The 226,509-nt window shown below is 55.4% G+C and carries 201 protein-coding genes, 1 tRNA gene, 6 pseudogenes, 1 riboswitch and 1 other annotated feature (1 of these 210 only partly in view); of the genes and pseudogenes, 103 read left to right on the top strand and 105 right to left on the bottom strand.

The window, feature by feature from the left end:
- The coding region (locus tag GV764_RS06525) for a hypothetical protein (RefSeq protein ID WP_168435290.1) at positions 1 to 114 on the bottom strand (114 nt) is incomplete at its 3' end.
- A 288-nt stretch (positions 115 to 402) separates the two neighbouring features.
- On the opposite strand from GV764_RS06525, the gene loiP reads away from it, so the two are divergent.
- Complete coding sequence (gene loiP, locus GV764_RS06520; RefSeq protein ID WP_125293236.1) at positions 403 to 1,161, top strand: metalloprotease LoiP; 759 nt, start codon at positions 403 to 405, stop codon at positions 1,159 to 1,161.
- A 49-nt stretch (positions 1,162 to 1,210) separates the two neighbouring features.
- Here the strand turns inward: loiP and speB are convergent, their stop codons facing one another.
- The 4 genes from speB to GV764_RS22380 all read right to left on the bottom strand — a co-directional run bounded on the left by speB (position 1,211) and on the right by GV764_RS22380 (position 4,678).
- Positions 1,211 to 2,131: an agmatinase gene (gene speB, locus GV764_RS06515; RefSeq protein WP_144130730.1), complete on the bottom strand. Its 921-nt coding sequence runs from the start codon at positions 2,129 to 2,131 to the stop codon at positions 1,211 to 1,213.
- Between the two features lie 174 nt (positions 2,132 to 2,305).
- A complete protein-coding gene (speA, locus tag GV764_RS06510) occupies positions 2,306 to 4,282 on the bottom strand; it encodes a biosynthetic arginine decarboxylase (RefSeq protein ID WP_161659442.1) in 1,977 nt (658 codons plus the stop codon).
- Positions 4,275 to 4,436, bottom strand: a complete 162-nt coding sequence (yqgB, locus tag GV764_RS22385; RefSeq protein ID WP_409515027.1) for an acid stress response protein YqgB — start codon at positions 4,434 to 4,436, stop codon at positions 4,275 to 4,277. Before yqgB ends, speA begins: the two co-directional genes overlap by 8 nt.
- 107 nt (positions 4,437 to 4,543) lie before the next feature.
- The gene (locus GV764_RS22380; protein WP_419901054.1) at positions 4,544 to 4,678 is read right to left on the bottom strand and encodes a hypothetical protein; all 135 of its coding nucleotides are present in this window, start codon (positions 4,676 to 4,678) and stop codon (positions 4,544 to 4,546) included.
- A 495-nt stretch (positions 4,679 to 5,173) separates the two neighbouring features.
- Here GV764_RS22380 and metK point away from each other — a divergent pair, with 495 nt between their 5' ends.
- The 8 genes from metK (at position 5,174) to ruvX (ending at position 12,372) form a co-directional block, all read left to right on the top strand.
- Positions 5,174 to 6,328, top strand: coding sequence for a methionine adenosyltransferase (metK, locus tag GV764_RS06495; RefSeq protein ID WP_161659440.1), 1,155 nt, complete (start codon positions 5,174 to 5,176; stop codon positions 6,326 to 6,328).
- A gap of 339 nt (positions 6,329 to 6,667) precedes the next feature.
- Complete coding sequence (locus GV764_RS06490) at positions 6,668 to 8,053, top strand: sugar porter family MFS transporter (protein ID WP_476561212.1); 1,386 nt, start codon at positions 6,668 to 6,670, stop codon at positions 8,051 to 8,053.
- An 80-nt stretch (positions 8,054 to 8,133) separates the two neighbouring features.
- The gene (locus GV764_RS06485) at positions 8,134 to 8,643 is read left to right on the top strand and encodes a SprT family zinc-dependent metalloprotease (RefSeq protein WP_161659439.1); all 510 of its coding nucleotides are present in this window, start codon (positions 8,134 to 8,136) and stop codon (positions 8,641 to 8,643) included.
- Between the two features lie 96 nt (positions 8,644 to 8,739).
- Positions 8,740 to 9,447 (top strand): deoxyribonuclease I, encoded by a 708-nt coding sequence (gene endA / locus GV764_RS06480; RefSeq protein WP_161659438.1) that lies wholly within the window; start codon positions 8,740 to 8,742, stop codon positions 9,445 to 9,447.
- 74 nt (positions 9,448 to 9,521) lie between these two features.
- Entirely contained in the window at positions 9,522 to 10,253 is a 732-nt protein-coding gene (gene rsmE / locus GV764_RS06475) for a 16S rRNA (uracil(1498)-N(3))-methyltransferase (protein WP_161659437.1), read from the top strand.
- A gap of 55 nt (positions 10,254 to 10,308) precedes the next feature.
- Positions 10,309 to 11,256, top strand: a complete 948-nt coding sequence (gene gshB, locus GV764_RS06470; protein ID WP_144130734.1) for a glutathione synthase — start codon at positions 10,309 to 10,311, stop codon at positions 11,254 to 11,256.
- A gap of 136 nt (positions 11,257 to 11,392) precedes the next feature.
- Entirely contained in the window at positions 11,393 to 11,956 is a 564-nt protein-coding gene (locus GV764_RS06465) for a YqgE/AlgH family protein (protein ID WP_161659436.1), read from the top strand.
- On the top strand, positions 11,956 to 12,372 hold the full coding sequence (gene ruvX, locus GV764_RS06460; protein WP_161659435.1) for a Holliday junction resolvase RuvX: 417 nt from the start codon (positions 11,956 to 11,958) through the stop codon (positions 12,370 to 12,372). The genes GV764_RS06465 and ruvX overlap by 1 nt, the downstream gene beginning before the upstream one ends.
- A 10-nt stretch (positions 12,373 to 12,382) precedes the next feature.
- On the opposite strand, the gene GV764_RS06455 is transcribed toward ruvX, so the two are convergent.
- Entirely contained in the window at positions 12,383 to 13,369 is a 987-nt protein-coding gene (locus tag GV764_RS06455) for a type IV pilus twitching motility protein PilT (protein ID WP_161659434.1), read from the bottom strand.
- Positions 13,370 to 13,386: 17 nt separating this feature from the next.
- Between GV764_RS06455 and GV764_RS06450 the strand changes: the two genes are divergently transcribed.
- Genes GV764_RS06450 through hemW form a run of 5 tightly spaced genes read left to right on the top strand, consistent with a single transcriptional unit; the run spans position 13,387 to position 16,704 of the window.
- Positions 13,387 to 14,100, top strand: coding sequence for a YggS family pyridoxal phosphate-dependent enzyme (locus GV764_RS06450; RefSeq protein WP_161659433.1), 714 nt, complete (start codon positions 13,387 to 13,389; stop codon positions 14,098 to 14,100).
- Positions 14,101 to 14,115: 15 nt separating this feature from the next.
- A complete protein-coding gene (locus GV764_RS06445) occupies positions 14,116 to 14,682 on the top strand; it encodes a YggT family protein (protein ID WP_161659432.1) in 567 nt (188 codons plus the stop codon).
- Positions 14,679 to 14,966: a DUF167 family protein YggU gene (yggU, locus tag GV764_RS06440; RefSeq protein WP_161659431.1), complete on the top strand. Its 288-nt coding sequence runs from the start codon at positions 14,679 to 14,681 to the stop codon at positions 14,964 to 14,966. Before GV764_RS06445 ends, yggU begins: the two co-directional genes overlap by 4 nt.
- A 15-nt stretch (positions 14,967 to 14,981) precedes the next feature.
- Entirely contained in the window at positions 14,982 to 15,575 is a 594-nt protein-coding gene (locus tag GV764_RS06435) for an XTP/dITP diphosphatase (protein WP_161659430.1), read from the top strand.
- On the top strand, positions 15,568 to 16,704 hold the full coding sequence (gene hemW / locus GV764_RS06430; protein WP_161659429.1) for a radical SAM family heme chaperone HemW: 1,137 nt from the start codon (positions 15,568 to 15,570) through the stop codon (positions 16,702 to 16,704). The genes GV764_RS06435 and hemW overlap by 8 nt, the downstream gene beginning before the upstream one ends.
- A gap of 71 nt (positions 16,705 to 16,775) precedes the next feature.
- Here the strand turns inward: hemW and secA are convergent, their stop codons facing one another.
- From secA to mraZ, 18 genes are all read right to left on the bottom strand, one after another.
- Positions 16,776 to 19,481, bottom strand: a complete 2,706-nt coding sequence (secA, locus tag GV764_RS06425; protein WP_161659428.1) for a preprotein translocase subunit SecA — start codon at positions 19,479 to 19,481, stop codon at positions 16,776 to 16,778.
- A 55-nt stretch (positions 19,482 to 19,536) separates the two neighbouring features.
- A complete protein-coding gene (gene secM / locus GV764_RS06420; protein WP_328515154.1) occupies positions 19,537 to 20,040 on the bottom strand; it encodes a secA translation cis-regulator SecM in 504 nt (167 codons plus the stop codon).
- 246 nt (positions 20,041 to 20,286) lie between these two features.
- Complete coding sequence (lpxC, locus tag GV764_RS06415; protein ID WP_125293215.1) at positions 20,287 to 21,204, bottom strand: UDP-3-O-acyl-N-acetylglucosamine deacetylase; 918 nt, start codon at positions 21,202 to 21,204, stop codon at positions 20,287 to 20,289.
- 101 nt (positions 21,205 to 21,305) lie between these two features.
- A complete protein-coding gene (gene ftsZ / locus GV764_RS06410) occupies positions 21,306 to 22,457 on the bottom strand; it encodes a cell division protein FtsZ (RefSeq protein ID WP_161659426.1) in 1,152 nt (383 codons plus the stop codon).
- Between the two features lie 60 nt (positions 22,458 to 22,517).
- On the bottom strand, positions 22,518 to 23,774 hold the full coding sequence (ftsA, locus tag GV764_RS06405) for a cell division protein FtsA (RefSeq protein ID WP_002434382.1): 1,257 nt from the start codon (positions 23,772 to 23,774) through the stop codon (positions 22,518 to 22,520).
- Positions 23,771 to 24,601 (bottom strand): cell division protein FtsQ, encoded by an 831-nt coding sequence (gene ftsQ, locus GV764_RS06400; protein WP_161659425.1) that lies wholly within the window; start codon positions 24,599 to 24,601, stop codon positions 23,771 to 23,773. The genes ftsA and ftsQ overlap by 4 nt, the downstream gene beginning before the upstream one ends.
- A 1-nt stretch (position 24,602) precedes the next feature.
- Positions 24,603 to 25,523, bottom strand: a complete 921-nt coding sequence (locus GV764_RS06395; RefSeq protein ID WP_161659424.1) for a D-alanine--D-alanine ligase — start codon at positions 25,521 to 25,523, stop codon at positions 24,603 to 24,605.
- Positions 25,516 to 26,991, bottom strand: a complete 1,476-nt coding sequence (gene murC / locus GV764_RS06390; RefSeq protein WP_161659423.1) for a UDP-N-acetylmuramate--L-alanine ligase — start codon at positions 26,989 to 26,991, stop codon at positions 25,516 to 25,518. Before murC ends, GV764_RS06395 begins: the two co-directional genes overlap by 8 nt.
- A gap of 70 nt (positions 26,992 to 27,061) precedes the next feature.
- Entirely contained in the window at positions 27,062 to 28,129 is a 1,068-nt protein-coding gene (murG, locus tag GV764_RS06385; RefSeq protein WP_161659422.1) for an undecaprenyldiphospho-muramoylpentapeptide beta-N-acetylglucosaminyltransferase, read from the bottom strand.
- Positions 28,126 to 29,370, bottom strand: coding sequence for a cell division protein FtsW (gene ftsW / locus GV764_RS06380; protein WP_161659421.1), 1,245 nt, complete (start codon positions 29,368 to 29,370; stop codon positions 28,126 to 28,128). The genes murG and ftsW overlap by 4 nt, the downstream gene beginning before the upstream one ends.
- The gene (murD, locus tag GV764_RS06375) at positions 29,370 to 30,686 is read right to left on the bottom strand and encodes a UDP-N-acetylmuramoyl-L-alanine--D-glutamate ligase (RefSeq protein WP_161659420.1); all 1,317 of its coding nucleotides are present in this window, start codon (positions 30,684 to 30,686) and stop codon (positions 29,370 to 29,372) included. The genes ftsW and murD overlap by 1 nt, the downstream gene beginning before the upstream one ends.
- Positions 30,687 to 30,688: 2 nt before the next feature.
- On the bottom strand, positions 30,689 to 31,771 hold the full coding sequence (gene mraY / locus GV764_RS06370) for a phospho-N-acetylmuramoyl-pentapeptide-transferase (RefSeq protein WP_161659419.1): 1,083 nt from the start codon (positions 31,769 to 31,771) through the stop codon (positions 30,689 to 30,691).
- Positions 31,765 to 33,123 carry a UDP-N-acetylmuramoyl-tripeptide--D-alanyl-D-alanine ligase gene (gene murF / locus GV764_RS06365; RefSeq protein WP_161659418.1) on the bottom strand — a complete coding sequence of 453 codons (1,359 nt, stop codon included), beginning with the start codon at positions 33,121 to 33,123 and terminating at the stop codon, positions 31,765 to 31,767. Before murF ends, mraY begins: the two co-directional genes overlap by 7 nt.
- Positions 33,120 to 34,607 (bottom strand): UDP-N-acetylmuramoyl-L-alanyl-D-glutamate--2,6-diaminopimelate ligase, encoded by a 1,488-nt coding sequence (gene murE, locus GV764_RS06360; protein ID WP_161659417.1) that lies wholly within the window; start codon positions 34,605 to 34,607, stop codon positions 33,120 to 33,122. The genes murF and murE overlap by 4 nt, the downstream gene beginning before the upstream one ends.
- Positions 34,594 to 36,360, bottom strand: a complete 1,767-nt coding sequence (locus tag GV764_RS06355) for a peptidoglycan glycosyltransferase FtsI (protein WP_125293205.1) — start codon at positions 36,358 to 36,360, stop codon at positions 34,594 to 34,596. Before GV764_RS06355 ends, murE begins: the two co-directional genes overlap by 14 nt.
- Before the next feature lie 15 nt (positions 36,361 to 36,375).
- Positions 36,376 to 36,741 (bottom strand): cell division protein FtsL, encoded by a 366-nt coding sequence (gene ftsL / locus GV764_RS06350; RefSeq protein ID WP_125293204.1) that lies wholly within the window; start codon positions 36,739 to 36,741, stop codon positions 36,376 to 36,378.
- Positions 36,738 to 37,679 carry a 16S rRNA (cytosine(1402)-N(4))-methyltransferase RsmH gene (gene rsmH / locus GV764_RS06345; protein ID WP_161659416.1) on the bottom strand — a complete coding sequence of 314 codons (942 nt, stop codon included), beginning with the start codon at positions 37,677 to 37,679 and terminating at the stop codon, positions 36,738 to 36,740. The genes ftsL and rsmH overlap by 4 nt, the downstream gene beginning before the upstream one ends.
- Before the next feature lie 3 nt (positions 37,680 to 37,682).
- On the bottom strand, positions 37,683 to 38,141 hold the full coding sequence (gene mraZ, locus GV764_RS06340; protein WP_161659415.1) for a division/cell wall cluster transcriptional repressor MraZ: 459 nt from the start codon (positions 38,139 to 38,141) through the stop codon (positions 37,683 to 37,685).
- A 350-nt stretch (positions 38,142 to 38,491) separates the two neighbouring features.
- Here mraZ and GV764_RS22225 point away from each other — a divergent pair, with 350 nt between their 5' ends.
- Positions 38,492 to 38,623 carry a hypothetical protein gene (locus tag GV764_RS22225; RefSeq protein ID WP_269090132.1) on the top strand — a complete coding sequence of 44 codons (132 nt, stop codon included), beginning with the start codon at positions 38,492 to 38,494 and terminating at the stop codon, positions 38,621 to 38,623.
- Between the two features lie 77 nt (positions 38,624 to 38,700).
- On the opposite strand, the gene cra is transcribed toward GV764_RS22225, so the two are convergent.
- From cra to leuO, 4 genes and pseudogenes are all read right to left on the bottom strand, one after another.
- The gene (gene cra / locus GV764_RS06335; RefSeq protein ID WP_161659414.1) at positions 38,701 to 39,705 is read right to left on the bottom strand and encodes a catabolite repressor/activator; all 1,005 of its coding nucleotides are present in this window, start codon (positions 39,703 to 39,705) and stop codon (positions 38,701 to 38,703) included.
- A gap of 176 nt (positions 39,706 to 39,881) precedes the next feature.
- Complete coding sequence (gene ilvN, locus GV764_RS06330; protein ID WP_125293200.1) at positions 39,882 to 40,373, bottom strand: acetolactate synthase small subunit; 492 nt, start codon at positions 40,371 to 40,373, stop codon at positions 39,882 to 39,884.
- Positions 40,374 to 40,375: 2 nt separating this feature from the next.
- Positions 40,376 to 42,099: pseudogene (gene ilvI, locus GV764_RS06325) on the bottom strand (acetolactate synthase 3 large subunit).
- A 396-nt stretch (positions 42,100 to 42,495) separates the two neighbouring features.
- The gene (gene leuO, locus GV764_RS06320) at positions 42,496 to 43,440 is read right to left on the bottom strand and encodes a transcriptional regulator LeuO (RefSeq protein WP_161659413.1); all 945 of its coding nucleotides are present in this window, start codon (positions 43,438 to 43,440) and stop codon (positions 42,496 to 42,498) included.
- A gap of 612 nt (positions 43,441 to 44,052) precedes the next feature.
- On the opposite strand from leuO, the gene leuL reads away from it, so the two are divergent.
- The 5 genes from leuL to leuD all read left to right on the top strand — a co-directional run bounded on the left by leuL (position 44,053) and on the right by leuD (position 48,914).
- Positions 44,053 to 44,136: a leu operon leader peptide gene (gene leuL, locus GV764_RS22375; protein ID WP_121497546.1), complete on the top strand. Its 84-nt coding sequence runs from the start codon at positions 44,053 to 44,055 to the stop codon at positions 44,134 to 44,136.
- 95 nt (positions 44,137 to 44,231) lie between these two features.
- The gene (gene leuA / locus GV764_RS06310; RefSeq protein WP_161659412.1) at positions 44,232 to 45,803 is read left to right on the top strand and encodes a 2-isopropylmalate synthase; all 1,572 of its coding nucleotides are present in this window, start codon (positions 44,232 to 44,234) and stop codon (positions 45,801 to 45,803) included.
- On the top strand, positions 45,803 to 46,894 hold the full coding sequence (gene leuB / locus GV764_RS06305) for a 3-isopropylmalate dehydrogenase (RefSeq protein ID WP_161659411.1): 1,092 nt from the start codon (positions 45,803 to 45,805) through the stop codon (positions 46,892 to 46,894). The genes leuA and leuB overlap by 1 nt, the downstream gene beginning before the upstream one ends.
- A gap of 2 nt (positions 46,895 to 46,896) precedes the next feature.
- Positions 46,897 to 48,297 (top strand): 3-isopropylmalate dehydratase large subunit, encoded by a 1,401-nt coding sequence (gene leuC / locus GV764_RS06300; protein ID WP_161659410.1) that lies wholly within the window; start codon positions 46,897 to 46,899, stop codon positions 48,295 to 48,297.
- 11 nt (positions 48,298 to 48,308) lie between these two features.
- Positions 48,309 to 48,914 carry a 3-isopropylmalate dehydratase small subunit gene (gene leuD / locus GV764_RS06295; protein WP_161659409.1) on the top strand — a complete coding sequence of 202 codons (606 nt, stop codon included), beginning with the start codon at positions 48,309 to 48,311 and terminating at the stop codon, positions 48,912 to 48,914.
- A 33-nt stretch (positions 48,915 to 48,947) separates the two neighbouring features.
- Here the strand turns inward: leuD and GV764_RS06290 are convergent, their stop codons facing one another.
- Positions 48,948 to 50,126: a sugar efflux transporter gene (locus tag GV764_RS06290; RefSeq protein WP_161659408.1), complete on the bottom strand. Its 1,179-nt coding sequence runs from the start codon at positions 50,124 to 50,126 to the stop codon at positions 48,948 to 48,950.
- Positions 50,127 to 50,517: 391 nt separating this feature from the next.
- Between GV764_RS06290 and sgrR the strand changes: the two genes are divergently transcribed.
- From sgrR to thiQ, 4 genes are all read left to right on the top strand, one after another.
- Positions 50,518 to 52,179 carry an HTH-type transcriptional regulator SgrR gene (sgrR, locus tag GV764_RS06285; protein ID WP_161659407.1) on the top strand — a complete coding sequence of 554 codons (1,662 nt, stop codon included), beginning with the start codon at positions 50,518 to 50,520 and terminating at the stop codon, positions 52,177 to 52,179.
- 35 nt (positions 52,180 to 52,214) lie between these two features.
- A riboswitch (TPP riboswitch) is annotated at positions 52,215 to 52,314 on the top strand.
- Positions 52,315 to 52,346: 32 nt separating this feature from the next.
- A complete protein-coding gene (thiB, locus tag GV764_RS06280) occupies positions 52,347 to 53,330 on the top strand; it encodes a thiamine ABC transporter substrate binding subunit (protein WP_161659406.1) in 984 nt (327 codons plus the stop codon).
- Positions 53,306 to 54,916: a thiamine/thiamine pyrophosphate ABC transporter permease ThiP gene (thiP, locus tag GV764_RS06275; RefSeq protein ID WP_161659405.1), complete on the top strand. Its 1,611-nt coding sequence runs from the start codon at positions 53,306 to 53,308 to the stop codon at positions 54,914 to 54,916. Before thiB ends, thiP begins: the two co-directional genes overlap by 25 nt.
- The gene (thiQ, locus tag GV764_RS06270; RefSeq protein ID WP_161659404.1) at positions 54,900 to 55,598 is read left to right on the top strand and encodes a thiamine ABC transporter ATP-binding protein ThiQ; all 699 of its coding nucleotides are present in this window, start codon (positions 54,900 to 54,902) and stop codon (positions 55,596 to 55,598) included. Before thiP ends, thiQ begins: the two co-directional genes overlap by 17 nt.
- Here the strand turns inward: thiQ and GV764_RS06265 are convergent.
- A complete protein-coding gene (locus tag GV764_RS06265; protein ID WP_161659403.1) occupies positions 55,595 to 56,368 on the bottom strand; it encodes a DedA family protein in 774 nt (257 codons plus the stop codon). The two genes, thiQ and GV764_RS06265, sit on opposite strands and share 4 nt — an antisense overlap.
- Before the next feature lie 123 nt (positions 56,369 to 56,491).
- A complete protein-coding gene (araC, locus tag GV764_RS06260) occupies positions 56,492 to 57,343 on the bottom strand; it encodes an arabinose operon transcriptional regulator AraC (RefSeq protein WP_161659402.1) in 852 nt (283 codons plus the stop codon).
- Between the two features lie 339 nt (positions 57,344 to 57,682).
- On the opposite strand from araC, the gene araB reads away from it, so the two are divergent.
- From araB to rluA, 7 genes are all read left to right on the top strand, one after another.
- Complete coding sequence (araB, locus tag GV764_RS06255) at positions 57,683 to 59,389, top strand: ribulokinase (protein ID WP_161659401.1); 1,707 nt, start codon at positions 57,683 to 57,685, stop codon at positions 59,387 to 59,389.
- A gap of 10 nt (positions 59,390 to 59,399) precedes the next feature.
- Positions 59,400 to 60,902 carry an L-arabinose isomerase gene (araA, locus tag GV764_RS06250; protein ID WP_161659400.1) on the top strand — a complete coding sequence of 501 codons (1,503 nt, stop codon included), beginning with the start codon at positions 59,400 to 59,402 and terminating at the stop codon, positions 60,900 to 60,902.
- 60 nt (positions 60,903 to 60,962) lie between these two features.
- Positions 60,963 to 61,658 (top strand): L-ribulose-5-phosphate 4-epimerase, encoded by a 696-nt coding sequence (araD, locus tag GV764_RS06245; protein WP_161659399.1) that lies wholly within the window; start codon positions 60,963 to 60,965, stop codon positions 61,656 to 61,658.
- A 195-nt stretch (positions 61,659 to 61,853) separates the two neighbouring features.
- Positions 61,854 to 62,450 carry a YdcF family protein gene (locus GV764_RS06240; RefSeq protein WP_161659398.1) on the top strand — a complete coding sequence of 199 codons (597 nt, stop codon included), beginning with the start codon at positions 61,854 to 61,856 and terminating at the stop codon, positions 62,448 to 62,450.
- Positions 62,451 to 62,532: 82 nt separating this feature from the next.
- Entirely contained in the window at positions 62,533 to 64,890 is a 2,358-nt protein-coding gene (gene polB / locus GV764_RS06235; RefSeq protein ID WP_161659397.1) for a DNA polymerase II, read from the top strand.
- 129 nt (positions 64,891 to 65,019) lie between these two features.
- Positions 65,020 to 67,926: an RNA polymerase-associated protein RapA gene (gene rapA, locus GV764_RS06230; RefSeq protein WP_161659396.1), complete on the top strand. Its 2,907-nt coding sequence runs from the start codon at positions 65,020 to 65,022 to the stop codon at positions 67,924 to 67,926.
- A 12-nt stretch (positions 67,927 to 67,938) separates the two neighbouring features.
- The gene (gene rluA / locus GV764_RS06225; protein WP_161659395.1) at positions 67,939 to 68,592 is read left to right on the top strand and encodes a bifunctional tRNA pseudouridine(32) synthase/23S rRNA pseudouridine(746) synthase RluA; all 654 of its coding nucleotides are present in this window, start codon (positions 67,939 to 67,941) and stop codon (positions 68,590 to 68,592) included.
- A 40-nt stretch (positions 68,593 to 68,632) separates the two neighbouring features.
- Here rluA and djlA read toward each other — a convergent pair whose 3' ends face one another.
- A complete protein-coding gene (djlA, locus tag GV764_RS06220; RefSeq protein ID WP_161659394.1) occupies positions 68,633 to 69,448 on the bottom strand; it encodes a co-chaperone DjlA in 816 nt (271 codons plus the stop codon).
- A 363-nt stretch (positions 69,449 to 69,811) separates the two neighbouring features.
- On the opposite strand from djlA, the gene lptD reads away from it, so the two are divergent.
- Genes lptD through apaH form a run of 6 tightly spaced genes read left to right on the top strand, consistent with a single transcriptional unit; the run spans position 69,812 to position 76,593 of the window.
- Positions 69,812 to 72,205, top strand: a complete 2,394-nt coding sequence (lptD, locus tag GV764_RS06215) for an LPS assembly protein LptD (RefSeq protein WP_161659393.1) — start codon at positions 69,812 to 69,814, stop codon at positions 72,203 to 72,205.
- Positions 72,206 to 72,253: 48 nt separating this feature from the next.
- The gene (surA, locus tag GV764_RS06210) at positions 72,254 to 73,540 is read left to right on the top strand and encodes a peptidylprolyl isomerase SurA (protein ID WP_161659392.1); all 1,287 of its coding nucleotides are present in this window, start codon (positions 72,254 to 72,256) and stop codon (positions 73,538 to 73,540) included.
- On the top strand, positions 73,540 to 74,535 hold the full coding sequence (gene pdxA / locus GV764_RS06205) for a 4-hydroxythreonine-4-phosphate dehydrogenase PdxA (RefSeq protein ID WP_161659391.1): 996 nt from the start codon (positions 73,540 to 73,542) through the stop codon (positions 74,533 to 74,535). Before surA ends, pdxA begins: the two co-directional genes overlap by 1 nt.
- A complete protein-coding gene (gene rsmA / locus GV764_RS06200) occupies positions 74,532 to 75,353 on the top strand; it encodes a 16S rRNA (adenine(1518)-N(6)/adenine(1519)-N(6))-dimethyltransferase RsmA (protein ID WP_161659390.1) in 822 nt (273 codons plus the stop codon). The genes pdxA and rsmA overlap by 4 nt, the downstream gene beginning before the upstream one ends.
- A gap of 3 nt (positions 75,354 to 75,356) precedes the next feature.
- Positions 75,357 to 75,734: a Co2+/Mg2+ efflux protein ApaG gene (apaG, locus tag GV764_RS06195; protein ID WP_161659389.1), complete on the top strand. Its 378-nt coding sequence runs from the start codon at positions 75,357 to 75,359 to the stop codon at positions 75,732 to 75,734.
- 4 nt (positions 75,735 to 75,738) lie between these two features.
- On the top strand, positions 75,739 to 76,593 hold the full coding sequence (gene apaH, locus GV764_RS06190) for a bis(5'-nucleosyl)-tetraphosphatase (symmetrical) ApaH (protein WP_161659388.1): 855 nt from the start codon (positions 75,739 to 75,741) through the stop codon (positions 76,591 to 76,593).
- A gap of 43 nt (positions 76,594 to 76,636) precedes the next feature.
- Here apaH and folA read toward each other — a convergent pair whose 3' ends face one another.
- On the bottom strand, positions 76,637 to 77,116 hold the full coding sequence (gene folA / locus GV764_RS06185; RefSeq protein WP_144130760.1) for a type 3 dihydrofolate reductase: 480 nt from the start codon (positions 77,114 to 77,116) through the stop codon (positions 76,637 to 76,639).
- Positions 77,117 to 77,384: 268 nt separating this feature from the next.
- Here folA and GV764_RS06180 point away from each other — a divergent pair, with 268 nt between their 5' ends.
- The gene (locus tag GV764_RS06180; protein ID WP_161659387.1) at positions 77,385 to 77,999 is read left to right on the top strand and encodes a LysE family translocator; all 615 of its coding nucleotides are present in this window, start codon (positions 77,385 to 77,387) and stop codon (positions 77,997 to 77,999) included.
- A gap of 46 nt (positions 78,000 to 78,045) precedes the next feature.
- Here GV764_RS06180 and kefC read toward each other — a convergent pair whose 3' ends face one another.
- The 7 genes from kefC to ycgZ form a co-directional block, all read right to left on the bottom strand.
- Complete coding sequence (kefC, locus tag GV764_RS06175) at positions 78,046 to 79,908, bottom strand: glutathione-regulated potassium-efflux system protein KefC (RefSeq protein WP_161659386.1); 1,863 nt, start codon at positions 79,906 to 79,908, stop codon at positions 78,046 to 78,048.
- Positions 79,901 to 80,431, bottom strand: coding sequence for a glutathione-regulated potassium-efflux system oxidoreductase KefF (kefF, locus tag GV764_RS06170; RefSeq protein WP_161659385.1), 531 nt, complete (start codon positions 80,429 to 80,431; stop codon positions 79,901 to 79,903). Before kefF ends, kefC begins: the two co-directional genes overlap by 8 nt.
- Before the next feature lie 114 nt (positions 80,432 to 80,545).
- Complete coding sequence (locus GV764_RS06165; protein WP_125293159.1) at positions 80,546 to 80,779, bottom strand: YgdI/YgdR family lipoprotein; 234 nt, start codon at positions 80,777 to 80,779, stop codon at positions 80,546 to 80,548.
- A 112-nt stretch (positions 80,780 to 80,891) separates the two neighbouring features.
- Positions 80,892 to 81,383, bottom strand: coding sequence for a toxin-antitoxin system YwqK family antitoxin (locus tag GV764_RS06160; RefSeq protein ID WP_161659384.1), 492 nt, complete (start codon positions 81,381 to 81,383; stop codon positions 80,892 to 80,894).
- A 219-nt stretch (positions 81,384 to 81,602) separates the two neighbouring features.
- A complete protein-coding gene (locus GV764_RS06155; RefSeq protein WP_161659450.1) occupies positions 81,603 to 81,869 on the bottom strand; it encodes a biofilm development regulator YmgB/AriR family protein in 267 nt (88 codons plus the stop codon).
- A gap of 48 nt (positions 81,870 to 81,917) precedes the next feature.
- Positions 81,918 to 82,235 (bottom strand): hypothetical protein, encoded by a 318-nt coding sequence (locus GV764_RS06150; protein WP_161659383.1) that lies wholly within the window; start codon positions 82,233 to 82,235, stop codon positions 81,918 to 81,920.
- A gap of 165 nt (positions 82,236 to 82,400) precedes the next feature.
- Positions 82,401 to 82,646 carry a regulatory protein YcgZ gene (ycgZ, locus tag GV764_RS06145; RefSeq protein WP_161659382.1) on the bottom strand — a complete coding sequence of 82 codons (246 nt, stop codon included), beginning with the start codon at positions 82,644 to 82,646 and terminating at the stop codon, positions 82,401 to 82,403.
- A 445-nt stretch (positions 82,647 to 83,091) separates the two neighbouring features.
- Between ycgZ and GV764_RS06140 the strand changes: the two genes are divergently transcribed.
- Positions 83,092 to 84,303, top strand: coding sequence for a diguanylate phosphodiesterase (locus GV764_RS06140; protein WP_161659381.1), 1,212 nt, complete (start codon positions 83,092 to 83,094; stop codon positions 84,301 to 84,303).
- 225 nt (positions 84,304 to 84,528) lie between these two features.
- Entirely contained in the window at positions 84,529 to 85,260 is a 732-nt protein-coding gene (locus GV764_RS06135; RefSeq protein WP_161659449.1) for a MerR family transcriptional regulator, read from the top strand.
- 51 nt (positions 85,261 to 85,311) lie between these two features.
- On the opposite strand, the gene carB is transcribed toward GV764_RS06135, so the two are convergent.
- From carB to dapB, 3 genes are all read right to left on the bottom strand, one after another.
- Complete coding sequence (gene carB, locus GV764_RS06130) at positions 85,312 to 88,536, bottom strand: carbamoyl-phosphate synthase large subunit (RefSeq protein ID WP_161659380.1); 3,225 nt, start codon at positions 88,534 to 88,536, stop codon at positions 85,312 to 85,314.
- A gap of 16 nt (positions 88,537 to 88,552) precedes the next feature.
- Positions 88,553 to 89,701 (bottom strand): glutamine-hydrolyzing carbamoyl-phosphate synthase small subunit, encoded by a 1,149-nt coding sequence (gene carA, locus GV764_RS06125; RefSeq protein WP_161659379.1) that lies wholly within the window; start codon positions 89,699 to 89,701, stop codon positions 88,553 to 88,555.
- Between the two features lie 468 nt (positions 89,702 to 90,169).
- Positions 90,170 to 90,991 carry a 4-hydroxy-tetrahydrodipicolinate reductase gene (gene dapB, locus GV764_RS06120; protein WP_161659378.1) on the bottom strand — a complete coding sequence of 274 codons (822 nt, stop codon included), beginning with the start codon at positions 90,989 to 90,991 and terminating at the stop codon, positions 90,170 to 90,172.
- Positions 90,992 to 91,570: 579 nt separating this feature from the next.
- Here dapB and bcsO point away from each other — a divergent pair.
- From bcsO to GV764_RS06085, 7 genes are read left to right on the top strand one after another with little or no spacing between them, the layout of a single operon-like run.
- A complete protein-coding gene (gene bcsO / locus GV764_RS06115; RefSeq protein ID WP_161659377.1) occupies positions 91,571 to 92,116 on the top strand; it encodes a cellulose biosynthesis protein BcsO in 546 nt (181 codons plus the stop codon).
- Positions 92,107 to 92,910: a cellulose biosynthesis protein BcsQ gene (bcsQ, locus tag GV764_RS06110; protein WP_161659376.1), complete on the top strand. Its 804-nt coding sequence runs from the start codon at positions 92,107 to 92,109 to the stop codon at positions 92,908 to 92,910. Before bcsO ends, bcsQ begins: the two co-directional genes overlap by 10 nt.
- 18 nt (positions 92,911 to 92,928) lie before the next feature.
- Positions 92,929 to 95,043: a UDP-forming cellulose synthase catalytic subunit gene (bcsA, locus tag GV764_RS06105; RefSeq protein WP_161659375.1), complete on the top strand. Its 2,115-nt coding sequence runs from the start codon at positions 92,929 to 92,931 to the stop codon at positions 95,041 to 95,043.
- Entirely contained in the window at positions 95,040 to 97,514 is a 2,475-nt protein-coding gene (gene bcsB / locus GV764_RS06100; protein WP_236651840.1) for a cellulose biosynthesis cyclic di-GMP-binding regulatory protein BcsB, read from the top strand. The genes bcsA and bcsB overlap by 4 nt, the downstream gene beginning before the upstream one ends.
- Before the next feature lie 13 nt (positions 97,515 to 97,527).
- Positions 97,528 to 101,379, top strand: a complete 3,852-nt coding sequence (locus GV764_RS06095; RefSeq protein WP_161659374.1) for a cellulose biosynthesis protein BcsC — start codon at positions 97,528 to 97,530, stop codon at positions 101,377 to 101,379.
- Position 101,380: 1 nt separating this feature from the next.
- Positions 101,381 to 101,848: a cellulose biosynthesis protein BcsD gene (gene bcsD / locus GV764_RS06090; RefSeq protein WP_161659373.1), complete on the top strand. Its 468-nt coding sequence runs from the start codon at positions 101,381 to 101,383 to the stop codon at positions 101,846 to 101,848.
- 9 nt (positions 101,849 to 101,857) lie between these two features.
- Positions 101,858 to 102,853: a glycosyl hydrolase family 8 gene (locus tag GV764_RS06085; RefSeq protein WP_161659372.1), complete on the top strand. Its 996-nt coding sequence runs from the start codon at positions 101,858 to 101,860 to the stop codon at positions 102,851 to 102,853.
- Between the two features lie 512 nt (positions 102,854 to 103,365).
- On the opposite strand, the gene GV764_RS06080 is transcribed toward GV764_RS06085, so the two are convergent.
- Complete coding sequence (locus GV764_RS06080) at positions 103,366 to 104,136, bottom strand: DeoR/GlpR family DNA-binding transcription regulator (RefSeq protein ID WP_161659371.1); 771 nt, start codon at positions 104,134 to 104,136, stop codon at positions 103,366 to 103,368.
- Between the two features lie 111 nt (positions 104,137 to 104,247).
- Here GV764_RS06080 and GV764_RS06075 point away from each other — a divergent pair, with 111 nt between their 5' ends.
- Positions 104,248 to 105,411: an MFS transporter gene (locus tag GV764_RS06075; protein ID WP_161659370.1), complete on the top strand. Its 1,164-nt coding sequence runs from the start codon at positions 104,248 to 104,250 to the stop codon at positions 105,409 to 105,411.
- Entirely contained in the window at positions 105,408 to 105,791 is a 384-nt protein-coding gene (locus GV764_RS06070) for a VOC family protein (protein ID WP_161659369.1), read from the top strand. The genes GV764_RS06075 and GV764_RS06070 overlap by 4 nt, the downstream gene beginning before the upstream one ends.
- Positions 105,792 to 105,797: 6 nt before the next feature.
- Here GV764_RS06070 and GV764_RS06065 read toward each other — a convergent pair whose 3' ends face one another.
- The gene (locus GV764_RS06065; protein ID WP_161659368.1) at positions 105,798 to 106,823 is read right to left on the bottom strand and encodes a LacI family DNA-binding transcriptional regulator; all 1,026 of its coding nucleotides are present in this window, start codon (positions 106,821 to 106,823) and stop codon (positions 105,798 to 105,800) included.
- A gap of 187 nt (positions 106,824 to 107,010) precedes the next feature.
- Between GV764_RS06065 and GV764_RS06060 the strand changes: the two genes are divergently transcribed.
- The 5 genes from GV764_RS06060 to GV764_RS06040 are packed head-to-tail and all read left to right on the top strand — an operon-like array spanning position 107,011 to position 111,321.
- Positions 107,011 to 108,759 (top strand): class I mannose-6-phosphate isomerase, encoded by a 1,749-nt coding sequence (locus GV764_RS06060; protein ID WP_161659367.1) that lies wholly within the window; start codon positions 107,011 to 107,013, stop codon positions 108,757 to 108,759.
- Positions 108,760 to 108,761: 2 nt separating this feature from the next.
- The gene (locus tag GV764_RS06055) at positions 108,762 to 109,190 is read left to right on the top strand and encodes a PTS sugar transporter subunit IIA (protein ID WP_161659366.1); all 429 of its coding nucleotides are present in this window, start codon (positions 108,762 to 108,764) and stop codon (positions 109,188 to 109,190) included.
- A gap of 10 nt (positions 109,191 to 109,200) precedes the next feature.
- Positions 109,201 to 109,695: a PTS sugar transporter subunit IIB gene (locus tag GV764_RS06050; protein ID WP_161659365.1), complete on the top strand. Its 495-nt coding sequence runs from the start codon at positions 109,201 to 109,203 to the stop codon at positions 109,693 to 109,695.
- Between the two features lie 10 nt (positions 109,696 to 109,705).
- On the top strand, positions 109,706 to 110,503 hold the full coding sequence (locus GV764_RS06045) for a PTS mannose/fructose/sorbose/N-acetylgalactosamine transporter subunit IIC (protein WP_125293137.1): 798 nt from the start codon (positions 109,706 to 109,708) through the stop codon (positions 110,501 to 110,503).
- Complete coding sequence (locus GV764_RS06040; protein WP_161659364.1) at positions 110,503 to 111,321, top strand: PTS system mannose/fructose/sorbose family transporter subunit IID; 819 nt, start codon at positions 110,503 to 110,505, stop codon at positions 111,319 to 111,321. Before GV764_RS06045 ends, GV764_RS06040 begins: the two co-directional genes overlap by 1 nt.
- Before the next feature lie 41 nt (positions 111,322 to 111,362).
- Here GV764_RS06040 and GV764_RS06035 read toward each other — a convergent pair whose 3' ends face one another.
- The 9 genes and pseudogenes from GV764_RS06035 to GV764_RS22370 form a co-directional block, all read right to left on the bottom strand.
- On the bottom strand, positions 111,363 to 112,145 hold the full coding sequence (locus GV764_RS06035) for a glucose-6-phosphate isomerase family protein (protein ID WP_161659363.1): 783 nt from the start codon (positions 112,143 to 112,145) through the stop codon (positions 111,363 to 111,365).
- Positions 112,138 to 112,698, bottom strand: coding sequence for a glucose-6-phosphate isomerase family protein (locus GV764_RS06030; protein ID WP_161659362.1), 561 nt, complete (start codon positions 112,696 to 112,698; stop codon positions 112,138 to 112,140). Before GV764_RS06030 ends, GV764_RS06035 begins: the two co-directional genes overlap by 8 nt.
- Positions 112,699 to 112,796: 98 nt before the next feature.
- Complete coding sequence (gene rihC, locus GV764_RS06025; RefSeq protein ID WP_161659361.1) at positions 112,797 to 113,714, bottom strand: ribonucleoside hydrolase RihC; 918 nt, start codon at positions 113,712 to 113,714, stop codon at positions 112,797 to 112,799.
- A gap of 65 nt (positions 113,715 to 113,779) precedes the next feature.
- Positions 113,780 to 114,730: a 4-hydroxy-3-methylbut-2-enyl diphosphate reductase gene (gene ispH, locus GV764_RS06020; RefSeq protein WP_161659360.1), complete on the bottom strand. Its 951-nt coding sequence runs from the start codon at positions 114,728 to 114,730 to the stop codon at positions 113,780 to 113,782.
- Positions 114,711 to 115,181, bottom strand: coding sequence for an FKBP-type peptidyl-prolyl cis-trans isomerase (gene fkpB / locus GV764_RS06015; RefSeq protein WP_161659359.1), 471 nt, complete (start codon positions 115,179 to 115,181; stop codon positions 114,711 to 114,713). Before fkpB ends, ispH begins: the two co-directional genes overlap by 20 nt.
- Positions 115,178 to 115,687 (bottom strand): signal peptidase II, encoded by a 510-nt coding sequence (gene lspA, locus GV764_RS06010; RefSeq protein ID WP_125293127.1) that lies wholly within the window; start codon positions 115,685 to 115,687, stop codon positions 115,178 to 115,180. The genes fkpB and lspA overlap by 4 nt, the downstream gene beginning before the upstream one ends.
- Positions 115,687 to 118,503, bottom strand: a complete 2,817-nt coding sequence (ileS, locus tag GV764_RS06005; RefSeq protein ID WP_161659358.1) for an isoleucine--tRNA ligase — start codon at positions 118,501 to 118,503, stop codon at positions 115,687 to 115,689. The genes lspA and ileS overlap by 1 nt, the downstream gene beginning before the upstream one ends.
- A gap of 54 nt (positions 118,504 to 118,557) precedes the next feature.
- Positions 118,558 to 119,517 carry a bifunctional riboflavin kinase/FAD synthetase gene (ribF, locus tag GV764_RS06000; RefSeq protein WP_161659357.1) on the bottom strand — a complete coding sequence of 320 codons (960 nt, stop codon included), beginning with the start codon at positions 119,515 to 119,517 and terminating at the stop codon, positions 118,558 to 118,560.
- A gap of 7 nt (positions 119,518 to 119,524) precedes the next feature.
- A pseudogene (locus GV764_RS22370) lies at positions 119,525 to 119,741 on the bottom strand (DUF2575 domain-containing protein).
- Positions 119,742 to 119,843: 102 nt separating this feature from the next.
- Between GV764_RS22370 and rpsT the strand changes: the two are divergent.
- Positions 119,844 to 120,107, top strand: a complete 264-nt coding sequence (gene rpsT / locus GV764_RS05990) for a 30S ribosomal protein S20 (RefSeq protein ID WP_125293123.1) — start codon at positions 119,844 to 119,846, stop codon at positions 120,105 to 120,107.
- A 176-nt stretch (positions 120,108 to 120,283) separates the two neighbouring features.
- Positions 120,284 to 120,580: pseudogene (locus tag GV764_RS05985) on the top strand (hypothetical protein); the annotation flags it as partial.
- Here the strand turns inward: GV764_RS05985 and nhaR are convergent.
- The 4 genes from nhaR to dnaK all read right to left on the bottom strand — a co-directional run bounded on the left by nhaR (position 120,560) and on the right by dnaK (position 126,135).
- Positions 120,560 to 121,453 (bottom strand): transcriptional activator NhaR, encoded by an 894-nt coding sequence (gene nhaR / locus GV764_RS05980; RefSeq protein WP_161659354.1) that lies wholly within the window; start codon positions 121,451 to 121,453, stop codon positions 120,560 to 120,562. The pseudogene GV764_RS05985 and the gene nhaR sit on opposite strands and share 21 nt — an antisense overlap.
- Positions 121,454 to 121,514: 61 nt before the next feature.
- On the bottom strand, positions 121,515 to 122,693 hold the full coding sequence (nhaA, locus tag GV764_RS05975; RefSeq protein ID WP_161659353.1) for a Na+/H+ antiporter NhaA: 1,179 nt from the start codon (positions 122,691 to 122,693) through the stop codon (positions 121,515 to 121,517).
- 242 nt (positions 122,694 to 122,935) lie between these two features.
- Positions 122,936 to 124,069, bottom strand: coding sequence for a molecular chaperone DnaJ (gene dnaJ / locus GV764_RS05970; RefSeq protein ID WP_161659352.1), 1,134 nt, complete (start codon positions 124,067 to 124,069; stop codon positions 122,936 to 122,938).
- Positions 124,070 to 124,218: 149 nt separating this feature from the next.
- Positions 124,219 to 126,135 carry a molecular chaperone DnaK gene (gene dnaK / locus GV764_RS05965; RefSeq protein ID WP_161659351.1) on the bottom strand — a complete coding sequence of 639 codons (1,917 nt, stop codon included), beginning with the start codon at positions 126,133 to 126,135 and terminating at the stop codon, positions 124,219 to 124,221.
- 290 nt (positions 126,136 to 126,425) lie between these two features.
- Between dnaK and satP the strand changes: the two genes are divergently transcribed.
- A complete protein-coding gene (gene satP, locus GV764_RS05960; protein ID WP_161659350.1) occupies positions 126,426 to 126,992 on the top strand; it encodes an acetate uptake transporter in 567 nt (188 codons plus the stop codon).
- A 111-nt stretch (positions 126,993 to 127,103) separates the two neighbouring features.
- On the opposite strand, the gene GV764_RS05955 is transcribed toward satP, so the two are convergent.
- The 3 genes from GV764_RS05955 to tal form a co-directional block, all read right to left on the bottom strand.
- Positions 127,104 to 128,411 carry an MFS transporter gene (locus tag GV764_RS05955; RefSeq protein ID WP_161659349.1) on the bottom strand — a complete coding sequence of 436 codons (1,308 nt, stop codon included), beginning with the start codon at positions 128,409 to 128,411 and terminating at the stop codon, positions 127,104 to 127,106.
- Between the two features lie 125 nt (positions 128,412 to 128,536).
- Positions 128,537 to 129,124: a molybdopterin adenylyltransferase gene (gene mog, locus GV764_RS05950; RefSeq protein ID WP_161659348.1), complete on the bottom strand. Its 588-nt coding sequence runs from the start codon at positions 129,122 to 129,124 to the stop codon at positions 128,537 to 128,539.
- Between the two features lie 121 nt (positions 129,125 to 129,245).
- Entirely contained in the window at positions 129,246 to 130,199 is a 954-nt protein-coding gene (tal, locus tag GV764_RS05945; protein ID WP_161659347.1) for a transaldolase, read from the bottom strand.
- Positions 130,200 to 130,402: 203 nt separating this feature from the next.
- Here tal and GV764_RS05940 point away from each other — a divergent pair, with 203 nt between their 5' ends.
- Complete coding sequence (locus GV764_RS05940) at positions 130,403 to 131,836, top strand: alanine/glycine:cation symporter family protein (RefSeq protein WP_161659346.1); 1,434 nt, start codon at positions 130,403 to 130,405, stop codon at positions 131,834 to 131,836.
- A 78-nt stretch (positions 131,837 to 131,914) separates the two neighbouring features.
- Positions 131,915 to 132,688, top strand: coding sequence for a peroxide stress protein YaaA (yaaA, locus tag GV764_RS05935; RefSeq protein WP_161659345.1), 774 nt, complete (start codon positions 131,915 to 131,917; stop codon positions 132,686 to 132,688).
- A gap of 52 nt (positions 132,689 to 132,740) precedes the next feature.
- On the opposite strand, the gene thrC is transcribed toward yaaA, so the two are convergent.
- The 6 genes from thrC to yjjY form a co-directional block, all read right to left on the bottom strand.
- A complete protein-coding gene (gene thrC / locus GV764_RS05930) occupies positions 132,741 to 134,027 on the bottom strand; it encodes a threonine synthase (protein WP_161659344.1) in 1,287 nt (428 codons plus the stop codon).
- Positions 134,028 to 134,030: 3 nt separating this feature from the next.
- Positions 134,031 to 134,960 carry a homoserine kinase gene (gene thrB, locus GV764_RS05925; protein WP_161659343.1) on the bottom strand — a complete coding sequence of 310 codons (930 nt, stop codon included), beginning with the start codon at positions 134,958 to 134,960 and terminating at the stop codon, positions 134,031 to 134,033.
- Position 134,961: 1 nt separating this feature from the next.
- On the bottom strand, positions 134,962 to 137,424 hold the full coding sequence (gene thrA, locus GV764_RS05920; RefSeq protein WP_161659342.1) for a bifunctional aspartate kinase/homoserine dehydrogenase I: 2,463 nt from the start codon (positions 137,422 to 137,424) through the stop codon (positions 134,962 to 134,964).
- A gap of 24 nt (positions 137,425 to 137,448) precedes the next feature.
- Positions 137,449 to 137,566: a sequence feature (Thr leader region), on the bottom strand.
- Entirely contained in the window at positions 137,505 to 137,573 is a 69-nt protein-coding gene (thrL, locus tag GV764_RS05915) for a thr operon leader peptide (RefSeq protein ID WP_125293266.1), read from the bottom strand. (Overlaps the previous feature by 62 nt.)
- Before the next feature lie 206 nt (positions 137,574 to 137,779).
- Entirely contained in the window at positions 137,780 to 138,466 is a 687-nt protein-coding gene (locus GV764_RS05910) for a tRNA/rRNA methyltransferase (protein WP_161659341.1), read from the bottom strand.
- 397 nt (positions 138,467 to 138,863) lie between these two features.
- Complete coding sequence (yjjY, locus tag GV764_RS05905; protein WP_085949465.1) at positions 138,864 to 139,004, bottom strand: YjjY family protein; 141 nt, start codon at positions 139,002 to 139,004, stop codon at positions 138,864 to 138,866.
- A gap of 96 nt (positions 139,005 to 139,100) precedes the next feature.
- On the opposite strand from yjjY, the gene arcA reads away from it, so the two are divergent.
- Positions 139,101 to 139,817 carry a two-component system response regulator ArcA gene (gene arcA / locus GV764_RS05900; protein WP_002434287.1) on the top strand — a complete coding sequence of 239 codons (717 nt, stop codon included), beginning with the start codon at positions 139,101 to 139,103 and terminating at the stop codon, positions 139,815 to 139,817.
- Positions 139,818 to 139,881: 64 nt separating this feature from the next.
- Here the strand turns inward: arcA and creD are convergent, their stop codons facing one another.
- The 4 genes from creD to creA form a co-directional block, all read right to left on the bottom strand.
- Positions 139,882 to 141,246 (bottom strand): cell envelope integrity protein CreD, encoded by a 1,365-nt coding sequence (gene creD / locus GV764_RS05895; protein ID WP_161659340.1) that lies wholly within the window; start codon positions 141,244 to 141,246, stop codon positions 139,882 to 139,884.
- 77 nt (positions 141,247 to 141,323) lie between these two features.
- Positions 141,324 to 142,751: a two-component system sensor histidine kinase CreC gene (creC, locus tag GV764_RS05890; protein ID WP_161659339.1), complete on the bottom strand. Its 1,428-nt coding sequence runs from the start codon at positions 142,749 to 142,751 to the stop codon at positions 141,324 to 141,326.
- Positions 142,751 to 143,440: a two-component system response regulator CreB gene (gene creB / locus GV764_RS05885; RefSeq protein WP_161659338.1), complete on the bottom strand. Its 690-nt coding sequence runs from the start codon at positions 143,438 to 143,440 to the stop codon at positions 142,751 to 142,753. The genes creC and creB overlap by 1 nt, the downstream gene beginning before the upstream one ends.
- 12 nt (positions 143,441 to 143,452) lie before the next feature.
- Positions 143,453 to 143,935 carry a protein CreA gene (creA, locus tag GV764_RS05880; protein WP_161659337.1) on the bottom strand — a complete coding sequence of 161 codons (483 nt, stop codon included), beginning with the start codon at positions 143,933 to 143,935 and terminating at the stop codon, positions 143,453 to 143,455.
- Positions 143,936 to 144,120: 185 nt separating this feature from the next.
- Between creA and robA the strand changes: the two genes are divergently transcribed.
- The gene (gene robA, locus GV764_RS05875; RefSeq protein WP_161659336.1) at positions 144,121 to 144,993 is read left to right on the top strand and encodes an MDR efflux pump AcrAB transcriptional activator RobA; all 873 of its coding nucleotides are present in this window, start codon (positions 144,121 to 144,123) and stop codon (positions 144,991 to 144,993) included.
- Here robA and gpmB read toward each other — a convergent pair.
- Positions 144,990 to 145,637, bottom strand: coding sequence for a 2,3-diphosphoglycerate-dependent phosphoglycerate mutase GpmB (gene gpmB, locus GV764_RS05870; RefSeq protein WP_161659335.1), 648 nt, complete (start codon positions 145,635 to 145,637; stop codon positions 144,990 to 144,992). The two genes, robA and gpmB, sit on opposite strands and share 4 nt — an antisense overlap.
- A 54-nt stretch (positions 145,638 to 145,691) precedes the next feature.
- On the opposite strand from gpmB, the gene yjjX reads away from it, so the two are divergent.
- The gene (yjjX, locus tag GV764_RS05865; protein WP_161659334.1) at positions 145,692 to 146,207 is read left to right on the top strand and encodes an inosine/xanthosine triphosphatase; all 516 of its coding nucleotides are present in this window, start codon (positions 145,692 to 145,694) and stop codon (positions 146,205 to 146,207) included.
- Here yjjX and trpR read toward each other — a convergent pair.
- Positions 146,198 to 146,527 carry a trp operon repressor gene (gene trpR / locus GV764_RS05860; RefSeq protein WP_125293093.1) on the bottom strand — a complete coding sequence of 110 codons (330 nt, stop codon included), beginning with the start codon at positions 146,525 to 146,527 and terminating at the stop codon, positions 146,198 to 146,200. The two genes, yjjX and trpR, sit on opposite strands and share 10 nt — an antisense overlap.
- 61 nt (positions 146,528 to 146,588) lie before the next feature.
- The gene (gene sltY, locus GV764_RS05855; RefSeq protein ID WP_161659333.1) at positions 146,589 to 148,523 is read right to left on the bottom strand and encodes a murein transglycosylase; all 1,935 of its coding nucleotides are present in this window, start codon (positions 148,521 to 148,523) and stop codon (positions 146,589 to 146,591) included.
- A gap of 231 nt (positions 148,524 to 148,754) precedes the next feature.
- Between sltY and ettA the strand changes: the two genes are divergently transcribed.
- Positions 148,755 to 150,422, top strand: a complete 1,668-nt coding sequence (ettA, locus tag GV764_RS05850) for an energy-dependent translational throttle protein EttA (RefSeq protein WP_161659332.1) — start codon at positions 148,755 to 148,757, stop codon at positions 150,420 to 150,422.
- 28 nt (positions 150,423 to 150,450) lie between these two features.
- On the opposite strand, the gene GV764_RS05845 is transcribed toward ettA, so the two are convergent.
- Positions 150,451 to 151,365, bottom strand: coding sequence for a LysR family transcriptional regulator (locus GV764_RS05845; protein WP_161659331.1), 915 nt, complete (start codon positions 151,363 to 151,365; stop codon positions 150,451 to 150,453).
- A 115-nt stretch (positions 151,366 to 151,480) separates the two neighbouring features.
- Here GV764_RS05845 and GV764_RS05840 point away from each other — a divergent pair, with 115 nt between their 5' ends.
- A complete protein-coding gene (locus tag GV764_RS05840; RefSeq protein ID WP_161659330.1) occupies positions 151,481 to 152,482 on the top strand; it encodes a zinc-binding alcohol dehydrogenase family protein in 1,002 nt (333 codons plus the stop codon).
- 44 nt (positions 152,483 to 152,526) lie between these two features.
- Here GV764_RS05840 and lsrK read toward each other — a convergent pair whose 3' ends face one another.
- On the bottom strand, positions 152,527 to 154,113 hold the full coding sequence (gene lsrK / locus GV764_RS05835) for an autoinducer-2 kinase (protein WP_161659329.1): 1,587 nt from the start codon (positions 154,111 to 154,113) through the stop codon (positions 152,527 to 152,529).
- Between the two features lie 43 nt (positions 154,114 to 154,156).
- On the bottom strand, positions 154,157 to 155,125 hold the full coding sequence (gene lsrR / locus GV764_RS05830; protein WP_161659328.1) for a transcriptional regulator LsrR: 969 nt from the start codon (positions 155,123 to 155,125) through the stop codon (positions 154,157 to 154,159).
- Between the two features lie 218 nt (positions 155,126 to 155,343).
- On the opposite strand from lsrR, the gene lsrA reads away from it, so the two are divergent.
- The 7 genes from lsrA (at position 155,344) to fic (ending at position 162,394) form a co-directional block, all read left to right on the top strand.
- Entirely contained in the window at positions 155,344 to 156,843 is a 1,500-nt protein-coding gene (lsrA, locus tag GV764_RS05825) for an autoinducer 2 ABC transporter ATP-binding protein LsrA (protein WP_161659327.1), read from the top strand.
- Positions 156,840 to 157,877, top strand: coding sequence for an autoinducer 2 ABC transporter permease LsrC (gene lsrC, locus GV764_RS05820; RefSeq protein ID WP_161659326.1), 1,038 nt, complete (start codon positions 156,840 to 156,842; stop codon positions 157,875 to 157,877). Before lsrA ends, lsrC begins: the two co-directional genes overlap by 4 nt.
- Entirely contained in the window at positions 157,878 to 158,882 is a 1,005-nt protein-coding gene (gene lsrD, locus GV764_RS05815) for an autoinducer 2 ABC transporter permease LsrD (protein ID WP_161659325.1), read from the top strand.
- 1 nt (position 158,883) lies between these two features.
- A complete protein-coding gene (lsrB, locus tag GV764_RS05810; RefSeq protein WP_161659324.1) occupies positions 158,884 to 159,900 on the top strand; it encodes an autoinducer 2 ABC transporter substrate-binding protein LsrB in 1,017 nt (338 codons plus the stop codon).
- Positions 159,901 to 159,911: 11 nt separating this feature from the next.
- Positions 159,912 to 160,802, top strand: coding sequence for a 3-hydroxy-5-phosphonooxypentane-2,4-dione thiolase (lsrF, locus tag GV764_RS05805; protein ID WP_161659323.1), 891 nt, complete (start codon positions 159,912 to 159,914; stop codon positions 160,800 to 160,802).
- Positions 160,799 to 161,098, top strand: a complete 300-nt coding sequence (lsrG, locus tag GV764_RS05800; RefSeq protein WP_125293081.1) for a (4S)-4-hydroxy-5-phosphonooxypentane-2,3-dione isomerase — start codon at positions 160,799 to 160,801, stop codon at positions 161,096 to 161,098. The genes lsrF and lsrG overlap by 4 nt, the downstream gene beginning before the upstream one ends.
- A gap of 219 nt (positions 161,099 to 161,317) precedes the next feature.
- On the top strand, positions 161,318 to 162,394 hold the full coding sequence (gene fic, locus GV764_RS05795; protein WP_161659322.1) for a protein adenylyltransferase Fic: 1,077 nt from the start codon (positions 161,318 to 161,320) through the stop codon (positions 162,392 to 162,394).
- A 44-nt stretch (positions 162,395 to 162,438) separates the two neighbouring features.
- Here the strand turns inward: fic and tsr are convergent, their stop codons facing one another.
- Positions 162,439 to 164,106, bottom strand: coding sequence for a methyl-accepting chemotaxis protein (gene tsr, locus GV764_RS05790; RefSeq protein ID WP_161659321.1), 1,668 nt, complete (start codon positions 164,104 to 164,106; stop codon positions 162,439 to 162,441).
- A 197-nt stretch (positions 164,107 to 164,303) separates the two neighbouring features.
- Between tsr and GV764_RS05785 the strand changes: the two genes are divergently transcribed.
- Together GV764_RS05785 and GV764_RS05780 are read left to right on the top strand one after the other, a co-directional pair.
- Positions 164,304 to 164,756: a DUF1198 family protein gene (locus tag GV764_RS05785; RefSeq protein WP_161659320.1), complete on the top strand. Its 453-nt coding sequence runs from the start codon at positions 164,304 to 164,306 to the stop codon at positions 164,754 to 164,756.
- Between the two features lie 85 nt (positions 164,757 to 164,841).
- Positions 164,842 to 165,429 (top strand): LysE family translocator, encoded by a 588-nt coding sequence (locus tag GV764_RS05780; RefSeq protein WP_161659319.1) that lies wholly within the window; start codon positions 164,842 to 164,844, stop codon positions 165,427 to 165,429.
- On the opposite strand, the gene GV764_RS05775 is transcribed toward GV764_RS05780, so the two are convergent.
- The 5 genes from GV764_RS05775 to GV764_RS05755 all read right to left on the bottom strand — a co-directional run bounded on the left by GV764_RS05775 (position 165,426) and on the right by GV764_RS05755 (position 170,515).
- Entirely contained in the window at positions 165,426 to 166,238 is an 813-nt protein-coding gene (locus GV764_RS05775) for a helix-turn-helix domain-containing protein (RefSeq protein WP_161659318.1), read from the bottom strand. The genes GV764_RS05780 and GV764_RS05775 overlap by 4 nt on opposite strands.
- A gap of 97 nt (positions 166,239 to 166,335) precedes the next feature.
- A complete protein-coding gene (locus GV764_RS05770) occupies positions 166,336 to 167,655 on the bottom strand; it encodes an anaerobic C4-dicarboxylate transporter family protein (RefSeq protein WP_161659316.1) in 1,320 nt (439 codons plus the stop codon).
- Positions 167,656 to 167,716: 61 nt separating this feature from the next.
- Entirely contained in the window at positions 167,717 to 168,562 is an 846-nt protein-coding gene (locus GV764_RS05765; RefSeq protein WP_161659447.1) for a fructoselysine 6-kinase, read from the bottom strand.
- Between the two features lie 63 nt (positions 168,563 to 168,625).
- Positions 168,626 to 169,603 carry a 6-phosphofructose-aspartate deglycase gene (fraB, locus tag GV764_RS05760; RefSeq protein ID WP_161659314.1) on the bottom strand — a complete coding sequence of 326 codons (978 nt, stop codon included), beginning with the start codon at positions 169,601 to 169,603 and terminating at the stop codon, positions 168,626 to 168,628.
- A gap of 195 nt (positions 169,604 to 169,798) precedes the next feature.
- On the bottom strand, positions 169,799 to 170,515 hold the full coding sequence (locus GV764_RS05755) for a GntR family transcriptional regulator (protein WP_161659313.1): 717 nt from the start codon (positions 170,513 to 170,515) through the stop codon (positions 169,799 to 169,801).
- Positions 170,516 to 170,628: 113 nt separating this feature from the next.
- On the opposite strand from GV764_RS05755, the gene mdtM reads away from it, so the two are divergent.
- The 3 genes from mdtM to GV764_RS05740 all read left to right on the top strand — a co-directional run bounded on the left by mdtM (position 170,629) and on the right by GV764_RS05740 (position 172,882).
- A complete protein-coding gene (gene mdtM, locus GV764_RS05750) occupies positions 170,629 to 171,861 on the top strand; it encodes a multidrug efflux MFS transporter MdtM (protein ID WP_161659312.1) in 1,233 nt (410 codons plus the stop codon).
- A 69-nt stretch (positions 171,862 to 171,930) separates the two neighbouring features.
- Positions 171,931 to 172,125, top strand: a complete 195-nt coding sequence (locus tag GV764_RS05745; protein ID WP_161659311.1) for a hypothetical protein — start codon at positions 171,931 to 171,933, stop codon at positions 172,123 to 172,125.
- 1 nt (position 172,126) lies between these two features.
- Positions 172,127 to 172,882 carry a hypothetical protein gene (locus GV764_RS05740; RefSeq protein WP_161659309.1) on the top strand — a complete coding sequence of 252 codons (756 nt, stop codon included), beginning with the start codon at positions 172,127 to 172,129 and terminating at the stop codon, positions 172,880 to 172,882.
- Between the two features lie 27 nt (positions 172,883 to 172,909).
- On the opposite strand, the gene uspF is transcribed toward GV764_RS05740, so the two are convergent.
- Entirely contained in the window at positions 172,910 to 173,344 is a 435-nt protein-coding gene (gene uspF / locus GV764_RS05735) for a universal stress protein UspF (RefSeq protein WP_161659308.1), read from the bottom strand.
- A gap of 540 nt (positions 173,345 to 173,884) precedes the next feature.
- Here uspF and GV764_RS05730 point away from each other — a divergent pair.
- Both GV764_RS05730 and GV764_RS05725 read left to right on the top strand, forming a co-directional pair.
- On the top strand, positions 173,885 to 175,009 hold the full coding sequence (locus GV764_RS05730; protein ID WP_161659306.1) for a hypothetical protein: 1,125 nt from the start codon (positions 173,885 to 173,887) through the stop codon (positions 175,007 to 175,009).
- Positions 175,010 to 175,141: 132 nt separating this feature from the next.
- Complete coding sequence (locus GV764_RS05725; RefSeq protein ID WP_161659305.1) at positions 175,142 to 176,425, top strand: DUF445 domain-containing protein; 1,284 nt, start codon at positions 175,142 to 175,144, stop codon at positions 176,423 to 176,425.
- Here GV764_RS05725 and GV764_RS22365 read toward each other — a convergent pair.
- The 6 genes and pseudogenes from GV764_RS22365 to GV764_RS05695 form a co-directional block, all read right to left on the bottom strand.
- Positions 176,424 to 176,608: pseudogene (locus tag GV764_RS22365) on the bottom strand (SymE family type I addiction module toxin); the annotation flags it as partial. The gene GV764_RS05725 and the pseudogene GV764_RS22365 sit on opposite strands and share 2 nt — an antisense overlap.
- 258 nt (positions 176,609 to 176,866) lie before the next feature.
- The gene (locus tag GV764_RS05715) at positions 176,867 to 177,742 is read right to left on the bottom strand and encodes a phosphorothioated DNA-binding restriction endonuclease (protein WP_161659303.1); all 876 of its coding nucleotides are present in this window, start codon (positions 177,740 to 177,742) and stop codon (positions 176,867 to 176,869) included.
- A 436-nt stretch (positions 177,743 to 178,178) separates the two neighbouring features.
- Positions 178,179 to 178,976 carry a helix-turn-helix transcriptional regulator gene (locus tag GV764_RS05710; protein ID WP_161659302.1) on the bottom strand — a complete coding sequence of 266 codons (798 nt, stop codon included), beginning with the start codon at positions 178,974 to 178,976 and terminating at the stop codon, positions 178,179 to 178,181.
- Positions 178,977 to 179,092: 116 nt separating this feature from the next.
- Positions 179,093 to 179,368 (bottom strand): type II toxin-antitoxin system RelE/ParE family toxin, encoded by a 276-nt coding sequence (locus tag GV764_RS05705; protein ID WP_161659300.1) that lies wholly within the window; start codon positions 179,366 to 179,368, stop codon positions 179,093 to 179,095.
- A 3-nt stretch (positions 179,369 to 179,371) separates the two neighbouring features.
- Positions 179,372 to 179,620 carry a CopG family ribbon-helix-helix protein gene (locus GV764_RS05700; protein ID WP_000535213.1) on the bottom strand — a complete coding sequence of 83 codons (249 nt, stop codon included), beginning with the start codon at positions 179,618 to 179,620 and terminating at the stop codon, positions 179,372 to 179,374.
- 76 nt (positions 179,621 to 179,696) lie between these two features.
- Positions 179,697 to 180,284, bottom strand: a pseudogene (locus GV764_RS05695) (DUF4942 domain-containing protein); the annotation flags it as partial.
- Between the two features lie 977 nt (positions 180,285 to 181,261).
- Between GV764_RS05695 and GV764_RS05690 the strand changes: the two are divergent.
- The 10 genes and pseudogenes from GV764_RS05690 (at position 181,262) to GV764_RS05645 (ending at position 191,286) form a co-directional block, all read left to right on the top strand.
- Entirely contained in the window at positions 181,262 to 181,837 is a 576-nt protein-coding gene (locus tag GV764_RS05690; RefSeq protein ID WP_161659299.1) for an inovirus-type Gp2 protein, read from the top strand.
- Positions 181,838 to 181,940: 103 nt separating this feature from the next.
- Complete coding sequence (locus GV764_RS05685; protein WP_161659298.1) at positions 181,941 to 182,147, top strand: helix-turn-helix transcriptional regulator; 207 nt, start codon at positions 181,941 to 181,943, stop codon at positions 182,145 to 182,147.
- Between the two features lie 122 nt (positions 182,148 to 182,269).
- The gene (locus tag GV764_RS05680) at positions 182,270 to 182,656 is read left to right on the top strand and encodes a putative zinc ribbon protein (protein WP_328515155.1); all 387 of its coding nucleotides are present in this window, start codon (positions 182,270 to 182,272) and stop codon (positions 182,654 to 182,656) included.
- A 45-nt stretch (positions 182,657 to 182,701) separates the two neighbouring features.
- Positions 182,702 to 182,979, top strand: a pseudogene (locus tag GV764_RS22360) (DUF7828 domain-containing protein).
- Positions 182,980 to 183,317: 338 nt separating this feature from the next.
- Positions 183,318 to 183,905 carry a restriction endonuclease subunit S domain-containing protein gene (locus tag GV764_RS05670; RefSeq protein WP_161659295.1) on the top strand — a complete coding sequence of 196 codons (588 nt, stop codon included), beginning with the start codon at positions 183,318 to 183,320 and terminating at the stop codon, positions 183,903 to 183,905.
- Between the two features lie 41 nt (positions 183,906 to 183,946).
- Positions 183,947 to 185,554, top strand: a complete 1,608-nt coding sequence (locus GV764_RS05665) for a type I restriction-modification system subunit M (protein WP_161659293.1) — start codon at positions 183,947 to 183,949, stop codon at positions 185,552 to 185,554.
- On the top strand, positions 185,551 to 186,783 hold the full coding sequence (locus GV764_RS05660; RefSeq protein WP_161659292.1) for a restriction endonuclease subunit S: 1,233 nt from the start codon (positions 185,551 to 185,553) through the stop codon (positions 186,781 to 186,783). Before GV764_RS05665 ends, GV764_RS05660 begins: the two co-directional genes overlap by 4 nt.
- A gap of 58 nt (positions 186,784 to 186,841) precedes the next feature.
- Complete coding sequence (locus tag GV764_RS05655) at positions 186,842 to 189,757, top strand: type I restriction endonuclease subunit R (protein ID WP_161659290.1); 2,916 nt, start codon at positions 186,842 to 186,844, stop codon at positions 189,755 to 189,757.
- Between the two features lie 135 nt (positions 189,758 to 189,892).
- Positions 189,893 to 190,456: a hypothetical protein gene (locus GV764_RS05650; protein WP_161659289.1), complete on the top strand. Its 564-nt coding sequence runs from the start codon at positions 189,893 to 189,895 to the stop codon at positions 190,454 to 190,456.
- Positions 190,453 to 191,286 carry an ATP F0F1 synthase synthase gene (locus tag GV764_RS05645; RefSeq protein WP_236651838.1) on the top strand — a complete coding sequence of 278 codons (834 nt, stop codon included), beginning with the start codon at positions 190,453 to 190,455 and terminating at the stop codon, positions 191,284 to 191,286. The genes GV764_RS05650 and GV764_RS05645 overlap by 4 nt, the downstream gene beginning before the upstream one ends.
- A 325-nt stretch (positions 191,287 to 191,611) precedes the next feature.
- On the opposite strand, the gene GV764_RS05640 is transcribed toward GV764_RS05645, so the two are convergent.
- From GV764_RS05640 to GV764_RS05630, 3 genes are all read right to left on the bottom strand, one after another.
- Positions 191,612 to 192,883, bottom strand: coding sequence for an integrase arm-type DNA-binding domain-containing protein (locus GV764_RS05640; protein WP_161659288.1), 1,272 nt, complete (start codon positions 192,881 to 192,883; stop codon positions 191,612 to 191,614).
- Positions 192,884 to 193,083: 200 nt separating this feature from the next.
- A tRNA-Leu gene (locus tag GV764_RS05635) sits at positions 193,084 to 193,168 on the bottom strand.
- Positions 193,169 to 193,283: 115 nt separating this feature from the next.
- Entirely contained in the window at positions 193,284 to 194,924 is a 1,641-nt protein-coding gene (locus GV764_RS05630) for a dihydroxyacetone kinase subunit DhaK (RefSeq protein ID WP_161659286.1), read from the bottom strand.
- Between the two features lie 137 nt (positions 194,925 to 195,061).
- Between GV764_RS05630 and GV764_RS05625 the strand changes: the two genes are divergently transcribed.
- Positions 195,062 to 196,564, top strand: a complete 1,503-nt coding sequence (locus GV764_RS05625; RefSeq protein WP_161659285.1) for a helicase HerA-like C-terminal domain-containing protein — start codon at positions 195,062 to 195,064, stop codon at positions 196,562 to 196,564.
- Between the two features lie 52 nt (positions 196,565 to 196,616).
- On the opposite strand, the gene lptG is transcribed toward GV764_RS05625, so the two are convergent.
- Both lptG and lptF read right to left on the bottom strand, forming a co-directional pair.
- Positions 196,617 to 197,699 carry an LPS export ABC transporter permease LptG gene (gene lptG, locus GV764_RS05620; RefSeq protein WP_161659283.1) on the bottom strand — a complete coding sequence of 361 codons (1,083 nt, stop codon included), beginning with the start codon at positions 197,697 to 197,699 and terminating at the stop codon, positions 196,617 to 196,619.
- Positions 197,686 to 198,798, bottom strand: a complete 1,113-nt coding sequence (lptF, locus tag GV764_RS05615; protein ID WP_161659281.1) for an LPS export ABC transporter permease LptF — start codon at positions 198,796 to 198,798, stop codon at positions 197,686 to 197,688. Before lptF ends, lptG begins: the two co-directional genes overlap by 14 nt.
- A 268-nt stretch (positions 198,799 to 199,066) precedes the next feature.
- Between lptF and pepA the strand changes: the two genes are divergently transcribed.
- From pepA to GV764_RS05595, 4 genes are all read left to right on the top strand, one after another.
- Positions 199,067 to 200,578, top strand: coding sequence for a leucyl aminopeptidase (gene pepA, locus GV764_RS05610; protein WP_161659280.1), 1,512 nt, complete (start codon positions 199,067 to 199,069; stop codon positions 200,576 to 200,578).
- 79 nt (positions 200,579 to 200,657) lie between these two features.
- Positions 200,658 to 201,113 (top strand): DNA polymerase III subunit chi, encoded by a 456-nt coding sequence (locus GV764_RS05605; RefSeq protein WP_161659279.1) that lies wholly within the window; start codon positions 200,658 to 200,660, stop codon positions 201,111 to 201,113.
- Positions 201,114 to 201,118: 5 nt separating this feature from the next.
- Positions 201,119 to 203,974 (top strand): valine--tRNA ligase, encoded by a 2,856-nt coding sequence (locus GV764_RS05600; protein ID WP_161659277.1) that lies wholly within the window; start codon positions 201,119 to 201,121, stop codon positions 203,972 to 203,974.
- A gap of 141 nt (positions 203,975 to 204,115) precedes the next feature.
- Complete coding sequence (locus GV764_RS05595; RefSeq protein ID WP_161659271.1) at positions 204,116 to 204,619, top strand: GNAT family N-acetyltransferase; 504 nt, start codon at positions 204,116 to 204,118, stop codon at positions 204,617 to 204,619.
- Between the two features lie 108 nt (positions 204,620 to 204,727).
- Here GV764_RS05595 and GV764_RS05590 read toward each other — a convergent pair whose 3' ends face one another.
- From GV764_RS05590 to rraB, 3 genes are all read right to left on the bottom strand, one after another.
- Complete coding sequence (locus GV764_RS05590; protein WP_161659270.1) at positions 204,728 to 205,552, bottom strand: topoisomerase II; 825 nt, start codon at positions 205,550 to 205,552, stop codon at positions 204,728 to 204,730.
- 90 nt (positions 205,553 to 205,642) lie between these two features.
- Positions 205,643 to 206,401 carry a tRNA isopentenyl-2-thiomethyl-A-37 hydroxylase MiaE gene (gene miaE, locus GV764_RS05585; RefSeq protein ID WP_161659268.1) on the bottom strand — a complete coding sequence of 253 codons (759 nt, stop codon included), beginning with the start codon at positions 206,399 to 206,401 and terminating at the stop codon, positions 205,643 to 205,645.
- Positions 206,402 to 206,446: 45 nt separating this feature from the next.
- Positions 206,447 to 206,872 (bottom strand): ribonuclease E inhibitor RraB, encoded by a 426-nt coding sequence (gene rraB, locus GV764_RS05580; RefSeq protein WP_161659266.1) that lies wholly within the window; start codon positions 206,870 to 206,872, stop codon positions 206,447 to 206,449.
- 99 nt (positions 206,873 to 206,971) lie between these two features.
- Between rraB and argL the strand changes: the two genes are divergently transcribed.
- On the top strand, positions 206,972 to 207,067 hold the full coding sequence (argL, locus tag GV764_RS22355) for a putative translational regulatory protein ArgL (protein ID WP_476561211.1): 96 nt from the start codon (positions 206,972 to 206,974) through the stop codon (positions 207,065 to 207,067).
- Entirely contained in the window at positions 207,037 to 208,041 is a 1,005-nt protein-coding gene (argF, locus tag GV764_RS05575; protein WP_161659265.1) for an ornithine carbamoyltransferase, read from the top strand. The genes argL and argF overlap by 31 nt, the downstream gene beginning before the upstream one ends.
- A 42-nt stretch (positions 208,042 to 208,083) precedes the next feature.
- On the opposite strand, the gene GV764_RS05570 is transcribed toward argF, so the two are convergent.
- The gene (locus GV764_RS05570; RefSeq protein ID WP_161659264.1) at positions 208,084 to 208,536 is read right to left on the bottom strand and encodes a NanQ anomerase/TabA/YiaL family protein; all 453 of its coding nucleotides are present in this window, start codon (positions 208,534 to 208,536) and stop codon (positions 208,084 to 208,086) included.
- Positions 208,537 to 209,005: 469 nt separating this feature from the next.
- On the opposite strand from GV764_RS05570, the gene pyrB reads away from it, so the two are divergent.
- The 3 genes from pyrB (at position 209,006) to ridA (ending at position 210,893) form a co-directional block, all read left to right on the top strand.
- On the top strand, positions 209,006 to 209,941 hold the full coding sequence (pyrB, locus tag GV764_RS05565) for an aspartate carbamoyltransferase (RefSeq protein ID WP_125293034.1): 936 nt from the start codon (positions 209,006 to 209,008) through the stop codon (positions 209,939 to 209,941).
- Between the two features lie 13 nt (positions 209,942 to 209,954).
- Positions 209,955 to 210,419 (top strand): aspartate carbamoyltransferase regulatory subunit, encoded by a 465-nt coding sequence (gene pyrI / locus GV764_RS05560; RefSeq protein ID WP_161659263.1) that lies wholly within the window; start codon positions 209,955 to 209,957, stop codon positions 210,417 to 210,419.
- Positions 210,420 to 210,506: 87 nt separating this feature from the next.
- Complete coding sequence (gene ridA / locus GV764_RS05555; protein ID WP_125293032.1) at positions 210,507 to 210,893, top strand: 2-iminobutanoate/2-iminopropanoate deaminase; 387 nt, start codon at positions 210,507 to 210,509, stop codon at positions 210,891 to 210,893.
- A 117-nt stretch (positions 210,894 to 211,010) separates the two neighbouring features.
- On the opposite strand, the gene GV764_RS05550 is transcribed toward ridA, so the two are convergent.
- From GV764_RS05550 to GV764_RS05530, 5 genes are read right to left on the bottom strand one after another with little or no spacing between them, the layout of a single operon-like run.
- Positions 211,011 to 212,135: an anaerobic sulfatase maturase gene (locus GV764_RS05550; RefSeq protein ID WP_161659262.1), complete on the bottom strand. Its 1,125-nt coding sequence runs from the start codon at positions 212,133 to 212,135 to the stop codon at positions 211,011 to 211,013.
- Complete coding sequence (locus GV764_RS05545; RefSeq protein ID WP_161659261.1) at positions 212,132 to 212,494, bottom strand: DUF202 domain-containing protein; 363 nt, start codon at positions 212,492 to 212,494, stop codon at positions 212,132 to 212,134. The genes GV764_RS05550 and GV764_RS05545 overlap by 4 nt, the downstream gene beginning before the upstream one ends.
- Positions 212,484 to 212,831, bottom strand: a complete 348-nt coding sequence (locus GV764_RS05540; RefSeq protein ID WP_161659260.1) for a YidH family protein — start codon at positions 212,829 to 212,831, stop codon at positions 212,484 to 212,486. The genes GV764_RS05545 and GV764_RS05540 overlap by 11 nt, the downstream gene beginning before the upstream one ends.
- Positions 212,832 to 212,888: 57 nt before the next feature.
- On the bottom strand, positions 212,889 to 214,382 hold the full coding sequence (locus GV764_RS05535; protein ID WP_161659259.1) for a sulfatase-like hydrolase/transferase: 1,494 nt from the start codon (positions 214,380 to 214,382) through the stop codon (positions 212,889 to 212,891).
- A complete protein-coding gene (locus GV764_RS05530; protein ID WP_161659258.1) occupies positions 214,379 to 216,094 on the bottom strand; it encodes a solute:sodium symporter family transporter in 1,716 nt (571 codons plus the stop codon). Before GV764_RS05530 ends, GV764_RS05535 begins: the two co-directional genes overlap by 4 nt.
- Positions 216,095 to 216,177: 83 nt before the next feature.
- On the opposite strand from GV764_RS05530, the gene GV764_RS05525 reads away from it, so the two are divergent.
- The gene (locus GV764_RS05525; RefSeq protein WP_161659257.1) at positions 216,178 to 217,032 is read left to right on the top strand and encodes a helix-turn-helix transcriptional regulator; all 855 of its coding nucleotides are present in this window, start codon (positions 216,178 to 216,180) and stop codon (positions 217,030 to 217,032) included.
- Between the two features lie 20 nt (positions 217,033 to 217,052).
- On the opposite strand, the gene mgtA is transcribed toward GV764_RS05525, so the two are convergent.
- Positions 217,053 to 219,764, bottom strand: a complete 2,712-nt coding sequence (gene mgtA / locus GV764_RS05520) for a magnesium-translocating P-type ATPase (RefSeq protein WP_161659444.1) — start codon at positions 219,762 to 219,764, stop codon at positions 217,053 to 217,055.
- A gap of 376 nt (positions 219,765 to 220,140) precedes the next feature.
- Between mgtA and treR the strand changes: the two genes are divergently transcribed.
- The 4 genes from treR to nrdD form a co-directional block, all read left to right on the top strand.
- Positions 220,141 to 221,088, top strand: coding sequence for a trehalose operon repressor TreR (gene treR, locus GV764_RS05515; RefSeq protein ID WP_161659256.1), 948 nt, complete (start codon positions 220,141 to 220,143; stop codon positions 221,086 to 221,088).
- Between the two features lie 133 nt (positions 221,089 to 221,221).
- A complete protein-coding gene (gene treB, locus GV764_RS05510; RefSeq protein WP_161659443.1) occupies positions 221,222 to 222,640 on the top strand; it encodes a PTS trehalose transporter subunit IIBC in 1,419 nt (472 codons plus the stop codon).
- Between the two features lie 39 nt (positions 222,641 to 222,679).
- The gene (treC, locus tag GV764_RS05505) at positions 222,680 to 224,338 is read left to right on the top strand and encodes an alpha,alpha-phosphotrehalase (RefSeq protein WP_161659255.1); all 1,659 of its coding nucleotides are present in this window, start codon (positions 222,680 to 222,682) and stop codon (positions 224,336 to 224,338) included.
- Positions 224,339 to 224,716: 378 nt separating this feature from the next.
- Positions 224,717 to 226,509: the 5' portion of an anaerobic ribonucleoside-triphosphate reductase gene (gene nrdD / locus GV764_RS05500; protein WP_161659254.1), read on the top strand. The gene runs 346 nt beyond the window's last position; only the first 1,793 of its 2,139 coding nucleotides appear in the window; it begins with the start codon at positions 224,717 to 224,719; its stop codon lies off the right edge, out of view.

Raw genomic sequence — 226,509 nt, 5'->3', positions numbered from 1 at the left:
TTCGGCAATGTCAGCCATGCCCATCGGGGCACCCGGATGACCGGATTTGGCTTTCTGTACTGCGTCCATGCTCAGCGCACGAATAGCATTGGCAAGCTCTTTACGAGAGGACATTTTGACTCCAGATCGGATAGTTAAAGGACAAAGCGTGTTAACGACTTGACGATGGCTCGTTATGGGCTACGCCCGGAAAAATTGAACCACAATGTAACCCAAGCCGCTTTCCATGTACATGCTATGTACATGGAGCATCCTTTTGCCGCTTAAGAAATCTCTGGATCCTTCTCGCAGCCTGCGCAAGCTTCTCGCCCAGACCCTCAGCACTTCTTTATACTGAGTGTTACCGGCACGTTAATGTGCTAAACAAAAACTGATTACGATACTTTTAGCGGAAGCCTACACATGAAGATGCGCGCGATATTGCCAGGCCTGGTTGCTGTTGCTTTGCTGAGCGGTTGCCAGAATATGGACTCCAACGGCTTGCTTACCTCCGGCGCCGAGGCGTTCCAGGCGTATACCTTAAGCGATGCGCAGGTCAAAACGCTCAGCGATGAAGCCTGTAAAGAGATGGACAGCAAGGCGACGATTGCGCCTGCGGGCAGCCAGTACGCTCAGCGTCTGAATACTATTGCCTCCGCGCTGGGCGATAACATCAACGGCCAGCCGGTAAACTATAAGGTTTACATGGCGAAAGACGTGAACGCCTTCGCGATGGCGAACGGCTGTATCCGCGTTTACAGCGGATTGATGGACATGATGAACGACAACGAAGTCGAAGCGGTCATCGGCCATGAAATGGGCCACGTGGCGTTGGGGCACGTCAAGAAAGGCATGCAGGTGGCGCTGGGGACTAACGCCGCGCGCGTTGCCGCAGCCTCTGCGGGCGGCGTGATCGGCAGCCTGTCGCAGTCGCAACTTGGCGATTTGGGCGAGAAACTGGTGAACGCGCAGTTCTCCCAGCGTCAGGAATCCGAAGCGGATGACTACTCTTACGATCTGCTGCGCAAACGCGGCATCAACCCAATCGGTCTGGCAACCAGTTTCGAGAAGCTCCAGACGCTGGAAGCGGGCCGTCAAAGCTCGATGTTTGATGACCACCCGGCTTCTGCCGAACGCGCCCAGCATATTCGCGATCGCATGAAAGCGGATGGGATTAAGTAATAAAAAAGCGCCGAAAGGCGCTTTTTTTATCGCAGGCAAACTCGCCCGATTACTCGCCTTTCTTAGCCGCCTGGATATACAACATCTCCAGCGCTAAGGTAGCCGCTGCCAGCGCAGTGATCTCGGACTGATCGTATGCCGGAGCCACTTCCACCACGTCCATACCCACGATGTTCAGATCCTTCAGGCCGCGCACCAGTTTGATGGCGCGATCGGAAGTCAGGCCGCCGATCACCGGGGTGCCGGTACCCGGTGCGAACGCCGGATCCAGACAGTCGATGTCGAAGGTCAGGTAAACCGGCAGATCGCCAACGATCTGCTTAACCTGGGCGATGATGTCGTCAACGCCGCGATCGTTCACCTGGCAGGCGTCCAGTACGGTGAAGCCGTTGTCTTTATCGAATTCGGTGCGGATGCCGATTTGCACTGAGTGGTTCGGATCGATCAGGCCTTCGTTCGGCGCGGTGTAGAACATGGTGCCGTGGTCGAACTCGCAACCGTTGGCATAGGTATCGGTGTGCGCATCAAAGTGTACCAGCGCCATTTTGCCGAAATGCTTCGCATGCGCGCGCAGCAGCGGCAGCGTCACGAAGTGGTCCCCCCCGAAAGAGAGCATACGTTTACCGGCAGCCAGCAGTTTCTCCGCGTGGGCCTGCAGTTTTTCGCTCATTTCACGGGCATCGCCGAAGGCGTACACCAGATCGCCGCAGTCCACCACGTTCAGGCGCTCGCGCATGTCGAAGTTCCACGGGAAGCGGTTGTGCTCCCAGGCGAGGTTGGTGGAAACCTGACGGATCGCCGCCGGGCCGTGACGACCGCCGGCGCGGCCAGACGTCGCCATATCAAAAGGTACGCCGGTGATCACCCAGTCAGCGTCGCTGTCGTAGGGCTGGAAATTCATTGGTAAACGCAAAAAACCAAAGGCGTTGGATACCAGAGAGTTATCGTATTGATGGCCTAAGGTGCTCATTGATATGACCTCTTTCGTAAAGTCGATGTAAAAAAAATCCCCTCCGCGTCGTTAAGCCCGACGAGGAAGGGATTGATTAGAGTCAGTTTGCTGGCGCGAATTATCGCCGTGTTTAATGCCGGGTTCAAGCGTCTGCATGTCCATCAGTATAGCCAGGCAGACGCAGCCGGGTAATTACTCGTCTTCCAGGTAAGTGTACCCGTAAAGACCGGCTTCAAACTCTTCGAGGAACTGCTGTTGCAGCGCATCGTCCAGATCGGTGTTTTTCACCTGGTCGCGGAACTGGGTCAGCAGCGTACTCGGGTCGAGCTGTACGTATTGCAGCATATCCGCCACGGTATCCCCTTCATCGGACAGCTCCACTTCCACGCTGCCGTCAGGGAACACAAACACGTCAACCGCTTCGGTATCGCCAAACAGGTTGTGCATGTTGCCGAGAATTTCCTGATACGCGCCCACCATAAAGAAGCCCAGCATCGGCGGGTTCTCCGGGTCGTACTCCGGCATCGGCATGGTGGTAGCAATCCCGTCGCCGTCGATATAGTGGTCGATGGCGCCGTCGGAGTCACAGGTGATATCCAGCAGCACCGCGCGACGTTCCGGGATCTGGTTCAGCCCTTCCAGCGGCATTACCGGGAACAGCTGGTCGATACCCCAGGCATCCGGCATCGACTGGAACAGGGAGAAGTTGATGTACATCTTGTCCGCCATACGCTCCTGCAATTCGTCGATGATCGGACGATGGGCGCGGTTGCTCGGATCAAGCTGTTTCTGCACTTCATGGCACATGCTCAGGTAGAGCTGCTCCGCCCACGCGCGCTCCTGCAGGCTGAAGGCGCCTGAAGAGTAGCCCACGTGGATGTCGTGCAGGTCCATCTGGCTGTCGTGCAACCATTCGCGCAGCGAGCGGCGGGTGCCCGGCTCGTGCATTTCCTGCCAGGTTTCCCACATGCTTTGCAGCGCGCGCGCCGCGTCTTCGGCAGGCGCGGTGGGCACGGTGTATTCGTTACGCTCAACGCCGATAATATTGGACACAAGCACGGTATGATGCGCGGTCACCGCGCGGCCAGACTCGGTGATCACCGTCGGGTGCGGCAGGCCGTTTTCTTCGCAGGCATCGCCAATCGCCCAAATGATGTTGTTGGCGTATTCATTCAGACCGTAGTTCACCGAGCAGTCAGACTGCGAGCGGGTGCCTTCATAGTCCACGCCCAGACCGCCGCCTACGTCGAAGCACTGGATATTCACGCCCAGCTTATGCAATTCAACATAGAAGCGCGCGGATTCACGCACGCCAGTGGCGATGTCGCGGATGTTGGCCATCTGCGAGCCGAGGTGGAAATGCAGCAGTTGCAGGCTGTCGAGGCGGCCCGCTTCGCGCAGCATCTCAACCAGTTGCAGCACCTGGGTCGCCGCCAGGCCGAATTTTGATTTTTCGCCGCCGGAGGACTGCCATTTGCCAGAGCCCTGGGACGCCAGACGCGCACGCACACCCAGACGCGGCACCACGTTTAGCCGCTCGGCTTCTTCCAGCACGATACGAATTTCCGACATTTTTTCGATAACCAGATAGACCTTGTGGCCCATCTTTTCACCGATTAACGCCAGACGAATGTATTCACGGTCTTTGTAGCCGTTACAGACGATAACGGAACGCGTCATGCCCGCATGGGCCAGCACGGCCATCAACTCCGCTTTGGAGCCTGCTTCGAGGCCCAGCGGTTCGCCGGAGTGGATCAGCGTTTCGATGACGCGACGATGCTGGTTAACCTTAATCGGGTACACCAGGAAATAGTCGCCGTTATAGCCATAGGATTCGCGCGCGCGTTTAAACGCGGCATTAATAGAACGCAGGCGGTGCTGCAAAATCTGCGGGAAGCAGAATAACGCAGGCAAGCGCTGACCTTGCGCTTCACGGGCTTTCACCAGTTTGGCGAGATCCACGCGGGCTTCCGGGACGTCGGGATCCGGGCAGACGCTGATATGACCCAGTTCATTGACGTCATAGTAATTATTGCCCCACCAGGCAATGTTGTAGGTGCGCAGCATTTTACTGGCTTCCTGAGAACTCATTGCAACCTCCTGCATGGAACGTAGTACACCCTGTTCGCCTGCTGACGAAGGCGAAAACGAAGACATGTCGTCAGACATAGCGAACCTCAAACTCTGTTGAAAGTGTATACCCGATACCGTCGGGCATAGCGAAGTTGACTACTATCGCAGCGTTAAAATGCGATAACAACCCATAAACAGCCGGACCTGGCAGCATAGTACGCTGACCGCCCCGCTGTGCGACCGGTTTCATATTCATATCATTGTAAAACACGTATCCGAACGCTGTATGACAGGTTCGACGAAACCACGAGAAAACCCTTGCTGAGCAAGAGCGCCCTTGTTCAGTTATCGCAAGCCTTAACCGGCCCGGGAATCCTGAGAAGCGCCGAGATGGGTAGAACATCGGCAGGTTTGCAAAAAAGGGATGCAGGTTGAGAGGGACAACAGTACACCAGAACGGTGTGACAGATTCTGCAGATTACTCCGATTCATTATTTCGTATCACCTCCACGCCAGCCTTTAGGGACAAGCGACAAGCAAAGCTAATGGTTAATGCTCAACCCGGCTGGAAGTGGCGACACGAGCAATCGTCGTGCGCTTTTTTTCACCCTTCGCTGCAAAAGCAAAAGTGATGAAGCCGCGCGCGCCGTTTTATACCGACAACAGGGGGTAAATGCAAAATAAAAATCACGTGATTGACGCCGATGTCAGGAAATATTGCCATTTCCACCGTTTCGCCTGTTTAACGTGGGGTAAAAATCGCTGGAAAAGGGATGAATAAATGACCTAGAATAGCCGTCCAGATGTTAATCCATCTATATACCTACTGGGCTTCAGGACACTTTGCCTAAAGCGAAGTCGCCCAGAGTGAGGAAGGGATGATTAACACTCATCGCCTGTATTGCCTGCAAGCCGCTGCCATAAGGTGGGTAAGTGCTTTTAATACAATACGTTGAGTTAACATATTAATACCGAGTTCAAACGAATATGGCTAAACACCTTTTTACATCCGAGTCTGTATCAGAAGGGCATCCCGATAAAATCGCTGACCAGATCTCCGATGCGGTCCTTGACGCGATCCTCGAGCAAGATCCGAAAGCGCGCGTGGCCTGCGAAACTTATGTGAAAACCGGCATGGTTTTAGTGGGCGGTGAAATCACCACCAGCGCATGGGTGGATATCGAAGAGATCACCCGCAACACGGTCCGCGAAATCGGCTACGTGCATTCTGATATGGGCTTTGATGCCAACTCCTGCGCGGTGTTAAGTGCAATTGGCAAACAGTCACCGGACATCAACCAGGGTGTTGACCGTACCGATCCGCTGGAACAGGGCGCGGGCGACCAGGGCCTGATGTTTGGTTATGCCACCAACGAAACCGACGTGCTGATGCCCGCGCCGGTCACCTACGCGCACCGTCTGGTGCAGCGCCAGGCTGAAGTGCGCAAAAACGGCACCCTGCCGTGGCTGCGTCCGGATGCGAAAAGCCAGGTGACCTTCCAGTACGACAACAACAAAATCGTCGGTATCGACGCCGTGGTTCTGTCTACCCAGCACGCGGAAGACATCGACCAGAAATCCCTGCACGAAGCGGTGATGGAAGAGATCATCAAGCCGGTTCTGCCTGCGGAATGGCTGAGCGAAACCACCAAATACTTTATCAACCCAACCGGTCGTTTCGTGATCGGCGGCCCGATGGGCGACTGCGGCCTGACCGGTCGTAAAATCATCGTTGATACCTACGGCGGTATGGCTCGTCATGGCGGCGGCGCGTTTTCTGGTAAGGATCCGTCAAAAGTTGACCGTTCCGCAGCCTACGCGGCGCGCTATGTGGCAAAAAACATCGTTGCGGCCGGCCTGGCTGACCGTTGTGAAATCCAGGTGTCCTACGCGATTGGCGTGGCGGAACCGACGTCCATCATGGTGGAAACCTTTGGCACCGAGAAGATCGCCACCGAGCAGCTGACTCTGCTGGTTCGCGAGTTCTTCGACCTGCGTCCGTACGGTCTGATCCAGATGCTGGATCTGCTGCACCCGATCTACAAAGAGACTGCGGCATATGGTCACTTTGGCCGCGAGCATTTCCCGTGGGAAAAAACCGACAAAGCCGCGCTACTGCGTGACGCTGCCGGTCTGAAATAAGTTTTCCGCTTAAGGGATAAAGCGTTAATTGCGTATCCAATAAACGCTTAAAAAATCCGGGAACGTTCTGCGTTTCCGGATTTTTTGTTTTCAGAACATCCAAATTTTTCTCTGTATATCCCACGCAAACAAAGCAAAAATCGTATTCTCACAGCGTACTAAGATCGGGGAATAGCCGTTCTGGTAATACCACAACTGAATTATTTCAATCACTTCCATGGCAACTTCTTACCAACTGGTCAATGGAAGCGATTACACAATTACGAATTTTCCCACATATCTTTACATAATCCCCACCTACCTTTTCCATTGATAAAATCAATAATTCAATGGGAGGGCATGATGCCTGACAAGAATAAAAATAGACGCATGACGTTTTTCGTCTGCTTTCTGGCTGCACTGGCGGGGTTACTGTTTGGTCTGGATATCGGCGTTATTGCAGGCGCACTGCCGTTTATCACCGACGATTTCCGGATCACCTCGCACCAGCAGGAATGGGTGGTAAGTTCGATGATGTTCGGTGCCGCCGTGGGTGCCGTGGGCAGCGGATGGCTGTCATCCTCTCTCGGGCGCAAAAAAAGCCTGATGATCGGTTCGGTGCTGTTTGTGGTGGGTTCACTCTGTTCCGCCGCCGCGCCGAACGTTGAGATCTTAATCGTTTCCCGCGTGCTGCTCGGCCTGGCCGTCGGTATCGCCTCCTACACCGCGCCGCTGTATCTTTCCGAAATCGCTCCGGAAAAAATTCGCGGCAGCATGATTTCGATGTATCAACTGATGATCACCATCGGCATTCTCGCCGCCTATCTTTCCGATACCGCGTTTAGCGACGCGGGCGCCTGGCGCTGGATGCTGGGGATCATCACTATTCCGGCAGTACTGTTGCTGATTGGCGTGTTCTTCCTTCCCGATAGCCCGCGCTGGTTCGCCGCTAAACGTCGCTTCCACGACGCGGAACGCGTGCTGATGCACCTGCGCGACTCCAGCGCCGAAGCGAAACGCGAACTGGATGAGATCCGTGAAAGCCTGAAGGTCAAACAGAGCGGCTGGGCGCTGTTTAAAGACAACAGCAACTTCCGCCGTGCGGTATTCCTCGGCGTGCTGTTGCAGGTGATGCAGCAGTTCACCGGGATGAACGTCATCATGTACTACGCCCCGAAAATCTTTGAGCTGGCGGGCTATGCCAATACCAAAGAGCAGATGTGGGGCACGGTAATTGTCGGTTTGACCAACGTGCTGGCGACCTTTATCGCCATCGGTCTGGTGGATCGCTGGGGCCGTAAACCTACGCTGGTGCTGGGCTTCCTGGTGATGGCATCCGGCATGGGTATTCTGGGTTATCAGATGCATATGGGTATCGAAACCGCTACCGGCCAGTATTTCGCTGTCGCGATGCTGCTGATGTTTATCGTGGGCTTCGCCATGAGCGCCGGTCCGCTGATTTGGGTGCTGTGTTCGGAAATCCAGCCGCTGAAAGGGCGTGATTTCGGTATCACCTGTTCTACCGCCACTAACTGGATCGCCAACATGATCGTCGGCGCAACCTTCCTCACGATGCTGAACACGCTGGGCAACGCCAATACCTTCTGGGTATACGCTGGCCTGAACCTGTTCTTTATCGTGTTGACCCTGTGGCTGGCACCGGAGACTAAACACATCTCCCTGGAGCACATCGAACGCAACCTGATGAAAGGCCGTCGCCTGCGCGAAATCGGCTCACACCATTAATTGTTAAGCGTTACGCCCTCTCTGCGGAGGGGGCGTCTTTCGGTTGCAGCGCTATCCCCTTCGCTCTATGCTTTGCCGTTATGAAAACCCTGCGTCTCCCTATTGCCACTCAACAAGCCGTGATGCGCAGCCTGCGCGACAATTTAGCGCGGGCCAACCAGCATCTTGGCCGTGACTACCCTGAGCCCAAACTGGTCTACCAACAGCGCGGCACCGCTGCGGGTACTGCCTGGCTTGAACGCTATGAAATCCGCCTCAACCCCACGCTTTTGCAGGAAAACCTTCAGGCGTTTGTTGAAGAAGTGGTGCCCCATGAACTGGCGCATCTGCTGGTGTGGAAACAGTTTGGCCGCGTTCCACCTCATGGCAAAGAGTGGAAATGGATGATGGAGAGCGTGCTGGGCATTCCGGCGCGGCGCACCCATCAGTTCGCGCTGGATTCGCTGGCGCGCAATACTTTCCCCTACCGCTGTCGTTGCCAGCTCCATCAGCTTACCGTGCGGCGTCATAATCGCGTACTGCGCGGCGAAACCGAATACCGTTGCGTACACTGCGGCGAGAAACTCAAACCGGAACCGGCAGCCGGGTAATTTTCAGCGCGGTATCTGGAAATTTTCTGATCTGACTGATTGCATCTGACGCCACCGTTGGTTACGGTGCGGGCTCGTTTTGACACGGAGTCCGGGATGTCTCGCAAATTTATTCTGGCGGTTGCAGGCGTTGCAGCCGCTTTTTCGTGGAGCGCATTCAGCGCGGGGATTAATAACTTTTCCCAGGCCAAGGCCGCCGGGGTGAAAGTGAACGCTAACGCGCCAGGCGATTTTTATTGCGGCTGCAAAATTACCTGGCAGGGGAAAAAAGGGATTCCCGATCTGGAATCCTGCGGTTATAAAGTGCGCAAAAATGAGAACCGCGCCTCGCGTATTGAATGGGAGCACGTAGTGCCGGCCTGGCAGTTCGGCCACCAGCGCCAGTGCTGGCAGGACGGAGGGCGGAAAAACTGTGCCAAAGACCCGGTTTATCGCGCCATGGAGAGCGATATGCATAACCTGCAGCCTGCGGTGGGCGAAGTCAATGGCGATCGCGGCAACTTTATGTATAGCCAGTGGAACGGCGGGGAAGGCCAGTACGGACAGTGCGCCATGAAAGTTGATTTCAAAGAAAAATTAGCCGAGCCGCCAGCCCGTGCGCGCGGGGCCATTGCCCGCACCTATTTCTACATGCGTGATAAATATTCTCTGACGCTGTCCCGTCAGCAAACCCAGCTGTTCAACGCCTGGAATAAGCTTTACCCGGTCACGGCGTGGGAGTGCGAACGCGATGATCGGATTGCCGGCGTGCAGGGCAATCACAACCCCTATGTTCAGCAGGCTTGCCAGGCCCAAAAGAGCTAACCTACACTACCGGGCATTGAAAACTGCCGTTCCCCCCTCATGTCAGGGGGAACGCCTTTGACCGGATTATCGTTATGCGCATTCCCCGCATTTATCACCCTGAGCCTCTCAGCTCCGATCTTGAAATCGCATTAAGCGACGACGCCGCCAATCACGTTGGCCGCGTGCTGCGTATGGGCCCGGGCCACCAGCTACAGCTGTTCGACGGATCAAATCAGGTCTTTGATGCCCGCATTACCCATGCCGATAAAAAAAGCGTGCGGGTTCAGGTGCTCAGCGCCACCGAAGACAATCGTGAATCGCCCCTGCATCTGCATTTAGGCCAGGTGATGTCGCGCGGCGAAAAAATGGAATTTACCATCCAGAAATCCATTGAGCTGGGCGTGAACGTCATTACCCCGCTGTTTTCCGAGCGCTGCGGCGTTAAGCTGGATGCGGAACGGTTAAACAAGAAAATTCAGCAGTGGCAGAAAATCGCTATCGCCGCCTGCGAACAGTGCGGGCGCAACCGCATCCCGGAAATCCGCCCGGCAATGGATCTGGAAGACTGGTGCGCCGAACCTGACGAGGGGCTGAAGCTCAACCTGCACCCACGCGCCAGCCAGAGCATCAATACCCTGCCCCTTCCGGTCCAGCGCGTGCGCTTGCTGATCGGCCCTGAAGGCGGGTTGAGCGCCGATGAAATCGCCATGACCGCACAGCATCAATTTACTGATATTCTGTTGGGACCACGCGTTTTACGCACTGAAACCACCGCGCTCACCGCTATTACCGCGCTACAGGTGCGTTTTGGCGATCTGGGTTAAAATCTGGCGTTGAGGCCTGCAAATACCGTCAACGCCAGCGTCACAGGAGAACATAATGATTAAGCTCGGCATTGTGATGGATCCCATCGCAACCATTAATATTAAGAAAGACAGCAGCTTCGCCATGCTTCTGGAAGCCCAACGTCGCGGCTATGAACTGCATTATATGGAAATGGCCGATCTGTATCTGATCAACGGCCAGGGCCGCGCCCGCACCCGTCTACTGAGCGTCGAGCAGAATTACGACAAATGGTACGACTTCACCGGCGAGCAGGACATCGCGCTGGCGGACCTCGACGTGGTGCTGATGCGTAAAGATCCGCCGTTCGATACTGAATTTATCTACGCCACCTATATTCTGGAGCGCGCCGAAGAACAGGGCACGCTGATCGTCAACAAGCCGCAAAGCCTGCGCGATTGCAACGAAAAACTCTTCACCGCCTGGTTCCCGGATCTGACGCCGCAAACGCTGGTGACGCGCAATAAGGCGCAGCTGAAAGCTTTCTGGCAGGAGCATGGCGACATCATTCTGAAGCCGCTGGACGGCATGGGCGGCACCTCGATTTTCCGCGTTAAAGAAGGCGATCCAAACCTGTCGGTGATTGCCGAAACGCTGACTCAACTGGGCACCCGCTACTGCATGGCGCAGAATTATCTGCCCGCGATTGTCGACGGGGATAAGCGCGTGCTGGTTGTTGACGGCGAACCGGTTCCCTACTGCCTGGCGCGTATTCCGCAAGGTGGCGAAACGCGTGGCAACCTGGCGGCCGGTGGTCGTGGCGAACCGCGCCCGTTAACCGAAAGCGACTGGGAAATCGCCCGCCGCGTCGGGCCGACGCTGAAAGCTAAAGGGCTGATTTTCGTAGGATTAGATATCATCGGCGATCGCTTAACTGAGATTAACGTTACCAGCCCAACCTGCATCCGTGAAATCGAAGCGCAGTTCCCTATTTCCATTACCGGCATGCTGATGGACGCCATCGAAAAACGCCTGGCGAAGTAATTTCCCGTGCGGGAAGGATCCCGCACCCCCCTTTATTCTCTATTCTGTCATGCTCTCCTCCGGGGAGTGACAGACCATGACTTTCCCCGCATACTGGGCGAAGATGTTTTTTTAACCAGGGAAACAGACCGCTGATATGAATTTACAGCATCACTTTCTTATTGCCATGCCAGGCCTGCAGGACCCGCTGTTCCGCCGCGCCGTCGTTTATATTTGTGAATATAACGAGGAAGGCGCTATGGGGCTCATCATCAATAAGCCGCTGGAAAACTTGAAGGTGGACGGCGTTCTGCAGAAACTCAAAATCACGCCTGAACCGCGCGATCCGGAGATCCGCCTGGATAAGCCAGTCTTCGTCGGCGGTCCGCTGGCTGAAGATCGGGGTTTTATTCTCCATACGCCGCCGGACAAATTTAATTCCAGCATCCGGATTTCTGATAACACCATCATCACTACCTCCCGTGACGTACTGGAAACGCTGGGCACGGACTCCCAGCCTGATGAAGTGATCGTCGCGCTGGGCTACTCCTCCTGGGAAAAAGGCCAACTGGAGCGCGAAATCCTTGAGAACTCCTGGCTGACCGCTCCGGCGGACATGAATATCCTTTTTCGCACGCCAATTGCTGACCGCTGGCGCGAAGCCGCTAAACTTATCGGTATTGATATCCACACCATGCCGGGTACGGCGGGGCATGCCTGATGAGCGGAACCTTACTGGCTTTTGACTTCGGCACCAAAAGCATCGGCGTCGCTATCGGGCAGCGCATCACCGGCACTGCGCGCCCGCTTACGGCGATAAAAGCCAACGACGGCACCCCCGACTGGGCGCAGTTCGAAAAGTTGCTCAAAGAGTGGCAACCGGAGCTGGTGGTGGTCGGTTTACCGTTAAATATGGACGGCACCCACCAACCTTTGACCGACCGGGCGCGAAAATTCGCTAACCGTCTGCATGGCCGTTTTGGCGTGAAGGTCGAATTGCAGGACGAGCGCCTGAGCACCGTGGAAGCGCGCGCGGGCCTGTTCGAGCGCGGCGGCTTTCGGGCGCTCAATAAAGGCAGCGTTGATTCCGCCTCCGCCGTGATTATTCTGGAAAGTTACTTCGAGAATCACGGTTAATGCCGTTCCTTTAAACCTGCATCATCGTCGTTGCCGTCAGCTTTTGCAGGCTCTGTTCAAAACTTTGCATCCCATACTGCTGCCCGGTCTGCAACACGCCGGGCAGTTGATGGGTTTTCCCTTCCCGAATCAGATTCGCCACGGCAGAAGTGTTGATCAGCAACTCAAACAGCGCAGCCCGTGCGCCCTGCGCCGTCAGGATTAGCTTTTGCGCCAGCACCGCTTGCAGGCTGCCCGCCAGCTGGCTGCGGATGGTGTTTTTCTCCTCGGCGCTGAATACATCCACCAGCCGTTCAACCGCCTGAGACGCACCGCGGGTGTGCAGCGTCGCCAGAACCAGATGGCCGGTTTCCGCGGCGGTTAATGCCAGCCGGATCGTTTCGCTGTCGCGCAACTCCCCCAGCAGGATCACGTCAGGATCTTCACGCAACGCTCCGCGTAGCCCGGCGCTAAAGCTGTCGCAATGGGTCCCCACTTCGCGCTGTTGGATCAGACATTTATCGCTGGTGTAGAGATATTCGATGGGATCTTCCAGCGTCAGAATATGGCCGCTTAGCGTTCGGTTCAGTTCGTTGACCATGGCGGCCAGGGTAGTGGATTTGCCGCTGCCCGTCGCGCCGGTCACCAGAATCAGCCCGTCCTGAGCGCCAAGCAATTCCCGCAGCCGCGGCGGCGCGCCCAGCGCATCAAGTTCTGGCGCAGCCTGGGGCAAAATGCGCAGCGCCAGCGAAATCCCCTGAGATTGTTGGAACGCGTTAGCGCGCAGACGCGCGCCATTCGCCAGAGTGACCGCAAAATCAAGCTGGCCCTGTCGGGTAAATATTTGCTGCTGTTCAGCCGATAGCCACTGTTGGAGCAACGTATGCGGCGGCGGCGCGCCCTCCGGCGCGCATTCCAGCTCGCCTTTACGCCGCCATCGCGCCGGTAAGTCGCTGCACAGGTGTAGATCCGAAACATTATGCTTTACACTAAGGGCCACCATTTCTTCCATTTTCATACAGCTTCCCGACGATCATGAGTGATATAGCGCGCAACTTAGCGCAGATAAAAGCAAAGATCTCAGCGGCTGCGTTACGCTGCGGCAGATCTTCAGAAGAAGTTACGTTGCTTGCAGTCAGCAAAACAAAACCTGCGAGTGATATCGAAGAAGCCATTGCCGCCGGTCAGCGGGCATTCGGTGAGAATTACGTGCAGGAAGGGGTGGAAAAAATTCGCCACTTCGCCGAGGCGGGCGTGTCCGGGCTACAGTGGCACTTTATCGGGCCGTTACAGTCCAACAAAAGCCGCCTGGTGGCCGAGCACTTCGACTGGTGCCATACCATTGACCGGCTGCGCATCGCCACCCGGCTCAGCGATCAGCGTCCGAAAGGGCTGCCGCCGCTTAACGTGCTGATTCAAATCAACATTAGCGATGAGAACAGTAAATCCGGCATCCCCCTTGCCGGGCTGGATGAACTGGCAAGCCAGGTGGCGGAACTGCCGGGCCTGACGCTGCGCGGCCTGATGGCGATCCCTGCTCCTGAGTCAAGTTATGAAAGGCAGTTTGCCGTGGCACAGCAAATGGCTGTAGCATTTAGCGCGCTTAAAAATCGCTACCCTGACGTCGATACTCTTTCTCTGGGAATGAGTGACGATATGGATGCGGCAATTGCTGCCGGAAGCACCATGGTGCGCATCGGCACCGCCATTTTCGGCGCGCGCAACTACCAGGCACATCAAGGACAATAACCACAGAGGAATGCCATGAAGACGTTGACTTTCCTGATTTCCACCGCGCTTGAGCTGTATACCATGGTGATGCTGTTACGCATCTGGATGCAGTGGGCGCGTTGCGATTTCTACAATCCCCTCGCTCAGTTCGTTGTAAAAGCAACGCAACCGATCGTCGGGCCGCTGCGCCGTATTCTCCCGTCAATGGGCACGATTGATACGGCGTCATTAGTGATGGCGTTCGTGCTGAGCCTGATCAAGTCGATGGTGCTGTTTATGGTCATCACTTTCCAGCCGATTATCTGGATTGCCGCGCTGCTTATCCTGATCAAAACCATCGGCCTGCTGGTGTTCTGGGTGCTGCTGGTAATGGCATTAATGAGTTGGGTCAGCCGTGGCCGTAGCCCGGTCGAGTATGTGTTGATGCAACTGACCGAACCGCTGTTGTCGCCGATCCGCCGTATGCTGCCTGCGATGGGCGGGATTGATTTTTCGCCGATGGTGCTGGTCCTGCTGCTGTATGTATTGAATATGGGCATGATGGAACTGCTGCAAAGCACCGGAAATATGCTGCTGCCGGGACTATGGATGGCGCTATGAGTGCCGTGGAACAGTCAGCGGACCGGCTGACGCTTCGGCTGTATATTCAGCCGAAGGCCAGCCGCGATGCGATAATTGGACTACATGGCGATGAATTAAAAATCGCCATCACTGCCCCACCGGTTGACGGCCAGGCCAATGCGCATCTGGTAAAATTCCTCGCTAAGCAGTTTCGCGTCCCGAAAAACCAGGTGACGATTGAAAAAGGCGAAACCGGCCGTCACAAACACATCATGATTATTGAACCGCAACAGATCCCGCCCGCGATAGCGGCACTGCTTTAATCACAGGATTTCACTATGCAAAAAGTTGTCCTCGCTACCGGAAATGCCGGTAAAGTGCGTGAACTCGCGTCGCTGCTGCGCGATTTTGGCCTGGATATCGTCGCGCAGACCGACTTAGGCGTTGAGTCGGCGGAAGAAACCGGGCTGACCTTTATTGAGAACGCCATACTGAAAGCCCGCCATGCGGCGGCCATTACCGGTTTGCCGGCTATTGCCGATGACTCTGGACTGGCGGTTGACGCGCTGGGCGGCGCGCCGGGCATTTACTCTGCGCGTTATGCCGGCGTAGACGCCAGCGATCGTCAGAACCTGGAAAAGCTGCTGGTCGCATTAAATGACGTGCCGGATGAGCAGCGTCAGGCGCAATTCCACTGTGTGCTGGTTTATCTGCGTCACGCCGATGATCCGACGCCGCTGGTATTCCACGGCGTCTGGCCGGGCGAAATCACCCGCGCGCCCGCCGGTGAAGGCGGCTTTGGCTACGACCCGATTTTTTATGTCCCTTCTGAAGGCAAAACCGCCGCAGAATTAACCCGCGAAGAAAAAAGCGCTATTTCCCACCGTGGACAGGCGTTGAAACAGCTACTGGAAGCGATGCGACATGGCTAATTTGCCACCTCTGAGCCTGTATATTCATATCCCCTGGTGCGTGCAGAAATGCCCTTACTGCGATTTCAATTCCCACGCGCTCAGGGGCGAAGTGCCTCATGATGATTATGTGCAACATCTGTTAGCCGATCTGGATAACGATGCGGCAATGGCTCAGGGACGGGAAATCAGCACCATTTTCATTGGCGGCGGTACGCCCAGCCTGCTCTCCGGCCCGGCGATGCAAACCCTGCTGGACGGGGTGCGGGCGCGCTTAGCGTTACGTGCCGATGCGGAAATCACCATGGAAGCTAACCCCGGCACCGTAGAGGCCGACCGCTTCGTTGACTATCAGCGCGCCGGGATAAACCGTATTTCCATCGGCGTGCAGAGTTTTGAGCAGACCAAGCTCACTCGTCTGGGGCGGATCCACGGCCCGGAAGAAGCAAAGCGCGCCGCGCATCTGGCGAGTGCTTTAGGGTTGCGCAGCTTTAATCTGGATTTGATGCACGGGCTGCCTGACCAGTCGCTGGACGAGGCGTTAGACGATCTGCGCCAGGCGATTGCGCTTAATCCGCCGCACCTCTCCTGGTATCAATTGACCATCGAGCCGAACACCCTGTTTGGTTCGCGCCCGCCGGTGTTACCCGACGACGATGCGCTGTGGGATATCTTCGAACAGGGCCATCAGTTGCTGAGCGCGGCAGGTTATCAGCAGTATGAAACCTCGGCCTATGCTAAACCGGGCTATCAGTGCCAGCACAACCTCAACTACTGGCGCTTCGGCGATTACTTAGGGATCGGCTGCGGGGCGCACGGGAAAATCACCTTTCCGGACGGCAGCATTTTACGCACCGCGAAAACCCGTCACCCGCGCGGCTATATGCAGGGCAACTATCTCGACCGGCAGCATGAGGTTGAGGACGCAGATAAGCCATTCGAGTTCTTTATGAACCGCTTCCGGCTGCTGGAAGCCGCGCCGCGCGCCGAGTTCACGCGTTATACCGGCCTGAGCGAAACAGCGATTCGTCCACAAATCGACCAGGTGCTGAGCCTCGGTTATTTAGTGGAAACACCGGAATACTGGCAGATCACCGAGCACGGTAAACTGTTTCTGAACTCCCTGCTGGAGCTGTTTCTCGCTGACTGATTGCGAGTAACGGCCCATAAAAAAAGCCCTCGCTACACAGCGGGGGCTTTTATTTTTAGTGCCGTTGCCGATTAGCTCAGGCGACCATGGCACTGTTTGTATTTCTTGCCGGAGCCGCACGGGCACGGATCGTTACGGCCCACTTTACGCTCGCCGCTCTGCTCCGCCAGCGCTGCGGCCGCGGCGCTGTCATCGTCCTGATGGCTGAGCTGTTGCATCTGTGCCAGGCGCTCAGCCTCTTCACGACGCTGCTGCTCCATGGCTTCCACCTCTTCCGGCATCCGCACCTGGACTTTACTCAGGGTGCTGATGACTTCATATTTCAGGGATTCCAGCATGGTGGCGAACATAGCAAACGACTCGCGCTTATACTCCTGCTTCGGATCTTTCTGCGCGTAGCCACGCAGATGAATGCCCTGACGCAGGTAGTCCATCGCCGCCAGGTGCTCTTTCCACAGAGAGTCGAGGGTTTGCAGCATCACGCCTTTTTCGAAATGACGCATCATCTCGGCGCCAACCACTTCTTCTTTACGCTGATAAACCTCGATAGCGTTCTGCAGAATGCGCTCGCGCAGGGTCTCTTCGTGCAGTTCCGGCTCTTTATCCAGCCACTCAGCAATCGGCAGATCCAGATCGAAGTCGTTTTTCAGGCGCTCCTGGAGACCCGGGATATCCCACATCTCTTCCAGAGACTGCGGCGGAATATGGGCATCGATGGTCGCTTTGAACACATCTTCACGGATGCTGTTCACGGTTTCGCTGATATCAGACACGTCCAGCAGTTCGTTACGCTGGGTGTAGATGGCGCGACGCTGATCGTTGGCTACGTCATCGTATTCCAGCAGTTGCTTACGAATATCAAAGTTACGGCTTTCAACTTTGCGCTGGGCGTTAGCGATGGCCTTGGTCACCCACGGGTGTTCAATCGCTTCGCCCGGCTTCATACCCAGCTTGCGCATCATCCCGGAAACGCGATCCGAGGCGAAAATACGCATCAGGGCATCTTCCATGGAGAGGTAGAAGCGGGAAGAACCGGCATCGCCCTGACGACCAGAACGGCCGCGCAGCTGGTTATCGATACGACGGGATTCGTGACGCTCGGTACCGATGATATGCAGACCACCGGATGCCAGCACAGCTTCGTGACGCACCTGCCAGTCGGCTTTAATCTGGGCGATTTGCTCCGGCGTTGGGTTTTCCAGCTCGGCAACTTCCGCCTGCCAGCTACCGCCCAGTACGATATCGGTACCACGGCCCGCCATGTTGGTGGCGATGGTCACTGCCGCCGGGTAACCCGCCTGCGCGACAATGGCCGCTTCGTTGGCGTGGAATTTGGCGTTCAGCACGTTATGCGCGATGCCCGCTTTGGTCAGTTCATTGGACACCACTTCAGATTTTTCAATCGAAATAGTCCCCACCAGCACCGGCTGTCCTTTGGCAGTACGCTCTTTGATGTCTTCGATAATCGCGGCGATTTTGTCCATCTCGGTCATATAGACCAGGTCAGGCATATCCTTACGGATCATCGGACGGTTGGTCGGCACCACGATGGTGTCGAGTTTGTAGATGGAGCGGAATTCAAAGGCTTCGGTATCCGCAGTACCGGTCATACCTGCCAGCTTCTCATACAGACGGAAGTAGTTCTGGAAGGTGATAGACGCCAGCGTCTGGTTTTCGTTCTGGATTTCCACGCCTTCTTTGGCTTCCACCGCCTGGTGCAGGCCATCAGACCAGCGGCGACCTTGCATGGTACGGCCTGTGTGTTCATCAACGATGATCACTTCGCCGTCTTTGACGATGTAATCCACGTCGCGAGTGAACAGCGCATGGGCGCGCAACGCCGCCGTCACGTGGTGCATCAGCATAATGTTGGTCGGGGAGTAAAGCGACTCGCCCTCTTCCATAATGCCCTGATTCACCAATAATTCTTCAATCAACACCAGACCGCGTTCGGTCAGGTTGACCTGGCGCGCTTTCTCATCGACGGAAAAGTGGCCTTCGCCCTGGAAGGTGTCGGAGTCTTCTTTCTCCTGACGAACCAGATGCGGGATAATTTTGTTCACTTTTTTATACAGCTCGGAGCTGTCTTCCGCCGGACCGGAAATGATCAGCGGAGTACGGGCTTCATCGATCAGGATGGAGTCCACTTCATCCACCAGCGCATAGTGCAGTTTACGCTGCACGCGTTCTTCAGGGCTGAACGCCATGTTGTCGCGCAGGTAGTCGAAGCCGTATTCATTGTTCGTACCGTAGGTGATATCCGCAGCGTAAGCTTCGCGCTTCGCCGGCGCCGGCATACCCGGCAGGTTGATGCCGACAGTCATGCCGAGGAATTCAAACAGCGGACGGTTGTTTTCCGCATCGCGCTGGGCCAGATAGTCGTTCACCGTAACCACGTGAACCCCTTTGCCGCTTAACGCGTTCAGGTAAGCTGGCAGCGTTGCGGTCAGGGTTTTACCTTCACCGGTGCGCATTTCCGCGATGCAGCGATCGTTCAGCACCATGCCGCCCATCAGCTGAACGTCAAAATGACGCATGCCAAATACGCGCTTACTGGCTTCGCGCACTACCGCAAACGCTTCAGGAAGCAGGCTTTCCACGGTTTCGCCTTTTTCCAGACGCGCACGGAATTCTGTGGTTTTCGCTTTTAGCTCGTCATCGGACAGCTTTTCCAGTGCGGGTTCCATTGCATTAATGGCTGATACTGCTTTGCGCATACGGCGCAGGGAACGGTCATTACGGCTACCGAAAACTTTAGTTAATAAATTGATTAGCATAATAAAATCTCAAACGCCTCGCCTGTGCGAAGAAAAAAAGGATAAGTATAAGGACTTAACTCAGGCGTTGAGGGCCGGCACGGATACCTTTAACCTGGCTTATCCAGTGGCTGACGGCAAAGTGCCGATCGGCATAAGCCTCAGCTGGAAGCAGGCTAAGTACCCGGGAAGGCTGGGTTTCATGGGTGAGGAGCGTACTTAAGGTATCAAGCAGAGCCAGTTGCTGTGCCTGAAGGGGAATTTTGACCTCTTCCGCCACCGGCAGCGTTTGCGGTGCCATGGCGAAAGTCAGGTGGCGAATTACGGTGCGAATGGCATGTTGATGCCAGTAATCCACGCTAAAAGAGGGTCGACGAACCGTCTGTTGCAGCGCCAGGGTGTCAAAATTGAATGGCTGCTGATTATCAATATTGCGGGTCGAGGCTTTTGCGGGTAATTCCGGTTCGGCGCTGTTGTTTAGTGCGGGCAGCCCAAGGCTTGCCGCGACCATCCCCAACAAGAGATGCGGCCAAAAAAAACGTCTGCCTATTTGTCGCCAACAGGTCAAAAGTCCGGACACGTTACCCACCAGAACAGACGAAATGTTTCCGTCGTTCATTAATCATTTAAATTTGCGCACAAATATTATCATCATTCACGCAGTCAGACAGCAGGAATCAGGCGCTAAGACCAGAGAATTGAACAAGAAACCCGCAGTTAAACTGTTTCAGGCGTAAAAAAATTTCTGAAAGGAACAATAAAAAACGGCCAGTTTTTCTGATCGGAGAGAGTACCAGAAATAACCAGCCGTATTATGAAGTGCGTATTACGCCAGAACGATGGAAGGGGCTTTGAAAGCGAGCGGCATTTCTGCTTCGTCTTCGAAAGTCACAAATTCCCATGCTTCCTGTTTTGCCAGCACAGCCTGCAACAGTTTGTTGTTCAGTGCATGACCTGATTTATAGGCGGTAAACGCGCCGATAATGTTGTGGCCGCACATGAACAGATCACCGATAGCATCCAGCATTTTGTGACGAACGAATTCGTCTTCAAAACGCAGGCCGTCTTCGTTCAACACGCGATAATCGTCAACAACGATGGCACAATCGAAGCTGCCGCCCAGGCACAAACCACGGGATTGCAGATACTCGATATCGCGCATAAAACCAAAGGTCCGCGCGCGGCTGATTTGACGCATAAAGGCATCAGCGGAGAAGTTCATCTGGTAACGCTGGGTGCTGGCATCAATCGCCGGATGGTTAAAATCGATGGTGAAGTCCAACGAAAAACCATTGTACGGTTTGAATTCAGCCCATTTGTCACCGTCTTCCACGCGAACGGTTTCTTTAATGCGAACAAATTTCTTCGCCACTTTCAGCTCGTCGATACCTGCATCAAGCAGCAGATAAACGAACGGCGCTGCGCTACCATCCATAATCGGGATTTCCGGGGCGTCAACTTCGATAACGATGTTGTCGATTCCCAGACCCGCTAAAGCTGCGTTCAGGTGCTCAACGGTAGAAATCCGCACGTCATGCTCGTTCACCAGGCAAGTACAGAGCATGGTATCACGCACAGATTTGGCATCAGCCGGGAAATCTACCGGAGGATTCAAGTCGGTGCGACGATAGATGACCCCGGTATTTGCCGGCGCAGGGCGTAACGTCAGCGTGACTTTCTTGCCGGTGTGTAGACCGACGCCAGTCGCCTGAACGATACGTTTAAGAGTCCTTTGTTTGATCATCGTATAATCTCGCCAAATAACCTATACAACCGAGAGTGTACATCACAATCGGCAGCGCAGTTTAGCACAAAGAGCGCTGAACCCCAACTTCCGGTTTATTCTTAATCAGCTTGTTTACGCAAAAATGCCGGAATATCTAAGTAATCCGGTTCTTTGGTCACTTGCGGCGTCGTATCGTTCACCGCTTTCGCTGCCGGTTTTTGTTCCTGTTGCAGCGGTGCCATACCGTGCTGCTGGTAACGATCCATTACTGGTTGCTGAGTCTGCTTATTGGTCACCAGGGTGATTTCCGGGCGTTTGTCCATGCCGATACCGGTCGCAACAACGGTCACGCGCAGTTCGTCATTCATATCCGGGTCAAGCGAAGTACCGATAACCACGGTTGCGTTATCAGATGCAAACGCACGGATGGTGTTCCCCACGGTTTCAAACTCATCCAGGCGCAGGTCGAAGCCCGCAGTGATGTTCACCAGCACGCCGCGCGCGCCAGACAGATCGATATCTTCCAGCAGCGGAGAAGAGATGGCCATTTCTGCCGCTTCTTCCGCACGGTCTTCACCGCTCGCTACGCCGGAACCCATCATGGCGTAACCCATTTCAGACATCACGGTACGCACGTCCGCGAAGTCAACGTTCATCAGGCCAGGACGGGTAATCAGTTCCGCGATGCCCTGAACTGCGCCTTTCAGCACATCGTTGGCTGCGCCGAACGCATCCAGCAGAGAGATGCCGCGGCCCAGCACTTTCAGTAATTTGTCGTTTGGGATAGTGATCAGCGAGTCCACGTGTTTGGACAGTTCGGTGATCCCCTGCTCTGCGAAGGCCATACGCTTCTTGCCTTCGAAGTTAAACGGTTTAGTTACCACCGCAACGGTCAGGATGCCCAGGTCTTTGGCTACTTCAGCCACCACCGGCGCAGCGCCCGTGCCTGTACCACCGCCCATACCGGCCGCGATGAACACCATGTCTGCACCATCCAGCGCAGCGCGCAACGCTTCGCGGTCTTCATCCGCAGCATTACGGCCAACTTCAGGATTCGCACCGGCGCCAAGGCCTTTGGTGATCCCGCTACCAATCTGGATAGTCTGTCCTACTGCGGTCTTACGCAATGCCTGGGCATCGGTGTTTACCGCGAAGAATTCCACACCTTCGATGCGCTCGCGCACCATGTGTTCGACGGCATTACCACCGCCACCGCCGACGCCGATGACTTTAATCACCGCGTCATTGGTCAGTTCCATAGGTTCAAACATAGTTTCTCTCCGTTTTGTGCCTGTCGCCTGAGACCGCAAACTCAGCGGTCTCTTTTAAAATTAAAACTCTTTTCGTAGCCAACCGTTGAGTCGTTTAATCCACGAGCCGACTGAAGTCCGTTTTTCCGTTTCCGTTTCACCACTGAGATGGGTTTCTTTCCCGTAGTGCAACAGGCCTACCGCCGTCGAATAGTAAGGCTCCTGAGCATAATCAGTAAGACCGGTAATATTCAATGGCTGCCCGATACGCACCTGCGTATGGAATACGCGTTGCGCACAGGCGGCGAGGCCTTCAATTTGTGCTGCGCCGCCGGTTAAGACGATGCCAGCCGCAAGATGGTGTTTCACCCCTTGCTGACGCAACTGCTCCTGCAATTGCAAAATTTCTTCGTTCACGAGGTTGAGCAACTCGGTATAACGCGGCTCAATCACCTCGGCAAGCGTTTGGCGCTGTAAACTGCGCGGCGGGCGTCCGCCCACGCTCGGTACTTCGACGCTTTCGTCTTTGCCGACAATCGATCCCAGCGCGCAGCCGTGGCGCACTTTAATCGCCTCGGCATCACTCGGCGGCGTACCGAAGGCGTAAGCGATATCACTGGTCACCACGTTCCCGGCATACGGGATCACTTTGGTATGACGCAGCGCACCGCCGGTATACACGGCGATATCCATTGTACCACCGCCGATATCCACGACACAGACGCCAAGTTCACGTTCATCTTCAGTCAGCACCGAATAGCTCGCCGCAAGACCTGCGAAAATGAGTTGGTCAACTTTCAGGCCACATCGTTCAACCGCTTTGACAATGTTTTTTGCCATATCGTTGTGGCAGGTGATCAAATGTACCTTAGCCTGCATACGTACACCGGATAACCCGACCGGATTTTTAATGCCTTCCTGATAATCGATGGCATATTCCTGAGGAATAACATGCAGAACGCGGTGTTCGTCGCGCACACGCACCGATTTGGCGGTGTGGACCACGTTTTCTACATCTTCCTGCGTCACTTCCTCTTCGGAAATCGGCACCATACCGATTTCGTTCTGGCAACTGATGTGCTTACCCGAAAGCGCCAGATACACCGAAGAGATCTGGCAATCCGCCATCAGTTCCGCCTGGTCAATGGCGCGCTGTACGCACTTCACCACTGACTCCAGATCGTTTACCCCGCCTTTGTCCATGCCACGGGAGGGGCAACTCCCGACGCCAATAATATTGACCATACCATCGGGCAGAACTTCCCCTACTAAAGCGGCGACCTTTGCGGTCCCGATCTCTAGTCCAACTACCAGTTTTCTGTCCGTCGCCTTGATCATTGTTGTTCTGCCTGTGCCTGATTCTGTTGCTGATTAGGTTCTTCAACTGGCGCGGGTATCCAACCCACCGCCGCGCCTGAGTCGTAGCGCAAATCGACGTAACTGATTCGTTTTGCGTCAGCCTGCGACTGCTGTTGCAGAACCGGGTAAAGTTCTACAAACCGCGCCAGACGTTTCATCGTATCGCCTCTGCCCAGATTGAGCTTTATGTCATTCGTCAGCGTCAACTGCCAGGAGCGACGAGCGGTCATAGCCGCTTCCTTAACCGTGAACCTGTCCTTCGCCAGCACTTGTCCCATATCGCGATAGCCCTGAAGCACTTCGTTTTCACTGCCTTCCGGGCCGTAGAGCATCGGTAAAATCTGTTTGCTGGTTCGCGAAGCCGGCACGCTGAACGCATTTCCCTGCGCGTCAATCATGTGCTGGTCATTCCAACGTGCTATGGGCACATATTCAACCAGATGAATCTTCAATTCGTCCGGCCACTGCTTTCTAACGCTCGCCTGCTTGATCCAGGGCAAGCGTTCGATTTGCTGCTGGATGATATTCACGTCCTGGGTCATAAACGTGCCTGGCGAACCTAAGGCCAGAATCGACTGACGAATATCATCATTGCGCGTGTAGTGACGGTCCCCGGTCACGACCAGCTTTGATAAAGGAAGGCGCTGCGCATCTTCCATCCAGCCCAATACCACCCAACCGCCAAAAAACACGGTACATAACACAGCCAGCAGAAACAACATGCCTGCAAGTCGCGTTCCATTATTGCGGTTCGAGGATGTAACCTCCTCGGAACGGTTTCGGGTGTTTAGCGCCGCCTGCGACATATCACTCCGCCAATGCCAGAATACGGACAACTAACTGCGAGAAGCTCAGCCCCGCCTGACGCGCCGCCATCGGCACCAGGCTATGGCTGGTCATTCCCGGCGCGGTATTCACTTCCAGCAAATAAAACGCGCCATCGCTATCCAGCATCACGTCAACACGTCCCCAGCCCTGGCAGCCCAGAGCATTCCAGGCCTCAAGCACCAGCGCGTTCAGTGCGCTTTCACGATCGGCTTCCAGACCTGACGGGCAGAAATATTGTGTATCATCAGAGAGATACTTGGCCTCATAATCATAGAAGGTTCCAGCGGGTTGAATACGAATCGACGGTAAAATTTCTTCACCGAGGATCGCCACCGTAAATTCCGGGCCGCTCAGCCACTTCTCAACCAGCACTTCTTCGTCATGTTCAAACGCTAAAGCCAGCGCCGCATCAAGGTTTTCAGAGGCGTCGACTTTCGACATGCCTACGCTGGAGCCCTCGCGGCTGGGCTTCACGATTAACGGCAAACCTAATTCCGCAATCGCCTGACGTGTAGCGTTATCAAGCCCGGCGCTGAACGCTTTACGCGTCAACCCAACCCAGGGCGCAACCGGCAGGCCCGCACCTTTCCAGAGCAATTTCGTCCGCTGTTTGTCCATGGTGATCGCCGAGGCCATCACACCGCTGCCGGTGTAGGGCAGATCCATAAACTCCAGCAACCCCTGCAACGTGCCGTCTTCACCGCCCCGGCCATGCAGGGCGATAAACACTTTATCGAAGCCTTCTTCTTTCAGCGTCGTGACCGGCGTGTCGCGCGGATCGACCGCATACGCGTCAACGCCGCCTTCGCGCAGACCTTTCAGCACCGCGGCGCCGGACTGCAAAGACACTTCACGCTCGGCGGAAAAACCGCCCAGCAGTACTGCAATTTTCTCAGCCATGTTGCTCATCCTCACGCGTTTGCGGCTGCAACTTCACCTCAGCCAGGTGGCGAGCAATCTTGCCGATGTTCCCGGCACCCTGCACCAGAATTAAATCGTTGCCGGTTAATACCGGCGCCAGCATTTCAGCGACCTGTTTCGGCTCAGACACCAGAATCGGGTCGATTTTGCCGCGCCCGCGAATGGTGCGACATAGCGAGCGGCTATCCGCGCCAGGGATCGCCGCCTCGCCTGCGGAATAGACATCCAGCATCAGCAGCGCGTCGACCTGAGACAGCACGTTGGCGAAATCGTCATACAGATCGCGGGTACGGGTATAACGGTGCGGCTGGAAGATCATCACCAGATTTTTATCCGGCCAGCCCGCGCGCGCCGCTTTAATGGTGGCGTCCACTTCCGTCGGATGATGACCATAGTCATCTACCAGCATCGCGGTGCCCGATTTCTCGTTCACTGCGGCCAGCGGGAATTCGCCCAGGAAATCAAAACGTCGGCCTGTGCCCTGGAAGTTTTCCAGCGCGCGCAGGATGGCGTCATCTTCAATGCCCTCTTCAGTCGCCACCGCCACCGCCGCTGCGGCGTTAAGCGCGTTATGGCGCCCCGGCGCATTCAGCGTGACGTGCAGTTCCGGCTTATCCTGGCGCACGATAATAAAATGGCCCTGGGCACCACGCTGGACGTACTGCTCGACGCGTACGTCAGCATCGTCGCTAAAGCCATAGGTGGTGGTTTGACGCCCGACGCGCGGCAGCAGCTCGCGGATCACCGGATCGTCGACACACATCACCGCACGGCCATAAAACGGCAGGTTGTGCAGGAAGTTAATAAACGTCTGCTTTAAATTCTCGAAGTCGCCCTGGTAGGTATCCATATGGTCGGCTTCGATGTTGGTCACGATGGAAACCATCGGCTGCAGATGCAGGAACGACGCGTCGCTTTCATCCGCTTCGGCAATCAGATAGCGGCTGTGCCCCAGACGCGCGTGCACGCCTGCCGCTTTCACCAGTCCGCCGTTGACAAACGTCGGGTCAAGCCCCGCTTCGGCGTAAATGCTGGACACCATCGCTGTTGTCGTTGTTTTACCGTGCGTCCCGGCAATGGCGATGCCGTGACGAAAACGCATTAATTCCGCCAGCATTTCCGCGCGGCGGATCACCGGGATACGCGCTTCATGAGCGGCAACGATTTCCGGGTTATCCGCAGAAATCGCGCTGGAAACCACCACCACGCTGGCGTCGCTGACATTTTCCGGGCGATGGTTGAAATAAATCGTGGCGCCCAAAGCAGCCAACTGCTGGGTCACCGGATTGGGCGCCAGGTCGGACCCGCTAATCTGATACCCTTCATTTGCCAACACTTCGGCAATACCGCCCATGCCAGCACCGCCGATGCCGACAAAATGAATGTGCCGGACACGACGCATCTCGGGCACGATAGAACGCAGTTTCGCCAGTTGTTGTGTATTCATTCTTCTAAAGCCTTTGGCATCAACGCCTTAACATCTCAACATCACGCGGATCAAAGGTTGTCCGCAAGAATTACGCCTGTGTAACGGCGCGTACTTCATTAGCTACCCGCTCGGTAGCATCCACAATGGCCGCACCACGCGCCCGCTTCGCCATCGCCAACAGAGTGGGACGATCCCATCCCGCCAGCGTTTCGCTCACCGCGTCGACGGTAAATTGTGGCTGTTCGAAAATCTTCGCTGCCCCGGCTTTCTCCAGGGGAAGCGCATTCCAGTACTGCTGGCGATCTTTATGCTGAAAAGGCACAAATAGCGCGGGCAGGCCGGCTGCGGCGAGTTCGCTCACGGTTAACGCTCCGGAGCGGCATACCACCACGTCGGCCCAGCTATAGGCCGCCGCCATATCATCAATAAATTCGGTCACTTTATGCTGCGGTTGACCGGCTGCGGCGTAAGCCTGCTGCACCTCGTTCAGTGCGCCTTTACCGCACTGGTGCCAGAGCGTAATCCGCTCGCCCAGACGCCCTGCCACCTGCGGCATGGTCTGGTTGAGGATACGCGCGCCCTGAGACCCGCCCACCACTAACACCCGCACCGGGCCTTCGCGGCCCGACAGGCGCTGTTCCGGCTCCGGCAACGCCAGCACATCGGTGCGTACCGGGTTGCCCACCACATCCGCATTGGGGAATGCGCCGGGGAAGGCTTGCATCACTTTGCGGGCAATTTTCGCCAGCCATTTATTGGTCAGCCCGGCAATCCCATTCTGTTCATGCAGCACCACCGGAATGCCCAGCGACCAGGCTGCCAGACCGCCAGGCCCGGAAACATAGCCGCCCATACCCAATACCACGTCCGGCCGATAGCGCTTCATAATGGCGCGCGCCTGCCGCCAGGCATTAAAAATACGCATCGGCGCCAGCAGCAGCGCTTTCACGCCCTTGCCGCGCAGCCCGGAGATGCGGATAAAATCGATCTCGATGCCATGACGCGGCACCAGATCTGCTTCCATCCGGTCAGCCGTTCCCAGCCAACGTACCTGCCAGCCCTGAGCCATTAAATGGTGCGCCACCGCAAGCCCCGGGAACACATGCCCCCCGGTCCCGCCTGCCATCACCATTAACCGTTTCGTCTGGCCGCTCATCGGGCACTCCTTGTAAACGCCTGCGCCTTTTCCAGACGCGTTTCGTAGTCAATCCGTAACAACAGCATGATCGCGGTCGACATAATGATTAAGCTGGAACCGCCGTAACTGATCAGCGGTAGCGTCAGACCTTTCGTCGGCAACATACCCGCCGCCGCCCCAACGTTAACCAGCGCCTGGAAGCTAAACCAGATACCGATAGAGCACGCCAGGAAGCCGGAAAAACGTTGGTCGATCTCCAGCGCGCGTCGGCCAATCGACATGGCGCGAAAAGCGACGAAGAATACCATCAAAAGGGCCAGTACTACACCGATATACCCCAGTTCTTCGCCGATGATGGAGAAGATGAAGTCGGTGTGCGCTTCCGGCAGATACTCCAGTTTTTGTACCGAATTACCTAATCCCTGCCCCCACAGTTCGCCGCGGCCAAACGCCATCAGCGATTGCGTTAACTGGTAGCCGCTACCGAACGGATCTTCCCAGGGGTTCCAGAAGGAGGTCACACGCCGGATACGATAAGGCTCTGCGAGGATCAGTAGCACCACCGCCGAGATCCCCATGCCGATAATGGCGATAAACTGCCAGAGCTTAGCCCCCGCCAGGAACAGCATCGCCAGGGTAGTAACAAACAGCACCACCACCGTACCGAGGTCAGGCTGGGCCAGCAGCAGCACCGCCATCACCAGGATCACGCCCATCGGTTTTAAGAATCCGCGCAGGTTGTTTCGGACTTCATCAACCTTGCGGACCAGGTAGTTGGACAGATAACAAAACAGCGACAGCTTGGAAAACTCCGCTGGCTGGATACGCAGCGGGCCGAGGGCGATCCAGCGCGACGCACCGTTAACCGAGCTACCCACTACCAGTACAATCAGCAGCATCACGATAGACGCGATAAGCATTGCGGCGCTGTAGCGCTGCCAGACTTCCATCGGCATTCGCAGCGTGACCATTGCCAGCATAAATGCCAGGAAGATATAGATCGCGTCACGCTTGGCGAACAGGAACGGATCGTCCGCCAGCCTTTGCCCCACGGGCATTGACGCTGAGGTCACCATAATAAAGCCCACCGCCGCCAGGCCCAGCGTCAGCCACAGCAGCGTGCGGTCATACATCACAAGGCTATTGGCGTCTTTATCTCTGGACCCCATTACCCAGCCTTTCAGCGCCACAAACAGCCATGCCAGGATACCGACTCCCGGGAAGCGTGGAACGCGCAGGCGAGGAAGAGACAACCGCATCAGCCTAACTCCTTCGCCAGGCGGGTAAATTCATCGCCGCGTTGCTCAAAGTTTTTAAACTGATCGAGGCTGGCGCAGGCGGGCGACAGCAACACCATATCCCCTGGCTGCACGTTGCTGGCGATAATATGCATAGCGTCTTCCATGGTCGCGGTTTGCTCCGCCACTTCCGGACGTAGCGCCGCCAGCTCCGCGCCGTCACGGCCAAAACAGTAAAGACGGATCCGATCGCCCTGCAAATAGCGGTTGAGCGGAGAAAAGTCAGCGGATTTACCGTCGCCGCCCAGCAACAGGTGCAGGGTGCCGTCGATATGCAAACCATTGAGCGCCGCTTCGGTGCTGCCGACGTTAGTGGCTTTGGAATCGTTGATCCAACGCACGCCGTTATGGTCGTAAGCCAGCTGGAAGCGGTGCGCCAGCCCGGTAAAGGTAGTCAGCGCTTTCAGGCTGCTGGAGCGCGGCAGGCCTACGGCATCGGCTAAGGCCAGCGCCGCCAGGGCGTTGGTATAGTTGTGACGACCAACGATTTTTATCTCTTTCGCGTTCAGGATCTTCTCGCCCTTCACCCGCAGCCAGGTGTCGCCCTGCTGATGGTTTAGATGGTAATCCCCCACGTCGATGCCAAAGCTCACGCAACGCTCATCCGCTCCGCGCACCGGCATGGTCAGCGCGTCGTCGGCGTTCACCACACAAACATCGGCGTTTTCATAAATCTTGAGTTTGGCAGCGCGGTATTGCTGAAGGCCGAAGGGATAGCGATCCATATGATCTTCCGTCACATTCAGTACCGTGGCGGCTTTGGCGCGCAGGCTATGGGTCGTCTCCAGCTGGAAGCTGGAAAGCTCGAGCACATACAGCTCTTTTTCATTATCCAGCAGCATCAGCGCTGGCAGGCCAATATTGCCGCCCACGCCGACGCTGACGCCCGCCGCTTTCGCCATTTCACCCACCAGAGTGGTGACAGTACTTTTGCCGTTCGAACCGGTGATAGCAACAATGGGGGCCTGCGCTTCACGGCAGAACAGTTCGATATCGCCAATGATTTCGACGCCTGCGTCCGCGGCTGCGCTGAGTGACGGATGCGCCAGCGCCATACCTGGGCTGGCGATGATCAGATCCGCATTCAGCAGCCACTCGTCGTTTAACGAGCCCAGATGGCGTTCGACGGTTTCAGGAAGATTATCAAGGCCCGGCAGTGCCTGGCGGGTATCCATTACGCGCGGCGTCACGCCGCGTGCCAGGAAAAAGTCCACGCAGGAAAGCCCGGTTAATCCGAGACCAATGATGACGACTTGCTTACCCTGATAATCTGCCATGATTAACGTACCTTCAGCGTCGCCAGGCCAATCAGCACCAGCATCAGCGAAATAATCCAGAAGCGCACAATCACGCGCGGCTCCGGCCAGCCTTTCAGTTCATAGTGATGGTGAATCGGGGCCATGCGGAAAATACGTTGTCCGCGCAGCTTGAACGATCCAACCTGCAGGATCACCGACAGGGTTTCAACGACAAACACGCCGCCCATGATCACCAGCAGGAACTCCTGGCGCAGCAGTACCGCGATAATGCCCAGCGCGCCGCCCAGTGCCAGAGAGCCGACGTCGCCCATAAAGACCTGCGCCGGATAGGTGTTGAACCACAGGAAGCCGAGCCCCGCACCGACAATTGCCGTACAGACAATCACCAGTTCGCCGGCATGCCGTAAATAAGGAATGTGCAGATAGCTGGCGAAGTTCATGTTGCCGGTCGCCCAGGCCACCAGCGCAAAACCCGCCGCCACGAACACGGTCGGCATAATCGCCAGTCCGTCCAGGCCGTCAGTAAGGTTGACTGCATTGCCGGTGCCGACAATCACGAAATAGGCCAGAATCACGTAGAAGATGCCCAGCTGCGGCATGACGTCTTTAAAGAACGGCACTACCAGTTCGGTAGCTGGCGTGTCTTTGCCTGCCATATACAAGGCAAACGCCACGGTCAGGGCGATCACCGACATCCAGAAATACTTCCAGCGAGCGATCAGCCCTTTGGTGTCTTTACGCACCACTTTGCGGTAATCATCCACAAAGCCCACCGCGCCATACCCTACCAGCACGAACAGCACGCACCAGACGTAAGGATTAGAAGGATAGGCCCACAGCACCACCGAAACCACGATGGAGGTCAGGATCATAATCCCGCCCATGGTCGGGGTGCCGCGTTTGCTGAAATGCGACTCCGGGCCATCGTTACGCACGACCTGGCCGAAGGACAATTTTTGCAGGTGCGCAATCATGCGCGGCCCCATCCATAAAGAGATAAACAGAGCGGTCAGCAGGCTGACAATGGCGCGAAACGTCAGATAGGAAAAGACGTTGAAGCCGGAATAATATTTGACCAAATGCTCGGCCAGCCAAACTAACATGTCGCGTTCTCCTGTAATGCGCGAACCACCTCTTCCATGGCAGAGCTGCGTGAACCCTTCACTAAAATCGTCATAATGGTATGTTCCGCGCGTAGCGCCCTGAGGCGTTCAATCACGGCTTTTTTATCCTGGTAATGTTCGCCTACGCCGCTGGCCTGGCTCAAAATTTCGCTGGCTTTGCCGACGCTTAACACTTTGTCGATATTGGCAGCTTTCGCCGCTTCACCCACTTCGCGATGGCAGGCGTCGGACTCTGCGCCTAACTCCGCCATATCGCCCACGACCATCACCCGGTAGCCTGGCATTTCGCTTAGCACCTGCGCAGCGGCGGTCATCGAGCCGACGTTAGCGTTATAGCTGTCGTCCAGCAGCAGCTGGTTTTCAGCCAGTTGGATCGGGAACAGGCGGCCCGGCACGGCTTTTAATTTCGCCAGCCCGGCTTTGATTGCGTCATGGCTTGCGCCCACCGCCGTCGCCAGCGCGCTTGCCGCAAGGGCATTGGCGATATTGTGGCGACCCGGCAAAGGCAGCAGCACATCCACATCGCCGGTAGGGGTGACAAGAGTCAACTCAGTGCCGTGGCTGGTGATATGAATATTGGTGGCGCTGAAATCGCTTCCGGCGGCGTTCGGTGAAAAACGCCATACTTTGCGATCGCCGATCACCGCCTGCCAGTTCAGCCAGTCGTTGTTATCGGCGTTCAGGATCGCGATGCCGTCGGCGGTCAGGCCGGAGAAAATCTCCCCTTTCGCTTTCGCCACGCCCGCCAGCGAACCAAACCCTTCCAGATGCGCGGCGGCAAGATTATTCACCAGCGCCGCTTCCGGGCGGGTCAGGCCAACGGTCCAGGCGATCTCGCCCTGATGGTTAGCGCCCAGCTCAATTACCGCGTACTGATGCTCCGGCGTCAGACGCAGCAATGTCATCGGCACGCCAATGTCATTATTTAGATTGCCTGCGGTAAAAAGCGTGTTGCCGCATTCGCTGAGGATCGCCGCCGTCATCTCTTTGACGGAGGTTTTACCGGAGGAACCGGTTAACGCCACTATGCGCGCCGGAACCTGCGAGCGCACCCACGCCGCCAGTTCGCCGAACGCGAGACGCGTGTCGTTGACGATAATCTGCGGCAGTGCCGCGTCTACCGGGCGACTGACCAGCAACGCGCCTGCCCCACCCTGCTGCGCGGTTTGCGCAAAATCATGGGCGTCGAAGCGCTCGCCTTTGAGCGCCACAAACAGGCAGCCCGGCGTCAGTTTGCGGGTATCGGTGGTTACCGCGTCGATGACGCAATCGTCACCCCGTAACTCGCCGCCCAGCAGCGTGGCGAGTTTTTCCAGAGAAACCGGGATCATGCCACCACTCCCAACAGACGCGCAGCGGTCATACGATCCGAATAGTCCAGCCGACGAGTGCCGACGATTTGATAATCTTCATGACCTTTACCGGCGATCAGCACCACGTCGTTTTCTTTAGCCTGCATAATGGCGTTGGTCACTGCTTCGGCGCGGCCTTCGACAGCGCGCGCACGGCCTGCATCCAGCATGCCCGACAGAATATCGGTGATGATCGCTTTAGGATCTTCGGTACGCGGGTTGTCATCGGTGACCACAACCACATCGGCGAACTGCTCGGCGATGGCGCCCATCAGCGGACGTTTGCCTTTATCGCGATCGCCGCCGCAGCCGAAGACGCACCACAGTTTACCGGCGCAGTGCAACCGCGCGGCCTGCAACGCTTTTTCCAGCGCATCAGGAGTATGGGCGTAATCCACAACCACGGTAGGCTTGTTCGGCGCGCTGAACACTTCCATACGGCCGCACACCGGTTGCAGACGGGACGCGGTTTCCATCAGTGCCGGAAGCGGATAATCCAGCGCCAGGAGCGTTCCTAAGGCCAGTAACAGGTTACTGACGTTAAATGCACCCATCAGGCGGCTTTCAATTTCGCCGTTGCCCCAGGAGGAATCGAAGCGGATCGTCGCGCCGCTGTCGTGGTAGCGCACCTCGCTGGCTTTCAGCCAGCGGCCCCGGCAGGCCGGATTGATATTGTCTTCCATCGAGACCGCAACGGCGTCCGGCAATTTCGCCAGCCAGCGGCGGCCCACGTCGTCATCGGCATTGATGATGGACTGGCCGTAGTGATGCGAAGAAAACAGCAGCCATTTCGCGGCTTCGTAGCTCTCCATATCGCCGTGATAATCCAGATGATCGCGGCTTAAATTAGTAAACACCGAGGCCGCGAATGTCAGCGCGGCGACGCGATGCTGCACCAGGCCATGGGAGGAGACTTCCATGGCGGCGAAGGTCGCGCCCTGGTCCGCCAGGCCGCCCAGCACTTGCTGCACGTCCACCGCAGAACCGGTGGTGTTTTCCGTCGGACTGACTTTACCCAACAGGCCATTGCCCACAGTGCCCATCACAGCGCTGGTTTCGCCCAGCAGTTGGCTCCACTGCGCCAGTAATTGCGTGGTGGTGGTTTTGCCGTTGGTGCCCGTCACGCCGACCAGGCGCAGTTGCTGGCTCGGCTCATGATAAAAACGTCCCGCCAGCGCGGATAACCGTTCATTTAACTGTTCGAGAAAGATAACCGGAACGCCGTGAATTTCACGGACTTCACCGTCAGTGGCTTCGCCTTTCGCTTCCGCCACAATGGCAGCTACACCTTGCGCTATCGCCTGCGGGATAAACCGACGCCCGTCCGCCTGATGACCGACCACGGCTACAAAAAGATCGCCTGCGGCAGCCACACGGCTGTCGAGCGTCATTTCTCGTAGCGCGCGCGCGGGTAAACCCGTTACCCACGGCGCAAGTAGGTCGCGCAAATTACGATCTGCCACCTGTTCCCTCTGCTTGATTGATTACAAATTCACTTTTTTCGCCCGTCGCCAGGGCATCTGGTTCGATATTCATGGTGCGTAATACGCCGCCCATAATGGCTCCGAACACCGGTGCAGATACGGCACCACCGTAATATTTACCTGCCTGCGGGTCGTTGATGACCACCACCAGCGCAAAACGCGGATGGCTCGCTGGCGCGACGCCCGCAGTGTAAGCAATGTATTTGTTGATATAGCGCCCGTCCGGGCCAACCTTTTTCGCCGTACCGGTCTTGATGGCGATGCGGTAACCCTTGATCGCCGCTTTCACGCCGCCGCCGCCAGGCAGCGCCACGCTTTCCATCATATGTACGACGGTACGCACGACTGATTCATTGAAGATACGCTCGCCGGGAACCGGCGGGTCGACTTTGGTGATCGACAGCGGACGGTAGATGCCGTAGCTGCCAATTGTTGCGTAGACTCGCGCTAACTGTAACGGCGTTACCATTAGCCCGTAGCCGAAAGAGAAGGTGGCCCTCTCTATGTCAGACCACCGTTGTTTTTGAGGATATAAGCCACTGCGTTCTCCGACCAACCCCAAATTGGTCGCTTTACCCAGCCCAAAACGTGAGTAAGTATCTACTAACGCTGAGGACGGCATCGCTAACGCCAGCTTTGAAACACCGACGTTACTCGACTTCTGTAACACCCCGGTCAGGGTTAATTCGCTATAGCGCGCCACGTCTTTGATCTCATGACCATTAATGCGGTACGGCACAGTATTCAGTACGGTATTTTCATTGACCACGCCGCGTTGCAGGGCCGTCATCACCACCATCGGCTTCACCGTTGAACCCGGTTCGAAGACGTCAGTGATGGTGCGGTTACGCATAATGTCTTTCGGCGTGCCCGAGATATTATTCGGGTTATATGAGGGGCTGTTAGCCATGGCCAGCACTTCGCCGGTGTTCACGTCCACCAGCACGGCACTGCCCGATTCGGCTTTGTTGAACGCCACAGCGTTGTTCAGTTCGCGGTAAACCAGCGCCTGCAAGCGCTCATCAATGCTTAGCGCCAGGTTATGCGCCGCCTGGCTGTCGGTAGAAGAGATGTCTTCAATCACGCGGCCATAGCGGTCTTTACGCACAATACGCTCGCCAGGCTGGCCGGTTAGCCATTTATCGAAGCTTTTTTCAACGCCTTCAATGCCCTGGCTATCCACATTAGTAAAACCAATGAGGTGAGCGGTCACTTCGCCCGACGGGTAATAACGACGTGATTCATCGCGCAGATGAATACCGGGCAGCTTGAGCTTTTTAATGTAATCGCCAATGTCCGGGTTGACCTGACGAGCAAGGTAGATAAAGCGCCCTTTCGGGTTGGCGTTAATGCGCGACGCCAGCTGATCCAGCGGCAGCTTCAGGGCATCGGAAAGCGCTTTCCAGCGGTTATCGAGCGTAATGCCGCCCGCGTCGTGCAACTCTTTGGGATCGGCCCATACTGCCCTGACCGGCACGCTGACCGCCAGCGGGCGTCCGGAACGATCGGTAATCAGGCCGCGCGACGTCGCCACTTCCTGAACGCGCAGCGAGCGCATATCGCCCTGACGCACCAGCATATCGGGCGCAATAATTTGCAGCCAGGCCACGCGCGCCAGCAGGAAAGAGAGCGCCAGCAAGATACACCCGCAGAGCAACGCAAAACGCCAACCTATAAAGTTGGCCTGTTCTTCCTGGCGTTTCGGTTTAAGCGTTTTTGCCGCTGCTCTCATGCCTGCTGTAAATCCTTATTTCTGAACCACGATATTTTCCTGGGATGGATCGACGTGCTGCAATTGCAGCTTTTCAGTAGCGATCCGCTCAACCCGGCTGTGGTCGCCGAGCGCGTTTTCTTCAAGGATCAGGTTGCGCCATTCGATATCCAGCGCATCCCGCTCCAGCACCAGTTGCTCACGCTGCGCCGTCAGTAGACGGGTATGGTGAGCGGTAGTCACCACAAAAATCGCAGTAACGATAATCATAATGAACAGGCAGAGTGGCAGTTTCCCGTGTCGCAACAGATCGCTGCCGATCACGCCAGGCAAGGCATGGCGCTCGTTGCTTCCTAACGATCCGGTAACTTTGCTGAGGGTCTCCGTCACTCTGCCGATCATGCGTTCGTCCTTTCTGCTATACGCAGCACTGAACTACGGGCGCGTGGGTTTTCCGCCACTTCTTCTTCGCCCGGCATTAACTTGCCTAATGCTCGTAAATGACGACCGCCCAGTTTACTGAGTTGCGCTTCCGTCATCGGGATCCCTGCGGGCACCTGGGGGCCACGGCTCTGCTCGCGCATAAAGCGTTTGACCAGCCGATCCTCCAGCGAGTGGAAACTGATGACAGAAAGGCGTCCTCCCGGAGCCAGTACGTCAAGCGAGCCTTTTAGCGCCAGCTCGATCTCCTCGAGTTCACTGTTCACCCAAATACGCACCGCCTGAAACGTGCGGGTCGCCGGGTGTTTAAATTTATCTTTTACCGGGGTCGCTGCGGCCACCACGTCGGCTAATTCTTTGGTACGGGTCATCGGCTGTTCGCGGTTGCGTTCAACGATGGCGCGCGCGATGCGTTTCGCAAAACGCTCTTCGCCGTAGGCTTTCAGCACCCAGGTGATGTCGCTCTCTTCTGCCGAGAGTAGCCATTCGGCAGCGGATTGCCCGCGAGTCGGGTCCATCCGCATATCCAGCGGCCCGTCGCGCATAAAGGAGAAACCGCGCTCTGCGTCGTCAAGCTGCGGTGAAGAAACGCCAAGATCGAGAAGGATACCGTCGATCTTCCCCTGAAGATCGCGTTCACGCACGTAGTCCGCCAGCGCAGAAAACGGACCATGCACAATAGAAAAGCGCGGATCGTCAATCGCGCTTGCGGCTTCAATAGCCTGAGGATCGCGATCGATCGCCATCAGCCTGCCTTCCGGCCCAAGCTGGGACAAAATCAAACGCGAGTGGCCACCGCGACCAAATGTGCCATCGATGTAGATGCCATCAGGACGAATATTCAGGCCATTAACGGCCTCATCAAGCAGCACCGTTTTATGTTTATAATTTTCCATCATTTTTTATAAGGACAAATCCTGCAATCGCTCTGACATCACTTCAGAGGAGGACTGCTCTGCGTCTATGTCTTCCTTGACTCGTTGATACCAGGCCGTTTCGTCCCACAGCTCAAATTTATTGAACTGCCCGACCAGCATCACTTGTTTGGTAAGTCCGGCATGCTGCCTTAACACGGGGGTTAGCAACAGTCGTCCGGCACTGTCCATCTGACATTCACTGGCATGCCCTAACAACAGCCGTTGCACACGGCGTTCACTGGGATTCATGCTCGACAGACGCGATAGTTTTTGTTCAATGACTTCCCATTCAGGAAGCGTATAAAGCAGCAGGCATGGGTGATGGATGTCGATGGTACAAACCATCTGACCGGCAGCGGTCTCGATCAGTTGTTCCCTGTAGCGGGTAGGCACCGATAAGCGCCCTTTACTGTCGAGGTTTACTAACGAAGCGCCACGGAACATGCCAGCCTCACCCTGATAAGCCCCTTTCCACCACAATATCCCACAAATTCCCACATTAGGGAGTTTACGGAGCGGAGGAAAAGCTTGTCAAGCCAGCACCGAGGCTGGAATTAACAAATTATCCTTTCCTGAGGAGGAGAAGAGCGAACTTAAAAAGCTGCGTTTAAAGCGAGGCAAAATTAACGTCATGAATATTTGTAAGAAAAATGACGAATAAACCTGGAGGGGTAAAATCGACTATTTACGTACAAAAAAAATACAAAGTGCCCAGTTTGCGACGCGGGCGGCATTTTAAGGCAAATCACGCGGTCTGAACAGCAGCACATGGCCCGCATAAAGGAGGTTCCGGAGTGGCAGGCCGTAACAATAAAGTTATTTATCGGCAAGTTATTGCAGGGCACATGTTACAAAATGATTCAAAAGAAATATTAATTTACTGCTTACGGGATATTAATCCTTCATTTGAAGCGGATTATGAATAATTTAAGAAATACGTATGATTGGTACGGAATAGTCTGAATATTTAAAAAAGGCAGCCTGCGCTGCCTTTATCTGAAAATTAACGGCGGCTCAGACTGCCGCGTTTATACAAATTACGCCTGATACGCGTCAGCCCCGGTTTCGGTTTACGCGGCTCGTCAAGGCTGGCAAGCACCAGTTCCAGCACACGCTCCGCTACATCACGGTGACGTTGCGCCACTGCCAGTACCGGACATTGCAAGAAATCGAGCAGCTCGTTATCGCCAAAGGTCGCGATGGCCAGATCGGTCGGCAAACGTCCCTCACGTTTTAACGTCACATCCATCACCCCTTGCAGTAAAGCAAAGGAGGTGGTGAACAGCGCCTGGGGCATCGGATGCGTTTCCAGCCATTTTTCGAACAGCTGCGCAGCCGCTTCTCTTTCATAGCTGTTGGCATACAGATAATGCACTTCCCGGGGATCGTCTTTCCACGCGGCGCGGAAACCCTGCTCGCGTAAAAAGCTCACCGACAGCTCCGGTAGCGCCCCCATATACAGCACGGTTTGCGCCGGGAATTGACGCAATTCGCCAGCCAACATTTCCGCATCGTCCTGATCGGCACCCACCACGCTGGTGAAATGCTCGCGATCTAACGCGCGATCCAGTGCGACGATAGGGAATGAATTATTCGCCCAGCGTTGGTAGAACGGATGCTCCGGCGGCAGAGAGGTGGAAACGATAATGGCGTCAACCTGACGCTGTAACAGATGCTCGATACAGCGCATCTCGTTATCAGGCTGGTCTTCCGAGCAGGCAATCAGCAGTTGATAGCCACGCTGACGAGCCTGACGTTCAAGATAATTGGCAATACGCGTGTAGCTGGTGTTTTCAAGATCGGGGATAACTAAACCGATTGAGCGCGTTCTGCCTGCGCGCAATCCCGCCGCCACCGCGTTTGGGTGGTAGTTATGCTCACGCACGACCGCCATCACTTTTTCGACAGTTTTATCGCTCACGCGATACTGTCGGGCTTTTCCATTAATGACGTAACTCGCCGTTGTGCGCGACACCCCTGCCAGTCGCGCGATTTCGTCCAGTTTCACAATTGCCCCTTAGTGAATGACATACTCCATAGCCTTATTAGGGTTATAGCAAAATCCATAACATCTAAACGCAGAATAATACCCTGAGCAACTGCTTTTGCGCGCTCTTGCTGGCGTTCAGGCAAAAAAAAGCCCGGTGAGACATGCCGGGCTGGTTTAATTTTTTAACTTTTACGCTACCGCATAATCTTATCGCCGCGCGACAACCCGACTACGCCGGAGCGGGCAACTTCGACGATTTTCGCCACATCGCGGATGGTAGCGAGGAATGCGTCCAGCTTATCGCTGGTGCCTGCCAGCTGTACGGTATACATCGAGGGCGTGACATCAATAATAGAACCGCGAAAGATCTCGGTGTTGCGTTTGACTTCATCACGGCCATAGCCGCTGGCCTGAATCTTCACCAGCATGATTTCACGCTCGACGTGCGCGCCCTGCCCCAGTTCGTTCACGCGCAGCACGTCCACCAGCTTGTGCAGTTGCTTTTCGATCTGCTCAAGCACTTTGGCATCGCCCACCGTCTGGATGGTCATGCGCGACAGGGTAGGATCTTCTGTCGGCGCAACGGTGAGGCTTTCGATGTTATAGCCGCGTTGGGAGAACAAACCGATCACCCGTGACAGCGCGCCCGATTCGTTTTCCAGTAACACAGATAGTATCCGGCGCATGCTTATGTCCTCTCCGTTTTGCTTAACCACATTTCATCCATTCCGCCACCACGAATATGCATCGGATAAACGTGCTCGGTGCCATCGACGGTTACATCGACGAACACCAGGCGGTTATTGCGCACCTGATCCAGGGCTTCGCTTAATTTGCTTTCCAGTTCATCAGGGCGGGTAATGTTGATACCCACATGCCCGTAGGCCTGGGCAAGGCGGGCAAAGTCCGGCAGCGACTCCATATAGGATTGTGAATGGCGGCCGGAATAGATCATGTCCTGCCACTGCTTCACCATGCCGAGATAGCGGTTATTCAGATTCAACACCAGCACCGGCAATTCATATTGCAACGCGGTAGACAGCTCCTGAATGTTCATCTGGATGCTGCCGTCCCCGGTCACGCAAATCACCATCTCATTCGGCAGGGCAAGCTTGACGCCCAGCGCCGCAGGTAAACCAAACCCCATGGTGCCGAGACCGCCGGAGTTAATCCATCGGCGCGGTTTATCGAAGGTATAATAAAGTGCCGCGAACATCTGATGCTGACCAACGTCAGACGTGACGTAGGCATCGCCATGAGTTAAACGGTGGATCGTCTCGATGACTGCCTGAGGCTTAATGCTTTCGCCGGAAGTGTTGTAGCTCAGGCATTTGCGCGCGCGCCAGACGTCAATTTGCTGCACCAGTCGCGGATATCATCCAGCGCCTGAATGTTTTCTTCCTGCTCCAGCAATTCCAGCATCTGTTCCAGCACCAGCCCCGCATCGCCCACGATAGGGATATCGGCGGACACCGTTTTAGAAATAGACGCCGGATCGATATCGATATGCAGCACCGTGGCATTCGGGCAGTACTTCGCCAGATTATTGGTGGTGCGATCGTCAAAACGCACACCGACGGCAAAAATCACATCAGAATGGTGCATCGTCATATTGGCTTCGTAGGTGCCATGCATACCCAACATGCCTAAAGACTGACGATGCGACCCGGGAAACGCCCCCAGGCCCATTAATGAAGAGGTGACCGGCAAATTAAGCTTTTCGACCAGACGACGCAGCGGCGCGTCACAAGCGGAGTTGATCGCCCCGCCGCCGACATAGAGAACCGGTTTTTTCGCGGCCAGCAGCGTTTGTAGCGCGCGTTTGATTTGGCCTTTGTGCCCCTGGGTGGTGGGATTATAAGAACGCATACTGACGGTGTCGGGCCAGACGTATGGCATCTTCTTCGCCGGATTGAGAATATCTTTTGGTAAATCAACGACTACCGGGCCGGGACGACCACTGGCGGCCAGCCAAAAAGCTTTCTTCAGTACGGTCGGGATATCTTCGGTTTGCTTAACAAGGAAGCTATGCTTCACTACCGGGCGGGAAATCCCCACCATGTCGCATTCCTGGAAGGAGTCATAACCGATAAGGGATGTTGCCACCTGGCCGGAGAGCACCACTAAGGGAATGGAATCCATATAGGCAGTCGCGATACCTGTAATCGCATTGGTCGCCCCAGGGCCAGACGTCACCAGTACGACACCCACTTCGCCAGTGGCCCGCGCCAGACCATCCGCCATGTGTACAGCAGCTTGTTCATGCCGCACCAGTATATGGTCAATCCCACCGATCGTATGCAGCGCGTCATAGATATCCAGCACGGCCCCGCCGGGATAACCGAATACCTGTTTCACGCCCTGGTCGATCAGCGACTGCACCACCATCTCGGCTCCAGACAACATCTCCATCATTTGCCTCCAGGCTTTATTTTCTGTCAACGGCGGAAATCATGTTCTCGCCGTTGTGAATGCAGGCGCGAAACGCCTGACGTTGCAATGAGCTTTTTTCTTTCTCATAACATAACCGCTCGGGATCGGGCAGGCAATTGACCCACATTGCTGCTCGTATAACGCCTTTTTTCCGCCACGAACGGTCAAAACACGTTTAATAGCGTAAAAGCTCTGGAAGAAGCGGTTGTCATGGCGGGATATTTTATAAGTGTTGGAGATTACAGTGAGAGATCAAGGAAAGCGGTAAAGGATTATTAATGCGAAAGCCTGAAAATCAAAACAGAATAAATCACTATTATTAATAGTGAAAATAGCAAAACCGAACGGTTACCCATCCGGTTTATCTCTACAATTTTATTTCTTACAAATTTTGATCAGCAACTCTTCCATCCATTGATGGCCTTTGTCACGCCCCGCCGCTTCATGCCAGGAGAGATAGCAGGTGCGGCGATCGATCTCTAATGGCAGCGCCAGAACATCCAGGCTCAACGTTGAGACAAATTCTTCTGCCAGCCAGCGAGGCGCGATGGCAACCAGATTTGTTTGAGAAACAACATTCAGTACGCTGGTCATTGCCATTCCCTGATAGGCAATAACGCTCTGTTTTTCCGTCGTGTCATACCAGGGCGCGCTAAATGAACCGAAACGTTCTAATGCCACAACGGCATGCTGTTCGCGATAAACGCCTTGTTCATTAGTCAAATCTTTCTTGCGGGGATGTGATTTACTGCACACCAACACCATTTCATCTTCAAATAAAGGCACACAGGAAAATTCAGGCCGACGGAAAACATCGTAACTGATCACAAACTCCGTTTCCTGATAGCGTAACTGATGTTCAATATTTTGATTTAATGATGACTTGAATGCCAGATGTATATTTGGCGCAATGTTCGTCACGCTATTATAAATAATTGACGTTAAGAGATTGTCTAACGGACTACAGACGCAGAGATTAAATAAGCGCTCGCTGCTGAGAGGCTCAAATCCGGAACCGGGCAGTTCATTTTGTACTAACTGCAGCGCCTGACGGATAGAACCAAAAAGCTGACATGCGCGCATGGTAGGCTGAATGCCCCGGCCATAACGAACAAAAAGTTCATCATTAAACATAACCTTAAGCCGCGATACGGCATTACTGACCGCGGGTTGAGACATACCCAACAAGTGCGCTGCGCGAGTAATATTCTGCTCCTGCATTACCGCATCAAAGACAGTTAATAAATTAAGGTCCACCGAACGTAATTGCGGCTTTAACCCATCACCCGTGGGCAAATGGTTAAGATGATTATCAGGCATAAACCACTCCATTGGTACATTATCGTCTTACCCTGGCAACATTATTGAACCACGTTTCGTTGCAAAGCCAGGGATAAGGACGCCATTATTCACTTTCATTAATTAACGCTGGGATAGTTTACGATTGCACCACCGCTATCATATCGCGGTCAACGTTAACACATTAGATTTTGCTACTGGCGACAATCAAAACATAAACTTTGAAAATTCTCAATAATTCACCCGGTGAATTATGATTTTAGGATTATTAAAATATCTTGTTGTTAACATCCGGAGTGCATCAACACGTTTTTAACACCTTTGTTTAATGACACGTTTTTTTTTCAGCGTAACGGGTGTTGATTTTAAAAATCATTATTAAAACAAATAAAAGAAAATTCATCTCATTGACTATATGAATTGGAAGACAAGACGTGGACAGGATAAACAGAAACCGAACCCATGAATCGATACAATAATTTTTTAATTTGCGCGTTTTTTAGCACATTCCGCTAAATATAAATTTAAACATGGCTGTGCTCTGGCAAGGGTGGACGCCTGAAAGAAAGGTTGACACTCATCTATGAATCAAGTACCACTAAAAGCATCTTAACGAATTCTGAGGCTTGATAAATGATTCGCACTGTTCGCCTACTCGGTCTACTACTACTCAACGCATCTCTGCGCGGTAGACTGTTGGGCGGCATTCAGCGATAGGTTGGATCAAGCCACAAGAGAAAACGAACCCGCGCACTGCGCGGGTTTTTTTATGCTCGTCGCAGGCGCAGAAAACTGAAATAAGGACCGTATTCATGAGCCAGCAAGTCATTATTTTCGATACAACATTACGTGATGGTGAACAAGCGCTGCAGGCCAGCCTGAGCGTGAAAGAGAAGCTGCAAGTTGCCCTTGCCCTGGAACGTATGGGTATTGATGTAATGGAAGTTGGCTTTCCGGTCTCTTCGCCAGGGGACTTCGAGTCTGTCCAGACCATCGCCCGGAATGTGAAAAATAGCCGCGTCTGCGCCCTGGCGCGCTGCGTGGAAAAAGACATTGACGTGGCGGCGGAATCCCTGCGCGTCGCTGAAGCGTTCCGTATTCATACCTTTATCGCGACCTCACCCATGCATATCGCGACTAAGTTGCGCAGCACGCTGGATGAAGTGATTGAACGCGCAGTTTATATGGTGAAGCGCGCACGAAATTATACCGATGACGTCGAGTTTTCCTGTGAAGATGCAGGTCGCACCCCCATTGAAGACCTGGCTCGCGTGGTCGAAGCCGCCATTAACGCCGGCGCAAAAACCATTAATATTCCTGACACCGTGGGTTACACCCTGCCCTTCGAATTCAGCAACATTATTACCGGCCTTTACCAGCGCGTGCCGAACATCGATAAAGCCATCATTTCCGTTCATACCCATGACGACTTAGGCATGGCGGTCGGCAACGCGCTGGCAGCGGTGAACGCGGGCGCACGCCAGGTTGAAGGCACCCTGAACGGCATCGGCGAGCGCGCCGGCAACTGCGCGCTGGAAGAAGTCATCATGGGGATAAAACTGCGCCAGAACCTGTTGAACGTCCATACCAACATCCATCACCAGGAGATCTGGCGCACCAGCCAGACCGTCAGCCAGATTTGCAACATGCCGATCCCGGCCAATAAAGCAGTGGTCGGCAGCGGCGCCTTCGCTCACTCGTCCGGTATCCATCAGGATGGCGTGCTGAAAAATCGCGAAAACTACGAAATCATGACCCCGGAATCCATCGGCCTGAACCAGGTTCAGTTGAACCTGACTTCCCGCTCTGGCCGTGCCGCCGTGAAACACCGTATGGAAGAAATGGGTTATCACGAAGGGGATTACAACCTGGACAACCTGTACGATGCCTTCCTGAAGCTGGCAGACAAAAAAGGCCAGGTGTTTGATTACGATTTAGAAGCGCTGGCGTTCATTAATAAGCAGCAGGAAGAGCCGGAGCATTACCGTCTGGACTACTTCAGTGTGCAGTCCGGCTCTAACGCCATGGCGACCGCGTCCGTGAAGCTGGTTTGCGGCGATGAAGAGAAAGCCGAAGCCGCCAACGGCAATGGCCCGGTAGACGCGGTATACCAGGCGATTAACCGCATCACCGAATACGACATCGAACTGGTGAACTATCAGTTAGGCGCCAAAGGCCAGGGCAAAAACGCGCTGGGCCAGGTGGATATCGTGGTGAACTACAACGGCCGCCGCTTCCACGGCGTGGGCCTGGCAACGGACATCGTCGAGTCCTCCGCCAAAGCCATGGTGCACGTGCTGAACAACATCTGGCGCGCCGCTGAAGTCGAAAAAGAATTACAACGCAAAGCTCATAACAAAGAACACAATCAGGAAACCGTGTGATGTCGAAAAATTACCATATTGCTGTTTTGCCGGGTGACGGTATTGGCCCGGAAGTGATGGCGCAAGCCCTGAAAGTACTGGATGCCGTGCGTAGCCGTTTCGATATGCGTATTTCCACCAGCCACTACGACGTGGGCGGCGTGGCGATTGACCGTCATGGCAACCCGCTGCCGCAAGCCACGGTTGAAGGTTGTGAGCAAGCCGACGCGATTTTATTCGGCTCAGTGGGCGGCCCGAAATGGGAGCATCTGCCCCCTGCCCAGCAGCCGGAGCGCGGCGCGCTGCTGCCGCTGCGTAAACACTTCAAACTGTTCAGCAACCTGCGTCCGGCGAAGCTGTATCAGGGTCTGGAAGCGTTTTGCCCGCTGCGCGCCGATATTGCCGCCAACGGCTTCGACATCCTGTGCGTACGTGAACTGACCGGCGGCATCTACTTTGGCCAGCCGAAAGGCCGCGAAGGCCAGGGCATGCACGAGAAAGCCTTTGATACGGAGGTGTATCACCGCTTTGAAATTGAACGTATCGCGCGCATCGCCTTTGAATCGGCCCGCAAGCGCCGTAAAAAAGTGACTTCGATTGATAAAGCCAACGTGTTGCAGACCTCGCTGCTGTGGCGCGAAATCGTCAACGAAATCGCTAATGATTACCCGGACGTGTCGCTGTCGCACATGTATATCGACAACGCCACCATGCAGCTGATTAAAGATCCGTCCCAGTTCGACGTGCTGCTGTGCTCCAACCTGTTCGGCGACATCCTGTCTGATGAATGCGCGATGATCACCGGCTCGATGGGCATGCTGCCTTCCGCCAGCCTGAACGAGCAGGGTTTCGGCCTGTATGAACCAGCGGGCGGCTCTGCGCCGGATATTGCCGGGAAAAACATCGCCAACCCGATCGCCCAGATCCTGTCGCTGGCGCTGCTGCTGCGTTACAGCCTGAACGCAGGCGACGCCGCCGACGCCATTGAACGCGCCATCAACCGCGCGCTGGAAGAAGGTGTACGCACCAGCGACCTGGCGCGCGGCGACCAGGCAACCAGTACTGATGAAATGGGCGATATCATTGCCCGCTATGTCGCCGAAGGGGTGTAATCATGGCCAGCACGCTGTACCAAAAATTATTCGATGCCCACGTGGTGTATGAAGCAAAAGACGAAACGCCGCTGCTGTACATCGACCGTCATCTGGTGCATGAAGTGACGTCCCCGCAGGCGTTCGACGGTTTGCGCGCTCACGGCCGCCCGGTGCGCCAGCCGCGCAAAACTTTTGCCACCATGGATCACAACGTCTCGACGCAGACCAAAGATATCAACGCTTCCGGCGAAATGGCGCGCATCCAGATGCAGGAATTGATCAAGAACTGCAACGAATTCGGCGTCGAACTGTATGACCTGAACCACCCGTATCAGGGCATCGTGCACGTGATGGGCCCGGAGCAGGGCATCACTCTGCCCGGCATGACCATCGTGTGCGGTGACTCCCATACCGCCACCCACGGCGCGTTCGGCGCGCTGGCGTTCGGTATCGGCACCTCGGAAGTCGAACACGTTCTGGCGACCCAGACCCTGAAACAGGGCCGCGCCAAAACCATGAAGATTGAAGTCAAAGGCAGCGCCGCGCCGGGTATCACCGCCAAAGACATCGTGCTGGCGATCATCGGCAAAACCGGCAGCGCTGGCGGCACCGGTCATGTGGTGGAATTCTGCGGCGACGCGATTGAAGCGTTGAGCATGGAAGGCCGGATGACCCTGTGCAACATGGCGATTGAAATGGGCGCCAAAGCGGGCCTGGTCGCGCCGGATGAAACCACCTTCAACTATGTGAAAGGCCGTCTGCACGCGCCGAAGGGCAAAGATTTTGATGAGGCCGTCGAGTACTGGAAAACCTTCAAAACCGATCCTGACGCCGTGTTCGATACGGTGGTCACGCTGGATGCCGCCGACATCGCGCCGCAGGTCACCTGGGGCACTAACCCCGGTCAGGTGATTTCCGTGACCGATCGCGTGCCGGAACCGGCCTCCTTTGCCGATCCGGTTGAGCGCGCCTCGGCGGAAAAAGCGCTGGCCTATATGGGCCTGCAGCCTGGCGTGCCGTTGACGGAAGTGGCGATCGATAAAGTGTTTATCGGCTCCTGTACTAACTCGCGCATTGAAGATTTGCGCGCCGCGGCGGAAATCGCCAAAGGGCGTAAAGTCGCGCCAGGCGTACAGGCGCTGGTGGTGCCGGGCTCCGGTCCGGTCAAAGCGCAGGCGGAAGCGGAAGGTCTGGATAAGATCTTTATCGAAGCCGGTTTTGAATGGCGCTTGCCGGGCTGCTCGATGTGCCTGGCGATGAACAACGACCGCCTGAACCCGGGCGAGCGCTGCGCCTCTACCAGCAATCGTAACTTTGAAGGCCGTCAGGGCCGTGGCGGCCGCACTCACCTGGTCAGCCCGGCGATGGCGGCAGCGGCAGCGGTAACCGGCCATTTCGCCGATATCCGCACACTGAAATAAGGAGCCTCACCATGGCAGAAAAATTTACCCAACATACCGGCCTGGTGGTTCCACTGGATGCGGCCAACGTCGATACCGATGCGATTATCCCGAAGCAGTTTCTGCAAAAGGTCACCCGCACCGGCTTTGGCGCTCATCTGTTTAACGACTGGCGTTTTCTGGATGACAAAGGCGAAGTGCCAAACCCGGAATTTGTGCTGAACTTCCCGGAATATCAGGGCGCATCGATTCTGCTGGCGCGGGAAAACTTCGGCTGTGGTTCGTCTCGCGAACACGCGCCGTGGGCGCTGACCGATTACGGCTTTAAAGTGGTGATCGCCCCGAGCTTCGCGGATATTTTCTATGGCAACAGCTTTAACAACCAGCTGCTGCCGGTGAAGCTGAGCGATGACGAAGTCGATGAGCTGTTTACGCTGGTGCAGGCGAATCCGGGCATCCGCTTTGAAGTGGATCTGGAGGCGCAGGAAGTCAACGCAGGCGACAAGCGGTACGCCTTCACGCTGGACGCGTTCCGCCGTCACTGCATGTTGAACGGGCTGGACAGCATCGGCCTGACCCTACAGCATGAAGACGCCATTTCTGCGTACGAACAGCGCCAGCCGGCGTTTATGAACTAAAAAAAGATGCCGGGCGCGATGCCCGGCATCTTGTTAGACGTCTTTCACCCGCGAGGTGATCAGCAGAGTAAAAACGCCCATTCCCGCAACCGCCCAGTACACCGCGTAATGCCCAAAACTTTCCACCAGTGCGCCCTGGATCACCCCTGCCAGAATCACGCCGGTTGAGATGCTGTTGGTGAACAGCGTGGTCGCCGAGCCTGCCCGCCCCGGCATCAGGTCCTGAAACCAGATCATGCCAATCGCCGCGATAATCCCGATAAATACCGCGTTAAAGATTTGCAGCATCAGCAGCGCCTGCTGGCTCTGGAACAGTAACAGGCCGATATAAAACAGAATGGCAGAGACCACCGCCAGCAGCATAATCCGCCGTTTGCCAATGCGCTTCACGTAATAGCCCGCCAGCAGCATCACCGGGATTTCCAGCCCGGCGGCGGTGCCCATCAGCACGCCCGCCAGCTTATCCCGCAGCCCCAGTTCGCTACTGATCCACAGCGGCATATCGATAAAATACATGGTGTTGCAGGTCCACATTAACACCGAGGCGATAAACAGCAGCCGCACGTTTTTATCCTGCCACCCGCTTACCTGAGTTAAGGCGACATCCGTTTTAGCGGTTTCCCGGGGCACGGACGGCAGCGCCAGCGCGATGGCGGCGAAACTCAGCACAAAGATCGCCGCAGCAAACAGAAACATGGCGGTAAAGCCGTAATTGAGCGCCAGTAAAAACGCCAGCGGCGGCCCAATCACCCACGCCAGCGACAGTTGCGCGCGCATCACCGAGCTGAACATCACCGCTTCACGGGCCGAGCTGTCGGCGTATTCCCGTGCAAGGGCAAACAGCTGCGGCATGGTGGTATTCGCCAGCGCCGAAAGCAGCACGCCTGCGGTAATCAACGTCAGGTAATGGCGGGAAAAAGCAAACAATACACAGTTACCGATAGCCATAACGCAACAAAACAGTATCAGTTTGCGCCGGTCGCCCTGGGTATCGGATCGCTTCGCCAGCCACAGGCTCACCACGATCCCGGCCAGGGCGTTAACGGTATAAAACAGCCCGACCCAAAACGGACGCACGTCGACTTCCCGGCTCAGAAACAGGCTCAGCGTGGGGGCCTGCAACGCACTTGCCACGCCAACCATAAAGGTCACGGCCATAAACGCCAGATAAATCCCGTTCAATCTGCGACCGTGCGTTAATAACCACTGCATAACGTGCATCCTTTCATTAGGGAGAAACGCAAAGAGCCTGTACACAACATCATTCGCGTGCGTCAAAGCGGTATAAAAGGCCAGGTAAAGAAAGCAGCTCACACAGAGGCTGTCGGCATGATGAGTGTACAATGAAAAAAGCCAGCAGTTGAATCTGCTGGCGGGTGATAAACACCAATACTCAGTCACACTTGATGTCTGCAATGCGCCGGGAACAACCGAACGCGCTTCAGGACCTTGTCGCACCGCCACGGGCCAGCGGCAATACCACAACGCTTCTCCCCTAAAACCGCGTTCATCACGGCGGAATCATCACTTTCATCAAGGCAAATTATTGGCTTAATATAGGGAAAGAAAAATTGATGGGTTTCGCTACAGGAGTTCCCCTTTTATGTCTTCCGCCCGGCTTCAACAACAATTTATTCGTTTGTGGCAGTGCTGTGACGGAAAGCCGCAGGAAACCACGCTAAATGAACTGGCCGAACTGTTGAACTGCTCGCGCCGCCATATGCGCACGCTGCTGAATGCGATGCAGCAAAAGGGTTGGCTAACGTGGGATGCGGAAGCGGGCCGGGGGAAACGTTCGAAACTGACGTTCCTGTATACCGGCCTTGCGCTTCAGCAACAGCGCGCCGAAGACCTGCTGGAGCAGGATCGCATCGATCAGCTGGTGCAGATTGTCGGCGATAAAGCCGCCGTGCGTCAGATGCTGATTTCCCACCTCGGGCGCAGCTTTCGCCAGGGGCGTCATATCCTGCGCATTCTCTATTATCGGCCACTCAAAAACCTGCTGCCGGGCACTGCGTTACGCCGTTCAGAGACCCATATCGTCCGGCAAATCTTTAGCGGTCTGACGCGCATAAATGAGGAAAACGGGGAAATCGAAGCCGATATCGCCCATCACTGGCAGCAGCTTGGCCCGTTGCACTGGCGTTTCTTTTTGCGGCCCGGTATCCATTTTCACCATGGCCGCGAGTTAGATATGCTGGATGTGATTAGCTCCCTCCAGCGCATCAACACCCTGCCGCTCTATTCGCACATTACCCGCATCGAATCCCCTACCGCCTGGACGCTGGATATTCATCTTGCCCAGCCGGATCGCTGGCTGCCGTGGCTGATGGGCAGCGTTGCGGCGATGATCCTGCCGCGCGAATGGCCGTCGATGAATAATTTCTCCAGCCGTCCGGTGGGCACCGGCCCCTACGCCGTGGTGCGCAACAATAACAACCAGCTTAAGATCCACGCCTTTGATGATTACTTCGGCTATCGGGCGCTGATCGACGAAGTGAATTTCTGGGTGCTCCCGGATCTGGGCGATGAGTTAAGTAGCGGCGTACATCTGGAATCCTCTGCCGAAGGCGAGGAAAAAGCGGTGGAAAGCCGTCTCGAAGAGGGCTGCTATTATTTGCTTTACGATCGGCGATCCCCGCGCGGCGCGTTGCCGCAGGTGAAAACCTGGCTCAGCCACGTGCTGTCGCCGGTCAATCTGCTGTGGCGGGCCAGCGAACAGCACCAGCGCTACTGGTTCCCGGCATACGGTCTGCTGCCGCGCTGGCACCATACCCACCCTTCCACCGCCAGCGAAAAGCCCGCGGGGCTGGAAACGCTGACGCTGACGTTTTATCGCGAACACATCGAACATCGGGTGATCGCTGAGATTATGGCGTCGATCCTGGCGGAGCATCACGTGAAGCTGGAGATTCAGGAAGTGGACTATGATGAGTGGCATCGGGGGGAAATCGTCAGCGATATCTGGCTAAACAGCGCCAACTTCACCCTGCCGCTGGAGTTCTCGCTGTTCGCGCACCTGTTTGAAACGCCGTTGATGCAGCACTGCGTGCCCATTGACTGGCAGGCGGACGCGCAACGCTGGCAGGCAGGCGAGCTGAATCATGCGCTGTGGTGCCAGCAACTGCTTGAGCAACAGGCCATGTTGCCGCTGATCCACCACTGGCTGATGATTCAGGGCCAGCGCAGTATGCGCGGTGTGCGCATGAATACCCTGGGCTGGTTTGATTTTAAATCGGCCTGGTTTGCACCGCCGGAGCCATAATTCTTTTAAATATTCACCAAATCATTACAATACGACCGTTCTCAACGGGGTGCCGCAGCAAACTGCGCGCTGAGATAATACCCGTCGAACCTGATCCGGATAACGCCGGCGAAGGGATTTGAGGCTGCCTGCTCAAAATCCTTTGCCACTTCCTTTTGAGGTGCAAAGTGTTCAAAAAATTTCTGCCGTTACTGGTCCTTGCGACCACCCCGGTTTTTGCTAAGCCAGCGCTCACCGTCTACACCTACGACTCCTTCTCCGCTGACTGGGGCCCGGGCCCGAAAGTCAAAGCCGCGTTTGAAAAAGAGTGCGGCTGCGAACTCAAATTCGTGGCGCTGGAAGACGGCGTGTCGCTGCTGAACCGTCTGCGGATGGAGGGCAAAAACAGCAAAGCCGATGTGATCCTCGGGCTGGATAACAACCTGCTGGAAGCGGCAACGCAAACCGGTCTGTTCGCCAAAAGCGGTGTTAAAAACGATAGCGTAAACGTGCCGGGCGGCTGGCAAAACGACACCTTCGTGCCGTTTGATTACGGTTACTTCGCCTTTGTCTATGACAAAACCAAACTGGCAAATCCGCCGAAAAGCCTGAAAGAGCTGGTGGAGAGCGATCAAAAATGGCGGGTGATTTATCAGGATCCGCGCACCAGTACGCCGGGCCTTGGCCTGCTGCTGTGGATGCAAAAAGTGTATGGCGATAACGCGCCGGAGGCCTGGAAAAAGCTGGCGGCGAAAACCGTTACGGTCACTAAAGGGTGGAGCGAAGCCTACGGTCTGTTCCAGAAAGGCGAAAGCGATCTGGTGCTGAGCTACACCACCTCTCCGGCGTACCACATTATCGAAGAGAAAAAGGATCAATACGCTGCCGCAAACTTCAGCGAGGGCCACTATTTGCAGGTGGAGGTCGCCGGGCGACTGGCCAGCAGCAAACAGCCGGAGCTGGCGCAAAAATTCCTGACCTTTATGGTTTCTCCGGCGTTCCAGAACACCATCGCCACCGGCAACTGGATGTATCCGGTGACCGATGTCGCTCTGCCGCAGGGCTTTGACCTGCTCACCAAACCGCAAACCACATTGCAGTTCACTCCGCAGGAAGTCGCGTCCCAGCGCGCAAACTGGATTAATACATGGCTGCGCGCCGTCAGCCGCTAATTCCGGGCTGGCTGTGGCCGGGCGTTATCGCCGCGCTGCTCATGGTGGCGGTGGCGCTGGCGGCTTTTGGCGCGCTGTGGTTCAACGCGCCGCCCTCCGGCGGCGCAAGCTTCTGGCAGGACAGCTATCTCTGGCACGTGGTGCGCTTCTCGTTCTGGCAGGCGCTGCTGTCGGCGCTGTTGTCGGTCATCCCCGCCATTCCCCTCGCCCGCGCCCTGTACCGGCGGCGTTTCCCTGGCCGCCAGGCGCTGCTGCGCCTGTGCGCGATGACGTTAATACTGCCGGTGCTGGTAGCGGTGTTTGGCCTGCTCAGCGTCTACGGGCGCACCGGCTGGCTGGCGACGCTGTGGGCCCAGTTGGGGCTGGAGTGGACGTTCTCCCCGTACGGCTTGCAGGGCATTTTGCTGGCCCACGTCTTTTTTAATATGCCGATGGCGACCCGTCTGCTGCTGCAAACTCTGGAACAGATCCCTGGCGAACAGCGCCAGATTGCCGCCCAGTTGGGGATGCGCGGCTGGCACTTTTTCCGGCTGGTGGAGTGGCCGTGGATCCGCCGCCAACTCCCGTCGGTCGCGGCGCTGATCTTTATGCTCTGCTTCGCCAGCTTTGCCACGGTGCTGTCGCTGGGCGGCGGGCCGCAGGCGACCACCATCGAACTGGCTATCTACCAGGCGCTGAGTTTTGACTACGATCCGGCACGCGCGGCGCTGCTGGCGCTGATCCAGATGACCTGCTGTCTGGGGCTGGTACTGCTGAGCCAGCGCCTGGGTAAAGCCATCGCGCCGGGCGTTAATCAGATCCACGGCTGGCGCGATCCGCAGGATAGCTGGCGCAGCAGGTTAACCGATGGGCTGCTGATCGGCCTGGCGCTGCTGCTGATGCTGCCGCCGCTGATGGCGGTGGTCGTTGATGGCCTGCAGGGCGATATCCTGCGGGTGCTGTCGCAATCCATTCTGTGGGATGCGCTCTGGACCTCGCTGCGCATCGCGCTGGGTGCCGGGCTGTTGTGCGTCACGCTCACCATGATGCTGCTCTGGAGCGGGCGTGAACTGCATCTGCGCCAGCGGCGGCTGGCGGCGCAGAGTCTGGAGCTTAGCGGCATGCTGATCCTGGCGATGCCGGGCATCGTGCTGGCGACGGGTTTCTTCCTGCTGCTCAATAACACGATCGGATTGCCGGAATCGGCGGATGCCATTGTGATTTTCACTAACGCGCTGATGGCGGTGCCCTACGCCCAGAAAGTGCTGGATAACCCGATGCGCGATATCGCGTTACGTTACGGCCCGCTGTGCCAGTCGCTGGATATTTGCGGGATCAACCGCCTGAAAATCATTGAGCTAAAGGCGCTGAAGAAGCCGATTGCCCAGGCGATGGCCTTTGCCAGCGTGCTGTCGATAGGCGATTTCGGCGTCGTGGCGCTGTTCGGCAACGATAACTTCCGCACGCTGCCTTATTACCTGTATCAGCAGATCGGCGCGTATCGCAGCGACGACGGGGCAGTGACTGCGCTGTTGCTGCTGTTACTCTGTTTTGCGCTTTTTACGGTCATAGAAAAACTGGCGGGACGACATGCTAACGCTCACTGATGTAACCTGGCTTTACCACCATCTGCCGATGCGTTTCTCCTTTCATGCCGACGCGGGTGAACGGATTGCCATCCTTGGGCCCAGCGGCGCAGGGAAAAGCACCCTGCTGAATCTGATTGCCGGATTCCTGAGCCCGGCGAGTGGGCAAATTAAACTGAACGGCGGCGGGCACACCCTTACGCCGCCCGCGCAGCGCCCGGTGTCGATGCTGTTTCAGGAAAACAATCTGTTTAACCACCTCACGGTGCGCCAGAATATCGGGCTGGGATTACATCCGGGGCTGAAACTCAACGACGCGCAGCGTGAAGAGGTCAATGTGCTGGCCGGGAAAATGGGGCTGATCGAGCTGCTGGATCGCCTGCCGGGGGAGCTGTCCGGCGGGCAACGGCAGCGGGCGGCGCTGGCGCGCTGCCTGATCCGTCAGCAGCCGATTTTGCTGCTGGACGAACCCTTCTCGGCGCTTGATCCGGCGCTACGCCAGGAAATGCTCCAGCTTCTCAGCACGCTGTGCCGCGAGCGTAATATGACGTTACTGATGGTGTCGCACAGCCTGGAAGATGCGCTGAGCATCGCGCCGCGCAGCCTGGTGGTGCGCGATGGCCGCATCATCTGGGATGGGGCCACCGCCACGTTACTGGAAGGCAACAGCGATGCCTCCGCCTTGCTGGGCATCCAGCGTTAAAAACCGGAAATGACTTTCCAGAGAATGGATCGGTACACCGGCATCAGCGGGTGATTCAGGATGGCGATTAATGCCCCCACTGCCGCCACGCTGACCAGCGGCGCGACCCACATCAATCTGCCGCGCGGCAGCCACTGCACCAGTTTATCGCCAGGGTTGGCTTTGGCGCTGCGCCAGAGCCGCCAGCACAGCCATACCGCCAGCCACAACAGCAGCGCCACGCCGAGCAGCATCCACTTAAACGCGCCGCTTTGCTGATCCGCCGGGATATCAATGGCGGCTCCGGCGAGAATACCGGGCAGGAAATAGCACGGCGGCCAGAACAGGCAGCCAATCAGGTTCGGCGGCAGGAATTTGAGCGCAGGGAGATCGAGCATCCCGGCGACCATCGGCACCAGCGGACGCGTCGGCCCGACAAAGCGCCCGACCAGGATAGTGAACATACTGTGCTGATGCAGCGCGTGTTCGGTTTTATCCAGTAGCGCTTTGTTTTTCTTGAGAAATGACCAGCGGTGCAGCGGCTTCTTAAAGCGCCAGCCCAGCCAGAACGAGATCCAGTCGCCCAGCATACAGCCGACAATTCCCGCCGCCCAGGCCTCATAAAAATTCACTTCGCCGCTGCCGATCAGCGCGCCAAGACCGGCCATCATCACCGTGCCAGGCAGCAGCAGCCCAACCAGCGCCAGCGATTCCAGAAACGCCACCAGGGCAATCGCAACCAGAGAATAAGTGACTGATTGGGTAATAAAATGATCCAGGAATGCTTCCATAAAGGTTCCGGTAAAATAACGAGGGAGCGATTCTCCCTGGCACCCTGACTATCGTCAAGACATCATTACTCTATATAGCCTACCGGTTATGACATTCACAGAATCATTAAGTTTTGGTTTAAGTTAGCTCGACTCGCACCCGGCGCGAAACTCGCTCGGGCTGGCCCCGGTGCATTTCTTGAACACCCGGGAAAAATAAAGCTGATCCTCAAATCCGACATTGCGGCCCACGGTGGCGATAGGCATCCGCGTGGTGCTCAGCAACAACTTCGCCTGGCTGATGCGCTGATCCTCACGCCAGCTCAGGACACTGACGCCAAGCTGCTGGCGGAACAGGTGCGACAGGCGCGACTGTGACAGGCAGACATGCTGCGCGACGCCTGCGATATCGAAATGGCTATCGGCTAAATGATCGCTGATGTACTGGCAGGCATCCCGGACGCGGCTATCGAGCGGCGCTTTCATCGACTCGCTGATCGCCTCGACGCGCCGTAAAAATAGCTGCTCCAGCAGGTTGATCGCCAGCAGCTCCGAGTAGCGCCCCTCTCGCTGGGAAGCATCGATAATTTGCTGAAGCAGCGTGGAAAAGACCGCTTGCTCGCCCTCGGCGGGGCGGTAATAGCCGGTCTGGGCGAAGATCGACGGCCAGCTGAGCCACTCCTGCCAGTAGGCGCGCGGGCGGAAGTATACCCACTGGTGATACCACTCTTTAGCCTGCGGACTACGGCCATAGTGATGAATTTCGCCCGGCGGGAACAGCAGCATATCCCCTGGCTTGCAGATGAACTCTTTACCGTTGTTCTTGACGATCCCTTCCCCGCGAATGGTGAGATTCAGGATGTAGCCTTTCATGCCAAGTGGACGATCGATAAAGAAATCGAGGTGGCCCTCGGCGTCAATGGGCGTTAATCCCGCGACCAGGTGCGCATTAAATGAATACCCCGGCAACAGGGGATCGTTTTGCGTTTCAGCCATAGTAAATCGTGCTCCACCATCGGTGGGAAGAGACCATTTGTCCATATCTTACGACACCCCTGAAAATTGGGAATTACCGAAGCCATGAACCACAATAACCCACTTCACCACCGGATTTGAACCTAAAAACTCATCAGGATAACCGCTCACATCAGGCTTTTCGCTTGATAACCAAAGTGTCTATAACCGCAACAGAATTGTCCACATCTATTATTTGCGTGAGGTCACAAATCAGCAAGGCATAGCACTTTAATCCATAAGATAAGCCAAATACACCTGACGCTTTTTTCTGCGGAAATCTAATGTCACTGCATGTTTATTTATCCATGGAGTGAAAAAATGGCCATTGCGCTGGGACTCGACTTTGGCAGCGACTCGGTTCGCGCCTTAGCGGTTGATTGCACCTCGGGCGCTGAACTCGCCACCAGTGTGGAATGGTATCCGCGCTGGCAGGCCGGGCAGTTCTGTAACGCCGCGCGTAACCAATTCCGCCACCATCCCCTTGATTACATTGAATCCATGGAAGCCGCGCTTATCAGCGTGCTTGACCAGTTAGGCGCAGAAAAACGCCAACAGGTGGTGGGCATCGGCGTTGACACCACGGGCTCCACGCCCGCGCCGATTGATGCCGAGGGCAATGTGCTGGCGCTGAATCCTGGCTTCGCCGACAACCCGAATGCCATGTTCGTTCTGTGGAAAGATCACACGGCCGTCGAAGAAGCCGAAGCCATCACCCGCCTGTGCCACCAGCCGGATAAAATCGACTACTCCCGCTACATCGGCGGGGTGTACTCCAGTGAATGGTTCTGGGCCAAAATCCTGCACGTGACCCGTCAGGACGCCGCCGTCGCTAACGCCGCCAGCTCGTGGATTGAGCTGTGTGACTGGATCCCGGCGCTGCTTTCCGGCACCACCGCCCCGGCGGCTATTCGTCGCGGGCGCTGTAGCGCAGGCCATAAATCCCTGTGGCATGAGAGCTGGGGCGGTTTGCCGCCGGTCAGCTTCTTCGACGAACTCGATCCGATCATTAGCCAGAATCTTCAACTCCCGCTGTTTACCGACACCTGGACCGCCGACGTGCCGGTGGGCACGCTGACGGCGGACTGGGCTGCGCGCCTGGGCCTGCCGGAAAGCGTGGTCATTAGCGGCGGCGCGTTTGACTGCCATATGGGTGCGGTCGGCGCGAACGCTCAGCCGAATACGCTGGTGAAAGTGATCGGCACCTCAACCTGCGACATCCTGATTGCCGATAAAGAATCCGTCGGCGACCGCGCCGTCAAAGGTATCTGCGGACAGGTAGACGGCAGCGTCGTGCCCGATTTTATCGGTATGGAAGCGGGCCAGTCGGCATTCGGCGACATGTACGCCTGGTTTGGCCGCGTACTGAGCTGGCCGCTGGATCGCCTTGCCGAGCAGCATCCGGAACTGAAGTCCCAAATCAGCGAAAGCAAAAAAGCGCTGCTGCCTGCGCTCACCGCTGACTGGGCGAAACAGCCGTCGCTCGATCATCTGCCGGTGATCCTCGACTGGTTCAACGGTCGTCGCACGCCATTCGCCAACCAGCGACTGAAAGGCGTGATCACCGATGTGAATCTCGCTACCGACGCGCCGCTGCTTTTCGGCGGGCTGATCGCCTCCACGGCCTTTGGCGCGCGCGCGATTATGGAGTGTTTCACTGAGCAAGGCATTCCGGTTAATGAAGTGGTGGCGCTGGGTGGTATTGCCCGTAAAAACCCGGTGATCATGCAGGTGTGCTGTGATGTGCTGAACCGCCCGCTGCAAATTGTCGGCTCCGATCAATGTTGCGCGCTGGGCGCGGCCATTTTTGCCGCCGTCGCCGCAGGCGTCTATGACGATATCCCCCAGGCACAACAGGCCATGGCGAGCGAGATGGAAAAAACCCTCCAGCCGGACCCGGCGACCGCCGCGCGCTTTGAGGCGCTGTATCGCCGCTATCAACGCTGGTGCGAAAGCGCCGAGCTCCATTATTCCCCCTCTGACACGGCCCAGCCTTCTGATGCAGACCGTGCAGCCCTGACGCTTTAAGGACAAGACAATGACAGCCTTTAGTAAATACGAAGTTTGGTTTGTAATCGGCAGCCAGCATCTTTATGGCCCGGAAACGCTGCGCCAGGTGACGCAACACGCCCAGCAGGTAGTGGATTCCCTGAACAGCGAAGCCAAACTGCCGTGCAAACTGGTGCTGAAACCGCTCGGCACCTCGCCGGACGAAATCACCGCTATCTGCCGCGACGCTAACTATCACGATAACTGCGCCGGGATGATGGTCTGGCTGCACACCTTCTCGCCAGCCAAAATGTGGATCAACGGCCTGAGCATCCTGAACAAACCGCTGCTGCAATTCCATACGCAGTTCAATGCCCAGATCCCATGGGACAGCATTGATATGGACTTTATGAACCTGAACCAGACCGCGCACGGCGGCCGCGAGTTCGGCTTTATCGGCGCGCGTATGCGTCAGCAGCACAGCGTCGTGACCGGCTACTGGAAAGATCCTCAGGCCCACCAACGCATCGGCTCCTGGATGCGTCAGGCAGTCTCTAAACAGGAAACCCGCCATCTGAAAGTGGTGCGTTTCGGCGATAACATGCGCGAAGTGGCGGTGACTGACGGTGATAAAGTCGCAGCGCAAATTAAATTCGGTTTCTCGGTTAACACCTGGGGCGTTGGCGACCTGGTCGCAGTGGTTAACGAAATCAGCAACGGCGACGTCAGCGCGCTGGTCGACGAATATGAAAGCACCTATCGCCTGACGGCGGCGGCGCAGGTCAACGGCGACAAACGCCAGAATGTGATCGACGCGGCGCGTATCGAACTCGGCATGAAACGCTTCCTCGAGCAGGGTGGTTTCCATGCGTTCACCACAACGTTTGAAGATCTGCATGGCCTGAAGCAGTTGCCAGGCCTGGCGGTACAGCGTCTGATGCAGCAGGGTTACGGCTTTGCGGGCGAAGGCGACTGGAAAACCGCCGCCCTGCTGCGCATCATGAAAGTGATGTCCGGCGGGTTGAACGGCGGCACCTCGTTTATGGAGGATTACACCTATAACTTCGAGTCTGGCAACGACATGGTGCTGGGTTCCCATATGCTCGAAGTGTGCCCGTCCATCGCTACCGATGAAAAACCGATCCTCGATGTGCAATACCTGGGCATCGGCGGTAAAGACGATCCGGCGCGCCTGATCTTCTCCAGCAAAACCGGCCCGGGCATTAACGCCAGCCTGATCGATCTGGGCGATCGTTTCCGTCTGTTGGTCAACTGTGTCGATACCGTTGAAGCGCCGCACGCGCTGCCGAAATTGCCGGTGGCAAACGCGCTGTGGAAAGCGCAGCCGGATCTCACGACCGCCTCTGAAGCCTGGATCCTGGCGGGCGGCGCGCACCATACCGTATTCAGCCACGCGTTAACGCTCGACGATATGCGCCTGTTCGCAGAACTGAACGACATCGAACTGGCCGTTATCGACAACGACACCCGCCTGCCTGCGTTCAAAGATGCGCTGCGCTGGAATGAGGTTTACTACGGCTTTAAACGCTAATCACAGGGGAACTTTTGGCCAGTCCATGCGGCTGGCCCCTTTTTTTAGCGGAGGAAAACGATGTTAGAAGATCTGAAACGTCAGGTGCTGGAAGCCAACCTTGCGCTCCCGGCCCACAATCTGGTTACCCTGACCTGGGGCAACGTCAGCGCCGTCTGTCGTGAACAGGGCGTATTTATCATCAAGCCGTCCGGGGTAGAGTATTCGGTGATGACCGCCGAGGATATGGTGGTGGTCAGTATCGAAACCGGTGAAGTTGTCGAAGGTAACAAGAAACCCTCTTCCGATACGCCGACCCACCGCCTGCTGTACCAACAGTTCCCCGATATTGGCGGCATCGTGCATACCCATTCCCGCCACGCCACCATCTGGGCACAGGCCGGGAAAAGCATTCCGGCGACGGGCACGACCCATGCCGACTATTTCTACGGCGCTATCCCCTGCACCCGCAAAATGACCGATGACGAAATCAACGGCGAATATGAGTGGGATACCGGAACGGTGATCGTTGAAACCTTCCGCGAATTGGGCATTGAAGCCAAACAGATGCCTGGCGTGCTGGTGCATTCCCATGGTCCGTTTGCCTGGGGTAAAGACGCCATGGATGCGGTACATAACGCTATCGTGATGGAAGAAGTGGCCTATATGGGCATCTTCTGCCGCCAGCTCACCCCTGACCTGCCGCCAATGCAACAAACGCTGCTGGATAAGCACTATCTGCGCAAGCATGGAGCGAAGGCGTATTACGGGCAGTAGACGCCGCGCCTGTTGAGTAAAACCCAGACAGCGTTCTGGGTTTTTTTATTTTCATCCCTGTGATGCCAACCGGGTCAAAAGCCGAAAGGCGCGTCCTCTGTCTTTTCAGCCAACTTTTCAGAGAAGAGAATAATCTCCGGCTCTCCAGCCAGAAGCGCATCTGAAGTGAGACCTCCATTAGCGAAAGGGACAGGCATGAGTACGCGTAAAACGGTTGGCATTTTCTTTTTCATAATCCTCATCGGGATTCTGATCATTAGCTGTATCAACGCTTCGTCTATCTACCACTACAGCCTGCGCGACGAAACTCACACCGCCGACTGCGCGATCATAGCGGGCGCAGCGGTAACGGGCGATCATCCTTCGCCGGTCTTTCAGGAGCGGCTTAACCACGCCGTCAGCCTTTACCGGGATGGCTATATAAAAACGCTTATCGTCACGGGCGGCTACAGCAACAACAATGCCCTCTCCGATGCCGCCGTCGCCCGACGTTATTTGTTATCTCAAAACGTACCTGACCAGGCGATTCTGGTAGAAGATCGCTCTCACGTGACACGCGAGAATCTGCATTATGCAAAAGTGATTATGACGATGAATCAATTGCATAACGCACTTATCGTTAGCGATCCCTTGCATATGAAACGCATTATGTTGATGGCGCACGATGAGGGCATTGAGGCGTGGAGTTCACCGACCAGCACCTCCCGCTATCGTTCATTTATTTCCAGAATGCACTTCCTGATGCGCGAAACATTCTGGTACTCGGTCTATCTGGTCTACCGCGCGCTATAACCCTGCCAGCACTGTATAAAACACCAGCATCATGATACAAACCAGGCTATAATCAGGCCTGGTTTTTTAGCGGGAAAATAGCGTGGCAGAGACGCGGCAGGGGTTTGTTCTGACCCGACACTGGCGGGATACGCCGCAGGGCACCGAAGTAACTTTCTGGCTGGCGACCGACAACGGTCCGCTGTGCGTGCGGCTGCCTGCGCAGGAATCCGTCGCTTTCATCCCACAAGCCCAACGTCCCCGCGCAGAAAGCGCGCTGGCGGGCGAAATTTATCGGCTGGAATCCCTCTCCCTGCGTGATTTTCATCAGCAGCCGGTATGCGGTCTCTATTTTCGTCAGCATCGTCAGCTGATGCGCTGCGAGAAACTTTTACGTGAAGCAGGCGTCACGATCTATGAAGCCGATGTGCGCCCGCCCGAACGCTACCTGATGGAGCGTTTTATTACCGCGCCGGTCTGGGTAACCGGCGAGATGCAGGGCGGCGGTTTGCAGGAAGCTAAGATGAAGCCGAATCCCGCTTATCGCCCGGCGCTGAAATGGGTGTCGCTGGATATCGAAACTAACCGCCACGGTGAACTCTACTGTATCGGCCTGGAAGGCTGCGGCGAGCGCACGGTGTATATGCTCGGGCCGGAAAACGGCGATGCCAGCGGGCTGGATTTCAAACTCGAATACGTCGCCAGCCGTCCGCAACTGTTGGAAAAACTTAACGCCTGGTTTGCCGAATTCGATCCCGATGTCCTGATCGGCTGGAACGTGATCCAGTTCGATCTGAAAATGCTGCAAAAACACGCCGAACGCTACGGTATCCCGCTGCGTCTCGGACGCAACAACCAGGAAATCGAATGGCGCGAGCACGGTTTTAAGGCCGGGGTGTTTTTCGCTCAGGCGCCGGGCCGGTTGATAATAGACGGTATCGATGCGCTGAAATCGGCGTTCTGGAGCTTTTCCTCTTTTTCGCTGGAATCGGTCTCTCAGGAACTGCTGGGCGAAGGGAAAGCCATCGACAACCCCTGGGACCGGATGGCGGAAATTGATCGGCGCTTCGCCGAAGACAAACCGGCGCTGGCGACCTACAACCTGAAAGACTGCGAGCTGGTCACACGCATTTTTCATAAAACCGAGATCATGCCGTTTTTACTGGAACGTTCTACGGTCAACGGGCTGCCTGCGGATCGTCACGGCGGGTCGGTGGCGTCGTTCAGCCATCTTTATTTTCCCCGCATGCACCGCGCCGGTTTTGTCGCGCCGAATCTGGGCGAGGTACCGCCTCAGGCCAGCCCCGGCGGTTACGTGATGGATTCGCGCCCCGGGCTGTACGATTCGGTGCTGATGCTCGACTATAAAAGCCTGTATCCGTCGATTATCCGCACCTTTTTAATCGACCCGGTCGGTCTGGTGGAGGGACTGGTACAGCCGGATGACGCGCACAGCGTGGAAGGTTATCTCAACGCCCGTTTCTCGCGCACTAACCACTGTTTGCCCGGTATTGTCTCGCAAATCTGGCTGGGCCGTGAAGAGGCCAAAAAGCACGGCAACAAACCGCTTTCCCAGGCGCTAAAAATCATCATGAACGCCTTTTACGGCGTGCTGGGCACCAGCGCCTGCCGGTTCTTCGACCCACGGCTGGCGTCGTCGATTACGCTGCGCGGCCACGACATCATGCGTCAAACCAAAGCGCTGATCGAGGAGGAAGGCTACGACGTGATTTACGGCGATACCGACTCCACGTTTGTCTGGCTTAAAAAGCCTTACGATAACGTTCAGGCTGGCGAAATTGGCAATGCCCTGGTCGCCAAAGTTAACCAGTGGTGGCGCGAGCATCTGAAACAGACCCTGAACGTGGAGAGCGCGCTGGAGCTGGAGTTCGAAACCCACTTCAACCGCTTTCTGATGCCTACGATCCGCGGTGCGGAAATGGGCAGTAAAAAACGCTACGCCGGTCTGATTGAGCAAGACGGCGAACAGCGCATGGTCTTCAAAGGCCTCGAGACCGTGCGCACCGACTGGACGCCGCTGGCGCAGAACTTCCAGCAGGCGCTGTATTTAAAAATTTTTCGCCGCGAGCCGTACCAGGATTTTGTGCGCGAAACCATTGCTCAGCTGTTAAACGGCGAGCTCGATGACCAGCTGGTTTACCGCAAGCGCCTGCGCCGCCCGTTAAAAGAGTACCAGCGCAACGTGCCGCCCCACGTGCGCGCCGCCCGGCTGGCGGACGAAGAAAACGCCCGGCTCGGCAGGCCAGCCCAGTACCAGAATCGCGGGACGATCAAGTATGTCTGGACCACGAACGGGCCGGAGCCGCGCGACTATCAGCGCTCGCCGCTGGATTACGATCACTACCTGACGCGCCAGCTTCAGCCAGTGGCGGACGGGATTTTACCTTTTATGAAAGACGATTTTGCTACACTGATGACAGGGCAACTGGGGTTATTTTGACAGGTGACGAACGCGTTACCATCCAGTACCATAGCGCCCTTTCCTATTCTGATTCCCAATTAAATGCACCGCGAACTTTCGCGGTGGTCATACTATTGCCTGCAAATTATTAACCAGAGCCGAACAGATATGCCTTTTACACTTGGTCAACGTTGGATTAGCGACACGGAAAGCGAACTTGGATTAGGAACCGTGGTAGCGCTGGATGCGCGTATGGTCACTTTGCTTTTCCCTGCTACCGGCGAAAACCGTCTGTATGCCCGTAATGATTCTCCCATCACCCGCGTGATGTTCAACCCCGGCGACACCATTACCAGCCACGACGGCTGGCAGTTGAAAGTGGACGATGTCGCTGAAGAAAACGGGCTGCTCGCCTATACCGGAACCCGCCTTGATACCCAGGAGGAGAACGTCACGCTGCGTGAAGTGTTCCTCGACAGCAAGCTGGTGTTCAGTAAACCGCAGGACCGCCTGTTCGCAGGGCAAATCGACCGGATGGATCGCTTCGCCCTGCGCTTTCGCGCCCGCCGCTACCAGAGCGAGCAGTACCGCATGCCGTGGAGCGGACTGCGCGGCCAGCGCACCAACCTGATCCCGCACCAGTTGCACATCGCCAATGACGTGGGCCGCCGCCATGCGCCACGCGTGCTGCTGGCAGATGAAGTGGGGTTGGGTAAAACCATCGAAGCAGGCATGATTATTCATCAGCAGCTGCTGGCGGGCGCGGCGGAACGCGTGCTGATCGTGGTGCCGGAAACCCTGCAACACCAGTGGCTGGTGGAGATGCTGCGCCGCTTTAATTTACGTTTCGCGCTGTTTGACGACGATCGCTACGCCGAAGCCCAGCACGACGCCGATAACCCGTTCGAAACCGAACAGCTGGTGATCTGTTCGCTGGATTTTGTGCGCCGCAATAAGCAGCGTCTTGAGCATCTGTGCGACGCCGAATGGGATTTGATGGTGGTGGATGAAGCCCACCATCTGGTGTGGAGCGAAGACGCGCCGAGCCGTGAATATCTGGCAATTGAGCAACTGGCGGCCCAGGTGCCTGGCGTACTGCTGTTGACCGCGACGCCGGAACAGCTGGGGCTGGAGAGCCACTTCGCCCGCTTGCGCCTGCTGGATCCGAACCGCTTCCACGATTTCGAACAATTTGTCGAAGAACAGCAAAACTACCGCCCGGTGGCGGACGCCGTCGCCATGCTGCTGGCTGGCAAACCGCTCTCCAATGACGAGCTGAATACCCTGAGCGATTTGATTGGCGAGCAGGATATCGAGCCGCTGCTGCAAACCGCTAACAGCACCCGCGACGGCGCGGAAGCCGCGCGTCAGGAGCTGATTTCTATGCTGCTGGATCGCCACGGCACCAGCCGCGTGCTGTTCCGCAACACCCGTAACGGCGTTAAAGGCTTTCCGAAGCGCGAACTGCATACCGTTAAACTGCCGCTGCCGACGCAGTATCAGACGGCAATCAAAGTCTCCGGGATTATGGGCGCACGTAAATCTGCCGAAGAGCGCGCCCGCGACATGCTCTATCCGGAGCAGATTTATCAGGAGTTTGAAGGCGATACCGGCACCTGGTGGAACTTTGATCCGCGCGTTGACTGGCTGATGGGTTACCTTACCAGCCATCGTTCGCAGAAAGTGCTGGTGATCTGCGCCAAAGCCACCACGGCGTTGCAGCTTGAGCAGGTGCTGCGCGAGCGTGAAGGCATTCGCGCAGCGGTGTTCCATGAAGGGATGTCGATTGTCGAGCGCGACCGCGCGGCGGCGTGGTTCTCAGAGGAAGACACCGGCGCGCAGGTGCTGTTGTGTTCTGAAATCGGCTCTGAAGGCCGTAACTTCCAGTTCGCCAGCCATCTGGTGATGTTCGACCTGCCGTTTAACCCGGATCTGCTGGAACAGCGTATTGGCCGTCTGGATCGCATCGGCCAGGCGCACGATATCCAGATCCTGGTGCCGTGGCTGGAAAAAACCGCCCAGTCGGTGCTGGTGCGCTGGTATCACGAAGGGCTGGACGCATTCGAACATACCTGCCCGACGGGCCGCACCATTTACGACAGCGTTTATAACGAGCTGATCAACTATCTGGCCGCGCCGGAAGAAACGGAAGGCTTCGATGCGCTGATCGCGTCATGCCGCGAACAGCATGATGCGTTAAAAGCCCAACTGGAACAGGGCCGTGACCGCCTGCTGGAAATCAACTCCAACGGCGGCGAGCAGGCGCAGGCATTGGCGGAATCTATCGCCGGGCAGGATAACGATACCGGCCTGGTGAACTTCGCCATGAACCTGTTTGATATCATCGGCATCAATCAGGACGATCGCGGCGAACATATGATTGTGCTGACCCCGTCCGACCATATGCTGGTGCCGGATTTCCCGGGCCTGCCGGAAGACGGTTGCACCATCACCTTTAACCGCGATGTGGCGCTGTCCCGCGAAGACGCCCAGTTCATCACCTGGGAACACCCGTTGATCCGCAACGGCCTGGATTTGATCCTCTCCGGCGATACCGGCAGCTGCGCGCTGTCGCTGCTGAAAAACAAAGCGCTGCCGGTGGGCACGCTGCTGCTTGAGCTGATCTATGTGGTGGAGGCCAAAGCGCCGAAGCAATTGCAGCTTAACCGCTTCCTGCCGCCGACGCCGATCCGCATGCTGGTGGATAAAAACGGCACTAACCTCGCCGCCCAGGTGGAGTTTGAAAGCTTCAACCGTCAGCTCAGCGCGGTAAACCGTCACACCAGCAGCAAACTGGTGAACGCGGTGCAGCAGGACGTGCATGCCATTCTGCAACTGGCGGAAAGCAAGGTAGAAAGCGCGGCGCAGGCGTTAATCAAAACGGCGCGCGAAGAGGCGGATGAGAAACTGTCTGCCGAGCTGTCGCGTCTGGAAGCCCTGAAAGCGGTCAACCCCAATATCCGCGACGATGAGCTCGCGGCGATTGAAAGCAACCGCGAGCAGGTGCTGGCAAGCCTCAATGAAGCAAGCTGGCGGCTGGACGCGCTGCGCCTGATCGTCGTCACGCATCAGTAACCGGGAAACACTATGCTGGAAGCCTATCATCCTGCAACCGATCCCTGGCTGGTCGTCCTGTACCAGGACGACCATATCATGGTGGTTAATAAGCCGAGCGGGCTGCTCTCTGTACCCGGCCGGCTTGAAGAGCACAAAGACAGCGTGATGACGCGCATTCAGCGCGATTATCCGCAGGCGGAATCGGTGCATCGTCTGGATATGGCGACCAGCGGCGTGCTCGTGGTGGCGCTGACCAAAGCCGCCGAGCGCGAACTGAAGCGTCAGTTTCGCGAGCGCGAGCCCAGCAAGCAGTATGTGGCCCGGGTATGGGGCCATCCGCCGGAGAAAGGGCTGGTGGACTTGCCGCTGATCTGCGACTGGCCGAACCGTCCGAAGCAGAAGGTGTGTTATGAAACCGGCAAGGCGGCGCAAACCGAGTATGAAGTGCTGGAGTATGGCGAGGATAACACTGCGCGCGTGCTGCTGAAGCCGATTACCGGGCGTTCCCATCAATTGCGGGTACATATGCTGGCGCTGGGCCACCCGATTTTAGGGGATCGTTTCTACGCCACCCCAGAAGCCTTAGCGCTGGCGCCGCGACTGCTGCTGCATGCCCGGACGCTGACCATCACCCATCCTAAATTCGGCAGTGCGATGACCTTCCGCGCACCTGTCGATTTCTGAAAATAGCCGTGGCCTTCATCACGAAGGCCACGGCTATCCATTATTTAAACCCTTTGGTGGTTTTAATCAGATCGTAAGCCTTTTGAATTTCCTGCGCTTTCTGCTTCGCCATCTGCATCATTTCTGGCGGCAACCCTTTAGCGACCAGTTTGTCCGGGTGGTGTTCGCTCATCAATTTCCGATATGCGCGCTTGATGGTGGTCGGCTCATCGTTTGGTTTGACCCCCAGCACGTTGCAGGCGTCTTCCAGCGTCGGGCCCTGAGGCGCGTGCTGCCACGGCCCCTGCTGTTGCCCCTGCTGGCCGCCGCCGCTAAACTGCGCGCCGCCCTGCATCATGCGCAGGAATTGATCGAACTGGGTGCGGGAAATCCCCAACTCTTCGGCGATGACGTACAGCACTTCGCGTTCGTTGGGATGCAGCGACCCGTCGGCAAACGCCGTCTGGATCTGAATTTCCAGAAACATCCGAATTAAATCGAAACGGCCAAAACAGATGCCGCGCAGCTGGCGCATTTTTTCACGCAGCGGGTAGCCTGGCTCTTTGCCGACGCGAAAAGCATTCTGCGCGGCGATGCGCGAATTGCCATGCAGATCCATACGATCCATAAACAGGGACGCCATATGGATATCGGCCTGCGTCACGCGCCCTTTTGATTTGGTGAGATGGCCCATGACTTCAAATGTGGTGGTGAAAAACAGCGATTGCCGCTGTTGCTGCGTGCTAAAAAACGCCATTCGCCGACTGCGCGCTTTGTCAAAAAAGTGACCGATCAGCAAACCTAATACCACACCCCAGAAGCCACCGCCCATCATCAGGGCCATCGCCACGCCAACTATTTTTCCCCAATACTGCATAGACTCCCCAAATCGTCAGGCTTGCTGGACAGGCGATATTCCCTTATTGACGCATGTTTTACGCGCCAGCAGGGTCTTTTAGCCCGGCGTTGACGCGACGGTCAACTGCGGGACATAGCCTATAATTTGCTTTATCATACCCGTCATTCAAAGCCGTGCCTAACAAACAGGCTCGAAAGCGGGCAGGATTAACACTGGCGCTGTGGTGACGAGTCAGTTAGTCTCTGACCGTTTGCCAGCGCTATACCCTTTTGATTCTTTCAGGTTGCATCTACGCTCACGTGCGACCAGGCGCGCGATGCATTCTTGATCCTGAACGATGACGGGGACAGGCCACTGATGACGGAACAACGAATAACACGTATGAAAAAACGTATTCCCACCTTGCTGGCCACCATGATTGGCGCAGCCCTCTATAGCCAACACGGTATGGCTGCAGACCTCGCTTCACAATGTATGCTTGGCGTGCCCAGCTACAATCGCCCCCTGGTGGAAGGGGATCCGAACAGCCAGCCAGTCACGATTAATGCCGATAGCGCGCAAGGCGATTATCCGGACAACGCCGTGTTTGGCGGCAACGTGGATATCCAACAGGGCAACAGCCGCCTGCAGGCGGATGAAGTCCAACTGCATCAAAAACAAGTCGACGGCCAACCGGATCCCGTGCGCACCGTCGACGCTCTGGGCAACGTCCACTACGACGATAATCAAGTGATCCTCAAAGGACCAAAAGCCTGGACGAACCTGAACACCAAAGATACCAATGTCTGGGAAGGCGATTATCAGATGGTGGGACGTCAGGGCCGCGGAACGGCGGACGTGATGAAGCAGCGCGGTGAAAACCGCTACACCATTCTGGAAAACGGCACCTTTACCTCCTGTCTGCCGGGTTCGGACACCTGGAGCGTGGTAGGCAGCGAAGTGATCCACGACCGCGAAGAGCAGGTCGCAGAAATCTGGAACGCCCGGTTTAAGCTGGGCCCGGTGCCGATTTTCTATAGCCCCTATTTGCAGCTCCCGGTGGGCGATAAACGTCGATCAGGCTTTTTGATCCCGAATGCCAAATACAGTACCAACAATGGCCTGCAGTTCTCGCTGCCTTATTACTGGAACATTGCCCCTAACTTTGACGCCACCATTACGCCGAATTATATGGAGAAGCGCGGAACCCAGTGGCAGAACGAATTCCGCTATCTGACCCAGGCGGGCGCAGGTTTAATGGAATTTGACTACCTGGGTTCCGACGACCGGTTTCAGGACGAGCATCCTGCCGAAAAAGACGAGCATCGCTGGCTCTATTACTGGAACCACAGCGGGGTAATGAACCAGGTTTGGCGTTTCAACGTTGACTTCACCAAAGTCAGCGACCCGTATTATTTCAATGATTTTAGTTCCACCTACGGCTCCAGCACCGATGGCTACGCCACGCAGAAATTCAGCGTCGGTTACGCTATCCAAAACTTTGACGCTACGGTTTCCACCAAAAAATTCCAGGTTTTCGATACTGCATCGGGCAATACCTATGGCGCGGAACCTCAACTGGACGTGAACTGGTATCAGAATGACGTTGGCCCGTTCGATACGCGCGTTTACGCTCAGGCGGTGAAGTTTGTTAACGTTAACGAAAGTTATCCGGAAGCAACGCGTCTGCATATCGAGCCGGTAATTAACCTGCCTCTGTCGAATGACTGGATCAGCATCAATACCGAAGCCAAGTTAATGGCGACGCATTATCAGCAGGATAATATCGAACGCTACCAGAACTACGCGGCAAATTCGGCGCTCTATTATCCTTCTAAGCAGAACTTGCAGGCTGCCGAGAGCGCGCAGAAGCTAAAATCGTCCGAAACGCGCACCCTACCGCAGTTTAAAATTGACGGTAAAATGGTTTTTGAGCGCGATCTGGACTGGTCAGAAGGGTATACCCAGACCCTGGAACCGCGTGCGCAATACTTGTATGTGCCCTATCGCGACCAAAGCGGTATCAACAATTACGATTCTGCGCTGCTTCAATCAGATTACTCAGGTCTGTTCCGCGATCGCTCATACGGCGGTCTGGATCGCATCGCCTCAGCGAACCAGATAACCACAGGCGTGACGTCGCGTATTTATGATCAAGAAGCGATTGAACGTTTTAACGTTTCTGTGGGTCAAATCTACTATTTCACCGAGTCCCGTACCGGTGATGAAGATATCAACTGGGAAAAAGATAAGAAAACCGGCTCTATCCTGTGGGCGGCGGATACCTACTGGCGCATCTCGGATCGTTGGGGCCTGCGCGGTGGCGTCCAGTACGACACCCGTCTGGATAATGTCGCTACCGGCAGTAGCGCCATTGAATACCGCCGCGACGAAGACCGCTTGATGCAATTGAACTATCGCTATGCCAGCCCGGAGTATATTCAGGCGACATTGCCATCGTTCTCTGAGGCGACCCAGTATAAGGACGGCATCTCCCAGGTTGGCGCCACGGCAAGTTGGCCGATTGTCGATCGCTGGTCAGTAGTAGGCGCGTACTACTATGACACCAATGCGAAGAAACCGGCTGACCAGATGCTGGGCGTGCAGTATAGCTCCTGCTGTTATGCCATCCGCGTCGGTTACGAGCGGAAAATTAACGGTTGGGAAAAAGACCAGAGCAAGTACGACAATGTGTTTGGTTTCAACGTTGAACTGCGTGGCCTGAGTTCGAACTACGGTCTCGGCACTCAGCAGATGTTGCGTTCGAATATTCTGCCGTATCAAAGCTCGCTGTAAGCCTTGATGTATAGACTCCGCTTTGCGATTAATCATAATGGAAAAGGTATGAAGAACTGGAAAACGCTGCTTCTTGGACTCACCCTGGTGGTGAATACCAGTTTCGCTGCGCCGCAGGTTGTCGATAAAGTCGCCGCCGTCGTGAATAACGGCGTGGTGCTGGAAAGTGACGTTGATGGTCTGATGCAATCCGTGAAGCTCAATGCGGGCCAGGCTGGCCAACAGCTTCCTGATGATACAACCCTGCGTCATCAAATTCTTGAACGTCTGATCATGGACCAAATTATCCTGCAGATGGGCCAGAAAATGGGCGTGAAAATTAGCGATGAGCAGCTCGATCAGGCTATCGCCAATATCGCTAAACAGAACAATATGACGATGGACCAGATGCGTAGTCGTCTGGCCTATGATGGTCTCAACTACAACACTTACCGGAATCAGATTCGTAAAGAGATGACGATCTCCGAAGTGCGTAATAACGAAGTGCGCCGTCGCGTCACCATACTGCCGCAGGAAGTCGAATCTCTTGCGCAGCAGGTGGGCAGCCAGAACGACGCCAGCACTGAATTGAATCTGAGCCACATCCTGATCCCGTTACCGGAAAACCCGACGGCAGACCAGGTTGGCGAAGCGGAAAGCCAGGCTCGCTCAATTGTCGACCAGGCCAAAAACGGCGGCGACTTCGGTAAATTAGCGATTGCTTACTCCGCAGACCAACAGGCCCTGAAAGGCGGTCAGATGGGCTGGGGGCGTATTCAGGAATTACCGTCTATCTTTGGCCAGGCACTGAGCACGGCGAAAAAAGGCGATGTCGTCGGCCCGATCCGTTCAGGCGTAGGTTTCCACATCCTGAAAGTGAACGATCTGCGCGGCCAGTCGCAAAGCATTTCGGTGACTGAAGTGCATGCTCGCCATATTCTGTTGCGTCCGTCGCCGATCATGACTGACGATCAGGCGCGCATGAAGCTGGAACAAATTGCTGCCGATATTAAGAGCGGGAAAACCAGTTTTGCCGCCGCAGCGCGTGAATTCTCCCAGGATCCCGGCTCGGCTAACCAGGGCGGCGATATGGGCTGGTCATCCCCTGACGTTTACGATCCGGCATTCCGCGATGCGCTGATGAAGCTGCAAAAAGGCCAGATCAGCGCGCCGGTGCACTCCTCCTTCGGCTGGCACCTGATTGAGCTGATGGACACCCGCAATGTCGATAAGACCGATGCGGCGCAAAAAGATCGTGCTTACCGGATGCTGTTCAACCGTAAGTTCTCGGAAGAAGCAGCAACCTGGATGCAGGAACAGCGCGCCAGCGCTTACGTCAAAGTCCTGAGCAACTAATGACCGACACCTGGCGTGTGGTAATCACTCCCGGCGAACCCGCCGGGATTGGTCCGGAACTGGTCGCGATGCTTGCGCAACGCGACTGGCCCGTTGAACTGGTGGTCTGCGCCGACCCGCAACTTCTTCAGGCTCGCGCCAGCCTGCTTAATCTCCCCCTTACACTCCACCCCTTCCAGCCCGATACGCCGCCGCGCCCCCAGCAAAAAGGGTCGCTGACCGTGCTGCCGGTGTCACTGCGCGCGCCGTCCGTCGCCGGGCAACTGGCGGTGGAGAACAGCCATTACGTGGTGGAGACCTTAGCCCGCGCCTGCGACGGGTGCGTCAACGGCGAATTCGCCGCGCTGATCACCGGCCCGGTGCATAAAGGCATTATTAACGATGCCGGCATCCCGTTTACCGGCCATACCGAATTTTTCGAAGAGCGCGCCCACAGCCATAAAGTGGTGATGATGCTGGCCACCGATACGCTGCGCGTGGCGCTGGCCACCACGCATTTGCCCCTGCGCGCCATTGCTGACGCCATCACCCCTGAGCTGCTGTGTGAAATTATCACCATCTTGCACAGCGACTTGCAGAGCAAATTTGGCATCCCGCACCCGCACATTCTGGTGTGCGGCCTGAACCCTCATGCAGGCGAAGGCGGGCATATGGGCACTGAAGAGATCGACACCCTGATCCCGGTGCTGACCGAAATGCGCGCCAAAGGCATGAACCTTACCGGGCCGCTCCCGGCGGATACGCTTTTCCAGCCCAAATATCTCGATCATGCCGACGCGGTACTCGCGATGTACCACGATCAGGGCCTGCCCGTGCTAAAATACCAGGGCTTTGGTCGCGCGGTGAATATTACGCTCGGCCTACCCTTTATTCGTACCTCGGTCGACCACGGCACCGCGCTTGAGCTGGCCGGCCAGGGGACTGCCGATGTGGGCAGTTTTATCACGGCGCTTAATCTCGCCACCAGCATGGTTTTTAACAGTAATAATCAATGAATAATCGAGTTCACCAGGGTCATTTAGCCCGCAAACGCTTTGGGCAAAACTTTCTTAACGATCAATTCGTGATCGAGAGCATCGTTTCGGCCATTCATCCGCAAAAAGGCCAGGCAATGGTCGAGATCGGCCCGGGTCTTGGCGCATTAACCGAGCCGGTAGGCGAACGTCTGGATAAGATGACGGTCATCGAACTGGACCGCGATCTGGCAGCCCGCCTGCAAACCCACCCGTTCCTGGCGCCCAAGCTGACCATTTATCAGCAGGATGCCATGACCATGGATTTCGGCGAATTGTCCCGTACCCTGGGCCAGCCGCTGCGCGTCTTCGGCAACCTGCCGTACAACATTTCTACCCCGCTGATGTTCCATCTCTTTAGCTATACTGATGCGATTGCCGATATGCACTTTATGTTGCAGAAAGAGGTGGTCAATCGTCTGGTTGCAGGGCCGAACAGTAAGGCGTATGGTCGGTTAAGCGTGATGGCGCAGTACTACTGCCAGATTATCCCGGTACTGGAAGTGCCGCCGACAGCGTTTACTCCGCCGCCCAAAGTGGATTCCGCCGTGGTGCGCCTGGTGCCTTACACCACGTTGCCGCATCCGGTGAAAGAGATCCGCCTGCTGAGCCGTATTACCACCGAAGCGTTTAACCAGCGCCGTAAAACCATCCGCAACAGCCTTGGCAATGTGTTCAGCCTGGAAGCGCTGGAAAGCCTGGGCATTGACCCGGCGCTGCGCGCGGAAAACATTTCGGTCGCGCAATATTGTCAGTTGGCCAATTATTTAGCTGATAATCTGCCCTCGAAGGAGAGCTAAGCTATGTTAGATTCGCCCCGTGTTTGTGTGCAGGTTCAGAGCGTTTACATTGAATCGCAATCGTCTCCTGATGAAGAACGTTTCGTGTTTGCCTATACCGTGACCATCCGCAATCTGGGGCGATCGCCTGTCCAGTTGTTAGGCCGTTACTGGTTAATCACCAACGGCAACGGACGGGAGACAGAAGTACAGGGCGAAGGGGTGGTCGGCGAACAGCCTCATATCGCCCCTGGCAGCGAATTTCAGTACACCAGCGGCGCGGTTATCGAAACGCCGCTGGGCACCATGGAAGGCCATTATCATATGGTGGATGAGCACGGTAATACGTTCAGCGTCGCCATACCCGTTTTCCGTCTATGCGTTCCAACACTCATTCATTGATAACATGTCAACTTATCTGATTGGCGACGTTCATGGTTGCTACGATGAACTGCAAGCGCTGTTAAAGCATATCGAATTCAATCCGGCTAACGACACGCTGTGGCTGACCGGCGATTTAGTCGCCCGTGGCCCCGGTTCGCTGGATGTGCTGCGTCTGGTGCGCTCCCTTGGCGAGAGCGTGCGTATGGTGCTGGGCAACCACGACCTCCATCTGCTGGCGGTTTACGCGGGGATCAGCCGCAATAAACCTAAAGATCGTCTGAACCCGCTTCTGGAAGCACCCGATGCCGACGCGCTGATTAACTGGCTGCGTCGCCAGCCGCTGTTGCAGGTGGATGAAGAGAAAAAGCTGGTGATGGCCCATGCCGGTATCACGCCGCAATGGGATCTGGCTACCGCCAAAAGCTGCGCCCGCGACGTCGAGGCGGTGCTCTCCAGCGACAGCTACCCGCTGTTTCTGGATGCGATGTACGGCGATATGCCAAACAACTGGTCAACGGAACTGTCTGGTCTGGCGCGGCTGCGCTTTATCACCAACGCGTTTACCCGGATGCGTTACTGCTTCCCGAACGGGCAACTTGATATGTTCAGCAAGGACAACCCGGAAAGCGCGCCTGCGCCGTTAAAACCCTGGTTCGCCATTCCTGGCCCGGTTTCACGCGAATACAGCATTGCTTTTGGTCACTGGGCGTCGCTGGAAGGTAAAGGTACGCCGGAAGGAATTTACGCGCTGGACACCGGCTGTTGCTGGGGCGGCACGTTAACCTGCCTGCGCTGGGAAGATAAAGCCTGGTTTGTACAACCGTCTAACCGTCAACTTGATTTGGGTGAAGGCGAAGCCACCGCTGTCGCCTCCTGACCCGTCGCATCCGCCCTTATCTCAACGACAGGGGCGAAAGCGATTAACGACGCTCGAGAATTTCGAAACAGTAGCTGTGAGAGTTGTTCTCATCCGCGTCGTGGAACTCACTGAACACCGACTGCCATTCGTCCGGCTCGTAGTCCGGGAAATGCGTATCCCCTTCCACTTCGGCATCAATATGGGTGAGGTACAGTTTCTGTGCCTTCGGCAGCAGTTGCTCGTAGATACGACCGCCGCCAATCACCATAATCTCTTCCGCATCGCCGCAGGCGCTGAGCGCTGCATCAATGGACGTCACCCACTCAACGCGATCGTCGGTGCCCGGCTTGCTGCTGACGACGATATTTTTCCGTCCCGGCAGCGGACGGCCAATAGATTCCCACGTTAAACGGCCCATAATGACTGGCTTATTCAGGGTGTTACGTTTAAACCAGGCGAGATCGGCGGGGAGCGTCCATGGCATGGCATTTTCCATACCGATAACGCGATCCACCGCGAGCGCCGCAATCAGACTGATCATTGAAATTTTCCCGGGTAAAAAAAATTGCCGCCACTATACGGAAAGCGCATTCTTTAGTCGACTGGCGTCAGGCAGCGAGTGATGAATTATTTACGATCTGTTGCCTGCGCCACGTCGTCAACTGGACAGAGGTGTTACCAATCTGATTTAAAACAATTGGTTAAATAAAATTACCTGAAAGCGTCTTTCCGACGCCCTTTATCTTCGGTGTGCTCGACATATTGATTTAAGTTATAGTTCACAAATTATTGGGACACGAGATTTATCCATGCTTGAAACTACGCTGTTTGTCGCCACCATCGCTGCCCTCGGGATGCTTTCTCCGGGGCCGGATTTCTTTCTGGTTATCAAAAACGCCGCGATTTATCAGCGTAGCGCGGCGCTAATGACGGCGCTGGGCGTCATTCTGGGCGTTGTAACCCATATGGCCTATTGCGTGGCCGGTATTGCAGTGGTGATCACCACCACGCCCTGGCTGTTCCAGATGCTGAAATACGTTGGCGCCGCGTATCTGGTCTGGCTCGGCCTGAACGCCTTGCTGTCGCGCGGCGGCAGCAAGGTAGATGTCGCCAGCGCCGAACCGCAACGGGCGTCGCTGAAGAAGGCGTTTATTCAGGGCTACATGTGCAATCTGCTGAACCCGAAAGCCACCCTGTTCTTCCTGGCGATGTTTACTCAGGTGCTTAACGTGAATTCCGGCATGATGGAAAAGCTGTGGTACGCGGGGATTATCGTCGGATTATCGGTGCTTTACTGGCCCGCGCTGGTAATGCTGATCCAGAGCGCGCCGGTCCGTCGCGGGCTGGCGAAAGCGCAAAAGATGATTGATAAACTGCTCGGCGGGATGCTGCTGGCGCTGGGCATTAAAGTCGCCCTGAGCTAAGGGTATCGCTGATACCTGACGCCCCGGCATGCCGGGGCGTTTTTATTTACGGCGTTGGCGGGCTCACCGGCGCATCATCCGGGTTCCCGGTATGTTTACCCTCTTTAGTGCCCTGCCAGCCGTGACGCTGGATCAGCGACAGATGCGCACGGTCCTCGCTGATAATCTCCGTCAGCATCGCGCTGGTGCGTTTATACACGTCCGCGCGCGCTGCCGTATCGTGTGCGCCCTGCGCCATCTCTTCCACCATCTGGACGTTATAACGGCGGAACAGATCGGCCCGCTCACGCGCTTCATAGGATCCCACGCCAAGCTGTTCCAGCGCCAGGCGGCCTACCTTCAATGCTCCTTCGAAAGTTTCACGTTCCGGCAGCGTGACGCCCGCTTCGCGCAGACGGATGTAATGATCCACATCGCGCGCCCTGGCGATAATGTGTAGCTTCGGAAAATGTTCTTTCACCAGCTCGGTTAATTGCAGGCTGGCCTGCGGATCGTCGATGGCGTTAATGATCACTTCCGCATTCGCCGCGCCAGCGGACTCCAGCAAATCCACCCGCGTGGCGTCGCCGTAAAATACTTTCATGCCGAATTTACGCAGCGTTTCGATATGGTCCGGGTCGTGATCCAGTACCACCATTTTTACGCCGCTGGATAACAGCAAACGGCCCGCGATCTGCCCGAAGCGCCCGAAACCGGCGATAATCACCCGCGGCTGCTCTTCGTCGATCTCGTCGGCATCGCGCGCCTGCGCCGAATCGTTTTTCTCCAGCCGCGTCAGCAGAACCAGCAGTATTGGGGTTGCCGCCATGGAAAGCGCCACCGCCAGCGTCAGGGATTTCGCCCAGGCCACATCCAGCACCTGTGCGGTTTGCGCCGCGCCGAAAATCACAAAGGCAAATTCGCTCCCCTGTCCCAGCAGCACGGCAAACCAGCGGTACTGTTTACGCGGCACGCCCAGAGGGCGAGCGATAAGCCACAGCATCACGCTCTTGATCGCCAGGAAACCGGCTAACAGCATCAGGATGCGCAGCGGGTTATTAATCAGTGTGCCGAAGTCGATAGACATGCCGACGCCGATAAAGAACAGCCCCAGCAGCAACCCCTTAAACGGCTCAATGTCGCTTTCCAGCGCGTGGCGGTATTCAGAACTCGCCAGCAAGACGCCCGCCAGGAATGCCCCCATCGCCATCGACAGCCCGGCCTCTTCCAGCAGCAGGCCGAAACCGAATACCAGAAACAGCGCCACGGCGCTGAACACTTCGCGTAAGCCTGAGCGCGCCACAAACCGCAACGCCGGGCGCGCCACATAGCGCCCCAACAGCACCACCAGCGCCAGCGCACCCACTACCTTTAATGCTGACAGGGTAAACGCGCCGAGCGTAGTGGCGGCCCCGCTGCTGGCTAAAAGCGGGATCATCGCCACCAGCGGAATGGCGGCGATATCCTGGAACAGCAGCACGGCAAAGGTGCTGCGCCCGAGCTGGGAAACCGTGAGGTTGCGTTCGTTCATCGCCTGCATGGCAATGGCGGTAGAGGACAGCGCCAGCGTCAGGCCAATCAGAATGGCGATTTTCCAGGAAAGCCCCAGCGCCACGCAAAAACCGCCGAGCGCCAGCCCGCACGCCGCCATTTGCAGCATCCCGCCGCCGAATACCGAGGCGCGTAGCTTCCACAGGCGCTGCGGATCGAGCTCCAGGCCGATGACAAACAGCATCAGCACCACGCCGATTTCCGCGAAGTGCAGAATCGACTCGGCATCGGTCACCAGCCGCAGTCCCCACGGGCCGCTCAAACAGCCGGCAATCAGATAGCCCAGCACCGAACCGAGGCCCAGCCGCACGGCAATCGGTACAATCAGCGCGGCGGAGCCCAGATAGATCAGCGCCTGAATCAGGGTATGGCTATCCATGATGCGTCTCCTGCCAGTCGATTAGCCGCTGTTTATAGTGTCGCGCCTGTGCCGCGATGGTCTCGTCATCGCAGATAAAGGTGCAGTGCATGGAGAACGGCGGCAACCAGCGCATCCCGCAGTACAGCGCCGTGGCCTGTAGCGGTTGCGCCAGCACGTCGAAACCGGGATGGTCGCCAATATCGAAATGGTTTTCCCCACCGCCGGTCGTTACCGCCCACAGCAGGGTCTTGCCTTTCAGCGCGCAGGCATCATGCCCATAGGCCCAGCCGTGGGACAGCACTTTATCGATCCACAGTTTGAGTAATGGCGGGATGCTGTACCACTGCATCGGGTGCTGTAGCACGATCAGCTCGGCACGCTCCAGCGCCTGCTGTTCGGCGGTGATATCAATATTAAAGTCAGGATAGCGTTGATACAGCGAGCGGATTTCAACGCCGTCCAGCGCCTCCACTTGCTCAATCATCCGCTTATTCGCATGGGAATGCTGCGGATAAGGATGGGCGTAGATGATTAAAATCATGTCGTTCTCGTTTCGCTAATGCATGACATAACGATAAGCGATTTTTACAAAAAACGACATGAGCGGCTCACCCGCTATTTTGTGTGGAAATAGCGGGTTATTCGTCAGCCAATATTAGTTATCCAGTTCACTCATGGATTTAACCTGATCGCGGTTTATCTGTTCGGTTTTACCGGTTTCAGCATTCTCATAAGACACCAGGCCGGTATCGCTATCCACTTCAGGTTTACCGTCAGTCACAATGGTGCTGCCGTCAGTGGTTTTTACCGACTGGTTAGAGGAGCAGCCGCTAATAAACAACAGCGCGCTGGCGGCTAAAATAGGGGTAATGAGATATTTCGCTCGCATGGTTTTCTCCCGTGCATTGCAGTGTATTTATCGTATTGACCCTTTAACTATAGTTGCGCGAGCGAAACGGTGGCGCGGAAACAGAACACTCTTAAAGCGCCACGCTGCGTTATCAGGATTTATCTGCCGGATAACCGTCTTTATAAATGACGGTTTTGGTTATTTTCCCGTTCGCGTCATAGGCTGAGACTTCACCATTGGCGAGGCCATTTTTATAATTAATTACCGTGCGTAATTTACCGTCCTGGGTATATCCCTGCGATTTGCCTTCCGCTTTGCAATTCACCAACGGCGTATGGGTGCGTAATTGACCATTGGGGTAATAAAGATCGAGGTATTCATTAAAACAGCGGTTTTTTACCACGGTTTCAAATTTTTTATTGCCGTTATCATAACGTTCGACCAGTTTCCCTTCCGGCACGTTGTCGGCAACCGAAATGGCAGGCGTTTCGAGTTTATGATTTTGCAGATCTTTCTGCGTGGTTCCCTTCGCATAGTCCGGGGTCATTCCCATGGCGTCAATAGTATTCGTGACGGAAGAAGAGAATTCGGCGCAGCCTGAAAGCAGCAGTGAAAACGACATGATTACCAGCGCACGTTGCAAAATGATCTCCTTAATAAGTGCATTCCTGCGGGCAGGGTAATTCTAGCCGATGAACAAGGGGCTGCCTGAAATCCATCATATTTGGTAGGAAGAAGAAATTCGGAAGAAAAAATATGAAGAGGGAGGAGAATAAATAGAACAGATCAAATAAGCCTCACCGCTACGGCATCCATGAATATGAATGTTTCGCGGTGAAGGTTTCGTCTGACTAATACAGGATTAGATATCGTCAGTGGTGTGATTTACAACGATTTCCAGTGTTTTACGGATAACGTCGCTCTTCACCGCATCCTCGGAAGTTTTCAGCGCCGCCATTAATCGCATAATGATCGCTTTATTAGTCAGGAACTCTTGCGAAGCGATAATGCTGTTGACCACGGAACCCAACAACTGAGACTCTTCCGCCAGCAACTCTCCGGCATTACGGAAGTAGCTGGTCAGCGCATTATCAGGCATGTTGGTGTAGGTAGTTGATTCCTGAATCATTACCTGGCTCATTTCCTTACATCCTTATTCTTGAGTGATGAGATGCAGTCAGTGCTTCTTACTGTTTCCTGGCTGCTGGTTATCTTCGAACAGCTGATAAACGTTATCCCTGCTTTTCCTGGCATCCCTGTCTAACGCATTTACATCAGGGATTGGCTTGCGTCGCGTCGCAACCACGGTATTGCTGACTTCAGCGATCACCTGGCTAATCAGTTTGCGTCGCTGGGCGTCAGGCTCCTCGTCCTTCATTACCCGCAGCTTCCTGATGAGGGCTTGAATATTGATCGGCAGACTCTCTTTAAGCAGGAAGAGAACCGCTTCGCCAATGATTTCGTCTGTCAGTTGCTCGATTTCACTTCTGTTCATAACTGCGTCTCTGATTGCCGCTTTCTCCCGAAACGGATATGCGGCATTGAGTCAGTTATCCGGGGAAGAAGATCTGCATCAGATTGGCAGACCTTTTGTGTCACCTGAAAATGTCTCCCGCCAGAATTGACTTAATAACCAGGTTATCTGTTGCTGTTAAGTGAGTTAGTCATGGCGCTCAAAAAGCAAACCAATCAACGTGTGATAATGACTTTCCTCTTCCGGGCCGGAAGCTTTTTCAAGCCGCCGCAACAGTTTGGTGCAAATCGCCTTCCGGCTCAGATTCCGTCCATCGTTCAGGATTTCTACGGCAATCTGACCGAGCGTTTCTTGTTGGGTCGGTAACGCCGCTTTATTGAAATAACGGGCAATGGCATTAGCGCGTTCCGGAAGGTAACCGTTCTGTTGCATATGTCACTCCAGTAATATTCAGATTCAGTAAAGTTTAAAGAAAGTATACAAGATGTATGAAGTTGTACATTAAAATTGTACAAATACACAAGGCTTTTTTGCGAAAATATTAAAAAACACCTTAATTTCAGAGAGATAAATTTAATATCTGCTTCTCTCCTGGGGCTTGTACAACGCGACAAAAGTGATAAACCGATACATACCAAAAACTAGGCGCAATAATATATCCTGTATCTTCTGCAAGGATATTTAACAATTAGCCTTATAACAAATTCGATTGCAAAAAAAATGTTAATAAACAAAAGACTGCGAACCCGCCATTCGGGATGGCGCCCGTTAGGGCTGTGCGATCGCCCCCGTTCTTTACGATAAGCCTTAATCATGACAAGACCTCGCGTCAGTCATCTGATACTGTGACGCTTCATACACCTGGCCTGGAATTGTCATGCTCACCACAATCATTTATCGCAGTCATATCTGCGACAACGTTCCGGTAAAAACGCTGGAGGAAATGGTCGACGCAGCAAATAGCAAAAACGGTCATGCCGACGTTACTGGCATTCTGCTGTTTAACGGCACGCATTTTTTTCAGCTACTTGAGGGGCCGGAAGAGAGCGTGCTGACGATTTACCGTCATATCTGTGAAGATGTGCGCCATTACAACGTGGTGGAACTGCTGCGGGATTACGCGCCCGCGCGGCGTTTCGGCAAAGCAGGGATGGAACTGTTTGATTTAAGAGAGCATGACAGTAATCAGGTGCTACAGACGGTGCTGGACAAAGGTACGTCAAAGTACCAGTTAACCTATGACGACCGCGCGTTGCAGTTTTTCCGTACCTTTGTCGAGTCCCGGGAAAAGGAAAATTACTTTGAAATCCCGGCGGCTGATTCCTGGGATTTCGTTCCTGATAACAGGGCAGTCGCGCCAGTGTCCACGCAGTCCGGGGATTGCAGCTTCGCTTTCCAGCCGATTATCGATCCGCTTGCTCAGGAAGTCGTCTCGCTGGAAGCCTTACTGCGTACCCCGGATGGCGATTCGCCGCAGGCCTGGTTTGCGGAGCTGGCAGGCGATGACATCTATGAAGCCGATCTGAAAAGCAAAACCGTTGCGTTTGCGATGGCTGCGGCCCTCGATCTTGGCAAGCAAAGCCTGTCGGTTAACCTGTTGCCTATGACGTTAGTGAAGATCCCCGGCGCGGTCGCGTTTCTGGTCGAGGAAATTCATAAAAATGGTCTGGTGCCGGATCAGATCATTGTGGAATTCACCGAACAAGAGATTATCTCGCGCCTTGAAGAGTTCACCGGCGCCATTCGCCAGCTGAAGGCCGCAGGTATCCGCGTGGCGATTGACCATTTCGGCGCCGGGTTTGCCGGTCTTTCCCTGCTGGCGCGGTTCCAGCCGGAGCGTATCAAGATCAATCGCGAACTGATCGAGGATGTGCATAAAAGCGGCCCACGACAGGCGATCATTTTAGGTATCATCAAAAGTTGTACATCGTTAGAAATTTCGGTGTGTGCTGTGGGGGTTGAGAAGCCGGAAGAGTGGATGTGGCTGGAATCGGCAGGTATCTCTCTTTTCCAGGGCCATCTGTTCGCCCGCCCGGCGTTCGCAGGCATTCCTGCCGTCGCCTGGCCAGAAAAAAGATCTGGTTTTTGAATAACTAACCTCGCGGTCTTGTCTGAAAAGCAAAAATTGTTGTGAGAATAATCAGCAAGATGCGAGGAAGCTAATTACACTATTAAGTGAAAATTCCTACTGCACCTGAGGCGGTTCGTGATAGCGAATAGAGTTCAAGGTTATACAAGAGAAAATGATTTGTACAAGATGTACAAATTAGTTAGTTTGGAACACGGACGTACCGATTTGAGTATGAGTGAGTCAATGGCCTTTTACAGTATTGGCGAAGTAGCTGAACGATGCGGAATAAACCCTGTCACACTGCGCGCCTGGCAGAGACGGTATGGGTTATTCAAACCTCAGCGCAGCGAAGGCGGGCATCGACAGTTCGATGAAACCGACATTCAGCGTATCGAAGAGATAAAGCGCTGGATCCAAAGCGGCGTACCGGTGGGCAAAGTGAAAGCGCTGCTGGAAGAGACTCATCACGCTGAGCATGATGACTGGGCATCATACCAGGAAGAGATGATGACCGTGCTGCGCCATGCCCGTCCGGCAAAACTCCGCGCCGCAATTACTGCTGCGGCCCGTCAGCACTCTGCCGACGCGCTTATCGATCATATTATTATTCCCGTGCGTCATCGGCTTCGGCTCGATCAAAACACCGCCCGCGCCATTTGCAGCATGCTGGATGGGGTGCTGATTGACTATGCCGTATCGGCGCTGGCAGAAGTACGCAAAAAATCGGGTAAAGAAGCGTTGCTGATTGGCTGGGATTGCGATGATCGCACCCGGCTCTGGCTTGAAGCCTGGCGGCTGGCGCAACAGGGATGGAATATCGATGTGCTGGCGGAACCGCTGGAATCGCCGCGCCCGGAGTTGTTCCCCGGTCAGCATATTTTTGTCTGGACAGGCAAAGCCCTGTCGCTGCGTCAGCAGGAACAATTAACCCACTGGCAGGAACAGGGCTTTGATATAGCGTTTCATGGCGTGTAATACGCACCCCGTCGATCAACAAACCTCCGGGGTGCGCCAGCGCCCTTTCCCTTACTTCGTGATTTGCGCGTGCATCTCCTGCACGGAAATCACTTTTTCTTTCGCATCCGCATTCAACGCCATCGCCGTGGCGAAACCGCCGTTCAGCGTGGTGTCGTAGTGCACTTTATACTGTAGCGCGCTGCGGCGGATCAGTTTGGAATCCTCAATCGCCTGGCGTCCTGCGGTGGTGTTGATGATATAGGTGTACTCGCCATTCTTAATACGGTCCTGAATGTGCGGACGGCCTTCATGCACTTTGTTCACCAGACGCGGGTTAATGCCCGCTTCGCCCAGCACAATCGCGGTGCCGTGGGTGGCGTCCAGCTCAAAGCCCTGCTTCAGCAGTTTCGCCGCCAGATCCACCACGCGCTCTTTGTCGCCTTCACGTACCGACAGCAGCGCGCGACCCGATTTCTTCATGGTCGAGTTACTGCCCAGCTGCGCTTTGGCGAACGCTTCCGCGAAGGTGCGGCCCACGCCCATCACTTCACCGGTTGAGCGCATTTCCGGCCCTAACAGCGGATCTACGCCCGGGAATTTATTGAACGGCAGCACCACTTCTTTCACCGAGTAGTACGGCGGAATGATCTCTCTGGTAACGCCCTGCTCAGTCAGCGTTTTGCCCGCCATCACGCGCGCCGCCACTTTCGCCAGCGCCACGCCGGTAGCTTTGGAAACGAACGGCACGGTACGCGCGGCGCGTGGGTTCACTTCAATCAGGTACACTTCGTTATCTTTCACCGCGAATTGCACGTTCATCAGGCCACGCACCTGCAATTCCATTGCCAGTTTCTGCACCTGCTGGCGCATCACGTTCTGGATATCCTGGCTCAGGGTGTAGGCCGGCAGCGAACAGGCGGAGTCGCCGGAGTGGACGCCTGCCTGCTCGATATGCTCCATGATGCCGCCAATCAGCACCATTTCGCCGTCGCAGATGGCGTCAACATCCACTTCCACCGCGTCGTCGAGGAAGCGGTCCAGCAGTACCGGCGCATCGTTAGAAACGCTGACCGCGGTCAGGAAGTAGCGGCGCAGGTCGGATTCGTCATAGACGATTTCCATCGCGCGGCCACCCAGTACATAAGAAGGACGCACCACCAGCGGATAACCGATTTGTGCGGCCTTCTCTACCGCCTGCTCAATGGCGGTCACGGTGGCGTTGGCTGGCTGTTTCAGTTTCAGGCGATCCACCGCCTGCTGGAAGCGTTCGCGGTCTTCCGCGCGGTCGATGGCGTCCGGGCTGGTGCCGATAATCGGCACGCCTGCGGCTTCCAGCTCACGCGCCAGTTTCAGCGGCGTCTGGCCGCCGTACTGGACGATCACGCCTTTTGGCTTCTCGATACGGACAATTTCCAGCACGTCTTCCAGGGTGACCGGTTCAAAGTACAGACGGTCGGAGGTGTCGTAATCGGTAGAGACGGTTTCCGGGTTGCAGTTGACCATAATGGTTTCGTAACCATCTTCGCGCAGCGCCAGCGAGGCGTGTACGCAGCAGTAGTCAAACTCAATACCCTGGCCGATGCGGTTCGGCCCGCCGCCCAGTACCATGATTTTTTCGCGGTCCGGGTTCGGGCGCGATTCGCACTCGTCTTCATAGGTGGAATACATGTAAGCGGTATCGGTGGCGAATTCCGCCGCACAGGTATCCACGCGTTTGTAAACCGGGTGCAGATTGTATTGTTCACGGAGTTTGCGGATTTCCGATTCGCGTACGCCGACCAGTTTCGCCAGGCGCGCGTCGGCAAAGCCTTTGCGCTTCAGGGTCCACAGGAAATCTGCCGTCAGGCCGGTGATGCCCACGTCCGCCACCTGCTCTTCCAGGCGTACCAGCTCCTCAATTTGCACCAGGAACCAGCGGTCGATATTGGTCAGGTTGAACACGCCGTCAACCGACAGGCCCGCGCGGAAAGCGTCAGCGATATACCAGATACGCTCGGCGCCGGCATCTTTCAGCTCGCGGCGGATTTTGGTCAGCGCGTCCGGATCGTCCAGATTCACTTTCGGGTCAAAACCGGTCGCGCCCACTTCCAGGCCGCGCAACGCTTTTTGCATCGATTCCTGCTGGGTGCGGCCAATCGCCATCACTTCGCCGACCGATTTCATCTGGGTCGTCAGACGGTCATTCGCGCCCGCGAATTTCTCGAAGTTAAAGCGTGGGATTTTGGTGACCACGTAGTCGATAGAGGGTTCAAACGATGCCGGGGTACGGCCACCGGTGATGTCGTTCATCAGCTCATCAAGGGTGTAGCCCACCGCCAGTTTCGCCGCCACTTTAGCAATCGGGAAGCCGGTGGCTTTCGAGGCCAGCGCGGAAGAACGCGACACGCGCGGGTTCATTTCGATAACAATCAGGCGACCGTTTTTCGGATTCACCGCGAACTGGACGTTAGAGCCGCCGGTTTCCACGCCGATTTCACGCAGTACCGCCATCGAGGCGTTACGCATGATTTGGTACTCTTTGTCGGTCAGGGTCTGGGCCGGGGCGACGGTGATGGAGTCGCCGGTATGAATGCCCATGGCGTCGAAGTTTTCAATAGAGCAAACGATGATGCAGTTGTCGTTTTTATCACGCACCACTTCCATCTCGTACTCTTTCCAGCCGATCAGCGATTCGTCGATCAGCAGTTCGTTGGTCGGAGAGAGATCCAGGCCGCGTTCGCAAATTTCTTCAAACTCTTCGCGGTTGTAAGCGATACCGCCGCCGGTGCCGCCCATGGTGAAGGACGGACGGATGATGCACGGGTAGCCGACATCCGCCGCCACCGCCAGCGCTTCTTCCATGGTATGCGCGATACCGGAACGCGCGGTATCGAGGCCGATTTTCTTCATCGCGACGTCAAAACGACGACGGTCTTCCGCTTTGTCGATGGCGTCAGCAGTCGCGCCAATCATGGTGACGCCGAACTCTTCCAGCACGCCCTGGCGTTCCAGTTCCAGCGCGCAGTTCAGCGCCGTCTGGCCGCCCATGGTCGGCAGCACCGCGTCCGGGCGCTCTTTCTCGATAATTTTGCGCACCACTTCCCAGTGAATCGGCTCGATATAGGTGGCATCGGCCATTTCCGGGTCAGTCATGATGGTCGCCGGGTTCGAGTTGACCAGGATAACGCGGTAGCCCTCTTCACGCAGCGCTTTACACGCCTGGGCGCCCGAATAGTCGAATTCGCAGGCCTGGCCGATAACAATCGGGCCAGCGCCAAGGATCAGGATGCTTTTTATGTCTGTACGTTTTGGCATGGCTCTTTTCTCCTGATTATTTGGCGTTCTTACGATACTGCTCAATTAATGCAATAAAATGGTCAAACAGCGGCGCGGCGTCGTGCGGGCCGGGGCTGGCTTCCGGGTGGCCCTGGAAGCTGAATGCCGCTTTATCAGTGCGATGGATGCCCTGTAGCGTGCCGTCGAACAGCGATTTGTGGGTTACGCGCAGGTTGGCAGGCAACGTGGCTTCATCGACCGCAAAGCCATGGTTCTGCGCAGTAATCAGCACGGTATTGTCTTCAACGTTTTTCACCGGGTGGTTACCGCCGTGATGGCCGAACTTCATCTTCACGGTTTTCGCACCGCTGGCCAGCGCCAGCAACTGGTGGCCGAGACAGATGCCGAATACCGGAATATCCGTATCCAGGAAGGTTTTAATCGCGTCGATAGCGTAGTCGCACGGTGCCGGGTCGCCAGGGCCGTTGGAGAGGAAAATCCCGTCCGGGTTCATGTTCAGTACGTCAGCCGCCGGCGTCTGCGCCGGAACCACCGTCAGACGGCAGCCGCGATCCACCAGCATACGCAGAATGTTGCGCTTGACGCCGTAATCGTAAGCCACCACATGGAACGGCAGTTCCTCGTCGGTTTTCGCTTCCGGCAAACCGTTTTTCAGTTCCCAGCTTCCCTGGGTCCAGCGGTAAGGTTCGTGAGTTGTGACTTCTTTCGCCAGGTCCATCCCGCTCAGGCCCGGGAAGCCTTTGGCTTTTTCCAGCGCCAGGGCGGCATCCAGATTGTCACCGGCAATAATGCAGCCGTTCTGCGCGCCTTTCTCGCTCAGCAGGCGAGTCAGTTTGCGGGTATCCACATCAGCGATGGCCACGATGTTATGGCGCTTAAGGTAAGAAGAAAGGTCTTCGGTATTGCGGAAGTTGCTGGCAATCAGCGGCAGGTCACGGATGACAAGGCCTTGCGCATGAACCTGGGAGGATTCTTCATCTGCCGGGTTAGTACCGACATTACCAATATGGGGATAAGTGAGAGTGACAATCTGGCGGGAGTAGGAAGGATCAGTGAGGATTTCTTGATAACCGGTCATTGAAGTATTGAAAACGACTTCCCCTACTGCCGTACCTGATGCCCCTATGGCCCGACCGTAGAATTGGGTCCCGTCTTCCAGAACCAACAGCGCTGACTTAATCAAAACGTCCTCCAGGGAATAAACAGTCAATTTATCTGCATATTAATTCATTTGTTATGAATGAATCAACGCAAATACGTTTGCCCGGTGAATTTTTGGCAAACGGCGGCATTCTAAGGAGAGGTTGGGCAAAAGTCTACCCTGAAAACGGGATTTTTCAGTTAATTTTATCAACCACAGAGAAATAAAGGCTGGTAAGCGCTAAAAAAGCGAGTAAACCTGGTGACGAAACCGATTAACAGGCTTATTAAATGTTAAATCACGACCAGATGCCACTAAAAAGTGGACCAGATGGTCAAAATTTACAATAAAATAACAGCGAAACTAAAGATAACGTATAACTATAGCCATTACGTTAATTAAAACCGATGAAAACCCCATAAACACAGATAAAATTAAGGGTGATAAAATATCACCCTTGCAATCAATGCACTACGATTGTAATAACCACATCACGATGGATAAAACCCGTTATAAACTGTTTAAATCCAGTACGTCTCTCATATCAAAGAGACCTTTTTTCTCCGCTTTCACCCAAATGGCAGAGCGAACCGCGCCATTAGCAAAAGTCATCCGGCTGGAGGCCTTGTGGGTAATCTCCACGCGCTCACCGATATCGGCAAACATCGCAGTATGCTCACCGATAATGTCACCCGCGCGCACGGTGGCAAAGCCGATCGTGCCAGGCTGACGTTCGCCGGTATGGCCTTCCCGCGTGTACACCGCGCAATCCTTGAGATCTTTATTTAACGCCTCCGCAATGGCCTCGCCCATTGCCAGCGCGGTGCCGGAGGGCGCATCCACTTTATGACGGTGATGCGCTTCGATAATCTCGATGTCGGTATAGTTGCCCATCACTTTGGCCGCTTTTTCCAGCAGCTTCAGCATCACGTTCACGCCTACGCTGAAGTTAGCCGCAAACACAATGCCGATATCCACACTGGCGTCGCGAATCGCCTGCTTGCCTGCATCGTCAAAACCGGTAGTGCCAATCACCATGCCTTTATGATGGGCGCGGCAAAACGCCAGATGCTGCAACGTCCCTTCCGGACGGGTAAAATCGATAAAGACGTCGAAATCGTTCACTACCGCTTCAAGGCTGGTCTGGATCCGCACGCCAGTAGTGCCTGCGCCAGCCAACTCTCCGGCATCGCTACCCACCAGAGAGGAACCTTCACGCTCCAGCGCTGCGCCAAGAATCACCCCTTCCATTTGCAGCGCCGCCTGAATCAGCTGGCGTCCCATGCGGCCACCCGCTCCGGCGATGGCGACACGAACCTGTGCATCATGCATATTGATACTCTTCATGTTTAGAAATTGCAGATTACTGAGTTTCAGGTTAACGACTCTGGTCAGACGCTGCCAACCTAAAACGACGAAGATTAGAAATTTACGTCAAAAGCACCCTGATATCAGTAAATGGCATCAATCCCTTACTTATTCTGGGGCATTCGTTCTGTCTGTTTACTGGCGCTTAAGTGAACCGCCTTTTTCGAGGTAATAAAAAACATCGGGTTACCTCATCACCTTTGTGAGATCGGCTAAACTCATACTCAAAACCAGTCATTGTCATTATGGCGGAATACTGCTTCCGCTTTTTAACACACTATCCATTCAGACAAATCACTGCCGTCGCGTTAAAATTAGAGAGGAATCACCGTAAAACCGAGATTTTATATCGTGTCGGACAGGAACAGATGCAAGAGAAAATAATAACTCATGCGACTATCTCCATTCGGAAATATCAAATAATCATCGGCGAAGCCGGGATATTTGATGAATTAAGACCTATGGCTTATTGTCTGAATGAGCCGTTATGCTTCCAACGTGCGTGGAAGAAGAAATAATTTCTTGTAAATCATGAGTCTCGCTATGAAAAACTATGATGATTTGCAGCGTTTCAAGGATAAGACACGCAACGGCGCTATCGATTTCAAGGATATGTCGGCGCAAACCCAGCAGCACAGCAGCGGTAACTGGGCCATTATCAAACAGCTGGCGTCTGAAGGCGACGAGCAAACGCTGCTCGCGCAAGGCGGCAGCGTCTCTGCCCCGGTTCCGCAGGCTGTCGATGCGCATACCTTTGAAGCCAGTCTGAGTAAACCTGCGCAAACGGAGCCCAAACCCGCCGCGACGGCTTCCTCCATTTTTGGCAGTCTTGCGCCCCAGCAGACTGATGTTCGTCAAACGCCAGCGCAGCCGCCGCTGCTTTCTCAGGTGCCGCCGCCGTCCTCCGCCGCGCCTGCTCAACCTGTTTTCTCCTCCCCTGCCGCACCGGTTGAAGCCCCTGCGTCCGGGCAGAACCAACCCGTGCGATTTGACCAGTTGTTTGCCACGAAAGGCACCCTACCGACCGGGCAAAACGCGAAAGATATCCCCTTACAAACGTTGCTGGAGACGATCGCGTCATGCCGTTAGTTTGTGTTTGTTCGCCTAAAGGCGGTGTAGGAAAAACAACCGTTACGGCCAACCTGGCGTATGCGCTGGCTCGCTCAGGCAGTAAAGTCCTGGCGATTGATTTTGATGTGCAGAACGCCCTGCGCTTGCATTTTGGCGTGCCGCTCTCTGATGGACGCGGCTACGTGGCGAAGGCGGGAGAATCCGCTGACTGGAGCCAGTTCGTGCTGACCGCGGGCGGCAACGTATTTTTGTTGCCCTATGGCGATGTCACAGAAGAGCAGCGGCTGACCTTCGAGCAGCACCTTGCCAGTGACCCGCATTTTTTGCTGCGCGGCTTAAGCACGCTGCTGAATTATCCCGGCCTGGTGATCATCGCCGATTTTCCGCCCGGCCCCAGCCCGGCGCTCAAGGCGATGTCCCGCCTCGCGGATCTGCACCTGGTGACGCTGCTGGCAGATACCGCCTCCCTGTCGCTGCTGCCGCACATTGAAAACCATCGTCTGATCGGCGAGCCGTTGAACCACAAACAGGGCTACTACTTTGTGCTGAATCAGAGCGATAACCGCCGCAATATCAGCCGCGACGTCACCGCATTTTTGCAGCAGCGTCTGGGCGAACAGCTTATTGGCATTATTAATCGTGATGAGAGCGTTTCGGAAGCCAACGCCTCGCAGCAGTCCATCTTTGATTTCAGCCCGGCTTCCGCTGCGGCATTCGATATCGAATTAATCAGTAAAAGAGTGGCCGGCCTGCTCGGTATAAATATTGGCGACGGTGCGGTTCACGCCAGTCTTAAAACATCACATTTCTGACGATTACCAGGAAGGCCTATGAAGAAGGTCCTGTTTTATTTACTGCTGTTGGTGCTTGCGCCAGTAGCAGTGCTGATCATCATTACGCCGATGGATAGCCAGAAACAATATATTTTCGGCCTGGTCAGCATTGGTATTCTGTTTTTATTAGGTTTCAGCAAAAAACACAGCATTTCCGTGGTGATGATGGTGGTCTCGGCGCTGATGTCGACGCGATATATTTATTTCCGCGCCACCCAAACCCTGCATTTTAATTCCGAGATTGAAGCCATACTCGGCATCGGGTTATTTCTGGCGGAACTCTATATCTGGGTCATCTTATTACTCACCTATCTGCAAACCGTATTCCCGCTAAAAAGGGGCATTGTTCCGCTACCTGATGATGTTTCAACGTGGCCGACGGTGGATATTTACATCCCGTCCTATAACGAAAGTCTGGAAGTGGTACGCGACACGGTGCTGGCGGCGCAGTGTATTGATTATCCGCGCGATAAGCTCAACATCTATCTGCTGGACGACGGCAAGCGCCGGGAATTTGCGGTGTTTGCCGCCGATGTCGGGGTCGGCTATATCACCCGTAACGATAACTCACACGCCAAAGCGGGCAACCTTAACCACGCCCTGAAGCTGACCAAAGGCGAACTGATTTGCGTATTCGACTGCGACCACGTCGCCACACGCATCTTTTTGCAGGCGACGGTGGGCAGCTTCCTTCAGGATCCGAAACTGGCGCTGATGCAAACGCCGCACTATTTCTACTCTCCCGATCCGTTCGAACGTAACCTGTCGCTGGGTAAAAATATTCCTAACGAAGGCTCGCTGTTCTACGGCCCGATCCAACAGGGCAACGATAACTGGAACGCCACTTTCTTCTGCGGCTCGTGCGCGGTGATCCGCCGTTCGGCGCTGGAAGAGATCGGCGGCTTTGCGGTAGAAACCGTGACCGAAGATGCCCACACCGCGCTGAAAATGCAGCGTCTGGGCTGGAAATCAGCGTTCCTGGCGATCCCGCTGGCGGCGGGCCTGGCGACCGAACGTCTGGTGTTGCACGTGATCCAACGAACCCGCTGGGCGCGCGGCATGACGCAGATATTCCGTATGGATAATCCGCTGTTTGGCCGTGGGCTGACCTGGCAGCAACGCTGCTGCTATCTGAGCGCCATGCTCTATTTCCAGTTCGCCCTGCCCCGCGTGGCATTCTTAACCGCGCCGCTGGCCTATTTGCTGTTTAACCTGAATATCATCCACTCGTCAGCGGGGCTGATTTTCGCTTACGCACTGCCGCACCTGCTGTTGACCATCTACCTCAACTCGCGGATGAACGGGCGCTATCGCTACAGCTTCTGGGGTGAAATCTACGATATCGTGCTGGCGTTCCACCTGATCCTGCCGACGGCGATCACCATGATTTTCCCGAAACGCGGCAAATTTAACGTCACCGACAAAGGCGGCCTGCTCAATATCGGCTATTTCGATTTCAGCGTGGTGCGTCCACATCTGATTGTCGCCATTCTGCTGACCATCGGGATTATCGCGGGCCTGGTCCGGGCCTTTGCCCACGACTATTTTGCCGTGGATCCGAAGGTTATCGCGCTTAACGTGGGATGGGGGATTTACAGCCTGGTGTTCCTGCTGGCGGCAATTGCCGTCGCGCGGGAAACCCGTCAGACCCGTAAAACAATCCGTATCGACGTCGACGTGCCGGTGATCGTTCACTACGCCAGCGGGATCTCATCGCGTACCCACACTCAGGACTTGTCGATGGGCGGCTGCCGCATCGTGGTGCCGGATAACCGCCATCTCAGCGACGAGATTGAAGAGATCGAGCTACAGCTTCAGTCCGGCTCTATCAGCATTCCGGTTAGCGTGATCGGCGCTGATGACGAGTTTATTCGTCTGATGTTTAAGGATATTCCGCTTTCCCGCCGCCGCGAGCTGGTGCGCGTGGTACTGGCGCGCGCCGATGCGTGGATCCGTCCGCCGAAGCCGCAGGATAACCCGTTCCGCTCGCTGTTAATCATTATCCGCAGCGTATTCGACCTGTTCTGGCTGACCTGGACATCACGCCGTGAAAACCGCCGCCTGCGTGAGGAAGAGGCGCGCCGTCTTAAAGCCGAGGACACCGCTGCATGAAAAGGATGACTTTCAAGGCCTGCCAGGTGTTGCTGGCGTTATGCGTACTGACAAGGACCGTACCGGCACAGGAGCCTCAGCCGGGGGCGCCTGATTTACCCGCCCCCGCCGCAACGCCTGCGGAGGCCGCTGCGCAGGAGGCATTCCCGACGCCCGCCGCCGATGCCGCAACGCCGTCAGACATGCCGGCGACGCTCTCTCCGGAAGGGGCTGCGCCGCAAACCGATACGTCAGCATCAACGCCGGTTCCGGCGATCCCGCTGGATTTGCCGCCGCCGACTCAGGCTACCGCGAGCGCGCCCGCCACGCCGCAGCTTATCCCCGGCAACGCGGTCAGCGTAACGGTGGCGCAGATGGGCCAGCCGCAGGGCGTGATCCTCAGCGGCGGCCAGCTACAGGCGGGCATCAACTTTACCCTGCCCTCCGACCAGGTGATGACCAGCGCACAGTTAAACCTGAACCTGAAAGTCTCGCCGGACATGGCGGCGCGTAACGCCACTCTGCAACTGATGATGAACGGCCAGCCGTTAGGCACCGTGCCGCTCGGCACCTCGGACAGCAACGTCTCGAACTATCAACTGGAGATCCCGGCGGCGCTGGTGGTATCCAGCAATAACATCAGCTTTAAGATCAACGACGGCGACGCCCTGCTGTGCCTGCGCGATCTCTCTGATAAATACCAGGTGACGATCATGCCGGACACCCGGCTGGACCTGGAAGGCCAGCAGCTGAATATCGGCGCGGATCTCAGCCATTTCCCGCGTCCGTTCTTTGATCCGATGCAGATGACGCCGACCGCTCTCGCCTTCGCGTTCCCGGCGAAACTGCTGCCGGAACAGGTGAGCGCGGCGGCAATTGTCGCGTCGTGGTTGGGGATCCAGGCCGACTATCGCGGTATTCGTTTCGACGCGATGCGCGACAAGCTGCCGGAGAAAAACGGCATCCTGTTCGGCAAACCCGGCGACACCATCGGCGGCCTGACGATGCCGGAAACCAGCACGCCGATCCTGCAAATCGTCGATAACCCCGGCAACCCGGTGTACAAACTGCTGCTGGTGATCGGTAATAACGACCAGCAACTGCGCGCGGCGGCATCGCGCTTAACCCGTGGCGATTTCAACGTGCAGTCGCCGTTTATGCCGGTAGATGTCCAGACCATCCCCACCAGTAAACCCTACGACGCGCCGCGCTGGATCCCCACCGATCGTCCGGTGCGCCTGGTGGAGCTGATGCGCCAGGATCAAAGCCTGACGGTCTCCGGGATCTGGCATGAGCCGCTGCGCGTGGCATTCCGCGCCGCGCCGGATCTGTTCCTGTGGGACGGCGAGACTATCCCGATGCAAATCGGCTACCGCTTCCCGTCGGAAAGCTGGATCGACGACCAGCGCTCCTACCTTTCCATGACTTTTAACGGCACGTTCTTACGCAATCTGCCGGTGAACAAGCAGGGTCTGCTGGAGATGCTGTGGCATAAGCTGGGCGGCGACGCGCGCCAGGAAAGCGCCCGGGTGCCGCTGGAGCCGTATCTGATTTACGGTGATAACCAGCTGTCGCTCTATTTCAATATCGAAACTAAAGAGGCCGCGCCCTGTAGCGTGCTGCTGAACAACAATATCAAGAGCCGCATCGACGAAGATTCGTGGATCGATTTGAGCAAAACGCGCCACTTTTCGCTGCTGCCGAACCTCTCCTACTTTGTGGGCGCGTCCTTCCCGTTCACCCGGTTGGCGGATTTCTCGCAAACCGTGCTGCTGCTGCCAGAAACCCCGGCGGACAGCGAAGTCGGCACCCTGCTGGATTTGGCAGCCCGCTCCGGTATCGCCACCGGCACCGCGCTGTACCATAACCGCGTGATGTTTGGCCTGCCCTCAGGCGGCGCCAACCTGGCGTTCCTGAACCAAAGCGACGTGCTGGCGGTTTCTACCCTCGACCAGAACGCGTTCAACCGCGCCCTGCTGGCCCAGTCGCCATTTACCGTCAATGAACATACCTTTGGGGTGCGCGAGCCGACGATGTGGCAAACCGCCCAACGCTACCTTGAAGGTGACTGGACCGCATCGGGCGTTGATGCCGATCGCTACTTCTCCTCGAACGAAGCCTGGCGCGGGTTCGTGAGCTTCCGCTCCCAGTGGAACCCGTCGCGGCTGGTGGTGATGGCGATCGGCAGCAATGGCGATCAGCTTTCCCGTCTGTATACCGACCTGAACTCGGCACGCATCAATGCCGGTATTCGCGGCGACGTGGCCATCATTACCGATGAAAACGGCGTGCGCAGCTTCCGTGTCGGCCAGCAGTTCCCCAGCGGGCAGATGCCCTGGTACATGATGGTGGTGTGGTACGCCAACCAGCATTCGGCGCTGCTGGCGATCGTCGGGCTGCTGTTCGCCACCGTGATAGGGTTAAGTCTGTACGCGTTACTGAAAAGACGTGCGCATAAGCGCCTGAATCCGCAGGATTATGATAGTGAGTAAAGGTGGTAACAACATGAATCACAACAAAAATACCGCCAGACCATGGACGACACTCTGCCTGTTCGGCGGCTTGACCGTCGGTGCGATGTCCGCCCAGGCGGCGGACAACAATCCCGCCCTGAAAGCGCTGTTCGACCAGGCCAATTACTGGCATGAAAAATCCCATGACGACCTGGCGAAAGAGTCGCTGCGCAAAGTGCTGATGGTGGACGCCAATAACACCCAGGCCATGTACCTGATGGCGCTGTGGGCGCAGCAGGCGGGCGATCTGAAAACCGCCGCCCAGTGGCGCGCACGGCTGGCGGCGGTCTCGCCGCAGGATCCGAACCTCCAGGCGCTGGATAACGCCAGACAGCTTCAGCAGGTGCCGCGCGGCCAGCTGGATCTGGCGCGCCAGCAGGCCAGAAGCGGCAATATCCCGGCGGCGCTCAATACCTGGAACACCCTGTTTAAGGGCGGTGAACCGCCGCAGAGCCTCGCGCCGGAATACTATCTGACCATGGCCGGGGATAAATCATTGTATCCGCAAGCGGTCAGCGGCCTGCGCCAGATCGTGACGCAATATCCGCAGGATAACGCGGCGCGCATCGCATTAGGCAAGGTGTTGACCTATCAGGAGTCCACCCGCCGGGAAGGGATCGACATTCTGCAAAATATGGCCAGCGGCAGTAAAGACGCCGACGCGGCCCTGCGCCAGGCGCTGCTGTGGCTGGGGCCGCGCGCGGGCGACGAGCCGTACTATCAGACCTTTTTGCAGCGCCATCCGCAGGATACCGATGTTCAGAACCATTACCGCACCAATATCGGCGGCGCGGCCAGGGGACAGGGCTTCGACGCGCTGAATGCCGGCAATACCGATGTCGCGCGCGGCCAGTTCGAGCAGGTGCTACAGGCGAATCCGGAAGACGCCGACGCGCTGGCGGGGATGGGCTATGTTGCCCAGCGCCGTGGCGATTACGCCGCTGCCGCCCAGTACCTGAACCGGGCGGCAAGCCTGGGCGGGGAGCAATCTGACGAACGTAAAAAGCAGGCGGAGGATGCGGCGTTTTACGGCCAGCTCGCCGCCGCCCAGAACGCGCTGAAACAGGGCGACGTCAATCAGGCGTTAAGCCTGAGCGCCCCCCTCGCCCAGCAGAGCGGCGAACACGGCATCGCGGCGAAGCTGTTCCGCGCCGATGTGCTGCGCCGCAATAAAAACTATCCCGAGGCCGAGCAGGCGCTGCGCGGCGTGCTCGCTGAGCAGGCGGATAACGCCTCTGCCCGCGAGAATCTCTATTACGTGTTGCGCGAGCAGAATAAAACCGCCGAGGCGCAATCGGTGTTGCAAACCCTGCCCGCCAGTTTACAGGCCCGTTTACAGCCGCGCGTCTCCGGCGGCAACCCCACCGATCCGATCCGCCGCCAGGCGCAGCAGGCGGTGGCCAGCGGCGATACCCAACGGGCGATCGCGCTGCTGGAGCAGGGCGTCGCGCGCTACCCTTCCGATCCGTGGCTGCGTCTCGATCTGGCTCGCCAGCTGCAAAAACAGGGGCGCAGCGCCGAAGCCACCAATCTTATGGCACCGGCATTCCGGCCCGGCGCCAGCAATACCCAGCTTTATTCCGCCGCGCTGTTTGCCAGTGAAAACAACGGCTGGCAGCAGGCGCAAACTCTGCTGTCGCGTATTCCTGCCTCCAGCCAGAATAGCGATATGCGCGAACTGGCCCAGCGGGTGAACTACAACCTGCAAATGACCACCGCCGAGCGCTACCTGGCGCAAGGCGATACCGTCGCCGCCGCCAATACTCTCAAGGCGCTGGCTTCCCGTCCGCCGCAAAGCCCCGCCGACGCGGGCAAGCTGGCGCGGATGCTGGCAGAGACCGGCGATCTGGGCGGCGCGGTAACCGTGGTACGCGACAATATGCGCCGTGGCGTGCAGGGTAATGCCGGTGACTATGCCGACCAGATTACGGTGCTGAACCAGGCCGGACTCAGCGGCGAGGCGCAGTCCTGGCTGGCCAACCCGGAATTGCGGGCGCGCAGCACCCCGACGCAATTAGCGAATATTCAGCAGGGCTACGTGATTAACGAAGCCGACCGGCTACGGGTGCAGGGTAACTATGCGGCGGCGTATGACAAGCTGATCCGCGCCATGCAAAACGATCCGCAAAATACCGATCTGATGTTCGCCATGGCGCGCCTGTACCAGTCCGGCAAAATGAACAAAGAAGCTGGCGTGGTATACGACTACCTGATAACCCGCGACACCCCGCAGCAGGATGCCCGGGTGGGGGCCATTGACGTGGCGCTGGCGGAAGGGAATACCGACCGCGCGCGCCAGCTGGCGGCAGGGCTGCGCAACAACGACACGCCGGACCGCCTGCTGCTTCAGGCGCGCGTCGCCGAAGCGCAAGGCAACCATCAGCAGGCGATGAGCTACCTGCGTTCCGCGCGCGGAAAGCTGTTAGGCCTGCAGGGCGCGGGCGGCGACACGTCGCCGATGCTCGGCGGCCTGGCGCTGGCGGATAACCCGTTTATCACCACCGCCAGCCGCAGCGAAGCGACCACGCCGTCAGTCTATGGCCAGGCGATGCCGTGGCAGGTTGCGCAGCTGGCGCGTAATCCGCAAACCGCGCCGCCCGCCGCCGTGCGCACCGATCTGCCGATAGAGAGCGCCCAGGCCGGTACGCTGCGTCAGGTGGATAACATGATCGAGCAGCTCACCGAGAAAACCGCCACCTGGACGCGCGGTTCCGTGGCGGCGCGCGGGCGCGATGGCGAAAGCGGGCTCAGCAAACTCACCGAAATTAAATCGCCGCTCCAGTGGTCGACGGTGCCGTTTGGCGACTCGCGCTTTGACATTAACGTCACGCCGATTAGCCTGAACGCCGGTAGCGCTTCCGAACAGGCGAGCACCCGCTTTGGTACTGGGGCATTGATCCAGGGCGAAGTGGCGCAAGGCATTTATAACGCCTCCACCACCACGCCGCCAACCCGGCCTAATCTTGACACCATCGATGTGCCGTCCCAGGGATCGCAAAAAGCGTCCGGCGTGGAGGTGGGCATGGCGCTCACCGGGGACCAGTACAAAATCGACGTAGGATCGACGCCGCTCGGCCAGGATCTCAACACCGTGGTGGGCGGGATCCAGTGGTCGCCGCAGTTAACTGACTATCTGAAGCTGATCCTTACCGGCGAACGCCGCGCGGTGGTGGACAGCCTGCTCTCCTATGTGGGCGTGGAAGACAAATACAGCGGCAAGAAGTGGGGCCAGGTCACCAAAAACGGCGGCAGCGCCCAACTGAGCTATGACAACGGCGATGCCGGTTTTTACGCCGGATTCGGCCTGTATAACTATCTGGGCGAAAACGTGCCGAGCAACAGCAATGCGACGGGTTCAGCCGGGGTTTATCTGCGGCCTTTACGCGCCGATGACCGCGAGCTGAAAACCGGCATCAGCATGACCTACATGGATTTCTCCAAAAACCTGAGCTACTTCAGCTACGGCCAGGGTGGCTATTTCAGCCCGCAGGACTACGTCAGCGTCTCTTTCCCCATCGACTATTCTCAAACCTTCGACAACTGGAAAATGTCGGTGGGGGCATCGCTGGGTTACCAGTCCTACACTCAGGACAAGAGCGCTTACTTCCCTGGCGACAAGCGTCTGCAGTCGCAGCTGGAAGACTACGTCGCCAACGGATTCGCCAAAGAGGCGTATTACAGCGGCAATAGCGAAAACGGCCTGGGCTATAACCTGCGTGCCGCCGCCGACTATAAAATCAATAAGGACATGACCATCGGCGGCCAGGTGGGGTACGACACCTTTGGCGATTACAACGAAAGCACCGCGCAGCTCTACTTCCGTTATCTGCTGGGGAATAACTAAGATGAATGACGCACAACTTTTGCAGTATTTCCAGAATCAACAAACCCAGTCAGGATGGTTTGCACTGCTTCATACCATGGTCGAAAACATGGTGGCGAACGTGGGCGAATCCCAGAGTCACGCCTTCCTGACGCAGATGGGCGACGATCTTGGCAAGCGATTTCCGCTGGCGCTATCAAATACGGTAGGTGAACTGGAACTGGCGATAAATAAGCAACTTGCGGATTTCAACTGGGGGTATATTGATATCGAAGCCAGCGAAACCGCCCTGCTTATTCGTCACAGGGCGTTACCCACTCCCCCCGATGAAGCCAGACAAGCGGCCTGGAGCAGCGCGATGAGCGCCGTTCTGGAGGGATTATACGCGCGCTGGTTGCAGTCTCAGGGGGGGAAACCCACGGTGTCGTTATGGCGCGAAGCCGCGCCGTCGGCCACTGAGGTCCATTTCAGATATCAAAATAGCCGATGAGGTGAATGCATGTTGCAGCGATGCAAAACGCTGTTTGTGGCCATGATGGTGTTGCTGACCAGCCAGTGCGCGCTGGCCGGCAGCGCGTGGGACAGTTATAAAGCGCGGTTTTTAATGCCCGACGGGCGCATTATCGATACCGGCAATAACAGCGTCAGCCACACCGAAGGCCAGGGTTTTGCCATGATGATGGCGGTAATGAACGATGACCGCGCCAGCTTCGACAAAATTTGGGGATGGACCAACAAAACCTTAAAGAACCCGGATAATGGCCTGTTCTACTGGCGCTATAACCCGGTAGAAGCCCAGCCGATCACCGATAAAAACAATGCCACCGATGGCGATACCTTTATCGCCTGGGCGCTGTTGAAAGCGGGCGAGAAGTGGCGCAATAACGACTATCTCAGCGCCTCGGACGCCATCGCTAAAGCGATTGTCGCCCATAACGTGATCAGCTACGCGGGCTACAAAGTGATGCTGCCCGGGGCGAACGGGTTTAATCTCAACAGCAATATCAACCTCAACCCGTCGTACTTTGTCTTCCCGGCGTGGCGTGATTTAGGCAATCGCAGCCATTTAATGGTCTGGAAAGATCTCATCAACGACGGCCAGAAACTGCTGGGAAAAATGCGTTTTGGCAACGGACAGCTCCCGGCGGACTGGGTATCGCTGTATGCCGACGGGCGAATAACTCCCGCCAGACAGTGGCCCGCGCGCTTTAGCTACGATGCCATCCGCGTGCCGCTGTATGTGAAATGGTATGCGCCGCAAAGCCCGCTGCTGGAGCCGTACAAAGCGTTCTGGGGCCAGTATTCACGTACCCAGACCCCTGCCTGGATCAACGTGACCACTAACGATCCTGCTCCGTATATGATGGACGGCGGCATTCTGGCGGTGCGCGATCTCGTGCTGGGGCAACTGCCGAAAGGCGAACCGCAAATCACCGCCCAGGAAGATTATTACTCCGCCAGCCTGAAAATGCTGGTCAGCCTGGCGGCTCGCTAACGGGAATACCGCGCTTACTGACGGCTTTTGACCGGTAAGCGCGATCCCTTACTCAAAAACAGTGAATTATTTTTTATCTATACAAAATAAGACACACCCTTTTTTTCATATCGCCTTTAAATCAGTAATATTAAGCTTATCTCATAGACAAGACGCTAATTCTTTTAAAAAGATGCTATGGGGCAGCAACTCCCTGGAGATTTACTTAATATGAGTTGCTTTAACTAGTGAGCGTTAAGCAACAACGATCATGAAGATAAAAGGAAGATTTAATGACTTCGATAATGAAAATAATTGCGACGTTGGCAGGCTTATTTATTGGAGCTTCATTACTAAGCGGCTCCTGCGTAGCATTCACAACATGGTACGCGCTCCCGAAAGAATTATCTAATTTTATCATTACCTTACTTACTTTAACCTCTCTGGTAATCATAATTAATAAATTAGTGAGGCTCTTATTAAACGGATTATGATAGCTGATAATATACGTATTTATTGGAGTCAGGGCATATCTATGCAGTAACAAGAATAATTTCTTGAAGCTCAAATGCCTTACGCACCCCATCGCTCAGCGTCTCCTCCACCACCAGCACGTCAATCTCATCGCAGCGGGCCACGGTAAAACGGGCGATGCCGGGAATTTTATTCGCCGTCAGCGCCACGATGGTTTGATTGCTTTGGCGGATCGCCGCTTTTTTGAATTCGCAATCGGCATAATCAAAACCGGTCAGCCCGGTCTCCGGGCTCATGGCGCACCCGCCAATAAATGCCTGGTCGAAAATAATGGTTTTTAGCTGATCCAGCGCGTGGCTACCCACGCAGCCGCCCATATTTTTCTGGATTTGCCCGCCCAGCATAATCACGTCAATCAGCGGATGTTTTAACAGCACTGCGGCGATATCCGGCGCGTTGGTGACCACGGTGAACTGAAGATCGTCCGGTAAAACGGACGCCATCGCCAGGTTGGTGGTCCCGGCATCAATAAAAATACAGGTGCCGTTTTTCACCAGTTGGGCACAGCGCTGCGCCAGCAGGCCTTTTTCTGCGTGATGGTGCGCTTTTCGGTGCGTGAAGTTTTCACCATCCTGCAATTGTAATACCGCGCCGCCGTAAACCTTTTTGCAGATCCCCTCTTTGCTGAGTTCGTGCAGATCGCGGCGAATAGTATGCTCCGAAACCTGTAACTGCACGGCGAGATCGCTACAGATCGCGCGGCCATGTTGTTGCAGGGTCTGGCGGATCAGCGCTTGTCGCTGCTCCGGGAAAGCTGCATAATCGAGCATATAAACCCTTAAATTATCATAAACGAGCTATAGTGAGCATAGTCCTGCAACCCGGCCCCTGCTGTCAACGGCATCCGGCCTGATTGAATATGAAATTTGAAGAGGATCCACATGTCCCAACATCGTTCCGGCGTTTCATCGGCATTTGCGACTCGCCTTGTTTTCTTTATTGCCGGATTTGTTACGGCGGCCTGGGCGGTGATCGTGCCGTTCGCCCGCAGTAATACCGGCGTCAACGAGGCCACGCTGGGTACGCTGTTGCTGTGCCTTGGTGTGGGCGCGCTGATTGCGATGCCGGTAACCGGCCTGTTGACCAGTAAATTCGGCTGCCGCCGCGTGATCCTCAGCGCCGTCGGGTTTATTGTGTTGACCACCCCCCTGCTGTCGGTGATTAACGATCCGCTGCTGCTGGCGGGCGTGCTGCTGCTGTTTGGCGTCGGCGTGGGCGTGACCGACTGCGCCATGAACATTCAGGCCATCCTGGTAGAGAAAGCATCGCCGGTGCCGGTGATGTCCGGGTTCCACGGCATGTACAGCGTGGGCGGGATTGCCGGGGCGGGTTTTCTGACGCTGCTGCTCACGCTGGGGATGACGATTTTTACCGGCACTTTGCTGGTCACCCTGGCGGTGATTGTGATGACGTTTATTAGCCGCTCCGGATTGCTCGACTACGCCAATCCTTCAGAAGGCCCGGCGTTTGCCATTCCCCGCGGCGCGGTACTGTTGCTGGGGATCGTCTGCTTTGCCGTGTTCCTGACCGAAGGCACGGTGCTGGACTGGAGCGCCGTCTACCTGACCGACGTGCGCAATATCCCGGCAACCCTCGGCGGGCTGGGCTATACCTGCTTCGCCATCGCCATGACCCTGTTCAGATTAACCGGCGACCGCATTATCGCCCGGCTGGGACGCCTGCCCGTCGTATTGGGCGGGTCGATTATCGCGGCAGTCGGCCTGGCGCTGGTAACTTATATTCCCTCCTGGGAGTTGTCGCTGCTGGGCTATGTGCTGGTGGGCGCGGGCTGCGCCAATATCGTGCCGGTGATGTTCTCAGCAGTAGGTCGCCAGACCGTGATGCCGCAGGCGGCGGCGGTTCCGGCCATCACGACTCTGGGCTATCTGGGCGTACTCAGCGGCCCCGCGTTTATCGGCTATGTGGCGCATTTCAGCTCACTGTCTTTCGCGTTCTCGCTAATCATGGTGCTGATGCTGATGGTCGGCGCGCTCTCTCTTACCCTTAACCTTGGACATCAGGCCGTCACGGCGGAGAACTCATGAAAATTGCACACGTAGCGCTCTGGACGCGCGACCTGGCGGCGCAGCAGGCATTCTGGCGCGAGATGTTTGGCGGCGTCAGCAACGCACTGTACGCCAGTAAAAACCGACCGGGATTTCAGTCGTATTTCATCAGCCTGCCCGACGGCCCGACCATCGAATTAATGACCCTGCCCGAACTGGGCGATGGGCCAAACGGCCAGGAGCTGACGGGATGGGCGCATATCGCCGTTAACGTCGGCGCGAAACAGGAAGTTGACGCCATGGCCGATCGTGCCGCGCAAGCCGGCATTCTGGTCAGCCCGCCGCGTACCACCGGGGACGGATTTTACGAGGCGGTGATCCGCGATCCCGATGGCAACCTGATTGAACTGGTGGCGTGACCGCGTTTATTCCGCCCCGCTGACCGGATGGGATCCGCAGGAGCCCCGGATCACCAGCGCGGGCGGTAAAATGATCCGCTTCGGCGGTTCATCGTTCCCCTGAATACGGCTGTACAGCAACTCCCCCGCTTTACGGCCAATCTCTTTCGCCGCCACCGATACCGTGGTTAACGCGGGCTGCACCAGGGCCGCCTCGGTGATATCGTCAAATCCCACCAGCGCAAAATCCGGGCCTGGCGTGCGGCCCATTTTTCGCAGCGCCTGCATCACGCCAAGCGCCACAATGTCCTGATAGCACACGGCGGCGGTTATTTGTGGATATGCGGTCAACAATGTTTCCGCGACCCGCGCGCCATCGCTCTGGCTGGCCTGCGAGGCGACAATCCATTCCGGCTTCGGCGACAGGCCATGCTCAATCAGCTTGCTGGTAAAACCGCCGATACGCTGGGCGCGGGTGCCGGAATTATGGCTGCCGCCGATAAACGCGATATGCCGGTGGCCCAGTTTTAGCAGATGCGCGGTAGCCAGCTGGGTGCCGAAAAAGTTATCAGTGCCGACGTAATCGAAATCCGCATCCCCAAAACTACGCACCGTCAGGATCACCGGAATATTGCGCCGCTTCAGCGCGTCAAAAAAAGCCTGCGGCGTGTCGCGCGCGGCGCACAGTACCATGCCGCAGGCGTTGTTGCGCATCAGTGAATCAACAAACCGCTGCTGGCGCTCGCCAGATTCTTCGCTGTTAGCGAGAAACAGCAGCAGATCGTGGCGCTCCATTTCGTGACTTAGCCCGGCGGTCATCTCACTGTAAAACGGGTTAGTGATGTCGTGCAGCAGTAGCCCGACCTGATTGCTGCTACGGTTGCGTAAATTCGCTGCGGTCTGGTTGTAAACATAACCGGACTCATCCAGCGCGTGCAGCACCCGCTCCCGGGTAGCCTGTGAAATCCGTCCCCGGTTGCGCAGCACCATAGAAACGGTCGCGGTGGAAACACCCGCACGTGCGGCGACCTGCGCCAGTGTGACTGTCGTCATGCATCCTCCTCTGTCTGCCAACAGATTAATCGAATAACCTGTTTTTTGCACTTTATCCTGTGAGATGTTTCACAACACCGCCCATAAACGACGTGTTGTTGCCATAAATGGCGGGTTAATCGCGTTAACCACTCTTCCCAGAATCGGTTAATCGATTAATCTTTTAGCAAGAATTATGGGAGAGCATATGAAACAGACAGCCTATGATAAATACCCGGAAATCACGGTTTCGGGTTTTGAAAATCAGGCCTGGCAGGGATGGGATGACATCGTTGCCGCGCTAAACGCGAAGCGTCCCGACCAGGGGAAAACGGTACTGGTGATTGACTGTTATCCCGGCGTCAGACTGGCGGAACTGGAAAAACAACTGCTGCCCCGGCTCGCGCCGCAGCTAACCCTCAATGCGGAAACCGCCCGGCTGGATGAAGCGCATTTGCACGACCTGCTGGCCCGCAATCTCACAGACGATCGGGTGTTTGGCGTGCTCTCATGCCACCAGTTGCCTGAATTCTTCTCTGCGCAGCGGCTGGCGCAACTGCGTCAGGATGTTGAGCGCGTTGAGCAGGGTCTGGTGGTGATTTACGGCCCCGGCGCGGCGCTGGTGCATCCGGGTGATGTGCTGGTCTATGCCGATCTGGCGCGCTGGGAAATCCAGCAGCGGATGCGCAGCGGCGAACTCGGCAACTGGGGCGTTGAAAACCAGCATGAAGACATGCTTCGCCGCTACAAACGCGCCTTCTTCATTGAATGGCGGGTGTTTGACCGCCATAAAACGCCGCTGCTGAAGCGAGCTGACTTTGTGCTGGATACTACGCAGAAAGATCGGCCAAACCTGGTCAGCGGCGATGCGCTGCGCGCCGGTCTTGAGCAAGCGACCCGCCAGCCGTTTCGCGTGGTGCCCTTCTTCGACCCTGGCGTGTGGGGCGGCCAGTGGATGAAACAGCAATTCGATCTCGATCCCTCTGCGGCGAATTACGCATGGTGTTTTGACTGTGTGCCCGAGGAAAACAGCCTGTTCTTGCGCTTCGGCGCAGTGCGGATCGAGATCCCCTCTCAGGATGTGGTGTTATTACAGCCGCGTCCCTTATTGGGTGAAAAAGTCCACGCCCGGTTTGGGGCCGAATTCCCGATCCGCTTCGACTTTCTCGACACCATGGATGGCCAGAATCTGAGTTTTCAGGTCCATCCGCTGACGGAATACATTCAGCAGCAGTTCGGTATGCATTACACCCAGGATGAAAGTTATTACATCCTCGACGCAGAGCCGGGCGCGGTGGTGTATCTGGGGACGCAAACCGGCACCCAGCCGCAGGCGATGCTGGACGATCTGCACGCCGCCCAGCGCGGAGAGAAGCCGTTTGACGACCAGCGCTTCGTGAATCAGATCCCGGCGCGCAAGCACGATCACTTCCTGATCCCCGCCGGGACCGTGCACTGTTCCGGTAAAGGCACCCTGGTGCTGGAGATCAGCGCCACGCCGTATATTTTCACCTTCAAACTGTGGGACTGGGGCCGCCTGGGGCTGGACGGTCTGCCGCGCCCGGTGCACCTGGAGCATGGCGCCCAGGTGATTGACTGGCAGCGTGACACCCGTTGGGTGGAAAAACATCTGGTGAACCGGATCGAGCCCATCGCCCAGGGCGACGGCTGGCGCGAAGAACGCACCGGCCTGCACGAGCGGGAATTTATCGAAACTCGCCGCCACTGGTTTAGCGCGCCGGTTACTCACCACACCCACGGCGGCGTTAATGTGCTCAATCTGGTGGAAGGGGCGGAAGCGCGGGTGGACAGCCCAACCGGCGCATTTGAACCCTATATCGTGCACTACGCCGAAACCTTTATCGTGCCCGCCGCCGTGGGCGAATACCGCATTTCGCCCTGGGGTGAAAGCGTCGGACAAACGCTGGCGACGGTCAAAGCCTGGGTAAGGGGGTAATCATGATTCATTTTATAGTCGCCAGCCACGGACCGCTCGCCCAGGCACTGCTGGAAAGCAGCCGCATGGTATACGGCGAACTGCCGCACGTGCAGGCGGTCACGCTGGATGAACAGCGCGGTATTGAAGGATTTAAACAGGATTTCGCGGCGGTAATGGCCCTGGCGCGTGAGGGCGCGGACGGCGTGCTGGTGCTGTGCGATATGCAAAGCGGCACGCCGTGGAACGTCGCCTGCCATTACGCGTTTTCCCCGGACGGTGTACCGCCGGTCGCCGTGGTCGCCGGGGTGAATTTCCCGATGCTGCTGCTTAGCGACGAGGTAGCCCCGCTAACCGATGTTCACGCCGCCGCCGCGCTGTTACTGGAAATGACGCAGCCGACGCTGATTAAGGCCGTGCCCGTTTCTTCATTCACCTCAGACGATTTTTAAGGAGCCCGCTATGAGTCTCTCATTTGTACGTATTGACGACCGCGTCATTCATGGGCAGCTCGTGACACGCTGGGCCAAAGAGCTGCCCTGTGACGGCATCATCGCCATCGATGACGCCGTCGCGGCCGATCCCCTGCTCTCCTCGGTGATGAAGGGCGCGGTGCAGGACACCAAAGTGTGGCTGTTCGATACCGCTACCGCCATCGAAAAACTGCCGAAAGTGATTGCCAGCGAAAAACGCTATTTTGTGATCGGCAAATCACCCGTGACGCTCCAGCGCATCGAATTGGCCGGGATTAGCCTGCAAAACGCCAACGGTAAGATCAATGTCGGCCCGATGAGCGCGCGCGCCAATACCACCACTATCGGACCCAACCAGTCGGTGAACGCTGAAGAAACCGCCGCGTTCGACTGGCTTGCCGCCCATGGTCACGCCATTGAATTTCGGCTGGTTCCCGATGCCAGTTGCTATAGCTGGCAGGACGCCCGGCAAAAAATAAAATGAGGAGCGCATCATGATTGTTGAAGCCACATTGATTGGCATTCTTTGCTATCTGGGGGCGTTAAGCAGCCCCTGGCTGTTTGGCCTGACGGGCGGCTGGTATTTGATTACCCGCCCGCTGGTTTCCGGGATGTTGGTCGGCCTGATCCTCGGCGATGTGACCACCGGCATTATCATCGGCGTGGCGGTGCAGGCGGTGTATATCGCGATGGTGACGCCGGGCGGCTCTATGCCTGCCGACCTGAATTTCGTCGCATTCCCGGCCATTGCGCTGGGCATTCTTTCCGGTAAAGGGCCGGAAGTGGCCGTAGCGCTGGCCGCCACGATTGGTATCGCCGGGACCATTCTGTTTAACGCGATGATGGTACTTAACTCGTTCTGGAACCACCGCGCCGATGTGGCGCTGGAACGCGGCGACGAGCGCGGCATCTATCTCAACAGCGCCATTTTTCCGCAGGCCACTAACTTCCTGTTGCGCTTTGTGCCGACCTTTATCGCGGTCTACTTTGGCGCGCAGTACATCAGCGAGTTTATGGACAGCCTGCCGCGCATGGTGCTGTCGATCATGAACGTGCTGGGCGGCATTCTACCGGCGGTGGGCATCGCGATCCTGCTGAAGCAAATCATCAAAAACTACAGCATGTTGATCTATTTTTTGGTCGGTTTCGTGTGCATCGTATTTCTGAAACTAAACATGGTCGCGCTGGTGATCGTGGGGGCGCTACTGGCGCTGATCCATTACAACTACAAACCGGAAACCCAGCCAGCGGTGAAAGCCGCTTCGCCTGCCGATGATGAGGATGAATTCTGATGGAAGCGCGTAAACTCACCCGCAAAGATCTGCGCCGTTGCTGGCGCGCCTGGATGATGCATAATCTTTCCTCCATGAGCTTTGAACGGCTGGAATCCTTTGGGTTCTGCCTCAGCATGTTGCCGGTCGCCCGCAAACTCTACCCGGATGCCGCGGCGCGCACCGAAATGCTGCGTCGCCACGCGTCGTTCTATAACACTGAACCGCAGATCGGCGCGATTGTTAACGGCATGGCCCTGGGCCTGGAAGAGAAAAAGGCCAATGGCGAACCCATCGACGGGGAAACCATTAACACCCTGAAAGTGGGCCTGATGGGGCCGCTGGCCGGAATTGGCGACTCAATGATCCCCGGTATGCTGATCCCGATTTTGCTCAGTATCGGCATGGCGCTGGCGGCAGGCGGGAGTATGCTCGGCCCGCTGTTTTACACCGTGGCGTGGCTGGCGATTATCATCCCGGGATCGTGGTTTCTGTTTCTCAAAGGCTACCAGATGGGCTCCGGCTCGGTGGAAATGCTGGTTAGCAGTCGTTCAACCCGCCTGCGCGAAGCGTTGTCGCTGCTCGGCGTGTTTGTGATGGGCGGCGTGGCCGCGAGCTATGTCAAGCTGGGCACCGGCCTGGAGTTTGTCACTAACGACGGGGTCAATATTCATGTTCAGCAAATGCTTGATGGGATCTTCCCGCAATTACTGCCGCTGATCGTGGTGCTGGGCACCTGGTATTTGATGGCGAAGCGCGGAGTATCGCCGGTTAAAGCAATGCTGCTGTTGCTGATCCTCGCCGCGCTGGGGGTTGCAACCGGACTGTTCGCTGGATAAAACAGTCAATCACGTTAACCGGGGCCTGCGCCCCGGTTTTTTTATGGGTGGAAATTGCGCCACAGACCGGCGACCCGATCGGGTTTAGAGATAAACTGAAAACGCGTGGGATCGTCGATAAACTGCTGATAAATGGGCTCATCGGTAATGCCGAACTCGCTGTAGCGACGCGGCGTAATCACCTGTAAGCGCCCCGGCTGATAGTGGGCGTTATGCTGCCAGACGATATGGCTATCCTGAACCAGCGGATACCACGCCAACCCCTTATGCGCCCGCACGGCGTCGTACTCAAAGCCATATTCTCGATCGCACCATGCCCCGAAAGTCAGCGGCTCGTTAACAGAGGCGGAGATCGTCGCATGCCCCCATCCCGGCGGCACCAGCACTTTTTCGCCCGGCCCGGCGATGACCGCAAAGCAGCGCCCCGGATCGTCCTCCACAAACTCCTGCATATAAACAATCGCTTTGCCCTGCCAGATTTCATATAACTCCGGCGGAGACCAGCCGCTGTGCTGGCTGATGCGGTGGATATGGCCCTGGCTGCGCACCGGCTCATCACCCAGCTGCCCTGCGGCATACGTCACCACGCCGAACAGCAGCATGCGCTTTTGCAGTTCTTCGCGATCCTGCAGGCGCGCAACATCCATCGCGATGGCGTAGACCACCTCCGGCCCGCTACAGTCCGGATTGCGCAGCGAGGCGCGGATTTGGTCAAGCGTGCGCACTTCAGGCATTGGCCCGATGACGTCGTCACCGTAGCTGAATCCCAGCGGCTGATGATGAACGGCCATATTCAGACCGTACTTTGCTTTCGTATCAGTCATGCTTCACCGCCATAATCCGCACTTTTCCTGCCTCTTCAATAACCCTCAGCGCAAAGCCGTGCGGCAGCGAAGCGTAGTCGTGCCCGGCAATGGCCGGCCAGACGGCCAGCGCGCGCAACGTTTGCAAACCGGTGTTAACTAAACGATGGGCGGTAAAACCTGGGATGATATGGATTGAACCGGCGAAGACGGATTCGGTCCACGCTTCGCCCTGCTCGTTTTGCAGCAATAACAGGCCCTCGCCCCCAAGACCAAAATACACCTCGCCCTGCTCACGGCGCTGATGAAAATGCCCCCGCGTCATAAAATATTCGTCGCCGACTTTACCGGGATAAAGGTGGGTGACGCCGACATACAGTTCGCCTTCGCCGCCAGGGGTATCCAGCATCTCCACATCATAAGCGGGCTGCTGGCCCCGGGCGTAAAGAGCGTTGCTGTCGGCAAACACGGCAGTGAGATCCCCGAGGCGGGTAGTTTTGCGGATAATCGGGCCACGGCTTAGCGCACCCGTTGCCCATGCAAGCTGAAAGGGTTGGATCAGTGAATGATTCATGTTTATCTCCGGCCCGAGGAGAACAACAGACTCATCCTGACAGATTAATCGATTAACCTGTAGCGTGCCGCGTTTAACCTGCCAGGCAGATCACAGATTTATGGCATCTGCGCCATAACTTCCGCCACCCACTGACGGAATCCATCAACATCCAGATCGATTGCCACATGGGCATTGGCAGGCTTACCCAGACGATTGTCAAGATCCACCACCGTGGTACCCGCGGTGTACTCGCCGTGAGTTTCAACCGCCACGAAGCAGCGTTTCAGCGTAAACAGTTGTGGCTTAACCAGGTACGCGATGGCGCAGAGATCGTGCATACGTAGCCCGGTGCTCATGCTGCCGCTGCGGTAGTGGCTGAACAGGGCGTGAAGCATTTTTCCGGTGGCGTTGCGTTCCGGCAGCGTCGCCAGAAATTCCGGCGTGAGCACCGCCTGACTGGTGACGTCCAGCCCGCACATCACAATCTCCAGCCCGCTGGCGAACACGCGCGCCGCCGCTTCAGGGTCGATCGCCATATTAAATTCCGCGTTGGGCGTGAAATTCCCGCGTCCCGCAGAACCGCCCATCAGGACCAGGCGCTGAATGCGCGGCAGGCAATCCGGGTACTGGGTCAGCAGCAGGGCAATATTGGTCAGCGGCCCAATGGCCACCAGCGTGATGGGTTCCGGGCTCGCCATCAGCCGTTGGTAAGTGGCGTCAGCGGCGGTCTGGGCCAGCATTTTGCGGTCATGTTCGATAAACGTATACCCTTCCATCCCCGATTCGCCGTGCACATAAGCCGCATCACGCAGCGGACGCACCAGCGGGGTCGCTGCGCCGCGCGCCACCGGTACGTCGGCATTCCAGAAATTGACCAGTTGCAGGGCGTTACGGGTGGTTTTATCCACGCTCACGTTTCCCGCTACCGTGGTAATCAATTTTAACGACAGGGAGGGCGCAAACAGCGCGGCGGCAATGGCGACGGCATCATCAATGCCCGGATCGGTATCTAAAATAATTGGCAACGGTTTCACTGCAAGCTCCTAAAAAAAATGCCAGACGACATTGCCTGGCATTTTTGCTCGTTTTAACGGAATCGCTATTCGACTTCCCGCACGTCCATACGCAGTTCTTTCGGCACTTCGAAAACAATGTTTTCTTCCCGGCCCGTCAGTTCACGCGTTTCACCGCCGCCTAACGTCTGTAACCGTTTCAGAACATTTTGCACCAGAATATCGGGTGCCGATGCCCCCGCCGTGACGCCAACGCAGGCCGCGCCATGCAGCCACGACTCGTCAATATCGCTGGCATCGTCAATCAGATAGGCTTTTTTACCCATCCGCTGAGCCAGTTCCGCCAGGCGGTTAGAGTTGGAAGAGTTTTTCGACCCCACCACCAGCACTACATCCGCTTCCGCCGCCAGCGCGCGTACCGCTTCCTGACGGTTGGTGGTGGCGTAGCAAATATCGTCTTTGCGCGGGCCGATGATTTTCGGGAAGCGACTGCGCAGCGCGTCAATCACGTCCGATGTATCATCCACAGACAGCGTGGTTTGGGTCATAAAGGAGAGATTGCTGTCGTCTTTCACGTCGATTTTCAGCACATCTTCCGGCGACTCCACCAGGTACATGCCCCCTTTCGGGTTGCTGTACTGGCCCATGGTGCCTTCCACTTCCGGATGCCCGGCGTGGCCGATCAGGATCGCTTCTTCGCCGCGACGGCTGGCGCGCGCCACTTCCATATGCACTTTGGTCACCAGCGGGCAGGTGGCGTCAAACACCGTTAAATCACGGCTTTTCGCCTCGTTGCGTACCGCCTGAGACACGCCGTGCGCCGAGAAAATCAGGATCGCGCCGTCCGGCACTTCGCTGATTTGCTCGATAAAAATCGCGCCGCGCTCGCGCAGGCTGTCCACCACGTAGCGGTTATGCACCACTTCATGACGCACATAAATCGGCGCGCCGTAGAGGGTCAGCGCGTTCTCGACAATGCTGATTGCACGGTCAACGCCAGCGCAAAAACCGCGCGGGTTAGCCAACAGGATCTGCATTCAACGTCTCCAGTACCGGATCAACCTCCAGTACGTCGATATCAAAATGAAGGTTCTGCCCGGCAAGTGGATGGTTGAAATCCACCGTGATGGAGTCGCCGTTAATTTCGCGAATCACACCAGGCATTTCCGAACCATCCATGGCGGTGAATAACATGATCGCCCCGATTTCCGGCTCCCCGGCGTCGATAAACTCCCGACGCGAGAAGTACTGGATCATGTCCGGGCTGGGAACGCCAAACCCGGATTCCGGCGGCAGCGTGAAGGATTTTTTCTCCCCCGCGCGCATCTCCAGCAGCTGCGCTTCAAGCCCAGGGGACAGCGAGCCATCCCCCAGCCGGAACAGAGCAGGTTTACCGTTATTGCGGGTCGATTCCGCCGTCGAGCCATCTTCCAGCTTCAGCGTGAAGTGGACCAGCACGGCGCTGTCGCTCTGTACGCTTTTACTCATGATTTCTTTTCCTGGGCCGTTTTGTCGGAAGAGACAAAGAAACCTTCCAGCACGATCAGCGCCGCACCGACGCAAATCGCCGTGTCCGCCAGGTTAAAGGTGGCGAAATGCCAGTCGCCGACGTAGAAGTCGATCATGTCGACCACAAAGCCGTGCCACAGGCGGTCGAACAGGTTGCCCAACGCCCCGCCGATGATTAAAGCATAGGCGATATTGTTGAGCTTCTGGCTGGCTTTGGCGCGATACATCATCACCGCCAGCACCACGCAGATACCAATAGCGATTCCGGCAAAGAACCAGCGCTGCCAGCCGCCCTTATCGGCGAGGAAGCTAAATGCCGCGCCGTAGTTGCGCGCATAATGCAGATTGAGCGACGGGAACAGGGACACCGTATCCCCCAGAGCAAAATTCTGGAGGATCAGGTATTTACTGCCCAAATCGACAATCAGCACGACCACCACCAGCCACAGCCAGCGCAGCCCTGTTGAAAGGATCGGTTTACTCATCAGGCGAACTTACGTTTTTCGCCGTCACCGGCGACGTTGCTGACACAGCGGCCACACAGCTCAGCGTGTTCCGCTACCTGACCGACATCGGTGGTGTAATGCCAGCAGCGCTGACACTTCTCACCCTCGGCTTTGCGTAACGCCACTTTCAGGCCTTTAAGCTGTTCGCTCTGCTGGGCCCCGGCGGACGCCTGTGCATACTCTTCAACTTGCGCCTCAGAGGTCAACAGGACAAATCGCAATTCATCGCCCAGCGCCGTGAGTTTCGCCGCCAGTTCCGGCTGCGCATACAGCGTCACCGCCGCTTCCAGCGAGCCGCCGATGCGTTTGTCGGCACGCGCCTGCTCGATGACTTTGTTGACTTCGCCGCGCACTTTCAGCAGCTCGTCCCAGTAGGCGTCGTTCATGGCTTCGTTGTCGGCCAGGCTGAAAAGACCGTCATACCACTCGCCGGTAAACACATATTTTTCACGATCGCCCGGCAGGTAACCCCAGATTTCATCGGCGGTGAAGGACATGATCGGCGCCATCCAGCGCACCAGCGCTTCTGCGATGTGGTACAGCGCGGTCTGGCAGCTGCGGCGCGCCACGCTGTCCGCTTTCGCGGTGTACTGACGGTCTTTGATGATATCGAGATAGAACGAGCCCATTTCGACGGAGCAGAAGCGCATCAGGCGCTGTACCACTTCGTGGAAGTCGTAGGCTTCGTAAGATTTCACGATATCTTCCTGCGCCGCTTTGGCGCAGCCGACCGCCCAGCGATCCAGCACCACCATCTCTTCCGGCTTAACGCTGTCTTTCACCGGATCGAAACCGTTCAGGTTCGCCAGCAGGAAGCGCGCGGTGTTACGAATGCGGCGGTACGCGTCGGCGGCGCGTTTGAGGATCTCGTCAGAGACCGCCATTTCACCGGTGTAATCGGTCGACGCCACCCACAGACGCAGGATGTCCGCGCCGAGTTTGTTCATTACGTCCTGCGGCGATACGGTGTTGCCGATGGACTTGGACATTTTGCGACCCTGACCATCCACGGTAAAGCCGTGGGTCAGTACCTGACGGTACGGCGCTTTGCCTTTCATGGCGGTAGAGATCATCAGAGAAGACATAAACCAGCCGCGATGCTGGTCGGAACCTTCCAGATACATATCCGCCGCGTGGCCGGCAAACTCCGGACGCACGTCGACCACAGAGGCATGGGTTGAACCGGAGTCGAACCACACGTCCAGGGTATCCGGCACTTTTTCGTAGCTGTCGGCGTCGTCGCCCATGATGTCGCGCGGGTCGAGATCCCACCACGCCTGGATGCCGTCCTGCTCAACGCGTTGGGCAACGGCTTCCATCAGCTCCTGAGTGCGCGGGTGCAGTTCCTGAGTCTCTTTATGCACGAACAGCGACATCGGCACGCCCCAGGTGCGCTGACGGGAGATACACCAGTCCGGACGGTTAGCGACCATCGACTCGATACGCGCCTGGCCCCAGTCCGGGATCCACTGCACGCCTTTGATCTCCCGCAAGGACTGCGCGCGCAGGCCTTTCTGATCCATGCTGATAAACCACTGCGGGGTGGCGCGGAAAATGATCGGCGTTTTGTGACGCCAGCAGTGCGGATAGCTGTGCAGCATTTTTTCTACATGCAGCAGCGCGCCTTTTTCACGCAGCAGGTTAACGATCAGATCGTTAGCCTTGAACACCTGAACCCCGTCCAGCGTCGGGTACGTGCCCGGCAGATACGCGCCGTCCGGGCCTACCGGGTTAGCGGTTTCCAGACCGTATTTCTGGCCGATCACATAGTCGTCCGGGCCGTGGCCAGGGGCGGTATGCACCGCGCCGGTACCCGCGTCCAGCGTCACGTGCTCGCCGAGGATCGCTGGCACGTCGAAATCCAGGAACGGGTGTTTGAAGCGCAACAGCTCCAGCGCATCGCCTTTCACGGTGCCCAGCACGGTGAAATCGGTGATACCGGCGCGTTTCATCACGCTCTCTACCAGCTCTTTCGCCAGGATCAGCGCCTGACCGTCAACCTGCACCAGCGCGTATTCGATATCGGCATGCAGGGAGATGGCGCGGTTAGCTGGCAGGGTCCACGGGGTGGTGGTCCAGATCACCAGCGAAATCGGGCCGTTGACGCGGGTCACGCCAAATTTGGCTTTTACCGCGTCGGCATCAACGGCGTGGAACGTCACGTCGATGGACGGCGAGGTTTTGTCGTAATACTCAACTTCCGCTTCCGCCAGCGCGGAACGGCAGTCTACGCACCAGTGCACCGGCTTGGCACCTTTATGCAGGTGGCCGTTGCCGATGATTTTACCCAGCGCGCGGATGATGTTGGCTTCGGTTTTGAAGTCCATGGTCAGGTACGGGTGCGACCAGTCGCCCAGTACCCCCAGACGGATAAAGTCGGCGCGCTGGCCTTCAACCTGCTCAGCCGCGTACTTACGGCAGGCGGCACGGAATTCCGCCGCTGACACTTTCTCACCCGGTTTGCCGATCAGCTGTTCAACTTTCAGTTCAATCGGCAGACCATGGCAATCCCATCCCGGCACATACGGGGAGTCATAGCCCGCCAGCCCTTTGGATTTGATAATAATGTCTTTCAGAATCTTGTTAACCGAGTGACCAATATGAATGCTGCCATTCGCATAAGGAGGGCCATCATGCAGAATGAAGGTTTTTTTACCTTTTTTCGCCGCACGGATGATGCCGTACAGGTCATCATCGGTCCAACGCGCCAGCATTCCCGGTTCGCGTTTGGCGAGGTCGCCACGCATCGGGAACCCTGTTTCCGGCAAATTCAGGGTAGATTTATAGTCACTCATTAGATTCTCGGTTCCGTATTTCGGTTTGATTAACACCAACAGGCCTAAAGCCGGCTAACTGGTCTTGTTTCCCATCGTCTGGCGGGTAACCCGCCCAAAAAATTCGCGGGCCGTTACGACATCCCTGGCGATTTGCGCTTTCAGTTCATCCAGCGAGGCAAATCGCTGCTCATTACGTATTTTTTTACGCAACACCACATCTATATGGCGTCCGTAAAGGTCCATTGCAATATCTAACAGATGAACCTCAAGCTGCTGGCGCATTCCCTGCACCGTCGGACGCGTGCCGATATTGGCAACGCCGGGCAGCGGCGTATCGCCCAGCCCTCTGACTTCAACCGCATACACCCCTTTAACCGGGGAAACCTGACGGCGCAGCGGTAAGTTGGCCGTCGGGAAGCCGATGGTGCGGCCCAGCTCATCGCCGTGCACCACGCGACCGGAAATCATAAACGGATGGCCGAGCAGTTGCTCCGCCTGGGCCAGATCGTCGTCCGCCAGCGCCTGGCGCACCGCCGTGCTGCTGACGCGCACGCCGCCGTGGCAAAACGTCTGGGTGCTGGTCACGTCGAAGCCATATTCCAGGCCAGCCTTTTGTAATAACAAAAAATCCCCCTGACGATCAGCGCCAAAGCGGAAATCATCCCCCACCGCCAGGAACTGTACGCCAAGGCGCTTCACCAGCAGATCGCTGACGAAGGTTTGCGCGGTCAGCGCGGCAAAGCGCCGGTCAAACCGGACGCACAGCACGTAATCGACATCTGACTCGGCCAGGTATTTCAGCTTTTCACGCAGCCGGGTCAGGCGCGCCGGGGCGTTGTCCGCGGCGAACAGTTCCAGCGGCTGAGGCTCGAATATCATCACCATCACCGGCAGATTACGGCGACGCCCTTCTTCGCGCAATCCGGCAAGCAGCGCCTGATGGCCGCGATGTACGCCATCGAAATTACCAATTGTGAGGACACAACCACGGTGTTCGGAGGTCAGATTGTGAATGCCGCGTATCAGCTTCATGACAGGCTCAACAGGGTGAAAATCGTCGGATTATAGCGTGTACCGCTCTCAAGGTTAACCAACGATTGCAGATACCGCCCGGAAACCGGTTGTTTTAGCGCACTTAGCGTGAAACATAAGGAATTGCGCCAAACCTTTACTATTTTTGTCCCCGAAAGGCTGTATTCGCGCGACGCAAGCTGGTAGAATCCTGCGCCATCACTACGTAACAAGTGTCGCTTCATTAACGGCGCTTATTTGCACAAATCCATTGACAAAACGGGGCTAAGAGGGCATATTCCTCGGCCTTTGAATTGTCCATATAGATCATATTTGGGAGTTGGACCTTGGCTAATATCAAGTCAGCTAAGAAGCGCGCCGTTCAGTCTGAAAAGGCTCGCAAACACAACGCTAGCCGTCGTTCCATGATGCGTACTTTCATCAAGAAAGTATACGCAGCTATCGAAACTGGCGACAAAGCAGCAGCACAGAATGCATTCAACGAAATGCAGCCGATCGTGGATCGCCAGGCCGCTAAAGGTCTGATCCACAAAAACAAAGCAGCGCGCCATAAGGCTAACCTGACCGCGCAGATCAACAAACTGGCTTAATCGCCCGCTGTTGACGCTTTGTAAAAAAGACCCGCTTTCGCGGGTTTTTTTATGCCTGCTTCCCGCCTGAATCACGCCCTCCTTTCTGTTATTCGCTCAACGTAGCTGCGCGAAACAGCGTCATCCCGATAATTCCGTATTCATCGACAAGGTTGCCGCAGCGCGCGATGAACCGCGATGCGCTGTCGCCTGAAGCGGACATCACCAATGCGACTATGTTTGAAGTGGGCGTAAAAAGCCGCACCTTTCAATGTGCCAGAGAGGGCATTCTGCTGGCGGATCACGGAAAATTCGATACGGTGGAGCCCCACAGGGTGGCCACGCTGTCCTGTATTAAAACGATTATTACCGACAGCGGGTTAGCCAATGCGGTCATGCAGCGCTATCAGCAGGGGGGCATTCAAATTATTGGCGCGAAAGGAAAGCGGTCACAGCACCGCTCTCCGGGCCGGTTAAGGCGTAATAAACAGTGAGGAATAATCGCGATTACAGATGCGCTGTACCGCAGGATGCTGGATCATGCGCTCGGCGAAAATCGCGTGATACTCTTCCATCACGTTATCTATCCGCCCAATCTCCACCACCGTTTTATCGTCGAAAAAATCCTGGGTGTACAGTGTCGGTGCGACAAAAATCGCATTATGGGCGCAGCCGAAGGCTTTCATCAGCGCAGCGTCGTCGAATTCGCCCAGGATCTCAATATCCAATGCCTGAGCGTTAAGCCAGTTCAACACTTTACGCCCCAGCATCGATCGACGCCCCGGAATGAGGAGCCTGCGCTCTTCCAGGCACGCGGGAAACGGCTTTTCCGGCCCTGGCGTCTGGCACCAGAAACTGACGCCACACTCGCCGATTTTGACTGAAAACAGCCCTTCCTGTTGGGTGGAATCGATCGGGCAATCAGAAATAATCATGTCCAGCTTATGCTGGCTAAGCTGTTCCAGCAGCATCTCGTGGGTGGATTCAAAACAGCGTAAATGGATTTGTTCATCCTCCACCACGGCAGCGTCCAGCACACCGCTGACCAGGCGTTTGGAAAGCGCATCCGCGACGCCCACGTCAAACAGCAGGTGCGATTCCTTGCGATAGTTGACGATATCAAGCATCTCCTGGCTGAGGGTAAACATGCGGTCGGCGTAGCGGAACACCAGTTCCCCCAACTCGCTGGGCTCAATGCCCCGCCCCTTGCGCTTGAACAGCTTGCCCTGTAGTCGCTCTTCTAACGCTTTAATCTGCCCGGTGATGGTTTGCGGCGTCAGATACAACGCTTCCGCCGCTCCCACAACCGACCCTTCCTTATACACGTGCCAAAAATAGTAAAGGTGGTTGTAATTGATGTGTGACATATCGCTTTCGCTCCCTGATTGATAGTGATGTTCGGCAAGGACGCGTCCATGCGTTTTCTGTTCAGGCGCGGAGCGCCGCGCCCGAATATCGTATCCGTAACAGGCCGTAGCCTACGATTGCCGCCAGTAGCGAGCCGATAAGAATGCCCAGTTTCGCCCATGTAATAAACGTGGGATCGGCATTGCTAAATGCCAGGGTCGCGATGAAGATGGACATCGTAAAACCGATGCCGCACAACACCCCCACCGCCATAATCTCCCTGAACGTGGTCCCCTCGGGTAGCGAGGCCAGTTTGAGCTTTAACGCCAACAGGCAAAACAGACTGATGCCCAGAGGCTTTCCAATAAACAGTCCGGCAATGATACCCAGCGGCAGCAGCGAGGTCAGTCCTTCCATTGTCACGCCCTGAAGCGAAACGCCTGCATTAGCGAAAGCAAACAGCGGCAGGATCAAAAACGCGACCCACGGATGCAAAATATGCTCCAGTTCCCTTGCCGGAGAATGCCCTCTCTGCGCCTTTAGCGGGATAAAGAAGCCGATAATCACCCCTGCCAGCGTGGCATGAATGCCGGATTTCAGCACTGCCGTCCAGAGCACGACGCCCACCAGAATATAAATACCGGTGCGGCGAACATTGAGCAGATTCAATAACGCTAATACCGTAATCGCACCTGCCGCCACCAGCAATGACAGCATTGAAAGCTGATGGGTATAAAACAGCGCAATGATGATAATCGCCCCTAAATCATCAATGATTGCCAGCGCCATCAAAAACACTTTCAAGGCAGGCGGCACTCGCTTGCCCAATAACGCCAGGACGCCCAGTGCAAATGCGATATCTGTCGCTGCCGGAATTGCCCACCCTTCGCGGGTCGCGGGATCCTGAAAATTGAACAGCAGATAGACCGCTGCCGGGATCGCCATACCGCCTACGGCGGCAATGGCCGGAAACGCGGCCTGACTGCGGCTGGCCAGAGACCCCTGCAACAGCTCCCGCTTCACTTCCAGCCCGATCAATAAAAAGAAGATCGCCATCAGGGCGTCATTGATCCACAGGAGCAAATTCTTTTTTATCTCAAGTGCACCAAACTTGATTTCTACGGGCGTACTGAGAAATTGCTGGTATCCTGTATGGGTGCTCTCAAAATTCGCAAGGAGCATGGCCAAAGCCGCAGCGATAATTAAAATCACGCCGCCCGATGCTTCGTTAGCCAGAAAACGTTGGATCAATTTTGACATGCCTAACCACCTCAATAATTCCATATCTTCCATTAAAATACGATATATTTTCTATCTTACCGCGCTTCAAAGTTCGTTAAAAACAGATTATAGCGCCATTTAAGTTCGTTATTTCCGATATGAAAAAAGTGCCATTCAGTTTTTCAGGAAATTTCTGAGCCCTTTCGCCCCGGAATTTCATCAAAAAAAAAACCTGTATCTACTGAGTGTAGATACAGGTTTCTTTGCATAAAGAATGATAGTTAACGCGTTAAATCGTCAAAGAATTTCTTTACGCCATCAAAGAAGCTTTTGGAACGCGGGCTGTTTTTTTCGCCCGTCGGGCCGCCGAAACTTTCCTGTAAATCTTTCAGCAACTGCTTCTGCTTCTCGTTAAGGCCAACCGGCGTTTCAACCACCACGCGGCATAACAGATCGCCCTGCGCACCGCCGCGTACGGATTTCACACCTTTACCGCGCATGCGGAACAGCTTGCCGGTTTGGGTTTCGTTCGGCACTTTCAGCTTCACGCGGCCATCCAGCGTCGGCACTTCGATTTCACCGCCCAGTGCGGCCATCGCGAAGTTAATCGGCACTTCGCAATACAGGTTATTCCCTTCGCGCTCAAAGATAGGATGCTGTTTGACCTGCACCTGAACGTACAAATCGCCTGCCGGTGCGCCGTGCTCGCCCGCTTCGCCCTCGCCTGCCAGACGAATGCGATCGCCGGTATCCACGCCCGCCGGGATTTTAACCGACAGGGTTTTCGATTTCTCAACGCGACCATGACCGTGACATTTGGTGCATGGATCTTTGATCAACGTACCGCGCCCCTGACAGTGCGGACAGGTCTGCTGCACCGCAAAGAAGCCCTGGCGCATCTGCACCTGGCCTGCACCGTGACAGGTTGGACAGGTCTGCGGCTGGGTGCCCGGTTTCGCGCCGTTGCCATGGCAAACATCGCACTCTTCCAGGGTCGGAATGCGGATCTCTTTGGTGACGCCGCGTACCGCTTCTTCCAGCGTCAGCTCCATGTTATAACGCAGGTCGGCACCGCGCGCCGCGCGCTGACGGCCACGTCCGCCGCCAAAAATATCGCCGAAAACATCGCCGAAGATGTCGCTGAAATCGGCACCGCCGCCGCCAAATCCACCGCCGCCCATGCCGCCCTGCTCAAATGCCGCATGGCCGTACTGATCGTAAGCCGCACGTTTTTGCGCGTCGGTCAGCACTTCATAGGCTTCTTTAATCTCTTTGAATTTGTCTTCAGCGTCTTTATCACCCTGATTACGGTCCGGGTGATATTTCATTGCCAGGCGTTTGTAAGCCTTTTTGATTTCACGCTCTTCCGCGGTTTTCGGAACGCCTAAAATCTCGTAATAGTCTTTTTTCGCCATTTCTTTTATCTGCCCTTATTCCCTGTTTCATTCACGCCGCGCCCGCGTTGACCGTTACGCAACGCAAATTCATCCGGGAATACAAGAATAAACGGGCGGAGAGGAGATCCTCTTCGCCCGTATCAGTGTTTTACCCGTTCAAAGGGCGATTATTTTTTGTCTTTAACTTCTTCGAACTCGGCGTCGACAACATCATCATCTTTCGCGTTGTTCGCAGAAGCATCAGCACCGCCAGCCTGCTGCTGCGCATGTTGCTGCTGAGCGATTTCCATCAGTTTCTGGGAAACCTGCGCCAGCGCCTGCATTTTGGCTTCGATATCGGCTTTATCTTCGCCTTTCAGTGCAGTTTCCAGCGCGCTCAGCGCAGACTCGATAGCGGTTTTGTCGTCAGCTGGCAGTTGCTCGCCTGCTTCTTCAACCTGCTTACGGGTGCTGTGCACCAGGTGATCTGCCTGGTTGCGGGTCTGTACCAGTTCTTCGAACTTACGGTCAGACTCTGCGTTCGCTTCCGCTTCGCGCACCATTTTCTGGATTTCATCTTCATTCAGACCAGAAGATGCCTTAATGGTGATTTTCTGCTCGCGACCGCTGTTTTTGTCTTTCGCAGACACGTGCAGGATACCGTCCGCATCGATATCGAAGGTCACTTCGATCTGCGGCATACCGCGCGGTGCCGGGTTAATCCCGTCAAGGTTAAACTGGCCCAGAGATTTGTTATCGCTGGCGCGTTTACGTTCACCCTGCAGCACATGGATGGTTACCGCAGACTGGTTGTCTTCCGCAGTAGAGAACACCTGGCTGTGCTTGGTCGGGATAGTGGTGTTTTTGCTGATCAGCGACGTCATCACGCCGCCCATGGTTTCGATACCCAAAGACAGCGGGGTAACGTCCAGCAGCAGTACGTCTTTCACGTCGCCGGTCAACACGCCGCCCTGAACCGCTGCGCCGATAGCCACGGCTTCGTCCGGGTTAACGTCTTTACGCGGCTCTTTGCCAAAGAACTCGGCCACTTTTTTCTGCACCATCGGCATACGAGTCTGACCGCCGACCAGGATCACGTCCTGTACGTCGGATACGGACAGGCCAGCATCCTGCAGCGCCACTTTCAGCGGCTCGATGGAACGGTTCACCAGGTCTTCGACCAGGCTTTCCAGTTTCGCGCGAGTCACTTTGATGTTCATGTGTTTCGGACCGGTGGCGTCTGCAGTAATGTACGGCAGGTTCACATCGGTCTGCTGAGCGGAAGACAGCTCGATTTTGGCTTTTTCTGCCGCTTCTTTCAGACGCTGCATCGCCAGCGGATCGTTACGCAGATCGATACCCTGGTCTTTCTTAAACTCTTCCACCAGGTAGTTGATCATACGGCTGTCGAAGTCTTCGCCGCCCAGGTGAGTGTCACCGTTGGTCGCCAGTACTTCGAAGGTTTTTTCGCCGTCAACGTCGTCGATTTCGATAATAGAGATATCGAAAGTACCGCCGCCGAGGTCGTAAACCGCGATAGTACGGTTGCCGACTTCTTTATCCAGACCGTAAGCCAGCGCGGCAGCGGTCGGTTCGTTGATAATACGTTTTACTTCCAGACCCGCGATACGGCCGGCGTCTTTGGTTGCCTGACGCTGAGCATCGTTGAAGTACGCAGGTACAGTGATAACCGCTTCAGTTACCGGTTCGCCCAGGTAATCTTCAGCCGTTTTCTTCATTTTCTTCAGCACTTCTGCAGAGATCTGCGGCGGTGCCATTTTCTGGCCTTTTACGTCAAGCCATGCGTCACCGTTGTCGGCGGCGATGATTTTGTACGGCATGATGGCTTCATCACGCTGAACTTCTTCGTCCTGGAAGCGGCGACCGATCAGGCGTTTAATCGCGAACAGCGTGTTCTGCGGGTTAGTCACTGCCTGACGTTTAGCCGGCTGACCTACCAGAGTTTCGCCGTCCTGTGTATAAGCAATGATAGAAGGCGTGGTGCGGTCACCCTCGGCGTTCTCCAGAACACGCGCGGTAGTACCATCCATAATCGCGACACAAGAGTTAGTCGTCCCCAGGTCGATACCAATAATTTTACCCATCTAAACGTCTCCACTAAAAATTCGTCATTATGTGGTTGTGAACCTGTAATAAGGGCGAAACCGTGAGTTTCAACTGCCCCATCATTATTTTTCACGTCCACTCACTGCGGTTGACTACAAGATGGGGTCGTATCGCTGCGCATCAAGGGGCAACAAATAAAATTTTTTTCTTTTACCTGTGCAGATCATAGACGGCGGGGTACTGGCTGATTATTATGCCGCGCCCGACACGGATCACACTTTCTGGCGGCGGGTATTTACATCTAAACAATCAAACGTTTTGAGGATTTATGGGCAACACGAAGTTGGCTAACCCCGCACCGCTGGGATTAATGGGTTTCGGCATGACCACTATTCTGCTTAACCTGCACAATATTGGTCTTTTCCCGCTGGACGGCATTATTCTGGCAATGGGCATTTTCTACGGCGGCATCGCGCAGATTTTCGCGGGCCTGCTGGAGTTTAAGAAAGGGAATACTTTCGGTTTAACCGCGTTTACGTCTTATGGCTCCTTCTGGCTGACGCTGGTCGCGATCCTGCTGATGCCTAAAATGGGTCTGGCAGAAGCGGCTAACGGCCACTTCCTGGGTGTTTACTTAGGCATCTGGGGCATCTTTACCCTGTTCATGTTCTTCGGCACGCTGAAAGGCGCACGGGTCCTGCAATTCGTGTTCCTGAGCCTGACCGTTCTGTTCGCGCTGCTGGCGATCGGCCATCTGGCGGACAGCGAGAGCATCGTTCACGTTGCGGGTTGGATTGGCCTGATCTGCGGCGCAAGCGCCATTTATCTGGCGATGGGTGAAGTGCTGAACGAACAATATGGCCGCACTGTACTGCCGATTGGCGAACAGCACTGATTTTTTAAATGTTATTTCTCAACGGCTACCCACAGGTAGCCGTTTTTTATTGTGGATAAAAACCGCCGCCAGCGGCAAGCTCAACAACGGTCTGGCTGAAATCATCAAGAGTTAGTGCGCAACGGCGCGCGAGGAACGACTGGCGTCTTGCTGATAAGTTTCCCGGCGCAGCCAGATGCCGAGACCTAATCCCATTAAGGAAAGCGCCAGAACGTACCAGGCAGGCGCCATGGGCGAAATGCCCATTAACAGGGTAACGGCGATGGGCGTTAAGCCGCCGAAAATGGCATACGACACGTTATAAGAAAACGAGATCCCGGTGAAACGCACTTCCGCCGGAAAAGAACGCACCATCACGTAAGGCACGGCTCCCACTACGCCTACGCACAAACCAACTGTGCCATACAGCAGGAACAGCTGTTCGGGATGTGTACCGGATAAGTGGTAAAAGAACCCGCTGGAACAGGCCAGCAGCAGGCTCCCGACGATAAAGGTTTTGCTGGCGCCAAAACGGTCAACCGCCAGCCCGGCAATCAGGCAACCGAAGCACAGCATAATGGTGGCAATACTGTTCGCCTGCAGCGTCAACGCGGGCGCAAAGCCATATTGCTTTTGCAGCCAGACCGGAGACATCAAAATCACCACGACGATCCCGGCAGACAGTAGCCAGGTCAGCAGCATCGAGACCACCACCGCTTTTTTATGGCGCATCACCACCGCTTTTACCGGCAATTCCTGCGCCAGGGCTTTGCGCTGCTGCATTTCAAGGAAAATTGGCGTCTCCTGTAACCAGCGGCGTAAGTACATGGCAACCAGGCCAAACGCGCCGCCAAGCAGGAACGGTACGCGCCACCCCCAGTCATGCACCGCTTGCTGGGTCATGCTGGTATTAACCAGCGTGGCGACTACCGACCCCAACAAAATCCCCACCGTCAGGCCCGCCGTGAGCGTTCCGCAGGCGATACCGATACGCCGCGTCGGCACATGTTCCGCAACAAATACCCACGCACCGGGCACCTCACCGCCAATTGCCGCCCCCTGCAGCAGACGCATCAGCAACAGCATCAGCGGCGCGGCAATGCCTGCAGTGGCATAAGTGGGTAATAAGCCCATCGCCAGCGTCGGCAACGCCATCAGCAGTATGCTCAACGTAAACATTTTTTTACGGCCAACCAGATCGCCGAAATGCGCCATGATAATACCGCCCAGCGGACGCGCCAGGTAGCCTGCGGCAAAGATGCCGAAGGTTTGTACCTGACGCAGCCATTCAGGGATATCGGTTGGGAAAAAGAGTTCTCCGACCACTGCCGCAAAGAACACAAAGATGATGAAGTCGTAAAACTCCAGCGCGCCGCCAAGCGCGGCAAGAGTCAACGTTTTATAATCCTGACGATTTAGCGGGCGATTGTGTTGTGACATAAGAGACCGTTTATAAGCAGAAGGGTGTCATACCCTCACACGATAACTGTAAAGTAACCATTACTATACCGTATCAAATGCATTACACCAGTTGCATTCGCTGTTATGTCACACCATCAGGAAGTTTAGAGTTTTATTTCACGAATTGCGTTCTTAGGGCGAAATGCGGCCACAATATCAGCACAAGTCTCTACATAGGGGCCATCAAGCAGTTGGATGCAGTAAGGCACGCTGGCGAAAATGCCCGCGACGGCGACCTTGCCGCTCTCGTCACGTAATCCTTCCAGGGTTTCTTTGATGGACTTAGGCTGTCCGGGAAGATTAAGGATCAATGCCTGTTTGCGGATCACCCCGACCTGACGGGACAAAATTGCCGTCGGCACAAAGTTGAGGCTGATCTGGCGCATCTGCTCGCCGAACCCGGGCATTTCACGATCGGCGACGGCCAGCGTCGCATCCGGGGTCACATCGCGGCGCGCGGGGCCGGTGCCGCCGGTGGTCAGCACTAGATGGCAGCCCATTTCATCCACCAGTTCGCAGAGCGTCTGTTCGATCACCGGCTGTTCGTCGGGGATCAGGCGCGTTTCAACGGTGAACGGGGTCGTGAGGGCCGATGCCAGCCATGCTTCAAGCGCGGGAATGCCTTTGTCCTGATAAACGCCGCTGGACGCGCGATCAGAAACAGAAACGAGGCCAATACGTAATGTGTCCATATCCATTCCGATAATGATTCAAAAGTGACGGAATGATACACCGAGCGGGGAAAGGCAGACAGAGGAAGCGGGGATTACGTGACGCAAAGCGTGTGGCCGGGAGAACCCGGCCACGGGAAAATTACAGCAGGTCGCCGATCATCTTTTCCAGTTTTTCCTGGTCAACCGCGAACTTACGGATGCCGTCAGCCAGTTTATCCACCGCCATCGGATCCTGGTTGTGCTGCCACAGGAACTCAGACTCGGTGATACGCTCCGGGCGTGCTTTCACGTCGCCGCTGAAAGCCAGTTTACGCTCAACCGCGCCTTCGCTTTCCGCCAGCTCTTTCAGCAGTGCCGGCGCGATGGTCAGACGGTCGCAGCCAGCCAGTTCCAGAATTTCGCCCACGTTACGGAAGCTTGCGCCCATCACCACGGTTTCATAACCGTGCTGTTTGTAGTATTCGTAAATTTCCGTCACCGACACCACGCCCGGATCTTCCGCAGCCGCGTATTCTTTTTTATCGGTGTTGGCTTTGTACCAGTCAAGGATACGGCCCACGAACGGAGAAATCAGGAACACGCCCGCTTCCGCACAGGCGCGCGCCTGAGCGAAGGAGAACAGCAGCGTCAGGTTACAGTTGATGCCTTCTTTTTCCAGCTGCTCCGCCGCGCGGATACCCTGCCAGGTCGAAGCCAGTTTGATCAGAATGCGATCGTTGCTGATGCCTGCGTCGTTATACAGTTTAATCAGACGCTTGGCTTTAACGATGCTCGCTTCAGTGTCGTAGGAAAGACGCGCGTCCACTTCTGTGGAGATACGGCCAGGGATCAGCTTCAGAATTTCCAGACCGATATTCACGGCCAGCTTATCCGACGCATCAACAATCTGCTGCTCGCGAGAATCACTTTGCGCACGCGCCCAGGTCACCGCATCGTCAATCAGTTTGCGGTATTCAGGGATTTGCGCGGCGTTCAGAATCAAAGAAGGGTTGGTGGTTGCATCCTGCGGCTGGTACAGCTTCATTGCCGCGATGTCTCCGGTATCAGCCACTACGGTTGTGAACTGACGAAGGGAGGTCAATTTGTCCGTCATAATAGAAGTCTCTTCAAAACTGCGTGTTAGGGAGATGTAATCGGTCTGCGGTGATGATAACACGACGCCCGAACAGCGCAACCGCAGCAATTCAGGCGGGCACAGTGTGATAAACTGCCTTATTCGATAGCCTGAAAAATATCACCAGGGAAGGCGGTCAGCGCTGTTGCGCAAACCGGATGAGTTTATCAAGAGGGATGTGAATGCCGGATTTTCTGACGTTTATCAACGAAATACTCTGGGGGTCGGTCCTCATCTACCTGCTGTTGTGCGCGGGGATCTGGTTCACGTTGCGCAGCGGCTTTGTGCAGTTCCGCTATATTCGCTTTTTCCCCCGGGCGCTCAGAAAGAGTTTTATACCGCAACCCGACGGCTTAACGGCGTTTCAGGCGCTGTGCACCAGCCTGGCGGCGCGCGTCGGCAGCGGCAATATCGCTGGCGTGGCGCTGGCTATTTCGATGGGTGGCCCCGGCGCGGTGTTCTGGATGTGGATAACGGCGCTGATTGGCATGGCGACCTCTTTTGCCGAATGTTCGCTTGCGCAACTTTATAAGTGCCGCGACCGCAACGGGCAGTTTCGCGGCGGCCCGGCGTGGTATATGGAGCGCGGGCTCGGTATGCGCTGGATGGGGGTGCTGTTTTCCCTGTTTCTGCTGCTGTCGTTTGGCCTGGTCTTTAATGCCGTCCAGGCCAGTTCCGTCGCCTTCGCGTTGGATCATGCCTGGCAAATTCCCAAATGGCTAACGGTCAGCGTACTGGCGGCGCTTACGCTGCTGGTCTGCACCCGGGGAATGCACGGTATTGCCCGACTGGCGCAATGGCTGGTGCCGGTAATGGCGAGCCTGTGGGTACTGACAGGGCTGGCGATTATCGCTGTGAATATCGACAAAATGCCCCAGGTCATCTCAACGATCTTTACCGGCGCATTCGGCTGGCAGGAAGCGACCTCAGGCGTCATGGGCTACACCTTTAGCCAGGCGCTGACCAGTGGTTTTCAACGCGGCATGTTTTCTAACGAAGCGGGTATGGGCTCAACGCCCAACGCAGCCGCGGCGGCGGCGTCATGGCCGCCCCATCCTGCCGCCCAGGGCATCGTGCAGATGATCGGCGTGTTTGTCGATACAGTCATTATTTGCAGCGCCACAGCGGTAATTATCCTGAGTGCCGGGCTGCCGGACAAACCCCTGACGCCGAATGAGAGCATCTTATTAACCCAGCATGCGCTGGTGAGCCTGACCGGTCACTGGGCGAGTGGCTATCTGGGTCTGATCGTGCTGCTGTTCGCTTTCACGTCGATTGTCGCTAACTACGCCTATGCGGAAAATAATCTGGTGTTTTTGCGCATGGATACCCGGCGCAATATCTGGCTGCTGAGAATGGGCGTCATGGCGATGATTGTGCTGGGCGCAGTGATCAACCTGACCCTGGTATGGCACCTGGCGGACATCTCAATGGCCCTGATGGCAATCACCAACCTGACGGCTATTCTGTTGTTATCTCCGGTAGTGAAAACCCTCGCGTCGGACTATCTACGCCAGCGCAAGCTGGGCGTAAAGCCGCATTTCGATCCGGCGCGTTTTCCAGAACTCCAACCGCACCTTGCGCCGGATGTCTGGCAAAACGTACCGCGTGAGTGAACGTAAACTGATTGCAACCATTGGTCACCTTTGCGCCAAAATTTGTTACAGTCACCAAAAAGCCTGTAAGGAAAAGCAATGCTGTTACTGATTTCACCTGCCAAAACCCTGGATTATCAAAGCCCGCTGGCCACTCAACGCCATACCCAGCCCGAGCTGCTGGAGTATGCCCAGCAGCTGATTGGCGAAGCGCGCAATTTGTCTGAAGCGCAGATCAAAGCGCTGATGGGCGTGAGCGATAAAATCGCGTCCCTGAACGCAACGCGCTTTCACGACTGGCATCCGGACTTCACCCCGGACAACGCGCGCCAGGCAATTCTGGCGTTTAAAGGCGATGTCTATACCGGGCTCCAGGCGGAGACCTTCAGCGAGGCGGATTTCGACTTTGCCCAGCGTCATTTGCGGATGCTATCGGGGTTATACGGCGTACTGCGTCCGCTGGATCTGATGCAGCCCTACCGGCTGGAAATGGGCATCAAGCTGGAGAACGCCAAAGGCAGCGATTTATACACGTTCTGGGGCGACATTATTACCCATACGCTGAACGACGCGCTGGCCGCCCAGGGCGACAACGTATTGGTTAACCTGGCGTCCGATGAGTATTTCAAAGCGGTGCGGCCGACGAAGCTGAACGCGAAGATCGTGAAGCCGGTATTCCTGGATGAGAAAAACGGCAAATTTAAGGTGATCAGCTTCTACGCCAAGAAAGCGCGCGGATTGATGAGTCGCTACGTAATCGAAAACCGCCTGACCCTGCCCCAGCAGCTGACCCAATTTGACATGGACGGCTATGCCTGGGATCGCGACATGTCGAGCGAAACCGAGCTGGTCTTTAAACGCCCTGAACGTTAAGCAACAAAAAGGCCCGGCGCTTTCGCAGACCGGGCCCGGCAATCAAGTCTTATCAGGCTTTGGTCATCATCAACTGACGTAACGCCGCGAAATCTGCCGGCAGCTGATGCGAGAGCAACGGCAGATCGGCACGTTCAGCCAGCTCTTTCGGCAGATCCAGCGTCTCGCCGAGGATCGACTCCACGCTCTCTTTAAATTTCGCCGGATGCGCCGTGCCGAGGAACAACCCGTATTCTCCCGGACGCAGCTGGTCACGCAAAGCGCGGTAAGCGATCGCCGCATGGGGTTCAGACACGTACCCGCCCGCTTTCAGTTCACGCATCGTTTCCTGAGTGACATTATCGTCCACCGCCGCATACCCCAGTTCATTCAGTCGCCACACTTTGCGGCGGAACAGCTCTTCCACTCGCGGCCAGTTGTTTGGCTGGGAAACGTCCATCGCGTTAGACAGCGTCGCCACGGTGGCTTTCGGCTGCCATTCACCGTTTTGCAGGAAACGCGGCACGGTGTCGTTGGCATTGGTCGCAGCGATAAAGCGCTTCACCGGCAGACCAAGGGACTTCGCCAGCAGCCCGGCGGTGAGATCGCCGAAGTTACCGCTGGGCACCGACACCACCAGCTGATTACGCGCTTCTTGCGGCAGCTGCGCCACAGCTTCGAAGTAATAGCAAATCTGCGCCAGCAGGCGGCTGATGTTGATGGAGTTCGCCGAGTTCAGACCCAGCGCGACTTTCAGCTCTTCATCATCAAATGCCTGCTTGACCAGCGCCTGACAGGCGTCAAAATCGCCGTCAATCGCCACCGTTTCGATGTTGCCGCCCAGGGTGCAGAACAGTTTTTCCTGTAGCGGAGAAATTTTGCCCTGCGGATAGAGGATCACCACGCGCACGTTCTTCAGCCCGTAAAACGCGTGGGCCACCGCCGCGCCGGTGTCGCCGGAAGTGGCGGTTAAAATGGTCACGGGTTTATCGCCGCTGATGTGCGCCAGCATCTGGGCCATAAAGCGACCGCCGAAATCTTTAAACGCCAGCGTCGGACCGTGGAACAGCTCAAGACAGCCGATATCCGGCTCGACGCTTTTCACCGGTGCCGGGAAGGCAAAGGCGTTGCGCACGCGGTTTTCGAGGATCTCCTGCGGAATTTCATCGCCAATAAAGGCGGACAGGATTTTCGCGCTGCGCGCGACGAAATCCAGCTTTAGCATCTCGTCAATTTCGGTGAGGCTGAATTCCGGTAAATCGTGCGGGAAAAACAGGCCCTGATTTTTGCCCAGTCCTTGCGTAACCGCCTGCGCAAAGCTGACCTGTTCGTTGTGATCTTTCAGATTATAGAGTTTCATGCGTTATCCCAGTACTCGTGCGCCAGCCGTATCCAGACGGCAAATATGTACAAAGCCTTCCTGATTTTGCAGGTAATGTTGTTGCAGCCAGTCCGCCATGCGCTGCGCCGTTTCCGGGTTATCGCACACGGCAAACAGGGTCGGGCCGGAGCCGGAAATCCCGCAGGCCAGCGCGCCGATATCCGCCGCAGCCTGCCGCGCCTGGCTGAAACCCGGCAGCAATTTAGTGCGATACGGTTCGGCAATCACATCGCGCATCAGCTTCGCCGCCAGCAGCGGCTGGCGGGTGTGGCAGGCGTGAATAAAGCCCGCCAGGTAACGCCCGTGGGCGATGCAATCCTGACGGCGATACTGCGCGGGTAAGATCGCCCGCGCTTCGGCGGTGGAAACCTTGATGCCCGGATAGGCCATCACCCACAGCCACTCTTCAAAGCCTGGCACCTGCTGGCTGATAATGCCGTTCTCTTCCAGCATCAGCTGCAAACCGCCTAAAAAGCAGGGCGCGACATTGTCGTAATGAATGCTGCCGGAGATGCGCCCCTCCAGCTCGCCCATCAGCGCCAGCAAACGCGTATCGTTAAGCGGCTTACCGCAAAATTCGTTCATCGCCATCAGGCCCGCCACCACGGAACACGCGCTGGAGCCCAGACCGGAGCCGATAGGCATATTTTTTTCCAGGGTCATCGCCACCGGCACGGTTTTGCCGATCTCCTGACAAAAGCGCTCCCAGCACTGATACACGATGTTTTCACGCGGCTCGCTGGGTAATTTATTGACGAACTGCCCGCGATTGGTCAGCGAAAATTGCGGCGCTGCTTCCACCGTCACGCAATCGCCCAGCAGCTCACCGCTGGCGGGTGTCACGGCCGCGCCTAATACATCAAACCCCACGCTGACGTTCCCAATGGAGGCCGGGGCATATACTTTAACCATCTTAAACTCCTAACTTCCATGAAAGGGTGCGCAGCAAATCGGCAAACACGCCAGCAGCGGTCACATCGTTCCCCGCGCCGTAACCCCGAAGCACCAGCGGCAGCGGCTGATAATAGTGGCTGTAAAACGCCAGGGCATTTTCGCCGTTTTTCACTTTGTACAGCGGATCATTGCCGTCTACAGCAGCGATCTTCACGCGACAGGTGCCATCTTCTTCGATCAGGCCGACATAGCGCAGCACTTTGCCTTCATCACGCGCCTTCGCCACCAGTGAGGAAAACTCATCGTCCAGCTGGTTCAGGCGGGCCATAAAGCTGGCGACGTCGCCTTCAGCATCAAAGCTCGCCGGGAGCACTGGCTCAATCACAATATCTGAAAGCTCCAGGCTACGCCCGGTTTCACGCGCCAGAATCAACAATTTACGCGCCACGTCCATGCCGCTGAGATCATCACGCGGGTCCGGCTCGGTATAGCCCAGTTCACGCGCGGTGGCGGTGGCTTCAGAGAGTTTCATCCCCTCGTCCAGCTTGCCGAAAATAAACGACAGTGAACCGGATAAAATACCGGAGAAGCGTTGCAGCTCATCGCCCGCGTTGAGCAGGTTCTGGAGGTTTTCAATAACCGGCAGGCCCGCGCCGACGTTGGTGTCGTAAAGGAATTTACGGCGTGATTTCGCCGCCGCCTGACGCATCTGATGGTAGTAATCCATCGAGGAGGTATTGGCTTTTTTGTTCGGTGTCACCACGTGGAAACCTTCGCTCAGGAAATCCGCGTACTGATCGGCCACCGCCTGGTTAGAGGTACAGTCGACGATCACCGGGTTGAGCAGGTGATACTCTTTTGCCAGACGGATCAGGCGGCCGAGATTGAACGGCTCCGACGCCTGGCCCAGCGCATCACGCCAGTTTTCCAGATCCAGACCGTGCACGTTGGTCAACAGCGCTTTTGAGTTGGCGACGCCGCATACGCGTAAATCGATATGCTTTTGCTTTAACCACGCCTGCTGGCGCTTAAGCTGCTCCAGCAGCGCTCCGCCGACCCCGCCGACGCCAATCACGAACACTTCAATCACCTGATCGGTGTTGAACAGCATCTGATGGGTCACGCGCACGCCGGTGGTGACATCGTCGTTGCTGACCACCACGGAGATAGAGCGCTCGGACGAGCCCTGAGCGATCGCCACGATATTGATATTGGCCCGCGCCAGCGCGGCGAAGAACCTGGCGGAGATGCCGCGCAGGGTGCGCATGCCGTCGCCGACCACGGAGATGATCGCCAGGCGCTCCATCACCGCCAGCGGCTCCAGCAACCCTTCTTTCAGTTCCAGATAAAACTCGTCCTGCATCGCTCGCTGCGCCCGCACGCTATCGGCCTGCGGCACGCAGAAGCTGATGCTGTATTCAGACGAGGACTGGGTAATCAGCACCACCGAAATACCCGCACGGGACATCACCGCGAACACGCGCGCCGCCATCCCGACCATGCCTTTCATGCCCGGGCCAGAGACGCTGAACATCGCCATATTATTCAGGTTGCTGATGCCCTTCACCGGCAGGCCGTCTTCATCGCTGCTGGCGCCGATCAGGGTGCCTGCCGCTTGCGGATTACCGGTGTTTTTAATCAGGCAGGGGATCTGGAACTGGGCGATGGGGGCGATGGTGCGGGGATGGAGAACTTTAGCGCCGAAGTAGGAGAGCTCCATGGCTTCCTGATACGACATCGATTTCAGCAACCTGGCATCCGGCACCTGGCGCGGGTCGCAGGTATAAACGCCGTCGACGTCAGTCCAGATCTCACAACAGTCGGCGCGCAAACAGGCGGCCAGCACGGCAGCGGAGTAGTCGGAACCGTTACGGCCTAAAACAACCAGTTCGCCCTTCTCATTCCCGGCGGTAAAACCGGCCATCAGGATCATGTGATCGGCAGGAATACGGCTGGCGGCGATACGACGGGTGGATTCAGCGATATCTACGGTAGATTCGAGGTAATGGCCCACCGCCAGCAGTTTTTCAACCGGATCGATAACGCTGACCTTATGACCGCGCGCTTCCAGCAGGCCCGCCATAATGGCAATCGATAACTTTTCGCCACGGCAAATCAGCGCCGCGTTGATGCTGTCCGGGCACTGGCCGAGCAGGCTAATGCCGTGCAGGATATGGTTAATCTGGGCAAATTCATGGTCGACCAGAGCCTTGAGTTGCGCCAGGGGAAAACCGGGTTGCTCGGCGGCGAGGCCGTTAAGCAGATCGGCAAAGATTTTTTCCGCATCGCTGATATTCGGCAGCGCATCCTGACCCCCGATGGTTTTTTCAATCATCGCCACCAGGTGGTTAGTAATTTTCGCCGGGGCAGAGAGAACCGTCGCCACCTGCCCCTGTCTGGCATTACTTTCCAGAATGTCGGCTACGCGCAGAAAACGTTGCGCATTCGCCACTGATGTACCGCCAAATTTCAACACTCGCATGGTATTACCCCTTGATTTCTGGTCGAAAAAAAAGCCCGCACTGTTCAGGTGCGGGCTTTTTTCAGTTTTTCCTGTACGCGTCAGCCCGCCCCGTTACCTGTGGTAATGGTGGTGGTTGTAATAATGGTGTTCAGGCTGATGCGAGTCATGGATGTTGTGTGCTCTGTATCTGGTTTCTGTTGCTGTACCCTATTGGTTAAAGTATCTGTTGCGCCAAGTCAATGAATTTCGCATTTAGTCACCTTTCGCAATCACCCTCATCCATGCTGCCGCTGGGTCACAAAATATCGGGCATAATCAGCGCCTGGCAATAACAGCCCTCTTAATCACCATAAATTTTACTGCTCACAGAATTTTACTCTGTAAGTTTTTTTTCGATATCGTGCAGTAACCGGTGCAACATAGCGGTATCGCGCTGTTCAAGCTGCCCTAAACGCTGGGTCAACCAGTCCGACATTTTGTTGTCATCTTCAACATTGAGTTTTTTAAGTAGCGCATTTACGCGATGACGCAGCGCGTTGAGCTGCTGTCCCTGGTCCTGTTCACGTTTATCCCGCTGCGTTTGCATTAATGATGCTAATTGGTAGCAATACACCATTACCGCCTGGCCTAAATTGAGCGAAGGATAATCTGCAACCATAGGTACGCCAGTTAAAATATCTGCCAGTGATAATTCATCATTCGTCAAACCCGAATCTTCCCGGCCAAACACCAGCGCAATAGCGTTCATCCATTGTTGTTTTTCGCGCAATAGCGGCACAAGTTGTTCCGGCGTGGCGTAATAATGAAATTTTGCCCGGCTGCGCGCAGTGGTCGCGACCACGAACTCAACATCGGCCACCGCCTCGGCAAGCGTTGGATAAAGCTTTATATTATCAATGATATCGCCCGCGCCATGGGCAACCCACCGCGCGGCAGGTTGTAAGTGGGCATCACTGGCGACAATACGTAACTCGTTAAATCCCATGGTTTTCATTGCCCGCGCAGCGGCGCCGACATTTTCTGCTCTGGCGGGCGATACTAAAATTATTGGAAATTGCATCCGGCTCTCTCATGCCAATAAATGACAAAAAAACGTGATTAAGCTCAACATATTACGCGGCGAGAATTTACATTGCGATAACAAAAAGCGCAGTATTTGAGCAGGTTCTCGTATCAGGCATATTTAAGTTTTCCTAAATAAAACCTTTAGGGAATATGTTAATAAAAGTATGATATCATTCTGTTTCGCATGAATAAATTTTATTAAGATATTGCCTAAATATTGGATTCAGTCTATTAATTAGTTGAGGCAAGAAACTATCGGATAGTTTGCAAAATTGTGATTATCCCGAGTATTCAGCGACGACGATTTCAAGAAATTGTTATCGTGCTACAATTGAATTTGATATATGTCAACGAAGCGTAGTTTTATTAGGTGTCGCCGTTCTCTTAGCCTGTTATGTTGCTGTTAAAATGGTTAGGATGGCAGCCGTTTTTGACACCGTCGGGTCCAGAGGGAAAGTACCCACGACCAAGCTAATGATGTTGTTGACGTTGATGGAAAGTGCATCAAGAACGCAATTACGTACTTTAGTCATGTTACGCCGGGCATGTTAATTTTCGGCATGCACCAGGCTGGTCAGGGACTTTTGTACTTCCTGTTTCGATTTAGTTGGCAATTTTAGGTAGCAAACATGCAGACCCCGCACATTCTTATTGTTGAAGACGAGTTGGTAACACGCAACACGTTAAAAAGCATTTTCGAAGCAGAAGGCTACGATGTGTCTGAAGCCACCGATGGCGCTGAGATGCATCAGATCCTCTCTGATAATGACATCAATCTGGTGATCATGGACATCAACTTGCCAGGCAAGAACGGCCTGCTGCTGGCGCGTGAGCTACGTGAACAAGCTAACGTGGCGCTGATGTTCCTGACCGGCCGCGATAACGAAGTCGATAAGATCCTCGGCCTCGAAATCGGCGCGGATGACTATATCACCAAGCCGTTCAACCCGCGTGAACTCACCATCCGCGCGCGTAACCTGCTGTCGCGGACCATGAATCTCGGTACCATCAGCGAAGAGCGTCGCAACGTTGAAAGCTACAAATTCAACGGTTGGGAGCTGGATATCAACAGCCGTTCACTGGTAAGCCCTAACGGTGAACAGTATAAGCTGCCGCGTAGCGAATTCCGCGCCATGCTGCACTTCTGTGAAAACCCGGGCAAAATTCAGTCTCGCGCTGAACTGCTGAAGAAAATGACCGGTCGTGAGCTTAAGCCGCACGATCGTACTGTCGACGTGACTATCCGCCGCATTCGTAAACATTTCGAATCTACTCCGGATACCCCGGAAATCATCGCCACCATCCACGGCGAAGGTTACCGTTTCTGTGGCGATCTGCAGGAATAGTCAGCTGCGTATCGATAGACAAAAAGGGCGGAAATTCCGCCCTTTTGCTTTAATTTACTTCAATTTACTTCCACAATCTTTCCCGTTCGTCCCCTTCCGCCACCTTCGGTTTTAATCGCGGGGTGCGTTTTGATAACGCATACCAGTCGATATGCCGCGTCAGGAACATGACCGTCGTCAGGACGACCAGCAAGACCGCCGTCCCCAGCAACAGCGCGCTATCCTGAGAACGCAGCAACTGCCATAGCACCGCATCCAGCGTTAACAACCCTGCGCTGAAGATCAGACCTCGCTTCCATCCTTTCATCACCGCCTGCAAATAAACGCCGTTCATCAGAGCGCAGACGAGGCTGGCGCTTAGCCACGCCAGATTAAATCCAATATGTTCCGCCAGCGCCAGCAGCACCAGATAGAACATCACCAGCGACATCCCCACCAGCAGATACTGCATCGGGTGCATCAGCGTTGCCGTTAAGGTTTCGAAGATAAAAAAGGCCATAAACGTCATGGCTATCAGCAATACCGCATATTTTACCGCCCGGTCGATAAGCTGATATTGATCGGCTGGCGTTTCTACCGTCACGCTGAAAGCCGGTAGCGAATTAATTTCGCGATACAAATCTGCGCCTTCTTCAAACGTAGTGTTGATATTGTTGGCAAACCAGGAACTCTGCCACTGCGCCTTAAACCCGCTGTCACTGACTTCACGTTGTTGAGGCAGGAAATCCCCGAGGAATCCCGGATGCGGCCAGTTACTGGTCAGTGATAGCTGGCTCATTCGCCCCAGCGGCACCACGGAAAGCGTCCCGGTGCCCATTAAATTCAATGCAAATGTCAGGTTCAGCTGTGGCTCCTGATTAAGGCTGTCGGGAATGACCATGTGCACGCCCTGTTTCAGGGAGGCAAGCCCGGTGCCCGGTTCAATGGCCGGTAGCGCGTAGCCATTAACGGTAACCTTAGCGACTTTTACAATACCGCGGGAATCCCCCACGGCAAGGGCGATAAAAGGCTGGCCGATTTCAAAACCGGGTTTGCGCCATTGATTGAATTTATCGGTATTAAAGACCGCGCGAACGTTCAGCGCCGCGTTCCAGATTTGCCCATCGTAGATACCGATATGCCGCGTCTCGACTTGCTGATCCCCTTCAATCACAAGTTCATCCGGCAAATAATAATGAATAAAACTCGACGGTTTCGTGACCTCTTTTCCCCCTTCCTGCACCGAAATCATTTCCGAAATCGGTAGCGCAATCAGCGGGCCCAACAGTTTTTGCGCACCACTGGTGCTTTGTTCGAGTGAGTTTTCCACATCATCGCGATATTGCGAACGTTCGTTAATTAAACCTTTCAACATCGACAACGGCAGAATCAGCAAAATGACGCTGCCGATCAGAACCAGAATTTTGATAAATAGCGATGATTTCAACATAAGCCCTCCTTTGGAATGAGGGCACTTTACGCAGTGAAAATGGGGGTTGAATGAAGTTGTGTGAAGTTAAGGTGAAGTCAGGCGATGGGTAAACGCATGCAGGCTTCCACGCCGCCCTCGGGGCGGTTACGTAGCATGACCTCGCCTAAATGCAGGCGGGCCACTTCCTGAACAAACGTCAGCCCAAGCCCGCTGCTTTTCATCCCGTGGCTGCGCGGCAAGGAGTAAAAACGTTCAAATACCCGTGGCAGGGCAAAATCTGGAATTCCGCTACCGGTATCAGTGACAATTAAGGCAATCGCATTGCTCTGCTGTCGGGCAAGTAGCTCAACCGTCCCGCCTGGCGGAGTGAAATCCATGGCGTTATCGATAAGGCCGCTTAGCGCCTGGGCAAGCAGCGCTCGGTCGCCCGCAATAAAGATATCGGAGGCGCTGCGCTCATCCGCCTGCAACCTGATGCCACGCGTCGTCGCCTGCGGCGCATGATTTTCCATCACGGTTTGAAACAGCCCGGCAACCTCAATCGACGCACGCTGGATCTCCAGCTTGTTTTCCAGTTTTGCCTGCTGGAGCAGTTTTTCGATCAGTTGCTGCATGCGGGCATTTTGCTGGAGGATATTGTCGCTAAACCGGGCGATGACGTCAGGCGGCGGCGCTTCACGCAAGATTTCCGCCGCACCGCGAATGGCAGCGAGCGGGCTCTTCAGCTCATGGGTTAACGCGTGGACGTACTGCTCGATGTAATTCTTCCCTTCCAGCCGGACGCGCATGTTTTCCAGGGCGTGGGCCAGCTTACGCAGCTCGCTGCTGCCCGGATTGGGCAACGGTACGGGCCGATCCTGGGTCACGGCGTCGGCGTAACGCACCAGTTTACTGATAGAACGGTTGATCCACAGCGCCACGCCCAGGCCAATCAGCAGCGCAATGCCCAGCAGCGCCGCGCCGGCAATCAGGATCCGCCGTTGGCTGCGGCGGATCACCGGCTCAAGGGCGCTGTTCGGTTTGCCTACCGACAGAACGCCGATGATCTGACCGTTATTTCTGACCGGTGCCGCCACATACATCACCGAGCTATCCGGATCGTTGGGATCGCGCGGGGAACTGCGCGCGCCATACTTACCGCGCAGCGTCAGCCAGACGTCGTTCCAGCGCGAGTAATCTTGCCCCAGCGCCTGGCCTGACGAGTCGTATACCACCTTCCCCGTGGCGTCAGTAAGATATACGCGATACTCATTTTTATTTTTGATGATGCCGGAGATATTCGCTCTGACCGGATGGAGATTCAGCCGGGCGAAGGCGCGCGCCAGCTCGCCCTGCCCAGGCTGGCCGGAAAGCAAATCATCGCGGGCAATTTCGGCTAACAGGGTGGCGGAGTCGTTAAGCATGCCTTCGGTAGCACGGCGCACGCCCGGTTTGATCTCTTCCCCAAAGATAGAAATCACAAACCACGCCGCTACCGCCACAATCAGAAAATAGCCCAGCAGCAAACGCATACCGATGCGCATCAGCACACCACCAGGCTGTAACCTAAACCGCGATGGGTATTAATCGGCGATAAGGCGGGATTGACCTCGCGTAATTTCGCGCGCAGGGTTTTGATATGCGTATCGACGGTGCGGTCGAAACTCTCCTGAGCGTCCTGCCAGACATGATCCATCAGCTGCTGGCGCGAGAACACGCGCCCTGGCGCCTCAAGCAGCATTTTCATCAGCAGATATTCGTAGCGGGTAAGCTTCAGCGGCACGCCGCACCACACCACGGACGCAGCCAGGGGGTTCAGTTCGAACGAACCGACCGTAATGACGCTTTCAGGCTCTTTTATGCGGTTTACGCGGCGCAGAATAGTCCGCACGCGCGCGCACACTTCGCGGGGCGAGAAGGGTTTCGCCACATAGTCGTCAGCGCCCATTTCCAGCCCCAGCAGTTTATCGACTTCGTCGCTGCGGGCGGTTAAAAACAGCACCGGCAAGGCCGGGTTTTTCGCGAGAAGTTGACGGCACAATTCAAACCCGCTGATATCCGGCAACCCGACATCCAGAATGGCTAAATCCGGCGGCCCGGCATGCAGTGCGGCCAGCGCGGGCAAGGCCCGCTCAAAGGTCCTCACCCGAAACCCTTCCTGTTGCAGCACATAGCCCAGCGTTTCGCTGATGCTGATTTCATCTTCCACCAGCCAGATCAGGGAGGAGCTCATCCGGGTATTCCTTTACTGTTGCGGGCTATTCCATGGCATGATCGGCACGGCGCTAAGGGCATTTTTCGGCGATCCTTCCACCACTTTATCGGAGTAGGTGAGATAAATAAGGGCGTTACGCTTCATATCATAAAAACGCACGACCTGAAGTTTTTTGAACACCAATGAGGTGCGTTTTCGGAATACCACTTCACCCTGCGCTTTGCCGCTTTTAATTTTGTCTGACAGGGTAATCGGCCCCACCTGCTGGCAGGAAATCGCCGCATCTGAGGTGTCTTCCGCCAGGCCCAGGCCGCCTTTAATACCGCCGGTTTTGGCGCGGCTAATATAGCAAGTGACGTTTTGCACATCCGGATCGTCAAAAGCTTCCACCACGATTTTATGATCCGGGCCGAGCCACTTAAATACGGTATCCACTGAGCCAATTTCTTCTGCGTGCAAACCGCCGCTCATGCCTAACAGCAGTGCCGCCAGGGTTAATGCTTTATATTTCATATTTTTACCAGATAAGAGTGTTAGGGTGATAAATATCGTTAAATTTCACGTTATTATTAATTTAAGAATATATTAATGCCAAATCTGGCACATTTTGTTAAACAAAACACCCAGCGCTAAAAGACTAAAGAATGCTACTATCCGCTACCGAAAACACCCAGGTGTATTATGGATGAGGAACAGATATGGATCAGGCCGGGATTATTCGCGATTTGTTAAGCTGGCTGGAAGGCCATCTTGATCAACCCCTGTCTCTCGATAATGTGGCAACGAAAGCAGGCTATTCCAAGTGGCATCTACAAAGAATGTTCAAAGATGTTACGGGCCATGCTATCGGCGCCTATATCCGTGCGCGTCGGTTATCCAAATCCGCTGTCGCCCTGCGTTTAACCTCGCGGCCTATTCTCGATATCGCGTTACAGTATCGCTTCGATTCGCAGCAGACCTTTACCCGGGCATTCAAGAAGCAGTTCTCAGTGACGCCAGCGCTTTACCGCCGTTCTTCTGACTGGAGCGCGCAAGGGATGCGGTCCCCCCTCAGCCTTGATAATACGCCGCTTCCGGTTCATGAATTCGTCACCCTTCCCGTCCTGCATCTGACAGGCCTGACTCAGAGCTACGTCTGTTCACTGGAAGAGATGGCGGAACTGCGCCATGAAATGCGCGTGCATTTCTGGCAAGCGTTTCTGGGGAATTCCCCGGATATTCCGCCGGTGCTGTACGGCCTGAATGAATCCCGCCCAAGCCTGGAAAGAGACGACGATCAGGAAGTGCTGTATACCACCGCCCTGTCGCCGGATCTGATTAACGGCCATATACAGGACTGCCACCCGGTCACGGTGGAAGGCGGTGATTATGTGCAGTTTACCTATGAAGGGCTGGGTACCGGGCTACAGGAATTTATCTTTTTACTGTACGGCACCGTCATGCCGAAGCTCGGGCTGACGCGCCGCCGCGGCGTGGATATTGAGCGCTACTTCCCCGCTGAAGATGCCAAACGCGGTGAGCGCCCAATCCAGTTGCGTTGCGATTACCTGATCCCGGTTCGCCGCACTTAGCGCTGTAACTCATCCATCGCGGGGGCGTCCAGATGTGAGACGTCGCCCGCCGTTTCTACTACCCATCCCGACGCCAGCCAGGCGCTTTCCTGGTAATCAACGCGTGAAATCGAGCAGTTACGCAGACGCAGACGACGCTCAGCCCAGGCCGGCAGGCCAAGGATAGTGCTCACCAGGCAACCCAGCGCCATACCGTGGCTGACCAGTAGCGGACGGCTGCCTTTCGGCAGTGACAGACACGCATTCAACGCCGCATGCATGCGCTCGCTGAGTTCAAGCATCGATTCGCCATCAGGGATACGGCCATCGGCGGTGCCGTTAACCAGCTGACGTCGCCAGCCCTCTTCTTCTTCGGTTAACGCGTCGATGTGGCGCTGTTCCAGCACCCCCATGTCCAGCTCGCGCAGGCGCGGATCGTAGGTGACTTCGCAGCCGCAGGCATCGGCGATAATTTCCGCCGTGCGGCGCGTCCGCCCCAGATCGCTGGCAATCACGTGGGTAATGCCCAGCGTTTTGACACGCTCCCCCACCTGATACGCCTGGCGCTCACCCTTCTCGGTGAGTTTGCTGTCAGACTGGCCCTGAATGCGACGTTCGGCATTCCACTGCGTTTCACCGTGACGAACAAGGTATACCTGTAACATGCTTTTTATCCGTTATACTGCGACGATATTGATTAAGACGAGACGTTAAACATTATGTACCACGTTATCTGCGCTACCACCAATCCCGCCAAAATTCAGGCGATTCTGCAGGCATTTAACGAGATATTTACATCAGGATCCTGCCACATCACCTCGGTGGACGTCGAGAGCGGCGTGCCGGAACAGCCATTCGGCAGTCATGAAACGCGGCAAGGCGCACGCAATCGCGTGGTCAATGCCCGCGCGCTGTGCCCGGATGCCGATTTTTGGGTGGCGATTGAAGCCGGTATTGATGACGACAGTACCTTCAGCTGGGTGGTTATTGAAAATGCGCAACAGCGCGGCGAAGCGCGATCCGCCACGCTGCCCCTTCCCGCCGCGATCCTCGAAAAAGTGCGCGCGGGTCAGGCGCTTGGCCCGGTGATGTCGGCGTATACCGGAATTAATGAAATCGGCCGTAAAGAGGGGGCGATTGGCGTATTTACCGCCGGTGCGCTGACCCGCAGCAGCGTTTACCATCAGGCGGTGGTGCTGGCGCTCTCACCGTTTCACAACGCCGTTTACCGCTGAGTTTTCAGCAGGATCTCTTCAAGCCAGGCGCGCAACTCCACCGGGGCGGACTTCAGGCTGTTGGAGCCGCGCGTGATCGTGGCGATCCCCGCTCCCAGCTCGCTTTTCAGTTCGCGCTGGCTCATCTCGCCGCGCAGCAGTTCTTCAATAATACGCACGCGCGTCCCCAGCGCCGTCCGTTCGTCCGGCGTCAGGAGCAGCGTCAATAGCGGAAGATGAAGCTGATTGTCGAAGGACTGCTTCAGGAGATCCACAAAGCGTAGCCATTCCTGTTGGCTCTGTTCATCCTGCGCTGCGGACCAGGGTGATTGTTGAGTCATGTTATGCCGCCCTACCTTCATACTATTTAACTAGTACAGCAGCATAACATATTGCGCATCATCAGTAACGGCGTTGCCACTCATTCTGCGTCATCAGGACCGGTTTATCGCCCATGAAATAACGGTAGTAGGCGTCATAGGCCAGTACGTTTTTCACATAGCCGCGGGTTTCTGAGAACGGGATGCTCTCGACAAACGCCACCGCGTCGATTCTGCCCGCGCTGTTGCCCAGCCAGGTGCGTACCCGTCCCGGCCCGGCGTTATATGCCGCCGAAGCGAAAATGCGGTTATCGCCGAACTGCTGATACACCGATTCCAGATACTGCGTACCGATATTGATATTGGTTTCCGGATCGAGCAGCTGATTCACGCCGCTGTAGCCCGGAATACCGAACTTCTGAACGGTATGCGCGGCGGTGGCGGGCATGATTTGCATCAGCCCCGACGCGCCGACCGGCGAGCGCACTTTCGGGTTCCAGGCGCTCTCCTGGCGGGCAATCGCCATGGCATAGCTTTGCGAGATGTCTTTGCCGCTGACGTAGCGTTTAAACAGGTTTTCATAGGCCAGCGGGAAGCGCTCTTCGAGATGATCCCACAGCTTACCGGCGATGGTGGCCTGCACGCTGAGATCCCACCAGTCGCGGTCAAACGCATAACGCGCCAGCGCGGCCTGCTCCTGGCTGGGGCGGCTGGTGATCAGGTTCGCCCATTCGCTGCGCGCGGTGTTATCCAGCCCCCAGTACATCAGCTCGCGCACCCGCGCCATCTCTGCGCTCTGGAATAATACTGAATCGGCTTTCGGGGCTTTATCCACCCGCAGCGGATACTCTTCATTTAAACGCTGAGCCGCCACCATCGGATAAAAGCCGCGTTGTTGCATCAGCGAGCGCAGGATTTCATTCGCCTCTTCAGTACGGCCACGTTCCAGCAGTAAATCTGCCTGCCAGTAGCGCCATTCGTCTTTCTCTTTGGCTTCCATCGGCAGCCGCGCCAGCCAGGTGTTCAGCCCGACGCGATCGCCGATGCCCAGCGCGATGCGGATCCGCCGTTCAATCAGCGAGGTGGATTCCGAACGCATGATCGCATCATCGCGCCAGCGGGCCTGCTCGCTGGTGATGTCATTCCCCATCAGACGCCACGCCACCAGATCGCGCAGTTCCTGCGCCTGGGCATCGTTAAGCTGCTGCGCCTGCACCAGCGAAGGGATCATCAGCCGGGCGTTTTCCGCATCCTGGCGCGCCACGCTGGCAAAAGCCACCGCCGCCATCTGGCGGGTGAAATCGGTGGAACCGACGCTACGGGCAAAGGTCAGTACGCTGTTGGGATCGTTCGCCAGGCTGATCAGCGCGCTGGAAACCGTCTGATAATCCGCTGGCATCTGCGAGGCCAGATTCGTGACGAGGCGGGTATTGCCCTCTTTCATCGCCAGCCGGATGCGCTCCAGATACGCGAGCGGATCCTGCTGCCCGGAACTGCGCCAGGCAGAAAACAGCCGGTCGCAGGCCGACGGCAAATTCTTCCCGGTCAGCCAAATGTCTTTCGCTCCGCTGTACGCGGTAACGGTATCGCCGGTATTCCACTTTGCGTAGTAGTAGTTGCATTTCGCTTCCGTGGCGGAAGGCGGTTGCGGGCTGAACGCCAGTAGCCCGCGCCAGTCCTCACGCCGCGCCAGTTCATTAACAAACCGGTTGGTCAGGGTTCGGGCGGGCGGCAGCGTCGGGTTGGCGCGCACAAACTGCGTGACAGCTAACGCCGGTTGATTCATGAGATCGTCAGTTAACTGGCGGTACTGCAAATAAGGATAGAGCGGATATTCGGTCAGGGTGGGCATCAATTGCGCCACGGTATCCATCTGGCGATTATCCCAGGCCTGCTTTACCTGCGCGTAGCGGCTGCGCTGCTCTTCCAGCGAATCAGCCCATACGGCATGGCTGATGGTCATCAGACACACGCCCGCAGTCAGCACTCGCCAGGCGGTCTGTTTAGCTTTCATCACACGACATCCCTCATGATGGATTAACGGCTGCGGCATCATGCCGCTGTAATACGATACTTTATGCTAACCAGGGGTTTGCGGTTGCGCCACGTCGCGGACACTTTTTTACTTTAAAGCGGGCTGCGGGCGAGCTAACACTCCGCGCCCGCGAGGCTGGGATTACCCCGGGAAAAAGGCTACACTTCGCCACTAATCACATCACCAATGAATATAAAGAGGCGAAGTCGCAACGTGGCTCAATTCGTTTATACCATGCATCGTGTCGGCAAAGTGGTTCCGCCGAAACGCCATATTCTTAAAAACATCTCTCTGAGCTTTTTCCCCGGGGCGAAAATCGGGGTGCTGGGCCTGAACGGCGCCGGTAAATCCACCCTGCTGCGTATCATGGCGGGCATTGATACCGATATCGAAGGCGAAGCGCGTCCGCAGCCTGGCATCAAAATCGGCTATCTGCCACAGGAGCCGCAGCTCAACACTGAACACACCGTGCGTGAATCCGTGGAAGAAGCGGTTTCCGAAGTGGTTAACGCGCTGAAAGGCCTCGACGAAGTGTATGCCAAATACGCGGAGCCGGACGCCGACTTCGATAAACTGGCCGCACAACAGGGCAAGTTTGAAGAGATCATCCAGGCCCACGACGGCCACAACCTGAACATCCAGCTGGAGCGCGCCGCCGATGCGCTGCGCCTGCCGGACTGGGATGCCAAAATCGGCAACCTGTCCGGTGGTGAACGCCGCCGCGTCGCGCTGTGCCGCCTGCTGCTGGAAAAACCAGACATGCTGCTGCTCGACGAACCCACTAACCACCTGGATGCCGAATCCGTGGCGTGGCTCGAGCGCTTCCTGCACGACTTCGAGGGCACCGTGGTGGCAATCACCCACGACCGTTACTTCCTCGATAACGTTGCCGGTTGGATCCTGGAGCTGGACCGTGGCGAAGGCATTCCGTGGGAAGGCAACTACTCCTCCTGGCTGGAGCAGAAAGATCAGCGTCTGGCGCAGGAAGCCTCTCAGGAAGCGGCACGCCGCAAGTCTATTGAGAAAGAGCTGGAATGGGTGCGCCAGGGCGCGAAAGGCCGTCAGTCCAAGGGCAAAGCCCGTCTGGCGCGTTTTGAAGAGCTGAACAACACCGAATACCAAAAACGTAACGAGACCAACGAACTGTTTATCCCACCGGGCGCGCGTCTGGGGGATAAAGTGGTTGAAGTCACTAATCTGCGTAAATCCTACGGCGATCGCGTACTGATCGACGACCTGACTTTCTCGGTGCCGAAAGGCGCGATTGTCGGCATCATCGGGCCGAACGGCGCGGGTAAATCCACCCTGTTCCGCATGATGTCAGGCCAGGAACAGCCGGACAGCGGCACCATCACTCTGGGTGAAACCGTGAAGCTGGCGTCTGTGGATCAGTTCCGCGACAGCATGGATAACAGCAAAACCGTGTGGGAAGAAGTGTCCGGCGGGCTGGACATTATGCGTATCGGCAACACCGAAATGCCCAGCCGCGCCTACGTGGGCCGCTTTAACTTCAAAGGCGTCGACCAGGGCAAACGCGTGGGCGAATTGTCCGGCGGTGAGCGCGGTCGTCTGCACCTGGCGAAGCTGTTGCAGGTAGGCGGCAACGTGCTGCTGCTCGATGAACCGACCAACGATCTGGATATCGAAACCCTGCGCGCGCTGGAAAACGCCCTGCTGGAATTCCCGGGCTGTGCCATGGTTATCTCGCACGACCGTTGGTTCCTTGACCGTATCGCGACCCATATTCTGGATTACCAGGATGAAGGTAAAGTGGAATTCTTCGAAGGTAACTTTACCGAATACGAAGAGTACAAGAAACGCACCCTTGGCGCCGACGCGCTGGAGCCGAAGCGGATTAAGTACAAACGTATCGCTAAATAACGCCAGCGGCCCTCTCTGAGGGCCGTTTTTATTGTTGCCGCTGATGGCTATCGGTATACGAATCCTTTATTTCTGAATACTGCGTCGCGAACGCGATATAACAAGCCAGCGCGGGCGAGTTCAGCTTGCGGCTTGGGTAAACCAGATAGAGGTCATTCCCTTCAGGCTTCCAGTCCCCCAGAACGCGGGATAACTTGCCGCTTGCCAACGCCGCTTCCACCAGAAAGGAGGGTAATAAGGTAATACCTGCCCCTTGCCGGGCGCATTCACGCGCATAGAGCAAATTGTCCGTCGTATGCAGGCGCGGCAGGTCGCAACGATGATACGCCTCCCCTTTCTGCAAGATCCACTCGCTCCAGGCGCGATGCACAATGCAATGATGCTCCGCCAGCTGGCTGGGGTGTTCGAGGGTGGGATAGTTAAGCAGATACCCCGGCGAGGCAACCAGAGTACGTGGACTGTGCCCAATCATCCTGCCAATCAACGAAGAATCCTGCGGTTTACCGGTACGCAGCGCCACGTCATACCCCGCGTCGACCAAATCCACCACCTCATCAGAAATAGACACTTCCAGCACCACGTCAGGATAACGGCGCTGGAACTGGGTATTCATTCGTGCCAGCAGCGTCGCGCCAATGCCTGCCGGACAGGTGATACGTAACCGGCCACTGGGGTTATCGCGCAGCCGTTGCAGCGCGAATTCGGCGCGTTCCGAGGCATCGAGCATTTCCCTGCAATGAACCAGGTAGCGTTCACCGGCAAACGTCAGGTTGATTTTACGGGTGGTGCGATTAAGCAACCGCAGCCCCACCTGCTGTTCCAGCTGGCTGATGCGCTGGCTGACGCTGGATTTGGGTAGCCCAGCTTCCTGCGCCGCTGCGGTAAAACTCCCCCGCTCCGCCACCAGCGCAAACAGCGCCATATCCTGAAGATGCTTAAACATGATTGTTCATCCCACATGAACACAGCGTTAGTGATTGTCCATCTTATCATCCTTTTACCCGTCGCCTAGACTGTTCCACATCATCACCTTTCAAACCCGATACGCGGAGCACACCATGTCAGTGAAAGCCATTGCCGTTAACCCCCAGGATCCTGCCATCTTTATTGAAATCCAGTCTGAAATGCCGCAGCCGGGCGACGATGACTTACTGGTTGAGGTCAAAGCCGTGTCGATTAACCCGGTCGATACCAAAGTTCATCAGGGCATCCAGAAGAAAGGCTTACAGGAGCCGCGCATTTTAGGCTGGGACGCCAGCGGGATTGTGAAAGCCGTCGGCAGTAAAGTGACCGGCTTTAAAGCAGGTGACGAAGTCTATTACGCAGGGGATATCACCCGTCCGGGCAGCAACACCACGCATCAGTTGATCGATGCGCGCATCGTCGGCCATAAGCCGAAAAGCCTCGACTGGGCAGCGGCGGCGGCTATTCCGTTAACGGCACTGACGGCCTGGGAAGGATTGTTCGAGCGTCTGAACATTCAGGATGCAGGCGAAGATAAAACGCTGCTGATTATTGGCGGCGCAGGCGGGGTGGGTTCGCTCGCCATCCCGTTCGCGAAGCACAACAGCAAAGTAAAAGTCATCGCCACCGCCTCGCGGGAAGATTCCGCACAGTGGTGCCGGGATCGCGGCGCGGATCTGGTCGTGAGTTATAAAGATCTGCCGGGCGAACTGGCGAAGCACGAAATCAAATTCGTTGATTACATCTTTATCCTGAACGATACCGACGGCCACTGGCCTGCCGTCACCCGGCTGATTGCGCCGCAGGGCCACATCTGTACCATCGTGGAAAACACCCAGCCGCTGAGCCAGGACGCGTTGAAATCAAAATCCGCCGCCCTGCACTGGGAATTTATGTACACCCGCAGCATGTATCAAACCGCCGATATGGCGCGTCAGGGCGAGATCCTCGATCACGTGGCTAACCTGGTGGATGACGGCGTGGTGGAAAGCGCCCTTAGCGAGACGCTGCATGGCCTGAGCGTGGATAGCGTTCGCGAAGCGCACGAGAAAGTGCTGGCCGGGCATATGCGCGGAAAAGTGGTGATTGCGTTTTAAACCGCTGAGGCACGCCCGCCACACGGGCGTGCCATTCCCGGGTATTACGATGCCGACGCCTGCCTTCTCTCCAGCCCTGGCGCGCGCCACAGCGATGTCGTCAGCCCGCTGTCTACCAGCCCCAGTTGGTCCGCATACACCGCCTGCCATTTCTGCATCATCTCGTCATACAGTTCGCGGTGCGCAGGATTTGGGGTGAACTCCCGTTGCCAGCTCACCAGTTTTTCCCCGGCGCTGGCCATATCTGAATACAGCCCTACCCCTGCGCCCGCTGCGATGGCGCAGCCCAGCGCGGTCGCCTCTTTGACTTCCGGGACGCGCACCGGCAGCCCGGTCACGTCGCTTAAAATCTGGCTCCACAGCGCGCCTTTCGAGCCGCCGCCCGCAAACACCAGCCCGTCGAATGTTACCCCGGAAAAACGGGAAATCTGCGCCAGATTGCAGGCCGAGACAATCGCGGCGTTCTCCTCCAGCGCCCTGAATAGCGTGGCCTTATTGCATTTATCGGCATCGATAGAGAGGTTAATAAACGACGGGGCGGCGTGATACCACTTATTAAAGTGCATCGCGTCAGAGAAAATCGGCATGACGCCGTGAGAGCCCGCCGGAACCTGGCTTGCCATCTGCTCCAGCAGCGCATAGGTATCGGTGCCGAGCCGCTCGGCGATCAGTTTCTCTTCGGCGCAGAACGCGTCGCGGAACCAGCGCATCGTCAGACCGGTGAAAAAGCTGATCGACTCCGCCTGCACCATGCCGGGGATAACGTGCGGATTAACACGAATGTTCATTTGCGGATCGGTACGCACTGCCGGGAGATTCACGACCTGTTGCCAGAACGTGCCGCCCAGTACCGCGGTTTGCCCGGCGCGCACCACGCCAAGCCCGAGACAGCCCAGTTGCACATCGCCGCCGCCCATCACGACCGGCGTGCCTTCACGTAACCCGGACTGTGCCGCCGCGTCAGCAGTCACCGCGCCCAGCACCGTACCGGTCTCTTTTACCGGCGAGAGAATATCGGCGCGCAACCCGGCCATATCCAGCAGCGCAGGCCGCCAGTCGCGGGTGTTCAAATCCAGCATCCCGGTAGTGCCCGCGTTGGACGGATCTACCGCCAGCTCGCCGGACAGCTTCGCCGCCAGCCAGTCGCTGATCATGGTGATGGTCGCCGCCTGACGATAAATATCCGGACGATGATGCGCCAGCCACAGCAGGCGCGGCATGGCGCTCAGCGCCAGGGTCTGGCCGGAAACGTGGTACACCTCGGATTCAAACTGATAATCATGGATTTCTTTCAGTTCAGACACTTCATGGCTGGCGCGGGCGTCGACGTTGGCGCAGGCCCAAATCGGCTCGCCGTTGCGATCGTACAGCACGATCCCTTCGCGCATCGAGCAGCAGGCGACGCTGGCGATATCGCTGGCGGCTAAGCCCGCTTTCGCCAGCGCTTCCTTAATGCAGCGGCAGGTTAACTGCCAGTTGGTGCTGAGATCGAACTCCATCGAGCCGGGGATATCCGCCACGCTCTGGTGGGTCCACTCCGCCTGGCCTGCGGCAATCTGGCGTCCTGCTAAATCAAAGATAACGGCACGGACACTGCCAGTTCCGGCGTCTAACGCTAAAAGGTAACTCATCGGCTTGCCTCGCTCTGTTAGGTTTCGCGAAGCAGGCCCCGGATTATCCCGCCAGAGCCAGCACCGCGCGCGCTGTCGCTTCTTCTGTTACCAGGCCGTTGATACGGCGGCCGCACAGGGCGGCATAAATGGCGTCGGCTTTCTCCTCTCCGCCCGCCACGCCCACGATAGTGGGCAACTGGGCCAGCTCATTCAGGGAGATGCCCAGCAGCTCGCGGTGGATCGGCAAATCATCCACCTGTTCGCCGTCGGCCTGCAGGAAATAACCGAGAATGTCGCCTACCGCGCCTTTACGGGCGTACATCAACTGCTCGCCTTCGCTGATATAACCAGAGCGCAGGATCGTCGCATCGCGTTTCTGGCTCACCGACCCGATGCCCACCACCGCCACGTCGGCGGCGCTGGCGGCCAGCAGCACATCGCGCACGCTGGATTCGCGCTTTAAAATCTCCGCCACTTCCGGCGACGACACCCGCAGCGGCGCGGGAATAATGCTGACGCTACAGGCCGCATCAAGCTGACCGATGCCGGTCATATACGGCCCCACCCCGCCCGACAGCGTCACCAGCCGGATCTGCTGGGAACTGATAAACCCGCTTAAATGTTGCAAACAGCTCATGGTGGCTTCGCCGAACCCCACCGCCAGCAGTTGCCCCGGCTCCAGCACGCCCATCAGCGACTGCGCCGCGCCAATCCCCAGTCGCGTGTTCATCGGCGGCGTGTTCAGCGCAGGCAACACCCGCGCCAGCCGTAGCCCGAAACGCTCGGCCAGCGCGGTTTCCAGCGCCAGGCAGCCTTCGTACCGCGAGTTGATTTGCACCCGGATCACCCCCGACTGGCGGCCTTTCTCTAACAGGCGCGAAATCTTCAGTCGCGGCAATCCCAGCCGTTCGCCGATATCGTTCTGGGTCAGCCCGTCGTGGTAGTAGCACCACGCCACTCGTGCCAGTAGCTCTTCTTCGGCCATTGCGATACTGGCATACCGTCCCTCATCGCTTCGTTTTTCGCTCATAAGCTGAACTCTTATTGAAATTTAGATCATGTGTTCGATCCTGCCTGGTCTGAAACTGTGAGATGCCTGGCAAAAAGATCATTTTTTATTCCGTTTAGCTGTGCGACCAGATTATGCCTGAAAATGTGATCCCTGCACGGTTGTAAATATAGTTCACCGTCTACGCTTTTTGAACATTGTAGATTTAAAAAATCATTTGTTCATTTTTCGGAGTGGCGATGACGAATCCAGACCCGTTACTGAATGTGCAGGCGATCTCGAAACAGTTCTCCGGGGTGAGCGTACTGAAGTCGATTGATTTCACGCTGCTTTCCGGGCAGGTGCATGCCCTGATGGGCGGTAACGGCGCGGGCAAGTCAACGCTGATGAAAATCGTCGCGGGCGTAGAAACCGCCGACAGCGGCGCGATTCAGATTGAAGGAAAGCCGTTTACCCGGCTTTCCCCGCAGCAGGCGCACGGTCTGGGGATCTATCTGGTGCCGCAGGAGCCGATGCTGTTCCCCAACCTCACCGTGCAGGAAAACATTCTGTTCCGCCTGCCGAACGATAAAAAGCTTACCCGGCAGCTGTCAGAAAAGCTGGCCCAGCTCGATTGCCATCTCAATTTGCAGGCCTCCGCCAGTACGCTGGAAGTGGCGGATCAGCAGATGGTGGAGATCCTGCGCGGCCTGATGCGCAACGCCAAAATTTTAATTCTTGATGAACCGACCGCGTCGCTGACACCAGGGGAAACCGATCGGTTATTTCGTCAGATCCGCGCGCTGCAATCCGCAGGCGTAGGGATCATTTTTATCTCCCATAAGCTGCCGGAAATTCGCGCCATCGCCAGCCATGTCTCGGTAATGCGCGACGGCGCGGTGGTGCTGAGCGGCGAAACCGCGCAACTCACCGACAGCGAACTGATCCACGCCATGACCCCGGTGAGCCGGGCGCGCAGCCTGAGCGACACCCAAAAGCTGTGGCTGGCGCTGCCGGGCAACCGGCGCACCCAGCCGCAGGACTTCCCGGTGCTGCGGGTGGATGAACTGACCGGCGAGGGTTTTCTCGACCTCAGTTTTGACGTGCGCGCCGGGGAGATTGTCGGGCTGGCGGGGCTGGTGGGTTCCGGACGCACCGAACTGGCGGAGACCTTATACGGCCTGCGTCCGGTGCGCGGCGGGCGCGTCTGGCTGGAAAATCATGACATCACCCCTATGCCGATCCGCGAGCGCCTCAATCGCGGGCTAGTCTATTTACCGGAAGATCGCCAGGTCTCCGGGCTGTTTCTCGATGCCCCCATCCGCTGGAACACCGTGGCGCTCAACGAGCCCTCGCTGTGGCAGCAGCCGACGCGTGAAGACGCGGTGGTCGAGCGCTACCACCGGGCGCTGGGTATCAAACTTAACCATCCGAATCAAATTGTGCGCACCCTCTCCGGCGGCAATCAGCAGAAAGTGCTGCTGGCGCGCTGCCTTGAAGCCAATCCGCTGCTGCTGATTATTGATGAACCGACCCGCGGCGTGGACGTCTCCGCCCGCGCCGACATCTATCAGCTGATCAAAAGCGTGGCGGCGCAAAACGTGGCGGTGCTGATGATCTCCTCTGATGTGGACGAATTCCCGGGGCTGGCGGACCGGGTGCTGGTGATGCACCAGGGGGAACTCAGCGGGGAACTGGCGCGTGACGCCATTTCGCCTGACCGGATGATGAAACTGGCCTTTGGAGGACAACGTCCGTGAAGATGCTGCTGCGTAACCGTGAACTGACCGCGTTTCTGGCCATTGTGGCGCTGTTCGGCGTGCTGGTGGGCCTTAACCACAGCTATTTCAGCGCCCAGACGCTGGCGATGATTTTCTCCAGTTCGCAGATTTTGATTTTGCTGGCGATGGGGGCGGCGATGGTGATGCTGACGCGCAATATCGATGTGTCGGTAGGGTCGACGGTTGGGCTGTGCGCCATTGCCGTCGGCGTGGCGCTGAACCAGGGCTACAGCCTGCCGCTGGCGATGGGCTTCGCGTTTGCCATCGGCGCGCTGTGCGGGTTTTTCAACGGCGTGCTGGTGGTGTGGCTGCGCATCCCGGCGATTGTCGCCACCCTCGGTACGCTGGGGCTGTACCGTGGCGCAATGCTGTTGTGGACCGACGGGAAATGGATTGAAGGGCTGCCGCAAAGCCTGAAAGCGCTGTCGGAACCGGTGTTTATCGGCGTCTCCCCGTTCGGCTTCGCGGTGCTGGCGCTGGTGGCGTCAGGCAGCGTGATCCTGGCGCGCACCGCCTTTGGCCGCGACTTCTACGCGGTGGGCGATAACCTCGCCGCCGCGCGCAAGCTGGGCGTGGCGGTGGATCGCACCCGGCTGCTGGCCTTTACCTTTAACGGCCTGCTGGCGGCGCTCGGCGGCATTCTGTTCGCCTCGCAAATCGGCTTTGTGCCCAATCAGACCGGCAGCGGGCTGGAGATGAAAGCCATCGCCGCCTGCGTGCTGGGCGGCATCTCCCTGCTCGGCGGCACCGGCACGCTGATCGGCGCGTTCCTCGGCGCGTTCTTTTTAACCCAAATCGACACCGTGCTGGTGCTGTTCAAACTGCCCGCCTGGTGGAACGACTTTATCGCCGGGCTGGTGCTGCTGGGCGTGCTGGTGCTCGACGGACGGCTGCGCCAGGCGCTGACCCGCCACCAGCGCGCGCTGAAATACAGCCGCTTTGTGCCGGGGGCGTCGGGGCGGAAAAACGTCGCGCCGTTTCCCGGTCGCAAAAACAAAAAAGAGGTGGCGTAAATGAAAGTGAACTGGGAACTGGCGCTGCTGGCGTTGCTGGTACTGGAAATCCTGCTGTTCGGTGCGCTGAACCCGCGCATGCTCGATATCAATATGCTGCTGTTCAGCACCAGCGATTTTATCTGCATCGGCATTGTGGCCTTGCCGCTGACGCTGGTGATCATCAGCGGCGGGATCGATATTTCCCTCGGCTCGACCATCGGGCTGTGCGCCATCGCGCTGGGCGTGCTGATGCAGTCCGGCGTACCGATGGGTGTGGCGATTGGATTAACCCTGGCACTCGGTCTGGCCTGCGGCTTCCTTAACGCGGCATTAATCCACTACACCGGCATCAGCCCGCTGGTGATCACCCTGGGCACGCTTTACCTCTACGGCGGCGGCGCGCTGCTGCTTTCCGGCATGGCGGGCGCGACGGGCTATGAAGGCATCGGCGGCTTCCCGGACAGCTTCACCGCTTTCGCCAACGCCACGCTGCTCGGCCTGCCGGTGCCGCTGGTGATGTTCTTAGTCATCACGCTGTTTTTCTGGGTACTGGCGCACCGGGCGCGCTTTGGCCGCCACCTGTTTCTGCTCGGGCAAAACGCCCGCGCCGCCCGCTACGCGGCGCTGCCGGTCAACGGCATGCTGTACGGCGTTTACGGGCTGGTGGGGCTGGCGTCGGCCATCGCGGCGGTGATTCTGGTTTCTTACTTCGGTTCGGCCCGTTCGGATTTGGGGCGCGATTTGCTGATGCCCGCGCTGACGGCGGCGGTGCTCGGCGGCGCCAATATTTACGGTGGTTCAGGTTCTGTGGTGGGTACGGCACTGGCGGCGTTGCTGGTGGGGTATTTGCAGCAGGGGTTACAGATGGTCGGGATACCCAATCAGGTATCGAGCGCGTTGTCCGGTGCGTTGTTGATTGTGGTGGTGATTGGTCGTTCGGTGAGTTTGCATCGCGAAACCCTGCGTGCGGCATGGCGCCGCGTTCAGATTCGCCGCGGTGCCATAAAACAATCAGGAGCTTAAGATGAATACAGCAAAACGTGTGCTGCAATGCAGTGCTCTGGCACTGGCCTTGAGCGTCGTGACTGCCCAGGCGGCTGATCGCATCGCCTTTATTCCCAAGCTGGTGGGCGTCGGGTTCTTTACCAGCGGCGGCAACGGGGCGAAAGAAGCGGGCAAGCAGCTTGGCGCGGACGTCACCTATGACGGGCCGACGGAGCCGAGCGTGTCGGGCCAGGTGCAGTTGATCAACAACTTCGTTAACCAGGGGTATAACGCGATCATCGTGTCGGCGGTCTCCCCGGACGGCTTGTGCCCTGCCCTGAAACGCGCCATGCAGCGCGGCGTAAAAGTGCTGACCTGGGACTCGGACACCAGGCCGGAATGCCGCAGCATCTACATCAACCAGGGCACCCCGGAGCAGTTGGGCGGGATGCTGGTGGAAATGGCGTCGAAGCAGGTCACCAAACCCGACGCCAAAGTGGCGTTTTTCTACTCCAGCCCCACCGTGACCGACCAGAACCAGTGGGTGAAAGAGGCCAAAGCGAAGATCGCCAAAGATCATCCGCAGTGGCAGATCGTCACCACCCAGTTTGGCTATAACGACGCCACCAAGTCTCTGCAAACCGCCGAGGGCATCTTAAAGGCTTACCCGGATCTGGACGCGATCATCGCGCCGGACGCCAACGCGCTGCCGGCGGCGGCCCAGGCGGCGGAAAACCTTAAGCGTACCGGGGTGGCGATTGTCGGGTTCAGCACGCCGAACGTGATGCGCCCGTACGTGGAGCGCGGCACGGTGAAAGCCTTCGGCCTGTGGGACGTGGTGCAACAGGGCAAAATCGCCGTCAACGTGGCGGATACCCTGCTGAAGAAAGGCGATCTTAACGTCGGCGACAGCGTCGAAGTGAAAGACATCGGCACCCTGAAAGTGGAGCCGAACAAAGTGCAGGGTTACGACTACGAAGCCAAAGGCAACGGCATCGTGCTGCTGCCGGAGCGCGTGGTGTTCACCAAAGACAACATCAACAAATACGATTTCTGATGGGGGAGACAATGGCTGATTTAGACGACATCAAGGACGGCAAAGATTTTGGTATTGGGCAGCCCCAGAAGAACACGCTGTTTGCGCTGAAAGGCTGCGGCGCGCTGGACTGGGGGATGCAGTCGCGTCTGGCGCGGATTTTCAACCCGGCCACTAACCGTACGGTGATGCTGGCGTTCGACCACGGCTATTTCCAGGGCCCGACCACCGGGCTGGAGCGTATCGATCTGTCCATCGCACCGCTGTATCAGGAAACCGACGTGCTGATGTGTACCCGCGGCATTCTGCGCAGCCAGGTGCCGCCCGCCACCAATAAGCCGGTGGTGCTGCGCGCGTCCGGCGGCAACTCGATTCTGGCGGAACTGTCGAACGAGTGCGTGGCGGTGGCGATGGAAGACGCCCTGCGGCTCAACGCCTGTGCGGTGGCGGCGCAGATTTATATCGGCTCCGAGTACGAGCACCAGTCGATCAATAACATCATCAAACTGGTGGATGAAGGCACCCGCTACGGAATCCCCACGCTGGCGGTCACCGGCGTGGGGAAAGAGATGGCGCGCGACGCCCGCTACTTCTCGCTGGCCAGCCGCATCGCCGCCGAGATTGGCGCGCAGTTCGTCAAAACCTATTACGTTGAACAAGGCTTTGAGAAAGTCACCGCCAGCTGCCCGGTGCCGATTGTCATTGCGGGCGGCAAAAAGCTGCCGGAACTGGATGCGCTGGAGATGTGCTGGCGGGCCATCGACCAGGGGGCCAGCGGCGTGGACATGGGGCGCAACATCTTCCAGTCCGAGGCTCCGCTCGCCATGCTTAAAGCGGTGAAAAAAGTGGTACACGAGAATATGTCGGCACGCGAAGCGTACCAGTTCTGGCAGGAAGAAAAAGCACAGGGAGGAAAGGCATGAATGTGACGCTGGTTGAGATCAACATCAAACCGGACCGGGTGGATGAGTTTTTAACGGTGTTCCGCGCCAACCACGAGGGCGCGATCGCCGAACCCGGCAACCTGCGTTTTGACGTCTTGCAGGACCCAAAAGTAAAGACGCGGTTTTACATCTACGAAGCCTATCAGGACGACGACGCGGTGCTGGCCCATAAGGAAACGCCACACTATAAGGCTTGTGTGGAGGCGCTGGATTCGATGATGTCGGAGCCAAGGAAGAAGCGGAGCTTTATTGGATTGCTGCCAGAGGTGAAGTAAGGCGAAAAGCGGCCCAGGGATGGGCGGTCTCGTTGGCACTGTCTCGGGATATGTCGATAAAAACGGATTTTTTAAACACAGGGCGGGGACAGGTTTATGGCATCGACACGTTCCGGCCATATGTCGATAAAACGCGTTTTTTTAAACATGACGCCGTGACATGTTTATCACATCGACCTATTATGACGATATGTCGATAAAAACGGTTTTTTTAAACATATGAGTTGGCACCCGGAAACGCCCTATAACGACCTACCTTTACTTCCGCCTGATCTGGAACATATTGAAACGCGCAATGTTCTGAAAGCCTGCATCAGCGCCCGGGCGGCCATCGCCGAGCTGAAAACTGCCGGTGAGCTTATCCCCGACCAGGGTTTACTGATCAATATTCTTCCGATGCTGGAGGCGAAAGACTCTTCGCGCATTGAAAACATTGTCACCACCAGCGATCGGCTGTTTCAGTATGCCGATCGCGAGGAGGGCGCAGATCCCGCGACCAAAGAAGCGCTGCGCTCTCGTACCGCGCTTTATGATGGTTATACCCACCTGAATAGCTATCCGCTCTGTACAAACACAGCGGTGGCTATCTGCACCAACCTGCGCGCCGTGCAAACCGATATCCGCAAAACGCCGGGAACGGTATTGCGCGACCACAATAATACCGTGGTATACACGCCGCCGGTGGGTGAAGACGCCATCCGTAACTTACTGGCGAACTGGGAGCGTTTCATTTATAGCGATGATGATGTCGATCCGCTGGTGAAAATGGCTATCGCGCACTACCAGTTTGAGTGCATCCATCCCTTCCCCGACGGCAACGGGCGAACGGGCCGCATTCTGAATATTCTGTACCTGATTCAGGCGGGTTTACTTTCCCTGCCAATTTTGTATTTATCCCGCTTTATTCTGGAAAGGCGTGATGATTACTACACCCTCCTGCGCAGGGTCACAGAACACGGAGACTGGGAAGCGTGGATAGTGTTTATGCTGGAAGCAGTGGAAAACACGTCCCGATGGACCACCGATAAAATATCGGTTGTTCGGGAGCTGATAGCAGGCACCACTGAGTACGTGCGTGAAAAGCTGCCTAAAATCTACACCCATGAACTTATCCAGGCGCTGTTTGCGCAGCCGTATTGCCGAATAGAAAACCTTGTGGAACGCGGCGTGGCCAAACGCCAGACGGCGTCAACGTACCTGAAGCAGTTGGTAGAAATTGGCGTGCTGGAAGAAATGAGCGCCGGGCGTGAAAAGCTGTATCTCAACACCAGACTCTTGCGGGAACTGAATCAATAAGGGGTTCACGGTCTGTGAACCCCTGAGACTTCCGGGACTACCTGTTAAAACGTTTCCCAGTTATCGCCGCTATCCGCCAGAGCGGGTTTACGGGTCGCCAGCGGCGCAGCTGGCGCTTTTGGCGGAGTCGCGTCCTGTGAAATCTCCCGCGCGTCGGCGTTGATGCGGAATACCGACACCGCCTGCGTCAGGCGGCTGGCCTGTTCTTCCAGCGCCGCAGCGGCAGCCGCGGATTCCTGCACCAGCGAGGCGTTCTGCTGGGTCACGCGATCCATCTCGGCAACCGCCAGGCCCACCTGGTCGATACCGCGGCTCTGCTCGTCAGACGCCGAGGCGATTTCGCCCATGATGTCGGTCACGCGGGTTACCGCGTTAACAATCTCGCCCATGGTTTCGCCCGCGCTTTCTACCAGCGTCGAACCGATTTCCACTTTGCTGACCGAGTCTTCAATCAGGCCTTTAATCTCTTTCGCGGCCTGGGCGCTGCGGCTTGCCAGGTTGCGAACCTCACCGGCCACCACCGCAAAACCACGGCCCTGCTCGCCTGCACGCGCGGCTTCCACCGCAGCGTTCAGCGCCAGGATGTTGGTCTGGAAGGCGATGCCGTCGATCACGCTGGTGATATCGGCAATTTTCTGCGAGCTACCGGCGATTTCGTGCATGGTCTGCACCACGTTGCTCACCACCTTACCGCCCTTCTGCGCGGTTTCAGAGGCGCTCAGCGCCAGCTGGCTGGCCTGACGGGCGTTTTCGGCGTTCTGTTTCACCGTTGCGGTCAGCTCTTCCATGCTGGCAGCGGTTTCTTCCAGCGAGGCCGCCTGCTGCTCGGTACGGGAAGAGAGATCGTTGTTGCCGATGGCGATTTCGCTCGCGCCGCTGTAGATCGCGTTCGCGCCGGTACGCACATCGCCCACGGTTTTCGCCAGCTCATCCTGCATATGGCGCAGGCTCGCCGCCAGTTGGCCCATCTCGTTGGTGCCATGAACCTCAATACCGCGCACCAGATCGCCGTTAGCGATATGACGGATGTTTTCCAGCAGGCGCTGTAACGGATGGATCAACGCTTTGTTGATGCCGATCCACACCACAATCATCACCGCCAGCACGGTGCCCAGCACGCCGATCAGGATCCACAGTGCCAGGTTATAGGAATCGTTGCTGCCATCCACCGCCAGCTGGTACAGACCGTCGTTCTCGGCCAGGTAGCTGTCGTAGGCTTTCTGCATCCCGTCCTGGTAGCTCTGGGTCGGCTGGTCAAAGAAGGCGTTGATTTTACCGGCGCCCAGCAGCTGGATCAGCTCCGCCAGCGCGTTATGGTAGATATCGTAGGTGCGCTTCACTTCCTGCGCGGTTTGCTCGCTCTGGCGCGGGTCGCGCGGCAGGGCCTCATAGGCTGTCCACTGCTCTTCCGCCAGCTTCAGCGAGGTTTGCGCGATCTGCATTAGCTGCGCTACGGTCGCGCCGCTGCCCATCTGGTTGGAATCCATCATGTAGCGGATACCGGCACGGTTCAGGGTGTTGCGGGTCTGGATCAGCGCCACCCAGCTGGCGTTCAGTGTGGACTGCTGCTGACGGATGGTCTGAAGAACGGTGAAGTTTTCCTTGTCGTTTTTCAGCGCGTTAAAGAACAACCCGCCCGACGTTAACTGTAAGAGGCCAAAGAGCCCCAGTACGATAAGCAGGCTGGTGACGACTTTGATACGGTTGAGCATGGTGACTGTTTCCCGAGGCAAAATAAAAAGGGGTATCGGAAAATCCCCGGAAAACTTTATAGGGGAAATCCCCGGACTTACGTTTTTATTCGCTGAGCGATGATGGGCTTTCGTTTTCGCGTCAGGCCTTCACGGCTATTTTTCCTGCCGACGGGTTTAGCCTATGATAGGCACTCTCTTTTGTGGCGGGAATAAACATGATTTGGTTGATGCTGGCTACCCTGGTGGTGGTGTTTGTGGTGGGTTTTCGGGTATTGACCTCCGATTCGCGTCGCGCGGTGCGGCGTCTTAGCGAACGTCTCAATATTCAGACGTTGCAGGTGGAGTCGATGATCGACCAGATGGGCAAACAGGCCGGGCACGAGTTTATTCAGTATCTGGCGCGCCCCGATGAAGTGCATCTGCAAAACGCCGCTCAGTTGCTGCTGATTTATCAGGCGTATATCGTCGACGGCAGCGAGCAAAATCTGCTGCGCTGGCACCGCATCCTGCAAAAAGGCCGGTTAAGCGCCCCGCTGACCGATGCGCAAATCCGCCTGGCCCTGCGCTTTTACCACGAGCTGGATCTGGATAACGACGAGCTCAACGCTTTCCAGTTGCGTTACAACGCGCTGTTTGTACCGGACGGCACGGTCACTTACCTGCACTGATCCTCTCCACGCAGCGATGCGTATTTTATTCAATACCCGCATGGCCTGACATGGCACGGTAACCCCTTCACTAACAGGAGGGGTTATGAGTGTTGTCTGGTCGATGATGGTGTTTGCGCTGGTGTCGTCGGTATCGCCGGGGCCGGTTAATCTGGTGGCGTTAAGCAGCGGCGTCAGTTTTGGCTGGCGGGCCAGCGTCCCGCACGTCACGGGGGCGACGGTGGGCTTTACCGCGCTGCTGCTCGCCACCGGCTATGGGTTGTATGAGCTGTTGCTGTTATGGCCCGCGCTACAGGGTGCGATCCGCCTCGGCGGCATCGCGTTTTTACTGTGGATGGCCTGGCGGCTGGCGCGGGATAACGGCGAAATGAATAACCGCGAGGCGCAGCGCGCGCCGGGGGCGTTTAACGGCGCGCTGATGCAGTGGCTGAACCCGAAAGCCTGGCTGGCCTGCGTGGCGGGCATGGGGTTATTCGCCAGCGACGGCAATCACGCCACACTGTGGCTGTTCGCCGGGATCTATTTCGTGGTCTGCTATTTGTCGATTCTGAGCTGGGCGCTGGCGGGGGCGTCGCTGAGCGGCTGGCTGCAACAGCCCGCCCGGATCCGGCTGTTTAACCGGCTACTGGCGGCGATGCTGCTGGGCTGCGCCGCCTGGCTGGCGCTCGCTTAAAGCAGATCGCGGTACTGCTTCGGCGTTACCGCCAGGTGCTGTTTGAACGCGCGCTGAAAATGCGCCTGATCGGCAAAACCCACGTCCTGGGCGACATCCGCCAGCGGCGCGCCGCGCTTGAGCCGCTCGCGGGCAATATGCAGGCGGCGGTTCATTAGCAGCGCGTGGGGCGTTGCGCCGTAATGCTGCTGGCACAGGCGGATCAGATGGCTAACGGACAATCCGGCGGTCTGCGCCAGTTCCGCCAGGGTAAGCGGCGCGTGGTACTCCTCGTTGATTTTCGCTTTCACTCTGGCGAGCAGCGCGGGCGCGGCATCGGGCTGGCGATCCAGCGGGCGTAGCCGCTGCTGTACCATCAGCATCAGGCCCGCCGCTTCGCACGCTTTCTCCAGCGTCTCCCGCCCGGCATCCACCACAATGTGATACAGCCGGTTCAGGCCGTCGAAAATCGCGTTGTCGCGGGTCCAGGTCTGGGTGAAATGGCAGGCGTCGTCGGCATTTCTCCCGGTAAGTTCGTTCAGCCAGCGGCTGTCGAAATAGAACATTCGGTAGGCCCAGGGCTGGTTTTGCAACGGGTTGCAGGCGTGCAGATCGCCGGGATTCATCAGGACAACCGTACCTTCGCTGACCTCGATACGCGTTTTCTCATTCAGGTAGCTGCTGGCGCCCCCGACAATAGCGCCGATGGAGAATGTTTCGTGAGTGTGCGGCGCGTAGCTGACCGTGCGCCCGTCTTCCACGTTACGCACTTCAAGCCAGGGCAACGCGTCGCTGCGCCAGAATTGTTGCCGGATGGGGTATCGCGCCATAATGCACCTCAATAAGTGAGCATTTACTTTTAGCACAGCTCTGGCGCGCAAGACGATAAAAAAACGGCCCCTGAAACCAGCGGACCGGGGAACAAAATCAACCTAACACCATTTTGCCGATCATCAGCCCCATCGCCACCGAGACAATGACGTTCACCAGGCCGGGGCGCATAAAGCTGTGGTTAAGCACATATTTGCCGATGCGGGTGGTGCCGGTATCGTCGAAGGCCAGCGCCGCGAGGCACTGCCCGGCCACCGGGATAAAGAAATAGCCGTTTACCGCAGGCCAGGAGCCAATCAGCGCATACGCCGGTAATCCAAGCGCCAGCCCCAGCGGCAACAGGATCAGGGTCGTGGCCGCCTGGCTGCTGACCATCGCCGAGACAAAGAACATCATGATGGCGATAAGCCAGGTATGCTCCTGCAACAGCACCTGCACTTCCGATTTGATCAGGTCGATATGGCTGCTGACGAAGGTTTCGCTCATCCACGCCAGGCCAAAGGCGCAGACGATAGCCAGCGCGCCGGCGCGGAACACGCTGCCGCTGAGGATCTGATCCACCGGCGGGCGGCACAGCAGCACAATCAGGCAGGCGAAGGAGAGCATCACAATCTGGATCGCCGCCGACATCGAGAGCGGTTGCAGCCCTTTGGCGGTTTCGACCAGCGGACGCAGGCCCGGCACCAGCCCCAGCAGCACAATCACTACCGCGCCGGTCAGGAACAACAGCACCGACAGTCTGGCGTGCGGCGCGATTTCAGTACTGCGCTCCGCTTTGCCGATGGGCTTGAGCAGCCCTTCCGCCAGGCGACGCTGGTATTCCGGGTCATCCTTCAGCTCTTTGCCTTTATTAAAGGTGGCGATGGCCCCCGCTGCCACGCCAATCAGCGTCGCCGGGACGCAAATCATCATGATGGTGGAAATAGAGATGCCGAACGGGGCCATCAGGCCGATCATCGCCGCCATGGCCGCCGAAATCGGGCTGGCGGTGATCGCCTGCTGAGAGGCGATCACCGAGATCGACAGCGGACGCTCCGGGCGAATGCCGGAATCGCGCGCCACTTCGGAGATCACCGGCAGCAGGCTGTACACCACGTGCCCGGTGCCGGACATAAAGGTGAAGATATAACAGATAAACGGCGCCAGCAGCGTGATATAGCGCGGGTGGCGGCGCAGCATTTTTTCTGCCAGCCGGACTAATAAATCCAGTCCGCCGGACGCCTGTAATGATGATGCCGCTAATACGACCGAGAGAATAATTAAAATAACGTCAATAGGGGGTGATGAAGGCGTCAGGCCAAAACCAAATACCAGCACGCCAACGCCAAGACCGCCCACCATACCTAAAAATACGCCGCCAATACGGGCGCCAAACATCAGGGCTACAAGGATAAAACACAATTCTGTCCAGAACATACTTACCCCCGGATAATGGAGTGAATTCCAGTTATGTTTTTATGTAATCGGCGAGAAACAATTAATCGGAATAAGGTTTACCAAAACCAAACGCGCCATAATGATGTAATACCTGGCCCGCTGATTTCCCGCCTGCCGTCATGGCGCGAATAATATCGTCGTGTTCCGGTTGAGGTTTACCGCATGTCAGAATGGACAGCATAAAGCCGGTTAGAAAGGCATCGCCCGCGCCGAGGGTATCGACGGGTTGAATATAAACCGGCTGCCATTCGATGAGCTCCTCTCCGGCATAGTAATACACTTTTTCATGCCCGCGCGTGGCGATAACATGCTTACAGCCGTAATCGTAAAACTGATAAATCTTATTAATGGTCTCTTCGACTGATAACGCCCCGCAGGAAATAAAACCGAAATCCACCCACGGACAAACTTGTTTAAAATAGTCGTCGGTCCCTCGTCCGGAAAAATCAAATGACAGGGTGACATTGCGTTGTTTAATTTTTGCTAATTCAGATTCGAGAAAGCCGTTAATACTCGAATGCACCGCGTCGAATTGGGCAATATAATCCAGATCGTCGTCAGATAATTGCAGCGGATTCTCCCGTAATACGCCGTTTTTATTACTGGTGACAAATTCCCTGTCGCCCTCCACCAGCCGGATACAGGCATAGCCGTTTTCACCGATATAGTGGCGACTGCGCTGACAGTCTATTTTCAGTTCCTGCAAGGTATCCCGCACGTGCTGCGCGGCGGCGTCGTTGCCGAAAGCGCCGAGAAACGCGCTTTCGCAGCCCGCCAGCCGGGCGTACACCGCGAAGTTGAGCGCGTTGCCGCCGGGGTACATCACGCCGGAATGAAGATATTTATCAACGACATTATCACCAATGCCAATCACCTTAATGTCCATCATTATTCCTTGTTGATAGCGATAAACCGGGCGTCCCTGCCCCTGCGTCAAATCCTGGCGTGATTAATATTCGACCTTCCACATGTAGCGGCGGGTCGTTAACGGATGCTGGCGGATCTCGGCCAGCGCACGGTTATAAACCGGGTAAACGTTGTTGAACAGGGAATGGTTGAAGTAATCGATCACCGTCGGCTTGATGGTGGAAAGGCCCAGTTCTTTGGCGTCCACCACTTCGATACGGCGGCCATATTTTTTCAGGAAGTTCAGGGCGCGCTCGTCCACCGCGCGGGTGCTGCCCTCAGAGAACTGGAAGAAGAACGGGGTGTTGGCATCGGTGATTTCGAACGGGCCGTGGAAGAACTCGCCGCTGTGGATGCAGGCGGAATGGATCCACTGCATTTCCATAAAGATGCAGATGCTCTGCAAATAGGCCGCGCCGTAACCCGCGCCGCTCGCCATGGTGTAGATGACTTTGTCGTCTTTGTATTCCCGGGCGAACGCCTGGGCGCGGTTCTGCAAATGATCCCACGCGCGGTACACGATGCGGTTGATTTTGCTCAGACCGTCCTGGAAATCCTCGTAATGGGCGTAACCTTCGGTCTGGTTGAGAATTTCTACGGCGGTGATCAGGCCCTTCAGGGTTTTCTCTTCGGCGATGTCTTTGCCGTCGCCAAAACTGTAGGTTTCGACAAAGTCGCAGTGGGCCACCAGCGGGGAGTCGGTCACCCAGGTCAGGCCGATTACCGGCACGCCATGGCTCCGGGCCAGCTCTGCCGCTTTAATGGTTTCCGGGGTGTTGCCCTTGTGGGACGCGACCACTACCACCGCGTTATCGCCCAGCGCCACCGGCGGGTTAGCGATAAATTCGCCGCTGTTGTACAACCCGACGGTGATTTTCGTGGCCTCTTTTTCCAGGAAGGCTTTCGCCGGGTAAAACGCCGCATACGAGCCGCCGCAGGCGACATAATACACGTGAGTGATCCCGCCCTTCTCTGCTTTGCTTTCAACGATGCCGCTAATGATTTCTTTAATACTCATCACTTTCCCCTTGGGTCGTTTCTGACGTTAACCGCGAGACAGCCGCGCGCCAATCAATGTATCTAAATGTATTGTTATGAATGTATAACATTGCCATACATTTAGATCAACGAGTGACCTGACAAAAAAATCGGGATCCGCGATGCAGATCCCGATTTACGCGGTAACGGCGTAACAATCAACGATGAAATATGGGGGTCAGACGGTAAAACGTAATTTGTCACCGACGATCAGCTGATGAGAAATGCAGGACATTTCGCCTTTGTTATCAATCATCTCGCTTTTAATCGAGATCAGCGGATAGCGGCTGGCGACGCCAAGGTAATGGGCCACCTCAAAACTGGCGTACACCAGTTCGATGGTTTTGCTGGAGTGGGTGAACCACAGACCATGCTTGTCGCGCAGGGTGTCGTACAGCGAATGGCTGTTGAGATCTTCATTCAGCAGCGCGGCGAACTGCGGGGGGAACCACACCGTTTCCAGCGATACCGGCACGTCGTCGGCATAGCGGATACGCTCAATCACCACCGCTTTTTCTCCGTCAGGGATGTTCAGTTTGGCGCGGGTTTCCTCATCGCAGGCTTCAAACACCGACTTGATGGTGCGCGAACCGGGGCGGCGGCCCTGGGATCGGCACAGCTCGCTGAAGCTCATGATGCCGGTCATGCTACGCTGGAACTTCTCGCCGGAGACAAACGTCCCTTTACCTGATACCCGGGTGAGAAAGTTTTCTCGCGTCAGCGCATCCAGCGCTTTGCGCACTGTCACGCGGCTCACCTGCCAGCTGGCGCTGAGATCGTTTTCGGTAGGGATCTGCTGCCCCGGCTGATATTCACCGCTTAAAATCGCCGCTTTAAGGGCTTCTTCAAGCTGCTTATACAGCGGTTTGGCACTTGAGGTATCCGGCAGATTCACGTTATGTATCCTTTTGTATTGTCATAAGGCCGACAGCGCATGGTTTACAATATACAACAATTTGCTTATGGCTACACTGTAGCTGAGGGTTAGTCAGCAAGGAGAAAGACAGTATGCAATGGAATTCCGCGTTTTTGGCCCGGCACGCCAGTTCACTATTCTTTCCGATGGCGCTCATTTTGTACGATTTCGCCGCCTATCTCACCACCGATATGATCCAGCCGGGGATCATCCACGTGGTGCGGGAATTTAACGCCGACGTCAGCCTGGCTCCGGCATCCGTCAGCCTGTATATGGCGGGCGGCATGGCGCTGCAGTGGCTGCTCGGCCCGCTGTCGGACCGGATTGGCCGCCGCCCGGTACTGCTCACCGGCGCGCTGATCTTCACTCTCGCCTGCGCCGCCACGCTGTTCACCACCTCGATGGAACAGTTCCTCGCGGCGCGCTTTATCCAGGGCACCAGTATCTGCTTTATCGCCACCGTGGGCTATGTGACGGTACAGGAAGCCTACGGGCAGACAAAATCCATCAAGCTGATGGCGATTATTACTTCGGTGGTGCTGGTGGCTCCGGTGGTCGGCCCGCTGTCTGGCGCAGCGCTGATGCAGTTCGTCCACTGGAAAGTGCTGTTTGCCATTATTGCGGCGATGGGTTTTATCGCCTGGCTGGGCCTGCTGTTCACCATGCCGGAGACCATTAAGCAACGCGGCGCGCCGTTTCGCGTGGCGGGCGTCTGGCAGGATTTTAAGGGCGTGTTTCGCAACCGCATCTTCCTGACCGGTGCGGCCACGCTGTCGCTAAGCTATATCCCGCTGATGACCTGGGTGGCGGTTTCGCCGGTGATCCTGATCGACGACGGCGGGCTCAGTACCTCGCAGTATGCCTGGACTCAGGTGCCGATTTTTGGCGCGGTGATCGTCGCGAATATGCTGGTGGTGAATTTTATTAAAGACCCCACCACACCGCGCTTTATCTGGAGCGCCATCCCGATCCAGCTTACCGGGCTGGCCCTGCTGATCGCGGGCAATATCCTGTCCCCGCATGTCTGGCTGTGGTCGGTGCTCGGCACCAGTTTCTACGCTTTCGGGATCGGGCTGATTTTCCCGACGTTGTACCGCTTTACGCTGTTTTCCAATGACTTGCCGAAAGGCACGGTTTCCGCGTCGCTGAATATTGTGGTGCTGAGCACCAGCGCGGCGGCCGTAGAAGCGGCGCGCTGGATTTACTTCCACGCGGGCGGACGGCTGCCGTTTCATCTGCTTTCGGTGGTGGCGGGTGTGATGGTGGTGTACTTCCTGGCGGGGCTGTTGAAACGGGTGCGCGAACGCGAAACCGCGCTGGCGTAGCGCGGGTTTCGGAAACATCCTCCGCGACTTTGGTTCAAACTTTCTACACTGTAGCCAGGAGGAACATTCATGAAACTGCTGCCATCACTCTTCTCAAGCCCGGAAAAACTGTTACAAGTCATCAGCCACGGCGACGTTCAGGACGCCATCGACGACGGCGAACGCATTATTATCGACGGCGACGGCAATGCCATGGTGAACATTCATTGCGTCCAGGTTCAACAGGACTTTCAGCGCCACGTTGATATGCTGAAACGGGCCTGAGATGGGAACGGCGATCTTTATGGTGCTGATGGTCTGCGGCTACTGGTACGCCAGCCGCGACCTTTCCACGCGCCTGAAATACAAACGCACCTTCGGTTGGGACGTCTACTTCCTGGTGGCGCTGTACGGCTGCATCTTCGTGTTGCAGGGGTTAATCGCTACCGCCGCCGTGTGGCTGATTTTATTGCTGACCTCGCTAACGATGAACGCGTTGCCGCAATATTTCGGCGCGGAAGCGCACCGCTACCAGATGGAGTTTATTAACTGGAGCTTTCTCGGCATCCAGGCACCGGTGGTGATCATGCTGGGCTTTGCGGTGCTGTTTTGCCTGTATCGCTCCAACTGGGCGCGCAGCGCCCGGCTCGACAGCGGCGGGCGCCGCTCGCTCTACAAACAGCTGACCCGCGCCAATGGGCTGGAGGGGTTGCTGTATCAGTGCATGGAAGAAGGCGAACTGGCGTTCGTGATGCTTAAGTCGCAGCGCGTGTATGTCGGGATGGTGCACACCACGTCGTTCGACAGCAGTAACCCCGGCAACAATATTGTGCTGATCCCGTTCCTGAGCGGTTATCGTTCCAGGGAAAGCGGCGAGTTTGTGGTGGAGCACAACTACAGCGCCTGGTACGCGGAGCATGAGATCACGCTCACCACGGAGCCGAAATCCGCGCTGTCGTTTCGCAAAGTGATCCTGCTGGAGCAGATCGAAAGCCTGTCGCTGTTCGACCCGGTGAGCGCGATGGGCCTTGAGCGGCGTTAAAAAGCCCACCGCAGTGGGCTTGATCGATTAGCGAACCACCAGTACCGAGCATTTGGCGTGCCGCACTACCGCTGCGGCATTAGAGCCTAATAAGTAGGTGCTCATGCTGGGCCGGTGCGAGGCGAGGATAATCAGATCGGCGTTGATCTGATCCGCCACCCGCAGGATGTGATCCTTCGGCGCGCCGCTACAGACATGCGTTTTTACGCGGCCCTCCGGCAGTTTGAACTGCGTGATAAGCTCATTGAGCGTCTCCAGCGCTTTGGCTTCCCGCTGCGTGCGTTCCGGCGCGATAGTCGTGTATTCCAGACCATAGGCGGCAAAATAGCTATGGTCCGGGATCACGGCCAGGAAGTGGATCATCGCAACCTCCCGCCCGGCATACTCCTGCACATGGGGAATAACCTGCGTCGTCAGTTGCATCTCAGAGATATCGATGGGGACTAAGATCGTTCTGGACATACAACCTCCTTTTGCGTGCTGTGTGAAACCCCACGGTTATTATGGTCAAAATTTAACCGTTTGGGTGTGATGAGGGTGGGGGTTTGGGGTTTTACTGGAAAAAATATGGAAATCAGAGGCAACCTTAAAAACATTAATGAGATAAACAAGATTTACTATCTCGCTTTATAAAATATGATTAATTTAGGTAAGGTCATTATCAAATTTATTTAGTTAATGCTTAGTAAAAAATTTTTATCTGATTTTTCGAGCAGGATACTTTGCTATTAGAAATAAATGAGAGAGTATATAAGGATATGAGGCAATGAGGACGCCTGCCAATACCTCCCAATCATTGTCCTGAGTGCGCTTTAGAAGGGATTTTCAATTATGGGCATCACCGATTCGATAACAACCTTAATGTATTGTACAGCTTTCTATGCCCACTCAGGATTCCTGGTCGAACTGGCGAAGTGCCTCACGAATCAGCAACATATTATATGTAATACCCTTAAAAGACTCGCAATTATCTACGCTTGATATTATTTATAAGGAAATATGATGACAACGCTACGCAATCAATTCAGGAGCAACAAAAATAAAGAGCAATTTAATATTAAAGTCGTCCCACAAAAAATACTGGCAAATTTAACACAGTTGAGTATCACCTTTGCTGTTATTGGCTTTATCAATATATGGATTTATTTGTATAGAATTAATCAACTTAATTTACTCACCTCTGTTATTTCAGCACCTTCAACATTGTTGGTAATATTTGCATCAATGAGTATGATTCTTATTTTATGGTTGATTCTGTATATTATCCCTACCATCATTTTCACATGGTGCGCCAGCGTTAACGACCTTACTGATAATTCTCACTTTATAGTAGCACATTCGACATTCATTAGCTTATATTTAGCCGTATTCGGCGCGTATCCTTCTGATACTGCATTATCAGTTCTTATTTTCTGCTCAGTAGTTTATATAAGCTATTTTATTTACCGTCATTTCACAGCATCTGCTAAAAACTCTATTATTCATTTTATTGTTGCTTTTGCTACTAACGTTCCTCTTATATTCGTATTGTCGGTAATCTATAATAAAGTCGCCTTAAGTGATATCCCACGGATATATCGAGTATGCATCCTTGGTCTAAATCTCATTCCGGTTTACGTTCCTTTATTTTACGCAGCTATCATTTTGAAAAAAAATAAAATAATTCGAATTAAAGAAATTTTTTTGATTACAGCACTCACTACTGGAGCTGTTGCTTACATTACATTGATGGCAATGGGTGGGTTATTATATAAACTCAATGATAATACAATGAGTTATGTAGGATTAAGAAGCGATGAACCGCAATGGTTTAAGGTTAACAAAGAACAGTTTCCTCAAGGGTGGTTGAATACAAACTGGCAAGAGAAAAACAGCGCTGGTTCGGAAGTATGGTTGAAAGGCTATCCAATATTTCAAAATAACACCATTGCATTAATATGTCCTGAGTCAACATACAAAGCAATGGAGAGTTATACACTTTCAAAAATGACTTTTTTTAGTAGCCTGCCGCGTGGCACAATGGACTCCTCACAATGTATCGTGATAGAAAATTCCCCAGGAAAAGTTCTCCGTCCCGGTAATATGCCCAGCCCTGAATATGAGGCGCTAACGGCAGATCATGTGTGATTTATACTTTATAAAATACGTGACATTTGACGTTGTTAGAATCTTTTGTGATTGGTCTGGCAGGGATGCCTCTGCCATCCGTTTAAACCTTTTCCCCTACCCCATCTCCCGCATCGCCTCTATGCTTACCGGATGGAAAAATTAGCTGAACTCAAGCGCGCCAAGCTGCTGGCGCTGTCGCTGCTGCTAATTGCCGCAGCCACATTTGTCACCACTCTGTTCCTGCCGCCCAGTCCCTGGGTGAGCGGGTTAAAGGCCATTTCCGAGGCGGCGATGGTCGGCGCGCTGGCCGACTGGTTCGCCGTGGTGGCGCTGTTTCGCCGGGTGCCGCTGCCGTTTATCTCGCGCCACACCGCGATTATCCCGCGCAACAAAGACCGGATTGGCGAAAATCTGGGCCGCTTCGTGGAGGAAAAATTTCTCGATACCCAATCGCTGGTTGCGCTTATTCATCGCCATGAACCGGCAATGCTGATTGGTAAATGGTTCAGCCAGCCGGAGAATGCCCGGCGGGTTGGCGGGTATCTGATTCAGGGAATGAGCGGCTTTCTGGAACTGACCGACGATTCGCGGATCCAGGGGCTGCTGCGCCGTGCGGTTCATAAGGCGATTGATAAAGTCGACCTTACCGGCACCAGCGCGTTGATGCTGGAAAGCATGACCAAAAACGATCGCCATCAGCAGTTGCTGGACTCGCTGATTACCCAACTTATTGCCCTGCTCCAGCGCGACAAAACCCGTGATTTTATCGCCAGGCAAATCGTCCACTGGCTGGAAACGGAACACCCGCTGAAAGCTAAAATTTTACCCACCGAGTGGCTGGGCGAGCACAGCGCGGAGCTGGTGTCCGATGCGGTAAATTCACTGCTTGATGATATCAGCGAGGATCGCGCTCATCAGATCCGCAAAGCCTTCGATCGCGCTACGCTGAAGCTGATCGACAACCTGAAAAGCGACCCGGAGATGGCAGAGAAGGCCAACAATATTAAGCGCTATCTCAAAAATGACGAGGCGTTTAACCGCTATCTCGGCGAACTGTGGGGCGATCTGCGCCAGTGGCTGAAAGCGGATATGCAGTCCGAGGATTCACGCATTCAGCGACGCATCGCCGAGGCCGGCCAATGGTTTGGCGAAACGCTGGTGGCAGATAACGCGCTGCGCAATTCGCTCAACGAACATATGGAGCAGGCCGCGACCCGCGTTGCGCCGGACTTCGCCGCGTTTTTAACCCGTCACATCAGCGACACGGTGAAAAGCTGGGATGCGCGGGATATGTCGCGCCAGATAGAGTTGAACATTGGGAAAGATTTGCAGTTTATCCGCATCAACGGAACGCTGGTGGGCGGGAGTATCGGGCTGGTGCTGTGGGTGCTGTCGCAGGTGCCGGGATGGTTGCAGGGGGCGGGATGGTGGTAGGCCGCTGGGCGGTAAATACAATACAGCCGTCCATGACTTTTACCTTAACTGTAGTTCCGATTGAAAACCTGCGGCTTTCAGCCACTGGCCGCGCATTATTAATTCGTGAACACGTGTAAAGTCGGGTTCGCGAATTGTATAACTGACGGTGACGTGACGGTTATTTGCCGGAGAGACTTCAGGTTAGTATAAATCTGCAACAGAATTGCGGATATTGATGGTTGATATCCCCAATAAATACTGGCTGTGATTAACAGTTCAGGTGTATTGGCACCTATCCGTGCCACGTTTAATGACCTGTATATTTAGTCAGGTGGGTAAATAAAATTTTATTTAAATATGGGAATTAACGAAGGGTTATTGAAGAGCATTGCAATTATATCCCATGAATATTTAAAAGAATAAACTTATCACAATTTATTCCATAGATAACAGCGATCGTCACGCCCTTTTAAATACTTCCGTCTGATGCCATTCAATAAACTTTTCATCTGGGTAGTTTGATTTACTCTGCGGCAAGGTAATAACCTTTTCAGCGTAATCCCAAAACAGTTGTTGAACAACCGCGCTGGTGCCGTTCACGGCTTCTGATATCACAATTCGCCTGTTTTCATCCAGACCGATTGAGCCGCGATCGAAAGCTTTATGGTGGATAGCGCAAAGTGCCAATCCATTCGGCACTTCACAAGGGCCCAGATATTGTTTCCAGCGAATATGTGCCGCTTCGAGAGCGATGGGCGCGTTGTCGTGCCGCATATTGAAACCGCAAATGGCGCACTGATAGTTGTAGGCACGCAACACCATCTGGCGGAACTTTGGGTCACGCTGGCTTAGGGTGTGCTGAATATCGAAACCCAGTTCGTCGGCGATATCATTCTGAATGCTGGCAGGGAAATGGGCTTCAAGAAGTTGGGTTGCCAGCGTGTCGATTAGCCTGGGTTTTTTAGTCAGCAGAGCAAAGTTTTCGGCGTCGAAACCGCCTGAAACGTTGTGTTCGATGAGTTCGGCTCGCGGGGGTTGGCGGGTGCCGCTGGCTGAGCAGAGATCGGCGTTTTGTAGTTCCCAGAACCCGTCGCCTTTTAACCGCCAGAACGGCATATCCGGACGTTGATCGTGACGCTGGGGGCCGTAGCGGTTAAGGAGATCCAGAAGTTGATCGCGGATTTCAGGGCCGTAGCTGAACAGGCGAGCGTGGCCCTGCCGGTATTGGGAAAGGACGTACAGGAGAAGTAATGGCTTGTGTGGAGCGCGTTGATCACCTTTGCGCCAGATAGTGATTTTGGAGATGGCGTCTTTGAGGATTTGATCGGGAGTCATAAGGGGTGGGTTCTGGGTAGAGGGTTTTGCGATCATGCTCGGAAAATGGTGGGGAGGCAAGAGGTTATCGCCACAGATTTCTATGCGAGAAAAGGTTGAAATTAATACATCATTACAGTCGATACGGGTTTGGAATTATATTTATAATGGAGTGGATAGAGCTAATATACTCTTTCACGATTCTCAATTTTACTCGTAGAGTATTTATTATGGATTAATTTAAATTATCTTCTGTCGGATCGAAATCGTGAAAAATCTTGTGTAATGAGATTTCAGGCTGAATAACATTTAAAATTGGTATATTTTTTTGCGAAGGCCGCACCGTGATTTTCGACGTAACCAACTGAAAATATTGAAATTGAAAAACAAGAGAACCGACACATATACTCACATGTATACTCAACGCGATTCTCTGAGGTCTTTGCTAGCTCAAAAATTACTCTTCATCATCTTCCACAGGTTCTAACGCGTCAAGCGCGACTCGCACCATAGCGATAGAACCAATACGGATGAAAGCATCTTCTCCATCTTCGTCGGTTAGCATATAACGATCTGTCGTTTCAGGCTCGCAATCCAGCGTGTCAAAGAACGCATTCAACTGACCGATATCATCCGTCTCTTCGTTTTGCGGCGCATCAGGCTCAACACTCAGTGGAATCACTGGTCCGCCGTTTACCAGCGTGATATGGACATTAAAATAATCGTCTTCGTAGGCATCATCCTCTTCGCTCACGATGGGGGCAAAGCCATCAGACAGAAACTGATGAAATACCACTTCACGCATATTTAACGCATAACGATACTCGGAAGAATCAAAAACGAAGAAGCGTTCTGTGTTTGGGGTGTTTTTTTCCTGAAAATAATAATAAAACCTCCGCTTATCCGCTGCTGAAATGAGCAACAACAAATATTCCTGCTGCCCCTGTAGCCAAAGTTTTACGGTCCAGAGACCGCTATCCATTTCAATACCGCTTGTGGCTATCGCCTCAAGATCTTCATCGGTTTTACGACGCTTCTTGCGGAAGTCGTTTATCAACCGATCGCTTTCCGGGAACACTACGTTTAGAGGTTTATCCAGGGCATTGCATATTGCCTGTGCAAGACTCAGCTTTGCCGCAACCTTCCCGGTTTCGATACGCTGAATTTGTTGCTGGCTGGTGCCGACCATAAATGCCAGCTCGCGCTGAGTGATAGATAGCTGGGTACGGAGCTGTTTGATGTTGTTCTGTAACATGGCATCCATCCTTCAGAAGGAGTAGAAAGAGCCATTAAAACACAAAATTGAGTAAAAAACACAAAGCCGTGTTTTTTACTCATTCATCAACACTCATGGACGAAAAGAAAATCTTTTCATCGTTCTTCTTTGGTATGCCAGAGATCCACGATATAGATGTCACTATCGCGAAGTTCGTAGTGAACCTCGTAATCATCGAATAACACTTTTCGGACCTCACGAGGTTCATACCGAGTCTGTTGTACGCCAATTGCCGGATGCGCTGTAAGACCAGCACAACCAGTAATCAGGCGATCCAAAACGTCATCGGCGTGCTGGCGGCTGTACTGAAGAGCAAAACGGTAGATACGCTCCAGGTCATCCTGAGCTTTAAGCGTCCAGTAAACTTCCATTTATCAGGATTTCTTTAAGCGATTAGCAAAATCCACCATGTCCGAGTGGCTCACCACGCGACCGGCATCCACATCCGCAAGACCGGCCTGGATGCTCTGATGACGCCGTTCTCTTTCGGCCAGCATACTGGTCAACGCTTCCTTAATAATCCAGCTTTTGGAACGATCTAACTCAATTGCCAGATTTTCAACAGCAGCAGCTAATTCAACGGGTATCTGTGCACTGATGGTTTGTTTAGTAAGCGAACCCATAAGGATTACCTCATTTAATAACTTTTAATAACTCCTATTAAGATTAGCATAGCGGTGCCTATAAAAACATCACATCTCATTTCGCAGGCAACATCCCCGGAAAGTGCTTCGCCACGATGTCATTCATCTTCTCCACCAGATCAAGGCGTTTAAACGTGATATGTCCGCTGCCCTTCTGAAAGTAGCGAATAGTAAATAGCTCATCCTCAAAGACCTGCTGATGCGGGTTATCGCGAATAAAATCCATCAGCCGGATAGTCACATCGTGCCGGTTATCGGGAATGGTTTTACCATCCAGCAGGAACAACATGCGCTCCAGATCGGCTAACTGATCGCGCCGCCAGCCCCAGTTCAGACTGATGCCCCATCTGTCATACTTCACCAGATTGTTGACGATAATCTTCTTACCGAAATAACAGGGATTATTGGTTTTATAGTCCCAGCTTAACCCTTTAAATACATTGATAATCCCACGTTCGAAAACATCCTGTTTATTGTGATGGAGTTGTTCAAAGGTACTCAGGATGTTGGCTTCACTGATGGCCGGAAGATCGCCCTCTTCGAGGTTTTTAGCCCACTGGCTGCGGGCTTCGGCATCCATCAAGGTCAACATCCCGGACTTCAGCATGAGATCGCGCCAGATACTGCGATCGATATTGCGGGTAAAGAACATGACACGAACCAAGGGCAACGTGTTCGCTAGCAGGACAAACTTAGTGCCCGTGTTAGCTGAAAACCCGTGGCTAACCCCTATCGGTTACTATCAGGAATAATTGCCCTCAGGAAATAACATTCCTGTCTACTGTACTCACCGATACTCAGGAGCTCATGCTTCCTACAAATCAAAACTATCTTAGGGATGCAGGAGAGCATAATTTGCCAGTGCAACTACTACATTAACCGTACTATCCCTCTAGGCACTCAGCATTTTTTACATCCTGCTGTTATTATACGAAAAGTTGCTTTTACAAAGGTTGGCACTGGTATAACCATTGCGCCAATACAAATAAAAAGAGCTGAAATACACACCACTCTTCATCCCGTCTGGCGAGGTGAGATTCGACGTGGAACAGATAAGTGAGTGTAATGAACGGTAACTTCGGAGAGAATTAACATTAGCGGCATCAACGTGTCTTTAACGTTACGCCTGTACGGAGACTCCAGTAATTCGCGGTGAAGTTAATCGAACATGTCTGGTTTAACCTCTACCGATATACCAAACTTATCTGCAGCCATACATCACGATTGAAGACAAGTAGCCGGATGAGGATTAAAACCTTAAAATAAATTAATTTAGGTTATTAGTGTTATTTTATAAAGAAGCATCTTTTCCTACCAGTAACACCATCCAACAAGACATTCACTCGGCAAGATATTCACCCGCAAAATCTAGCCGCATAACTTCAACGTGATTAATCTCATCTCCCGTCTGCTCCTGATGCACTTATGCTAAATAGTGGTCCCAGTTATTACCCTGAGGATTACATGAACAATATCTCCCCTTTACGCTGATCAAGCAATGCAATTTGTATGAGCTGCAGCTATTAGCAGGATTCTATCCAATAGACTGATTCCTTCCACGCAGTAAAAAATAACACTTTTCTGTAATCCCATGACCACCATTCATCACGGGATAACATCATGCTCCACAATATCAACCGAAACCACGTACCTGACAATACTCTACAGAAAGTATTATTCAACCATCAGAATGAGTTATTCGAACGGTTTTCAAAACTACTCATGTTACGTATTGATTTTGCCTATCGTAAAGACAGCGAGTCGTTTAAATTTGCTGATGTTAATCAACTGGTCGCGGATATGATCTGGTTAACTGAGCAAAGCGCATATATATCAGGGCTGGTAGGTTATGCCTGGGTACTGGAATATGGAGAAGATCACCGTTACCACATCCATGCTGCGTTTTATATTAATGGTCAACGTCACAGGAAGGTCTGGGGTTTTTGGGAAGCGATAAGAGCACTATGGGAGGACATAACGGATGAAGAAGGCTATGCGCATAGGTGTGAGCCTAAGGGGCATTACCGTGTGCGGGGAGAGCGCGTGGTGAGCTTTACCGACAGCAAAGGACGAGAAGGAATGGAATTTATTCTGAGTTACCTGGGAAAACAGTCCCAACGCACAGCGCGCCGGATTTACAGAGTGAACACTGTTCCGGCACCAGCAGTCAGTGGCAGGCGGCGTAAGCTGAGCTGACCCCCATCCGGTAAAAAAATACGTCGGCCAGTTATCGTTTGAAGAAGTCTGCATTGTTCCATTCACTGGCTTCTTCTCCCTTACCACCAATGGAGAAAAAACGATGACCACACCCACCAGCCTTCTCAATGATAAGTTTGTCGATATGGAATTTATCACTAAGCTCACCGGTTTAACCGACAAATGGTTTTACAAACTGATTTCATTGGGTGAGTTCCCTAAGCCGATTAAGCTGGGCAGAAGCTCCCGCTGGCTTGAAAGTGAAGTGGAAGCCTGGCTACAGCAACGCATTGCAAAGTCACGTCAGTAATCTCTCGAACGCAATCACATCCCCCATCTGATTTAACGCGACCAGTGGTATGACCTGCACCGCTGCTCTTCCCGGGACGGCTTAGCCCTGCGCGTCGTATGGTAAAGGACAATACTATGACGATTTACGCAAAATCTTTTATCGCGTTTGACGGTAATAAGCACCTCACGAGCTCAACTACTGTACAGCTTCACCCTTACGACCACTGCTGCTGCCACCTCTGCGGCACCGCTCTGCTATTCCACCCGGAATGGGGTACTAACCGTCCGTGGTTTGAACACACATGGGAAGACCTGACGGAGAACGGACGCTACCACTGCCCGTATGTGCATCTGGAGCGGCAGGAAGCTCGGCGGATACGCATAGTGCGTCGTTACGTACCGGATGTACTCCTTGAAGTGTGCAAGGCTGACTGGCACTGTTCGGAGTGCAATAGCCACTATCATGGTGAACGCTACTGTTTTGACTGCCGCACCGGCTACCATAGCACCGAAGTCGCTGCTGACTAATCCCTTATCTTTTCACTGCCAGCAGCGACTGGATTATATGTACGAATGGCCTGCTGCGGGTGGAGTTGTACCATGCGTATTCTGAAATGTTATCTGGCTAACAACACCTATAATCAGTTTGTTACTGCTAACAAAGCCGCTAAGACTGGTGACGATACCGGGTACTGGATGTGTGCCAATTGCGGTTGCAAGTTAATCCTGCAAAAGGGGGAATGGGAGAAGCTCCCTGGTTTGAGCACATTCCGCATTCCATTTCCCATCAACAGCTCATGAAATGTGCATGGGTGGATAGCCGGGCCCGGGAAAGAAGCTTCGTCAGGTAGTGCGTTCCGTGGACAGAAATATCAGACCTCCTCAGGAATGACATTGTGTTATATGGTATCGCATACCAAGGAGATAAGTACTGCAGAATCTATAAATCCGGGCTCTATAGCACGGAGCCGAGGTTCAGAGGCTGGTCTCCCAGACCTGAGGACGAAAACCAGCTCGGTACAATCTGCAGCGCATCTGATGCGCTGCCTGCCACTAACATACAACTCGCCAACGTTGCTCTCTCTGCCTAGTCTGAAAACGAGAGTTATACGTAATAAATTTAAATTCAGTTGACTTAACCGCCCGGATTGATAGACTTACCACACGCATTGTAATTTAAGTTTATTCAATGAAAACTAAGCCAGTACCCTATTCCATCGTTGCTTCATTTACTCCCGGTGCGCATGTTAGTCGTATCAGACAGAATGAACAGGCTAAAGCATGTCGCTTTTATGCTACCGAGCAGTTTATGAGTGACTGCTGGCAACCGGGTAATACCATCAACGGTGATAAAGAACAGGTTGTACGCCCCACTCAGGCGGTTCTGTCAGTCCAGACGGGAGATGTAGTCATTAGCCTGATTCATGGTAAGGCCGCTATCGTCAGCCCTGAGCATGCTGGGCGTCTGCTCAGTAATAACTATGTCAGGGTCGAAGTTGACAGCCAGAAGGTTATTCCTGCGTGGTTTGTCTGGCATTTCAATGAAAGCAGGGAAAGCCGCCGCCAGCAGGCTATAGCAACGCAGGGGTCAACGTTTGTATTGCGTTTGTCTCTTACTGAGGTACGTCTGTTTACTGCAACGCTGCCTCCTCTTAATAAGCAGAAGGCAATCGGTGGGCTCTATCTGGCAACCATCGAAAAACGCCATTACCAAGAGCGCCTGGCCGCACTAAACGAACAACATATCCTGAGCCAGCTCAGGGGTATGATTCAGTAATTATCCCTTTACCGGGACTTACAAGAACAACAGGAAGAAGTATGTCGCCCCAGATTGAAGCACAGAATTTAAGTGAACTGCAAAGCCGCCTTTGGAATATTGCAGATACCCTGCGTGGCAAGATGAATGCCGATGAATTTCGTGACTATTGCCTTGGTTTCATCTTTTACAAGTATCTTTCGGAGAAGTTTGTCACTTATGCCAACAACATCCTGAAAGAAGACGGGATTAAGTATAACGAACTGACCGCTGAGCATCCGGCTTATCAGGACATCATTGATGCGGTAAAAGACGACAGCATTCAGACGCTGGGTTACTTTCTGCCCCCAACTGACCTGTTCCACACCATGGCTCAGCGTGTAGCGAAAGATCAGAAAGGTGCCGGAAAAGGTTTTATCCTCGAAGACCTGGCTACTACCCTGCGTAATATTGAGCAGAGCACCCTGGGCACTGACTCCGCTGATGACTTCAGTAACCTGTTTGAAGACCTGGATTTAGGCTCTAGCAAACTGGGTAATACTGCCAAAGCCAAAAATGAGCTGATTGGTAGGGTTATCACCGAACTCGACAAACTGAGTTTTAACCTGAGTGAAGCCAGTTCTGACATTCTGGGCGATGCTTACGAGTATCTTATTGGTCAGTTTGCATCCGGTGCAGGTAAGAAAGCAGGCGAGTTCTATACACCGCAGCCGGTTTCTACCCTACTGGCTAAAATTGTTACTACCCATAAGCTTAAACTGAAAAACGTCTATGACCCGACCTGTGGCTCTGGTTCTCTGCTACTGCGTGTAAAACGTGAAGCCTCTTCAGTAGGTAAAATCTACGGTCAGGAAATGAACCGCACCACTTACAACCTAGCCCGTATGAACATGATTTTGCATGGCGTTCACTACGCTGACTTTGAAATCATGCAGGAAGATACGCTTGAACATCCGCAGCATACACATCTGAAATTTGACGCGATTGTCGCCAACCCGCCATTCTCCGCTAAGTGGAGCGCTAGTCCGCTGTTTATGAACGATGACCGCTTTGCGCAATACGGTAAACTGGCTCCATCCAGCAAAGCAGATATGGCATTTGTGCAGCATATGTTTTATCACCTGGAAGATGACGGCACCATGGCTGTGGTACTGCCCCATGGCGTTCTGTTCCGTGGCGCAGCGGAAGGCCATATTCGCAAGTTTATGATTGAACAGCTGAACTGTATTGACGCCGTCATCGGCCTGCCTGCCAATATCTTCTACGGCACAAGTATCCCAACCTGTGTGCTGGTGTTGCGTAAGTGCCGCAAGCACAACGACGGTATCTTGTTTATTGATGCAAGTAACGACTTTGAGAAGGTGAAAACTCAGAATCGCCTGCTGCCGAAACATATCGACAAGATTGCAGATACTTACAACGATTGGAAAGCTCAGGAGAAGTATAGCTATATTGCGACGCTGGAAGAGATCCGCAACAACGATTACAACCTCAATATCCCGCGCTATGTCGATACCTTTGAAGCGGAAGAAGAGATTGATCTCAACGCCGTTGCGCAGGAAATCCGCGATCTGGAACGGAAAGTGGCGGAGATCGATAAGACCATTGCTGGATTTTGTAAGGAACTAGGAATTGATAAGCCGTTTGTGTTGGCTGAGGGGAATAAATGATGGTGCCAAAACTGCGGTTAAGTTTATTGAAAGATGATAAATCATCAAGATGGTCTCAAGCTAAACTTGGTGAAATAGTTGAATTTAAAAAAGGCAAAGGTATATCCAAAAGTGATATATCCAAGAATGGGGTATATCCATGTGTTCGATATGGTGAATTGTATACCATTTACAACGAAAAGATTGATAAAGTTCTATCAAAAACAAACTGTGCCCCTAATGAACATGTTATCAGTAAATCTGGAGATATCCTTATCCCAGCATCTGGTGAGAATGCGGTTGATATCGCTAGAGCTAGTTCTATTTTGAGGGAAGGTGTTATTTTGGGTGGGGATATCAATATTCTTACACCTAAATCAAATAGTCTAAATAGCCTTTTCTTGTCTTATTCCATTGTAAGTAAAAAGAAAATGGAGTTAGCAAAAATGGCTCAAGGGAACTCCGTAGTACATTTATACTCGAGCCAACTAAAGACTCTTGAAATATGGCTTCCTTTAATTGATGAGCAAACCAGAGTCGCCGATTTCTTGTCCTTTGTTGACGAAAAAATCACGCTTTTAGATAAACAATACAAACAACTGTGCCAGTATAAAAAAGGCATGATGCAGAAGATTTTTAGTCAGCAATTGCGGTTTAAGGATGATAGCGGGGACGATTTTTCGGACTGGGAAGAGGTAGAGCTAAAAAAAATAGCCTCTAAGGTAAATACTAAAAATAGAGATAATTCAGTAAGTACAGTTCTAACCAATTCTGCTACGCTAGGCATTGTTTGCCAAGAAAGTTACTTTGAAAGAGAGATTGTTACAGAGAGCAACTTAACAGGATATTACGTCGTTGAAATCGGTGATTTTGTATACAACCCACGAATATCTTCAACGGCTCCCGTTGGTCCTATAAAACTGAACGAATTGATCCAAGGAGTTATGTCTCCTTTATATACGGTTTTTCGTTTTAAAAAAGGCTTGTTGAAATTTTATCAATATTTTTTTGAAAGTTCAGTTTGGCATGATTACATGAAAAGTGTAGCGAATAGTGGCGCCAGACATGATCGTATGAATATTTCAGGAGCAGATTTCTTTGATCTTCCGATACCCCAACCTTCTGATGAAGAACAAACTAAAATTGCTAGATTTCTCTCTGCTATTGACAACAAAATCACTACTAAAAAAGCAAAACTGGACAAGTTAAAAATCTGGAAGCAAGGCTTGCTCCAGCAGATGTTTGTATAAAATTCCTTAGATATGGCCAACTTCAGATCTGTACAATAACAAAAGGCACTAGATACCGATGGCAACGCAAAGCGAATACGAGTTAGAAACGCAGCTGGTTAACCAGCTGGTGGGGATGCACTACGAACTGGTAAATGTTACCGACGAAACCAGTATGAAAGCCAACCTGCGCAAGCAGATTGAAATTCACAATCGGCTGGAGGCCGCCCCACTTACTAACAGCGAATTTAACCGTATCTTCCTGCATCTGACCAAAGGTAATGAAGCCATCGATCGTGCCAGAATCCTGCGCGATCGCTACCAGTTACTGCGTGATGACGGTACGGAGAAATGGCTCAGTTTTATCAATAAAGATGAATGGTGCCAGAACGAGTTTCAGATCACCCGTCAGGTTAAGCAATTCAACGCCGAACAAAACACGCGCAAAACGCGCTTTGACGTTACGCTGCTGATTAATGGCCTGCCTCTGGTACAGATTGAGCTCAAGCGCCGGGGTCTGGGCCTTAAAGAAGCCTTTAACCAGATCGACCGTTACCATCGGGATGCCTTCTGGGTAGGCAGTGGTCTGTTCCAGTATGTTCAGCTATTTATTATCAGTAATGGGGTTGATACCAAGTATTACGCCAATAACCGGGCTAACCATTTCGAGCAGACCTTCTTCTGGACAGACGAGAGAAATGAACCCATTAAGTCGCTGGAGAAGTTTACCGAAGCCTTCCTGAAAGTTTGTCACATTGCAAAAATGATCACTCACTACACGGTGCTGAACGAAACCCGTAAGTGCCTGATGGTCATGCGCCCCTATCAGTACTATGCCTGCGAAGCGATGATCCGTCATGTTAAGGACAGTCTCCATCTACAGGGCAAGCCACGCAATGGCTATATCTGGCATACAACAGGGTCAGGAAAAACGCTGACGTCGTTTAAGGCCAGCCAGGTGATCATGTCCATGCCTGAAGTTGACCGGGTTATTTTCGTGGTCGATCGTCGCGATCTGGATTATCAGACCGCGAAAGAGTTTAACAGTTTCGCTAAAGACAGCGTAGATACTACTAACAATACCAGTACACTAATTAAGCATCTAAAGACGAATAACAGTAAACTGACGCTGACCACTATTCAGAAACTGAACAATGCCATTACTCATGAAGGCTATAAGGCACAGCTGGAGCACCTGCGTAAGGAACGCATTGTCTTTATTTTTGACGAATGCCACCGCAGTCAGTTCGGCGACACTCACAAGGCTATCGTAAGTTTCTTTGAAAATGCGCAACTGTTTGGTTTCACAGGTACACCTATCTTTGCCAACAACGTGAACATTACCAACGGCGTCAAACAGACCACTGAAATGCTTTTTGATAAATGCCTGCACAAGTATGTCATTGTTGATGCCATCCGTGATGAGAATGTATTGCGCTTTGCCGTGGAGTATGTAGGGACATATCACCGTAAGGAAACCAGCAATGAGATCGATATCGATGTGGAAGATATCGACACTAAAGAGGTCATGGAAAGCGATATTCGGCTGGGCAAGATAACCGACTACATCCTAGCTCACCACAACGCAAAGACCCGAAACCGTGAGTTTACCGCGATGTTCTGCGTTGGCTCGGTGGACATGCTGATTAAGTACTACAAACTCTTTAAAGATAAACAAAAAAAGCTTCAGCAGGCCGATGCGGGTTACAAACCGTTGCGTATCGCAACAATCTTTACTTATGCAGCCAACGAAGCGGACAAAAGTGATAAGGAAACGGTTAACGGCTTACTAGATGAAGAAGACATCAGCCTGCCTCAAGGGGGGAAAATAGATATCTCCAGCCGGGATCATCTGGACAGCTTCATCGAGGATTATAATACGCTGTATGGCACCAGCTATTCAGCTAATGATTCGCAAAGCTTTTACAATTATTACAAGAATATTGCACAACGGACCAAAGAAAAAGGGATCGATATCCTGCTGGTGGTCAATATGTTCCTGACGGGATTTGATAGCCCAGCTCTCAATACGCTTTACGTTGATAAAAATCTGCGTTACCACGGGCTAATACAGGCATTCTCCCGAACCAACCGTATTCTTAATGAGAAGAAAAGCCATGGTAACATCGTCTGCTTCCGTAACCTCAAGAAAGCCACTGATGATGCTATAGCGTTATTCTCGAACAAAGACGCATCTTCAGTCGTGCTGGTTAAGCCTTTTGAGGAGTATTTGAGCGATTATCAAGCTGCTGTAGATACCTTGTTGACCCTGACACCTACAGTGGAAAGCGTGGACAGCCTCCCTGATGAAAAAGCTCAGCTTGCTTTTGTGACGGCTTTCCGTGACATGATGCGATTAAAGAATATCTTGGAGAGCTTTGCTGATTTTGATGAGGTAAGTAAGCCTTTATCGGATCAAGTTCTTGCCGATTACACCAGTAAATATCTCGATATTTATGATAAGGTGAAAAAACACACTGCCAAAGATAAAGTCTCGATTCTGGATGAGGTCGATTTTGAAGTGTCACTGATTCATCGGGATGAAATTAATGTCGGCTATATCCTGAGGCTACTTTCTGGCATCCAGGCAATGCCACCTGAAGAGCAGCAAAAACAGAAGAAGAAAGTTATGGATATCGTTGACAGTGACGTCACACTGCGCAGCAAACGTGAACTGATTGATAACTTCATCGAAGAAAACCTACTGCATGTTTCGCATGATGAAGATATTACCCAGGCCTTTGAAACCTACGTTGAACGTGAAAAACGTAAAGCGGTTGCAACAATATGTGCTCAAGAAAATCTGGATGAAAGAAAGGTTGCCGCCTTGCTGGATAACTACCTGTTTACCGATGTGATCCCACGCGAAGACGAGGTAGCAGAGGCTCTAACGTGGACACCTAAAATACTTGAGAGGAAGACTGTTCTTAAACGTGTCTATGACAAGGTCTGTGGTGTGATTGATACCTTTATCAACGGAATGCGTGGGTTCTAAGGGTAGCGAAGCTCCAAGCGGGGCTTCGTTATTAATTTTTTTATCCGGTAGAGCAAAATATCGTAGGTGGTAGTAAATGATTAATTGATATACTATAAAATAATTGTACGCAGCATTTGATACAGGAAAAACATTATGATAATAAATTTCCTTTTTAGAGTTCTTCTGACATTTAACGCAACATCGTTGTTGGCTATAATTTTCTTTGTACAAAAGAAATACACTCTATATTATTTTTTCCAAGAGTTTGAATGCAGTCATTGGTTGAGTTCATTACCAAAAATGGCATCATATGTATTTTACATGCTAATACCTATATTACTAACTTGGATTAGTTTGCTTTTAAGTTCTAAACTGGGAAAGGATGAATTTAGAGAAGGTGAAGTGGTTTCTGTGGAGCACGCTAACAACTCATTTCTTCCAAGTTATCTTGGTTATTTCTTTGTCGCTTTAAGTATAACTAGTTGGTCTGCCTTATTTTTTGTTTATGGTGTTTTATTTATTTTCACCTTTATGTCTCAAGCATTATACTTTAATCCTTTGTTTTTATTATTTAGATATGAATTTTATAACATTAAAAATAAGAGCGGCGCATCCATTTTTTTGATTAGCCGTCACAAATATAAAACCCCTAATGAAATAAAAATACCCATCGCTTTTAGAATAAACAATTATACCTTTATCGAAAGGAAAAAATGATGAACAACATTTTTGCGAAAGTAAAAGGACCTCGTAAGAAACCTTTTTTTAAATTGGTATCAGACTACACTTTGTTTGACGCTTTGGATTTATCTACTATTAGCCTCATCCCATATAACCCTGACCATAAACTCGATGATGATTCATGGTTCAAAATTGATGATTTTAGCCAACAACTATTCTGTGTATCATTTCTTAAGAATGAATTTGATTCTAAGGACTTAGACGATTTAACAAAAAAAAACTTCACTAAGATTTCCTACATATTCTCTCATCAGAATGAAGATTTTTATTTCCAGAAAATAACCCCTTCACTGTTTATTAAAAGAAAAACAATTGCTTTTGGTGAAACAGCAGAGATAGAAGAAAATGAAGGGCGATTGATTGTTAATCATAAACCTGATGCGGTATATCTCAAGGAAAGGGATATATTATTATTCAGAAATCTTGCCACAATTTCAAGTATCTTTAAAGGTATCGATATACTGTACAAAGAAGCTACCGAAGAAGAAGTTAAGTCGTTTTTAAGTCAATCCTTCATTGTACTTTCTAATGACTATGATGTAGAAAAAGTGTCAAAACCTAATCGAAAGAGAATTGCGTTAGCTATGGACACTCTTGAAGCGATGCCAGTCGAAGACCGCGGTGAGATGCTGAATTACATTAATGATTATTGTGCTGAAAAACTTAAATATGACACTACAGAGTGTAAATTTGAATTATCATCAGAAGAAGAGTTAAAATATTTACTGTATGGTATCGAACAGAGATTTTACACTACTAGATTTGGTAATGAAAAGAGATTAGCCAACTCAATATTAAGGCTGTAAAAGTGAAGAAATGAATATCTTTATCAACTGAATTTGTAGATTTTAAAGTTGAATAAAATCTGTATAATCTTCGCTATTACTATTACAGCTTAGGTTGGGGCTAATATAGGGGGACAGGTAACAAGACCTATTGCTGCCCCCCGTACTTAACCGCTGAAACTTCTGGCTTCCTGCCGATATTACGTTCATCCACACGGTCAGAACCATATCCCTAGCATATCGTAGTCATTTGTTATTCTTATGATTTTTGGTTATCAAAAGGTAAAAAAGCATCCGGGCTTTAACTTCCGGATGCCTTCTGTATGTAATTTGTGTTCTACTCGATTTACCTGCTCCGCATCGGATTATAGGTCTTCGCATAGTCAAACGGCGTAATTCCCTTCTCCCGGTTAGCATCCAGAAAATCAGCCCACCATTGCAGCATCAACTTACGCTCATCCAGATGTTCCGCTTTATGGATATACGCCGCCCTCACCGAATTGCGTTCCATATGGCTCATTTGCCGCTCCACCGCATCCTTCGACCATAGCCCTGACTCAATTAACGAACTACAGGCCATTGTGCGGAAACCGTGACCGCAAACCTCAACTTTGGTGTCATAGCCCATCACCCGCAATGCACTGTTCACCGTGTTCTCACTCATAGGCTTACGCGGATCGTGATCGCCAATGAAAATCAACTCGTGTTCCCCACAAAACTGTTTTATCTGCTTTAGGATTGCCAGAGCCTGCTTTGAAAGCGGCACCAGATGAGGTGTACGCATTTTTGAACCTCGCTGAGAATGTTTCACACCGGGAATAGGCTCTCGCTCAGGCGGAATGGTCCACATTGACGTTTCAAAATCGATCTCTGACCAGCGAGCAAAACGCAGCTCACTGGAGCGAATAAAGATAAGCAAAGTCAGTTCCGTTGCCCAGCGAGTTAGCGGCCTGCCGGAATAGCCGTCTATTTTCTCAAGTAACTCAGGGATACGCTTTAATTCCAGCGCCGGGCGATGTTGTCGATTGCCAGAGGCGACGGCCCCCGCCATCTCTTGCGCCGGGTTATAATCAATTAGTCCGCTTTGCACCGCATAACGCATGATGGCCGTGGTGCGCTGTTGAAGACGGGAAGCCACTTCAAGTCGTCCAGATATCTCCACGGCTTTAATTGGAATTAATAGATCGCGGGTGCCCAGTTCAGCAATATTGCGAGCCCCAATTGCCGGGAAGATATTGTCCTCCAGGCTCTTTTTTACGCGATGAGCATGATCTTCCGACCATTTTTGGTTGGTCACAAGCCACTCTCTGGCAACCTTCTCGAAAGTAATGATTTCTTTCGCCTGCTCTTCTTTCACAGCACGTTTATGCTCACGAGGATCGATACCAGCAGCTACCAACTTTCTGGCCTCTTCCCTTTTCTTCCTGGCATCAGCCAGCGAAACATCCGGGTAAACGCCGAACGCCATCAAATGTTGTTTACCACCAAAACGGAAACGAAATCGCCAATACTTAGAGCCGTTAGGCTTTACAAGTAAGAGCATACCGTCGCCGTCAACAAGTGAATACTCTTTCACCTCAGGTTTTGCAGAACGAACTTTAGTATCCGTTAGGGCCATAATGGACCTCCTTCCATTGGTATCGCGTGAGTATACAAGCAATATCGAATCGGCAAATATACTCATTAGTATACTCACAAGCTTGTTGATGTGGGTTGACTCAGGTTGAGTTCAGTTGAGGAGAAAATCGTGGAAAGCCTTGTGTAGCGCGGATTGCAGGCATAAAAAAAGACGTCGGTTGACGTCTATTTATATGCTTTTGGTGCCGAAGGCCGGACTCGAACCGGCACGTATTTCTACGGTTGATTTTGAATCAACTGCGTCTACCGATTTCGCCACTTCGGCACTGAAGAGGTATGCGGAAAACGTTGTGGATTATACCTGCAACTCCCTCACGCGCAACAGTTATCCCTTACCCCGCAATTCGGATGCTGAAAAAACCAGCATCCGATTCTGCTCATCACCGTTTAACCAGCGCCCCAAACACCTCGGCCACCGCAACGGCTCCCGGATCCGGCACGCCGTTCAGGTTCTCGCTGTTCACGTATGACGAACGACCAGCATTGGCCTTCTGAATCTGCGCCGTCGCTTCCGCGCCCTGCTTCGCTGCTTCTACCGCAGCGTCCAGCCCCTCGCCCGCCAGCGCCTCCAGCGCGGGCTGCAACGCGTCGATTAACGTTCTGTCGCCCAGGTCCGCGCCGCCGTAGCGTTTCATCTGCTGCAAGCCCACTTTCAGCGCCTGTGATAACGCTTCGCCCTCTACTACTTTCTGCCCGGCAGCAGTAAAGAAGATCGACATCAGTACCCCGCTCGACCCGCCCATCACGGTAGCCAGTCGCTCGCCGATAAGCAGCAGCAGCGCGCCAGTATCGTTAAGCGGCAGTTGCCCGGCATCAAGCTGGTGTTTGATGTCGCGCGCGCCTTCGGCAAACGTTGAGCCGGTGTCGCCATCGCCCACTTTGGCATCCAGCGCGTTCAGTCGGTTCTCCAGGCTGATTAACGTGTCGGTTGCCGTGGCGACAATCCGCTTCGTGGCGGCGTTGTCGCTGGGCGTAACGTCCATGCGATTGTAAATCGGGTTGTGCGGCTGGGCTTGCACCGTGCGGAACGGCACGGGCGGCTGCCAGCCCGCCGTTTCAACGCTGGCCTTTAACGCCTTTTCAAAGGTTTCATCCAGCGTGATGGCTGAAAGCGAAAAGCCTTTCATATCCAGCGCACTCACCAGCGCTGCCGGGCCAATCAGGTAATCAATCTGCTCGCTCAGGCGCGAGTGCGCCAGCTCTTTAGTCAGCAGCGCCATCTCAAGCGCGGAAACCCCGCCCAGGTTGTTGATCATTACCGCCAGCCGGGCATCCGGCCCGGTTCTTTGCTGCAGCGCGTCCACCAGCTGCGTCACAATCTCTTTGCTGTTATGCGTCTCGACGATGCTGGCGCCCGGCTCGCCGTGGATACCCAGCCCCAGCTCGATGTTACCCGGCTGGATGCGGTTTTCTTCTTCGCTGCCCGGCAGGTTGCAGGTCTGCATCGCCACGCCCAGGCTCCAGACACGCTGGCTGGCGGCATGGGCCAGGTCACGCACCTCGCTCAGGGATCTCCCCTGCTCCGCCGCAAATCCGGCGATTTTATGCACCAGCGCCGTGCCCGCGATGCCGCGCGGCTGTTTGTTATCCGGTAACGCAATATCGTCCGCTACAATCACCATCTCAACCTTCAGGCCGTGGCGTTTAGCTTTCTCCGCCGCCAGGCCAAAGTTAAGCCGGTCGCCGGTATAGTTTTTGACGATTAACAGGCAGCCGCGATCGCCGGTCACGGCGACAATCGCGTTCAGTACCGCATCCACACTCGGCGAGGCGAACAGGTCGCCGCACACCGCTGCGGTTAACATCCCTTTCCCGACGAACCCGACGTGCGCCGGTTCATGGCCCGCGCCGCCGCCGGAGATCACCGCCACTTTACTTTTATCCCAGTCGCTGCGCACCACGACGCGGATCGCCGGGTCGATATCCAGCCGCGTCAGGTTGCGATGCTGTGCGGCGAGAATAACACCCTCAATCGCATCGTTGACCAGCTGTTTGCGTTCATTAAAAAAGAATCTGGACATGTTTTCCAAAAAATAAGTAAACCGTATGCAAAGCATAGTCGGTGATGCGGGATATGCCGCAAAGTCAGCATTTTACCGCTGTTCTTTCGTGATGAATTACCTATGATTTAAGCGAAACCACCACAAGGACATTCACCATGACCGAACCGCTGCTTATTGCCCGAACGCCGGACGTGGCGTTAAATCTGCTGCCGCAAATGGCCAATCGCCACGGCTTGATCACCGGGGCGACAGGGACCGGTAAAACCGTCACGCTGCAAAAGCTGGCGGAATCGTTATCCGATATCGGCGTGCCGGTATTTATGGCGGATGTGAAAGGCGATTTAACCGGGATCGCCCGGGAAGGCGCGGCATCGGAAAAACTGCTGGCGCGGCTGAACGGTATCGGCGTGACCGACTGGCAGCCGCACGGCAACCCGGTCACGCTGTGGGATATCTTTGGTGAAAAAGGTCATCCGGTACGGGCTACGGTCACTGACCTCGGGCCGCTGTTGCTTGCCCGGCTGCTGAATCTGAACGAGGTGCAATCCGGGGTGCTGACTATCATTTTCCGCATCGCGGATGAGCAAGGGCTGCTGCTGCTCGATTTTAAAGATCTGCGCGCTATTACCCAGTACGTCGGCGATAACGCTAAATCATTCCAGAACCAGTACGGCAATATCAGCAGCGCATCGGTAGGCGCTATTCAGCGTGGGCTGCTGACCCTTGAGCAGCAAGGGGCTAATACGTTTTTCGGCGAGCCGATGCTGGACATCAAAGACTGGATGCGCACCGACGCTAACGGCAAAGGCATCGTGAATATCCTGTCGGCGGAAAAGCTCTATCAGATGCCGAAACTTTACGCCGCCAGCCTGCTGTGGATGCTCTCCGAACTGTATGAGCAACTGCCGGAAGCGGGCGATCTCGATAAACCTAAACTGGTGTTCTTCTTCGACGAAGCGCATCTGCTGTTCAACGATGCCCCGCAGGTGTTACTGGATAAAATCGAACAGGTGATCCGCCTTATCCGCTCGAAGGGCGTCGGGGTGTGGTTTGTTTCCCAGAATCCGTCGGATGTCCCCGATAGGGTGTTAGGCCAGTTGGGCAATCGGGTGCAGCATGCGCTACGCGCCTTTACGCCAAAAGACCAAAAGGCGGTGAAAGCGGCGGCGCAAACCATGCGCGCTAATCCGGCCTTCGATACTGAAGAAGCTATTCAGGCGCTGGGCACCGGCGAGGCGCTCATCTCATTTCTGGATGCCAAAGGCAGCCCGGCCATGGTGGAACGTGCCATGGTGATCGCCCCCTGCTCGCGGATGGGGCCGGTGAATGAGGATGAGCGTAATGGGCTGCTCAATCACTCTTCGCTGTATGGCAAATATGAGGACGCGGTCGACCGAGAATCCGCATATGAAATGCTGCAAAAACGCGTGGCCGATGCGCCGGAACAGGGCAATGCGCCAGCGGCTAAAGGCGCTCAGGCGACAGACGATGACGGCCTTATCGGCGGGCTAAAGGATATTCTGTTCGGCAGCACCGGGCCGCGAGGCGGCAAGCGCGACGGCGTGGTTCAGACCATGGCGAAAAGCGCGGTACGCCAGGTGACCAACCAAATCGTGCGTGGGATGCTGGGGAGTATTCTGGGCGGCAGGCGGCGTTAACGGTCAACTGGCGATAGCCATAAAAAAGGGGTGCAATCTGCACCCCTTGTCTTTATGACTTACGGACCAATAGCCAGAGGCTTATCAGGAAGAAGCTGGCGCTTGGCAACAGCGCGCCCATTATCGGCGGGATGTTGTATACCAGGCTCAGCGGGCCAAATATCTGGTCGAGCACGTAGAACAGGAAGCCGAAGCTAATCCCCGTCACCACCCGCACGCCCATCGGTACGCTACGCAGCGGGCCGAAGATAAACGACAGCGCCATCAGCATCATCACCGCCACGGAAAGCGGCTGGAAGATTTTACTCCACATATTGAGCTGATAACGGCTGGCATCCTGGCCGCTGGACTTCAGATAACGTACATACTCGCGCAGCCCGCTAATAGATAGCGCATCCGGGTCCAGCGCCACCACGCCCAGTTTATCCGGCGTGAGTTTGGTCTTCCAGGTTCCGGTCACCGTCTGGGTGCCGGTGATCTGCTTTTCATTGGTCAGGTTAGATTCGTCCACCTGCGACAGCTGCCATACGCGCGTTTCCGGATTAAATGTCGCGGTAGCGGCGTAGCGAACCGTCTGCAAGCGACGCTGGTCGTTAAAGGAATAGATGCTGATGCCGCCCAGCTCGTTGTCGCCTTTTACGCGTTCGATGTAGACAAAATTATTGCCGTCTTTCGCCCACAGGCCTTGCTGGGTGGAGAGCAGCGAACCGCCATACATCATCTGCGCACGGTAGTTACGCGCCATCTGTTCACCCTGCGGCGCTACCCATTCACCAATCGCCATCGTCAGCAATACCAGCGGGATCGCGGTTTTCATTACCGACAGCGCCACCTGCATACGGGTAAAGCCGGATGCCTGCATCACCACCAGCTCGCTACGCTGAGCCAGCATGCCAAGCCCCAGCAGTGCGCCGAGTAGCGCCGCCATCGGGAAGAAAATCTGCACGTCTTTCGGCACGCTCAGCAGGGTATACATTCCCGCGCCAATGGCGGAATAGCTCCCTTCACCGGTTCTTTTCAGCTGATCGACAAATTTGATCACGCCAGAAAGCGATACCAGCATGAACAGCGTCATCATGATGGTGTTAAAAATTGTTTTGCCGATGTATCGGTCAAGTACGCTAAATCCCGGCATTTACCACTCCTCGGCGCGAAAAACGGCTGCGCAATTTACGCATCGGCACCGTATCCCAAAGGTTCAGGCCAATCGCTAACGCCAGATACGCCAGGTTCACCGCCCACATCCAGATCAGCGGGTCGAGCTTGCCTTTCGCGCCATTGGAGCGCAGTGATGTTTGCAGCAGGAAGAAGATTAGATACAGCAACATCGCGGGCAGCATAGAAAGTACGCGGCCCTGACGCGGGTTCACCACGCTCAACGGCACCACCATCAACGCCATGACGATAACGGCGAACACCAGCGTCAAACGCCAGTGAAATTCCGCCCGTGCCTGGCGTTTATCCGATTCCCACAGCGCTTTTATACTCATCTGCTCAGAATCTTCAGGATCGAGCGTAACCGCCTGATGGCCAATGACCGCTTTGTAATCTTTAAAGTCCGTAATGCGGAAATCACGCAGCATCGCAGTACCTTCAAAGCGGGTTCCCTGATTCAGGGTAACCACCTGCGCGCCATCTTTACGCTGCGACAGCTGGCCGGAATCGGCCACCACCACGGAAGGCCGCGCATTACCGCGTGGCCGCAGCTGCGCCAGGAATACGTCGTTAAATTTGCTGCCGTCGACGCTTTCAATAAACAGCACGGCGTTGCCGTCGGTGGCCTGCTGGAACTGGCCCTGGGCCAGCGCCGCCATGCCGGGGTTGGCTTTGGCCTCCGCCAGCACTTCATCCTGATGGCGGGACGACCAGGGGCTGGCCCACATCACGTTGACCGTCGCCACAATACCGGTAAATAGCGCGAGGATCATCGCAGCTTTGACCAGCACCGCTTTACTCAGGCCGCAGGCATGCATCACCGTGATTTCACTCTCGGTATACAGTTTGCCCAGCGTCATCAGTAGCGCGAGAAACAGGCTTAAAGGAAGGATCAGTTGCGCCATGGCAGGCACGCCTAAACCCAATAAGGAAAGCACCAAATTTGTCGGGATCTCGCCGTCGACTGCCGCACCCAATATCCTGACGAGCTTCTGGCAAAAGAAGATCAACAGCAGGATGAACAGTATCGCCAGTTGGCTTTTGAGCGTCTCCCGGACCAGATATCTTATGATTATCACATTAAATACGCCTGTGAATACGAGTCTTTTTGCAGGAAAATCGCTTGTTTCATGGCTTAAACGTCATTTATTCTCTTGAGTCGTCGAAAAGATCGCTAAGATATGTAAACTCAGCGGTAAGTACTTAAGATGTTGACGCGCCTAAACCGTAACAACATTCGTTAAGATTAACACGAAAGTCATCGCAACAGCGGAGCAAAGCGTTACGAAAGCGTTCAATTCTATCCGTAGCCGCCGTTGTTGTCTTTAAGATTCAGGAGCGTAGTGCATGGAGTTCAGTGTAAAAAGCGGTAGCCCCGAAAAGCAGCGGAGTGCCTGCATTGTTGTCGGTGTTTTTGAGCCGCGCCGCCTCTCCCCGATAGCCGAGCAGCTGGATAAAATCAGCGACGGCTATATCAGCGCACTGCTGCGTCGCGGTGAACTGGAAGGCAAGCCAGGCCAAACCCTTCTGCTTCACCACGTTCCGAACGTGCTCTCTGAACGTATCTTGCTGATCGGCTGCGGTAAAGAGCGTGAACTGGATGAACGCCAGTACAAGCAGGTGATCCAGAAAACGATCAACACCCTTAACGATACCGGTTCGATGGAAGCGGTGTGCTTTCTCACCGAGCTGCACGTTAAAGGCCGCAATACTTACTGGAAAGTGCGCCAGGCGGTGGAAACCGCGAAAGAGTCGCTTTACTGTTTCGATCAACTTAAAACCAATAAAAGCGAACCACGCCGTCCGCTGCGTAAGATGGTGTTCAACGTGCCGACGCGCCGTGAACTGACCAGCGGTGAACGCGCTATCCAGCACGGTCTGGCAATTGCCTCCGGCATCAAGGCCGCGAAAGATTTAGGCAATATGCCGCCGAATATCTGCAACGCCGCCTACCTCGCCTCCCAGGCGCGCCAGTTGGCTGATTCGTTCAGCAAAAACGTAGTAACCCGCGTGATTGGCGAACAGCAGATGAAAGATCTCGGCATGCACGCCTACCTTGCGGTGGGGGCAGGCTCGCAGAACGAATCCCTGATGTCGGTGATGGAATATAAAGGCAGCAGCGCGCCGGACGCCCGTCCCATCGTGCTGGTCGGCAAAGGCCTGACGTTTGACTCCGGCGGTATTTCCATCAAGCCATCCGAAGGCATGGACGAGATGAAATACGACATGTGCGGCGCGGCGGCGGTTTACGGCGTGATGCGTATGGTAGCGGAACTGCAACTGCCGCTGAACGTGATTGGCGTGCTGGCGGGCTGTGAAAACATGCCGGGCGGGCGGGCCTATCGTCCGGGCGATGTGCTGACCACCATGTCCGGGCAAACCGTGGAAGTGCTGAATACCGACGCCGAAGGCCGTCTGGTGCTGTGCGACGTGTTGACCTACGTCGAGCGCTTCGAGCCGGAAGTGGTGATTGACGTGGCGACCCTGACCGGTGCCTGCGTGATTGCCCTGGGCCACCACATCACCGGGTTGATGTCGAACCACAATCCGCTGGCTCACGAGCTGATCGGCGCTTCCGAACAGGCGGGCGACCGCGCATGGCGTTTACCGCTCAGCGATGAGTATTATGAACAGCTCGACTCTAACTTTGCGGATATGGCGAACATCGGCGGCCGCCCTGGCGGCGCGATCACCGCAGGCTGCTTCCTGTCGCGCTTTACCCGCAAATATAACTGGGCGCACCTGGATATCGCCGGCACCGCCTGGCGCTCCGGTAAAGCCAAAGGCGCAACCGGGCGTCCTGTCGCGATGCTGGCGCAGTTCCTGTTGAACCGCGCCGGATTTAACGGCGAAGAATAACAGCGTACAGGAAGCATCCCGTCACAGCCCGGTACTCACCGGGCTGTGCGTTTAACGTCATCACAAGAAGCCCCATATTATGAAGAGTGCAACCTTCTATCTGCTGGATAACGATATCCATCAGGATGGCCTTAGCGCCGTTGAACAACTGGTGTGCGAGATCGCCGCAGAACGCTGGCGGGCGGGTAAACGTCTTCTGATTGCCTGTGAAAACGAAGCCCAGGCGATACGCCTTGATGAGGCGCTGTGGGCGCGCGATCCGGACAGCTTCGTGCCGCATAATCTGGCGGGTGAAGGGCCGCGCGCCGGGGCGCCGGTCGAGTTAGCCTGGCCGCAGAAACGCGGCAGCAGCGCGCGCGATGTGCTGATAAGTCTGCTGCCGGGATTTGCAGATTTTGCCACCGCTTTCCCGGAAGTGATAGACTTCGTCCCTTACGAAGAAACCCAGAAACAACTGGCTCGCGAACGCTATAAAGCCTATCGCGTGGCTGGTTTCCACTTGACCACGGCCACCTACGGCGCCGCAAAGACATAGCAGAAATGGAAAAGACATATAACCCACAAGATATCGAACAGCCGCTATACGAGCACTGGGAACAGCAGGGCTACTTTAAACCCAATGGCGACGAAAGCCAGGAAAGCTTCTGCATCATGATCCCGCCGCCGAACGTCACCGGCAGTTTGCATATGGGTCACGCCTTCCAGCAAACCATCATGGACACCATGATCCGCTATCAGCGCATGCAGGGCAAAAACACCCTGTGGCAGGCGGGCACCGACCACGCCGGTATCGCCACCCAGATGGTGGTTGAGCGCAAAATCGCCGCCGAAGAAGGTAAAACCCGTCACGACTATGGCCGCGATGCGTTCATCGACAAAATCTGGCAGTGGAAAGCGGAATCCGGCGGCACCATTACCCGCCAGATGCGCCGTCTGGGCAACTCCGTGGACTGGGAGCGCGAGCGCTTCACCATGGATGAAGGCCTGTCCAACGCGGTGAAAGAAGTGTTTGTGCGCCTGTATAAAGAAGACCTGATTTACCGCGGCAAACGCCTGGTAAACTGGGACCCGAAACTGCGCACCGCGATCTCCGATCTGGAAGTGGAAAACCGCGAGTCTAAAGGCTCAATGTGGCATATCCGCTATCCGCTGGCCGACGGCGCGAAAACCGCTGACGGTAAAGATTATCTGGTTGTCGCCACCACCCGTCCGGAAACCCTGCTGGGCGATACCGGGGTGGCCGTTAATCCGGAAGATCCGCGCTACAAAGATCTGATCGGTAAATTCGTGGTGCTGCCGCTGGTTAACCGCCGCATTCCGATTGTCGGCGATGAACATGCCGATATGGAGAAAGGCACCGGCTGCGTGAAAATCACCCCGGCGCACGACTTCAACGACTACGAAGTGGGCCGTCGTCACGCCCTGCCGATGATCAACATTCTGACTTTTGACGGCGATATCCGTGAAAGCGCGGAAGTGTACGACACCAAAGGCAACGAATCCGACGTTTACGCCAGCGAGATCCCGGCGCAGTTCCGGAAGATGGAACGCTTTGCCGCGCGTAAAGCCGTTGTGGCGGCCGTTGATGCACTCGGCCTGCTGGAAGAGATCAAACCGCATGACCTGACCGTTCCCTATGGCGACCGTGGCGGCGTGGTTATCGAGCCGATGCTGACCGACCAGTGGTATGTACGCGCCGACGTACTGGCGAAACCGGCCGTGGAAGCGGTAGAAAACGGCGATATCCAGTTCGTGCCGAAGCAGTATGAAAACATGTACTTCTCCTGGATGCGCGACATTCAGGACTGGTGTATCTCCCGCCAGCTGTGGTGGGGCCACCGTATTCCGGCGTGGTATGACGACCAGGGCAACGTTTACGTGGGCCGTAGCGAAGACGAAGTACGCCAGGAGAACAACCTGGGCGCGGACGTTGCGCTGCGTCAGGACGAAGATGTGCTGGACACCTGGTTCTCCTCCGCGCTGTGGACGTTCTCTACCCTCGGCTGGCCGGAAAACACCGATGCGCTGCGTCAGTTCCACCCGACCAGCGTGATGGTGTCCGGCTTCGATATCATCTTCTTCTGGATTGCCCGCATGATCATGATGACCATGCACTTCATCAAAGATGAAAACGGCAAGCCGCAGGTCCCGTTCCACACCGTCTACATGACCGGCCTGATCCGCGATGACGAAGGCCAGAAGATGTCCAAATCCAAGGGCAATGTAATCGACCCGCTGGATATGGTGGACGGTATCTCCCTGGAAGAACTGCTGGAAAAACGCACCGGCAACATGATGCAGCCGCAGCTGGCCGAAAAAATCCGCAAGCGCACCGAGAAGCAGTTCCCGAACGGCATTGAGCCGCACGGTACCGATGCCCTGCGCTTCACCCTGGCGGCGCTGGCCTCTACCGGCCGCGATATCAACTGGGATATGAAGCGTCTTGAAGGCTATCGCAACTTCTGTAACAAGCTGTGGAACGCCAGCCGCTTTGTGCTGATGAATACCGAAGATCAGGATTGCGGCTTCAACGGCGGCGAGAAAGTGCTTTCCCTGGCGGATCGCTGGATCCTGGCGGAATTCAACCGCACCGTGAAAGCCTACCGTGAAGCGCTGGACAGCTACCGTTTCGATATCGCAGCGGGCATTCTGTATGAGTTCACCTGGAACCAGTTCTGCGACTGGTATCTGGAACTCACCAAGCCGGTGATGAACGGCGGTTCTGAAGCGGAACTGCGCGGCACCCGCAATACGCTGGTTAACGTGCTGGAAGGTCTGCTGCGCCTGGCGCACCCGATTATTCCGTTTATCACCGAGACCATCTGGCAGCGCGTGAAAGTGCTGAAAGGCATTAACGTCGATACCATCATGCTGCAACCGTTCCCGGCCTGGGACGTGGCGCTGGATGACGAAGCGGCGCGTACCGATACCGAATGGCTGAAGCAGGCGATTGTGGCGGTGCGTAATATCCGCGCGGAAATGAACATCGCGCCGGGCAAACCGCTGGAAGTGCTGCTGCGTGGTGCCAGCGCCGATGCTCAGCGCCGCGTGAACGATAACCGCAGTTTCCTGTTGAACCTGGCGCGTCTGCAAAGCATTACCCTGCTGGATGAGGGCGACAAAGGCCCGGTGTCGGTGACCAAAATCATCGACGGCGCGGAGTTGCTGATCCCGATGGCCGGTCTTATCGATAAATCCGCTGAGCTGGCGCGTCTGGCCAAAGAAGTGGAAAAAGTGGAGATCGAAATCGGCAAGATCGAGAGCAAGCTCAGTAACGAAGGCTTTGTGGCCCGTGCGCCGGAAGCGGTGGTGGCCAAAGAGCGCGAGCGTCTGCAGGCGTTCCATGATGCCAAAGCCACGCTGATTGAGCAGCAGGGCGTGATTGCCGCGCTGTAAGTTCGACTGTTAGCGAAAAAGGCCGGGAAACCGGCCTTTTTTATCGCTGCATCTCAACAAGTTGAACGATCCTCGCTTGCACCCCGGTAGCGGTGGTGATATTTACTGCGCCTATGTACTGATCAACCGATAAGATGTGATATGAGTGTTGCTACCTCTCTTCAACTAAGCCTGCGCCCGATCGCCCCTGACGATAACGCCGCTATTGCGAGCGTCATCCGCACCGTTTCCGCCGAATACGGGCTTACCGCCGATAAAGGCTACACCGTGGCCGATCCCAATCTGGACAGCCTGTACGAGCTTTACAGCCAGCCGGGGCACGCCTACTGGGTCGTCGAGCGAGAGGGAAAAGTGGTGGGCGGCGGCGGCGTTGCGCCGCTGTTATGCAGCGAACCGGATATCTGCGAACTGCAAAAGATGTATTTTTTACCCGAAGCACGCGGTCAGGGCCAGGCCAAGAAGCTGGCGCTCATGGCGATGGGTTTCGCTAAACAGCAGGGCTTTACCCGCTGCTATCTGGAAACCACCGCTTTCCTGAAAGAGGCCATCGCGCTGTATGAGCATCTGGGGTTCACCCCTGTCAGCGAACCGCTCGGCTGTACCGGCCACGTGGATTGCGAAGTGCGGATGCTAAAAAGCCTCTGATCTCAGCCTTCCCTGCGCGCCTGAATCACGCAATCAGCGTCGCCACCTGGTCATCAGGCGGCGACGATACCTCTTTAAACATCACTACGCTGTTCAGGGCAGCGCTTTTTAATCGGCGCTGACCGAATAGCGAATGATCCCCGCCGCTTTGTTCACCGGCAGTTGCAGTACATTGCGCCACAGATCCTGGGTAATGTTGCACACCGCACCCTCTTTCCCCGCCGCTTTCTGCGGTTCGTTCATCAACGTGATATCCTGGCCATACTGCTGCACCAGTTTCTGAACGATGGGCTGGACATCCTGCATCGCCTGCTGGCGCTCTTGCGGGGTAACCTGATGCTTATTCGGCCCGAACGCGGCGCGCATCATCTCGGCATCCACATCCAGACGATGTTGGGTGACGTCAGCCGGCAGCATTCTGGCGGCGTTGATGCCCCCTTTTACCGCCGGGAACAGGAAGCGGAAACAGGCGTCATCGCTCTGCTTCTGGACCAGGGCGGTCTGCTGCATGTTGGCCTGCATAAACGCCACTACGTTGGCGTCCGGCGCGGTTTGCAGACGGTCCATCTGGATGGCGAGGATTTGCGGCTGGATAGCGTCGATCACATTTTGCTCCGATTCGCCCGCTTTCTGCATCGCCAGCGCCTGCTCGCGAATGCGGCTCCAGGCTTCCGGCTCCTGCTCGCGAATAATTTGGTACAGCGGTAACCGCGCCATCGCGTCGTCAAACTTCTCGCCTTCCGTCATTTGCTGCGTCACGTTGCCGCGCGGGATCAGGTACTTCACATCAATGATGTTCCACACCGCAATCGCGAGCAGCGCGATAATCACGGCGCTGGTCTTGCCGATCCAGCCCTTCTTACGAAACACGCCGACCACGATGGCGATAACCGCACCGACATAGCCTGCGAGAATGACATGTGTCCAGTTCATAATTTTCCCTGATATGTTCAAAGGTTTCTTTTTACCAGGCTGAGCGAATTTGTCACCCTCTCAGGCGGATACCTGCCAATTTTAGGAGAGTTAAACCGGTACGCCGCTATGGAAACGAAACTCCGCGTCAGGCGTCTGGATCAGACCAGCTTCCACGTCGCCTAAATAACGCACGCGGGGCGCAATATCATCCGGCGAGATTTGCTGCGCCAGAGCCAGATAATCCTGGTAATGGCGCGCTTCAGAGCGCAGCAGGGAGAGATAAAACTTTTGTAATTCATCGTCGAGATACGGCGCCAGCGCGGCAAAACGCTCGCAGGAACGCGCCTCGATGTAAGCCCCGCAGATCAGCTTGTCGATCAGCATGGCGGGTTCATGGGTGCGAATGGCGCGCAGCAGCCCTTTGGCATAGCGGCTGGCGGTGATTTTCACATACGGGATGTCACGCGCGGCCATCACCTCACGCACCTGCCAGAAATGGTGCAGTTCCTCTTTGATCAACAGCACCATGCTGTCGATCAGCGCCTGACCCCAGGGATCGTCGGTTTTCGGCATCTCACTTTTGCTGACGCGCTTTTGCAGCGCCACGAAATCCACTTCCGGGCCGTTATAAAACGCAAAGGTTTCATAGGGCCTGAGCCACTCGAGCAGCATGTCTGAGCCGGATTTGTCCGCCACGTATTTACGGATCAGCAGCATCGCGGTCTGTGCGGCTTTAAGTTCGCAAATCATATGGTCGGTTAACAACAGCGGAAGATTTTCTGGCCGTCTGGCTTTTTGCAGCCAGGCATCCGGGGTGGTGCAGTGGAGGAATTGATGGACCGGTTCGAGTAGTGCGGAGGTGTTCATTCGCTATCCTTCAGGGCGGCAGCCAGACGCTGCCGCCGCGCGATATTAGTGACGGACGCCGTCGTCGTCTTCATCCATGTAGTCGTCATCGTCGCCGTCTTCACCCTCTTCGCCGTTCGGATCTTCGAAGTAGGTGCCCCAGCCGTCATACTCGACATCGAATTTTTCAGCCAGGTCCAGCAGCTGCGCGACCTGCGCGTCAATCAGCTCGGCGTTGAGCGCGCATTCGCTCAGCACATCGCAGCAGATCACGGTTTCGCCTTCGTCCAGCTCCAGCTCTTCCGGGTCGGTGACTTCATAACCCATTTTGAAGGCTTCAACTGCGGCTTTTTCGAGCGTTTCAAAATCATCTGCCGAGAGGTGATGTTCGATGGTGTACAGCGCATCCGGATCGCTGCCGTCCTCAAGCAACTCTTCAATGATAAGACGCGTTTCTTCGCGTTGTTCTTCCAGTAGTTCCGGGTTTGCCATGGCTCGTTCCTCAATGTGTTGGCAGATAATTACTATTTTCACATACCCCAGTGATTGCCTCCACCTTTCCGGCAAAAGTTTTATTTTTCGGGGTTGCAAATGCATATTCATACATATAAATTGAATTTTAATTCAACAGGTGGCGTCAGCCAGGTGAGGGAACTATGTCGGCTTTCTATCAAAAACACTTTCTGAAATTATTAGATTTTACCCCTGCGCAGATAAACGCATTGCTCGATCTTGCCGCAACGCTGAAAAGCGATAAAAAGAATGGCCAAGAAGTTCAAAAACTTACTGGTAAAAATATCGCGCTCATCTTCGAAAAAGACTCAACCCGTACACGATGCTCTTTCGAAGTTGCCGCTTACGACCAGGGCGCTCGCGTCACTTACCTCGGCCCGAGCGGCAGCCAGATTGGGCATAAAGAATCAATTAAAGATACTGCCCGGGTGCTGGGCCGGATGTATGACGGGATCCAGTATCGCGGCCACGGACAGGAGGTGGTGGAAACGCTGGCGCAGTACGCCGGCGTACCGGTATGGAACGGCCTGACCAACGAATTCCACCCGACCCAGCTGCTGGCGGATTTACTGACCATGCGCGAGCACCTGCCCGGCAAAACCTTTAACGAGATGACGCTGGTGTATGCAGGCGACGCGCGCAACAACATGGGTAACTCCATGCTGGAAGCCGCCGCCCTCACCGGGCTGGATCTGCGCCTGGTGGCCCCGCAAGCCTGCTGGCCGGACGCGGCGCTGGTAGAAGAGTGCAAAGCCATGGCGGCGCAAACCGGCGGCAAAATCATCCTTACCGAAGATGTTGCGGCAGGCGTAAAGGGCGCAGACTTTATCTATACCGACGTATGGGTATCGATGGGCGAAGCCAAAGAGAAATGGGCCGAGCGCATCGCGCTGCTGCGTGATTATCAGGTGAATAGCCAGATGATGGCGCTGACCGGCAATCCGCAGGTTAAATTCCTGCACTGTTTACCGGCGTTTCATGATGAAGAAACCATCGTCGGCAAGCAGATGGCGGAGCAGTACGGGATGCACGGCGGCATTGAGGTCACAAACGAGGTGTTTGAATCGCCGAACAGCATTGTGTTTGACCAGGCGGAAAACCGCATGCATACCATTAAAGCGGTGATGGTGGCGACCTTAGCCCAATAAAAAAGCGGCCCGGTTCAGGGCCGCTGTTCTTTGCAGGGCGGATTAGGCCACCAGCATTTTCACCACGACTTTACGCACTTTGGCATTCTCACCCACGGCGCACAGCGGTTTGTGCACTTCGCCCGGATAGAACACCACGAAATCCCCCTCCTGCATCACCACGGTTTTTTCCTGACCGCCTTCCGGCAGGAACGCGATATCTTTATCCGCCAGCCAGTCGGTATCCGGCTCGCCCGCAGGCAGGCAGCTGAAAGTCATGCCTTCCACGCCGCGCATGACAATCTGGATATCCAGATAGCGGGCGTGATATTCCGCGCGGCGCTCGGCCAGCGGCTGGGTTTCATCTTCGGAAACCAGGAAAAACAGGTTGTTGCCGTCGATGTCGTGCTTGCCCAGCGGCGTTTCAGGAGTAACTTGCTGTTTGATATGTTCAATCGCCTGACGCAGCTCGGCGGGCAGCCAGGATTGCAGATGGTGGATGTTGCCAATGATCACGGGAAGCTCCTTATTTATATAAAACAATGTTTCATTTTTCTGAGTTATACGAGGAAATGCCCTGCGCTACCACCGCTTTGTGGCAAAAATCTGCTTCAGCGCATATTTATTGGCGCATAAGATTGCAGGTTTTCAAAATTTCATTATGGCGAGCAGTGAGTTTTGATTAACGCACCCGTGTCGATACGCCTCATTTTTATTCTGTTTTTTCGCCTGGCTATGCAGCGCAACCGCTTCCTAATGTAAAAATGTGCATTTTCCGCTTGCTATGCGATCGCGGCTGAGTATAATCCGGGACAATTTGCCGGGAGGAAGCATGGTTCTGCGAGTTCGACAATATGTCCTGACACAACGCCTTAACGCTGGCGTCGCAGTCCCGTTTTTCTTTCCGTTATCCAATGAAAAAACCCCTCAATGAGGGGTTTTTTTTTGCCCGGCGTTTGCCCGCCGTTCGAAAAAGGAGAGAGACATGGCTAATCCGCTCTATCAAAAACATATTATTTCTATCAACGATCTGGACCGTGAAGAGCTGGAGCTGGTGCTGGCGACCGCCGCGCGCCTGAAGGCGAATCCACAGCCGGAACTGTTGAAGCATAAAGTGGTGGCCAGCTGCTTTTTTGAAGCCTCAACCCGCACCCGTCTGTCGTTTGAAACCTCGATTCACCGTCTGGGCGCGTCGGTGGTTGGGTTCTCGGACAGCAGCAACACCTCGCTGGGCAAAAAAGGCGAAACCCTGGCGGACACCATTTCGGTGATCAGCACCTACGTGGATGCGATTGTGATGCGCCACCCGCAGGAAGGCGCAGCGCGCCTCGCCACCGAATTTTCCGGCGGCATCCCGGTATTGAATGCCGGTGACGGCGCAAACCAGCATCCAACCCAGACGCTGCTTGATCTGTTCACCATTCAGGAAACCCAGGGGCGACTGGAGAATTTAAATATCGCCATGGTGGGCGATCTCAAATATGGCCGAACGGTGCATTCGCTGGCCCAGGCGCTGGCGAAGTTTAACGGCAACCACTTTTACTTTATCGCCCCGGAAGCGCTGGCCATGCCGCAGTACATCCTCGATATGCTGGATGAGAAAGGTATCGCCTGGAGCCTGCACGACGCTATCGACGACGTGGTGCGCGACGTGGACATCCTGTATATGACCCGCGTGCAGAAAGAGCGTCTCGACCCGTCGGAATACGCCAACGTGAAAGCGCAGTTTATCCTGCGCGCCGCCGACCTCAACGGCGCACGCAGCAATATGAAAGTCCTGCACCCGCTGCCGCGTATCGATGAGATCACCACCGACGTGGATAAAACCCCGCACGCCTGGTACTTCCAGCAGGCCGGTAACGGCATTTTTGCTCGCCAGGCCCTGCTGGCGCTGGTTCTCAACCGCGATTTCGCGCTGTAAGAAGGAGATGAACATGACTCACGATAATAAACTCCAGGTAGAAGCCATCAGCCGTGGCACCGTTATCGACCATATCCCGGCGCAGGTGGGCTTTAAGCTTCTTACGCTGTTCAAACTGACTGAAACCGATCAGCGCATCACCATCGGCCTGAACCTGCCGTCCGGCGAAATGGGCCGCAAGGATCTGATCAAAATTGAAAATACCTTCCTGACCGACGAGCAGGTTAATCAGCTGGCGCTGTACGCGCCGGAGGCTACCGTTAACCGTATCGATAATTATGAAGTGGTGGGCAAAAGCCGCCCGAGCCTGCCGGCGCGTATTGAGAAAGTGCTGGTCTGCCCGAACAGTAATTGCATCAGCCGCGCCGAGCCGGTGGCGTCCAGCTTTAGCGTCAAAAAACGCGCTGAAGACATCGCGCTGAAGTGTAAATACTGTGAGAAAGAGTTTTCGCATCACGTGGTGCTGGCAGACGGCTAACGCGTTGACCGGCAATAACAACCCTGTACCTTCAGGGTTGCCGGGGTATACTGTGCCCTCTTACCGCTGACAATTTCAGGAGAAACTATGTCCCGCACTATCGCGACGGAAAATGCACCCGCAGCTATCGGCCCTTATGTTCAGGGCGTAGACCTTGGCAGTATGATCATCACCTCCGGCCAGATCCCGGTAGATCCTAAAACCGGCGCGGTTTCCGATGATGTCTCTGCGCAAGCGCGTCAGTCTCTGGAAAACGTGAAAGCCATCGTTGAAGCCGCTGGCCTTAAAGTAGGCGACATCGTGAAAACCACTGTTTTCGTGAAAGATCTCAATGATTTCGCCACCGTTAACGCCACCTACGAAGCGTTCTTCACCGAGCATAACGCAACCTTCCCGGCCCGTTCCTGTGTGGAAGTCGCCCGTCTGCCGAAAGACGTGAAGATCGAGATTGAAGCGATTGCGGTTCGTCGCTGATTTTTCAGCGCCGTGAAGCCATGCCGTTCAGGTAAGCGGAACAGCATGGCGATTTACCCTATAGAGGCTTACTGACAACTTAACTGCCCTCGGTCTGAATGACCGGGGGCGTTTTGTTTATGAACTCTGGTGTGCCAGCATCGCCATCAGTTCCATCGGCGAGCGATGCTGGGCAATCAGATCGCGCATGACGCGCATGTAAGGGGCGCTATGGATGAAGAAATCCCGATAACCAACGCATAGCGCGCTTTTGCCGCTGCCGTCCCGGTGCTTCGGGCAGTCCCCCTGGCACAATCGCAAGACCGGGCAACGTTTACACGCCTCCACCAACGACTGCATTTTATACTGGCCGAAGGTAAAGGCTGCGCTGCTGGCATTCATCTCGCTGAGGGTCGCAGTGTAAATGCTGCCCAGACGAAACGCCGGGTAGACATAGTGATCGCACTGGTAGAGGTCGCCATTGGCTTCCAGCGCAAAGGCGTGTCCACAGGTTTCGCTTAGTGAGCACATCTGCGACGCAAAACCATTCCAGACGCCAAGAGTAGAGTCAAAAAGCTGAATAAACACCCGCCCAATGTCCTCCCGCACCCAGATATCAAACACACTGCGTAGAAAGTTTCCCCATGCCCTGGGGTCCACAGAGTGTTCATCGGGATGCTGATGTTCATCCAGCTCCATCAGAGGAATAAACTGTAAATGTGCGGTGCCGAGGGCGCGCAGATAGCGATACATGCGTTTTGGGTACTGGCTATTATGGCTGTTCACCACCACCAGCAAATTAAACTCCACCTCGCAGGCTCGCAGCATGCCGATGGCGCGCAGGACTTTATGATGGGTGGGGTTGCCGGTGCGACTGATGCGCAAGGAGTCATGCAAATCCGCCGGGCCATCCAGCGATATGCCCACCAGCCAGCCGTTATTGTAGAAAAACTGGCACCACTCCTCGTTGAGCAGAATGCCGTTAGTCTGAAAGGCGTTGCGGATGCGCTTTCCGCTGGCGTAGCGGTGCTGCAATGCCACTACCCGGCGAAAAAAATCGAGCCCGCACAGCGTTGGTTCCCCACCCTGCCAGGCGAACTGCACCTCGTTACCCGGCTGGGCGTCGATGTGCTGCATGATGAATCGCTCAAGAGTCGCGTCATCCATGGTAGGCTGCTGGGTTTTGTCGAGATAAAAGCAGTAACGACAGCGCAGGTTACAGCGCGAACTGGCCGGTTTGGCCATGACGTGACATCCTGTCATAAAGCTCCTTGCAAAAACAAAAAGAGTTGCCTCAGGTGGCTTACAGCAAACGACAATGCGAGCAACAACACCGCGAGGGCGATCAAAAATTTGTCACGTACTGCGCCAGGCGCGTCAAAATCTCCCTTCGAGATGTCCATCAGATTGCGTTGCAGGGTGTAACGCCACAGGATTAATGCCATCATCATTAACACCGCCAGCGACAACCAGAAGGGCGCGCCCGCACGAAACCCGTTGTGCCTGATGGCCAACGCCAGCAGCGCCCCGTAACCCAACAGGGTGCGAAACCAGGCGAGCGACGTGCGCTCAGGCTGCAGCCCAGGGTCGCTTTCCCGCCGCGCGCGACGACTATCCGGCATAGCGCACCATCGCCATCACCACGGCGGCCACTCCCATCAGAATGCTGCTGATAAGAAGCAGGCCGCGAGTGTAGGGCAGATCCTGCTTCAGCCGCATCGCCTTCTCGTTATTGAGCCAGCGCAGATAGCCGTAAACTGCCAGCCCGCCGGCGAACAGGCACAACAGCAATGCCAGTATTTCGCGAATAACTGGGGTTGCGAAATCCGGGGCCAGCTGATCGAGGCCAACGCCCGCCGCCAGAAAACCCAGCGCGGTGCGGATCCATGCCAGAAACGTGCGTTCGTTTGCCAGCGAAAAGCGGTAATCCGGCGCTTCCCCGAGACGAGACAGGTTCATGGTAACTCCTTGGCGTGTAGCCCCTCGCCCGCACGTGGGTCCGGCGAGGAAGCTTTATCAGAACTTCTGCTTTTTCTCTTCGACTTTTACGCCCTGCGTCGGCAGGCCGGTATCGTAATCGCGCACCACCGGGGAATAACCATCCTCCGGACGCGGGCGGAACGCCCCCATCCAGCGCGGCTTCGCCTCTTTACGCCATGGGCGCAGGCTCCACTGGTAAGTGCGGAACGGATCGCGAATTTTATCCATGTAATCGAGCAATTCGTCGTGCATCTGATTGCGAACCGCTTCATGCGCCGGGCTGTCGATAAGGTTATGCAACTCATCGGGGTCGCCGTGCCGGTCGTACAGTTCATCGCTGGTAAAAAGGTTGAGCACCAGCTTCCAGCGATCCGTCACCCGGCAACGCACCGGAATGAAGCCGCCAAAGCTGTCATGCTCAATTTCATAGCGGTTAAACTCCACCATCACGCCCCGCGCCGGATCCGCCTCCAGGATATTTTCGCCCGGCAAAATATCCGGTTGATGAATGCCCGCCAGCGCCATCATGGTGGGCAGCAGATCGATATGGCTTACCGGGGTGTCGACCTGCGCAGGCTCGCCGTGGGGCGGGCGCATAATCAGCGGGATGCGGGTGATATCGTCATACATCGCCGCGCCTTTGCTGATAAGTCGGTGAGCGCCCATCATCTCGCCATGATCGGAGGTATAGATGACCCAGGTATTCTCCCGCTGCGTAGGCGTCAGAGCGTCAACCACCCGGCCAATCTGATCGTCAACAAAGTCGTTACAGGCGAAGTACATCGGATGGTGGTAGCGGTTGTCGTCGCCCACCGGCGACGGCATCGCCTGTGCCCACAGGCGGTGGTGCTCCGGTTTGCCCGCCAGCGTGTCGCGGCCTTTTTCGCCAAGGTCGTAATAAAAATCTTCATACTTCTCAAGATACTCTACCGGGCAGGTGAAGGGATGATGCGGCTCATCATAGGAGACCACCATCAGAAACGGTTCGTCGTCGCGCTGCGGCTGGGCGAGGAAATCGATCGCCCGGTTGCTGATGCGGTGCGCCCAGGTAAAGGTTTCGTCAATCTGGTGCGCCAGCAGGTCTTCAGCGCTGTTGAGCCCGTTGCGCCAGAGACCTATCTGTTCATCCGTCAGCTCGGCAAGGTAGTTCGCGCCATCAAACCAGTAGTCAGCATCCCACTCCGGCGGACAGATGCCGGTACCGAAATAGTCGTGGCCGTCCAGGTGCCATTTACCGATATAACAGGTGTGGTAGCCCGCATTTTGAAAATAGCGCCCCATGGTGAAGATGTTTTTTCCCGGCGCGACATTGTTGGTCCACGGCCCGGACTGATTCGCATAGATACCGGTAAACAGACCCGCGCGGGCTGGCGTACAGACCGGCGAGCAGGTATAGGCAGCATTGAAGCGGATCCCTTCCTCCGCCAGCCGGTCAATATTTTGAGTATTTAACGGCTTACCGCTGTAACAGCCCACCATGTTGGTGGCCTGGGTGTCGGTCATGATGAACAGAAAGTTTGGACGCGTCATGATTTTTCCTTCAGATCGGTGGCTAAAACGGCGGGTGCGGATCGACGGTGCCGCCAGCTGCTGTAAACCAGATAGACCAGAACGGCGGCAACGATGAGGTAGCTGAAAATAGTCAACCAGTGGGTGTTGTAGCCGCCAAAGTGAGCGAGCCCGGAGTAAACGCCTATCATCGCAAACAGGATCCCTACCGAAGCGACGCGGGCGTTCCGCCAGGGGGTCATGTCTACTGCGAACGCGTCGTGGAAGGTGAACGGCGTAGCGCGTGGCTTGATGAAGCCTATCACCAGCATGACCACCACGTTGATGCAGAAGGTACAGGCGAGCACGTAGAGGAAGTGAATATCAAACTTCACCAGATAATTAATGGTGATATAACTGCAAATGCCAAGAAACATCGCCACCTTGGCCGCCAGCGCCGGAATGCGCGGGAAGAAAAAGCCCATGATGATGATCGTCACCAGCGGCACGTTGTAGATGCCGTTGAGCTGCTTCATCCAGCTATAGAGGCCCTGCGGCGCATTGGCAATCCACGGCGCGACCAGAATAGAGACCACGGCAATAAACAGCCCGAACCGTCGTCCAACGCAAACCAGCCGATTTGGTTCGGCATTTTCGTTAATAATGCGGCGATAGATGCCCATGCTGAATAGCGTGATGGCACTGTTGAGAAAGCCGTTGAAGGTGCTTATCACCGCACCGAACAGCACTGCGCCGAAGAAGCCGACCAGCGGCAGAGGCATCACCTTATTAACCAGCGCCGGATACGCCATATCTGCACTCGGTAGATCCTGAAAGAGGTGAAAGGCGATAAGTCCCGGCAGCACCAGAATCAGTGGATCGAGCATCTTCAACACTGCCGTCAGAAGCGCCCCTTTTTGCCCTTCCGCCAGGCTACGAGAGGCCAGGGTGCGCTGTACGATACCCTGATTGGTGCACCAGTAGAAAGTATTCACCAGGATCAGACCGGTGAACGCCGCCCCAATCGGCAGCGGATCGCTGCTGCTCCCGATGGAGTTGAGCTTCTCGGCATGCACAGTGGTCAGCCGCTCCAGCCCCTGCAGAAAACTGCCGTCCCCCATCATCACCAGCCCAAATACCGGCACCATCAGGCCACCAATAACCAGGCCGATACCGTTAATCGAGTCGGCGATAGCCAATGCCCGCATCCCGCCTACTACGGCGTAGAGAATGCCGGAAAATCCCAGCAGAATAACCAGCAGCCAGATGGCGGCACCCTGCGAAAGGCCAAGGGCGTCACCAATATGGAACAGGCTGTTGAGTGCCAGCGCGCCGGAGTAAAGCACGATCGGCAGAAAACAGACGCCTGTGGCGATGAGAAAGCAGAAGTCGATAATAATGCGGGTGGTTTTGTCGTAGCGTTCCTCGAGAAAATCCGGGATGGTGGCGATGCCGCGCTGAAGGTAGCGGGGCAGAAAAATCAGCGCGAGGAAGATAAGCGTTACCGCCGAGGTGACTTCCCAGCCCATCACCGACATGCCGCTGCGGTACGCCTGCCCGGAGAGGCCCACCAGTTGCTCGGTGGAGAGGTTGGTGAGCATCAATGACGCCGCGATCACCGGTGCTTTCAGCGAACGCCCCGCCAGAAAATAGCCTTGTTGGGAAGCCGTATCCTGCTTGCGGACTTTCCACCAGGTAATGACAGCAACCAGTAGGGTAAATGCTATAAAGCTCACAATCTGTTGAATGTTCATCTTGCAGCCCTTAACGATTTATTATGCCAGGGTTATGATCCCCATTATCTTGCGGGCTGATAATTGATTGCGGATGAAATAAAATGAATGGAAAAAGCATTGTTTCGAATGTAAAAAACGAAACTACCTACAATATTCCGCTGGTTATTGAGGAAAATGTGATCTCCAGCGGAATTTCATTAATATCGCTGTGGCACACATTGGCCGATGAAAGTTATCAGGTGATCTGGCCAAGAGATAAGAAAAAACCGTTAATCCCCAACTCTTGGGTGGCAATCTATACGCTACAGGGCTGCGGCAAGCTGCTGCTAAAGAATGGGCAGGAAATAACGCTGAACGGCAACTGCATCATTTTTGTTAAGCCAATGGATATCCAGTCTTATTATTGTGCCGGTCTGCTGTGGGAACAATACTGGATGGAGTTTATTCCCACCAGCGTCATGGAAATTCCGATATTGCAGACCGGAATAATTTATAACGGAGAAATATTTAATCAGGAACTTTCCGAAGTTGCTTTAATGATTACCGAGCGAGAGCCATTAAAAAACAATCTGGCGGTCGCCTTTTTAACCAAAATGATATACCAGTGGATATGCCTTATTTCCGAGAATGGCAAAAAAGACGTATTACTGATTCAGATTGAAAAATTACTTTCTATATTACACAGCGATTTACAGAAAAACTGGAGTGTGGCTGAGATGGCGCTGAAAATGCAGTGCAGCGAACAGTATCTACGGCGCCTTTTTCTGCGCTACACCGGCAAAACGCCGAAAGAGTACTATCTCGACGCCCGGCTCGATCTTGCCCACTCGCTGCTGAAGCAGGAGGGGCAGACCGTTGGGAACGTCGCGGATATGCTGAATTTTTTTGATGCGTACCACTTCAGCAAGGCATTTAAACGCCGGTTCAACGTATCGCCATCCGCTATCATGAAGTGAATGGCGTTATTTTTTTGTCGTTACTGCCAACCATACCGGCGGACATAAAATCCTTTCACCATCTGGGTCAGCGTCATATACCCTAACAAAATCCCCGCCAGCCACGGGAAGTAGCTCAACGGCAGTGCCTGAAGTTGCAGATAGGGCGCCAGCGGCGAGAACGGCAGCGCGATACCCACCACCATGATAATCAGCGTCATCACCAGCAGCGGCCAGGCGGCGCGGCTCTGGATAAACGGCACCCGCCGGGTACGGATCATATGCACGATTAAGGTCTGGGACAGCAGGCCCACCACAAACCAGCCGGACTGGAACAGGGTTTGCGCTTCCGGTACGTTGGCCTGGAACACCCACCACATCACGCAGAACGTCAGGATGTCGAAGATAGAGCTGATCGGCCCAAAGAAGATCATAAAGCGGCCAAGATCGGCCGGATTCCAGCGCTGCGGCTTCTCGATCTGATCGTCATCGACATTATCAAACGGGATCGCCACCTGGGACACATCGTACAGCAGGTTCTGGATCAGTAAGTGGATCGGCAGCATCGGCAGGAACGGCAGGAAGGCGCTCGCAACCAGTACGCTGAACACATTACCGAAGTTAGAACTGGCGGTCATTTTGATGTACTTGAGCATATTGGCGAAGGTACGACGCCCTTCGATCACGCCCTCTTCCAGCACCATCAGGCTCTTTTCCAGCAGGATGATATCCGCCGCTTCGCGCGCGATATCCACCGCGCCGTCCACCGAGATGCCGATGTCCGCCGCCCGCAGCGCGGGCGCATCGTTAATGCCGTCGCCCATAAAGCCCACTACATGCCCTTCCGCGCGCAGCAGCCGCACGATGCGCTCTTTATGCAGCGGCGTCAGGCGGGCAAACAGCGTGGTGCGTAACGCCAGCTGCGCCAGGTCCGCATCGCTTAACGGTTCGATTTCGCTGCCCACCACCGGTCGGCCCGGATTCAGCCCCACTTCATGGCACACTTTGGCGGCCACCAGCTCGCTGTCGCCGGTCAGGATCTTCACGGTGATCCCGCTCTCTTTCAGCGCTTTTAGCGCCGGCGCAGTGGTTTCCTTCGGTGGATCGAGAAATGCGATGTAGCCTTCGAGGATCAGATCCGATTCATCCACGCGCCCATAGTCTTCGCTTCTGGCGGGCAGCGCTTTGCTGGCGACGGCCACCACGCGCAGCCCCTGGCGGTTCAGGTTATCGGTGACTTTACGGATGCGTTGCAGCATGGTGTCGCACAGCGGCACGATCTCCTCACCGTGGCGCACCCGCGTACAAACATTAAGGATCTCCTGTAGCGCGCCTTTGCAGATCACAAGATGGGCGTCGTCATTTTCTGCGACCACGACCGACATACGGCGGCGCTCGAAATCGAATGGGATTTCATCCACTTTGCGCCAGCGCCCCGACAGCTCCAGCGCTTCCGGCGCATCCACGCCTTCCAGCACCGCGGTATCTAACAGGTTTTTCAGCCCGGTTTGATAATGGCTGTTGAGCCACGCGCAACGCAGTACCCGCTGGCTGACGCGGCCAAACACGTCGGTATGGTTCTCTAAGGCGATTTTATCCTGGGTGAGCGTTCCGGTTTTATCGGTGCACAGGATGTCCATGGCCCCGAAGTTCTGAATCGCGTCCAGATGCTTCACGATCACTTTTTGCTTCGACAGCTTCACCGCGCCGCGCGCCAAAGTAGAGGTGACGATCATCGGCAGCATTTCCGGGGTTAAGCCCACCGCCACCGACAGCGCAAACAGCGCCGCTTCCCACCAGTCGCCTTTGGTGAAGCCGTTGATCATCAGCACGACCGGCACCATCACCAGCATAAAGCGAATCAACAGCATACTGACGCGGCTGATGCCCTGCTGAAAAGCGTTCGGCTCGCTCTCCTGCCCATTCACGCGCCCGGCCAGTTGCCCGAACCAGGTATTACCGCCGGTGGCGATCACCATCGCCTGGGCGGTGCCGCTGACCACGGTGGTGCCCATAAAGCACAGATTGTCGCACTCAAGCGGGTTTTTCTGATCGGGATCGCGGCTCTGAGCCTGTTTTTCCACCGGCAGGGATTCGCCGGTCAATGACGCCTGAGCGATAAACAGATCCCGCGCTTTGATGATCCGCAGATCGGCGGGGATCATGTCGCCCGCCGCCAGCTTGACGATATCTCCCGGCACCAACTGGTCGATAGGCAATTCCACCCACTGGCATTCACCTTTGTCATTCACCACCCGAAGCACGGTGGCGGTGTTGCTGACCATGGCTTTCAGCGCGTCCGCCGCTTTGGTGGAACGCGCTTCCTGAATGAAGTTCAGCAGCGTCGAGATGCCCACCATCAGCGCGATTATCCCCGCGCCGAAAAGATCGTCTTCGGTGGCGTAGGACAGAATGCCCAGCGCCGTCAGCAGCAGATTGAAGGGGTTGCGATAGCAGTTCCACAGATGCAAATACCAGGGCGCAGGGCGCTGCGCCGGGATCTGGTTTGGCCCAAATTGCTCGCGCGCATCCTCCACTTCCCGGGGGTTTAACCCTTCCGGATGGCTGGAATAAACGCGCCACAGCTCGGTTTCGCTCATGCGCGAGACCGCCAGGCACTGTTCAGTTAAGGTCGCGGGCGGGGTTTCCTGACGCCATACGTTGCCTTCCGCCAGCGGGTCGCGCTGCACCAGACGGCGGGGAAGATGACGGTTCAACTGCGCGAGCAGCTGCCGGGTGAAGTTTTTAAACAGCATAAAAAAGTCCCTCTACGCCTCAATCCTGAGGCGCTGCTGGGCTGCCGGCACGGCAACGCCGCCTGGCAGGCACAAATTTTTGCAGGGACGACGTTGCGCCACTGCTTTACGCATCCGGTAAAGCAGCGGCTAAAAGGCGCGCTTTACCGGAACAGGGTTCCCGTTAAGGGAAGCGGGGTGGGATCGGGATCCATGGAGCCTCCGGTAAAATCAAAAGAGACGTGCGTGTTTAATCCACACGGTGAATGTTGAGCGCCGTCACTATAGCGTCTGTGACATAAACCAAACGTAAACCAGATTTTGCTCATTGTGCCGCGGTTGGTTAGCATTAAGGTCATTTGTCTACTCACTCTAACCTCAACAGGCGACAGGGATGCAAAACCGGCTGACCATTAAAGACATTGCGCGCTTAAGCGGCGTGGGCAAATCCACCGTTTCGCGCGTGCTGAATAATGAAAGCGGCGTCAGCGAGCGCACCCGCGAGCGCGTTGAAGCGGTGATGCGCCAGCAGGGGTTTTCCCCTTCCCGTTCCGCGCGCGCCATGCGCGGCCAGAGCGACAAAGTGGTGGCAATCATCGTCACCCGTCTGGATTCCCTGTCTGAAAACCTCGCCGTCCAGACCATGCTCCCCTGCCTGTATGAGCAGGGCTACGATCCAATCATGATGGAGAGCCAGTTCTCCCCGGCGCGGGTGGAAGAGCACCTGCGCATTCTGCGTCAGCGCAATATCGACGGCGTGATCCTGTTTGGCTTTACCGGTATTGATGAGGCGCTGCTGGCGCCGTGGCGTTCAATGCTGGTGCTGATGGCGCGGGACGCGGCAGGGTTCACCTCGGTGTGTTACGACGATGAAGGCGCGATCCAGATATTGATGCAGCGTTTATATCAACTGGGCCACCGCCATATCAGCTATCTCGGCGTACCGCACAGCGATGTCACCACCGGGATGCGCCGCCATCACGCCTATCTGGCTTTTTGCGACGCTCATCACCTCACGCCCCACGCCGTACTGCCGGGCCTGGCGATGAAACAGGGCTACGAACGTGTGGCCGAGGTGCTGCACGACGACACCAGCGCGCTGGTGTGCGCCACGGATACCCTGGCCATCGGCGCAAGCAAGTTTTTACAGCAGCATCACGCGAAGCCTATCCAGCTTGCCAGCGTTGGCAATACGCCGTTGCTTAAGTTCCTGCACCCGGAGATCATCACCGTCGATCCCGGTTACGCTGAAGCGGGTCGCCAGGCGGCATTGCAGCTGATCGCCCAGATCACCCAAAGCAGCGATCCCCAGCAGATCGTCATTCCCTCCTCGCTGATCTGACCCGTCGACAAACCGATTTGTGTGATCGCCGCTTCGTTTCGGGAACGTTCCCATTTCCCCGGCACGAAAGAATGTTTACCCTTGCTTCCAGTTCTTTCTTAACGCTTCCCTCCCTCTGCCATGAGGCTTCATGATGAGCAAAGTCAAACAACAGGAAATCGATCGGCTGATCGCGTTCGTGGGTGGCCGCGACAATATCGCCACGGTGACCCACTGCATTACCCGCCTGCGCTTTGTGCTGAACAACCCGGCCAAAGCCGATCCCAAAGCCATTGAAACCCTGCCGATGGTAAAAGGCTGTTTCACCAACGCCGGGCAGTTTCAGGTGGTGATCGGCACCAACGTTGGGGATTACTACCAGGCGCTGATTGCCACCAGCGGCCATAGCTCAGCGAATAAAGAGCAGGCCAAACAGGCGGCGCGGGCCAATATGAAGTGGCACGAGCAGTTGATCTCGCATTTTGCGGAAATCTTCTTCCCGCTGCTACCTGCGCTGATCAGCGGCGGCTTGATCCTCGGCTTTCGTAATGTGATGGGCGATGTGCCGATGAGCAACGGCCAGACCCTGGCGCAAATGCATCCGTCGCTGCAAGCCATCTATGACTTCCTGTGGCTGATCGGCGAAGCGATCTTCTTCTATTTGCCGGTGGGGATTTGCTGGTCGGCGGTACGCAAAATGGGCGGCACGCCGATCCTCGGGATTGTGCTCGGCGTGACCCTGGTCTCTCCGCAATTGATGAACGCCTATCTGCTGGGCACCCAGGTGCCGGAAGTGTGGAACTTCGGGTTGTTTACCATCGCCAAAGTTGGCTATCAGGCCCAGGTGATCCCGGCTCTGCTGGCGGGACTGGCGCTCGGGTTTATCGAAACCCGCCTGAAACGCATCGTACCTGATTATCTATACTTGGTTGTCGTGCCGGTGTGTTCGCTGATCCTGGCGGTGTTCCTGGCTCATGCGTTCATCGGCCCGTTTGGCCGCATGATCGGCGACGGTGTCGCCTGGGCGGTGCGTCATCTGATGACCGGCAGCTTCGCCCCGATTGGCGCAGCGCTGTTTGGCTTCCTGTATGCGCCGCTGGTGATCACCGGGGTCCATCAGACCACGCTGGCTATTGATATGCAGATGATCCAGAGTCTCGGCGGTACGCCGGTCTGGCCGCTGATTGCGCTGTCCAACATCGCCCAGGCGTCTGCGGTGGTGGGCATTATTATCGCCAGCCATAAACATAATGAGCGGGAGATATCGGTTCCGGCGGCCATTTCCGCCTATCTCGGCGTGACCGAACCCGCCATGTACGGGATCAACCTGAAATACCGCTTCCCGATGCTGTGCGCCATGATCGGCTCCGGCCTCGCCGGGCTGCTGTGCGGGTTGAGCGGCGTAATGGCCAATGGCATTGGCGTTGGCGGCCTGCCGGGCATCCTGTCGATTCAACCGCGTTACTGGGAAGTGTTTAGCCTGGCGATGCTGATCGCCATCGTCATCCCCCTTGTTCTGACCACGGTGCTTTACCGTCGCAAATTCCGTCAGGGCACATTGTTAGTCGTGTAATTCAGGTTCCGGGTTCTTTTAACGTAAGCAGGTAAGGTTATGACAGCGACGCCTCCCTGGTGGCAACACGGGGTTATCTATCAAATTTATCCAAAGAGCTTTCAGGACACCACGGGCAGCGGCACCGGCGATTTAGCCGGTGTCATCCGGCGGCTCGACTATCTGAAAACCCTCGGCGTGGACGCCATCTGGCTGACGCCATTTTATATCTCGCCCCAGGTCGACAACGGATATGACGTGGCGAACTACACCGCCATCGATCCGACCTACGGTACCCTGGATGATTTTGACCGGCTGGTGGCCGAAGCCCATGATCGGGGCATTCGCATTATCCTCGACATGGTGTTCAACCATACCTCGACCCAGCATGACTGGTTTCACCAGGCGGTGAAGCCGCAAAGCCCGTATCGCCCGTTCTATATCTGGCGCGACGGTACGCCGGATGTGTGCCCCACCAACTGGCGCTCGAAGTTCGGCGGCAGCGCCTGGCGCTGGCATGCGGAGAGCGGCCAGTACTATCTGCATCTGTTCGCGCCGGAGCAGGCGGATCTCAACTGGGAAAACCCGCAGGTACGCGCGGAGTTAAAAAAAGTGTGCGAGTTCTGGGCCGATCGCGGCGTGGATGGTTTGCGGCTCGATGTGATTAACCTGGTCTCAAAATCTCAGGACTTCACCGACGATGTCGACGGCGGCGACGGGCGTTGCTTTTATACTGACGGTCCGCGTATCCACGAATTTTTGCAGGAGTTCAGCCGGGATGTGTTTATCCCGCGCGGCCTGATGACTGTGGGCGAGATGTCCTCCACGACTCTGGCGCACTGCCAGCAATACGCCGCGCTGGATGGCGGCGAGCTGTCGATGACCTTTAATTTCCATCACCTGAAAGTGGACTACCCCGGCGGGCTGAAATGGACGCTGGCGGCCCCGGACTATGTGGCGCTGAAGGCCATTTTTCGCCACTGGCAGCAGGGGATGCACAACATCGCCTGGAACGCGCTGTTCTGGTGTAACCACGATCAGCCGCGTATCGTGTCGCGCTTCGGCGATGAAGGCGAACTGCGCGTTCCGGCGGCGAAAATGCTGGCGATGGTGCTGCACGGAATGCAGGGCACGCCTTACATCTACCAGGGCGAAGAACTGGGGATGACGAACCCGCATTTTACGCGCATCACCGATTATCGCGATGTGGAAAGCCACAATATGTTTGCCGAGCTGCGCGCCCAGGGACGCAAGCCCGAAGAGTTGCTGGCGATCCTCGCGGCAAAATCGCGCGATAACAGCCGTACGCCGATGCAATGGGACACCAGCGAAAATGCGGGATTCACCCGCGGCAAACCGTGGATTGGCCTGTGCGATAACGTCGATACCATCAACGCCGAACGCGCGCAGGCGGACCCGGATTCAGTATTCCATGCCTATCGCGAGTTGATTCGCCTGCGGAAAGCATGGCCGATATTCACCTGGGGCAATTATCACGATTTGCTGCCGGATCACCCGTTTTTATGGTGCTACCGCCGTGAATGGCAGGGCCAGCAATTGATCGTGGCGGCCAACCTGAGCCGGGAAAATCAGTGGTGGATGCCGGAAAAAACCGACGGTAACTGGGAAGTGCTGATGAGCAATTATCCGGACGCCAGCCTCACGCCCACGGAAACGACTCTGCGTCCGTTTGAAGCGGTCTACTGGATCCAGAAATAACCTCAGCGGCCGGAACGCTCCCGTTCCGGTCGTTTTTTAAACGTTTCCCTGTTGATTCGGTTAAAAAAATCTTAAATCAAATCCCTCGCTTTTGGTGCATCGCCCATCATTGCTGCTACGAGAAATTTACCTTGTTCTACATCAAAGAAATCTCAAACATCTTTGATGCAAATCACTACATATAGTATTTAAAATGCGTCCTTCCGCTATATATTGTATTAATCGACTATTATTACAGCGTATCCAGGTGGTGAGTTCAGCGGTACGCTGTGGATAAAAACGGCCAGATTCAGGGATGTCTATGAACGCAATAACGAAAATGCGCCCTGTCTGTCTCTGCGCCTCTGTGGATAACCTGTTCTTTAATATGGAGTGATCATGACACCGCATGTGATGAAACGCGATGGGTGCAAAGTACCTTTCAAGTCAGAGCGCATCAGAGAAGCGATTCTTCGTGCCGCTAAAGCTGCGGGAGTCGATGACGCAGATTACTGCGCCACCGTCGCAGAAATCGTCAGTGCCCAGATGCAGGGGCGCAGCCAGGTGGATATCGGCGAAATCCAGACCGCCGTTGAAAACCAGCTAATGGCCGGCAACTACAAGCAGCTGGCGCGCGCCTACATTGAATATCGTCACGATCGCGATATTTCTCGCGAAAAGCGTGGCCGCCTGAACCAGGAGATTCGCGGCCTGGTGGAACAAACCAACTCGGCTTTGCTTAACGAAAACGCCAACAAAGACAGCAAAGTCATTCCGACCCAACGCGATCTGCTGGCCGGGATTGTCGCCAAACACTATGCCCGCCAGCACCTGCTGCCGCGCGATGTGGTGCAGGCGCACGAGCGCGGCGATATCCACTATCACGATCTGGACTACTCGCCGTTCTTCCCGATGTTCAACTGTATGCTGATCGACCTGAAAGGCATGCTGACCCAGGGCTTTAAGATGGGCAATGCGGAAATCGAGCCGCCGAAATCCATCTCAACCGCCACCGCCGTGACCGCGCAGATTATCGCCCAGGTCGCCAGCCATATTTACGGCGGCACCACCATTAACCGTATCGACGAAGTGCTGGCCCCGTTTGTCACCGCCAGCCTGGAAAAACACCGTAAGGTGGCTGAGGAATGGCAGATCCCGGATGCCGACGGCTACGCCCGCTCCCGCACCGAAAAAGAGTGCTACGACGCGTTCCAGTCGCTGGAATATGAAGTCAATACGCTGCACACCGCTAACGGCCAGACGCCGTTCGTGACCTTCGGTTTTGGCCTTGGCACCAGCTGGGAATCACGCCTGATCCAGACCTCGATCCTGCGTAACCGTATCGCCGGGCTGGGCAAAAACCGCAAAACCGCCGTGTTCCCGAAACTGGTGTTCGCTATCCGCGACGGGCTGAACCATAAATTTGGCGACGCCAACTATGACATCAAGCAGTTGGCGCTCGAATGCGCCAGCAAGCGCATGTACCCGGACATTCTTAACTACGACCAGGTAGTGAAGGTCACCGGCTCGTTCAAAACCCCGATGGGCTGCCGCAGCTTCCTGGGCGTGTATGAGAACGAAAACGGCGAACAAATCCATGACGGACGCAACAACCTCGGCGTGATCAGCCTGAACCTGCCGCGTATCGCGCTGGAAGCCAAAGGCGATGAAGCCGCGTTCTGGGCACTGCTGGATGAGCGGCTGGCACTGGCGCGCAAAGCGCTGATGACCCGTATCGCCCGTCTGGAAGGCGTCAAAGCCCGCGTCGCGCCAATCCTGTATATGGAAGGTGCCTGCGGCGTGCGTCTGAAAGCAGATGATGACATCTCGGAAATTTTCAAAAATGGCCGCGCGTCGATTTCACTGGGCTATATCGGCATCCATGAAACCATCAATGCGCTGTTTGGCAACGAGCACGTGTACGACAGCGCCGCGCTGCGCCAGAAAGCGGTGGAGATCGTTGAGCGCCTGCGTAGCGCGGTAGATCGATGGAAAGAAGAAACCGGCTACGGTTTCAGCCTCTACAGCACCCCGAGCGAAAACCTGTGCGACCGCTTCTGCCGTCTCGATACCGCTGATTTCGGCGTGGTGCCGGGCGTGACCGATAAAGGCTACTACACCAACAGTTTCCACCTCGACGTGGAGAAAAAGGTTAACCCGTACGACAAGATCGACTTTGAAGCGCCCTATCC

Origin of the sequence: Atlantibacter hermannii, from assembly GCF_009907385.1 — a bacterium.
In the GTDB taxonomy this organism is placed as follows: Bacteria; Pseudomonadota; Gammaproteobacteria; order Enterobacterales; family Enterobacteriaceae; genus Atlantibacter; species Atlantibacter hermannii_A.
The sequence above is the reverse complement of the archived record's forward strand: the minus strand, read 5'-3'. Positions and strand labels throughout refer to the sequence as shown.

Coding starts and splice junctions, on each gene's coding strand:
- loiP (WP_125293236.1), top strand. CDS start 403: ATGAAGATGCGCGCGATATTGCCAGGCCTGGTTGCTGTTGCTTTGCTG.
- speB (WP_144130730.1), bottom strand. CDS start 2,131: ATGAGCACCTTAGGCCATCAATACGATAACTCTCTGGTATCCAACGCC.
- speA (WP_161659442.1), bottom strand. CDS start 4,282: ATGTCTGACGACATGTCTTCGTTTTCGCCTTCGTCAGCAGGCGAACAG.
- yqgB (WP_409515027.1), bottom strand. CDS start 4,436: ATGAAACCGGTCGCACAGCGGGGCGGTCAGCGTACTATGCTGCCAGGT.
- GV764_RS22380 (WP_419901054.1), bottom strand. CDS start 4,678: ATGAATCGGAGTAATCTGCAGAATCTGTCACACCGTTCTGGTGTACTG.
- metK (WP_161659440.1), top strand. CDS start 5,174: ATGGCTAAACACCTTTTTACATCCGAGTCTGTATCAGAAGGGCATCCC.
- GV764_RS06490 (WP_476561212.1), top strand. CDS start 6,668: ATGATGCCTGACAAGAATAAAAATAGACGCATGACGTTTTTCGTCTGC.
- GV764_RS06485 (WP_161659439.1), top strand. CDS start 8,134: ATGAAAACCCTGCGTCTCCCTATTGCCACTCAACAAGCCGTGATGCGC.
- endA (WP_161659438.1), top strand. CDS start 8,740: ATGTCTCGCAAATTTATTCTGGCGGTTGCAGGCGTTGCAGCCGCTTTT.
- rsmE (WP_161659437.1), top strand. CDS start 9,522: ATGCGCATTCCCCGCATTTATCACCCTGAGCCTCTCAGCTCCGATCTT.
- gshB (WP_144130734.1), top strand. CDS start 10,309: ATGATTAAGCTCGGCATTGTGATGGATCCCATCGCAACCATTAATATT.
- GV764_RS06465 (WP_161659436.1), top strand. CDS start 11,393: ATGAATTTACAGCATCACTTTCTTATTGCCATGCCAGGCCTGCAGGAC.
- ruvX (WP_161659435.1), top strand. CDS start 11,956: ATGAGCGGAACCTTACTGGCTTTTGACTTCGGCACCAAAAGCATCGGC.
- GV764_RS06455 (WP_161659434.1), bottom strand. CDS start 13,369: ATGAAAATGGAAGAAATGGTGGCCCTTAGTGTAAAGCATAATGTTTCG.
- GV764_RS06450 (WP_161659433.1), top strand. CDS start 13,387: ATGAGTGATATAGCGCGCAACTTAGCGCAGATAAAAGCAAAGATCTCA.
- GV764_RS06445 (WP_161659432.1), top strand. CDS start 14,116: ATGAAGACGTTGACTTTCCTGATTTCCACCGCGCTTGAGCTGTATACC.
- yggU (WP_161659431.1), top strand. CDS start 14,679: ATGAGTGCCGTGGAACAGTCAGCGGACCGGCTGACGCTTCGGCTGTAT.
- GV764_RS06435 (WP_161659430.1), top strand. CDS start 14,982: ATGCAAAAAGTTGTCCTCGCTACCGGAAATGCCGGTAAAGTGCGTGAA.
- hemW (WP_161659429.1), top strand. CDS start 15,568: ATGGCTAATTTGCCACCTCTGAGCCTGTATATTCATATCCCCTGGTGC.
- secA (WP_161659428.1), bottom strand. CDS start 19,481: ATGCTAATCAATTTATTAACTAAAGTTTTCGGTAGCCGTAATGACCGT.
- lpxC (WP_125293215.1), bottom strand. CDS start 21,204: ATGATCAAACAAAGGACTCTTAAACGTATCGTTCAGGCGACTGGCGTC.
- ftsZ (WP_161659426.1), bottom strand. CDS start 22,457: ATGTTTGAACCTATGGAACTGACCAATGACGCGGTGATTAAAGTCATC.
- ftsA (WP_002434382.1), bottom strand. CDS start 23,774: ATGATCAAGGCGACGGACAGAAAACTGGTAGTTGGACTAGAGATCGGG.
- ftsQ (WP_161659425.1), bottom strand. CDS start 24,601: ATGTCGCAGGCGGCGCTAAACACCCGAAACCGTTCCGAGGAGGTTACA.
- GV764_RS06395 (WP_161659424.1), bottom strand. CDS start 25,523: ATGGCTGAGAAAATTGCAGTACTGCTGGGCGGTTTTTCCGCCGAGCGT.
- murC (WP_161659423.1), bottom strand. CDS start 26,991: ATGAATACACAACAACTGGCGAAACTGCGTTCTATCGTGCCCGAGATG.
- murG (WP_161659422.1), bottom strand. CDS start 28,129: ATGAGCGGCCAGACGAAACGGTTAATGGTGATGGCAGGCGGGACCGGG.
- ftsW (WP_161659421.1), bottom strand. CDS start 29,370: ATGCGGTTGTCTCTTCCTCGCCTGCGCGTTCCACGCTTCCCGGGAGTC.
- murD (WP_161659420.1), bottom strand. CDS start 30,686: ATGGCAGATTATCAGGGTAAGCAAGTCGTCATCATTGGTCTCGGATTA.
- mraY (WP_161659419.1), bottom strand. CDS start 31,771: ATGTTAGTTTGGCTGGCCGAGCATTTGGTCAAATATTATTCCGGCTTC.
- murF (WP_161659418.1), bottom strand. CDS start 33,123: ATGATCCCGGTTTCTCTGGAAAAACTCGCCACGCTGCTGGGCGGCGAG.
- GV764_RS06355 (WP_125293205.1), bottom strand. CDS start 36,360: ATGAGAGCAGCGGCAAAAACGCTTAAACCGAAACGCCAGGAAGAACAG.
- ftsL (WP_125293204.1), bottom strand. CDS start 36,741: ATGATCGGCAGAGTGACGGAGACCCTCAGCAAAGTTACCGGATCGTTA.
- rsmH (WP_161659416.1), bottom strand. CDS start 37,679: ATGATGGAAAATTATAAACATAAAACGGTGCTGCTTGATGAGGCCGTT.
- mraZ (WP_161659415.1), bottom strand. CDS start 38,141: ATGTTCCGTGGCGCTTCGTTAGTAAACCTCGACAGTAAAGGGCGCTTA.
- ilvN (WP_125293200.1), bottom strand. CDS start 40,373: ATGCGCCGGATACTATCTGTGTTACTGGAAAACGAATCGGGCGCGCTG.
- leuO (WP_161659413.1), bottom strand. CDS start 43,440: ATGCCTGATAATCATCTTAACCATTTGCCCACGGGTGATGGGTTAAAG.
- leuL (WP_121497546.1), top strand. CDS start 44,053: ATGATTCGCACTGTTCGCCTACTCGGTCTACTACTACTCAACGCATCT.
- leuA (WP_161659412.1), top strand. CDS start 44,232: ATGAGCCAGCAAGTCATTATTTTCGATACAACATTACGTGATGGTGAA.
- leuB (WP_161659411.1), top strand. CDS start 45,803: ATGTCGAAAAATTACCATATTGCTGTTTTGCCGGGTGACGGTATTGGC.
- leuC (WP_161659410.1), top strand. CDS start 46,897: ATGGCCAGCACGCTGTACCAAAAATTATTCGATGCCCACGTGGTGTAT.
- leuD (WP_161659409.1), top strand. CDS start 48,309: ATGGCAGAAAAATTTACCCAACATACCGGCCTGGTGGTTCCACTGGAT.
- GV764_RS06290 (WP_161659408.1), bottom strand. CDS start 50,126: ATGCAGTGGTTATTAACGCACGGTCGCAGATTGAACGGGATTTATCTG.
- sgrR (WP_161659407.1), top strand. CDS start 50,518: ATGTCTTCCGCCCGGCTTCAACAACAATTTATTCGTTTGTGGCAGTGC.
- thiP (WP_161659405.1), top strand. CDS start 53,306: ATGGCTGCGCGCCGTCAGCCGCTAATTCCGGGCTGGCTGTGGCCGGGC.
- thiQ (WP_161659404.1), top strand. CDS start 54,900: ATGCTAACGCTCACTGATGTAACCTGGCTTTACCACCATCTGCCGATG.
- GV764_RS06265 (WP_161659403.1), bottom strand. CDS start 56,368: ATGGAAGCATTCCTGGATCATTTTATTACCCAATCAGTCACTTATTCT.
- araC (WP_161659402.1), bottom strand. CDS start 57,343: ATGGCTGAAACGCAAAACGATCCCCTGTTGCCGGGGTATTCATTTAAT.
- araB (WP_161659401.1), top strand. CDS start 57,683: ATGGCCATTGCGCTGGGACTCGACTTTGGCAGCGACTCGGTTCGCGCC.
- araA (WP_161659400.1), top strand. CDS start 59,400: ATGACAGCCTTTAGTAAATACGAAGTTTGGTTTGTAATCGGCAGCCAG.
- araD (WP_161659399.1), top strand. CDS start 60,963: ATGTTAGAAGATCTGAAACGTCAGGTGCTGGAAGCCAACCTTGCGCTC.
- GV764_RS06240 (WP_161659398.1), top strand. CDS start 61,854: ATGAGTACGCGTAAAACGGTTGGCATTTTCTTTTTCATAATCCTCATC.
- rapA (WP_161659396.1), top strand. CDS start 65,020: ATGCCTTTTACACTTGGTCAACGTTGGATTAGCGACACGGAAAGCGAA.
- rluA (WP_161659395.1), top strand. CDS start 67,939: ATGCTGGAAGCCTATCATCCTGCAACCGATCCCTGGCTGGTCGTCCTG.
- djlA (WP_161659394.1), bottom strand. CDS start 69,448: ATGCAGTATTGGGGAAAAATAGTTGGCGTGGCGATGGCCCTGATGATG.
- lptD (WP_161659393.1), top strand. CDS start 69,812: ATGAAAAAACGTATTCCCACCTTGCTGGCCACCATGATTGGCGCAGCC.
- surA (WP_161659392.1), top strand. CDS start 72,254: ATGAAGAACTGGAAAACGCTGCTTCTTGGACTCACCCTGGTGGTGAAT.
- pdxA (WP_161659391.1), top strand. CDS start 73,540: ATGACCGACACCTGGCGTGTGGTAATCACTCCCGGCGAACCCGCCGGG.
- rsmA (WP_161659390.1), top strand. CDS start 74,532: ATGAATAATCGAGTTCACCAGGGTCATTTAGCCCGCAAACGCTTTGGG.
- apaG (WP_161659389.1), top strand. CDS start 75,357: ATGTTAGATTCGCCCCGTGTTTGTGTGCAGGTTCAGAGCGTTTACATT.
- apaH (WP_161659388.1), top strand. CDS start 75,739: ATGTCAACTTATCTGATTGGCGACGTTCATGGTTGCTACGATGAACTG.
- folA (WP_144130760.1), bottom strand. CDS start 77,116: ATGATCAGTCTGATTGCGGCGCTCGCGGTGGATCGCGTTATCGGTATG.
- GV764_RS06180 (WP_161659387.1), top strand. CDS start 77,385: ATGCTTGAAACTACGCTGTTTGTCGCCACCATCGCTGCCCTCGGGATG.
- kefC (WP_161659386.1), bottom strand. CDS start 79,908: ATGGATAGCCATACCCTGATTCAGGCGCTGATCTATCTGGGCTCCGCC.
- kefF (WP_161659385.1), bottom strand. CDS start 80,431: ATGATTTTAATCATCTACGCCCATCCTTATCCGCAGCATTCCCATGCG.
- GV764_RS06165 (WP_125293159.1), bottom strand. CDS start 80,779: ATGCGAGCGAAATATCTCATTACCCCTATTTTAGCCGCCAGCGCGCTG.
- GV764_RS06155 (WP_161659450.1), bottom strand. CDS start 81,869: ATGATTCAGGAATCAACTACCTACACCAACATGCCTGATAATGCGCTG.
- GV764_RS06150 (WP_161659383.1), bottom strand. CDS start 82,235: ATGAACAGAAGTGAAATCGAGCAACTGACAGACGAAATCATTGGCGAA.
- ycgZ (WP_161659382.1), bottom strand. CDS start 82,646: ATGCAACAGAACGGTTACCTTCCGGAACGCGCTAATGCCATTGCCCGT.
- GV764_RS06140 (WP_161659381.1), top strand. CDS start 83,092: ATGCTCACCACAATCATTTATCGCAGTCATATCTGCGACAACGTTCCG.
- GV764_RS06135 (WP_161659449.1), top strand. CDS start 84,529: ATGGCCTTTTACAGTATTGGCGAAGTAGCTGAACGATGCGGAATAAAC.
- carB (WP_161659380.1), bottom strand. CDS start 88,536: ATGCCAAAACGTACAGACATAAAAAGCATCCTGATCCTTGGCGCTGGC.
- dapB (WP_161659378.1), bottom strand. CDS start 90,991: ATGCATGATGCACAGGTTCGTGTCGCCATCGCCGGAGCGGGTGGCCGC.
- bcsO (WP_161659377.1), top strand. CDS start 91,571: ATGAAAAACTATGATGATTTGCAGCGTTTCAAGGATAAGACACGCAAC.
- bcsQ (WP_161659376.1), top strand. CDS start 92,107: ATGCCGTTAGTTTGTGTTTGTTCGCCTAAAGGCGGTGTAGGAAAAACA.
- bcsA (WP_161659375.1), top strand. CDS start 92,929: ATGAAGAAGGTCCTGTTTTATTTACTGCTGTTGGTGCTTGCGCCAGTA.
- bcsB (WP_236651840.1), top strand. CDS start 95,040: ATGAAAAGGATGACTTTCAAGGCCTGCCAGGTGTTGCTGGCGTTATGC.
- GV764_RS06095 (WP_161659374.1), top strand. CDS start 97,528: ATGAATCACAACAAAAATACCGCCAGACCATGGACGACACTCTGCCTG.
- bcsD (WP_161659373.1), top strand. CDS start 101,381: ATGAATGACGCACAACTTTTGCAGTATTTCCAGAATCAACAAACCCAG.
- GV764_RS06085 (WP_161659372.1), top strand. CDS start 101,858: ATGTTGCAGCGATGCAAAACGCTGTTTGTGGCCATGATGGTGTTGCTG.
- GV764_RS06080 (WP_161659371.1), bottom strand. CDS start 104,136: ATGCTCGATTATGCAGCTTTCCCGGAGCAGCGACAAGCGCTGATCCGC.
- GV764_RS06075 (WP_161659370.1), top strand. CDS start 104,248: ATGTCCCAACATCGTTCCGGCGTTTCATCGGCATTTGCGACTCGCCTT.
- GV764_RS06070 (WP_161659369.1), top strand. CDS start 105,408: ATGAAAATTGCACACGTAGCGCTCTGGACGCGCGACCTGGCGGCGCAG.
- GV764_RS06065 (WP_161659368.1), bottom strand. CDS start 106,823: ATGACGACAGTCACACTGGCGCAGGTCGCCGCACGTGCGGGTGTTTCC.
- GV764_RS06060 (WP_161659367.1), top strand. CDS start 107,011: ATGAAACAGACAGCCTATGATAAATACCCGGAAATCACGGTTTCGGGT.
- GV764_RS06055 (WP_161659366.1), top strand. CDS start 108,762: ATGATTCATTTTATAGTCGCCAGCCACGGACCGCTCGCCCAGGCACTG.
- GV764_RS06050 (WP_161659365.1), top strand. CDS start 109,201: ATGAGTCTCTCATTTGTACGTATTGACGACCGCGTCATTCATGGGCAG.
- GV764_RS06045 (WP_125293137.1), top strand. CDS start 109,706: ATGATTGTTGAAGCCACATTGATTGGCATTCTTTGCTATCTGGGGGCG.
- GV764_RS06040 (WP_161659364.1), top strand. CDS start 110,503: ATGGAAGCGCGTAAACTCACCCGCAAAGATCTGCGCCGTTGCTGGCGC.
- GV764_RS06035 (WP_161659363.1), bottom strand. CDS start 112,145: ATGACTGATACGAAAGCAAAGTACGGTCTGAATATGGCCGTTCATCAT.
- GV764_RS06030 (WP_161659362.1), bottom strand. CDS start 112,698: ATGAATCATTCACTGATCCAACCCTTTCAGCTTGCATGGGCAACGGGT.
- ispH (WP_161659360.1), bottom strand. CDS start 114,730: ATGCAGATCCTGTTGGCTAACCCGCGCGGTTTTTGCGCTGGCGTTGAC.
- fkpB (WP_161659359.1), bottom strand. CDS start 115,181: ATGAGTAAAAGCGTACAGAGCGACAGCGCCGTGCTGGTCCACTTCACG.
- lspA (WP_125293127.1), bottom strand. CDS start 115,687: ATGAGTAAACCGATCCTTTCAACAGGGCTGCGCTGGCTGTGGCTGGTG.
- ileS (WP_161659358.1), bottom strand. CDS start 118,503: ATGAGTGACTATAAATCTACCCTGAATTTGCCGGAAACAGGGTTCCCG.
- ribF (WP_161659357.1), bottom strand. CDS start 119,517: ATGAAGCTGATACGCGGCATTCACAATCTGACCTCCGAACACCGTGGT.
- nhaR (WP_161659354.1), bottom strand. CDS start 121,453: ATGTCACACATCAATTACAACCACCTTTACTATTTTTGGCACGTGTAT.
- nhaA (WP_161659353.1), bottom strand. CDS start 122,693: ATGTCAAAATTGATCCAACGTTTTCTGGCTAACGAAGCATCGGGCGGC.
- dnaJ (WP_161659352.1), bottom strand. CDS start 124,069: ATGGCGAAAAAAGACTATTACGAGATTTTAGGCGTTCCGAAAACCGCG.
- dnaK (WP_161659351.1), bottom strand. CDS start 126,135: ATGGGTAAAATTATTGGTATCGACCTGGGGACGACTAACTCTTGTGTC.
- satP (WP_161659350.1), top strand. CDS start 126,426: ATGGGCAACACGAAGTTGGCTAACCCCGCACCGCTGGGATTAATGGGT.
- GV764_RS05955 (WP_161659349.1), bottom strand. CDS start 128,411: ATGTCACAACACAATCGCCCGCTAAATCGTCAGGATTATAAAACGTTG.
- mog (WP_161659348.1), bottom strand. CDS start 129,124: ATGGACACATTACGTATTGGCCTCGTTTCTGTTTCTGATCGCGCGTCC.
- tal (WP_161659347.1), bottom strand. CDS start 130,199: ATGACGGACAAATTGACCTCCCTTCGTCAGTTCACAACCGTAGTGGCT.
- GV764_RS05940 (WP_161659346.1), top strand. CDS start 130,403: ATGCCGGATTTTCTGACGTTTATCAACGAAATACTCTGGGGGTCGGTC.
- yaaA (WP_161659345.1), top strand. CDS start 131,915: ATGCTGTTACTGATTTCACCTGCCAAAACCCTGGATTATCAAAGCCCG.
- thrC (WP_161659344.1), bottom strand. CDS start 134,027: ATGAAACTCTATAATCTGAAAGATCACAACGAACAGGTCAGCTTTGCG.
- thrB (WP_161659343.1), bottom strand. CDS start 134,960: ATGGTTAAAGTATATGCCCCGGCCTCCATTGGGAACGTCAGCGTGGGG.
- thrA (WP_161659342.1), bottom strand. CDS start 137,424: ATGCGAGTGTTGAAATTTGGCGGTACATCAGTGGCGAATGCGCAACGT.
- GV764_RS05910 (WP_161659341.1), bottom strand. CDS start 138,466: ATGCAATTTCCAATAATTTTAGTATCGCCCGCCAGAGCAGAAAATGTC.
- yjjY (WP_085949465.1), bottom strand. CDS start 139,004: ATGACTAAAGTACGTAATTGCGTTCTTGATGCACTTTCCATCAACGTC.
- arcA (WP_002434287.1), top strand. CDS start 139,101: ATGCAGACCCCGCACATTCTTATTGTTGAAGACGAGTTGGTAACACGC.
- creD (WP_161659340.1), bottom strand. CDS start 141,246: ATGTTGAAATCATCGCTATTTATCAAAATTCTGGTTCTGATCGGCAGC.
- creC (WP_161659339.1), bottom strand. CDS start 142,751: ATGCGCATCGGTATGCGTTTGCTGCTGGGCTATTTTCTGATTGTGGCG.
- creB (WP_161659338.1), bottom strand. CDS start 143,440: ATGAGCTCCTCCCTGATCTGGCTGGTGGAAGATGAAATCAGCATCAGC.
- creA (WP_161659337.1), bottom strand. CDS start 143,935: ATGAAATATAAAGCATTAACCCTGGCGGCACTGCTGTTAGGCATGAGC.
- robA (WP_161659336.1), top strand. CDS start 144,121: ATGGATCAGGCCGGGATTATTCGCGATTTGTTAAGCTGGCTGGAAGGC.
- gpmB (WP_161659335.1), bottom strand. CDS start 145,637: ATGTTACAGGTATACCTTGTTCGTCACGGTGAAACGCAGTGGAATGCC.
- yjjX (WP_161659334.1), top strand. CDS start 145,692: ATGTACCACGTTATCTGCGCTACCACCAATCCCGCCAAAATTCAGGCG.
- trpR (WP_125293093.1), bottom strand. CDS start 146,527: ATGACTCAACAATCACCCTGGTCCGCAGCGCAGGATGAACAGAGCCAA.
- GV764_RS05845 (WP_161659331.1), bottom strand. CDS start 151,365: ATGTTTAAGCATCTTCAGGATATGGCGCTGTTTGCGCTGGTGGCGGAG.
- GV764_RS05840 (WP_161659330.1), top strand. CDS start 151,481: ATGTCAGTGAAAGCCATTGCCGTTAACCCCCAGGATCCTGCCATCTTT.
- lsrK (WP_161659329.1), bottom strand. CDS start 154,113: ATGAGTTACCTTTTAGCGTTAGACGCCGGAACTGGCAGTGTCCGTGCC.
- lsrR (WP_161659328.1), bottom strand. CDS start 155,125: ATGAGCGAAAAACGAAGCGATGAGGGACGGTATGCCAGTATCGCAATG.
- lsrA (WP_161659327.1), top strand. CDS start 155,344: ATGACGAATCCAGACCCGTTACTGAATGTGCAGGCGATCTCGAAACAG.
- lsrD (WP_161659325.1), top strand. CDS start 157,878: ATGAAAGTGAACTGGGAACTGGCGCTGCTGGCGTTGCTGGTACTGGAA.
- lsrB (WP_161659324.1), top strand. CDS start 158,884: ATGAATACAGCAAAACGTGTGCTGCAATGCAGTGCTCTGGCACTGGCC.
- lsrF (WP_161659323.1), top strand. CDS start 159,912: ATGGCTGATTTAGACGACATCAAGGACGGCAAAGATTTTGGTATTGGG.
- lsrG (WP_125293081.1), top strand. CDS start 160,799: ATGAATGTGACGCTGGTTGAGATCAACATCAAACCGGACCGGGTGGAT.
- fic (WP_161659322.1), top strand. CDS start 161,318: ATGAGTTGGCACCCGGAAACGCCCTATAACGACCTACCTTTACTTCCG.
- tsr (WP_161659321.1), bottom strand. CDS start 164,106: ATGCTCAACCGTATCAAAGTCGTCACCAGCCTGCTTATCGTACTGGGG.
- GV764_RS05785 (WP_161659320.1), top strand. CDS start 164,304: ATGATTTGGTTGATGCTGGCTACCCTGGTGGTGGTGTTTGTGGTGGGT.
- GV764_RS05780 (WP_161659319.1), top strand. CDS start 164,842: ATGAGTGTTGTCTGGTCGATGATGGTGTTTGCGCTGGTGTCGTCGGTA.
- GV764_RS05775 (WP_161659318.1), bottom strand. CDS start 166,238: ATGGCGCGATACCCCATCCGGCAACAATTCTGGCGCAGCGACGCGTTG.
- GV764_RS05770 (WP_161659316.1), bottom strand. CDS start 167,655: ATGTTCTGGACAGAATTGTGTTTTATCCTTGTAGCCCTGATGTTTGGC.
- GV764_RS05765 (WP_161659447.1), bottom strand. CDS start 168,562: ATGGACATTAAGGTGATTGGCATTGGTGATAATGTCGTTGATAAATAT.
- mdtM (WP_161659312.1), top strand. CDS start 170,629: ATGCAATGGAATTCCGCGTTTTTGGCCCGGCACGCCAGTTCACTATTC.
- GV764_RS05745 (WP_161659311.1), top strand. CDS start 171,931: ATGAAACTGCTGCCATCACTCTTCTCAAGCCCGGAAAAACTGTTACAA.
- GV764_RS05740 (WP_161659309.1), top strand. CDS start 172,127: ATGGGAACGGCGATCTTTATGGTGCTGATGGTCTGCGGCTACTGGTAC.
- uspF (WP_161659308.1), bottom strand. CDS start 173,344: ATGTCCAGAACGATCTTAGTCCCCATCGATATCTCTGAGATGCAACTG.
- GV764_RS05730 (WP_161659306.1), top strand. CDS start 173,885: ATGACAACGCTACGCAATCAATTCAGGAGCAACAAAAATAAAGAGCAA.
- GV764_RS05725 (WP_161659305.1), top strand. CDS start 175,142: ATGGAAAAATTAGCTGAACTCAAGCGCGCCAAGCTGCTGGCGCTGTCG.
- GV764_RS05715 (WP_161659303.1), bottom strand. CDS start 177,742: ATGACTCCCGATCAAATCCTCAAAGACGCCATCTCCAAAATCACTATC.
- GV764_RS05710 (WP_161659302.1), bottom strand. CDS start 178,976: ATGTTACAGAACAACATCAAACAGCTCCGTACCCAGCTATCTATCACT.
- GV764_RS05705 (WP_161659300.1), bottom strand. CDS start 179,368: ATGGAAGTTTACTGGACGCTTAAAGCTCAGGATGACCTGGAGCGTATC.
- GV764_RS05700 (WP_000535213.1), bottom strand. CDS start 179,620: ATGGGTTCGCTTACTAAACAAACCATCAGTGCACAGATACCCGTTGAA.
- GV764_RS05690 (WP_161659299.1), top strand. CDS start 181,262: ATGCTCCACAATATCAACCGAAACCACGTACCTGACAATACTCTACAG.
- GV764_RS05685 (WP_161659298.1), top strand. CDS start 181,941: ATGACCACACCCACCAGCCTTCTCAATGATAAGTTTGTCGATATGGAA.
- GV764_RS05670 (WP_161659295.1), top strand. CDS start 183,318: ATGAAAACTAAGCCAGTACCCTATTCCATCGTTGCTTCATTTACTCCC.
- GV764_RS05665 (WP_161659293.1), top strand. CDS start 183,947: ATGTCGCCCCAGATTGAAGCACAGAATTTAAGTGAACTGCAAAGCCGC.
- GV764_RS05660 (WP_161659292.1), top strand. CDS start 185,551: ATGATGGTGCCAAAACTGCGGTTAAGTTTATTGAAAGATGATAAATCA.
- GV764_RS05655 (WP_161659290.1), top strand. CDS start 186,842: ATGGCAACGCAAAGCGAATACGAGTTAGAAACGCAGCTGGTTAACCAG.
- GV764_RS05650 (WP_161659289.1), top strand. CDS start 189,893: ATGATAATAAATTTCCTTTTTAGAGTTCTTCTGACATTTAACGCAACA.
- GV764_RS05645 (WP_236651838.1), top strand. CDS start 190,453: ATGATGAACAACATTTTTGCGAAAGTAAAAGGACCTCGTAAGAAACCT.
- GV764_RS05640 (WP_161659288.1), bottom strand. CDS start 192,883: ATGGCCCTAACGGATACTAAAGTTCGTTCTGCAAAACCTGAGGTGAAA.
- GV764_RS05630 (WP_161659286.1), bottom strand. CDS start 194,924: ATGTCCAGATTCTTTTTTAATGAACGCAAACAGCTGGTCAACGATGCG.
- GV764_RS05625 (WP_161659285.1), top strand. CDS start 195,062: ATGACCGAACCGCTGCTTATTGCCCGAACGCCGGACGTGGCGTTAAAT.
- lptG (WP_161659283.1), bottom strand. CDS start 197,699: ATGCCGGGATTTAGCGTACTTGACCGATACATCGGCAAAACAATTTTT.
- pepA (WP_161659280.1), top strand. CDS start 199,067: ATGGAGTTCAGTGTAAAAAGCGGTAGCCCCGAAAAGCAGCGGAGTGCC.
- GV764_RS05605 (WP_161659279.1), top strand. CDS start 200,658: ATGAAGAGTGCAACCTTCTATCTGCTGGATAACGATATCCATCAGGAT.
- GV764_RS05600 (WP_161659277.1), top strand. CDS start 201,119: ATGGAAAAGACATATAACCCACAAGATATCGAACAGCCGCTATACGAG.
- GV764_RS05595 (WP_161659271.1), top strand. CDS start 204,116: ATGAGTGTTGCTACCTCTCTTCAACTAAGCCTGCGCCCGATCGCCCCT.
- GV764_RS05590 (WP_161659270.1), bottom strand. CDS start 205,552: ATGAACTGGACACATGTCATTCTCGCAGGCTATGTCGGTGCGGTTATC.
- miaE (WP_161659268.1), bottom strand. CDS start 206,401: ATGAACACCTCCGCACTACTCGAACCGGTCCATCAATTCCTCCACTGC.
- rraB (WP_161659266.1), bottom strand. CDS start 206,872: ATGGCAAACCCGGAACTACTGGAAGAACAACGCGAAGAAACGCGTCTT.
- argL (WP_476561211.1), top strand. CDS start 206,972: ATGCATATTCATACATATAAATTGAATTTTAATTCAACAGGTGGCGTC.
- argF (WP_161659265.1), top strand. CDS start 207,037: ATGTCGGCTTTCTATCAAAAACACTTTCTGAAATTATTAGATTTTACC.
- pyrB (WP_125293034.1), top strand. CDS start 209,006: ATGGCTAATCCGCTCTATCAAAAACATATTATTTCTATCAACGATCTG.
- pyrI (WP_161659263.1), top strand. CDS start 209,955: ATGACTCACGATAATAAACTCCAGGTAGAAGCCATCAGCCGTGGCACC.
- ridA (WP_125293032.1), top strand. CDS start 210,507: ATGTCCCGCACTATCGCGACGGAAAATGCACCCGCAGCTATCGGCCCT.
- GV764_RS05550 (WP_161659262.1), bottom strand. CDS start 212,135: ATGACAGGATGTCACGTCATGGCCAAACCGGCCAGTTCGCGCTGTAAC.
- GV764_RS05545 (WP_161659261.1), bottom strand. CDS start 212,494: ATGCCGGATAGTCGTCGCGCGCGGCGGGAAAGCGACCCTGGGCTGCAG.
- GV764_RS05540 (WP_161659260.1), bottom strand. CDS start 212,831: ATGAACCTGTCTCGTCTCGGGGAAGCGCCGGATTACCGCTTTTCGCTG.
- GV764_RS05535 (WP_161659259.1), bottom strand. CDS start 214,382: ATGACGCGTCCAAACTTTCTGTTCATCATGACCGACACCCAGGCCACC.
- GV764_RS05530 (WP_161659258.1), bottom strand. CDS start 216,094: ATGAACATTCAACAGATTGTGAGCTTTATAGCATTTACCCTACTGGTT.
- GV764_RS05525 (WP_161659257.1), top strand. CDS start 216,178: ATGAATGGAAAAAGCATTGTTTCGAATGTAAAAAACGAAACTACCTAC.
- treR (WP_161659256.1), top strand. CDS start 220,141: ATGCAAAACCGGCTGACCATTAAAGACATTGCGCGCTTAAGCGGCGTG.
- treB (WP_161659443.1), top strand. CDS start 221,222: ATGAGCAAAGTCAAACAACAGGAAATCGATCGGCTGATCGCGTTCGTG.
- treC (WP_161659255.1), top strand. CDS start 222,680: ATGACAGCGACGCCTCCCTGGTGGCAACACGGGGTTATCTATCAAATT.